Here is a 230,686-nt window from a genome sequence, read left to right as displayed (position 1 = left end):
ACTATACCCGCAAAAGTCTTCCTAATCATAGCATTGACCCGCGGCCAGAGCAACTGCCCTAGGCTGTTTTCCATAACCGCGCCAGTGCAGTTTGTCGGCAAAACTGGCCTGGTCGGAATTTAACATTTTTTCTTCACAGGACAGTAGGACTTTTTCTAGCTGTTGATCGGCATTTTTTCGGCTTTCTAGCGGCTTTTGTTGATAAACACCAATAACATCTAAGCCCCCCCAAGCACAGCCAAGGGCAGGAAAACGGTGATGGAGAACATTTTTTCGAGCGCTTGCCTCAATCGCCGCCGCCGTTGGTAAAATCCAGTCAACCCTCGCTCATAGCTGACTAGCACAGTAAACCGCCCCCATCAGTCCCACTTGGGGATTAAGGACGATATGAACGGGAATATTGCTTAATAGCTCCCTCATCCGACCTTTAGCCCGAAAAGCCTTCATAAAGCTACCCTCGGTCATTAGGGGAAGATTTTTGGCCGCAATCCCCCCCGCGATGTATAATCCTCCGTAGGGAAGCAACTTGAGGGCTAAATTGCCCGCTTCCGCACCGTAGGCCTCGATAAAAATTTTCATGGTTTGATAACAGAGATAATCCGAGTTATCTTGGGCAAAACTGGCAATTTTAGCCGCTAAATCGACGGTTTTTTGCGTTTTACCCATTTCTGCTAACCAAGTGCGGTAAATTTCCGCCATGGCCGGTGATGACTGACTATAGTTACTATCGTGGAGAAATCGATAGATAGAAGTGATTCCAGGACCAGAAACCACTCGCTCCACCGAAATTCGCTCGATATTATAGAGTTCCAAGAGATAATTTAATAGTTGATATTCTAAACTCGATCGAGGGGCAAAATCAGCGTGGGAACCCTCACTACCAAACACCCGATATTTACCCTTCGAGACAGGAATCAAAAAACCCTCTCCTAACCCCGTTCCCGCACCGATAACCGCAATCGGGGCATCTGGTACTGTCGGGGCCGACTGTAGATTGTGCAGCTCCTCTGGGGCTAATCCTAACACCCCATAACCGATCGCCGCAAAATCATTAATCAATTTTACTCGCTCAATCTGCAGCTCGTGGCTTAGGCGATCGCCAGTTAGAGACCAACTTAAATTAGTCAATTCGGAACTATTGTTAACCACTGGACCGGCAATACCGAAACAAGCTTTTGTCACTGGGGGAATAGTAGTTTGTCGGGCCAAAAACTGCTGGACGATCGGCACCAGATCGGGGTATTCTTTACTGGGATAAATTTCTTGATCGAGAGTAGTTAGCAGGGGTTGGGGACTATCCGGTGAGTTTTGGCAATCCACTAAACGCAGGATTGTTTTAGTTCCCCCGATATCTCCCCCTAAAAGAATCGTCATGCTGGTTGTCCCTCAGTTTGTCCCCATAATTATAGTTTTTTTACCGCTTCTCCCCAGCAAATTTAAAGGCCGCCGATTCTATACTATAGTGAAAGATGGTAATGCCTAAGCCCTAATTAAGGATTGATTAATCGTCGCTCCGGGGTTTGCATGGGGATTTGCTAGAGGACAGAAACAGGACTGAAAGACATTTTAGGTCTAACTGTAGCCTCAAGGCGATCGATAGGGCGGCAGAACCTATAGCTGTCCCCATAACTTTTAAGATAGACCAGAGAGGGAGAAATTAGCTTGGGTGTAGAACTTCGCAGTTACGTTTATCTTGACAATTTACAGCTTCAACACGCCGCTTACATCGGTACAGTCGCCCAAGGATTTTTACCCTTACCCGGGGATGCTTCCCTCTGGATTGAAATTTCCCCCGGCATCGAGATTAATCGCATCACCGATATTGCCCTCAAATCCGCCGTGGTTCGTCCGGGGGTTCTATTCGTAGAACGACTCTATGGACTCTTAGAACTCCATTCTAGCAGTCAGGGAGAGGTCAGGGCGGCCGGTCAGGCAATTTTGCAGTATTTAGGCGTTAGTCAGCGCGATTGTCTGAAACCGCAAATTGTCTCCAGCCAAATTATTCGCAACATTGACGCTTACCAAGCCCAATTAATTAACCGGAGTTCTCGGGGTATGATGTTAATGGCGGGACAGACTTTATACGTTTTAGAAGTGCAACCGGCCGCCTACGCTTCCCTCGCTGCTAATCAGGCCGAAAAAGCCGCTTTAATTAATATCCTACACGTTACTTCCGTGGGCAGTTTTGGCCGCTTATATTTAGGGGGAGAAGAACGAGATATTATCGCTGGTTCCAGGGCAGCAGTTTCAGCTTTAGAAAATATTCAAGGTCGAGCTTTTCCAGGTAGCGACAAAAAAGAATAAGCTAACAAAGGCAAAAGGCAGGAGGTAAAAGGCAAGAGGTGGTTAGATATGTCTAATTAATTATGTCTAGCTACTTACTAAATCCTGTTTAAAAGGTATAGGATAGTGGGGAGTGGGAAGAAGGGAGAGGACGTTTGAGCTTTTGTACTAAATAGCTGGAAAGAGGATTTCGCCCTATTGAGGAGATTCAAAAATTAGTTCGCTATTATTCAGTTTTTCAACGACTAAATGGCGATACAGTGTCACCTGACGAAGGATTTGGTCGGGATTATTTTTCTTATTAGAAAACATGATTGTTTTAATCGATTCAAATTCTATTCTTGTGATCACACCATCTTCGATTGCTCGTTCAATTTTAACTCGTAAATATTCTAATTCTTGGCTTTCCTCTGGGGTAATTTCTAGACTGTTAGGACGTTCTATTTTCATTATCTATCGATTGTTCTTATCTGCTAACTGATAACTGGATAATCACGGCTATTTTTTCACACTTTTATGATCGCGCAGAGAGAGTTTCCGTCTGGTTAGAAACGGCCAGATTATTATTTTGGCTGTGATTTTGCGGCAATTGTCCCGAGGCTAAATTCTGCCCCTCTCCCGTAATCAAACGAGCGCCACGACCGCGGGTAAAATAATTCCAACCCCATTGCACCATCACCACTAATTTATTATCAAATTCGATCAGATAGTAAATATGGGCCCAAACCCAGACTAACCAAGCGATGAACCCGGAAAACTTGACAAATCCCAAATCAACCACGGCCGCATTTTGGCCGATAACTGCCAGACTACCTCGATCGATATAATGAAAAGGTTTAATACTTTGCCCTTTTAGGCGAGAAATTAATAAATTGGCCAGATATTCGCCCTCCTGCATGGCCACGGGGGCAATTCCGGGTAAAGGTTTATCTCCCTGATGGGCAAAATTAGCCAGATCCCCGATCACAAAAATATTGGCATAACCGGCGATACTTAAATCGGGTTCGACGATTACCCGGCCGACGCGATCGAGATTTACCCCAGTTCTTTCGGCCAAAATTCGCCCCATTCTCGATGCTTTTACCCCCGCTGCCCATAAAATTGTCTCGGCAGCGATTTCTGTCGTCTTTTCTCCCTGACGGACGCTGACACAACCTTCAACAATATTGGTAACGATGCTGTTAGTTTGCACTGTCACCCCTAATTTTGTGAGAGAAGCGGCAGCTTTAGCGGATAAATCGGGTGAATATGGGGGTAATACCCGCTCCATCCCTTCTAAGAGCAAAATTTTCGCTTCTGTGGGGTTAATCTGGTGAAAATCAGACCTAAGCGCACCGTGGGCAATTTCAGCGATCGCTCCTGCTAATTCTACCCCCGTCGGTCCGCCACCGACAATAACAAAAGTTAATAAAGCTTGCCGCTTTTCGGCATCGATTTCTTTCTCGGCCTTCTCGAAAGCGAGATAGATGCGACGACGCATTTCTACTGCGTCTTCAATGGTTTTTAACCCGGGAGCGTAGGGCTGCCATTGATCATTGCCAAAATAGTGATGACTGACTCCCGTGGCAATAACTAACTGATCGTAGGCGATCGGTGGGTGATCTTCCAAGATCACTTCTCCCTTGACCGGATCTATATCTATGGCATGATCGAGGAGAATATCTGTATTCTCATGACCCCGTAGGATTAAGCGCAAAGGTGAGGAGATATCGGCCGGAGACAGCGCCCCAGTAGCAACTTGATAGAGGAGGGGCTGAAAAAGATGGAAATTTCGCTTATCGATGAGGGTAACATGAACGGGGGCGTTTTTTAGGGCTTTGGCCGTGTATAAACCCGCAAATCCGCCGCCTATGATAACAACTCTTGGCTGTTTTTCAGTCATTGCTTAACAATAATTCATAAATTTTCCCTAGTGTAGTCCAGATTGTCACAATTTAGCAGTGACAAGCGTTACCGAAAACAGCAGTCTTTAACCTAGAAAAAATATAAATCAGCGCTTTTTTGGCCAGCGCGGAAGGCAAAACCAAAAAAGTACAGGGACTCTGATCTGCTCAAAAAACTTGAAAAGACCGCTACGCCGTTTTACCTAAGTTTATGACCTGGGTTAACCAGGTGGGAACTTATATTCCGCGTTTCTGTTTCCGAGTACAAGCTCGGTTTACTACCACACGGATTGGTTATTCGCTCCCTTATCACAATCAAGCATAGATCAAAAAACTTGAAAGGCAGTCACCAACGTAGAAGCCCGATTTGGTTCCATCATAGCATTTTTTTTTCTCAGAGGCAAGAGGGGCGATTCAGTGATCAGTGATCAGTGATCAGTGATCAGATTTGAGTTTTCAGTTTACTGTTTACCGACCACAGCCAAAAAGCGTGCCAAGACCCGATCTTGTTGGCTCTCTGAAGGTCTGGGACTACAATAGAGAAAAGTGACAATTTTTGCCAGAGTGATTACCGAGGACTAATAAAGAATGACGGCTATCCTAGGGAAACCTGCCACGCTCAACACTCCGATTCTGCACCGTCTTGCCAATGGTTTAACGATTATTGCCGAAAGTCAACCGGTAGAAGCGGTTAATCTCAATGTCTGGCTGCAGGTCGGCTCGGCCTTAGAATCGGATCAGATCAATGGAATGGCTCATTTTCTCGAACACATGGTTTTTAAGGGAACCCCTAACTTAGACAGTGGTGAATTTGAACGGGCGATCGAATCGAGGGGAGCGGTGACTAATGCCGCTACTAGCCAAGAATACACCCATTATTACATTACCACTGCCCCGCAGGACTTCGCCCATCTGGCCCCGCTCCAGCTAGAAGTGGTTTTAGAAGCTTTAATCCCCGATGAAGCTTTTGAGCGGGAAAGACAGGTTATTTTAGAAGAAATTCGTCGTTCTCAGGATAATCCCCGTCGTCGCACTTTTTATCGCACCATGGAGACCTGTTTTCAAGTTTTACCCTATCGTCGTCCGGTGTTGGGTCCGACGGCAGTGATTGAAAATCTTACTCCTCAACAAATGCGCGATTTTCATCGGACTTGGTATCGTCCCGAATGGATGACGGTGGCGGTGGTGGGTAATTTGCCTGTAGATGATTTAATGGCTATTGTGAGTGATTCTTTAGATAATTTAGGCAGTAAGGGCAATTCTGGGCTTATTTCCCATCCGATCGCCAATCTACAGCCCGAAGCTCCCTTTAACGAGATTATCCGTCAAGAATACGAGGATGAAAATTTGCAGCAGGCCCGCTTAATCCTATTTTGGAAAGTGCCGGGGTTAAGAGACTTAGAAAAAACCTATCCTCTCGATGTTTTAGCAGCTATTCTGGGTCAGGGCAAGGTATCGCGATTATTTCAATCTCTGCGCCAAGAAAAGGCCTTAGTTTCCCAAATCACTGCCAGTAATATGTCCCAAGCAGTGCAAGGAGTCTTTTCCGTGTCGGCCCAATTAGCCTCGGAAAATATCGAGCAAGTGGAGAGGGAGGCGATAGCACAGATTAGACAAATCCAACAGGAATCTGTGACAGTTTCTGAACTGGAACGAGTTAAAACCCAAGTGGCCAATCGGTTTATTTTTAGCAATGAAAGACCGAGCGATCGGGCTAACCTTTACGGTTATTATCATACTCAGATCGGTGATTTACAACCGGCTTTTTGTTATCCCCAACACATTGAAGCCCTCACTTTAGAGGATATTCAAAATGCCTGTCAAGAGTATTTAAATCTCAACGCTTACGGTGTGGTGGTGGTGAGACCAATTCAGTAATCAGTGAACAGTAATCAGTGAACAGTAATCAGTGAACAGTAATCAGTGAACAGTAATCAGTAATCAGGGATAAAGATGAAGATATAGCGTTTTTCAGTCTGCTGAGGTACAAAAGTTATGGGTTTTAGGCAAAAGGCAAGAGGCAAAAGTCAAAAGGGAAGAAAAATATGTGTACCTCACTAGCTTAGGAAACGCTATAAATAAATAAATCAATAACTAATTAACTTACATCTGATAACTAAATAACTAATTAACTTAAAACTTACATCTGATAACTGATAACTGATAACTGATAACTGATAACTGATAACTGATAACTGATAACCTATGTGGACTCAAATTGCCCGACATATTGCCCAAACCACGGAAAAACCTTTTGAAATTGAGAAAAGTCGTCCCGTTAGTGGTGGCTGCATCAATCAGGGTTATGCCGTCAGTGGCAATGGTTTAATTTATTTCGTTAAGATTAACCAAGCGAACCAAGAGGCCATGTTTGCCGCCGAAGCTTTAGGATTAAAGCAAATTCACGCCACCCAGACTATCAGGGTTCCAGAGCCAATTTGTTGGGGAATTGCCGAGAAATCTAGTTATTTAGTGCTAGAGTGGCTAGAATTCGGCGGTGGCAATAGTCAAAGCTGGGAAAAAATGGGGCAAAATTTAGCTCATTTACATCAAGTTTCTTTATCCGATCGCTTTGGTTGGCAGTGTAATAATACCATTGGTTCTACTCCCCAGATTAATACCATTAGTAACAATTGGGCGGATTTTTTCGCTCATCAGCGTATTGGCTATCAATTAAGACTTGCGAAGGAGCGCGGCGGCAATTTTCCCGACGAGGATCAAGTTATTCCCGCTATTAGCGAGATTTTGAGTCAGCATCAACCCCATCCCTCCCTCGTCCACGGTGATTTGTGGTCGGGAAATGCGGCAATTACCGTCGATGGGGAACCAGTAATTTTAGACCCTGCCACCTATTGGGGAGACCGGGAGGTAGATTTAGCCATGACGGAACTTTTTGGCGGTTTTCCGGCGGCTTTTTATCGGGGTTATAACGATGTTTTCCCCCTCGATGCCGGTTATCAACAGCGCAAAACTCTTTACAATCTCTACCACATTCTCAATCACTTTAATTTATTTGGTGGTGGTTACGCCTCCCAGGCCAATCGGATGTTACAGGAAATTCTTTAAGGGTTTTACTTGTGAATATTTACCGAGGATAAATTATGTCTATTCGAGAAAATACTGTGATGAAAACTCCAGAGACAAAAGTATGGACTGATGCAGAGTTTATGGCGTTACCTGACGATGGTAATCGTTACGAATTGGTCAAGGGAGAGTTAATTAATATGGCTAATTCTGGGGCTTTACACGGTTATATTGCCATTATTTTAAGTGCTGCTTTATTCGCTTTAGTAACATCTCGAAAACTAGGGGTATTATTGGACTCCAGCACTGCTTTTACTATGAAAAATGGTAATAAACGCTCTCCTGATATAGCTTTTTTTGCCAAGAAACGTCTGCAAGGATTGGAAGAATTGCCGACGGGTTTTCTAGAAGGTGCGCCCGATTTAGTGATAGAAATTCTCTCTCCTGGCAATACAGTGGCAGAAATCGAGGACAAAATTGCCGAATATTTTGCCAATGGGACTCGTTTGCTTTGGGTTATCAGTCCAGGTCAACACTATGTTTTAGTTTATCGTTGCGGGTACGAACCGCAGGGATTATTAACATCAGGAGATTTTTTGGAGGGGGAAGATGTGGTTCCGGGGTTCACTTTTCGCGTGGCTGATTTGTTTCAAAAACTATCTTTTTGACTCTTTCTTCTCAACAAGTCGGCTAATAAATCGGCACTATCACTAATAGCTAGATGAGAAGCTTGTTGGGCCATGGCGGTCAATTTTTCGGGATTAGACCATAAATCGAGGACTAATTCGCTTAAAAACTGAGCAGTTAACTCATTTTGACGGTAAAGATAAGCGGCTTGAGCTTCAGCAAAAACTTGGGCATTATAGAACTGATGGTCTTCGGCAGCAAAAGGATAGGGAATTAAAATCGAAGGCGTACAAGTGATCGCTAATTCTGTTAAAGTGCCGGCACCGGAGCGACTGATAGCCAGATTAGCTCTTTGCCATAATCCCGCCATATTGTCGTAAAAAGGCCGGGAAAAATAGTTAGAATGGCGCAAACTATCGGCTTCGGGGTCGTTTTCTCCCGTGAGATGCACGATATAAATACCTTTTTCTAACCATTGGGGAGCGCTTTGCCGGACAATTTGATTAAGAGCCACGGCCCCTTGAGAACCACCGGCAACGACAATTAAAAAAGCATCCTCTGGAATCGGTAAATCTAGGGACTGGGGAATGAGAAACTGCTCTCGTACTGGTGTACTAACCCAAGTGGTGCGAGTGCCGGGTAAATAGCTGGCGGTTCCCTGAAAACCGAGGGCAACCGTATCGCACCAGCGACCGAGAACTTTCGTGACTTTGCCCGGTATGTAGTTAGATTCGTGTAGGATGACAGGAATATTGGCTAAACGAGCCGCTAAAATGGTCGGGCCCGCGATATAACCCCCGGTTGTAAAAACTGCCGCTATCTGACGTTTTTTGATTAAACTACGCACTTGCCAAATGGCCCGCAGTTGACCGAACAGAATCTTGAGAGTTTTTAACCCCAAACGGGTTTGAAACCCCTCAATGGGGATGGTGTGCAGGGGATAGGTTTTTGGAACTAAGGACTGTTCCAGACGGTCTGGAACTCCTAACCATTCAATCTCGTAATCCGGCAAGCGCTCGGCCACGGCCAAAGCGGGAAATAAATGACCACCAGTACCACTAGCGGCAATCAATAGACGGGTTGGAGTGCGTGCCATAATTCGAGAGAGGGTAAATTTAGCCCTAGAATGAAATAATCTACCATAGTTATTGATCGATCCTTACACAAACTATCACTAATGCGTAACTTGAACACGATTCCCAATAAATTTTTTCGTCAATCCCTCAATTTTTCCCTATCGTTGCTGTTAGGTTTGGGGTTAACTTTCACCCTTGCCACCAGTCTGCGGGCCGAAAAGCCAGAAACTGCTCCGGCTAATTTAAAAACCCTTATCTCCAAAATCGAAACGGCTGCTAATGAGCGAGATATCAAGCAATTAATGGAGTTTTATAGTCCGAAATTTACTAACTCTGATGGCCTGACCTACGAAAAAACTAAAAAGGCTTTAACTCATTTTTGGGAACGTTATAACAATCTACAATACACCACAACCCTCGAATCTTGGAGTCGTTCTGGGGACAAGTTAACGGCCAATACAATTACTAAAATTACCGGGACGGGAAAGGTGCAGGGACGAGCGGTGGGAATGAATGCTACGATTCGTTCTCGTCAACAATTTCAAGGTAATAAACTGGTTTATCAGGAGATTTTAAGCGAGAGAGTAGAGTTAAATACTGGCAAAAATCCCCCCAGTATTCAAGTGAGAATTCCCGAAAGGGTGAAAGTGGGTGAAGAATTTGATTTTGATGTGATTGTCCGCGAACCTTTAGGGGATGATTTATTGGCCGGAGCGGCGATCGATGAGAAAGTAGATATTGAGCGCTATATTAATACAAAGCCTCTAGAATTGGAATTATTACAGTCCGGCGGTTTATTTAAGCGGGTAAAAGCGCCGGCAACACCAGAAAATCGTTGGTTATCGGCTATTTTAATTCAAGGAGATGGGATTGTTGTCGTTACTCAACGGGTTAAGGTAGAAAAATAAATTTTATCTGGCGGCTTTTTTGGCATTCCCCCTCTAGAGTTACCATCTTAGCTGCCCATAAACCACTGAGTACCAGTAACTAAATAATAGGCTCCCGTCGCCATCAGTGCCACGCTACCTAAACGGATAATCGTCTCGGAATGTTGCAATAAATTCCGGCTTTGTTTGGCTAGACCGGTAAATAAACTGGCCAAGAAAATGAGAATCGTGTAACCAAGAGCATAACTAACCATGGTCAGTGTGCCGAGGACTTGAGAACCGGTAGCGGCAGCGGCGGCCAAGACAGCAAAGAGGACAGGACTAGCACAGGGAGAGCTAACAAGAGCAAAAGTTAATCCGACTCCGTAGGGGCCTGCTTGGGGGAGATTTAAGTTCATTTGCGGTAAAGGTAGCTTAATTACTCCCAATAACCACAGACCCATGACCGCCATAATCAAACCGACAACAATATTAATATAACCTCGGTACTCCACCATTACCGTCCCGGCAAAGGAAGAAACTAAACCAAAAAGACTTAAAATTGTCACCGCTCCTAGGACAAATAAACCTGCTTTGCTGAAGGCATCCCAACGAGATTCTATTTTCAGGGTGCCGATATAGCTGAGGTTAACGGGTAATAGTGCCAGAATACAGGGAGATATGCTGGCAATTACGCCACCCAAAAAAGCTAGGGGCAGTAAAACTAGAGGATTGTTTGTATCTTGTCGATCTAACCATTGCTGATAGCTATTTTCGATGATCGAGATCGCTTTTTCCAGAGGATGGCCGATAATTGGTCCGATAGTAAGGACTAAAATAAGAGCTATGGCATAGAACGAGTTAGTTAGGACAGATGCCTGAAGGCTTTACTCACAGCATCCACAAGGTTTTCACTATCATTGATAATCTGACTAACATAGTTTTTCAATCTAGCCCAGAACTTTTCAATTTTGTTGAGGTCTGGAGAATAGGCGGGTAAAAATAGCACTTCACATCCCGCTTTAGCTAACAATTTTTTGATTCTCTCTTTGGGATGAAAACTGGCGTTATCAATGATGATAATTTGACCGGGTAGTAGTTCGGGTAATATGGCATAGAACGAGTTAGTTAGGACAGATGCCTGAAGGCTTTACTCACAGCATCCACAAGGTTTTCACTATCATTGATAATCTGACTAACATAGTTTTTCAATCTAGCCCAGAACTTTTCAATTTTGTTGAGGTCTGGAGAATAGGCGGGTAAAAATAGCACTTCACATCCCGCTTTAGCTAACAATTTTTTGATTCTCTCTTTGGGATGAAAACTGGCGTTATCAATGATGATAATTTGACCGGGTAGTAGTTCGGGTAATAGCAATTGTTCTATCCACTCACACACCAACTCTGTATTACAGTACCCCTCAAACACCATTGGCGCGATCGTGGAACCACGCCACCAACCGCTGATCACACTAACTCGTTCGCTACAGTGACCTAACTTTAAAGCCTCAAATCTTTCTGATTTGTGACAATATCCATAAGGATAATCGATGGTGTTATCTATTCCAGCTTCATCAATATAGACAAATCTTTCCGGGGCATAACCTCTGATTTTTTGGAGAAACTCTTTTCGGGCTTCTTCATCTCTTTCTCTGTAGCCATAAGTTTTTTTTTTCTAGTAAATCCAATTCTTTTGAGCGCTTGACCAATTCTCATCCTACTGACTGGGTTAGCCCATTTTTGCGCCATTTTTTCTTGGGTCAAATGCCCATATTGTTCGGCCAACTTTTGAAAGGCTTCTAAATCGTCAATTTTGGGCTTCGGCCCTCGACGATAGTTAGTTTTAGCGGCCACCGTCCCAGTTTGTTTCTTCCGTTTCAGCCATAGGTCTAATGTATTACGACTAATATTGAGGGTGCGACAGACATGGCTTTTTTTCTCCCCTCGCTCTACGGCACTCACTGCTTTCTGTCTTAAATCATCACTATAGGGTGCTGCCATGAAAGCTTCTCCTCATTTCTTTTTCTCTATTATGTCCTAACTATCCCGCTCTTTGCTATAGAAGCCCTAAAACCAGATAAAATAATAATTTTTTCGATATTTTCGCTTTTTTGTCGGGTTTCAACCCTTCGACTGACTCCGATACTCGTCGCATAAAATTCTCCTGAAATGATCCAAAAAATAAAATTGCCCTGGGAGTCCTTGGCGATCGCTGGTACTCCCTAAGCTGGGCAATCTTCGACTATTTTTTATTAATAGCCAAGTTCAGTACGGAGGAATAGGCGGATTTATCGGCATTATTCCGGTATTGTGCCAAAATATTGCCCGTAGCGGGATCGATAATCGCAATCATGCCAGTTTGGGACTTATTCGCCTCAAAAAAACGACCTAGACCCAATTCTTGGGCTTTGCGGGCCGATTGGGTGGCTTTCGAGCGATCGCTGACATCTAAGACGATAAAATTAGCTTTACCCGCGTAATCTTTTTTAAGTTGGGAAAGAGTGGGGGCAACATTTTTACAGGCAGGGCACCAACTAGCATAGATATCGACAACCACTGGTTTTCCTTGCAATTGTCGCGCTAAGGGACCGCCCACATTACCCTGTTTAGCAGCGCAGGGATTTTTCGAGGCACAGGGATCAGTGCCAGCGCAGGGATTTTTCGAGGCACAGGGATTAGCTTGGGCAATACTAAAAGTACCTTTACTGACCACTGAATCAGAATTAGTCAAGGTTTTCGCCGATGTTCCAGCCACCAGGGAAACCGTAACCGCTAAACTACTAACACAAAGACCGAGCCATAATAACGCTGATGGTTTACGCATGAGTTAAATTTCCTAATTAAGATTAGAGATTTTCTGGTAAGTCAAGGGACTAGAAGAATCCAGCTTGCCACCTGAGGAAACCGGTGTAGCTGACAGTTAAGATTAAATTCTAGAAACCTGAGTCTCAGATGAAGACCAGATAGATAATAGATAAAAAATCTGACTCTAACTGACAATTGCCATCATCCACCCAATAGAATCGTCCTTCCATCTTTTCAGCAAAAATTCATCTACCGATCACAAAGGGATCATCTTTTCCCGAAATCTTGCTGATAAAATCAAGAAGAAACCCGATTAATTGCGGCTAAAAGACAACTTTTCGCCCTAATATGCTAATTTAAACCATTATTTCGCAACTATGACAGGAAAAGACTGGTTGGTGGATAATCATGGGCAATGCTCGGCCTACGAAATAACCCCCGCAAACTCCGAATTATCCCATCCCTACTGGCTCTATCGCTTTTTATCCGATCTAGAAGATACCTTAACCCAGATTAGCGACGATCGCTCACGATTAGAAGCAATTCGGATTCTAGTTCGCCAACTCCTAAACAATTCGCCCTGGTTGGATATTCTTAGTCTAGAACCCAATCCCGAAACCGGTTGGGAGGTATTAACCCTCTACGATGAGCCATTTTTTCCCCTGACAGTACAACTGGTCGCTTGGTCTGTGGGTAGCACTTCCCCGATTCATAATCATGGTTGTTGGGGGGTAGTAGCTTTGTTAAAGGGACAGGAAAAAAACAGCTTCTGGCAACGTTCCCCCACCCCCGAATTACCGGATCAGATCAGAAAAGTCGGCGATCGCCTACTCGTCCCAGGTGATATTCTCTGCTTAACGCCGGCTGCCATTCACCATGTAGAAGCGATGGGAGATGAGCCAACCCTGAGCTTTAACTTGTACGGTGAAACTAACTATAGTCAGCGTTTCGAGTTCGATCCCGGGCAAGGTACGGCGAAAAATTTTTAAATCTCCCTATATCACTAACCATACACCCATGAAGCTACCTCGCCTTGTCGGCATTTTTGGGCAATTTTTGCCCAGTAAACCCGTTTCTACTAGCTCGCTTCAGTTTCGTTTAACCTTAGAACTATTGACCATCTCGATTATCGGACTTGGTAGCGTAGCCATTTGGGCTGCTTGGCAAATGGAGCAGAATTTAGTCGCCGCCCATAAACAAACTCTAGAATACATCGCTAGGCGTTTTCCTGAACAGTTGGAAATGTACGCTCAGATGGGAACCCTGACTACGGGATTAGAAAAAACCATTGAGCGAGTCTCCACTGCGGGGTTAGTCATCTGGGTTAAAAACTCCGATGGGCAACTGTTGGGACAGTCTCCTGGAGTCGATGGCAATGTCACCGAGATGCGTGCGGCGGCATCCCTAACCAGAGTACCCGATGCACCCCAAATTATTCACTTTGACGGACGCGATATTGTTTTATGTGGCACTCCTCTGACTATCAAGGGTCAACTGTCGGGGAAATTGTATCTATCCCAAGATATCACGGCCGATCACCAGAAATATCAGGCGGGGTTATGGGGCTTATTTTGGCTGAGTATTCTCGTCCTATTGAGCTTAATTGTCTTGATTTCCCAACGGATACGTCAGGCTATGTTGCCGCTGACTCGCATGAGTCAAATTGCTAGTGCCGTTTCTGCCGATGATTTAAATGGGGCGAAATTGCAACTCGAACAAGCGCCGGATGAAATTTTAGGACTGGCTACCGCTTTTAATCAGATGTTATGGCGATTATCGGGAGCTTGGGAACAGCAACGTCAGTTTGTCGGCAATGTTTCCCATGAACTGCGTACACCTTTAACAGTCGTGATCGGTTACTTACAAAGTCTCCAGCGACGCAGCACTAATTTAAATCCCTACCAACAGCAAGCTCTGGAAACAGCCACGGCAGAAACCGAGAGAATTATCCGGATGTTACAAGATTTGCTCGATCTCGCTCGTGCCGATAGCGGTCATCTCCATTTTCGCTCCCACCCTATTATTCTCAACACTTTGCTGACAGAAGTGGCGGCGATGAGTCAAAAAGTTAGCGATCGCAAGATGACTTTATTATTAACCAATGAAGATGTGGTAATTTGTGGCGACCAAGATCGATTACAGCAAGTTTTAATCAATTTGCTCGATAATGCGATCAAGTATTCTGCTCCCGGGCAAACCGTCGATCTGATCTTAGAAAAGCAGCCTAGTTCCGCTCTCATCCATGTACGCGATCGGGGAATCGGTATCTCTCTCTCCCATCAAAATCGCATTTTTGAAAGGTTTTATCGGGTTGATGAGTCGATGACTCGCTCGCGAGACGGCACGGGTTTGGGTTTGGCGATCGCTAAAAGTCTGATTGAAGGAATGGAGGGTCGCATCACTCTCCGCTCTCAACCCGGTCAAGGCAGTACCTTTACTATCATTCTACCTCTCTGGCAACCGCAATTATGAACGAGCATATTCTTCTCGTGGAAGATGATCCCAAACTCGCCGAATTTATCGCCACAGAACTTCATTTGGAAGGCTATCAAGTTACTATTGCTTCTAATGGCATGGATGGACTGAAAATCGCTAGGGATTCTCCACCAGATTTGTTAATTTTAGACTGGATGCTGCCAGTTATTTCTGGATTAGATTTATGTTTACGACTGCGAAAAACCGGGATGGAAGCACCGATTATTATCTTAACAGCTAAAGATGAAATCCCCGATCGAGTGACGGGCTTAAATGCCGGAGCCGATGATTATGTTACTAAACCTTTTAGCATGGAAGAACTCTTAGCTAGGGTTAAAGCTCGTTTACGTCGCACCCATGCCCAAGATTTAAATATATTTACTTTTGAAGATTTGACCTTGAATTGTCTTGCCCGGGAAGTGTATCGAGATAGTCAATTGATTGAATTAACGGCTAAAGAGTTTGACTTATTAGAGTTTATCTTACGTCATCCCCGGCAGGTACTCACTCGCGAGCAAATTCTCGAAACCGTTTGGGGTTACGATTTTATGGGCGATTCTAATATTATTGAGGTGTATATTCGTGCCTTACGGGTTAAGTTGGAGTCCGCTAATCCTAAACGTTTGATCCATACAGTGCGAGGAGTGGGCTACGTTTTAAGAGATTATGCTTAATTGTGATTTATTAGAGGAACCGAGGGAGGAATTATTTAGCCCCGATTTGATCAGAAAGGCTGCAATAAATACTCTGATTAAGCATAGAGATGGGAAACATCGATCGTCCATACTTTAAATTTTGTTAAATTTACTTGACCAAAAGAAGTTGTTAGGGCAGCATCAACGGCATCTAAGCCGCGAGTCATTAAAATTCGCCCGATTCTGGGGGTGTTATGACGAGCATCAAAAGTGTACCATTGATGGTCTAAATAGACTTCAAACCAAGCACTAAAATCCATCGGTAGAGGTTGGGGAGAAATACCGATATCTCCGAGATATCCAGAGGCATAACGAGCAGGAATATTTAGGCAACGGCAAAAAGTCAAAGCTAGGTGGTTAAAATCGCGACAAACCCCCGTTCTTTCCCGATAGACATCATAGGCGGTTTTTGTCACCCGCGCGTATTCGTAACCAAAACGAATGTGACTATGAACCCAATCACAAACCGCTTGTACCCTTGCCCAACCGGGGGGAGTTTGTCCGAAAAGTTCCCAGGCAATTTCCGAAAGCAAATCTACTTCACAATAACGGCTACTCATTAAGTAGGGAAAAACTTGGGTTGGTAACTCTGTTAAGGGAATTTCTTGGGCATTCCAATTAACGATATCAGGTTTCCATTCATTCTCGATAACCGCTTCATTGTGAATGCGAATCTGTCCGTCGGGTAAAATTAGACGACTGGTTCGATTACCGAAGCTATCTAAAAATTCTTCTATTTTTGTTGCTGGTTCCACCTGCAAATTTTCCGATTGTCTAACTTGAGCTAAAATTGAGGGGTGTAGATAAAGTTTTAACAACATGACCACGGGTAAGGGTGCATCAAAGCCAAATTCATAACCAACACGGATTAACATTAGGACTCCTATCTAGATAGCAATTTTGTCAGGATTTGTCGGGATGAAACGCCAATAATCGCCAGACTGAAAAAAGTTAGGCCCGACTACTTAGTTAAAAGTTTGAGGAGAAAGTAATAGCCAAGCTGAAAACCGATAAGCTTAATACAGAGTTAATTTTATTATAAACCGCCTCAACTAAAAGCTTTGTAACTTTGAAGACAAGCCATCGGCAGGATTAGCTCTATCGAAAAGAGTCTGGGGTGGATGGTTCCTCTAAGAGACGGATTTCAATGGGGATGTAGGCTAGTTTAGCAAAAATTTTTTGTTGATAACTGACAGGCCACCATTCGTAAAGAAAGATTTCTAAAGGTCGCCAGAGGGCCACCCAACCACTAATTAATAATCCTTCTTCTAAGAAGTGAATAAATGTATCGCTGCCAAAACGACTAATTAATTCGCTAAGACTCAAACAAACAAAAAGAAAGGAGAGACCAATTATTAAAGATATGCGTCCCTGTCGCCAAATTGTCCGTAATTTTCTTTGTTCTACCTGTTGGCGATAGTCAAAATAATTATGTAAAGCTGAGGGTAACAGATGTCGGGCGTTGTTCTCTTCTTGACTGGGAAGATAAAAGACTAATTTAAGGGGGGTATTTAGGGGGAATTCATCCACAGAGTTAATAATATAATTTTCGGCGTTATCGTCTAAATCTCTATCTAAAAATGGCGAAGGATCGAGAGAATTAAAGACTTGCTGTAACTGATTAAGTTTAATTTCAATTAAGTAAGTTCCTTCCTCCTCTCGATAATAGGATTGTAATTTATTTACCAGTCTAGACATTAGTTATTAAGGTTAAGTAAATGGGGTGAACTGACACAACTAAAATCTACTACCAGAAGTTACTTTATTTTGCTCATACAGGCTGAGAATTGAGCTATCTCTGAGAATATTTTAGCTGTATCAGTCCCAGATAATTAATTTAATTTATCGACCAAAACCAGCGTACCAAAAATAGGTAACCATGGGGATTACTGTGGCTAAAACCAGTAAAACTATCACCCAAATCGTGGCGTTTTTATCGTCAGTTTCTTCTGCGGTAGTAAAAGTACTTTCGATATTAATTGTCGCTACTTCCGGCGGTCCGGGATCCGCTTCTCCAGAAAGTACCGCCGTTAGACGACGACTAGCATCGAGTAAAGCTTGATTATATTTTCCCCCATCTTTGAGGGGAACCGCCATAGTTTCCGAAAGGATACTATCGGCAATAGCATCGGTTAATAGGGGTTTTGCTTCCTCCCCAACCCGCATAGCAGTTTTATTGGTTAAAGTATCAAGGACGATGATAGTTTGATTAGTCCGATCTTCAGGATTAGGATACCATTCTCTCAGGATATCATCGGCTAAATTGTCAATTTTTTGACCGTAATCCAAGCGCCGGACCACTACCATTCTTACTTCTTGGCCGGTTTTTTCGGCGAGATTTTTCAGGTCTTTATTTAATTTTCCCTCGTTAGCGGCACTAATGGCCGAAACAGGATCGACCACATAAGTGGGCGCTCCGGGGCTTAAAATGGGGAGGTCATAGACTCCCATAGCAGCAGCTGGTGATAGGGAAACAGCCAAGGCTATACAGCAGGAGAGAAGGAGAGAAGCTAATAATTTGAGCATATTGATTCGGTAAAATTCCTATAGAACATAATAGGGGAAAAGTTTCCTGTTTTTTGAGTCGGGAGACAGGAGATGGGGTGATGGGGAACTTTTTTTCAGTGAACAGTGAACAGTGAACAGTAATCAGTGAACTGAAAACCCACATCTGATAACTGACATCTGATAACTGATAACTAATAACTGATAACTGATTATGAGTGATTTTGAGGAACTAGAGTCTAAAAAACGGGAAAAAGCCCTAGAAATGCAGGCCTATCGCGATAATTTGCTCTCGCGGGTGACAAGATTACTAATTTCTCAAGATATCCACTTGGCGATCGATCATACCCTAGAACTGCTCTGTCAATTTACCCAGAGCGCTCACTGTTACATTATTCAATATTCCACCTGTCGTCAGCAGTGGAGTATGGTTTATGAATACTGTCACCCCGACTATCCGCAAGTTATCCCGATTCGGGAACAATCACAAAATCTCTCGACGGAAAGCTTTCCTTGGTTTTCGGAACAATTATTAAACGGTATTCCGGTTAAACTGAACTCTTTAGACGATTTACCCGCTACTGCTATCCCTGAAAGAACTATTCTCGCTCATAGTTCTACTCCCTGTCTCTTAATCGTTCCCATGTGGGATAGTTCCGGGGTAACGGTGGGTTATCTGGGATTGGATGCCGCTGCAGAAAAGCAATGGACGAAGGAAGATGTCACCTTTGTGCGGTTGGTGGGAGAATTAATTGCGATCGCACAAAGTAGATATGAAGCGGAAAAAGAATTAAAAGAGGCTAAAGAAGCGGCAGTTAAGGCAAATAAAGCTAAAAGTGAGTTTCTAGCTAACATGAGCCACGAATTACGCACTCCCCTTAATGCTATCTTGGGTTTTACTCGCTTAATATCCCGGGATAGCGGCATCAGCAGTGAATATCGTCAATATTTGGAAATTGTCAATCGTAGCGGGGAACATTTATTGGAGTTAATCAACGATATTCTAGAAATGTCGAAGATAGAAGCGGGAAGAACGGTTTTTAACCCTAGTAATTTCGATTTATACGCTCTTTTAGATAATATTGCCGAAATGCTCCGCCCACAAGCGCAGGCAAAAGCTTTAAGCTTAATTTTTGATCGCAGCTCCAATCTGCCTCAATATATATGTACTGATGAAAGTAAATTGCGACAGGTGTTAATCAATCTCTTGGGTAACGGATTAAAGTTTACCGAGTCGGGAGGGGTGACTCTCCGGGTAAAAGTAGGGGAGAAAAGAGGAGATTATCAGCGATTGCTCTGGCAAATTGAAGATACAGGCGCAGGAATCGCCCCAGAGGAGATTTATAAGCTATTTCAACCCTTTAACCAAACGGAAACGGGACGAAAATCCCAACAGGGGACAGGATTGGGTTTACCTATCAGTAAAAAATTTGTTGAGTTGATGGGGGGTGCGATCGGAGTTAGTAGTATTCTGGGTCAAGGAAGTATTTTTAGTTTTGATATTCAGGTGGGTTTAGTGGGGGAAAATGAGATTAAAACCGAAACCCATAGGGCAAAAGTTATCGCTTTAGCTGAAACTCAGCCTAAATATCGCATATTAGTCGTCGATGATCGACCGGAAAGCCGTTTACTGTTGCTGAAACTCCTGACTAGCCTAGGATTATCCGTGCAAGAGGCCGCTAATGGTCAAGAAGCGATCGCAATTTGGCAAGCATGGCAACCTCATCTTATCTGGATGGATATGAGAATGCCAGTGAAGGACGGTTACGAAGCAACTAGGGAAATTCGGCAGTTAGAGGCTGATAATCGGGGAAAAACGGTGATAATTGCCCTAACTGCCAGCGCTTTTGAAGAGGATCGCGCCTTGGTTATTGCCGCCGGTTGTGATGATTTCGTGCGTAAACCTTTCCGAGAGGAAGTTATCTGGCAAAAAATGAGCGAATATCTAGGATTAAAATATATTTATGCCGATAATGAGCCAAATCAACCCAATTATTCGCCAGTTTTCCTCGATTCCCTGCAATCCCTATTAAAATTAATCAGTCCCGACTGGATTAGACAATTGCAACAAGCGGCGCGAGAATGTGATGATGAAAAAATTATCGCCCTAACCGCAGAAATTCCCCCCGATTATGCCACCCTTGCCCAAGGTTTACAACAGTTAGCCGGAGAATTTTCCTTTGATGCGATCGAAACCATAATTAAAGATTTAAACATATCTTAAGAGAGTATTTTATCTATATCTCAAAAACGTGATATTCTAAAGGCATAAATCCCTAAATATGGCAATTTTAAAGGATGAAACTGTTAAAAATGCTCATCGGTACTTGGTTAATACTACCGATTTTTTCCGTTCATGCTCAAGTCCCCTCGCTGCCCCCAATTAAGCAAAATTCCCCCAATCTTGGTGATCTACCCAATGATCCCACCCAGCAGAAAAATTGGGTTTGTAACCGAGGGGATCAACGCATTGCCGTGGCTGCCAAAGAAGAGGAAGGTTGGAAAGAATTAATTGAAAAACAAGGTTGGCAATGTGGTGAAGGAAATGCCGATATACCCGCTCAAACTCTCGGCTTTTCCTGTGAACCAGAACAAACCCTCGGCCTCTTGACAGTTTACTGGTTAAATGGTAGTAATGGTCAACAACAATTAAGCCAATGGCGAGATAAATTAGCCGCACAACAGGGGATGGTTTGTACCATCAATAACGTGCAGTTATTCGATACTCAAGAAAATATACCCAACCCATTACAACCATGATTAAATTAGCAATTTTGCCTCAATCTATCCTCCTAGGTATCAGTTTACTATTAAACAATTCTCTGCCCTTACTTGCCCAATCTACACCCCTGAGCGTCGATAATTTAAGAAATACCGTCTATAACATTCCCAATCGGGGTTCCGTAATTGTCAGCGATGGTATTTTTCAATCCAATGAGGGACAGATTTTAGGAGTGCAAGTCAGTCGAGAAGCTTTGATGGGGGACTATAATAATGATCAAAGAACTGATGGTATTGTCGTATTAAGAGTAATTACTAGAGAGCAACAGCAATTACATTATTTAGCCCTAGTGATCGATAATAACGGTACTGCCACTAACACCGATACTGTCCTGTTAGCCGATCGAGTAATTGTCGATAATCTGAGTGCTAAAGATGGTATGATCACCGTCAACATGAGAAGATTTCTCCCCCGGGATCCTTCCTGTTGTCCGTCGGGAGTCATTACCCAACAATTTGCGATTAATTCTAGTATTAATCAATTGACTTTACTGAGTACCAACGAAAGTCAACCCACCACCCCAAATGTGCAGGTAGTACCTGCTTCTCCCCTGAGAATTAATAATAATAATCTCCCCTTTCAACCTCCTGCTGGGGCTATCCAAATCCGCTTTTAACCTTGTTTTTGGTGCGTTACGCTGGGTACATCTCCTATTTGTGAATCTACTCAGTTGGGATTCCCTGATAATCTTTTTTTTAAAACTGTGCTTTCTGGGTTTTTTGTCTTATAATTCAGACTCTTGGGGGGTTCTATCCCCCGAACCTCCTGTGCATTAGTTTTTCGGTGAAATGCTTAGACGCATTTGTTTATATATTTGTACCAGTCTAAGAGTCACTGATAATTCCTGAAGGCAACTCTCCTGACTCCTGACGACCGACTCCTGACTCCTGATAAAAAATGGACTACAAATATCCCATCCAACGCTGGTATATTGCCGCAACTAATCCCGAAAAAATCGAGGGGTTAGCGCGGGAAATGGGATTATCATCCTTATTAGCAACTATCTTAATTAATCGCGGTATTGATACCCCAGAATTAGCTAAAATTTATATTGATCCTGAAGTGGATACCTTACCCTCTCCCCTGGGAGAATTTCCCGACTTAGAAAAAAGTGTCAATTTATTAGTAAAAGCGATCGCCTCTGGCGATAAAATTGCTATCTGTGGGGACTACGATGCCGATGGCATGACCAGTACATCTTTACTGTTAAGAGCCTTGAGACATCTCGGTGCTAGGGTAAATCATGCCATACCCAGTCGCATGAAAGAGGGATACGGAATTAATCAGCGCATTGTCGAAGAATTTGCCGAATCGGGAGTCGGATTGATTCTCACCGTTGATAATGGCATTTCCGCTCACGAACCGATCGCCCTAGCGATAGAATTAGGATTAAAAGTTATTATCACCGATCATCACGATCTGCCGCCAATTTTACCAAATGCCTCCGCTATTCTCAACCCGAAATTATTAACCCCGAACTCTCCCTATCAGGGATTAGCGGGGGTGGGAGTCGCCTATATTTTAGCGGTGACAACTGCCCAAAAAATGGGTAAATTACAGGGATTAACCGAGTCATTATTAGCATTATTTACCCTAGGCACTATAGCAGATTTAGCCCCATTAATCGGGGTAAATCGTCGCTGGTTAAAACGGGGTTTAAGAAAATTACCCAAATCTCAATTAGTCGGGATTCAATCCCTGATGCAAATAGCGGGAATTAGCGAGGAACAAAAGCAATTACAACCGGATGATATTGGCTTTAAATTGGGGCCGAGAATTAATGCCATTGGCAGAATTGGTGATCCCCAGATAGTTATTGAATTATTAACCACCGATGATGCAGGAATTGCCTTAGAAAGAGCGATGCAGTGCGAACAAATTAATCGTACCCGTCAAGAATTGTGCGAAAAAATTGAAGAAGAAGCGATTAAATTAGTGGAAAAAACCCCGATTCTTTGGCAAAAAGATCGAGTTTTAGTATTAGTCGAAAAAGATTGGCATCATGGGGTAATTGGTATTGTGGCCTCCCGTTTAGTGGAACGCTACGGAGTGCCAGTTTTTATCGGTACTTACGAGGAAGAAGATCCGGATAAAATTCGCGGCTCTGCCAGAGGAATTGAAGAATTTCACGTTTTTGAAGCCCTGCAATTTTGCCAAGATTTACTAGGAAAATTTGGCGGTCATAAAATGGCGGGGGGTTTTAGTTTACCCACAGCTAATTTACTAGCATTTAAACAAAGATTAAGTCAATTTTCTCACAAAATTTTACAAATAGAACATTTAAAACCTTTAATTAAAATTGATACTATCCTCGACTTTAAACAAATAAACCTGCAACTTTTTCAAGAAATTGATAGTTTGCAACCCTGGGGAATTGGCAATGAATTACCCGTTTTTTGGACTCCTAACGTGCGGGTAGTGGAACAGAAAACTATCGGAAAAAATCATTTAAAATTATTGCTGGCTCAAAGGGATGATACCAGAATTAAAGCCCTAGCTTGGCGTTGGGGCGAATATTGTCCTTTACCAACTCGTTTAGATATTGCCTATAAACTCAAAGAAAATACTTGGAATGGTAATACAACCATAGAAATTGAATTAGTGGGAGTGCGATTACCCCAAGAAAATAATAATATTAAAAAAGCAATTTTTATGCACGCCGAAAAAATGTATCAATGTAGTTTTTGGGGTGATTTAAACGAGATTCGCATCAAAAATGAACAGGGCGATATTTTAGTCGTCCAGAAAGGCCAGCGCATTGGTTTATTAGGCAAAAATCGACAACAAGCGAGAGAAGTCAACGTGACTGAACCCCGTTTTTATACTTTAATTAAAGTTGCCATCAAAGCTTTGGCTATCTAGGGCTGGCTGAATAAATCTAATACCAAATCCGTTTTTAATAGTGTGATTAACTCTCAAGTTATGAATTGTTTCTCCCCACACCCTACACCCCACACCCTACACCCCACACCCCACACCCTACACCCCACACCCCACACCCTTTGACAATGAACCAAACCATAGTGATCAAAATCGGTACTTCCAGTTTGACCGATAATCAAACCGGCCAATTATCCCTCTCCACGATCGCCGCTTTAGTGGAAGTCCTCACCCGGTTGCGTGCCGCCGGTCATCGGGTGGTATTAGTATCTTCCGGGGCCGTGGGGGTGGGCTGCCGTCGTCTGGGAATACAGGAAAGACCGAAAAAAATCGCCCTCAAACAAGCGATCGCCGCCGTCGGTCAAGGTCGTCTGATGCGGATCTATGATGACCTCTTTACCAGTCTTGGTCAACCGATCGCCCAAATTTTGCTGACCCGTCCCGAATTGATGGAACGCACCTGTTATGTCAACGCCTATAATACTTTTCAGGCTTTGTTTGAATTAGGGGTAATTGCCATCGTCAACGAAAATGATACGGTGGCGATCGATGAGTTAAAATTCGGCGATAATGACACTTTATCAGCCCTTGTAGCCAGTTTAATCGAGGCTGACTGGTTATTTATCCTCACCGATGTGGATCGCCTCTACAGTGCCGATCCGCGGCTATTTCCCGAAGCGGCGGCTATTGCCCGAGTTAGTCCCGCAGAATTGGCGCAACTATCGATCGATGCCGGTAGTAGTGGCAGTCAGTGGGGGACCGGGGGTATGGCGACTAAATTGGCCGCGGCCCGGATTGCCACCAGCGCCGGGGTAGAAATGGCGATTACTAGGGGACGGCAGCCCGGCAATATCTTAAAAATTATGGCAGGAGAGGCGATTGGAACCCGTTTTGAAGCCCAAAAACGCAGTGATAACGCCCGCAAACGCTGGATCGCCTACGGACTACTGCCCATGGGTAAAATCTATCTCGATACCGGGGCAATTCGAGCCATTTGTCAGGGGGGAAAATCTCTCCTTGCGGCCGGGATTACCAAAGTGGCAGGGGAATTTAGCGCCTCCGAATCGGTGCAATTGTGCGATCAAGAAGGCCGGGAAGTGGCCAGGGGAATTGTTAATTATAGTAGTGAGGAGGTCGATCGAGTTAAAGGTCAACATTCCGAGCGTATTGCCAGTTTATTGGGTTATATGGCCGCAGAAACCATTATTCATCGGGATAATCTCGTCATTTTGAGTGCCTCGTCCACCAACTCGACTAATAAGGGATAATTCCGCCACCCAGAGCAAGTCCAGCCAATGCCTTAAATGTAAAGAAATGTCTCAAAAAAACAACAAATTGTTAGACAAGCAAGAGAGTTAGACTAGGGATGTCCCCCGAAGTTCAACCCTGTGAGATTATAAATAAAGCGAAACTCAAAAATGTCTTTATTGCTGTTGGGAGAAACTTAATAATGCGAGACGCGGTAACTAGCCTGATTAGAAAATACGATGTCACCGGACGTTATCTCGATCGAGATGCGATCGATAATCTTAAACAATATTTTGCCTCGGGAACTGCCCGTCTAGCTGCCGCCGCCCTCATTAACGCTAATTCGGCGGCGCTCGTGCGTGGGGCGGCGATTCGTCTATTTGAAGAAGTTCCCGAATTGATCCGCGCCGGGGGTAATGCCTACACCACCCGTCGTTATTCTGCCTGTCTGCGGGATATGGATTACTATCTCCGCTATGCCAGTTATGCGCTGGTGGCTGCTGATACTAATGTTCTAGATGAGCGGGTACTGCAAGGACTGCGGGAAACCTATAATTCCCTCGGTGTTCCCATCGGTCCGACGGTGCGCGGTATCCAAATCATGAGCGAAATGATTCAAACCATGGCTACTGAGGCGGGTATTGCCGACACCTCTTTGATCGCTGAACCCTTTGACCATCTCACTCGCGAATTAAGCGAAGTCTCTATCTAAATTCAGTTATCAGTTATCGGTTAGGAAAGGCAAGAGGCAACAGGCAAGAGGCAAGAGTATTTATTAATTTGTCTCCCGTCTCCTGTCTCCTGTCTCCTGTCTCCCGTCTCCTGAATTATTAACTCGCCGTCGGCGATCGAGCCATTGTTGTAAAATAATCGCCGCCGCTTCCCGATCGATCGCTCCCTTATCCCAAGAGGAAAACTGTTTTTTGGCTTTTAAGAATTCTTCTGCCTCTAGGGACGTGCAACGCTCATCAATGTATTCGAGGGGTAAATCCAAGGCGATCGCTAGTTTCTCGGCGTATTTTTGCACCTGTTTGGCCTGAAATCCTAACTCTCCCGCCATGGTATAGGGCAGTCCCGCCACCAAAATCTTAATATTTCTTTCCTTGACAATTGCCTTAAACTGTGCTATGTCGGCAACAAAGGAAGAACGGATAATCGTGGTTAAACCGGTGGCGATTAAACCTGTACCGTCACATCCTGCCACTCCTACCCGTTTTTTGCCGATATCCAAGCCCAGGGCGGCGACTCTTTCCATTACACTGGATGCCCCTGATCGGGGGGTTCCGAGGGCGGTTTAACTGGGGGAAGTTCCCCCGTACTGTCGAGGGAGTCCAGGGGGGGATTATTGGGCCATTTTAACCAAGACATCCGACTAGGGATGGGAGTTCGCGGCACTGGTTGTAAACCCTGCAGCATTTCTGCTAGGGCGGAATTTTCCGGCTTAGTTTCGCGGATTTTGTGCCATACCGAGCGCGACATCATCAGGGTGTGGGAACTGCGGATCGCTCCCAATTGTTCCAGATATTCCCGTCTTTCGTGCTGATAATCAGCAGATATCAACTCTAGCGAGCGAGGGGGATACTTGCGAGTGATCTGGGCCATCTGGATTAATAACTTAGGATAGAGCCAAGTGTAGGCGGGATGGACAATTAATTTCGCTTGATGGGGTCGCTCATCTTGGTTAGATAGGATTAATTCAAAATAACCGATCGCCGCTTTTCGTTGTGGTTCAAAAACGTAACCGCGACTAATTTGCGGACCGCCGCACCAACTTTGACAGCGACCGAACAAACTATCAACTAAACTGATTTTAAAATCCTGGATATGGCGATCAAATACCTGACGCAGTAGCGGCGGCATAGACACACAATCTAACTGATAAAGCAATTGAGCGTCAGCATTGCTCACAGGCAGTAAATTCGGTAAATCTGCCTCTTGTTTGCTCAATTCCTGTAATAATTGCGGTGGTAAAGACCAATAGGTTAATTCCGCCAAAGGCTGAAAACCGTGTTGCCGGAAAAGCGCCAAACTGTCCTTTTGATTGATATTAACCTCTAACACCCAGGTGCGTGCTTCCCAAACCGTTTCTAGACAATAACGCAGTAATTGCGCCCCGATGCCCTTGGGTTCGCTTAAAGACTCCCCCGGATGCACCCGCACCTGTTCCACCCGCCAAGTGCTGCGACTACTATTAAAAGGGGTGACTTGGATTGCCCCGCGAATTTTCCTTTCTTCTCCCCGATCCGCCATGGACTCGGCCACATAGACGTGAAACCGGTGTTGGAGAGGATTGGGAAAAAGACTGAGAATTTTAAACAACCCAAACCAAGGACGCACCTGTTGCACCTGGGTGCGGAAATTTTGGGCGCGACGATCAATATCCTCATCGAAGTCATCCAGGGTTAAAGCTTCAATGTCTTCCAAATCCCGATATTGTACGGGACGGATCGGGAGATCCCTAAAATCGTCCCCTTGGGGAACAGGAGAAGTGGTCATGGCTGTGGGGTAAATATCGTCTATGCACCTATCTTACAGCAGAATCCAGAGGCACTTCTGCACCAATAACAATTTCTGACGGTTCAAGGAGTCCCAGAAAGAACACCTCGATCGGTAGCTGGGGTTTTCTGGCCAAATTTCCGATCATGACCATTCGATGCTACAATAACGGACGGTTAATCAGTCCGAATTTGCAGTAAAAGTCTTTGAGTCAATCTGTAGATACCACTAACACCCTAGACACTCTAGCTCAAGAACTAGCCGCCATTCAGCAGACCGGTTCTAAGCGCGTCGCCTTATTGGGTTCCCGTCACGTTCCCATCACACACCAGCAATTGATCGAAATGATGGCCTATGCCCTCGTGCTGGCGGGCAATCGGATTATGACCTCCGGGGCGACGGGAACCAATTCCGCCGTCATTAAGGGGGCAATGCGGGCAGATCCTAATCTGTTAACCGTGATCTTACCCCAAAGTCTCGATCGCCAGCCCCTGGAATCCCAAGAACAACTCCAGCAGGTTATCCATCTGGTGGAATGTCCCGAAAATGACCATCTATCCCTAGGGGAAGCCAGCAGCCTCTGTAATCGCGAGATTATCAATCGTTGTCAACAGTTAATCTGTTTTGCTTTCCACGACAGTCAAACCCTTTTGCAAACCTGCGCGGAAGCGGAAGATCAACGCAAGCTAGTTACCCTATTTTATTTTGACTAAATTCAGCGATGAATCTCTCCGTCAGTGCCATTCTTCTCTATTCGATAGTGGCTGCCGCTATCTCTGTCTATCTACCTTTTCTGCTGGTCGCTTACGCTAGAGCTAAGGTGGGTTACGATACCTCCGCCCCCCGGGCCATGTTCGATCAACTCCCAGACTACGCTAAACGAGCAACTTGGGCCCATCAAAATGGTTTTGAAACCTTTATGATCTATAGTGCCGCCGCTCTCATGGCCTACGTTACAGGAGTCTCCTCATCCCTGGCCGCTAACTGTGCGATCGCTTTCGTGATCCTCCGGCTTTTATTTTCCCTTTTTTATATCACTAATGTCCCGATCGCTCGTTCCCTGATGTTCGGTCTCGGTTCTCTCTGTACTTATACTCTCTTTGGGTTGAGTTTAATCAAGATTCAGTAGAATTGCCCAAACCAGATGCAGGAGAGTCGAAAAACGCTATAGTTCGGGAGCGGTAAAGAAGTTGCTTAACCCGAACTAAAGTTAATTTTGTTACTGATAAACCGGTAATTTGGGATTATCCACTGATAACAAACCGGTTAAAAGTGAGGCAGGTTTTTGACTATAGGGCCAGGCAAAAGCATGACGAAAAGCCGCATCTTGACAAGCTTGTAATTGTCGAAAATCGATCACGTCTAGGGTGAGTAAATTCTCGTACTCGAAGGGCAGCCGGACATTGTGTAAACCGGCATTATCGGTACAGATAGCAATATCAACCCCCGCTTCAAAACAGCGATCGAAGACTATCTTTAATTGCGATAAACTTTCGAGGGTGCCAGTTTTTAAATAGGTGGTGGGACAGACTTCTAAACATTGATGACGACGGGCAACTTCCGGCAGCAATTCCGGATATTGTAGGGGAATTTGAATACCGTGACCAATTCTTTGCAGATAGGGCAGTAATTGGGGATAACAACCGTCCTTTGTTTCGTAAAGATGGCCGGTGGTATTTAAACCCTCTTCCCTGGCATAACTGTATAAACCGGCAAATTCCTCTAGTCGAGTTTGGTAGTGGGAATCACCCCCAGCAATATCGATCGCACAGACGTATTCTCTCATCCCTAGGGCCAGATCAACGATCGCTTTGTTGACTTCGTAGGGAAGTCGCGAGTGCATACAGAGAATTTGACTGGTAATAAGCGGATATTCGCTCATTTTCGAGGCTTGACCGACGATCTCGACAATCGATCGCATTTGCTCGATTCGCTCTGTTTGGTTCAAATGTTCGTCGGTGCGATAGTAGGGAGTATAGCGCAATTCTAAATAGGCAAGATTCTCGAAGATGTAAGCACCGCGAATCAGACGATAGATAAAATAGGGCAAAGTTTGGGCGGTTTGAACACTTTCGACTAGGGTATGTAATTCCAAATACTCATCTAAACTATTGCGTTCGCGGGTGTAAAATTCCTCAAAAGCGGGGTATTCTGGGAATTTGGCCGCTAAATCCCGCTCATGTCGGTGAAAGTAGCGCCAGAGAATTCTTGGTACTACCGATCCCCCTAAATGCCGATGCAAATCCGCGTATAAAGCCACAACTCCGATGCTCCTTAGTCTCTCAAATGTTCCTTAAATATAACGAAGTTTTACAATTGTTTGACAATCGTTCCCAAATAGTATCAGTACCTAGTCGGTGAACAGTGTGGGGTGTGAGAAGTGGGGTGTGGGGTGTGGGGAGAGGGAATTAGGAATTATGAAGTGGGAAGAATAAATAGGGTTTGCGGCAAAAAGTTTTTCGTGGGGGTTGGGGTGTGGGGTGTGGGGTTTTACCCATTTTCAGGTGGTCAATTACCTAAGTTTCAGGGAAAAAGTGCCTAATTCTCCCCCCCGATCCCTCCCATATCTGGCACTTTTTGATTTCAAAAAAGCCTAAAGATATTATCCAACAAGGTTTTTAGATTTATTAAGCAAACCCTAAATAAAAATAATCTCCTGACGACCGACTCCTGACTCCTGATAACTGATAACTGATTACTGATAACTGATCACTGATAACTGATCACTGATCACTGATAACTGATCACTGATTTGATAGCATAGGGGAGAACCTATAGAGAGTGAAGCAGTATGAGTGGCTATAAAGATTCTTCTTCCATGCGCTATTTCTTGGCAGGATTAAAACCCTTTGCCCAACCTTTATTTTGGCTACCGTTAGGAATATTTTCCTTGGCTCTCATGGCTTTCTGGGTATATCAACAGAATCCTCAATGGTTGGGTTCGGTATTAGATACCCCAGGAATGTCCTTGGAGGAACGGGAAATCCGGGCTGACCAGATTACCGATGCTCTTCCCCCCATTGCTGTACCACTGCCGGCCATTTCTGTCGATAATAATACCGCTCCTCTGAGGAAACCTTCCTCGACGGGGACTTTTGATCCTTTAAATACTAATCCCAATAACAACCAGGAACCCTCTTTATTCGCCCCGTTAATGCCGCAGACTAAGCCAAATCCAGTACCGAAGGCTAGTAAAAGTCTGCAACCGATTCAAGTGCAACCGATTAGTGGCAACAATAGCAATTATCCTTTACAAAGGGAAATCGAAAATCGCTTGCGGACTGCTAACTCGAATAATTCTCCTAATCTCAACCCCGGGGGCAACCCGAATCAAGTCAACCCCCAGGGAAATTATTCCCCTTATCAACAAAATGTTCCGCCCCTACCCTCCCAGAATAATACCAACCCTAACCCGGTCCCTGGCTCTAGCAACCAATCCAACTATTATCAACCCCCCGTATATCAGGCCCCCGTCTACGGCAATCAACCTAATGTCACTGGTTATCCTAATCAGGGAATGCCACCTAACAATAATGGCACCCCCAATCAAGTTCCCCCTCAAAGCACTAACCAAGGCTTCACCATTCAACAACCCATTAATGCCCGGCCTTCTGGTTACTAGAGGGACTTAGATAGGAGCTTGCAGGAAGTCTAATAAAATCGGATTAACTATTTCTGGGGCTTCATCCTGGGGACAGTGGCCTAAACCGGCTAAGGGGATAAACTGTTTTACTGTCGGGAATCGTGCTAATTCTTGGCCCAAGGACAAGGGTTCCCAGGGGTCCTCACTACCCCAAAGCAGAATAGCCGGACAGGGGAGAATCGGCAGTAGGTCTTCCGGCAGTGGTCCGCCAGAATAACCGGTAAAAGCGAGGAAAACCTCGATCGCTCCCTGATCTCTGGCGGGTTTTAAGATTATTTCTACTAATTCCTCCGTTACCGCTTCCGAGCGCCGATAAGCTTGCAGGAGAATTTTACGCACTGTCTGGGGTTTCGCAATCTGTTGGAAGAAAAAAGCGCCAATTGCTTTATTTTTAAGAATTATTTGGGCAATATCTGCGCCGAAACGACGATACCAGGGTAATTTCCCCCGTTTTCTTTCGTGCAGTAGTCGGAGGGAACAATTAATCGCCGCCACCCCAAGGACAAAATCGGGATGATCGACGGCAGCCTGCATAATAGCCACACAACCGATGGAATTACCCGCCAAAAAAGCAGGACCACCCACCACTTCCCGACAAAAATCGGCAATTTGCGCCCCCCAAGTCTCGAAAGTGTAATCGATCTGGTTTTTTGGTTCGGGTTTGTCGGAACCGCCAAAACCAATTAAATCTAGGGCAAAACAGCGACATTTTTCGCCTAAAACGGGGATATTTTTCCGCCAATGTCCCCAAGATGCCCCAAATCCATGCACAAGCACGAGCGCAGGTCCTGTTTCCCCCGCACTCTGATAGGTGATTTTGAATCCCCGCCAATGCCAGATTTTTGCTTGTGTCTCTAATCCTAGAATTTGCTGCATACTTTGTTGTATCTGTAAAGTATTTGTTGCTTTTCTTAATATATACTGTCTCAGGTGAAGTGGCGGCTAGGAGAGGGGAAGGACTGTATAGCGCGGCACTACATCTCAGAAAAAACCTCTTACAATAGAGACAAAAATGATCGGAGATCAATGGGGGTGAACGTCATGTTAGTGATTTTAACCGACGAACACATTCTCGATCCGGGTTCTGTCTGTCAGGGCTGTCTTTTAGCCAACCAGCAGGGGCAACCCCGGTGGCGAGAGGGTAAACTAGGCTGTGGTCATTTTCTAGGCAAAGGGGGCAGCCAACAGCCCAATCTCTACGAGTGTCAGATGGGCTTTACAATTGCTAATATTGAAGGCTAATCAGACCGGCTAAAAGCTCAACTTAGAGTTGAGTTAGGGGGATTTTCTTAGCACTCGGAGGAGAGAATCAAGGCTATTGCTAATCCCCAATTCAGCCTAGATACAATGACAATAATGGCTGAGGGTTTCGTAGCATTGATCGTAGGCTTTTTGGGCTTGGGTTAAAACATCGTCGGAAATTTTTATATCTAATTTTCTGGCTTGTTTAATAATTTTACCCGCTTTGATATTCTCGGAAGAATCTCCTATACCACGGCTGCCAGTGGTTTTTAAAACTCGATATTCTTCAGAAAATCCCGTTTTAGTATCGAGATGACTCTGTAAACTATTAAAGACCAATTGACTTTGGTTTAATACTTGATCGTGGGTGATAAATAAACTCTTTTCTTTGCTGTTAATTAAGCGAGCATAACCTTCTAGGGTGGCTAAACGACCGGTATAATAACCCAGGGCGTGCTGCTCGTTTTGATGGGGTTTAATATCTAGAATACTAGCTAAAGTGCGCTGGGGTTCTCGTAATAAGAATATGGTCTTAACCGCATCAGATTGCAAAAAACTATGGTCTAAAAACTTCTGATCGTGAAGAACTTTGTCTAAAATATATTTATGATTCATGTTTAAATCTTTCAAACGCCAGTAGAGTTGAAACATTAAAGTTTTAAAATCCCTTTCACTCTCATAAACCAGATGAGTTTCGCCAAAACCGATAATTTCAGGATTAGAATTGAGGATATGGGTCAATAAAGACGAACCCGATCGCATGTGGCTAAGAATAAATAAAACCTGATAGGGTTGGGGACGAAAGAGAATTTTATAGGGGTCTTTGGGTGTATCAATGCGTACCTGAAAATACTTATAAGTTAAACGATGGGTTAAACCCTGCCAAGATTGGGGTAAGCGATCGAGGGCTATAGTCATAGGTTAATCAGGAATTGTGTCAACTTGTCGCTAAGATTCCCCTATAATGTATCCCATTTAAGACCCAAACAAAAGTGAGGTTTATACAAAATGGGATTGCCAAGTTGTTCGCTCTGGTTTTTTACGGCGCGAACCGATGTCTGGTTTATGATGAACACTATTCCCCATCTAGTCAAAATGAGTCAGTTTCCCTTCCAGGAAAAGGTACTCGCTATTGATACGGCCCCTCTAAGCGGGGAAAAGGTTAATCGCCCCGGACTGGGTACAATGGAGGAGTTAAGAGCCTGTGGTGAAAAATTAGTTCAAGATGGCATAATCGATCGCCTAGTGGATTTTAACTACGATCCCAGCTATCGTCAGCGTATCTATCAAAAGCATTTCGGCAGTCCCCTCCGTTCCACCCATAACTACAAAGGTTATCCGATTTTCGGCTCGATCTTCAAAATCGAGGCATGTCGCAGTGATTATATGGTCCATTATGACAGTGACATGATGCTCTACCAAGAACCGGATTACAGTTGGATCCGCGAAGGGATCGAGTTAATGGAAACCCATCCAGAAATGATGTTTGTGCGTCCTTTGTCCGGTCCGCCGCGGCCCGATGGTACGATTGATTCTCCCCATCCTTGCACGAAAAATCCCGACGGATTCTATCAATTTAAATTTTTCGGTAGTCGTGCCTATTTACTTAATTGTCGTCGCTACGATCGCCTTTTACCGATGACCCCCCTCTGGCGCTCTTATAAAAATACCTTTCTCGATAATCTACCCGATGGGTTAAAAGCTTGGGGCAATATTTTGACCGGGAAAGGAAAACTTGACTCTTGGGAAATTATGGTTTCTCGCTCCCTAGAACAAAGCAACTATTATCGCGCCACTCTCACCAATCCCAAGGGTTGGACTTTGCACCCCAACGAGCGCTCTGCTGCTTTTAGGCAAGCTTGGCCTAGTATTATCGAAAAAATCGAAGCGGGTATTTACCCACCCCAACAAGCTGGTTATTATGACCTAATCTCGGAATTATGGTATTAAGAAAGCGTTAGTTCTCTAGATTTGAGGTGAGGCACTACTTAGAGATTGTTGATGAGGCGATCGCAGTTTAGATTTCATCGCACCGGTGCAGAAATACCGACAATCAGCAATTATCAGTGACTCTTAAATTGGTACAAAAATATCAACAATCATCTGTAAGCATCTCACAGTTAACCTAAGGCGCTCCGGGGTTTGGGGGGTAGAACCCACTAAAGCTTTGGATTGAGTGATAAAATCGGAAATAACACCCAATTTTAGCGGAGAGTTTCCCTTGAAAAATCCCCAACTTAGTAGATTGACAAAAATGAGATGCACCCAATCAAATTTATCTTAAGAAAATTAAAACTGAGAACTTATCGAGAGCTAGATGAAGCTTGAGAAGAGGCTTTTCAGTAAGTCTCGGAGCAAGATTTTCGTAATTGGTTCGCACCATCTTGCTCTTGTACCTCATCTATCTGAAACAACTCTAGATATATAAAATGTTCTAGGCTAAGGTTGAGGGGATGTGATATAATCTGCTCTTGCTTTCATCTACATATTTAAGTGATTTTGTCAAGAAAATGAGCGAATTAAAATCCCAAATCACAGCTATTGATCATCAACTTTCCAAACGTCCAATCGCTCTCGATCCCGCAGGATATTTTATTATTTATCTAGACCGAGAAGCTGGGTTAATCTGTGCCAAACATTACAGCAATATTATCAACGAAAAAGGTTTAGCCGTCGATCCAGAAACGGGAAAAGTTATCGGTGCTAGGCAAAAACTTGATCGCAATCCTGAGACTATTTACACCGCCAGGACTGCCAAAGAATTAGCCGTAAAAGTGATCGAAGAAACCCAACCTTGTCCGATTACTATGTTCGATCATGCTGCTTATTTAGGTCGAGAATTTACCCGCGCTGAATACGCTTTAATCACCGGGGAAGAATATATTCAGGATTAAAGATTGGGCTTTTCAGTGTTGCCAAAGGCACGGCGTAGCCGTCCAGTAAACAGTAAACAGGGATAAAGATGAAGATAAATAAATAAATAACTTAAAACTTACATCTGATAACTGATAACTGATAACTGATAACTGTTAAACCGTGCCTTTAAATAAACCTTGGGGACGGAATAATAACAGCAATATCATAATTAATAAAGCCACGGCTAATTTATAATCAGAACCAATTAAGGGAACACTAATTTCTTGGGCAACACCAATAATTAAAGCCCCAGCAATCGCTCCGTAGGGATTACCAATACCACCTAAAATAACGGACGCAAACATGGGTAAGATTAAAAACCAGCCCATATTGGGACGTACTCCCCCGGTAATTAACCCGAACATCCCTCCGGCTAAAGCAGTTAAAACTCCCGTAATTATCCATGTCCAGAAGACAACCCATTCGACGTTAATTCCGGTTACTCTAGCTAAATCGGTGCTGTCAGCTACGGCGCGCATCGCCTTACCGATCTTAGTTTTTTGCAATAACAAATGGAGGGCAATAATAACTATAATTGCCAAACCAATGACTAACAAGCGATCGAAAGCTACTTTAATCCCAAAAATTTCTGTAGCGGTCATCACAGGCAGATCGTAGCGTTGATTACTGCCGCCCCAGATCATTAAAATACCATTGCGAAGAAATAAAGCCAAACCGATCGAAATAATAATTAAAGTGGTAGAATCAGCCCGTCGATCGCGCATAGGTTTCCATAATAATCTCTCGGCAACGAGCATGGCAATAGCTGTCACCGCTGCCCCCACCAGCATCGCTAACCAGAGATTAATCCCTTGTGCATTTACCAGCCAAGTTATGTAAGCGCCCAAAGTCATAAAATCGCCGTGGGCAAAATTAGACAGACGCAAAATGCCACAGGTAAGGGTTAACCCAACAGCAGCCAGAGCAATAATACTGCCGACGGCTAAACCATTGAATAAAAGTTGCGGTGTATCCATCAAACCTCTTGTATAAATCAGAAATTGTCCTTAGAAATAGAAGTCAGGAGAGAGAAAATGAATTAACTTTTGTCTTTTACTTTATTTAGCTGAAAGCTGAGGGCCCTTTGCTTAAATATTTTTGTTTAGACCAAATTGCATGGCAGTATAAGCTTAGACAGCTATTATAAAGGTTTGTGTGCCAGCAATTTCTCGCAGCCGGCGAAAAGCTGACGGCGGATGGCTTACTGCTATAAAATCAAGAATGCCCACTGATGGAATTTTCCGCCAATGAAGACTATCTTTCGACTAGCGATCGCTTTTTTTGCCATACTATTTATCCTATCTCCTGTCAATGCCTTAGCAGCCAGTTCTGCTGCTGTCACAGGAGCCAATGCCAGTTATGAAAACCAGAATCTGACAGGAAAGGATTTTTCGGGACAAAATTTGCAATCTGCCCAATTTACTAACGTTAATCTGCAAGATTCTAACTTTAGTTCTGCCGATTTGCGCGGGGCAGTGTTTAACGGAGCCTCTATCATCGAAGGCAACTTTCATGGAGCGGACTTAACCAATGGGTTAGCCTATCTGAGTACCTTTAAAAATTCCGATTTAAGCGATGCTATTTTTGCCGAAGCGATCATGCTGCGTACCATTTTCGAGGGAGTAAACATCAACGGTGCTGATTTTAGTTTTGCAGTGCTTGACGCTCAACAAATCAAAAATCTCTGTGAAAGAGCCGAGGGTGTCAACTCAAAAACCGGCGTCTCTACCCCGGAATCTTTAGGATGTGATCAATGATGCAAACAAGGGTTGGTGTTATTGGTGGTGGACAATTAGCATGGATGATGGCACAGGAAGCCAAGAAATTAGGCATTTCTCTGATTGTACAAACACCACACCCCGACGATCCCGCCGTTGCTTTAGCTGACGGGGTTGTCTTCGCGGAAATAGCTGACGTGGAAGGCACAAAAAAACTAGCTCAACATTGTGATCTGATCACGTTTGAAAATGAGTTTGTTGATTTAGATGCCCTAGAAGAATTAGCGGCCACAGGAGTGAAATTCTATCCTAGTTTGGCAAATCTGCGCCCCCTATTGGATAAATACGAGCAAAGATGTTATTTACGCTCCCTAGGGTTGCCTGTGCCTGATTTTTGGGCGATAGATAATTTATCCCAATTAGAAAATTATCCTTTTCCGCTGGTGCTGAAAGCGCGACGACACGGTTATGATGGTCAAGGAACCTTTATTATCCGCACTCCTGAAGAATTAAACGCCAAAAAGCCGCAATTAGAGCGTCTTGACTTGATGTTAGAAGCTTATATTCCCTACGAGCGCGAATTAGCCATCGTTGCCGCTAGGGGATTAACCGGGGAAATCGTCACCTATCCCGTGGTGGAAACCTATCAAGAGGAGCAAGTCTGTCACTGGGTAATCGCTCCCGCCGCTCTTAACCAATCTTTACAAGCTCAAACCGAACCTATCGCCCATCATCTGTTAAGTAGTTTGTCGGCGGTGGGTGTTTTCGGGATGGAGTTATTTGTCACTTCTCAGGGAGAGGTATTGATTAATGAAATCGCTCCCCGTACCCATAATTCGGGTCATTACAGCCTCTCTGCCTGTCTTACCTCCCAATTTGCCCTACAACTGCAAGCAGTGGCTAATTTGCCCCTCGGAGCCACGGATTTAAAATCTGCTGGGGCAGTCATGGTTAATTTATTGGGTTTTGAGGATAGTGACGGCGATTATGGGGAAAAACGAGCAATTTTAGCGGCAATTCCAGACGCTCACGTTTTTTGGTATGGTAAAAAATCCCGTCCCGGTCGAAAATTAGGCCATGTCACCCTCTTAAGGGATACAAGCGATCGCTCTGAGTTATTGGCCCTAGCAAAGCAGATAGAAAAGCTTTGGTATGGTTGTTAGGGAATTATGAATTATGAATTATCAATTATCAATTGGGGAGTGGGGAGTATTTTCAGTAAACAGTAATCAGTGAACAGTAATCAGTAAACAGTGAACTGATAACTGATAACTGATAACTGATTCAGTAAACCCTAATTAAAAGACCTTTTTGATTGCCTCGGTCAGTTTTTGACTGATTAACTCGTTACCGTCTCGGCTGAGATGAATATTATCGCGATAGAGGGAATCAGGAGTAGGATGAGCTTGAAAAATGGGCAGAAAATCTAGATAAAAAATCTGCTGGTTGCTGGTGAAATCCGCTAGTCTTTGACGGGCTTTTAATTCATAATCTCGCCCCTGTTTTTGAGCTTCGCGAATGAGGGGGGTAATAGCGATAATTAAACGGGCTTGATTAGCCTGAGCAAGGGCTTGAATTTGGGCAAGAGCGGTTAAATTATTGCCCACTCGATCGCCTCCTTCTCGCACTGGTGGCAGGGGAGGATAACGCTTAAAATATCGATCGTATAATTCGATTAAAGCTAAAGCCGGCCGGCGAGCGGGATAATTAATTTCTCGTCCCACCACCGCCGAACTAGGAGCTAAAGCGAACAGATCATCAGTGTTCATTAATAACACAATCACCTGGGATTCAAAGGTGCCGAAACGTCTTAGATAGGCCAATTGATTGCGCGGTCCCCAAGAATTAGCGGAAGCATTGAGAACTTGCACTGAACCCGTCAGATTTTGTCCTAAATTTTTGGTGATTAAAGCAGCAATGGTCTCTTTTTGATCCGTCCACCAGGAGCCATTAGCGATCGAATCACCGATTAACATGATTCTCGTCGTCTCCGGAGGCCGTTGGGGTGTAATCGGATCGCTCCGCATCGAATACTGATTAACGGCGATAAAATTGGAAAACCGGCGCGTTTGTTGATTAGGAGCCAAAAGATAGCCAATTTCGGCATCAGCTTTGTAAATAAGCGGATTACCGAACCCGAAGACAATTCTTAAAATAGCCTCAAGGAGAAGGCCAAGGGCGAAAAGAACGCCTAGAATGATTAAAGACAGCCGAATGATACCAATTTCTAATAACACGGATAGATGAGAGTTCGCTAATTTATGATCCTAAAGTGTCTCATACTTTCCACATCCATCTCATGAAAAGGAGTTAAGGGCAATGTCAGACTTAAATCGTGGCATTATGAAATTCGAGGGAGCCGATAAACCGGCAGTAGTGGCGATATCGTCGATTATCGTTATCGGTAGTATTATTGCTCTGATCCTTTGGGCAATGAAAGTCGCCTACATCTAGTTAGGGTTTGCGGCAAAAAGTTTCTCGTGGGGGCAGGGTGTAGGGTGTAGGGTGTAGGGTGTAGGGTGTAGGGTTTTACCCATTTTCATCTGGTAAATTACCTAATTTTCAGGGAAAAAGTCCCTAAATTTTCCCCCCGATCCCTCCAATGGCGGGTACTTTTTGATTTCCCAAAAGTCTAAAAGTCTTACCCAACAAGGTTTAGATTTATTCAGCAACGTCTAGTTAGCTAGAATAATTTCGCTCACTTTTGGCATCACTCAGTTTAAGTTTCTTGCCATCACGATCTCACCTCTTGTCCCCTTGAGCCTGTAGGATAGGGTCAAGGGAGAAATTGCTAGTTCCCTCTATTGCGCTTGCTAGTCACACTCGACTCGAAACAGATCATCGATGAGCAGATCAACTTCTGTTTTAACAGAACTGTTGCAGTTACTCCCCCAATGGCGATCGCAGATGTACTTCAAAGTATCCCTGACCGCGCTATCCCACGCCATGGAGGATCAGGTTTTAGCGGAAGACGATCAACCATTAGTGATTGCCAGTTTTCAGCGTGAGCGCTTTTATCGTCAAGAGGCCCATCGCTATCGACGCATTGCCCACAAAAGCGGGCAAGTTTATGTTTTGTCGGCCCCAGAAACCGATTTTAAGCATAGTTCCGACGTTTACGAGACGATCGCTTTTCAACCGGACGACAGTTTAGCCCAAGAATGGCATCTAGTGGTTATCAGTCGCCATTATGCTAGTTGTTTAATCTGTCGGGAGCGAACCCATCTGGTAGCCGAAGGGGAAAATAGGGCAGCTATGGATAATAATCGCCGTTTTGAGGGGATTTGGACGAGCGATCGCCATGTAAGTCAACAGGCGGCCCAAATTCTTTTAAATCATATTCTCGATTATCGTCCCGAACTGGCGGAGAAAATTAGGTGCGCCCAAGAAGAATACCTGATCTGTGAATTGACGGACAGGGATCATCAAGAGGAACCAGATCCCTTTGTCCAGCGATTGGTCACTTATTTGCAAGCGGGACAGTATAAACTGCTGAAAGCCAATCGTTCCTTGGCATCGAAAGAACACAAGGAAAGACTGATCAACTCGGTGATGGCGGCGATCCGTCGTTCCCTCGATCCGGAAGATATCCTCCAGGTGGCAGTGCAGAAATTGGGACAGGGATTGGGAGTCTGTCGCTGCGTGGTCTATCGTTGTAAGGAAGCCGACATTAACGCCACCATCGAACACGAATTTTTAAACTCCGGCATTAGTTCCATCAAAGGACAAAAATGGCCTCTGAAAAATAATCCTCTTTTTCAGGAAGCGCTGGAATTGAGAGAATCCCTGAAAATTGAAGACGCTATTCACGATCCCCGTCTCCCCGGCGATTCCATTCAAAATCTCGTGCGGGAATGTTCCATCTATTCCTGGTTATTAGTGCCGATTTTTTACCAAAGTCGTCTCTTGGGAATGTTGGAACTGCATCACTGTGGACCCTATACCACCACTTGGAAAAGCGAGGATGTCGCCCTGGTGGACGCGGTGGCCACTCAAATCGGAGTCGCCCTCATTCAAGCAGAAGCCTACGCTAATTTACAGGATTTAAACGAACAATTAGCCGCCCTCGATCGCACTCGTTCTAATTTAGTCGCCATTACCGGCCACGAATTACGCACCCCCCTCTCCACCATTCAAGTCTGTCTAGAAAGTTTGGCCTCGGAACCGGATATGCCGGCGGAAATGCGCCAAATTATGCTTGATACTGCCCTGAAAGATGCGGAACGAATGCGTAAATTAATCCAAGATTTTTTAACTCTGTCCAGGTTAGAAAGTGGCCGGGTTAATTGGAATCCCGAAGCTTTATCTTTATCGGAATGTGTGGAATTAGCCATCAGTCACGTTCACTCCTGCAATCTCGACAACGAAAACCCAAAAATTATCAATCTTGTCCCCCCTAATCTGCCCTTTGTTTTAGCCGATGGCGAGTGGTTAGTGGAATTACTCTCCAAACTTCTCGATAATGCCTGTAAGTTTACCGGACGGGAGGGAAATGTCTCGATCGAAGTCGCTTCGGGAAAACCAAAAACTCTAGAAGTAACCATTTCTGACACTGGACGCGGGATCGAACCCAATCGTTTAGAACAGGTTTTTGATCGCTTTTACCAAGAGGAGGGGGCCCTGCGACGCAGTGCCGGGGGAACCGGTTTAGGACTGGCTATCTGTCGTCAGATTGTCAATGGTTGGGGCGGCGAAATTTGGGCAGAATCTAGGGGCAAAAATCACGGCAGTCAGTTTCATTTTACTATTCCAATATTTAAAGATAAAACTAACGATAATCCCAAAAATACCGCTCCGAAAAAATCCTCCCGTCGTCCGGCTAGTAAACGTAAATAGCGGCTGGTTGCCCGTTTAGTTTTTGCTCTTTACTCGTGACTTCCTATTCCTTTTCTTCATCAAAAACTAAACAAAAAAGCATTAAAAAAGAAGCATCAAATCCCCAGGATATATAATAAACTTAAAAGAGTAATCAATTAGTCGTTTTTAGGTGAAAAAATTATGGGACGCGCCAAGAGAGTGGTTTTAGCTTATTCCGGAGGAGTCGATACTTCCGTCTGTATTCCCTATCTCAAACAGGAATGGGGAGTAGAAGAAGTGATTACCCTAGCCGCCGATTTAGGACAGGGAGACGAGTTAGGACCGATTCAAGAAAAGGCCCTGCGCTGCGGAGCGATCGAATCCTTAGTGGTCAATGCTCAAGAAGAATTCGTCAAAGAATACGCTTTTCCCTCAATTCAAGCTAATGCTCTCTACGAAAATCGTTATCCCCTTTCTACCGCCCTGGCTCGTCCTTTAATCGCTAAATTATTAGTAGAGGCCGCCGAGAAATACGGGGCCGATGCCGTCGCTCACGGTTGCACCGGCAAAGGTAACGATCAAGTGCGTTTTGATGTGGGCATTATGGCCCTCAATCCTAGTTTAAAAGTTCTCGCTCCCGCCCGGGAATGGGGCATGAGCCGGGAAGAAACCATCGCCTACGGGGAAAAATTCGGGATCGAGTCTCCCGTGAAAAAATCCTCGCCTTTTAGTATCGATCGTAACCTGTTGGGCCGCAGTATTGAAGCAGGTCCCTTGGAAGATCCGATGACGGAACCCCCGGAAGAAATCTATTTAATGACCAAAGCGATCGCCGATACTCCCAATGAGCCGGAATACGTCGATATCGGTTTTAATCAGGGGATTCCTGTCAGTTTAAACGGAGAAAATCTCGCTCCCGTCACGCTCATTAGTCAATTAAATGACCTAGTGGGTAAACACGGTGTTGGTCGGTTAGATATGATCGAAAACCGGGTAGTGGGAATTAAATCCCGAGAAATTTACGAGGCCCCGGCTTTATTAGTTTTAATTGATGCTCACCGGGACTTAGAAAGTTTGACTTTAACTGGAGATGTTACCCAATATAAACGGGGAATTGAAGAGACCTACGGACAGTTAATTTATAAAGGATTGTGGTACAGTCCCTTAAAGGAAGCGATCGATGCTTTTATCCTCAAAACCCAAGAACAGGTAACGGGATCGGTGCGAGTGAAACTGTTTAAAGGTAACGCTAAAGTGGTCGGTCGTCAGTCAGTCAATTCCATCTATTCTCCCGATTTAGCTACCTACGGAGCCGAGGATCAATTTGATCATAAAGCTGCCGAAGGTTTCATCTATGTTTGGGGATTACCCAGCAAAGTTTGGGCCGAAAAAACTAGAGGGAAGTAATCAACAATTCTCCCCTAAGTAAGTGGGTTTTAATTCAGATCCCCCCAGCGATCAACGCCCCCCTTATCAAGGGGGGAAGGGGGGATCAACATCCTTATCAAGGTAGGGTTGATTCATGAATCAATCCCCAAGGTAGGGTTAATTCATGAATTAACCCTACTATGGGGGAAGGGGGTATCAGCGCCCTTATAAAATTAAATATAAAGATGCTGAATATTTGCTGATTTATCAGCCGAAAAACCTTTGGATGCTCAAAGAAATGGACGTAAAATTGTTGTGGAAATCAAAAGCTTTTTAATACTAAATCCGTTGAGTAACGCACAGAAAACGGGTTTCTCGGAGAAACCCGTTTTCTACTCATGCACTCATGCAAAAAGGGGAATAAATAATCAGTCTTTAATAACCAGATTTAGTATAAGTCCCTAGCTTTAGGACAATATATTTTATATCGAAATTTAATCAGTCTTACCGAACCAGAATATCAAATTTATCTAGCCATTAAAGACAGCATTTATGAAAATTTTTTCCAACGAGAATCAATTCAGGCTATTGTGAAAATAAATCAATTACTTTTGCTGGTTGTTGAGATGGAAAAGGAGAAAATTTTACAATGGATAGACTAGAAAAATATCGCAATGCCATTAAAAAAGTATTAACAGAATATCACGAATGGGTTTCTGGTTCTGCTAATTTAGATCAAGAAAGTTGTCTGGTTTTTGACGAGATACATGATCAGTATTTTTGGCTTTTTATGGGTTGGGAAGGCAAGAAAAAAATCAGGAATATTCAAGTCCATATTAGGATTAAAAATGAGAAGATTTATATTGAGGAGGATTGGACAGAGGAAGGTATCGCTACGGAATTATTAAGGGAGGGTATTTCTAAAGAAGATATAGTTTTAGCCTTTTATGATCTGGAAACTCGTAAGTTAACTGGGTTTGCTGTGAGTTAAGTTATCGGTAAATCTTGCCTGGAAATCTGAGGTTTATAAAAGATATGGGATAGAACCTTAAATGAGCTATTCTGTTACTTTTGAACCAGTTTATCCTTATGGGTAACAAGAATTTGAGCTATAATCATAATATCTCTATAACCCCACATAAAAAAGGCTTATGGCCATTTCAATTACTTTAACCCTACCTGATGAGATTTTTAATCTAGCTCAATCCTTAGCCCATTCAATTAACCGTGATCTTAATGATATATTAGTAGAAGCGATCGCTTTTTCTATTAGTCCCAATTATCAAGGCGAAAAAATCTCATCCCTAAATTCATTATCAGATGAAGAAATTATCAAATTAACTCAATTACAAATGGCATCAGAACAGGATCAAAGATTAAGCGAGTTGCTCAATCAACAACAAGAGGGGGATTTATCAACCTTTGAAAATAGGGAACTTTGGTCATTGATGCAAATTTATCAAATAAACTTGTTAAAGAAGTCTCAAGGATTAAATGAAGCGGTTAAAAGAGGATTAATTTCACCCTTAGAAGCATGAATCCTAGCCCTATTCCCGACTATATTAAAGATAAAATTCGCCAACAAGCTAACAATCGCTGTGGGTATTGTTTAAGTTTACAAAAATATGTGTTAGGATTGCTGGAGATTGAACATATCATTCCTAAAGCTAAAGGGGGAAGCGATGATGAACATAATCTCTGGTTAGCTTGTCGTTTATGCAATGGCTATAAGGGCAGACAAACCGAAGCAAAAGACCCAGAAACTGAGCAAATTGTTCCCCTTTTTAATCCAAGAAAACAAATATGGTCAGAACATTTTCAATGGAGTCAAGAGGGAACACAAATTTTAGGAAAAACCCCTTGTGGACGTGCAACGGTTATGGCATTAAAACTCAATAATTTGATTGCCACCACAGTTAGACAACAATGGATCTTAGCAGGATGGCATCCCCCTAAAATTTAACTTCAAAACCAAAGCAGTTCATTTTGATCATTTCGGTCAACGAAATAAGTAGAGGTAGAACCTCGCTTATCTGCATTCCAAGCTATAACCTTGCAACCAGTCAAAAATATTTATATAACCCAAAACTATCTTAAATATAAAAATCAATAAAAAATCATGATTAAATAACCCTTGACTTCCCCCCCCTTTGTGATATTTTCGTTGCAGGATATTGGCGCAAAACTAGCGTTAAATATGACCATATTTCTGTCCTATTATGGCCATCAAATCCATGAAAAAATTACTGACAATTTTAACCCCCTTGACTCTGATGGGGTTGGCCGGGGTTACTCCTGCTCAAGCGGCAATAGTAGCTGGTTGGAATCAATTTAGTGCTTCTACGGCAACCTATCCCAAAGCGGCGGATAATGTGGGTGCGAATATAACCAGCACTGGGTTAGATACCGCCGGGATAAATCGGCTGGATGATTCTGTATTCTTGTTGGGTAGTTTGGGTTCTGGCGGTTGGAATACAGGTAGCACTGTTGATACCAACCAATACGTGGAATTTGCCGTACAACCCGGTGCAGGTTTTCAGGTCGATTTTACTAACTTACAACTCGATGCGAGGCATGATGAAAACCAGCTAAATTTGGTCTTGCGCTCTAGTGTTGATGGGTTCACCAGTAATTTAGGGACACAAGTTAGCTTAACAACTAGCTTTAATACCTACAGCTTTGACCTAAGCAGTTTAGCACCCCAAACCGGCCCGGTGCAGTTCCGTCTCTATGGACTGAATGCTAACTCCTTCGGTGTCTACTTCTATGCTGGAAACTCCGCTAATGTTGCCGGGGGTGGGTTTGTGGCTCTTAATGGGGATATCACTCCTACTGGTGGCGGTGCTGTATCAACCCCGGAACCTAGTGGTATAGTGAGTTTAATCGCTGTTGGTGCGTTGGGTGCCGCTTCCCTTCGTCGTCGGGGATAAATTATCCTTGGCAGGGGCAACTACAGAGGGGTTGCCCCGATATCTTGATATAATCGGGAGTGATAGGTCAATTATCTTTTCTGAATAGGGGCAAATATGCAGATAAAAGACATGACTCCCCAAGAGTTACAAAGTTTAATCCGTAATACAGTAGATGATACTCTAGATGAGTACTTCGGTGATCCAGATGAGGGAAAACAAGTTAAGGAATCTTTTAAAGAAAAGTTATTAGAAATCCGACAAAAAAGACTACAAGGAAGAGCGACTATTCCCGCAGCTGAGGTGGATAAAAGATATGGGATAGAACCTTAAATGAGCTATTCTGTTACTTTTGAACCAGAGTCGATAACTGATTTAGATTTGATCACAGATTTTATCAGACTGAGGATTCTTAATAAAATTAAATGGTTAGCTATCAACTTTGAACAGATAACTCCCCTACCTCTTACGAGAGAATGGTCAGGGTTTTACAAATTAAGAGTAGGAGATTATCGGGTTATTTATGAATTTGATCGAGAGAGTAGGATAATTATTATTGTTAGAGTAGGTCATAGAAGTGAAGTTTATGACTAAATACCTACTAAAATAATTGGGATCAGCAATAAGCTAAGATACATTTTAACCGCCTATCCTTATGATAGCGAGATTATTTTCTAGTAAAAATTGCCAAAAATAGCCCAATTATTGACAAAATTATGGCAGCATAAATCGATCGGTAGCCCTGATTAATTACGGCACGGCATATAATAAAAAACGGTCTCCCTAAACCAGTTGCCAAAATCGCCGCCATGGACAGTCAATTACTTGATAAACTCGGACAATTACAAAACCTCTTAAAAACCAGTGAAAAAGCCTTGATTGCCTATTCTGGGGGCGTGGATAGTACCCTAGTGGCAAAAGTGGCTTATGATCTGCTAGGGAGTCAAGCATTGGCAATTACGGCGGTTTCCCCTTCCCTACTGCCGGAAGAATTGGAAGAAGCGATCGCCCAAGCCGATTATATCGGTATTCTGCACGAATTGGTGGAAACAGAGGAAATGAATAACCCCAATTACACCAGTAATCCCGTTAATCGCTGTTATTTCTGCAAAAGTGAGCTACACGACACCCTTAAACCCATCGCTCTCGCTCGTGGTTATTCCTACGTCATCGATGGCGTTAATGCTGATGATTTAAGGGATTATCGTCCTGGAATTCAAGCCGCTAGGGAACGCGGCGCTCGTTCACCTTTGGCGGAAATTGCTATCACAAAAAGCGAAGTTCGTCAACTATCTCGTTACTTAAATTTACCTTGGTGGGATAAACCAGCGCAACCCTGTTTAAGTTCCCGTTTTCCCTACGGGGAGGAAATTAACCTGGAGAAATTGCAAAGAGTCGGACGGGCGGAGATTTATCTGCGAAAATTAGGTTATCGTCAATTACGGGTGCGATCGAGCGGCGATACGGCACGGATTGAATTACCGGCAGCAGAAATTCCCGACTTTATTAATCGGACAAATTTAAGCGAATTAGTCGCTGATCTGCAAAAATTAGGCTTTATCTATGTCACCCTCGATCTAGAAGGTTATCAAAGCGGCAAGCTTAATCGAGTCCTCTAGTTCAGCAGTAAACAGTGAACAGTAAACAGTGGACTGAAAACTCAAATCTGCTCTAACAGCGTTGGGTTTCATGCTTCAACCGTTCGGCTGAGCTCACGGCCGAAGCCCAACCTACGTTCTGCTCTAACAGTTATCTTAATGGTGAGGTACGAAGTTTTCCTTTTGGGGAGCCAGTCGTCGGTGGTCAATACCAAACAGGGTTATACTTCATCTCAGCGAGAAAGGCTGTAACGGATAACTGGTCACTGATAACCGGTCACTGATAACTGATAACTGGTCACTGATAACTGATAATTGGTCACTCGATCAGATATATTAAAAAAATGTTAAAAAGCCGGGGAGCGGACTGATGAACCTTTTTCTGGGGTTCCTAAGTCTTTACCCCTAAACCCCCAATTCCCAAGGCGAGGATAGATGAGTCAACTACAAAATGCCTTTACCCTATTCCTGAGCCTGTTGGTGGAAGCGATGCCTTTTTTACTGCTAGGGGTGATTCTCTCTAGTATTCTTTTAATATTTGTCGATGAACGTCGCCTAGTTGCCTTGATGCCTCGAAATGCTGTTTTAGGAGCATTTGTGGGGGGATGTATTGGTTTTTTGTTTCCCGTCTGCGAGTGTGGCAATGTACCGGTGGCGCGACGTTTACTTGTGCAAGGAATGCCGAATGCAGTAGCGGTTAGTTTTCTCTTAGCAGCGCCGACAATTAACCCGATTGTTATCTGGTCCACTTGGGTAGCTTTTCGCGATCAACCGGAAATTGTTTTCTATCGAGTTATCTTTTCTTTGTTCATCGCTACGGTTATCGGTATTATCTTTAGTATCCAAAAAGATCCCCGACCGCTCCTCCAAACCTCTTTGGCAAAAAGTCTCAATTGGCAACCGCAAACACCGGAAAAAGAATCTATCCCACTACTACTACAATCCGGTTCTTTTCTGATCGGTAATTCTGGCAAAACTTTGCGCTTAGACGAAAGTTTTGCCGCCACTGCTGTCCTACCAGCAGTGCAAGCTATCCCGATGAAAAGGCGCTGGTTAACTTTTCTGGAAAACGTGGTGATGGAATTACGCGAATTAGGAGGAGTGTTAATCTTAGGAAGTGCTATAGCGGCCGGTTTACAGGTGTTTGTTCCCCGGGAATTTGTTCTTAATTTGGGTCAGGATCCGATTACTTCGATCTTGGCAATGATGCTGTTAGCTGTCATTGTTTCGATTTGTTCCACGGTTGATTCTTTTTTTGCCCTCTCCTTTGCCTCTAGTTTTACCAGTAGTTCCCTGCTGGCTTTTCTAGTGTTCGGTCCGATGATTGACCTGAAAGGGATTGGTTTAATGTTGTCTATTTTTAAACCGAGAATGTTAATTTATCTCTTTGCTTTAGCAGCGCAAATGACTTTTTTACTCACCTTAGCTCACAGTTATTTATTTTAGGTCAGTTCCTTGATAGTTTTTCCCATGAATTCATCACGTCTAAAAATAATCGCCCCCCAATTTATCGATATTATTGCCCTAATCGGTTGGGGTTCGTTACTATTTAAATACTGGATAACTGGACAGTTAAATTTACTGATCCATCCTAATTATTTTTTTCTGGTTCTCATCACCAGTATTGCTTTATTTGTTCTGGGAATAGTCAAGCTTTGGACATTATTAAAGCAGTGGCAAAAAAAGATTAATTTAGATAGTAACGATAATCGATCGCATATTACCATTCTTCCTCAACATTTTGGCTCAGGTTTATTAGTAATCACTGCCCTTTTAGGCCTATTTATCGCCCCGCAGCCCCTCAGCAGTCAAATCGCATTACAGAGGGGAATTAGTGAATCTTTACCCCTAACTCGCGTGCAAACTCAATCCTTTGGCACTACCGTTAAACCAGAGGAAAAAAGTTTAATTGAATGGGTAAGAACTTTGAATGCTTACCCCGAACCTGATGCTTACACAGGACAGCTGGTAAAAGTCACAGGTTTTGTGGTGCAATTGCCCCAACTACCCGATAATTATTTATTAATTAGTCGCTTTATCCTTACCTGTTGTGCCGTGGATGCTTATCCCGTGGGTTTACCGGTGAAACTATCAGGAAGTCGCGGTCAATATCCCAATGACACTTGGTTAGAAATCACCGGAGAAATGGCCACGGAATCCTTACCCGTAGAGGTAGGAAAATCAACCACCAGAAGACAATTAGTAATTAAGGCTAAATCCGTGAAATCTATACCCACTCCTATGGATCCCTACGGATATTAATAGTTATCAGTTATCAGTTATCAGTGACCAGTGAGCAGTTGTTGTTATTAACCATCTACTATAATGATCAAGACCTTACAACTACAACCAATTGATAAATTAGCGATAACATTAATTGTATCCCTAACCTTAGTAATTGGTGGCTTAATTTGGTTAGGTAATAGCTGTGGTAATCAATGTCTTTTACAAACCGGACTAAGGGTCAAGGAATTTAGCTGGGAAAATCGAGAAATTGGCTCGGAAGATCAAGCATTTATTATCACTTTTGATCGCCCTATGGATCATGCTAGTGTAGAAAAAAATCTAGTTATCGATCCTCCGCTGCCGGGGAAGTTTAGTTGGGCCGGAAGACGATTAGCTTATACCCTCACTTCTCCCATTCCCTACGGAGAAAAATATCATCTGCAAATTGAAGGTGCGCGGGAACAATTTCGCAGCGGTAATCGATTAGGACAAACCCTGGCAATCTTTGAAAGAGAATTTAAAAGTCGGGATCGTGCTTTTGCCTATATTGGCACTAATGGGGAAGAACAGGGAAGATTAATTTTTTATAACCTGACCGAGGAGAAGAAAACCCTCTTAACCCCCGCAAATTTGACCGTTATGGCTTTTGAATTCTATCCTGATGGTAAAAAAATCCTCTTTTCGGCCGTGGCGAAAAATCAGGGGATACAGGGAATTCGTGAACTGCAGCTTTATCAAGTTGATAGCAGTCAATCGCCGGCAAAAATTGAGTTAGTGCTAGACAATAAAGATTATCAAAATAATCATTTTGATTTAGCTAAAGATGGGAAAACTATTGTCGTGCAGAGAATTGAGCGCCGCAATCCAATTAACTTCGATTTATGGGCAGTTAAATCGGGGGAAAACCCCCAACAATTAAACATCCAAGGCGGGGAATTTTTGATTGCACCTGATAGTAAAACTTTGGCTGTCACCCAGGGGGAAGGAATCGCCCTTTTGCCTTTAAAAACCGAGACAAAACCCCTAGATTTTTTACCAAAATTTGGGCGAATTTTGAATTTTTCTGCTGATGGTACGGCCGCAGCGATGGTGAATTTTAATACTGATAATGCCAAAATGCGTTATATTCGATCGCTTTTTTATGTCAATAATCAAGGATTACAAAAACGCTTACTCAATCTACAAGGTTCGATTATAGATTGTCAATTTAATGCTACCGGTAGCGATTTGTATTGTTTGTTAACCGAGTTAGTTACTAACAGTCAAGAGTACAAAGAAAAACCCTATTTTGCTAAAATAGATGTGAAGACCGGTCAAGTGACTCCCCTACTGGAATTAGCCGATTATCGTGATATTCACATTAGTTTATCTCCCGATGGTTTAGCAATTATTTTTGATCAACTTCGCACCAGTTATGATACTAATCCAACTAATCCCCTGACTACCGATTCAGGAGAAACAATTATCGGTGGTCGTTTGTGGATGTTAATTCCTCCCCTACAAGATGGAGTAAAAGCAAGTAAATCTGATTTAATTGAATTACCTCTAGCGGGAATTCGTCCCCAGTGGATGCCATAGAATTACCATCATTAAGTTAGGAATTATTTCGATGCTGTCAAACTCAGAAAAATTAGCCAAATTGCGTCAGTATTTTGTTAGTGGTGCCCCTCGTTCTTATCAATTCCGTCGTCAGCAGTTAGAGAAGTTAAAACAGGCAATTATTAAATATGAAGCAGAAATCTATCAAGCTTTATATAGCGATTTAAAGAAACCTCCCGAAGATTGTTGGATTACTGAAAATGGTTTCCTTTTGGTGGAAATTAATACCGCTTTAAAAAATTTGCGCTCATGGATGCAACCCAAACCTGTTAAAACTAATCTCTTAAATTTCCCTTCCTCCAGTCAGATTATTCGGGAACCTTTAGGAGTGGTTTTAATTATTGGTGCTTGGAATTATCCCCTTCAATTGTTATTAGTGCCTTTAGTTGGTGCTATTGCTGCTGGTAACTGTGCGGTATTAAAACCGAGTGAATTTGCCTCAGCGACGGAAAAATTAGTAATTAAAATAATTCAAGAAATATTCCCTGAAGAATATGTGTTAATTGTCCCGGGAGATGGTGGGGAAGTAATTCCGAATATGTTAGACAGTTTTACCTTTGATCATATATTTTTTACTGGCAGTACCAGGGTAGGAAAAATTATTTATCAACTAGCGGCAGCAAAGTTAATTCCTGTTACTCTAGAATTAGGGGGAAAAAGTCCCTGTGTTATCGAAGCTGATGCTAATATTTCCGTGGCAACCCGTCGCATTGCCGTGACAAAATTCTCTAATTCTGGTCAAATGTGTATCGCAGCTGATTATATTTTGGTACATCAATCCCAGCAGGAGAATTTTATCAGAGAATTAGCAAACACTATTGTTAATTTTTTCGGTGAGGATGCCAGATTAAGTGCTGATTATGGTAGAATGATCAACGAAAAACAATTTGATCGCCTGATTGACTTTCTCCAAGATGGTGAGATTGTTTTTGGAGGCAAAACCGATCGAGAAAATTTATATATTCAACCAACTTTATTAACTAATGTTTCCCTCGATGCTCCTATTATGCAAGGGGAAATATTCGGGCCGATTTTACCGATCATTGCCTTTAGCACTTTTGAGGAAGCTTTAGCAATTATTGCTAAAAACCCTAACCCTCTAGCTTTTTATCTGTTTACTACCAAGGCAAAGACCGAAAAGAAATGGTTAGAATCAGTCCAGTTTGGGGGAGGTTGTATTAACAACAATAGTTTTCATTTTACTAATCCTAGTTTACCCTTTGGTGGTCGAGGAAATAGCGGTTTTGGTAGCTATCATGGTCGTTTTTCCTTTGAAAACTTTAGTCACCAAAAAGCGATTATGAAAACACCTCTTTGGTTCAATCCCGCTCTAAAATATCCGCCTTTTAAGGGTAAATTAGGCTTATTTAAGTTATTGGTTCGGTGAAAAGCTATAGTTTAGGTTAAAGCTTTTAAGAGAGCTTGAAATTTAAGCTGAATTTCTGCTAGTTCTTTTTCCGGATCGGAACCGGCAACAATACCCGCACCGGCGTATAATCGCGCTCGATCACCTTTAATTAAGGCCGAACGAATACCAACAATAAACTCACTATTATTTTGACAATCGATCCAACCCAAAGGAGCAGCATAAAGAGAGCGATCAAAGGTTTCATAATGACGAATTTGTGCTAGGGCGATCTCGGTGGGAACCCCAGCAACAGCAGGAGTGGGGTGTAGTTGGGCAACAATTTCGAGGGGATGGATGGAGGGTTTTAGTTTAGCATGGATAGGAGTCCAGAGATGTTGAATATTGGAGAGTTTTAACAATCTAGAGGGAGAATTTTGAGGATTTAAGCCAATTTGTCGCAGTTTTTGGTTAATAAAGTCACTAACAGCCCGATGTTCCCGTTGTTCCTTTTCACTAGCGAGGAGTTTATTGGCTAAAAGAGCATCTTCGATCGCATTTTCTCCCCGGGGGGCGGATCCCGCTAAAGCATCGGTGATTAATTGCCCCTGATGGACAGTTAACAAGCGTTCGGGACTAGCGCCGATAAAATGATCTCCCCGTCCATTGCCGAGGGAAAAAGTGTAGCAATCGGGATGACGCTGACGCAAATTATCGAGACAGTTTACCAGATGAAAAGGACGGGGAGAAATCACGTCAAGAGCGTGAGCGAGGACAATTTTGCTAAAATTTTGAGCCTGGATCCATTGGAGTGCATCGGCAACAGCCGCTTGAAAATTATAGGTAGGATGAATATAATAACTACAGGGAGCCTGGTGGGGATTTTGTCGGCAATTGCTGGAGTTATTTTGGATAATTTTTAGGTTATTAATAGTTTCTTCGAGGGAGTTTTCTATTTCTTTTTCGCTGGTGATTAAGAGATTGGTAAGGAAAAAATATTCCGACTGTTTTTTGATAATTTGAAACTTAGGCAGGGTTAGGTTAGCTGAGGGAAAGGGGGTAGCTGTTGCCGAGTCGAAAAAAGTGAAACTGCAAAAGATGCGGGGAGTAATATCACTATAGTTATCAATTTTAATAATTCTTTGTTGACAGTTTTCGATAAATTTTTGAGCTTTTAAAAAACGTTGTTTACCGTGGAAAGTGGCAGTAAAGGCGATGCCGTAGCCGAGAAAAGCGGTTTCTCGTTCGGGATTTTCCCAATAACAATGGGTGGGATAGCTAGGGGCAATCCGAGAGAGAATTTCTAGGGGATCAAGGGGGGAAATTTTTTGACAAAAACTGACGATCGACGGATTTCCCTTTTCTGCGGCTAACAGTTGCGGGTTGAGGATAAAGTTATAGAGGCTGCGAAGATCAGCAATCGGACTATCAGGATAGGAAAGGCGAGGAACGGCAGAAGTCATGTCAAGTTTTTTGTATTTTTTGCAAAAAAACCATGATTAATGGTATGTAATCCCCACAGATGTGGCCAGAGTCAAGGATCTCTTTTTAACTATGATATCGGAGAAAGGGTCTTTAGGCAGAAAGGGAAGGGGATATTTGTGACGATTAACTGCGTTGGAGACAAATGAGGGGTTAAAATCTCCAGAGATGGCTATTATTTAAATGGGCAAAAAAATTAATTTAATAACTGCTACTTTACAAGTTTGTAGAAATTGCCGCCACGGGACAAGTGGGGATACATTGTTCACAAACCACACAACGGGAACGCAAAAACTTGAGACGAAAACTTTCGGGATCAAGGGTTAAAGCTTCCGTGGGACAAACTCCCGTACATAAGCCACAATCGACGCATTTTTCTTCATCAATGACGATTTCGCGACTAACTTGCGAAACGCCAATATTTTGTAATTGTAACCATTCGATCGCCGCTTCTAACTCATCGATATCTCCCGATAATTCTAATACTAATGTTCCCACTTGATTGGGGGCAACTTGGGCGCGGATAATATTAGCGGCGACGTTAAAATCCTTCGCCAGTCGATAGGTAACGGGCATATGGACGGCTTTTTTGGGAAAAGTGAGAGTAACGCGTTTTTTCATTAGGATAGGATAGGAATAATTTTTGAGAGACTATCCATGACAGCCACCACACCCACCAACAAAACCAGAAATCTGCTGCTGGCAGTAACGGCAGTTATCCTTAGTGTAGCGATTTTCTTCGGGTTTCAAACCACCGCTAGTTCTGTATCTTTGGAAGCGCAAGCGGAAAAAGCGACACCTTTCGATCTTGCCCTCAGCAATGGTAAACCCACCCTGACAGAATTTTATGCTAATTGGTGTACCAGTTGTCAGGCGATGGCCCCTGAAATTGCCGAAATTAAAAAACAATACGGTAATACCATTAATTTTGTCATGCTCAACGTTGATAATAATAAATGGTTGCCGGAAATTCTCCGTTATCGTGTGGATGGTATTCCCCATTTTGTCTTTTTAAATAACCAAGGACAACCAGTTGCCCAAGCGATCGGAGAACAACCAAAATCAATTTTAACTGCTAATTTAGAAGCACTTTTAACTAATTCTACCCTACCCTATGCCACCACTACGGGACAGACTTCTGATTTTAATATCCTTGCGGGCGCTAGTCAAACCGATCCCCGCAGTCACGGCAGTCAAGTTAAGCAGTAATCAGTAATCAGTTATCAGTTATCAGTGGAAAGCTTATGGCTGAAAGCTATAATTCAAGAGTCAACTATCAATAGGTAAGTACCTAAGCAAAATTAATTACACATATCTAACCACCTCTTGCCTCTTGCATGAGTGCCTTTTGCCTATCTTCCCTAGGAAATTTATTTTACACGACTACTTACATTTCATTGACTGAATTTTTTAACTATGGCGATTATTGTCCAACATTTGACCACAGGTAACGAATATATATTCCTAGGAGTTAGTGGGGGTGAAAGTAAGAATATTTTACCCACCAAAATGTTAGGAGATTTCTTCGCAACCGAGACTCCAGATAAATCTCGATCGCTGACGGTTTGTGATGATCAAGGCCGGATACTTTGGTTTCCCGTCACGGAAATGATTGTGGTGGAGGTAGATGGTCAAAAACCCGAAGAATTATTACCAGAAATTATCGCTCCTGAACCGGTTCCTTTACAATTAGATAAAGAGAATCAACCTCAGTCCCCAGAAAATCAAGGAAACATCGATGAATTTGCCGAAGATGACGATTGGATCTAGAATTAAATATCTAATTTTAGCGGGAATAATTGCCCTATTTACTATTGGCTTTAATTCCCTCTATTCTGTTTCTCAAAACTCGATCGCTTCCTTCCCCGTTGCCGAAGTTAAAACCCAATATCTTAACGATTGGACACCGGAATTAGAGGCAGAATTTCAACAAAGGGCAAAGCAAGTTATTAACCATTTTGCTAATCGGGAAAATTATGGCAATTTGTGGGGAGAAAACGAGAAAAGATCCTATCATCTGGCCATGTTTGATTTCTTGGCAGGAAACCGGCAAAAAGCCCTAGATTTCCTGCAGCAGGATGACCCACAAACACGAGAACAGGCCCACACTGATTATATAGATTATTATTTTTCTTTTACCCTAAAAGGACAAATTAGAAAGTATTTTCTTCTCGGAAAGTATCTCGATCCAGTTTATCGTCAGAGAATGTATAATGCGGCGAAAATTTGGACAGAAACCGACCCTTTACAACGGCCCCACCCTATCCACGGTACTGGCCAAGGAACGGGTAATGATTGGAGTATAACAAGACGGGGTTTATGGGTAGATGGTCGCAATACTGATAACCTGCGAGCGATGCGCGAAACATCGGTTTATCTGATGGCGGAAGAAACAGGAAATGAAGCAACTCGTCAAATTTATAAAAGTAAAATCAAGCGTTACGTTTCAGCTTTATATAACATCGGTATGGGAGAATGGGATTCAGAAGTTTATCACGGTCATACCTTTGCTCCCTATCTCAATCTCTACGATTTTGCTCAAGATACGGAAGTTAAACAATGGGCAAAAATGGCCTTAGATTGGTTATCCATGGCCGCTAGTGTTAAATATTATCGCGGTGGTTGGGGTGGCCCTGTAAAACGCGATTATGGTGGTAGTAATGAGGTAATGCGATCGGGTGCAGCCCGTACTTTTTGGTTATACTTTGGTGATACCCCTGTCCCCAATAATCGCCCGGAATTGGACTCTCTTTATCTAATTACCAGTCGTTACCGTCCTCCTTTGGCAGTGATGGAATTAGCCCGAAAAAACTTTAATAAACCGGTAGAAATTCTCGCCAGTAAACCCCTGTATGAAAACTGGAAACCGGGCAATAATCAAAGTCCGGGTTATTGGGAAACTCAATTTATCGGCCCTAGTTATCAAATGGGTAGTCTGGCGGGAACTTTCCCCGATGGCGATGTGGCCCCGTTTAAATTAATGGCCTTTAATCAACATAAAGGTGTGGATTTTTTTGTGGCTAACACTGGCAAAAATGGCGTAAAACCGGGCAAAAATCCCGGGGATGAAATCGGACAATATCGTAATCTTTTAATCTGGTTACGACCAGCAGATCAAGCTTTTTTCTGGCAATTACCGAAAACGGCCAAGGTAGAAAAAGATGATAATATCTGGTTTATTCAATTAGAAAAAACTTGGTTAGCCCTGAGATTAATTAATCTTTCTTCTCCTGAAATTATCGAGATTCCTAATTCCCCTTATCCTGATGATAATACCTACCAAGCTTTACCCACAGGTAACAATTATGCGGGTTTTGCCCTGGAAGTGGGGGAAGCGGCAACCCAGGGCAGTTATGAGAATTTCAAGAGCATATTTAAGCAAAAAAGTCAAGTAAATTTAACTCAAATTAACCAAGGCAGCGTCTTATTTAAAGGCAGTCAAGGGCAGAGTTTACAATTGACCTATAATCAAATCAATCTACTGCCGATGTTAGCTCGTAACGGTCAAAAGCACGATTGGTCAAAAAATTTCGCCCTTTATAACAGTTTAAGTCGAGATAACTCTCCCGTTTCTTTGTCATGGAAAAAGGGCAAATTAACCGTCAAAGCAGGTAAATATCAATTTTCTAATGCTTTGATCCTGTCTTCTCCTTAAGTTAAGTACCTAAGCAAAATTAATTATACATATCTAACCACCTCTTGCCTCTTGCCTCTTGCCTTTTGCCTATCTTCACTAGGAAATTAATTTTGCACGACTACTTAGATATTCTGGACTGTTTATGAAGATTGATCAGACCATTTGCGCTTGATTTAAGAATTCTTGCAATTCTTCTCCTTCGATTACTTCCGTGGTCAAAAGATTAGCGGTAATCGACTCTAATAAATTGCGGTTGTGACTGAGAATTGCTAGAGCTTTTTGGTAACTAGCGTCGATAATTTGTTTAACTTCTTCATCGATCGCTTTGGCCGTATTTTCCCCGATCGAACGGCGGGGACTACCCTGATTATTACCTAAAAAATTAGCCTGTCCTGTTTTATCGTAGGCTAGGGGTCCCAGGGATTTACTCATACCATAAATTGTCACCATTCTTTCCGCAATATCCGTCGCCCTTTGTAAATCATCGGAAGCGCCATTAGTGACACTGCCAAAGATTAATTCTTCGGCTGCCCGACCGCCCAATAACATAGTAATTTGTTCTTTAAATTCGGTTTCTGTCATCAAAAAACGGTCTTCCGTGGGAATTTTCAGGGTATAACCCAAAGCGGATAAACCCCGGGGAACGATGGAAATTTTCTCCACCCGACCACCTCCCGGCATGACAGCGCCGACTAAAGCATGGCCGACCTCGTGATAAGCGACGATTTTCTTTTCTTTTTCGGATAAAACCCGACTTTTCTTTTCTAAACCAGCGATAACTCTTTCTATCGCCTCTTTAAAATCAATTTGACTGACTTTTTCCCGATTATTACGGGCAGCCAAGAGAGCCGCCTCATTGACGAGATTGGCTAAATCGGCACCGGCAAAACCGGGGGTTTGGGTGGCGATCGCTTTGAGGTTAACATCTTCACCCATCTGGACTCGTTGGGCGTATATTTGCAAAATTGCCAATCTTCCCGCTAAATCGGGACGATCCACCAAAACTTGACGATCAAAGCGTCCCGGACGCAATAAAGCGGCATCAAGAGTCTCTGGGCGATTGGTGGCGGCTAAAACGATGACGACGGCTTCTTTGGGGCTAAAACCGTCCATTTCTGTCAAAAGTTGGTTCAAAGTCTGCTCGCGCTCATCATTACTGCCGCTAGTTCCCGATCCCGAACTTCTCGATTTACCGATCGCGTCCAATTCATCAATAAAAATGATGCTAGGGGCATTTTTCTTCGCTTGGGCAAATAGATCCCGCACCCGGGCTGCCCCGGTCCCGACAAATAATTCCACGAATTCCGAGGCCGAAATGCTAAAAAAAGTCACTCCCGCTTCTCCCGCGACCGCTTTTGCTAAGAGGGTTTTTCCTGTCCCCGGCGGTCCGACTAAGAGAACACCTTTAGGAATACGCGCCCCAATTTTATTAAAGCGCTCGGCATCCTTGAGAAATTCGACGATTTCCTTTAACTCGGTTTTTGCTTCCTCGGCCCCGGCCACATCACTGAAGGTAATCGGATATTTTTCGCCGTCTCCATAAACTTTAGCGAGATTTTTGTTAAAAAGCAGCGATTTACGCGTGTCATCGTTGCGATAGAACAGAAACTGCATGGCGGCGACTAAAATTAAGGGAGGAACCACCCAAGCGAGGAGAGTGGTGATCCAACTGTTTTCGGCCACGGGAATCGCCTCGAAGATTACGCCTTTTTGCTGTAATAGTTGGGGTAATTGGGGGTTATAAACTGGAATCGTGGCCAAGACTCGTTCGGAGACTAGATTACTGCTCGGTTTGCCCACCAGAGAACTAGAATCACCGTGAAAGGGATTACTTGATTCTGGGGGATTAAGGGGGGGATTACCCGGAATAGGCAGGGATTCTAAAGGATTTTTTAATTGATAAAAGATGACTTGATTGCCAATTCTGACCCTACTGATGTCGCCCCGTTCCACTCTACTGATAAATTCGCTGTAGGGTTCGAGGGGAATATTGGATAATTCTGAGGGACGAGGGATAAGAAAATAGCCTAAAGCGGCAACACCAGAACAAATGATCAGGATTTTGCCTAACCGCGGCAACCGCGACCAGGAAAATTTATTATCTTCTTGATTAGTCATAATTTTTAGGGTGGGTGAGAGTGAAAATACAAAGTTCATACTAACAATTCCCTGTCTCGATCGCCTTACCGATGGGATAGGATAGAGGATGGAATACTTGGTAGCGAGCGAGCGACAAACGAGAGAAATCCCATGAATTTAGTTAGCTTAGAGAACTTTCTCGATAACACTTCTTTTTTAGTCCTGTTTTTAACCATGCTGGTTTATTGGGCCGGGGCAGCCTTTCCTAGCATACCTTTGTTGCCCGGCCTGGGCAGCACGGGAGTGGCCATCGCTAACCTCTGTATCGCCGCTTTATTGGGGGCGCGCTGGTTAGAAGCGGGTTATTTCCCCATCAGCAATCTTTACGAATCTTTATTCTTTCTCGCTTGGGGTGTAACTGCCGTTCATTTAATTGCTGAGTACACTAGCCGCAGTCGCCTGGTGGGGGTGGTGACGACTCCTGTAGCCATGGGGATTACTGCTTTTGCCACTTTGTCCTTACCCGGAGAAATGCAAACTTCGGCGCCCTTGGTTCCAGCTTTAAAATCGAATTGGTTGATGATGCACGTTAGCGTCATGATGTTAAGTTATGCTGCTTTGATGGTGGGTTCCCTGATGGCGATCGCTTTTCTGATCGTCACTAGAGGTCAAAATATCGAGTTAAAAGGCAGTTCCGTGGGTACGGGAGCCTATCGTCTGCAAAATAAGTTATCTACCACTCTTTCCGCCCCAATTTTCCTGGAAACGGCTAACGGTGGCACAACCGCCCTTTTAACTCCCACCTTAACAGCGATGGCGACTCTTTCACCCCAACGTCTCAGCTTGGCAGAAACCCTCGATAATATCAGTTATCGCGTCATTGGTCTCGGTTTTCCCCTTCTCACTATCGGCATCATCGCCGGGGCGGTTTGGGCGAATGAAGCTTGGGGTTCCTATTGGAGTTGGGATCCGAAAGAAACTTGGGCGCTAATCACTTGGTTAGTGTTTGCCGCTTATCTCCATGCCCGCATTACCCGGGGATGGCAGGGAAGAAAACCAGCTATTCTAGCAGCGAGTGGTTTTGTTGTGGTTTGGGTATGTTATTTAGGGGTGAATCTTTTAGGTAAAGGTCTTCATTCCTACGGCTGGTTTTTCTAAATCAGTTATAGGGGTGGGGTGTGGGGTGTAGGGTGTAGGGTGTGGGGTGTGGGGACTTTTCTCAGTGAACTGATAACTGATAAGTGATAACTGATAACTGATAACTGTCTCCTAACCCCACCAACAAACTTTTTTAGCAAACCATAAATAATTACAACTTCTCAAAACTTATAAAAAATGATCGAGCAGAAAACTACTATTAAAAATCTGGCTTTAATTGCCGGTGTGCATGGCAATGAACTAACTCCCGCTTATTTGGTTAAATACCTGCAAAACTCACCTAATCTCCTGGCCCGCAACAGTTTTCAATCCCACACTCTCATCGCTAATCCCTTAGCCCTAAAGCAACGGGTTAGATATATCGATACGGATTTAAATCGTTGTTTTAACCAAAAAGATTTAGTTAATCCCGATTGTCAGCAATACGAACAAAAACGAGCAAAAAAAATAGTCAAAGAAATCCGAGAAAAATCCATCGATTTATTAATAGATATTCACAGCACCACATCTAACATGATGCTGGCGATTATTTATTCTAACCCCCATCCTTGGCTATTAAAACTATTTACCTATCTGACTAAAATTAATCCTGATGTGCGCTTAATTTATCATCCCGTCAGCGAGGAAGAAAATCATTTTCTAAAAGGAATTTGTCCCCTAGCTTTTACCCTAGAAATCGGTCCAATTAACCATGGTGTTATCTGTCCCTATCTTTTTCGTCAAACCGAAACACTCATCTATCAAATCCTAGACTATATCGAACAGGAAAATTATCTGGCTGCCCGTCTCGATACTTTCGGCGAATCCCTAACAGTTTACCAACGTTTAGGCTCGATCGATTATCCTAGGGATGAACAGGGTGAAATTAAAGCCATGTTACATCCTCAGATTCTCCAACGAGATTATCAGGCAATTCAACCCAATCAACCGATTTTTCTAGGATTTGATGGTCAGGAAATTATCTATCGTGGTGAATCTGAATTATATCCTATCTTTGTCGGAGAATCTTCCTATAAAGAAAAAGGAATCGCCCTTTGTTGGACAGCAAAAAAACAAATCGATATTAATTAGTACCTCCACAGCAGTTTTCCTGACAAAAAACCGGTCTAAATAAGGGAAAAGCCACTATGACCTTTACTTCTAATTCTCTTTTAGCTGAACGTTACCAACTGCAACAACGCCTAGGAAATACCGCTATCGGTCGTCAAACTTGGTTAGCTACCGATGTATTATCCCAAGAATCGGTAATTATTAAACTCCTCGCTTTTAGTCCCCAGATGGAGTGGGAAGAATTAAAATTATTTGAACGGGAGGCAGCCGTCTTAGCTTCTCTCCATCATCCCCGTATTCCCCGCTATCGCGATTATTTTTCCCTCGATAAAAATCAAGGTGACGGGATTCCTTGGTTTGTGCTTGTACAAGATTATATACCGGGAGAATCCTTAAGCGATCGCTTAGAAAGGGGGCAACGTTTCACCCCTACGGTAATTCGGACTATTGCCCAAGAACTTCTCGAAATTCTCATCTATTTGCACGAATTATCGCCCCCAGTATTACATCGAGATATTAAACCTAGTAATTTAATTATTAACTCGGAAAATAACGTTTATTTAGTAGATTTTGGGGCAGTCCAGTCCCGGGGTGCAGCAACAGGAGTTACTTTTACCGTGGTGGGAACGAGTGGTTATGCACCCCTAGAACAATTTTGGGGCCGGGCGGTTCCCAGTTCTGATTTATATGCCTTGGGCATGACTTTAATTCATTTATTGACGGGAATTGTGCCGATAGAATTGCCCCACCGCGACTCTAAAATTCAATTTCGCCAACTGGTGACAATTGATGATGATTTAATCGATTGGTTAGAAACTATGACCGATATGGCGGTAGAAAAGCGGTTTAAAAGTGCCAGAGAAGCCCTGAAATTTCTCCAACATCCCTACTATCGCCAAGCCTCAAGTTTAATCGATCCTAAGAAATTACCAAAACCTCCCCACAGTTCCATCCGTATCGCTAAACACCGGGATAATTTAGAGATTAATTTACCCCCAAAAATTAAGCTACCTTCCGATGCAGCTACTCTCTGGTCTTTGGCGATTGCCCTTACTGTCAGTATCTTTATCTCCCCGATTCTTACCTTTATTATAGCTCTAATTGGTTTTATTTGTTTGCGTGAGATGCAATTAATTCTTACCACTCAAGAAGTTTTAATTAAATATAAAGTTTTAAATTTTATCTACCAAAAATTTGCCTTCAGAACTCAAGATTTATGGGGTATTTTTCTCCATAGCAATGGCACAGAAGGTAACTATCAGATTCGTCTGCGGACGGCTAAAAATTATTATCTTATCGGTCAGAATCTCCGCGAGGATGAATGTCTCTGGTTAGGACAGGAAATCCAAGATTGGTTAAATTTCATCAAATATAGCGTTTCTCCTCAAGATGAAGTGTAACCTGACAGGGCATCATCGACCATCCCCCCAAAACGAAAACCTCACACCTCACCATGAAGATAACTGCTATAGGTTATCAATTTCATCGAGAATCAATTCAAGAAATCCTAGGAATTAGTCGGTAGGCATTTTTCCCTTTTAACCTTAATCTTGCAGAGATTCCCCTATCTTGGTAGAATAATAACTGATTGGCATTACCTCGGCTACAAGGCGGCAATTATTAAATCGGATTAGGAATTGCCAAAAGGCGGCCATGAAATGTTAGTTATTAGTGGAGAAGAAAAAATGATCTCTGAAATTTACAAAAAAGTCAGCTTGTTGGTTTTGTATCAAGGGGTTTTTGATAATGCTATTGGCCAGGCATTTATTACCCTATTAGCTACGGATAATGTTGCCGATTTTCTCAAAGCTTATGGTCAATGGTTTCAAGCTTTAGCATCTAAAAATATCAGTTGGAATGATTTTCTAGTCGAACAAATTCTCTTAGATGATAATCCCTTTAGTCAACAGGTACAGAAAAAAAGTGTTTGGAAGTTACCCGAATCTTTAATTAATGGCGTTAAACAGGATTTATCTATCCTCCAATCTCTTTATAACTCTAGCATTTATAGCTTAAGCAGTTCGACAATTTTTGAACAAATTAAATTTCTAATTTTCCCTGCTTGGGAAGTGGACAATAAATTAGAAAGTTTCCTGCATTCCAGTTCAGATTGGACGGAATTAGTCGAAGATTTAGCAGATTATTATCGCGAATGTGGTACAGGAATTTTTGCCCGTTATCAAGCTTTAAGGTGGCAAGAAGGCAGATTACAAGGAATTACTCATCCCGATCCCGTGCAGATTCAAGACATAGTCGGTTATGAAATGGCTAAGAAAACCTTGATTAAAAACACTGAGTTTTTATTGGCAGGTTATCCTGCTTTAAATGTCTTACTCTATGGCAGCCGTGGTTCGGGAAAATCCTCTCTAGTCAAGGGATTGCTGCCAAAATACCATAGTCAAGGATTGCGCTTAATTGAAGTGGCAAAATCGCAATTAAAAGACCTACCATTAATTATTGAAATCTTGCGAGATTTGCCTCAAAAATTTATTATCTTTGTCGATGATTTATCCTTTGAAGAAGACGATGAAGCTTTTAAAGCTTTAAAGGTTATTTTAGAGGGCAGTCTCACCGCTAGACCGAAAAATGTCGTAGTTTATGCCACTTCTAATCGCCGACATTTAGTCAGAGAATTTTTTGCGGATCGACCACAACCAAAAGATGGGGATGAAGTGCATAATTGGGACACAGTACAAGAAAAATTATCCTTTAGCGATCGCTTTGGTTTAACCCTCACTTTTGAACCAGCTAATCAAGAAAAATATTTGGAAATAGTGCGTCATTTAGCCAGTTTAGCTAAATTAAAAATTAGCTTAGAAGACTTAGAATTTCGTGCCAAACAATGGGCAACCCAACATAATGGGCGCTCGGGAAGAACTGCTAGACAATTTATTGATTTTCTGCAAGGAGAATTAGGATTAAATAGGTAGCATTAAGTAAGTGTTTCTAATTAAATAGAAGATAGATTTTGCCTTTGATACCCCCTTATTAAGGGGGGTGTCTGACAATTTTTAACACCTACCTACTTAATTATGTTATGATCAAATAAAATAAGCTCTAATCTAGAAAAATGTTGACTCAATCTCCTCCCGAAATTCTCAGCTTAGAAGAATATCGCAACCTAGAAACTAGCGCGGAAACTAAACACGAATATCACGACGGGGAAATTATCGAGATGACAGGGGGAAGCATCAATCATAATAGTATTCTCATTAATCTTATTGTCCTGCTAAAATTAGCTTTAAGAGGAACTAATTATCGTCTTCAATCTAGCGATCTACGTCTATGGATACCCCAATATAATCGCGGTTTATACCCAGATTTAATGATCATTGCCGGGGAACCATTATTCAGTGATAATCGCAATGATGAAATTTTAAATCCCTGCCTAATTATCGAAGTTTTATCTCCTTCCACCTCTGGTTATGATCGGGGTGATAAATTTCGTTATTATCGTTCTATACCCCAATTAAACCAATATCTTCTCGTCAGTCAAGGGGAGATACTAATAGAATCCTATAGCAAAACATCAGAGAATAATTGGTTACTGCAAGAATACACCCCAGCCAGGGGAATTATATCCCTAGATTCTTTAGGAATTAGCTTAAATATTGCCGATATTTACGAAGGAATTGATTTTAATCTCAACTCCTAACTTTGGCTATCTTTTAAGAGGACGTACTAAAAACAATTTTACCATCTTTTACCGCCACTAAACGCAAAGTTAAGGGGCCGGCAGTATTAGTTTTACTAGCAGCAATTGCCTCAAGTGTCTCGATAGAATTACCCGACTTTTTGACTTGACCAATAAAGTTAACTACCGTAGTTAATAACCCATCTTCCACCTGAATTGACCCTAAAACTCCCGCACTTCTGGCGCGAAATTGAGCCGAAGCTAAGAGTAAATCTAAGCGCTTTTGTAGGTCTTCTTCTGTCATATTTTCGGGATCGATGGAAACGGCAGCGATTACCTGTTTCTCCTCAAAAACTCTTTGATTGGGAACCACATCAGCAAAGACACGAATCTCGGTTTCTCCTAAGACATAATTACCTGCTGAAAGGATTCTCACCACATATTCTTTACCGTCCTGTAATTGTTGACTTAACTGTTCTACCTGTGCTTTTGTGATCTTAACTAAACGTTGGTCAAAATTAGGCTGATTCGGTTGGGTGGCGCGGATAGCATTTATATTCGCTTCTCGCAATAATTTATCGATAACGGTGACAATAGCTTGGGGATCAACAATACGAAAAGCACCAAAAGATAACACCTGTCCCCGGAAAATAGCGATTTGTTTTTCCCGCAATTCTTGATAGGTTTGATAGTATTGTTCTAAAACTTCCACTTCCCGCTTAAGAAAAGCCATTTGGGTTTCTAAATCTTTTAATTTTCCCTCGCGCTGTTCCAAAGCTAAATTTTTATCGACGATCGAGCGATCGAGTTCTCCAATGCGTTGATCCCGGCGATCAATTTCTAGCTGTAGGGTTTTTTGCTGGGTTTCCAACTGTTGAAGTCGCGCTTGTCTGGCCGTTAATAACTTTTGTTGATTAGCCAACTCTTTATCTCTAACTTGAACGGTGGTTTGTAGTTGATTGATCTGACTAGAAAGAATTGATTTTTGTTGGGACAATTGATCTCGTTGACTGATTAACTGTGCCTTTTGATTAGTTAAAATAACTCGTTCATTGTTTAAATTAGCCACTTCCTTCCGAAACTTTTCCAACTGTCCCGAAACTAATCGCAAACGTTGACGAGAAGCTTGATAATTTTTGTTAAGAACCTCTAGACGTTTCTGCACGGCTATCTGTTCACTTTTAGCCGTTTTTAAAGCCTTTTCCACCTGATTTTTTTGTTCGGTGGTTTTTCTTACCTGACTTTCCAAATCCTTAATAGCGGCACGACGTTCATTTAAAAGACGATCCAGTTCAAAAACCCCTTGACGCAGGGATTTACTAGAAGCAAACAAGACAATTAAAGTGGAGCCGGCGATCAAAATTCCCGTTACAATCGTCATTAAAGTTGCGGTTTGTTTCGGACGCAGATTAAATAAACGCATCCTTTTCTTACCGATACGGCTCCCTATGCGATCGCCAACCGCCGCTATCAGACCACCTAAAACCACGATGGCCAAAACCAAAATATAAGCGCTAGTCATCCAGAATTTAAGTAAATTGTTGACTGAGAGCGACGGGATTATGGACGGTAATTTTCTTCTTGTAAATTGAGACCATTTCTTGATCCCGCAGCTCTCCCAATAAACGGGTGACAGTGACGCGGGTAGAACCGATCGCTTCTGCGATCGCTTGGTGAGACAATTTTAGATCCACCCGGATGCCATCGGTGGTGGGAACCCCAAAATCACGACAGAGAATCAATAAAAAACTGACCAAACGGGAACCCATATCCCGGTGAGCCAAGGTTTCGATCATCATTTCCGTTTGCAGAATCCGCGAGGACAACCCCTGCAACATCAACATTGATAAATCGGGATTATTGCGGAGGGATCTTTCTACCTGATCGATCGGGGCCGAGAGTAATTCTACCGGAGTAAAAGCCACGGCATGATAAAAACGATCCGATCGCTGGCCGGTGAGTAAGGATAGCACACCAAAGACGCTATTTTCCCGCAGTAGAGCCACGGTAATTTCTTCTCCCGCTTCATAGACTCGCGACAACTTAACGGCTCCTTTCAGCAAAAAATAGACTCTTTCGGCGGGATCTCCAGGGAAAAAGATCGTTTTGCCACGCTCGAACAATTCCACCACCGGGGGGAAATTGCCGCTGCCGATTCGACGGAACACATCTGCTAGGGGTTTGTCTTGTATTAGGGATAAGTCCATCTCACATCCAAAAAAGGGGAAAATTGTTTTTATTATGCAACGAGTGTCACCTCTATTAAACATAACCGCTCCCTAAACTGGGAAAAGTTTTGGGCGCTTTTTGCCAGACAATGGGGGAGGGGTGATCATTGCTGCCCCTTTATCTGTATCCCTATTATACCGAATCTCGCTGGGGTCGGCTATTGGGGAGATTTTTGTAAGAGAAACGAGAACTATGTTAGATTTAACGGGAAAAAACGCCCTAGTGACGGGGATTGCCAATAATCGCTCGATCGCTTGGGGAATTGCCCAACAACTCCATCAAGCTGGTGCAAATATCGGTGTCACCTATCTCCCCGACGAAAAAGGCCGTTTTGAGAAAAAAGTGCGAGAATTGGCCGATGAACTTAATCCCGCTTTTTATGTCCCCTGCGATGTCCAAAATGACCAACAGGTAGAAGATACTTTCGCTACAGTGGCGGAAAAATGGGGCAAACTGGATATTTTGATTCACTGTCTCGCTTTTGCCGATAAAGAGGGTTTAACGGGCGATTTTACCGCCATCCCTCGGGAAGCTTTCACTAAATCCCTAGATATTAGCACTTTTTCCCTAACCCGTCTAGCGCGATCAGCTAAACCTTTGATGACGGCAGGGGGAAGTATTATCACTCTTACCTATCTCGGCGGTGTCAAGGTAATTCCTAACTATAATTTAATGGGGGTGGCAAAAGCCGGTTTAGAAATGAGTGTTCGCTATTTAGCCGCGGAATTAGGTGGCCAAAAGATCCGAGTTAATGGTATTTCCGCCGGTCCAATTCGCACCTTGGCATCTTCGGCCGTGGGGGGAATTCTTGATATGATCCATCATGTGGAAGAAATCGCTCCTTTACATCGCACGGTGACACAAATTGAAGTGGGAAATACGGCCGCTTTTTTAGCCAGTGATCTTGCTAGTGGTATTACCGGTCAGATTATTTATGTAGATTCCGGTTACGAAATTATGGGAATGTAGTTTTAAGTAGGTAGGTGTTAAAAACCATCAGCGCCCCCCTTATTAAGGGTAGTAGGGTTGATTCATGAATCAACCCTACTATGAATCAACCCTACTATGAATCAACCCTAGGATCAAGGGGGTATCAAAGGCGAAATCTATCTTCAATTTAATTGAAACGACTATCATAAAAGACTATGATCGTGTTTGTTGCGAAGTTGCTGAAGAGTCTTGCGATCGCTCTCTAGATCGACTTCATTGTAATGTAAATCGGCATCATGGTTTTTCAAAAAAGCATCCACCACCCAACGAGAAGATAGACCTAAAATACTTCCGACCTCGGCACTGGTGATTTTTTCCGCTCGGTAGGCCTGCACCACCAAAGCCTCTAAAATTTCACGGGTAAGATTATTGTAGTTGTAATGTTGAAGCAATTCATCGGGAATATCGATAGTAATTTTCATGATTTAGCTTCCTTTTTTTTGGGTTTACCGATAATTTTTATAGAACTTAGGTTGAGTTGAAGCATGAAACCTAACACCTTAGTAATCGTCCAATTTCTTTGAGCGATCGCTGTAGATATTCTGGCAAGGGTTCAGTCTGCTGTGCGAGGGCAATTAGCAGCGCTTCAAGATCGATAATTGTTTTGGGAATTTCCATAAGTTAGTCCTGTCCAGTCAGGGTATAGGCTGCCCAATGGTAAGGATCGCTGTATTCTGTTAGTTGATCTAGCCCTATTTTACCCAGAGAACAAATCGCCCACCCTCGGTCAGACTAAGCTTGATGGTCATCGGATTTAATGGCTACCGCTTGGTAGTAAGAGGCGATCGCTTCTGCAAATCTGCCTAAATTACCTAACGCAAACCCTCGGTCAGACTAAGCTTGATGCAAATCGGGTTTAATTTCTAAAGCTCGAACGCAGGAGGCGATCGCTTCTCCAAATCTGCCTAAATTATATAACGCAATCCCTCGGTTGTTCCAAGCATCAGGGTCATCGGGTTTAATTTCTAAAGCTCGATCAAAGGATGCGATCGCTTGTTCAAATCTGCCTAAATTACCTAACGCAACCCCTCGGTTGTTCCAAGCTTCATGGTCATCGGGTTTAATTTCTAAAGCTCGATCGTAGGATGCGATCGCTTCTGCAAATCTGCCTAAATTACCCAACGCAAACCCTCGGTCAGACTAAGCTTGATGCAAATCGGGTTTAATTTCTAAAGCTCGAACGCAGGAGGCGATCGCTTCTCCAAATCTGCCTAAATTATATAACGCAATCCCTCGGTTGTTCCAAGCATCAGGGTCATCGGGTTTAATTTCTAAAGCTCGATCAAAGGATGCGATCGCTTCTGCCCATCTGCCTAGATTAGCTAACGCATTCCCTCGGTTGTACCAAGCTAGATGGAAATCGGGTTTAATTTCTAAAGCTTTGTCGTAAGATGCGATCTCTTCTGCCCATCTGCCTGAATTAGCTAACGCATTCCCTCGGTTGTTCCAAGCTTCATGGAAATCGGGTTTAATGGCTAAAGCTTGATCGTAGGATGCGATCGCTTGTTCAAATCTGCCTAAATTACCTAACGCAACCCCTCGGTTGTTCCAAGCTTGATGGTCATCGGGTTTAATTTCTAAAGCTCGATCGTAGGATGCGATCGCTTGTTCAAATCTGCCTAAATTACCTAACGCAACCCCTCGGTTGTACCAAGCTTGATGGAAATCGGGTTTAATTTCTAAAGCTCGATCGTAGGATGCGATCGCTTGTTCAAATCTGCCTAAATTACCTAACGCAACCCCTCGGTTGTACCAAGCTTCATGGTCATCGGGTTTAAATTCTAAAGCTTTATCGAAGGATGCGAGCGCTTCTGCCAATCTGCCTAAATTACCTAACGCAACCCCTCGGCCGTACCAAGCTTCATGCTGATCGGGTTTAATTTCTAAAGCTTTGTCGTAAGATGCGATCGCTTGTTCAAATCTGCCTAAATTACCTAACGCAACCCCTCGGTTGTACCAAGCTTCATGGTCATCGGGTTTAATTTCTAAAGCTCGATCGTAGGATGCGATCGCGTCTTCAAATCTGCCTAAATTAGCTAACGCAATCCCTCGGTTGTACCAAGCATCATGCTTATCGGGTTTAATTTCTAAAGCTCGATCGTAGGATGCGATCGCGCCGATAAAATCCCCATTCATGTATTTCTGGTTTCCTTGCTCAAACCAGAATTCGGCATCCTGAACCACTTCCGTTAAATCCGTCTCCTTTGAGCCTAGATTTTCCCCCTCCACACCGGAAACATCCCTCACCGCGTCGCGCAACTGGAGGCTAATCCGTTGGGACACTTCCCCCAGATTTCCCGTCATCACCTTGCCTAAAGCCGCCAGATCCCGCCCCAAAGTTTGATAATCTTCTGGATACTGTAGCCATTCCTCGCTTTTGACCCCTAGCCACTGCGCCAGCTTTTTATCGTCACAATGGCGACTGTGTAGCCATTCCCGTAACCCGTCGGTAGTGGTTCCCGCCGCCACCTGCTCGAATAACCCCATCAATATCCCTTCATATTCCCCATCGCTGGGTTCTGGAGGAGTATTTTTGACTTCTTTGGGGTTAATTGCCTTTGGACTGCCAATAAAGAGCGATTTTAGCCAATTCCAGAGCTTTTTTAGTAAGGATAGCATCGAAGAAAGGGGGAAAGGAAGATAAGGAAATTATATCTCTACTGCCGAAAGTCGTCCCTCTACTGGTTCAAATTCGTCCTCTAGTAGCCAATTTTCCGCTTCCTCGTAACTCGCACCGGTAAATACCACCTGATAACTCTCAGAGGGATCGTAAACGCGATAGTTTCCTGAAGATTCAGCGAGTAAAAGCAAGATATAGGGGGGAGATAGCAGCGGATCGATCCAAACCTCGGCAAAATTGGCGTTGTCAAATTGAAAGATGCTCCGAATCAGCACTGGAACTGAAATTACTTTGACTTGCCCTGAGCTAAGTGGAATTAGCTCTACAATCGGCGTAGGGCTAATTCATGAATTAGCCCTACAATTGGCGTTGTCAAATTGAAAGATGCTCCGAATCAGCACCGGAACTGAAATTACTTTGACTTGCCCTGAGCTAAGTGGAATTAGCTCTACATCGGCGTAGGGCTAATTCATGAATTAGCCCTACAATTGGCGTTGTCAAATTGAAAGATGCTCCGAATCAGCACCGGAACTGAAATTACTTTGACTTGCCCTGAGCTAAGTGGAATTAGCTCTACATCGGCGTAGGGCTAATTCATGAATTAGCCCTACAATTGGCGTTGTCAAATTGAGAGATGCTCCGAATCAGCACCGGAGCATTGCATCTTTCCTCTTCTGATCTGACAACGCCGCAAAATTCCAATTATTATCGGTTAGGTTAGCTGCGAGGGATAACGTCCTAGGGGTTTTCTGCATCGATCCAATGTTTTCTAGAATGGGGAGAGAATTAATTGCCATCGATCCATGATTCAGAGTATCTCGTCCTCTTGGTTGTCTGAGTATTCCTCGGCAGTTGCCGCAGGAATTTGCGCTATTTTAGTCTTTTTTGGTTGGTTATGCCTACACTTTAATCTGATCGGCCCGGCTTTCATCCTACTAGCGATCGCATATCTGGTGGGAGGATACGAGAGTACCCAAGCAGGATTAACGACTTTATTCGAGGAAAAAGAACTGGATGTGGACCTGTTAATGATTGTAGCGGCGTTAGGGGCGGCGATTTTGGGACTCTGGGATAGTAATTACTATCTAATCATCGATGGAGCCGTTTTAATCCTGATTTTCGCTATTAGTGGCGCATTAGAACAGATTGCCATGGCGAAAACCGATCGCAATATTCGTTCTCTCATGGCCATGACTCCCGATACTGCTAGATTAATCACGGGAGACAGGGAAAAAGAGGTTCCTATCAAGCAATTACGGATCGGTGACACAGTTTTAGTCAAACCGGGCGAATTAATCCCCATTGACGGCATTATTATGGAGGGAAACAGTCCCATTAATCAAGCGCCAATTACCGGAGAATCGCTTCCCGTGGATAAAACCATCGGGGAAGAAGTCTTTGCGGGAACTCTCAACGGTGCGGGAGTGCTACGTTTAAAGGTGGAAACTCCCCCCGAAAGTCGCTTAATTGAGAGGGTGATTCGTTTGGTAGAAAAAGCACAAAATGAATCCCCTCCCTCCCAACAGTTTATCGAAGGTTTCGAGCGGGGTTATGCGAAAATTATCGTGATTTTGGGCTTAATTTTCGGGATTTTACCGCCTTTTCTCTGGGGTTGGACCTGGGAAACCACCATCTATCGGGCTTTAATTTTTCTCGTGGTGGCCTCTCCCTGTGCTTTAATGGCCTCGATTATGCCAGCTTTGTTATCGGGTATCGCTAACGGGGCAAAACAGGGGATTTTATTCAAAAATGGCGCAAGATTGGAGATGATCGGCCGCATACGAGCGATCGCTTTTGATAAAACCGGCACTCTCACCCTCGGTAAGTTGCAAGTGGTGGAAATTATCCCTATCCATGCAGTCAGCGAAAATGAGGTGTTAGCGGTGGCTGCATCCCTAGAATCCTGTTCCGAACATCCCATTGGATCCGCTATTACCGCCACAGCCAGGGAACGTGGTATAAATTTCTTCAGTGCTAATCAGGTGCAAGCGGTATCGGGACGGGGTATCACGGGAAAAATTGCCGATAAGTCGGTATCTGTGGGCAATTTTGCCTATATTCGTGACCATATTGCTGATCTTGACCAGAATATCTTAGCTATCCGCGAACGTTTACAAAAAGAAGGTAAAACCCTCGTCTGGGTAGTACAAGAGAATCAAATAATCGGTGCGATCGCTGTGGCCGATACCCTGCGGGAATCGGCAGTTAATCTGGTGAAGCAGCTAAAAAAGATCGGTATCGAACATATCGTTTTAATTACGGGTGATAATCAACAAAGTGCCGATCAAGTCGCTGAAAAACTCGGTATTGAGGAAGTTTACGCTGATTTACTGCCCGAAGATAAGTTAAGCGTTATCCAAAATCTGCAAAAAAAATATCACACTGTCGCTATGGTGGGGGATGGCATTAATGACGCGCCCGCTTTAGCTATGGCTAATGTGGGGATTGCCATGGGAAAAGCTGGTAGTGATGTGGCCTTGGAAACGGCCGATATTATCCTTATGTCCGATAATTTAGCCAAAATTCCCAGCGCGATTAACCTTGGTCGTCGTGCCAATCGCATTGTTAAACAGAATATCACTTTCGCCCTCGCGTTTATCGGCATATTGCTAATAGCCAATTTTGCCGGTGATATAACTTTACCTCTAGGTGTCATCGGTCATGAAGGATCGACGGTATTAGTGACTCTAAGCGGTTTAAGATTGTTCAAATAGGGATAAAAATACAGATAACTATGGGCGAAATCCAGGCAATCCGAGGCACAAAAGATATTTTACCGGCGGAGGTCGGTTACTGGCAGTGGTTAGAGGAAACTGCCAGCAGAATTTTAGGGACTGCGCTGTATCAAGAGATACGAACTCCCATTTTTGAACAGACGCAACTTTTTGAACGGGGTATCGGGGAAGCGACGGACGTGGTGGGTAAAGAAATGTACACTTTCCTCGATCGCGGTCAACGTTCCCTGACTTTGCGACCGGAGGGAACGGCTGGGGTCGTTCGCGCCTATATTGAACACAAATTACAGGCCGCCGGAGGAGTACAAAGACTCTGGTATAAGGGGCCGATGTTTCGTTATGAACGTCCGCAAGCGGGTAGGCAGCGACAGTTTCATCAAATCGGGGTCGAATTGTTGGGAAGTGATGACCCTAGGGCGGATGTGGAAGTAATTACCCTTGCCAGCGAGATATTAAAAGCTGTGGGGCTAGAAAACCTAAAATTAGATATTAATTCCCTGGGAAATGCCCAAGATAGGCAAAATTATCGTCAGGCCCTGCTAGATTATTTGACTCCCTACAAAGCTGATTTAGATGCAGATTCTCAACAGAGATTAGAAAAAAATCCCCTGCGAATTTTGGATAGTAAGGACGAGAAAACCAAGATTATCTGTAAGAATGCCCCCAGTATTCTTGAACACCTCGGCAGTGATTCTCAAAAGCATTTTGAACGGGTGCAATCTTTACTAACCGATTTGGGAGTTATCTATAATCTTAATCCCTGTTTAGTGCGAGGATTGGACTATTACACCCATACGGCCTTTGAAATTCAGTCCGATGATTTAGGCGCTCAAGCTACGGTTTGCGGTGGTGGCCGTTATGATGGTTTAATAGCTCAATTAGGCGGTCCAGACACGCCAGCAGTGGGTTGGGCGATCGGTTTAGAACGTCTGATTATATTATTACAACAAAAGCAATCTTTATCTTTTTTGGTTCCCGATTTTTATCTCGTCTCCAAAGGAGAAAAAGCTGAGGCACGCAGTGCGGTATTAGCGCAGCAATTACGCGGATTGGGGTTTAGCGTCGAGTTAGACTTAAGCGGCAGCGCTTTCGGAAAACAATTTAAACGGGCCGATCGAGCTAAGGCCGTGGGCTGTATAATTTTGGGGGATGCTGAGGCTGAAAATGGCACGGTACAACTGAAATGGATGGCCACCCAAGAACAAATTAGTCTAACCCAAGCGGATTTATTGACACAAGCAAGGGAATTAAAAGCGCAAATCTCTCGGCACAAATCCTAAGTTTTAGCGTCATGGCCAAACATTAGGCCTAGGCTAAGATTATGGAATTTATACTGCAAAAACAAGGGGAGAATCACGGAAGCACAATTTCTACTAATTCTCTAGAAATTGTCTCGGGAAACTATCGTCTCTTGGCCCGTCTGGATTCTCCTTTTGCTCATATTGAAGTGCGTATCGATTACGAATCTCCCGAAAGTAGTGAACGATATACCCATTATTATCGATCGGATGCTGGGGGGTGGCTGGAAATTTTTTCCTATCGAGATTTGGGAATAGGTAGCTGGAAAATTCGCTGTTATGGGGATATTCTGGCAGAATTGGGGGGGCAAGGTTGGCAAGAAACCTTAACTTTAATTGTTACTCCTGTTAAGATCAATTATCTGGCTCAATTAGAACAGTTAATTAAGACCGAAATTGAACCTTTATTAGCACAAGAATCCTCTGCGGAGATGATAAAATTAGAATTTGCCGATTTAACCAATAATTCTGCCTTTGTTTTTGATTTATGCCTACCAGAGGAAACAATGATTGCTAGAGAAGGGGTAACTCTAGAACTGCCGGAACCTGCTAATATGAAAAAGAGCCTTCAAAGTTTATCTAATCGCAATTCTACACCCCTACCCCCGAAAATATCCGGTTCTAATTCTCGCCGAAAATCACCGCAACTGCCCCCAATTCCTAAAAGTAAATAACCTTTCGCAATTCTGCACCCCTACCTCCGAAAATATCTGGTTCTAATTATCTCAGGGACTTTTTCCCTGAAAATTAGGTAATTGACCAGATGAAAATCGGTAAAACCCTACACCCTACACCCTACACCCTGCCCCCAGAAAAAACTTTTTCAGCAAACCCTATGTAATGATGAGGTGAGGCAGCAACTTAAACCTAAGATTTTTTCAAGAACTTCTGACGAACTCGCGAGATTAACAGGTCTAATTCTGGTAACTTCAATAACATCGCACCGAGGAGGAATAAACCCACCGCTACAGTCGAAGCAAAACCCAACTGTAACAATTGTAAGAAAATATTACCAGCACCGAAAACCTTTTCCCAACCCCAACTAGCACCCCAACTAGCAACACCAGAAAGTATTGTAATTACCGTTAATCCCAATAAGGATAAACCCCATTCTCCCAAGGGTAAACCCCCTAAACGACGATTTAAAATTACCGTAAAAATGCCCATAGAAATGATATTAACCCCCACGGTTGCTAAAACAATCCCCGGAGTACCAAAAGGTTTATACAAGAGGAAATCCAGCACACCATTAAGAAAAATATTCACCATACTCACCTTAAAGGGAGTGTCGCCATCACCCAAAGCATAGAACACTCGTACCAAAACATCGCGGCCGAGATAGAAAAACATCCCGAAACCGTAGGCCATTAATACGGGAACCACCTGTTCCGAGGCAGCCAGATTAAAGGCACCCCGTTGATAGATAACCCGAACTACCGGGAAAGCGAGGGCGATAAAGATAGCCGTGAAGGGTAACATGGTTAAAGCCGTCAATAATAAACCCTGACGGATTCTTTGCTTCAATTCTCCCCAATTTTCCGGTTCCGTCAGTCGAGAAAATATCGGCATAAACGGCACGAGAATCATGTTAGACATGATGCCCAAGGGCGTGAGAACGATAAAACTGGCGTAACGCATGGAAGCGGCAGCATTTTCGATAAAAGAAGCGAAAAAGAGGTCGGTATAAACGTTAATATGCAACATTCCTGAAGATAAGGTCGCTGGAATCATCACCCGCAACACCTCCGACACCCCCGGTATCCGCCAATCCCAACGAAATGTTAATTTTCCTAAACCTGACTTGACTTGTGCGCCCACTTGTGCTAACCATTGCCAGAGCGCCCCGATGAGAGTACCGCCGGCGAGGACAAAACCCCCCAGTTGAATATATTGCGGCTCATCAATGCGATCGCCAAGTGACCAGGCCAGCAAACCCACCCCGATAATCACCGCCACACTGGAAAAAAGCGGACTGAGACTCGGTAGCCAGTATTGGTCTGCCGCGTTGAGAGTACCGAAACCGATGCCGATTAAACCGGCTAAAACCGCCATGGGGGCCATAATTTGCAGTTGTTGAATGGCCATACTACGGGTGGCGGCATCTAAACCGGGGGCGAGAACATCGATAAAAATATTGGCAAAAACGATTAAAAAGACGGTGACAGCTAATAAAATCGCGCTGACTAGGGTGGTAATAGTCTCGACAATCGGCGCGGACTCGGATTTATCCCTTTTGGCCAAAACACTGACCAAAGCGCTGTGAAAAGGGCCGTTAATACCACCGAGGAGAATTAACAGAAAACCGGGGATAACGTAGGCAAAAGCGTAGGCGTTCACCACTGGCCCAACACCGTAGGCAGCGGCGATTACCTGTTCGCGGACTAAACCAAAAACCTTACTGATTAAGGTGGCAACGGCGACAATTCCGGCAATACCGGCTAAGGAACGGGTAGCTTTCTTAGTAATGATGACACCTCGAAAGAAAACAACTGCATTGATCGATTTTACCCGTTTCTGTGTTCCCGCAGAAAAGCGATCGCTAGTTGTCAAATTTAACTTGACTCGACTGTATAACAGCCATTTCCCCACACAGATCGATAGAGAGCTTTTATCATAAAGATGAAGTATAAGCTAATTCGGTATCGACGATCGACTCCCATCTGAGCATTAATACTAAATCCTGTTTAAAAAGTATAGGATAGTGGGGTGTGGGGTGTGGGGTGTGGGGTGTGGGGAGAAACAATTCATAACTTGAGAGTTAATCACACTATTAAAAACGGATTTGGTATAAGATAACTGTTATCAGTAATTATGAGAAAATAAATCTCCATACCTTATTTCCTCGTGGCACAATAGAGACAAAGTATAAAAAACTTAACAATAAGGAGAGGTTCGATGGTTGCTACACCAGTGAAAACAAAACGTCTCACCATGCAGGTGGCCGATCTCAGCGCAGACACCACCGCTATTCGTTCCCTAGATTGGGATCGCGATCGCTTCGATATTGAATTCGGATTACAAAACGGTACGACTTATAACTCCTATCTGATTCGTGGGGAAAAAATCGCCCTTGTGGATACCTCTCACGAAAAATTCCGTCAACTATATTTTGATAGCCTCAACGGATTAATTAACCCCCAAGAAATCGATTATTTAATTATCAGTCATACCGAACCCGATCACAGTGGGTTAGTCAGAGATATATTGCAACTTGCCCCCAATATTACCGTCGTTGGGTCGAAAGTAGCAATTCAGTTTTTAGAGAATTTAGTTCATCATCCCTTTCAACGTCAACTGGTCAAAAATGGCGATCAGTTAGACCTAGGCAACGGTCACATTCTCGAATTTGTTAATGCTCCTAATTTACACTGGCCCGATACTATTTTTACCTACGATCACGGTTCGGGAATTTTATTTACCTGTGATGCTTTTGGAATGCACTACTGTTCCGATGATCTTTACGATGAGCAATTAAGTGCTATTGAACCAGATTATCGTTTCTATTATGAATGTTTAATGGCTCCTAATGCTCGTTCCGTACTAGCGGCGATGAAAAGGATGGAACCCCTGGGTAATATTAATCTCGTGGCTAATGGTCATGGACCGTTATTAAAACATAATGTTACTGAATTATTGACCCATTATCGTGATTGGAGTCAGGCACAAACTAAGGCAGAAAAAACCGTTGCTGTTTTCTATATTTCCGACTATGGTTATAGCGATCGCCTCTGCCAATCTATTGCCAAAGGTATTACTAAAACCGGTGTGGCTGTAGAAACTCTAGACCTGAAATCCGCCGATCCCCAAGAGGTAAAAGAATTAGCTTCTTCTGCGGTGGGAATCGTCATCGGGACTCCCCCCGTTTCTGGTATTCATGCCCAAGAAATTACGGGGAATCTAGGCACAATTCTCGCCTCGGTTAACCCCAAACAATACATCGGAATGTTTGAATGTCAAGGGGGTGATGATGAACCGATTTTACCTCTATTTAATAAGTTTCGTGAAGTTGGCTTAACCAAAGCTTTTGATCCCATTCGTAGCACAGAAACCCCTAACGAGAGTCTCTATCAACGCTGTGAAGAAGCGGGGACAGATATGGGACAACTATTAACCCAAGAGGTAAAAGTTAAACAAAGAAAATCCCTCGATACTGACCTTGATAAAGCCATCGGACGGATTAGCGGTGGTCTATATATTATTACCACCAAGAAAGGAGACAGAAGCGGGGCAATGGTCGCTTCTTGGGTGACGCAAGCAAGTTTTGATCCTCCCGGTTTTACCGTTGCTGTGGCCAAAGATCGGGCGATCGAGTCTTTAATGCAAGTGGGGGATCAATTCATTTTAAATATTCTGGAAGAAGGCAATTATCAAACCCTGATGAAACACTTTTTAAAACGTTTCGGACCGGGGGAAGATCGTTTTGCAGGAGTCAATACTCGCACCGCTAATAATGGTTCGCCGATTTTAGCCGATGCCCTCGCTTATTTAGAATGTGAGGTAGTTAGTCGTATGGAATGTGCTGACCACTGGATTGTTTACAATAAAGTCACCGATGGTCGCGTTTCTAAACCTGATAGTTTAACGGCTGTTCACCATCGCAAAGTCGGTAATTATTATTAGGATTCTTGCTTGATTTGACTGGTTGAGAAAATACAGATCAAGATGCTTGCTCTCAGCTTTTGAGATGGTTTAACCTCTCAACCAGTTAGTCATACTAAATCCGTTGAGTATAGGCTACATATCAGGAGAGGCAATAGGCACTCTTGCAATAGGCTTCGGCCGTGAGCTCAGCCGAACGGCAAAAGGAGCAATAGATAATCAGTTTTTAATAACCAGATTTAGTCTCACATCTGATCACTGATTACTTACCCACTGATAACTGATAACTGATAACTTACCCACTGATAACTGATAACTGATCACTGATAACTGATAACTGATAACTGTTCCTATTGACTAACACCCGCAGATTTAAGGGCTTTTTCCATTAAAATTACATGGGTACTGCTTTCCTGTCCCTGGTTGGCAGCACGACGCTGAATATAACTGCCGTCGGATTGTAATTCCCATGCTTGCCGGTTATCTGACAACATAATGCCGAGAATTTCTTCCAGTTCCTTGGCGATCGCTGGTTCATCAATGGGTGTCACTGCTTCCACGCGACGAGTCAGGTTCCGCGTCATCCAATCGGCGCTACCAATATAAACCTCCTCCTGACCATCATTGTAAAAGTAAAAAATGCGGGAATGTTCCAAAAAGCGGCCGATAATGCTAATTACTCGGATATTTTCGCTCACTTCCGGCAATCCGGGCCGTAAACAACAGATACCGCGAATAATCAAGTCAATCTGCACACCGGCACGAGAAGCGGCGTATAAAGCTTCTATAATCGGTTTATCGACAAGAGCGTTCATTTTTGCGACAATGCGCCCCGTACCGCCATTTTTACAGTTTTTGGCCTCGCGATCGATCATTGCTAACATCCGTTTTCGCAAACTCACCGGGGCAATTAAAAGTTTGCGATAGGATTGCTGACGGGAGTATCCGGTCAGAAAGTTAAATAAATCGGTGATATCTGCCCCCAAATCCTCGCGACAGCTAAGTAAACCCAAATCAGTGTATAATTTAGCCGTTTTTGGGTTATAATTGCCCGTGCCAATATGGAAATAACGACGGATTTTATCCCCTTCTTTTCTGACCACGAGAACCACTTTCGTATGGGTTTTGAGACCAACTAAGCCATAAACAACGTGAACTCCGGCTTGTTCGAGCTTTTTCGCCCAAGTAATGTTATTTTCCTCATCAAAGCGTGCTTTTAGTTCCACTAACGCCGCTACCTGTTTACCATTTTCCGCCGCTGCAATCAGGGAATTGACAATCGGGGAATCTCCGGAAGTACGATACAAAGTCATTTTAATCGCTAAAACATGGGCATCATGGGCAGCCTGGGCGATAAACTGTTGTACTGAGGCACTAAAGGAATGGTAAGGGTGATGAACGAGAATATCGTTATTGCGAATTAAAGTAAAAATATCTTCGCCATCCTGTTCTAGGATCCCGTCTTCGTTACCGTCAACTATTTCTCGCAATCCCTGTAAAACCGGTGGGGTGACAGGATTCCAAGGCGGATCTTTCAGTTCGGGACAGGGTAAAGACAGAAAATAAAATAAATCTTTGTGTCCCAGCAGTCCATCCACATCGTAAACATCGATCTCCTCAAGTCCCAGATCGCGCATGATCCGGTTTTTAATATTGCTAGGGGTAGAACTGTGAATTTCCAGACGTACTGCCGATTTACCGATGCGGCGCTTGCGTACTTCTTCCTCGATCGCTAATAATAAATCATCGGCCTCATCTTCTTCGACGGAGATGTCAGCGTTGCGCGTCACCCGAAAAGGATAACATTCTTGGATGATCATGCCGGGGAAAAGTGCCTCTAAATTGTGCATTACCACCTGTTCAAGAGGTACTCCCGTCCAAATCGAAGCTTTTCCGTCTTGGTGGCGTAATTCTTTGGATAATGCCAGAAAACGTGGGAAAACCTGCGGTACTTTCACCCTGGCAAATAGTTCTTTATCGGTGTCGGGATCGCGAACGACTACGGCTAAATTGAGACTAAGATTAGAAATGTAGGGAAAAGGATGACTAGGATCCACCGCCAGGGGAGTTAAAACGGGGAAAATATTTTGTTCAAAGTAATCGTGGAGATAATTGCGCTGTTCTTGATGTAAATCTACATAGTTAATCAGATGAATTCCCTGTTCTACTAAGAGGTTTTTCAGGGTGTGTTCAAAAAGATGATCCTGCTGTTGTACAAGGGGACGCAGACGTTTACTTATCTCGGTTAGCTGTTCCGAGGCAGTCCGGCCATCGGCACTTAAAACGGCTACATTTGCCTCTACCTGTTGTTTAAGAACTGCCACCCGTACCATAAAAAATTCGTCGAGATTGGCACAAAAAATGGCGGTAAATTTTAATCTTTCTAGTAGGGGAGTCCGAGGATCAAGTGCCTCATAAAGCACGCGATGATTAAATTCTAACCAGCTTAATTCTCGGTTAAAGTAATATTGCGAATCTTTAAGATCGATTTCGGAAGTTACGCTAGGAGCTTTAGCCATAGAGTCTAATACCTAAATAATAGATTAAACAGTTAGTAAGAAGCCACTTAAGCCTAAATTTGACTATTTTGGGCGTTTTTTTAGGCTACACTGCCCCAGATTAACCAAAGTTACCCTGATTATCTTGGATGCTAATCCTACTGATTCTAGCCTGACCGGGGAAAAAATCAATTTATTAACAGGTTAAGAAATCAATCCCGACAGATCAAGGTTAAATTAATCTTTCAGTGAAATTAGAGTGCCAGGAAGAACAATAGGCATAATTTGCTGAGAATATCGTCTTTAAAGCCTTGCTTTGATTATAACACAAAGTCGAGCCGATTTGTTAAATATATCATCTCAAACTTAAGGCAATAAGCCAAATCAGAATATTTGATAAGGATGATTATTAGATTGCCAATTGACCATTAGTTGATATATTTGTGTTTGATAAAAATAAGATAACTCATAAGCTAATCTTAAGTCTCTTTCCAAGTCTTCTTTTTTAACATCATTAGCATTCCATGTACCTAAAACCTTCCAGAGTGCGATCGCTAAAATGCTGATAAAATCGTGTCCACAACATAGCTGCCACGGATCATGATTTTCATCGCTAATTACCGATAAATCCTGTTTAATTTGCTGTTCGTCTAAAGACAGTTTCTGAGAATGATTTTTGATACTTATCATTAATTTGTCAATATCTATTGACAGATTCTTTTTGTCAATAAACTTACTAAAATTTAATCCTTCAAACTTTAAATTCAACTCATTTCTAAGAGATAGCAATCTTAATTTACCAATTTCCTGCCCTAACTTTAGTAAAGTTTCTCTAATATCTTTGGAAAAAGCTGCAATTTTTTCTTCACTTCCTCGTTCTTTTAATAATTTATCGAAAGCGGCAGATTTAATTAACATCATTTCCAAATCATGTTCATCGGTTAAAAAGAGATGATTACTGTCGGGAATTTGCTGTTCTATTCTCGAAAAATCCGCATCTATAACAGCAACAACTCCGCAAAAATTGTCTTTTTCTAAGATGGATAATGCTTTGATAGCATTATTTTTACCAGAGGCAATTGTCACCCTAACCTCTTGCTTGTTTACTAATCGCTCATAAATAAGTTTATCACTATGACCTTCAACAATTAAAAAAACTCCCTCATGATCGCTGCGTAGTAAACGAATGCTATTGGCAATTCTGTCAGGTGTTATCTGTTCTCTCATCTTTGCTTTTTTGCTTTGGTTTCTCTAATTCAACTGTCAAATCCCAACGATCATTAATAATATCAGGAGAATGGGTAGCCATCAAAATATCTAACCCGGAAAGTTTCGTGATTTCCTGTAAGTCTTTTAAAAATTCCTGCTGCCATGAAATATGAAGTGACATTTCTGGTTCATCAATTAAGATCAAAGTATTAGGTTTAACTTTAAATAACAATTCATATAAAATTACTAATTCGTGCTGTTCCCCAGAAGATAAATCTGTTGGCGATAAAACCTCCCCTTCCTGGGTAGTGAAGATAAACCCTTTGCTTTGATCAATAGTAACACTTTTGAAAGAATATTTTTTATTAATTATATTTTTAAATAGCTCTACTTTAGGATAAATGTCATTGAATACATTGAGCTTTTTATCTACATCCTCAATATAAACCGATAATAACTTTCTGGTGCTATCATCAATACTATCTTTAACTTGGAAGTTAGAATCTTCATCTTTTTTCAATAGTCCTGCACTAATTAATTGATTTCTTTCGCTTTCAAGTTGATCAATTTTTTCCCTTAGTTCATCATCGGTCAATGATGCCTTTTTTTGTACAACTCTCGCTGGAAAGGTTCGATCTAAAGTTTGAGATAGTTGTCCATACTCTGCTAATTTAGTTTGAATATTTTCTGCTAAATCTTCAGAATAGCTGGCCACAGAGTACAATGTCATCGGCATCCTTATAGTTCTGCCATTTTTGGCACTATTGGAAATATCTAATAGACGTTGTGATTCAATAAAACGAACATTAATAGAGTCTATAATTTTCTTTAACCAATCAGGATATTCTTTCTGGAATTGCTTGGGTAAATATTCTCCAAATCGTTCATAAATATCTTCTAAATCCAGAATTTCTTTTGTGGGGGTATAGAGCCATTTTTCTGATCCAACTCTATCTAAACCAGGTATGAAATCATCTATCATGCTGAGAGGGAAAAAGATTGTTTTCCCGTCTAGTAAATTAGGATAAAAAGTCAGTTTTTCTTTTTGATCGGAGGAAGTAAAATTAAAATCAATCTTTGGTCTTGCATTACTTTTTTTATTCCTACTGGTGGAAGCTTTGACAACATCTACAAAGCTGTTATCGTCAAAAATTATAGTAAATTTTTGAAAAGGAATAGCTCTTATATCTGAATACTTTAAGTTAAAAAAGCCATTGACCAATCGCAGTATTGAGGTTTTACCAAAGCCATTTTTACCATGAATAATAGTTATTCTTTCCTCCATATTGAGATTAATTGTATGGTCAAATATACCAAAAAGATGCTTAACTGTAATTTGTTTAATTCTCATACCAGCTTAATTCTCGGTTAAAGTAATATTGCGAATCTTTAAGATCGATTTCGGAAGTTACGGTGGACGCTTTAGCCATAGAGTCTAATACCTAAATAATAGATTAAACAGTTAGAAACAAGCCTCTTCAGCCTGAATTTTACTATTTTGGCCGTTTTTTTAGGCTACACTGCCCCAGATTAAGCCAAGTTACCCCGATTATCTTGGATGCTAATCCTACTGATTCTAGCCTGACTAGGGGAAAAAATCAATTTATTAAAAGGTTAAGAAATCGAATCAATCCCCCAAGGCGACCGATCAAGGTTAAATTAATCTTTCAGTGAGATTAGATTTGTTAAATATATCATCTCAAACTTAAGGCAATAAGCTGAATCAGAATATTTTATCAGGATGATTATTAGATTGCCATGGGTCAACATTGATTGACAGATTCTTTTTTGCTGCCCTAATTTTAGCAAAGTTTCTCTATTATCTTTGGGGAAAGCTTGAATTTTTTCTTCACTTCCTCGTTCTTTTAATAATTGATTGAAAGCAACAGATTTAATTAACATCATTTCCCCATCATGTTCATCGGTCAAAAAGAGATTATTACTGTCGGTAATTTTCTGTTATATTCTCAAAAAATCTGCATCTAAGCAACAAATCGGCGAAAATTTTCTTCTCTAAGATGGATAATGCTTTGATAGCATTATTTTTATTAGAGGCAATTGTCAGCCTAACCTCTTGCTCATTTAACTCGCTCATAAATAAGTCTATCACTATAGCCTTCAACAATTTAAAAAACTCCTTCATGATCCTGGCATAGTAAACGAATGCTATTAGCAATTCTGTCAGGTGTTATCTGATCTTTTATCTTTGTTTTCGTTTCTCTAATTCCACTGTCAAATCCCAACGATCATTAAGTAGCCATGACAATATCTAACCCAGAAAGTTTCGTGATTTCCTGTAAGTCTTGGAAAAATTACTGCCGCCAGGAAATATGAAGTGATATTTCTAGTTTTAAGTCAATTGGTCAATATTTTTAGCCTGAAACCTGATTATTCACTCCTAATTTTTATTTTCCTAAGCCGAGTTTTCTGGTTACTTTTTGCCAAAAGGTTGGGGTAGGTGGTTGATAGGGTTTGGGACTATCGGTAAATATAGGACGTTGACTAGGTTCGTAGAGATAACGATAGTGTAAGAAAATATCCCGATAGGGAAAATCGAGATTTTCACCACTACAAAGTCGAGTGAACAGAGAGGAAGATAAACCAATGTAGTGAATGTATGTCAAGCGGTTGCCCTTATCGTAAAGAATATTATCTAAAGCCTGAAAATGGGGAGAGGTGACACAGCAGCCAGCGCGTTCTTCTTTAGGCAATTGAAGGGCTAGATTATATATAGAAAAATTTGATCGCATCATCATATAATTGACGATAGTTTGATCGGGAGCCATCGGATAGAGGATTTCCGCTTCTCCTGCTCGCAATTGTTCTATGAGCCAATCTCGCTGATTTTCATCGAATAAACCAATTTTAGAAGCGTAGAAACCCGCACAAAAAATCTCCTTTTCGATCCGATCACGGGAAAAAACCTCGAATAATTTTGGCTGAGAAACTTCGTAGACATGAGTGGGATCTTTGTGCTGAAAGTCGTAAACAACACAATCGTGCCTATCTAGGATAGCGAAGATTTTATCAACGGCATCGAGTAGCAAGGTGTCCCCATCCATATAGATAAAACGATCGAAGGGACTATCAAAAGCAATAAAACGGTGGTGCATTCCCATGCGATAATATCGGTCAGTGCAACCCGATTTCAACCAACGTTCGCGGGCTTGCGGGTGGCTATCCCAAATCGATTTGGCGAAATTTTCCCAGCGTTCGATAATCTCCTGATTATCAAATAACTGTACATTAGGACGTTGAGCAATTTCCGCCTTGATACGTTCGGTGTTGTCATCGTAGGGATAGACACAAACAGGAATATCTTTTCCTGCATTGATCTCGATGCTGTTGAGTAGGGCGACTAATTGATCGTAAATGCGATCGTTGGCTAGGGTGCAGATACCGTCCATAAGTGATCCCGATGAAAAAAATCTATTATCTTTGCTGTTAGTTTAGCTTATTTTGGTCGATAAATTTGGCTAATTTGAGATGTGGTGATTCAGAACCAGTGATACTAAATCCTGTTTAAATGGATGTTCCGCTTCTCAAAAGCTGTTTGGATAAGATAAATTCTTTTTTCTCTTATACTAATATATTTATGGGCATTGACAATTCTAATCGCTAATTTCTAGGTTTTTTCATAGAATAGGCTACTGATAATTTATCACTGATAACTAATAACTGTTCACTGATTATAAGGTCTTTTTATAAAATTTCTTCCGCCCGCTCCGAAAGATTAGTAATTACACCAGAACACATTCCTATAATTGGATCATCTTCTAAAGAAATATTTGTTGAAGCTGGAAATTATAGAGCAGCATCTATATTTTTTGAGGTTTCTGGTAAATGGCTTTCTAAACTTTCGATCAGCTTTTCTAAAACGAGAAGTTTTTCAAAACTCAGCCGCTCAATTTGGTTGATTAGTTTTTGCCGCAATTCGATCGATGTCATTGTCCTATCTCCTGTTTTTTTAAGATGAGAAAAGGCACCCCCCCGACATCGGGGGGGCAGGGGGAGAAGATTCAGCTAATCTAAGGATGGGCGGTTAAAATCCGTCTTATTTTACTGATATTCAGCCTAGCCCAATTGTAGCATTAAACTGGAGTTTAGACTAGACTGTACCGTTTGATGTCGGGGGAAGCACATTAAAATTTGTCTTAGCCTGTCAGAAAGCTAAGAATAGTCAGAAATATGATCAATTCTTGTTTTAAGCTACCTCTTTTGTCTCTTTTTTCTGTCGAGTAACTGTCTTTTTCACCGTCGGATAACGAGTTTTTTTGTGACGTTTTTTTCCCTTCTCCCAACCTGGGGACTTTCCTCTGGGTTTTGGCGGTTTGGCGGGTGTGCCTATCTCGACCAAAAGTCCCAAAAAGCTTTGTGCCACTCTTCCAGGGGTTAATTTCTCCACAGGTAAAGGCTTTTGCCAAGGTAAGGGATTATCTTCTATAATCTCACGAGCTAACCATAATTGCCATGTCATAATAGGGATTAAATCACTCCACCTTTGACCCTTCTCAGTGGTTCCTAGTTTAGGTAAAGTCCAGTGTAATCTTTGCTTCATAAAACGATTACAATGCTCAAGGAGAAAGCGTCTTAAATACAATTTCCACAGGTCGATTGAGCATATTTATTCTTCTCCTATCCAAGCCAACCACATTGGTGTAGTAGACCTTTGAGAGAGTTTTTTCCCCTGAGGTTGAACCAAGATTATAGACATGGGATAATCAGCCGATTGTTCAAAATGAAAACGATTCCATCTCGAAATTTTTACGACCCCCCAAGTTGGGTCATCAATCTCAATACTTTCTACTGGAACTGCCCAAGTTTCTGGGTCAGATAATTTCATTTTTTCACCATGTTTTTTCGGTCTCCCATTTCCTTGATATTGGGGAGGTTCTGCATAAATACAGCGATTAGGGCGTAGCCGAATTAGTTGATCTGCATTAATGTTTGCTGTTTCTTTAACAAAGGGAGCGCATCCGTACTCACTATCCCAGAGCGTTATTGGTCTTTGTTGAAGATGTCTGCATACTTGTTTGAGTTGTAAAACCGCTCTAGAAATTGGGGTTTCATGGGAAGAAATTCGCTGATGACGTAAGGGTAATGCCCAACTGCCTTCACCTTCTGGTATCCAAGCTAAGGTACTATAACCATGTCCCAAAGTAATCGGTTTTCCTGAGATTACTTTAGCTCCATGTTCATAAGTTCTATCCTTTAACGTTGGAGCTTCAGTCCTCGGCCATGGGGTATGATCTCCTGCTAATATAATTCGTTGCTCTGGTTTTGGTGTCGGTATTTGCTTCAGATAAAGTTCCATTAATTTATTGGTTTTGGGACGACAATCATCTAGGGCTTCATAGATGCTCGGCCACTTTCTCCGAAATACGGTCGATAGGGACAACTCAGCAAAAGAATCGACTTTTCGGGTGGTCAAAACCGCATCCATTAAGTCAAAAGTGGCATCTTTGGCCGGGCCTAGGAGTTGATAGGCTTCCTTTCTGAAATTCTGGAGTTTTTGGAGAGATTGATTCAAGGCTTTTGATTATTGAGTAACTTTACCTCATTATCTCTTGATTTTCCTCTTCCCCCATACTCCCCCTCTGAGTGGAATAGACTGTACGGTATGATTGGGGGGAGTTAGTCTAAACTCCAGTTACAAATATTTAAGGTATTCGCTTTTGATGATCATATTCGTCAAATGGCAGGATTAGGAATTGTTTCTGTCCCACCACGAGAAACTGAGAAAACGGGTTTCTCGGAGAAACCCGTTTTCTGTAAATTTCTGTTACAGCACCCTTGAAAAATTGGCAATTGTTAGGCTAAAACTGTTAGCAATAAACCTTTGCAGTTAATGTCATGACTTCTACCCTGTTGCCCCTCCTTCCTGCTATTTACGATGTTTTGTTCGATTTTGCTCAATCTGATGGTTTTTGGGCGAATTTAGAAACAGCCTTTGGCACAAGTTATGATGTGGTTAAAGCGACGCAATTACGACAGCAGTGGAAAAGCCGAAATTTTAGTCAACTTCCTGAGATTGAGGTTGTCAACAGCAGTGTTTTAGGTAGTGCAAATGGCGCTTATGGGATTAGCACCAATAAGATATATCTATCTGAAAGCTTTTTTGCTTCTGCTAGTTCAGATGCTTTGGTTGCGGTGATTTTAGAAGAAATTGGGCATTTTTTGGATGCTCAAATTAATAGGGTGGATACGGTGGGGGATGAGGGAGAATTATTTTCTCATCTGGTGAGAGGGGTTAATTTAACTGAGGCTGAGTTAACTTATATTCAAGCAGAAGATGATCGTGCTGTTATTGATTTAGAGGGACAATTTATAGGGGTTGAACAAACAGCACCAATTACTTTAATCGTTAATACTACTATAGATGAGAATGATGGTAGTGCCACTATTGGGAGTGGTTTATCTTTGCGGGATGCTGTGGCAATTGCTAATAAAAGTCCTAATACTCCCTATATTATTAAGCTGCAATCAGGAACAACTTATGCTTTAACTTATGTTAATGATACGACAACAGACGATCGCAGTTTGAAGACACAAGGTACGATTACCATTGAAACTGATGGAACAGCACTAGCTTCTATTGTTAATAATGCTAGTCCTATCTCTGGGCAGAATGATAACAATTATATTATATACAACTCTAGTAAACTTGGAGTTACATTAAATAATCTCTATATCAGCAACAAAGCAGGAAGGGGAATTTTTAACTGGGGAACATTAGCATTAAACAACAATACAATATCTGATAATACGGCTAATTTTTATGGAGGGGGAATTTACAACGGGGGAACCTTAACATTAACCAACAGTACAATATCTGATAATACGGCTACTTATGGTGGTGGAGGGGGAATTTACAACAACGGGGGAACCTTAACATTAACCAACAGTACAATAACAGGTAATACGGCTCCTCTTGGAGGAGGGGGAATTGACAACAGGGGAACCTTAACATTAACCAACAGTACAATATCTGATAATACGGCTACTTATGGTGGTGGAGGGGGAATTTTCAACAACGGGGGAGGGGGAACCTTAACATTAACCAACAGTACAATAACAGGTAATACGGCTCCTCTTGGAGGAGGGGGAATTGAGAACAGGGGAACATTAACATTAACCAACAGTACAATAACAGGTAATACGACTAATAATGCGGTTTATGGTTATGGAGGGGGAATTTACAACGCGGGAACATCAACATTGACCAACAGTACAATATCTGGTAATACGGCTAATTTTTATGGAGGGGGAATTTTCAACAGCGGGGGAACCTTAACATTGACCAACAGTACAATATCTGGTAATACAGCTGATTATGGAGGGGGAATTTACAACAACGGGGGAACATCAACATTAACGAATAACATTCTTACTAACAATAATGCCAACGTAGGTGGTGGTATTTTCAATTGGGGTACATGGAGTTCAAATAGTACTATTAGTGGAGATACTGCGAACCAAGTTTGGTATATAGACAAAAACGGAAAATCTACTCTATTCAACACCGAAATTCAAGATCCAAAATATCCAAATATATTTGATATTGGCACTTACACAGCACTCCCACCCACTCCTAATTCTCCACCTAAACCAACGATATCAGTCAGTAATGCGTGGGTCGATGTTCCCGCAGGGACTAATCAAACAAAAGTGCTTAAATTCGAGGTTAAACTATCCTCAGCCTATGATAAACCGATAACCGTTGATTACTATACCCTTGATGGAAGTGCCAATTCAATAGACCCTAACCAATTAAAAGATTTTAACAATGTTGTCAAACAAACCCTCTCCTTTTTCCCAGGAGAAACCAGCAAACAAATAGAAATTACCGTTTTAGGAAGTGCGCCTCCTACCGACCAAACCTTTGAAATTTTGGCCAAAGATACCGCTTATCGTAATTGGACAGATACGGACAAAGGCAAAGAAGTAGATAAGAAATATGACTATAGTGACCTAGGTTACGAAGGCTATCGTATCAATAAAGTTTTCAAAGATTCTAGCAAAGGATTTGATGCTTTTGGTTTAACTTCTGATGAAAAATTCTTTCTGGTTTTAGCCAATCCCCTTAATGCCAATGAATTTACATCCAATAGCAATAACTTACTGCAAGATATTGCCAATACTTCAGGCGGTAACAATACCGCCGCCTATACCGCTGGACAGAATCTAATCAACCAACTCACCAGCGCAAATCAATCCTATACCTTCACTGATGGCACAATTTATGACCTTGCTAAACCTCCTGTTTTAGCGATTCGGGGTACTGAATTCTCATCTGGTAAAGATTTATTAAGTGATACTGAAACCGAAGGAGTTGGCTATAATCAATTTAATAACAATAAAGCCGCAGTCAATCAATGGCTTTCAGAAGTAACCAATCCTCTAAGCGGATTGACTCTAAAACCTAATATTACAGGTCATAGTTTAGGCGGTGCATTAAGTCAGTGGGTAGGGGGTAGTTATACAGGACAACTCGGAAAGATTGTTACTTTCAATAGTCCGGGTATTTCTCAACAACCCGGCATTAATTTCAACGCTACTAATAACTTAGGTGTCACTCATTACATAACTTCGGCTGATTTGGTTAGCATTGCAGGTTCAAAATATCTGAGTGGAGTCTGGAACTTAGACAAATATTCCAAACTAACATCTGCAATTACTTTTGAAAAACATTCAGTTCCCGTCTTAAATCAAACTATTACAAGAACTAATTTGTCAAAGCCGACAGATTTAACCCAGAAAGTTGCCAACGGAAATACCACTGATTTAAGTGATTCCTTGTTTACATATTTTCCTGATGCTGATTATTTTGCTCTTCAAGCAGCCGTTACTCTAATAAGTCCAATTCTGGGTGCAGCTTTAACTTTTCGTGGAACCGTTGAACTGAATCGAAAAGCAATCGGAATTGCCATTGATAGTATTGGAAATATATCCGATGCAGTAAAATCCGCTTACAATGCAGCTAAATCTTGGACTTCAGATGCGTGGGATGCGATTATTGGACAGTCTAAAAAGATTCTTGGTTTATCTCCATCAACTGCAAATCAAAGCAATTCAACGCTAAAGCTTGCATCATCTTTTCTCGACACAAATAGCTATGAAATAGCAACAACAGCTACAGCATCACAGACAATTGATAACTTTTGGAGTGCCATACCTAACTGGGGAGATAACGCTTGGCAAGCTACAACTAAATGGTCAGGAGATGCTTGGAAAAGTATTGATGAATGGACACCCCAAACTTGGCAAGCAACAACTACCTGGACAGCAGCCGATTGGAATAAACCATTCTTTACTATCTCAAATCCGACAATTGTAGAAAACAATTCAGGAACAAATAACCTGATATTTAAAGTTACATTGTCAACCACAAGTACCCAAACAATTACCGTAAATTATGCCACTGCTAATAACACAGCAACAGCAGGAAGCGACTATACAGCCACAACAGGGACTCTCACCTTTACCCCCGGACAAATCAGCCAAGATATTATTATTTCCGTCAATGGTGATACTGCAATTGAACCGGATGAGACTTTCTTGATTAACCTTTCTAATCCTAGCAATGCACTGATTACCGATAATCAAGGATTAGGAACAATTACTAATGATGATGTCACCCTTCCTAGTATTACTCTTGCTGTCTCTTCTGAAAGTGTGACCGAAGATGGGACAACTAATTTAGTCTATACCTTCACTCGCACCGGAGTAACAACTGATGCTTTAACGGTTAATTACACGGTTGGGGGGACAGCCACTTTTGACACAGATTACACCCAAACTGGTGCAGCAAGTTTCACCGCAACCACAGGGACAGTTACTTTCGCTGCTGGTTCAGATACTGCGACTGTAACAATTGACCCCACTGCTGATACAAATGTTGAAGATGATGAAACCGTAACTTTAAACCTTGCTCCTGGGACAGGTTATGCCATAGGTACGACTGACGCAGTTGTGGGAATCATTACTAATACTGATAATGAAACTCCTAGTAATCAAGCTCCGACGGATTTAGCATTAAGTGCGACCACAGTCAATGAAAATGTCCCTGTTAACACAGTAATTGGAACATTTTCTACCACAGACCCCGATAGTGGTAATAGCTTTACCTATAGCTTAGTTACAGGAACAGGAGATACAGATAACTCAGCATTCTCGATTATAGGGAATCAATTACAGATTAATAATTCCCCGGATTTTGAAACCAAGAATAGTTACAGTATTCGGGTAAAAACCACAGACCAAGGGGGACTAAGTTTTGAGAAAACCTTGACAATTGCGGTAAATGATGTTAATGAAAATCCTAGTAATCAAGCTCCGACGGATTTAGCATTAAGTGCCACTACCGTAGATGAAAATGTCCCTGTTAACACAGTAATTGGAACATTTTCTAGCACAGACCCCGATACTGGCAATAGCTTTACCTATAGTTTGATAGCAGGAACAGGAGATACAGATAACTCAGCCTTCTCGATTGTGGGGAATCAATTACAGATTAATAATTCCCCGGATTTTGAAACCAAGAATAGTTACAGTATTCGGGTAAAAACCACAGACCAAGGGGGACTAAGTTTTGAGAAAACCTTGACAATTACTGTCAATGATGTTAACGAAACTCCTAGTAACCAAGCTCCGACAAATTTAGCCTTAAGTGCGACAACAGTAAATGAAAATGTTCCTGTTAACACAGTGATTGGAACATTTTCTACCACAGACCCCGATACTGGTAATAACTTTACCTATAGTTTAGTTACAGGAACAGGGGATACAGATAATACTGCCTTCTCGATTGTGGGGAATCAATTACAGATTAATAATTCCCCCGATTTTGAAACCAAAAATAGTTACAGTATTCGGGTAAAAACCACAGACCAAGGGGGACTAAGTTTTGAGAAAACCTTGACAATTGCGGTAAATAATGTTAATGAAAATCCTAGTAATCAAGCTCCCACAGCCCTAATTTTCCAAAATGCTGTCACCGAGTTAGCGGAAAATGTCGATGTCACCCCAGAATTTAAAGTCGCCGATCTCCTGATTGAAGATGATGGTTTAGGAACCAATAATCTCTTCCTCACGGGACGGGATAGGGAGCGCTTCTTAATTCGGAATTCGTCCCTTTTCTATGTCGGTTTTACTCCTAATTTTGAAGCCCAAAACAGTTACGAAGTCACCGTCAATGTCGATGATCCAACCGTTGGTGTCACCCCCGATCTCACCCAAACCTTAACTTTAAACATCACCGATGTCAATGAAGCTCCCACAGCCCTAATTCTTGCCAATAGCACTAATGCGATCGCTGAAAATACCGATACCAATCAAGGTGTCAAAGTTGCCGATATTCAGATCAGCGATGATGCCCTGGGGACAAATAGCCTTTCTTTGTTGGGCAATGATCAGAGCAGTTTCCAGATTCGTGGCCGGGAATTATTCTTCATCGGTAAGGCTGATTTTGAAGCCCAATCCCTCTATAATCTGACGGTGGCGGTAACGGATGCCACCCTCAACCCGGCTCCCAATGCCACGCCAGACGCAACGGTTAATTTCACCCTAGAAATTACCAATCTACCCGACCAAGACGTTAATCCCCAGGCCCTTGAATTTAAAAATACGGGCAATGGACAAGGTTCTCTGGTTTTCAACTTCAGTAACTTGCCCGGTAGCATACAGGTGACAGCCATTGAGGAGGGACTCCAACAGACGGGAGCTTTCTTTAATAACGTTGTCGGTCTCTATCCAGTGGCCGATGATAACGGAGCCGTTTTTGACAGCCTCGATTTAGATGGAGATGGCAACGTGACAGAGTTAATTCAACCCGGTCAAGCGGGTTATGCCCGTAGTGCCTTAAGTCAAGCAGTGAATAACTTCATTTTGCGGGCCAGTGGGGAAGGAGCAAACCAAAGCACCACCGCCGCTGAATTTGGGGATGTGTTGTTGCAAGGGGGGCGACGCTACGCACCCTTTGTGATTGCCAATGGCGGCAATCTGGGAGAAAGTCTGCAAGGGAGTATTCAGGCATTTTTGACCAAGAATCCCGATAACGTGGCGGCCACCCTAGAAAACTATATAAGTCATGAAGTGGCCTATTTCTCCTTTGGGGCGGCAAATCCCGATGGGGCGGAACATTTACGGTCAAGGGGGAATAATATCTTTGGCTTTGAGGATTTACCGGGGAACTTACCCAATATCAGCGATAACGATTTTAATGATGGGATTTTGGCGTTTAATTTTATTGCTTAATCATCCCTTGCTGGTTTGACAAACCATTTCCTCTGGGAGTTGGAGGTGGTTGTCTTTTTCTAACTGCGAATCACCGTCATTTGTCGGCCCACAGGACTCATTGCCGTTTCTGATTAATGGTGGCATGGCTGGCTTCCAATCCAGCAATGATTTATTAATAAATATCACCGGATTTACCGGCACTTTACCAGCTTTAGGGAGCATTCTAGTGGGTAATTTCTTTGTTTAATTAAGTAGGTGTAGGGTGCGTGTTTGCGACTATCAATTCCGTCAAAAAACCAAAATTAACAATCCGCCGTAACGCACCAACTCTATTATTAAATCGGTGCGTTACGCTATCGCGCTTCATACCCTAGAAGTAAGCGGACAACTCAAATGAACCCAACAACCGCCAATTATGATGAACCCTGGCAAGAAGCATTAAGCGAATATTTTGAAGCGTTTTTCTAGAAAACGGGTTTCTTCAAGAAACCCGTTTTCTGGACTTTAAGAGTCATGGCACACCTGAAAACAAAAGCGACTACTGGGAAACTGCCACAACGGGAACAGTGGAAATGGAAGTTAATCAGGGGATTGTATGAAAAGGAGTTCGAGAGGGAACAGATAATTAAGCTGTTTAAAATCATCGACAATAGGATGACTTTATCAACTGAATTGCAGTCAAGTTTAGAGAGTAAAGTTAAACAATTTGAGGAGGAAATAACCATGCCTTTAATAAGTAATATGGAATTGCGAGGAATAGAACGCGGTAAGGAAATTGGTAAGGAAATTGGTAAGGAAATTGGAGCATTACAAAAAAGCCGCAATGACATAAAAACAGTTTTAGCTGTGCGGTTTGGACAGATTTCTTCAGAAATTGAAGAGATAATCGGCAAAATGACTAACCTTACTATCTTAGAAGAGCTACTAAAATTAGTGGCTACTGCTAATTCTCTCGCAGAATTTAAGCAGTCTTTGGCAAGAATACAATCCTAGAACAACCATAAGAACATCTTACCGTAGGGTGGGCATCGCCCACAATATCGAGAAAACGGGTTTCTCGGAGAAACCGTTTTCTGGACTTTAAGACAAAAAAACGTTTCACCAGCGCGGAATAGCTGGTAAATATCCTCAAGGGTTACAGGTTCACTCATAGACTGACATCGGCAACACAACACCCCTAATCATTTTAGCGATTCGGTCGAGAAAACCGAGGAGAGCGAGAGAGCAAAAACGAGATAAATATTAAGAATTGTGTAAAAAGCTTGACAAATATGCAAAAGTGTATATGTGAAGGCGAGGACTTAGCTAACCTGTGGATACGATGCACAATCAGTATTCAGATCTTGATTCGGCAAGGCCGGCACTCCAATTAATAGCCTTAACCATAGAGAAAAGGTTATATAAATCTAACTAATCATTTACTTGAGTAATTGGTATTTTACAAATCGCTGAAAGCAAGTCACCATAGGAATTAAGCAAATGCAGTTCCGAATCAAATCCTGTGGGAGATAGAAATTATGGTTGCTTTAATCACCCCAAAACCCGCTAAAACCAGCCGTTTAACCACACAAATCCAAGAAATCGCCGAAAATACTTTTACCTTGCGCTGTTTGGATTGGGATCGCGATCGTTTTGATATCGAATTTGGTTTAGAAAACGGTACGACTTATAACTCTTTTGTTATTCAAGGGGAAAAAACCGCCCTAATTGATACATCTCACCGCAAATTCGATCGCCTTTATCTGGAGGAATTAACTAAACTAATCAACATCAATCATCTTGATTATTTAATTATCAGTCACACTGAACCCGACCACAGTGGTTTAGTCAAAGAGGTTTTGGAATTAGTCCCAGAAGTTACCGTAGTTGGGGCAAAAGTTGCCATGCAATTCCTGGAAAACATGGTACACAGACCCTTTAAACAGTTAATCATTAAAAGTGGTGATACTTTAGATTTAGGTAATGGTCATGTCTTAGAATTTGTTTCAGCCCCTAATCTTCATTGGCCTGATACTATCTTCACTTTTGATGCTAAAACTGCCACCCTTTTTACCTGTGATGCCTTCGGAATGCACTTTTGCGATGATCAAACCTACGATCGAGAAAAAGACCTGCTAGAAGCCGATTTTCAAACCTATTATGACTGTCTGATGCGACCGAATGCCCGTTCGGTTTTAGGGGCGATTAAAAGAATCGAGAAATTTGAGATTAATCTCATTGCCACCGGTCACGGTCCCCTATTAAAACACCATATTTCTGATTGGGTGGGACGCTATCAAACTTGGAGTCAAGAACAAACTTCTGCCGATACTTTAGTGGCTGTATTTTTTACCCAAGATTACGGACAAAGCGAACATTTAGCTACTATGATCAGTCAGGGTTTGACCAAAACTGATGTGGTGACAGAATTAGTCGATATGAATAATGCTGATCCCCACGAAGTCAGAGAATTGATCAATCAATCTAAGGGAGTTGTCATCGGAATGCCTCCCCAATCTTCCCCGATTAACCAGACGATTTTAAGCACGATTCTTGCTTCAATTAATGGCAAACAAGCGGTAGGATTATTTGAGTCAGGAGGTGGGGAAGATGAACCAATTTTTCCCTTAAGAAATAAATTACAGGAAATCGGGTCGATCGAAGCTTTTCCTCCTCTTTTAGTTAAAGACAATTCCAATCAATCCCTCGATTTGATTGCCGATGAAGCAGGAACCGACCTCGGCCAATGGTTAAGCCGAGAAAAAACGATTAAACAAATTAAGTCGATTAACAACGACTTAGAAAAAGCTTTAGGTCGTATTAGTACTGGATTGTACTTAATTACTTCCCAAAAAGCCGATTTATCTAGTGCCATGGTTGCCTCTTGGGTGACACAAGCAAGTTTAAATCCTTTGGGTGTGGCGATTGCAGTGGCCAAAGATCGGGCAATGGTATCCTTTTTACAGCCTAGCGATACCTTTGTTTTAAATGTTTTGGCTGAGGATAATTATCAGAAATTAATGAAACATTTCCTCAAGCGTTTCCCTCCCGGTGCCAATCGTTTTGAAGGCATTAAAACCTATACTGCTAACAATGGATCACCAATTTTAGCCGATGCCTTAGCTTACATAGAATGTGAAGTCACCAGTCGTTTAGATTGCGGCGATCATTGGGTAGTTTATTGTACCGTTAATACCGGACGAGTTGCTCGTTTAGATACCTTAACTGCTGTTCATCATCGCAAAGTTGGCAATCATTATTAACAGTTATCAGTTATCAGTTATCAGTTATCAGTTATCAGTTATCAGTTATCAGGAGGCAGGAGATTATTTTTATTTATTCTTCCCATCACCCTACTTCCCCACTTTCCTAACACCAAATTTTATCAATTTTAGGAGCAATAAAATGTACGAACCAATTAAAAAACCTTCCCCAATGATGGTGCGAGTAGTGCAAGTCTTAGAAACAATTCAAGATTTAATTGTCATTTCTCTCTGTATCGGTTTATTTAGCTTCATGGTGTTAGAAGTCAGAGAAATGTTTATGTCGCTGCTGCCACCGATTCAATTTCGGATTATTACCGCCGATATTTTATTCCTCTTGATTCTAGTAGAATTGTTCCGATTGTTGATTATTTATTTGCAAGAAAAACGAGTTTCTATCGGTGTTGCCGTCGAAGTTTCTATCGTCTCGGTTTTGCGAGAATTAATTGTCAGAGGAGTCCTAGAAACTAATTGGACACAAGTATTAGCCGCCTGTGCTTTTCTAATAGTTCTCGGTGCCTTAATGGTGTTAAGAGTTTGGCTTCCTCCCACCTTTGAAGGTATCGATCCCGAACAAAAAGTTTCTGAACGTTATCGTCAACATTTAGTTAAAGAATTAACTGAAATAAACAGCAAAATTTAGTCAGTTATCAGTTATCAGTTATCAGTTATCAGTTATCAGTTATCAGTTATCAGTTATCAGTTATCAGTTATCAGTTATCAGTTAGAAGGGGATAGGAAAATGGGGGAATAGGGTAATGGGGAGATAGAGTAATTTCAACTAAAACTCTAAAACCTCACTCCTCCCACACCCCACACCCCACACCCCACACCCCACACCCCACACCCCACACCCCACACCCAACAACTAACAACTAAATTAACAATTATGACCACTAATACTTTAATTCCCAATCCTGCTATCAATAATCGCCCCCGCGATGTTCAAAGCGCAGAAATTGCCGATCAAACTTGGGTTTTTCGCTCCCGTACTTGGGACAGATTAAAATTTGAAATAGAATATGGTCGTCAACGGGGAACCACCGCTAATTCCTATCTTATCCGGGGCGATAAAACTGCCTTAATCGATCCTCCTGGAGAATCCTTCACCGAAATTTATTTAGAAGAAATTCGTCAATATATCCCCTTACATCGTCTCGATTATCTGATTCTCAGTCACGTTAATCCCAATCGTATCGTCACTTTAAAGGCATTATTAGCCGAAACCCATCAAATCACCATCCTCTGTTCTAAATCTGCCGTCAATACCCTTAAAAATGCCTTGACCGATGCACAAATTTTGGGCATACGAACCGATGAAATCCTTGATTTAGGGCAAGGTCATCAACTAAGTTTTATTAATGTTCCTACGCCGCGCTGGCCTGATGGTATCTGCACTTTTGACCAAAAAACCCAAATTTTATACAGCGATAAATTCTTTAGTGTGCATCTGTGCAGTGACGATATTTGGGATAAAAATTGGAAACAATTAGACGCAGATCGTCGTTATTATTTTGATTGTCTCCATGCCGTGCAATCCAAACCGGTAGAAACAGCCCTCGACAAAATTAAAGAATTTACCGCCCAATATTATGCACCCGCCCACGGTCCGATAATTCGTTATAGTCTTAGTCGTCTTGCCCACGATTATCGCTATTGGTGTCAAGAACAAAAAACTCGACCCCTACAAGTGGCCTTATTATATGCTTCTGCCTACGGAAATACTGCCACCCTGGCCCGCTCGATCGAACGAGGATTATTAGAAAATGATCTGGCCGTAGAATCAATCAATTGTGAGTTTGCCACCCCCGCCGAAATTGGTCAAGCGCTCGAAAATTGTGACGGATTTATTATCGGTTCTCCCACCTTAGCCGGTCACGCTCCTACCCAGATTCAAACCGCTTTAGGAATCGTTCTTTCCACGGCAGCAAAAACTAAATTAGCTGGGGTTTTTGGTTCCTACGGTTGGAGTGGAGAAGCTGTAGATTTAATTGAAACTAAACTCAAAGATGCCAATTATCGCCTCGGTTTTGAATCCTTGCGCGTGCGTTTTAGCCCCACAGAAAGCAGTTTACAAGCAGGTTATTCAGCCGGAGAAACCTTCGCCCAGACCTTGAAAAAAACCAAAAAATTGCGAGTTCCCCAACAGGGAATGACCGAAACACAAATCGATCGCACTGCCCAGGCCGTTGGTCGGATCGTCGGTTCCCTCTCTGTTCTCACCACTCGCCAGGGCGAGGATCATGCTGGTTTCTTGACCTCTTGGGTATCCCAAGCCAGTTTTAACCCCCCGGGGCTAATTATCGCCGTTGCTGACGAACAAGCAGCCGATCGCCTAATTAACTCCGGAACCGTCTTCACCTTGAATATTCTCAAGGAAGGGCGCAATTTACGCCGCCATTTTTCCAATTGCATCAAATCTGGCGGCGATGTCTTTACGGGATTAGAAACCCAAGTCGGGGAAAATGGCTGTCTGATTTTAAGCGAAAGTCTCGCCTATCTAGAGTGTACGGTCAAAGAGCGACAACCCTGCGGCGATCGCTGGTTAGTCTATGCTACCGTCGAGCGAGGTCAAGTTTTGGATAGTAACGGTGTCACCGCCGTCGGTCATCGCAAATCTGGTGGTCAGTATTAAAACCGGACTAGCGGGGTCAAGCTTCAAGCTCCTGACTTTCCCCCTATGGTCTGCCTAGATTTCTGGGAAACAAATGTTATGTTAGTATCTAAAGTTATCATTCAGGGCTATTTTGTCTTTGTTTTCCCATGAAAAAATTGCCGCTAATCCTATCGGTGGGGAGTGTTGCTCTATTGTTGGTGGGATGTCCAGCTTCTGACCAAGCTAATCAATCCCCACCGATTACCCAAGAAACCCCCACCCCCTCTCCTAGTCCCCCGGCTGCCCCACCTCCTGCCTTTAGCGGTGCTGTGCAACCAGCCACCGAACCAGCCACCCCAAGGGTAGCTGGATTAATTCCCGCCACCGATCCCGACCAAAAACGGGCAGAAATTAACCGCGGTCGCAGCGATCCCTTCGCTATTTTGCCTCTGCAGCCCAATATTACGATTACAGAGGAAGAAAAACCCCCAGCTGAGACTCCAGCGGCCACTGGCGCACCTGCACCAGGAGGTAATCGTCCGGCAGCCGCACCTGCACCAGGAGGTAATCGTCCCGCCGCCGCACCTGCACCAGGAGGTAATCGTGCCACTCCCAGAGGACCGATAGTTAAAGCGCCGCCGCCGCCACCGCAACCAACGGAAGCGGCAGCAGTGCAAGTATTGGGCATCATCCGGTTGCCTACCAGTCCTATGGCGATCGTGAAAGCCCCTGGAGAAGCCACGGAACGTCGAGTTACCCCCGGTTCTACCCTCTCTAATGGTTTAATTTTAGTTAAAGCGATCGATACTAATCCCGATAATCCCTATATTGTCTTAGAACAATACGGTCAAACTATTACCCGTCGCCTAGGGGATGGTGTCCCCGAACCGGCCGCACCGCAAGCCTCGATCAGCTATAATATTTCCGAATCAGGAGAATAAAACCCGTGCGATCGATTGCTATTCAACAAAAACAAACCATTATTTATCCGCGAATGCCCTTGGCTATCTATCGGGAGTTAGCCAGCCATTTAGAACAGGTTCAGGGGGTCGAAACCCATCTCACTCCCCAGCAGTTCCAACAATTCGATTATCATCAAAGTCAGATCGGTAGTTTAGAAATTAACTATACCGAGGCTTTTCAGGAAAGCGATCGCGCTCTGGTCACGGCAATTCTCGATTATTATGCCCAACGTCACGGCTCCTATCAGCTTTCCTAAGCTTTCTCTCCTCACCTTTTCCCCGATTACCGAATTTTCTTGTTAAAAACTAAAAATATCTTATAGGATTTATCTTAATGCTGGGGATGATGCCAAATCCCGTCACACTTCATCTATTAAGGGTAGGGTTGATTCATGAATCAACCCTACTATGAATCAACCCTACTATGAATCAACCCTACTATGAATCAACCCTACTATGAATCAACCCTACTATGAATCAACCCTACTATGAATCAACCCTACTATGAATCAACCCTACTATGAATCAACCCTACTATGAATCAACCCTGCCTTTTATAAAAATTAAAATCTTTCTGATTTTAAGCCACCGACGACCAGAGGTAGTCACTGATAACTGCTCACTGATAACTGATTACTGAAATGACCCTACCCAATTCCCTAGAAGAAACAATCCTGCAAGCAAAAGCCGCCGCTCAACTGGCTCTAGAATCGGGAGCTAGACGCATACAAGTGGAATTAGTTATCCCAGAAATTGCCCTGCAAGCGCAAGCTTTAGCCCTTGATTTTACCTCTATTTTTGACAGTTATGGTTCTGGTTTAAGGGTAATTTTTCCCGATACTGGAGCCGCCATGTTAGCTCGACGGGATTGGGGAGAAACAGTTTTTCAACTGGGAGATTTAGGTAGTCGTTTTATTCCCATCGAAAACAAAATTAAGCCCGAAGATGAAGTTTTTTTAGTTGTTTGCCCCTCCTCGGTTGAGATTAATTCCGTAGAAAAACTCTGTTACCTGGCCGAAGATCGCCCCGTAGTTCTTCTGATTCCCCAATTGGAAGATGTATCGGTGGTGGGTATCGGTTACGCAGCCCGACAATTGCGAGAAAGATTTTTAAGTACCCTAGAAAGTTGTTATTATTTTCGTCCCTTGGAATCGGCGATTGTGTATCGTTCCTATCCTTCCTTGTGGCAAGTTTGGCTCGAAAAAGAAGACGGTTATGAGTTAATTTCTGAACAATCCACTAAACCCATGGGCGAAGCTTTAGAAAATCTGATTCTGAAAGCTTCTAGTAATAATCCTAATGATAGTTCTAATCCTGCTAATAAAGCCAAAAAGTCCGGTTTATTTGCCACTATGGGACGCTTCTTAAAAGCATTGCAACAGTGACATACTCCCCCCGTCAAGCTACGCTGTGATGGGGGATTTTTGCCCCATTGCTGTTAGAAATTACTTACTTTGACGGATTGACCTCGATTGCAACTTTTATCCTTCTATTTTAACCGATCATTTGGCAATGCTATAATTAAAATTAATCGGTAGTTTCCCTAGAGGTAAACTTTTATGATTGTCAATAAGCGAGAACTCAAGCAAACCTTAAATCGGGTGTACTTAAAAATCAAGCCTGATACTGAAACAATTCAGGTTTTTCAAGCTAATTTAACGCGCTTGTTGGAGCAATGTGACAGCAAAAAGTCGGAAGAGTTTAATAAAAATTTGCTGATAGATTTTTTAAAAAATACCTATTATACCGATCGCTATTTTATCAATACAAAAGAGCGCATCGATCTGGTGATTCATAATAACCAGGATGTTAAAAGTCCAGTGGGGGTGATTTTTGAGACGAAGAAACCTCAAGGGGTGACAAAGGGGTTCAAAGGTAATCAAGATAAAGACTCTAGCCAAATGAACCCAAAAGAAATAGAGTGGTTGAGACAACCACCCAAAATTTCAATATGTTACCATCATTCTATCAGGCCTGTTTACAAGCCAGCTTGACACAAGCACAATATCTGACTCTACAAATTCTTATACTGCTCCTACAAAGCCATAGAACAGTACAATTGGAGAGATTGGCCGCCTTATTTCCCCAACCAATTACCTTTGAAAGCAGAAGAAGAAATTTACAAAGGTTTCTCAAGTTACCGCAATTAAGTGTAAAATTGTTATGGTTTCCGCTAATTAAACACATTATTAAGCAAGAGTTTAGCGAAAAAAATAAAAATCGACATCAAAGAAGAAAACTGAAAAAACTTAAGCATCTGGGACATCTATTATTGGTAATTGACCGAACAGATTGGAAAGGAAGAAATTTGTTTGTAGCTAGTGTTATTTGTGGAAAAAGGGCGTTACCTGTGTACTGGATATTGTTAGATAAACAAGGAAGCAGTAATTTAGGGAACCAAAAAAACTTTCTCAAGCCGGTATTAAAATTTTTGAAATCCTACCCAGTTGTCGTGATAGGCGACCGAGAATTTCACAGTGTTCAACTAGGAAAGTGGCTAGACGAAAAGGGGATAGCCTTTATTCTGAGACAAAAGAAGGGAACATCTTTGCTATTATCAGGTGAAGAAAACTATCAACCTCTAAAAGCTCTAGATATTCAACCGGGGACTCAGCATTTTTTTTCGGATATTTATCATACATCTGCTCATAAACTTGGCCCTTTTAATTTGGCCACTCGCTGGAAAAGACGCTACCGTAGTAAACCAGCCGAAGCTCCTTGGTATCTTCTTACTAATCTTGACTCTTTGGATGAGACTTTAAATTTATATGAATCTCGTTTTGGCATTGAAGCAATGTTCAAAGATTGTAAAACGGGAGGTTATAATATCGAGAAAACTAAAGTTAGCGAACCGCGTTTTTTAGCTCTTGTTTTATTAATTGCTATCGCCTATTCTTTAAATACAATACGGGGTCAACAACTCAATATTTTACCCCACCGTGTTTATATTTGTCGCCTCAAAGAATCTAATCGTTCTGCTGAAAGACATAGTGATTTTTGGATAGGGACTTATGGTACTTTTTGGGTTGAGTCGATGGATATTTTTTCGGAACTTGCCCTTTCTTTGATACGCCTCAAACCCCAGAAAAACCCTTATTTCTCCAAAGGGTTAACGGCTATGAGCCTTATCAAGCAAGCTCTTTAACCTTTCTGTCACCCCTTGAGCGAAGAAACCTACTCGGACAATAAATGCAGAAATGCCAAGACTGGATAATCTCAATACTAAGGCTTTTCAGCAGTTAGTTTTATATTTTCTCCGCGAAAGGGTGACGGATAAAAATCTTGAGATTAAACACTTGATCGTGACAAATATTTATGAGTGGTTTATTTTCGATGCGAAGATTTTTGAGGAGTTGTTTTTTGCTAATAAGGCTCTAGTTAACCAGTTTTGCGATTTTGAAGCCGGGAGACTGAGTAGTACGAAAACGGATTTTTTCTATCAACAAATTGCCGAACCAGCGATCACTAAAGTTATTGAGCAAATTAAATTTACCCATTTTGATCTGCGAGATCTGGAAAATTTAGATTTGCTTGATATTTACAAGATTCTTTCGCCAGAACATTTACTTAAGTTACCTTTTGTTAATGATAGCAATACTTTAAATAAGCCTTTTTATAATGAGCTTTTGTATATTATCGGTTTGACGGAAATTAAGGAAAAAGGGAAGAAGTTAATCGGACGAATGAAAGAAGGCGATCGCTGTGATGGTTCCCTGATTGAAAATGCGATTAGTCGGTTGGATAGTCTAGATAAGACTTCAAAATTAACTGAAGAGTTTGGAACTACGGATGAGGAACGGCTTTATAATGTGGCGTTGCGGTTATCAATTAATTGGATTAATCGGGTTTTATTTCTCAAACTATTGGAAGCGCAATTAATTAAATATCATCAAGGCGATCGAGATTTTGCTTTTCTCAATTTGGCGAAAGTTCCCAGTTATAGTGATCTCGATAGTTTATTTTTTGATGTGTTAGCCAAGGAGAAAAATAAGCGCGAGGCTAAGGTTAAAACGATTTTTGCTCATGTACCTTATTTAAATAGTTCGCTATTTCTACCAACGGAGACGGAAGACCAAACGATTTTTATTGGCAATTTGCGGGAGCGAACTTTACCCATTTTTGCAGGTACGGTGCTAAAAGATAATCAGGGTAATAAGCGAGTAGGTGAGTTAAATGCGTTGGCTTATTTGTTTGAGTTTTTGGATGCTTATAAATTCGATCGAGATGAGTTAGAAAATCCTCAAGAAGATAGCGAAAAGTTAATTAATGCTTCGGTGTTGGGGTTAATTTTTGAAAAGATTAATGGTTATAAGGACGGTTCTTTTTATACGCCGAGTTTTATTACCATGTATATGTGTCGGGAAACGATACGAAGAGCGATCGTGCAGAAGTTTAATGAAGTAAAAGGCTGGAATTGTCAAAGTTTGGATAATTTATATGAACGAATTGAGGATAAAAGAGAGGCAAATGTTATTATTAATAGCCTGAAGATTTGCGATCCGGCGGTGGGTTCGGGACATTTTTTGGTTTCCGCTTTGAATGAGATAATTGCGATTAAGAGTGAGTTACGGGTTTTATTAGATAGTTCGGGTAAGTCGCTAAAAGATTATCGGGTAGAGGTACGAAACGATAAGTTATTGGTTTACGATGATGAGGGGACTTTATTTGCTTATCATCCGAATAATAAAGAAAAGCAACGGGTACAGCAAGCCTTATTTCATGAGAAACAGACGATTATTGAAGGGTGTTTATTTGGGGTGGATATTAATCCTAATTCGGTGACGATTTGTCAGTTGCGGTTATGGATTGAGCTTTTAAAAAATGCTTATTATCGCGAGGATGGCAATTTAGAAACTTTGCCAAATATTGATATTAATATCAAGTGTGGTAATTCTTTGATTAGTCGCTTTGCTTTGGATGTGGATGTTAAACAGGTTTTACAGAAGCAGAAGTTTAGTATTGAGGAATATCGCAATGCGGTACAGACTTATCGCAATGCGGAAAATAAGGAACAAAAGCGGGAGATGGAAACGCTGATTGCTAAGATTAAGGCTGGGTTTAGTGCTAATTTATTAATTAGTGATCCTAAGAAAGTGAAGTTACGTCAATTACAAGGGGAACTTTATAATCTGGAAAATCAGGGTTTATTGTTTGAGGAGACTAAGACGGAGCAAAAAGCGCGGGAGAAAAAAGTAACTAAGTTAAATAATGAGATTGATAAGCTAACTGCTGAAATTGCAGATATTGAAAGCGGTAAGCTGTATAATAATGCTTTAGAATGGCGGTTTGAGTTTCCTGAAGTGTTGAATGATAACGGGGATTTTGTCGGGTTTGATGTTGTCATTGGGAATCCTCCTTATATTCGTCAGGAAGAAATTAAGGAATTAAAACCAACTTTACAAGAATCTTATCAATGTTATACGGGTGTTGCTGATTTGTTTGTTTATTTTTATGAGTTGGGTTTAAACCTGTTAAAGCCTAAAGGTCATTTAACTTATATTTCCTCTAATAAATATTTTCGCGCAGGTTATGGTGAAAAGTTGCGTCAACTTCTGGGAGATTCAACCACAATTTACAATTTAATTGATTTTGGTGATTTCCCTGTTTTTGAAGAGGCGATAGCTTATCCAAGTATTATCACTTTAAGCAAAAATAAATCTGAAAATAATCAATTACAAGCTTTATCCTGGGATGAAACGAAAAAACAAGATATTGCACAGTTTGCAACGGTATTAGAGCAAGATGGGTTAATAATTGCTCAAGAAAATTTAAAGCCTGATGGTTGGCGTTTAGAGTCTTCGCAAATTTTGGATTTATTAGCTAAGTTGCGTAATGCGGGTCAGCCTTTGGGTGAATATGTGGAAGGTAGATTTTACTATGGAATTAAGACAGGATTTAATGAAGCTTTTGTAATTGATCGCGCAACCCGTGACAGATTAATTAATGAGCATCCTTCCTCTGCTGAAGTGATTAAACCTTTTCTGCGCGGTCGTGATGTTAAAAGATGGTGTGTTGATTTTGCAGAGCAGTATTTAATTAAAATAGAATCCTCTGAAAATAAAGAACATCCTTGGTCTAAGTTAAGCGAACAAGAAGCTGAGAAAATTTTCGATGAAACCTATCCTGCAATTTACAAGCATTTTTCTCAATTTAGGAAATCACTAATAAAAAGATGTGATCAAGGTCGCTTTTTTTGGGAACTCCGGTCTTGCATTTACTGGCAAGAATTTGAACAACCTAAAATTATTTATCCAGATATCGCTCAAAAAGCAGAATTTAGCTATGACTTAGATAATTTACACTTAAGTAATACTTTATACTTGTTGCCAACAAAAGAATTATGGATTTTAGGGATGCTTAATAGTCAATTAATTTTTTGGGTTTATAATTCAATTAGTCCTCAAATTCGTGGGGGTTTTTTGAGGTTTATCGCTCAATATGTCTCACAAATTCCTATTATTAATGCAACTGAATCACAACGTACAGCAATAGAAAAACTTGTGAAAAAATGTCTTGATGCTAAAAAAAGACGATCCTAACGCTGACACAAGCGAATTAGAAAAGCAGATTGATCACTTAGTTTACAAACTCTATCAACTCACCTATAATGAGGTAAAAATCATTGATCCAGAATTTGCCCTAACAGAACAAGAATATCTGGACTTCCCCTAATTTATTCCCTTACCCCCCCGATGTCCTGTAGGGTTGATTCATGAATCAACCCTACTATGAATTAACCCTACGATGAATCAACCCTACTATGAATCAACCCTACTATGAATTAACCCTACCCTTACCCCCCCGATGTCCTGTAGGGCTAATTCATGAATTAGCCCTACAATGGGTGTTGTCAAATTGAAAGATGCTGGGAATCAGCTTTGCCTTTTGCCTTGTGCCTTTTGCCTCATCTCAACAAGCAATTTCAATGCTTGACAGCTTAATTTCTGGCCAACTAGCTACCACCGAGGCCAATTTATCCAAATCCCGACGATCTTCGATAAAGGGAAAAACACCTAAAACCGGACAATTAGTCAAGGATTGAATTAAATCGATCGGTGTTAACTGCTCTATTTCCGTCTCCGTGCGCGGTTCGAGACAATTAAGGATAATTCCGCCCAAATTGACCTTTTTCTGCTCTGCTAGGGCAATATTAGCCACCGTTTGGGAAATCGCCCCCAATTTCACTGGCACCACCAAAAGGGTTTTTAACCGCCATTGAGCCGCTAAATCCGCCAAAGTTAGCTCGTGGGTGACAGGACAACCTAAACCCCCTAAACCCTCAATTAAAACTAAATCTTGGCTTTTTTGTAGGTTCAGCAGAGCTTGCCACACTGTCCCTAAAGGAATATCTCGACCTTCCAAATCAGCAGCCACAGGAGGCGCTAAGGGTGCTTGATATTGCAGCGGTGTGATCATTTCTAATTGACCCTGAAATAAACCCTCATACCATTCTCGATCGCCTTGACCCGTTTGCATTAATTTCATCAGCCCCAAGGCCTTGGATGGATAGTATTTTTGCCAATAAGCCACTAAACCAGTGGTGACAACGGTTTTACCCGCATCGGTATCCGTAGCCGCAATCAAAAGACTATTCATAAAACTCCTGGGCCAAGTCAAGATCAGGTAAAATCACCAATATTTATCATCTTATCCCCACTTCCCCACTTCCCCACTTCCCCACTTCCCCACTTCCCCACTTCCCCACTTCCCCACACCCCACACCCCACACCCCACACCCCACTTCCCCACTTCCCCACACCCCACACCCCACACCCCACACCCCACACCCCACTTCCCACTTCCCCAGATATTGCATAGGTAAGATGCAAAAAGAAAAAAAACTGCAGCCAAAAAGGTGAGATGGAATACACTAAAAGTATAAGGTTATCAATTTTGCTATTTTTCAAGTTGCATACTAGGCAACAGAATTGCAATTATCCCTCTAGTTAGAAATTGGACGGTTTGCCCTGTGGTTTCATCACTTCCCAAGCCCAATGACTCTTTAACAACGGTTCCCCAGCGTTGTTCTGGGGCTTATGCCTTGATGGACAGTCTCAAACGTCATGGCGTTAAGCACATCTTCGGTTATCCCGGAGGTGCGATCCTGCCCATCTATGACGAACTCTACCGCTTTGAAGAGCGGGGAGAATTACAACATATTTTAGTGCGCCACGAACAAGCGGCCGCCCATGCCGCCGATGCCTACGCTAGGGCCACCGGCAAAGTGGGGGTCTGTTTCGGTACTTCCGGCCCCGGGGCGACCAATTTGGTGACAGGCATCGCTAACGCACACATGGACTCCATCCCGATGGTGATTATCACCGGTCAGGTGAGCCGGGCGGCCATCGGTTCCGATGCTTTCCAAGAAACCGATATTTATGGTATTACTCTCCCGATTGTTAAACATTCCTATGTGGCTAGAAACGCCCGGGAAGTAGCGAGAATCGTCGCTGAAGCCTTCCATATCGCCAGTACAGGACGACCGGGGCCGGTTTTAGTCGATATTCCCAAAGATGTCGGTTTAGAACCCTGCGATTATATCCCCGTCGAACCGGGAGATGTGAAACTAAGCGGCTATCGTCCCACGGTTAAGGGCAATCGCCGTCAAATCGAGGCCGCTTTACACCTCTTGGAAACCGCCGAAAAACCTTTACTGTACGTTGGCGGGGGTGCGATCGCAGCGAATGCCCACGCCCAAATTGCCGAGTTTGCCGAGCGTTTTCAGTTACCCGTCACCACCACCTTAATGGGTATCGGTGCTTTTGATGAACATCATCCCCTCTCGGTGGGAATGTTAGGAATGCACGGCACCGCCTACGCTAATTTTGCCGTGACCGAGTGTGATTTATTAATTGCCGTCGGCGCTCGTTTTGATGACCGAGTAACGGGGAAATTGGACGAATTCGCCTCGAAAGCTAAGGTAATCCATGTGGACATCGACCCCGCCGAAGTGGGCAAAAATCGCGCCCCTGACGTGCCGATTGTCGGGGATGTACGGGTAGTTTTAGAACAAATACTCCAAAAAGCCAGAGAATTTGATTATCCCACTAATTGCGATCGCACCCAAGCTTGGTTAGCCCAGATCGATCGCTGGCGCCAAGATTATCCCCTGCAAGTACCTCGACCGGAAGGCAGACTTTCCCCCCAAGAAGTGATCGTTGAGGTGGGCCGTCAAGCACCCCACGCCTACTACACCACCGATGTGGGCCAGCATCAGATGTGGGCGGCCCAATTCCTCAAAAATGGACCCCGACGTTGGATTTCTAGCGCGGGATTGGGGACGATGGGTTTCGGTTTACCCGCTGCGATGGGGGCAAAGGTGGCGATTGCCGATGAGGAGGTCATTTGTATTAGTGGTGATGCCAGTTTCCAAATGAATCTACAGGAATTAGGCACCCTAACCCAATTTAATATTCATGCCAAGACGATTATTATTAATAATGGTTGGCAGGGTATGGTACGTCAATGGCAAGAAGCTTTCTATGGGGAACGTTATTCTAATTCCAATATGGAAGTGGGAATGCCGGATGTGGAACTGTTAGCCCAAGCTTACGGCATTAAAGGGATTACTATTCGCCATCGAGAGGAATTAGCCGCAAAAATTGCCGAAATGTTGGCCCATGATGGTCCGGTTTTGGTCAATGCGATCGTTACTAGAGACGAAAATTGTTATCCCATGGTCGCCCCCGGTCAAAGTAATGCGCGTATGATTGGTTTACCGAAAATTGTCACCGGGGGTTGTGAAATGCTCAATTGTCCCAGTTGTGGCGCGGTTAACAGTTGGAATAACAAATTCTGTCCTGAATGTGGGGCGAAATTGTAGCCGAAAATTGTTAATTAATTAACCAGCCTCCGTTATCCTTAACGGAGGTTTTTGGCTTTTTCTTTACTGTGTGAACATCATAAGTAGGTAGGCGTTAAAAATTATCAGAAACCCCCCTTATCAAGGGGGGATCAAGGAGGGATTGCCACCCCCCTTATCAAGGGGGATCCCCCCGCCTATCGGCACCCCCCTTATCAAGGGGGGCGGGGGGGATCGAACCTAAAATCCATTTTTAATTTAATTATAATCAGCTACTTAGAAATTTTCAAACAGAAGCAATGACAGCCCTAGAAAAAGCCTTAGAAAAAGAAGCAGAAAACTCGATCGCCACCGTGATTAAATTAGCCATAAGTACCTAAGCAAAATTAATTACACATTTCGATAAAGCTTTTGCCTCTTGCCTCTTGCCTCTTGCCTATCTTCACTAGGAAATTTATTTTGCACGACTACTTATCTCAGTGACAACGGCAAGAGGCTGACATCAACACCATGGACGACAAAGAGAAGGACAACCTAAAATCTTTTCGCTAATTTTGCCATAGACTGCACCCTTTGCTTCTAAAATAGGCTATTGCGGCTAGACCCGAATATTGGTCAAGCATTTGCCCGTAGACTGAAAAAAGCACGTTATAAAGATTATGGCCAAAGTTCTGGTATCCGATTCGATCGATCCGGTAGGAGTAGAAATTCTGTCACAGGTTGCCCAAGTGGACGTGAAAACAGGACTATCCGCCGAGGAAATCATTCAAATTATCCCCGAATACGACGCGCTGATGCTCCGTTCCAGTACCCGCGTCACCAAGGAAATCGTCGAAGCGGGCAGCAAACTGCAAATTATCGGCCGCGCAGGGGTAGGAGTCGATAATATCGATGTTCCCGCGGCCACTCGTCAGGGTATTATTGTCGTTAACTCTCCCGAAGGTAACACGATCGCCGCTGCCGAACACGCCTTGGCCATGATGTTATCCCTCTCCCGTCATATTCCCGATGCCAATCAGTCGGTAAAAGCGAATAAATGGGAAAGAAATCGCTTTATCGGCACAGAAGTTTATAAAAAGAACCTAGGAGTCGTCGGTTTAGGTAAAATTGGTTCCCACGTCGCCACCGTTGCTAGATCCCTCGGCATGAAAATTCTCGCCTACGATCCCTTTATTTCCAAAGAACGCGCCGATCAACTCGGTTGCACCTTGGTAGATCTGGAATTACTCTTTGCTGAGTCCGATTTTATCACTCTCCACGTCCCGAAAACTCCCGAAACCCAGCATCTCATCGGTCGGGAAACCATCGCTAAGATGAAACCCACGGTTCGCATCATTAACTGTTCCAGAGGCGGCATTATCGACGAGTTGGCTTTAATTGAAGCCCTGGAATCCGGTAGAATCGCCGGGGCAGCCTTGGATGTATTTGAACAGGAACCTTTAGGCGAATCTAGATTAAGAGAATTATCTAACGTCATCCTCACTCCCCACCTAGGCGCATCGACTACGGAAGCACAGGTTGGTGTGGCTATTGATGTGGCCGAACAAATTCGCGATGTCCTCCTCGGTTTGCCAGCGCGTTCAGCCGTTAATATCCCCGGACTAACTCCCGATGTTATGGAAAAACTGCGCCCTTACCTGCAATTAGCGGAAACTATGGGTAATCTCGTCAGTCAGTTGGCAGGAGGTCGCTGTGACTCGTTAAATGTCCGTTTACAGGGAGAATTGGCCACTAAAGACAGTCAACCTCTGGTGGTGGCGGCCATTAAGGGTTTACTTTCCCAAGCCCTCCGGGAACGGGTAAACTATGTTAATGCGGCGATCGAAGCTAAGGAACGGGGTATCCGGGTAATCGAAACCCGGGATGCTTCCACCCGCGACTATTCGGGATCGATTCATTTGGAAGCTAATGGTTCCATGGGGACCCATTCCGTCACTGGGGCGCTATTAAGTAACGGAGAAATCCGCATTACTGACCTCGATGAGTTCCCAATTAACGTGCCACCGAGTAATCATATGTTATTTACCCTTCACCAGGATATGCCCGGTATTATCGGCAAAATTGGCGCACTTTTAGGCAGTTTTAATGTCAATATCGCCAGTATGCAGGTAGGACGCAAAATTATTCGCGGTGATGCGGTTATGGCCCTGAGTCTCGATGATCCTCTACCGGAAGGTCTTCTCTCGGAAATTACTAAAGTCCCCGGTATCCGTGATGCTTACACAGTGAAACTCTAGATTAAATCAGTTATCAGCTTCTGAAGGCAAGAGGCAACCCCCCACCCCCCTAGGGTTGATTCAAGGTAGGGTTGATTCATGAATCAACCCTACTACCGACATCGGGGGGGTCGGGGGGCAAGGGGGGCTAATCTAAGAATAAGCGGTTTAAATGCGTCTTAGCTTAATCAGTAATCAGTGAAAAGAAAGCTCCGCACTTGCCACTTAATACTGTTGACTGAAAACCCAAATCTGATAACTGATCCCTAATCACTGATAACTGATATATGTCTAATAGTTGGTGGGAAATTACGGTTTTGTGCGAACCTAGTCTCGAAGAAACGGTTTTCTGGAGACTGGAAAATTTTGGCTGTTCGGGAACGGCCACTGCTAAAAAACAATCCTCTTTAGAGATTAAGGCCTATATACCAGAAATTAAAGCGCAATTGCCCGATTTAGAGGCACTAAGCCTCTGGTTAAAGCAGGATGCTTTGATTTTAGGTTTTCCCGAACCTGTCAGCCATTGGCAGTTAATGGACGAGGAAGACTGGGCCAGCAGTTGGAAACAACATTGGCAAATTAGCGAGATCGGCGATCGCTTTTTGATCTGTCCTGCTTGGTTAAATCCCCCCGAAAATAACCAGAGATTGGTGATTAAAATTGACCCCGGTTCCGCTTTTGGCACGGGAACGCATCCCACCACGCAATTATGTCTAGAATCCCTAGAAATGCGTTTAAGTAGCAATCCAGAGAATAAAATTATCGCCGATATCGGTTGTGGTTCTGGCATACTGGCGATCGGAGCGATTTTATTGGGGGCCAAAAAAGTTTATGCTGTCGATACAGATCCGCTGGCGGTGAATGCGACGCGCAGTAATCGCTATCTCAACCGAATTAACCCCGAAAATTTAGCTATTAATCGGGGTAGTGTCGAGGAGTTATTAGAATTAATTCCCGATGGTGTCGATGGCATTGTTTGTAATATTTTAGCCGAGACAATTATCGCTTTAATGCCCGAAATCACCCGTCTGGCAAAACCCAGCACTTGGGGAATTTTAAGCGGCATCCTTGTCACCCAAGCACAAACAGTTAACGATATTTTAGAACGCCACGACTGGACAGTGGCTGCCCTGTGGAAACGTCAAGAATGGTGTTGTCTTCAAATTCGTCGCACCGTGGATTAATATAGCTGTCAGCCTTGAATCAGTTATCAGTTATCAGTGATCAGTTATCAGATTTGAGTTTTCAGTGAGCGGTATCAAGTGAGGAGTATTAAATGGCATTAACAGTGCTGTCTTTTCGTCTTTTCACTTCACTGATTACTATTTACTATTTACTGATTACTATTTACTGATTACTGTTTACTGTTTACTGATCACTGAAAAAAGCATCCATGACACCAAATAGTTTTCGCATCAGTTTTGCTCCCTTATCTTTGCAGGAAGTATATCAATTAGCCGATGATGGGGCTAATGGTGCTATTGTACTAATGAGTGGCACTGTACGGGAGCAAACCGACGGTAAACCGGTTATTTATCTTGATTATCAGGCCTACGAACCCATGGCAATCGAGGTTTTCCGGCAAATTGCCGGGCAAATTCGGCAAACCTGGCCGGATACCAATCGAGTTGTCATTCACCATCGCACCGGTAAGCTACAAATCGGGGACATTAGTGTCTTAGTAGCTGTGGGTTGTCCCCATCGGGGGGAAGCTTTCGCAGCCTGTCGTTATGCTATTGATACTCTCAAGCATAATGCCCCCATCTGGAAAAAAGAATACTGGTCTGATGGTTCTAGTCAATGGGTTAGTATTGGGGCCTGTGAAACGGAGTGTTAGGTCTAATAACGTAAAATCAAGGCGATTTTTTGGTAATCGTTCAAGGAATCCTCCTCGACTAAAGCTACACGTCCTCCCTTGGCCAATACCGCTTCGATAATTTCATCCACTGCATCATCGATTACCTCCGTACCACCGACGTTTTCCACTAGTATCAAATCACCGTTTTCGCTTAAAACTGCGGGTACATGGTAATTTTTCTCCACTAATAACAATTTTCCTCGACCTTCCTGCGCTAAACGCCACACTTCTCCCAGGGTAGAGATAACTTTTTGAGCGCTGACTGCCGCATCCAAAGCTTGCAGGGCTTCAGTTTTTTGAGTCTGACGCACTGAATGCATAATCGGCAATACTTGCGGAATTAATTCTGGCAGTGAGGTTTTGTCAAAATTGCCCGTTAAAGTGCCAACAATTGCTGATGTGTACTGTGAAACTTCTTGAAAGAAGGAAATTTGACGAACCACTCCACCCACAATCAAAGGGGAAGAATCATCAATGTCAATGTATTCACCCAGAGCATTATCTACCTGTTGGAAAAATCGCCGGATTCTATCATCTAGATAACTGGTATCGGCATCAAAGGGCAGTGGTGCAGTGGCCCCCGGTCCGGTCATTTCTAAGGGAAAATTCTGATCGCGAATTTCTTCGAGAGTTTCTCCTGTAGCTGAGATTAAACGAGTAGAACCCTGACTTAATAGTAACAGCCAATAGGGTTGTTCTCGATGTAATCCATAAACTAAATCCCGTGTGGCAAAGGTTTTATCGATGACAACTCTTGCCTGGACAGAAAAAGGCAAGTTATAAAGCTTGGCAATATCCGGACCAATATAGAGAGCTAATCCATCTAGAGTATAAGGATAATCTATTTCAGCCACTAGACTATCGAGGCGCTCGAACAAAGGTTCGATTTCACGTTTAGAGAATTCTGCCGATAATCGGCGCTTTGCTTCATCGACCAAATTTTTAACGAGAATAGGGTCTTGTTTGTTATCCGGTGAGGTGCGATGGGTAGGTAAGAGAATGGAAAGGGCGGGTATTTGAGTTAAGGATTGTAGTTTCTTAAGTTCTTGACGAGTAATCATTGATTTTAGCTTGATTTATAGGGTTAAGGAGCTAAAAATACTGGCTTTATCCAGATTTTCTCGATTTCTTCAGTATTCCAGCTAACATTTTAAGGACAAAATGTAGTTATATCTAGAAAATTAAGAAATTATACTGAATTGCTTTGGCAGAGATTGAGGGAATTTTTAACCGGAAAATAGGAATAGTATTGATTTATCGATCGTCCACCATCAGGACAGAAAATGTTAAGGATGGGTAAATAAACCCATCCTCGGAATAATTAGGAGCTGCTGAATAAATCTAAAAACCTTGTTGGGTAAGACTTTTAGACTTTTTGTCAATCAAAAAGTACTGGGCATGGGAGTGATCAGGGGGAAAATTCCGGGACTTTTTTCCTGAAAATTAGGTAATTGGCCCCCTCAAAACCGGTAAAACCCCACACCCCACACCCCACACCCCACACCCTGCCCCCAGGAAAAACTTTTTCAGCATACCCTAATTAGGCCGCTATGGCGGTTTTTTCCGCTGTTAATGCCTCTTGGCGTTGAAATTCGGCTAATTGTGCCGTAATTTCATCCCGGACAATCTGACGGTATTCAAGGAAATGCTCGTTGTGGGCGCAGACAGTGATATAGTGTTCGGCGTTGGCGGGATTATGGCGCAAAATACCGAATAAATTCTGCCAGAATTTCCAGCGCGTGGAACGTTTAAAGCCCTGTCGCCAGATAATTACCCCTAGGGCATAGAGATCGGCCCGGCGAGGCAGTTTAAAGGCAGGTTTCGCTTTAGGTGCGCCTAATTTCAGGAAACAGCGATAGGTGCGATCGAGAAATACCTCCGGATCGTACAATTTCCAGAAGGCTTCAATATATTCTGTGGCAATATCTTCGATCGGCCGGGTGGGAACGAAATTCATTAGGGTACTTTGGTTAATGTCCTGTTTCCCCGTTAATCGTAGTCGTCCTTCTTTTTCCAAGCGAGTCCATAGGGCGGTATTGGGTAAAGCTTGTAACATTCCGAATAGAGCCGTGGGAATGGCCGCTTCTTCGACAAAATTAATAATGCGATCGGCCGCTCCTTTTTTCTCGCCATCAAAACCGATGATAAATCCCGCCATGGGGCGCAATCCGGCTTTAATAATCTTTTCTACCGTCTCGGTTAAGGAACTACGGGTATTTTGGAATTTTTTGGTTAATTGTAAACTTTCTTCGTCAGGGGTTTCAATACCTAAAAAGACCGCATCAAAGTAACAATCGACCATCATTTCCATTAATTCGGGATCGGCGGCTAAATCCACCGACGCTTCCGTGTTAAACCGGAAAGGATACTGGTGTTCTTCTTGCCAAACCTTTAATTCTTTGAGGAGTAATTTAACGTTGCGCTTGTTACCGATAAAATTATCATCCACCATGAACACGCCCCGGCGCCAACCTAATTCGTAGAGATAATCTAATTCTTTTAATAATTGTGCGGGGGTTTTGGTGCGGGGTTTACGACCGTAGAGAACGATAATATCGCAAAATTCGCACTGGAAGGGACATCCCCGCGAAAACTGCACCGACATGGAATCATAAGCTTCAAAATCGAGCAGATCGTAGCGTGGAACCGGGGTAATTGTCACATCGGGTTTTTCTGTGGTGCGGAAAACACCTTTGGTTTCTCCTCTTGCCAATGCTTCCACAAACATCGGAATAGTGATTTCTCCCTCATCGAGAATCAGAAAATCGGCCTCAGCCACTTCGTGGGGGATAGAAGTGGGATAGGGACCACCCACGGCCACCAGTTTACCCCGTTGTTTGGCTTCGTGAATTTGCTCGATTAAATCTTGACGTTGCACAATCATGCCGGAAAGAATCACTATTTCGGCCCAGTCCCATTCTGCTTCTGTCACCGCCCGAATATTGCGATCGACCAGTTTAAATTCCCATTCCTGCGGTAAAATCGCCGCCACCGTCACCATACCCAGGGGAGGAAGTAAGACTTTGCGATCAACTAATTCCAGAATTTTGTTATAGGACCAGAAAGTCGGCGGAAAAACGGGATAAATCAGTAAGGCGCGCATATTCACTCCTCGCTCGATGGCGATCGATTCTTGACCTTTCGCTTGATTGTAATCTTTTTCGGTCAGGGATGGGAAAACGGTTATTTAGTCCTAGAACTAAGATCAGGCTTGATTTTTGGCCGCCATTGCCAACCCTTGACCCTGCCCCCATAAAAGTTTATGGTCAACATTAATAAAATTTATGTAAACAAATGTTGCATAGTCTGGGAAGTTATGTTACATTTAATATCAAGCACTTGAATCAAATGCAATTTTATTATAGGAAGGCAATTCACCATGGATAAGCAAGAAAACAAACTCGGCTTCACCGCTTTCGCTGAAAACTGGAATGGTCGTTTAGCCATGCTCGGTTTCGTTATTGGCGTAGCTACGGAATACTTAACCCACAAAGGCATCCTTGCTCAATTAGGCTTAATGTAATTTCAGCCTCGATTGGTGTGCATCTACAATCATCTTGAATTAACTGTAAAAAAAAGGGAAAGAGCATAGCTCTTCCCCTTTTTTAGTTGGAGATTGGGAAGTGGGGGTGTGGGGTGTGGGGTGTGGGGTGTGGGGTGTGGGGTGTAGGGTGTGGGGTGTGGGAAGTGGGGTGTGGGGTGTGGGGTGTGGGGTGTGGGGAGAACAAAGCTGCCTTTTGCCTATTGCCTATTGCCTTTTGCCTATTGCCTTTTGCCTATTGCCTTTTGCCTATTGCCTTTTGCCTATTGCCTTTTGCCTTTTGCCTATTGCCTTTTGCCTTTTGCCTTTTGCCTCCTGACTACTGATTACTGCTGCAAGCGCTGGGTAGGATTAACATAGCGTCACCGAAGGAATAGAAACGAAAACGCTCTTGAATAGCTGCTTGATACAATGCCAGTAGTCTTTCCCGTCCGATTAAGGCACTGACTAACATCATTAAACTGGACTTGGGTAGATGAAAATTAGTGATCATGCCGTCGATAACCCGCCATTGATAACTCGGATAGATAAATAAATTCGTTTTTCCCTGAAAAGCGGTTAATGTCTCGCTCTTAGTTTCTTTAATTGCCCCTTCCAAGGCGCGAGCTACCGTGGTTCCCACGGCGATAACCCGGCCACCTCTAGCCTTTGTTTGGGCGATTTTTTCGGCAGTTTCGGCGGAAATCTGCAAAAATTCCTGGTGCATTAGGTGTTCTGTAATATTTTCCACTTCCACGGGACGAAAGGTTCCCACTCCCACATGAAGGGTGATATAGGCGGTATCTATGCCCTTCTGGGCGAGCTTATGGAATAATTCGGGAGTAAAATGTAATCCGGCCGTGGGAGCGGCCACAGAACCCTGTTTATCACCGTAAACTGTTTGATAACGGTCTTCTTCCGCCTCTGATTCGGTGACATAGGGGGGGAAAGGAATATGACCGTACTCCTCCAACATATCCCAAAAACTACGCTGGGGATGACGTTGAAATTCCAGCAGACGACCACCGGTGTTCAGATCTCGATCGATTACTTTCGCTGACCATAATTTTTCTTTGTCTTCCGTTCGCCCTGTTTTCGGATAAAAAAGGACTTCTGAACCGACTTTAAAGCGTTTTCCCGGTTTCACCAAAGATAACCAACGATGGTCATCCTGTTCTTCTAATAGTAATATTTCTACGGGGGCACCCGTGGTTTTACGTCCAAATAAACGGGCCGGAATCACGCGGGTATCGTTGAAAACCAGCAAATCCCCCGACTCTAACCAAGTGGGTAAATCCCGAAAAATAGCTAAATTATGACTATTGGGAGAATCTACCACCAAAAGACGGGAACTATCTCGGGGTTCTGCGGGATTTTGGGCAATTAACTCCGGAGGAAGGTGATAATCGTAGCTGGAGAGTAATTGGTCAGGGATCATCATCATTATCATCATAAAGATCTTCGCAAAAGTTGGGTAATTCTACCCAAGCGAACTTCACTAAATCGGGGATTTCTCCCCTTGGTATCTGGAACGGTTTATCGTCAGACTAGAGATATAACACTAATCGTGACTATTAGCCAACATCCCAGCGGCCACTATGGACTATCTCTATTTTCTTGCTAACGCTAGTCTAACGCTACGAGTCACCGAATACCTGCGATCGATGACTCATCTGCCCTCCTCCGTGATGACGGTTATCCATCAGATTAATGGTTGGGTGGTCAAGATAAAGTTTAATCAAATGCTCACCCCTTGCCAACACGGTGATTTTCGCGCCTACATGAATGAGTTAGGGATTCCCTATCAACCGGAAATGCGTCTCCAGATGGTTTTTTGGAGTTTGGAAACGGGACAATCTCCTATTGATGTCATGCGTCGTTACCAAGTGGCGATCGTGTCCCATGGTACCCCGGATCAGCAAGATATAGAGGTTTTTCGGCAACAATTTACTAAGGGTTTAGGATACTGTCCGGAAACTCTGGCCTAGGGTTTATTTTCTTTCGGGATGCTCTTCGAGGGCAACTACAGGACTCAAATCGTTGATGTGATCAATTAACTGATACAAGCGTCCGTAATTCTTGCCGTTAAAGTAAAAAACTAGACGGGGTAAATGGTGGGTGGAATCCCGACTTTCTCGTTCTAGAATTTGACTAGGTTCGATTTTCCCCTTAACTAGGATATCGCCGAAGTTTTGGTTAATTTGTTCGATCTGTTCCCCGCTTAGTTCGTGATTAAGACGAATAACAAAGGATTCTCCCACAAAACGGCTGGAGTGATACACCCGATAGAAGTGGCGAATCAGTTATCAGTTATCAGGGATATAGGAATAAAAAAGCTGATGGCTGATGGCTTCAAAACTGTTCAGGATTATTTATTGCTTGATTAACTTGGGTGATTTGGGTTTGAAAATATTGTTCACGATAACGGATAGCTTGGGCTAATTCCGCGCCTTTTTGGAAAGCGAGTAAAGCTTGGGGATAATTTTTTCTCTCTAGATAAATTTGACCGATTTGATCGTAGGTGTTCATTAAACCGTAGTAATTATAACCCAATTCATGGACTTTAATTAATTCTTGATAGATTTGTAAAGCATAATCTACCTGTTGATAACTTTTATAAAGTTCGGCCAACTTATTTAAAGCTTCTCCTGCGGTGCCGTACTGTTGTAAAGCAAAAGCGAGAGAATAGGCTTCTTGAAAGTTTTGGCTGGCTTTATTTGCATCTTTTAAAGCTTGATAATCCAAACCAATTTGAATTTTTAGAGCGGGGATTAACTGTATTTGCTGATTTCTGATCTGGGTTTCAGCTATTTCTTCTTTAATTTTTACTGCGTTAGCTGGTTGCAGAGATTCTCGATAAATTTCTGCTAGTCTTTGCAAATAAATTCCTTGAGTTAAAGAATTATTCTGCCCCTTAGAAATAGTTAATAATTCCTCATATACTGGAGCGGCTTTTTGATAATCAAAACGGGATAAATGAATTTGACCAAGTTTATTTAAAGTTGCTTCTACTGCCACATTATCCCCAGATTGTCTGGCATCAGCTAGAATTTGATCATAGATGATTATCGCCTCATTAAAAGCTCGTACCTGTTGATATGATGTACCTAGTAATGCTAATAATTCCCCGTCCATTGTCTGGTTAGTTTCTGCGGTTTGTTGCAGAGATTTTAAACGAGCAGTAATTAATTTAACCTCCTCGGTTCGATCTCGATTCCAAGCTGCTAACCCCACTTTTCCCAAAGATTTTACTTCTTCTTTTGCCCCTAAATAACGATTTAATTTAATCACTTCATACCAGATAGGAAAAGCTTCCTCATTTAATCCCCCATCGTATTTAGCTTGAGCTTCAGCATCGCGTTGATCGATGTATAATAACAGTTGACGACGCTCTAAGGGAGTTAAAGGGCGATCGATTGCCGGCAATAAAGGACTTTGTAGGGGAGTTTCGAGGGGATTGGGTGCAGGAGTTTCTGTTTGTGCTAGGAGAGGAAGGGAAGTACCGATCAAACAGAGCCATAAACTGAGAGAAAAACGTAGCATAATAGATTGATAGGAGCGTAGTAGAGGGTGATATTTTGTGATCGATCAATTCTATAAGAGACTGACTGCCGAAAATTTTCGTTTCCCAATTTTGGGTTTAATTGCTAGTTTGATTGTAACCTTTAGTCTGGGGTCCTGTGGTGTCTCCCCGCAAGTTTTAGCAGAACAACGAATGTTTCTACCCCTCTCGGTCGAGTTTTTGGGAGAATATCAATTACCAGAAGCGGATTATCAAGGGACAAGGGTGGGGGGATTATCGGCAATTAGCTATGATCGTGCCAATAACCGCTTTTATCTCCTCAGTGATGATCGTTCTCAGAAAGCTCCGGCCCGCTTTTATCGGGCTAGTTTGCAGATAAATGGTGAAAAAATCGAAAAAGTTAATTTAGAGGCGGTCACGTTCCTAAAAGATGGCAAGGGAGAAACTTTTAAAAAGGGATCGATCGACCCAGAAGGTATCGCTTTTTCGCCCCGACAAACTTTGTTTATTTCCAGTGAAGGTGCGGTTAAAGAGGGAATTGCTCCTTTTGTGGCTGAATTTGATTTGCAGGGACAATTAAAGGAGTCTTTGTTAATTCCTAATCGCTTTTTACCGGATGATAGCAATCAAAAAGGAATCGGGGATAATTTAGGATTTGAATCCTTAACTTTAGGGATTACCAGCACTCTCAAAGACGATCCTTTTCGTTTGTTTACTGCCACAGAAAGCGCTTTAATTCAAGATAGTCCCACGGGAAAAAGAGCAGAAAATCTCAGAGTGCGACTTCTTCATTATGTGATCGATCCGATTGGTGCGCCTGTGTTAGTATCAGAACAATTGTATGTGTTAGATGAGCCACCCAGTGGTGCGAGATACTACGGTTTAACGGAATTATTAGCTTTAGAAAAAGAGGGTTATTTTCTCAGTTTAGAGCGAACTTTTGGTTTAGAAGGTTTTGGAGCGAAACTATTTCAGGTAGTTAATGGGAGTGCCACTGATACGTCGAAAATTGCTCGGATACCGGGAGAATTAGAAGCTTTACAGGTGCAACCCTTGCGGAAAAAATTATTACTAGATTTAGGGACTTTGGGGATTGATTTAGATAATTTGGAAGGAATGACCCTCGGTCCAAGATTACCGGATGGTAGTCGCTCTTTGATTTTAGTCAGTGATAATAATTTTAATCCCAATCAGGTCAATCAGTTTTTACTATTTCGACTCAAGGAAAAATAAACAAGAGATGGTTAATTGCCTCACCGATCCCCTTCTGGGAGAGGGGTTGGGGTGAGGACTACCAATAAAGAAAAAGGGGGTAAATAGCCGGTTTAAAGAGAAAACGGCTGGTTAATAATCACTTTTTTCGATATCTTTGCGAATATCGTTCAGGTCAATATAGCGATCGGTGGCGTTGCGTAATTCCCTAGCGATCATCCCTTCCGTAGAAACTACGGTAATATGAGTATTTTTAGAGCGCAATAGTTCGATCGCTCGTTCAAAATCGCCATCACCGCTAAATAAAATCACTCGATCGTATTGATCGACGGTATTAAACATATCGACGACAATTTCGATATCTAAATTAGCTTTCTGGGAAAAACGACCGGAACTATCATCATAATATTCTTTCAAAATTTTTGTTCTCACCGTATAACCCAAACTAATTAAAGCATCGCGAAAACCTCTTTGATCTTGGGAATCTTTTAACCCCGTGTACCAAAAGGCATTAATTAACATAATATTCGGGTCGTTGGTGAAATAATTTAACACCTTGCGCGGGTCAAAAAACCAACCATTTTTTTGTTGAGCATAAAACATATTATTGCCATCCACAAAAATCGAAAGGCGATCTTTCGGACGGCCGCCACCATTACAATGACAAAGACCGGCTTCTGTCATACAAAATACATACCTAATTTTTTATAGAGTTTAACTATAAAATTACTTTTTAGTAATTTTACGGGGGAAAACGACTATTCTTTGAGGAATAGCGGTGATTTGAGAGCAAAAAGATAGCAACTAGAATAAAAATTAGCTTTTTTGTCTAGGAGACAAACTAGATAATAGTTTGGGAATAATTAAAAGTGATAATAGGGAGATTGTACAGTAATTAGGTCATTTTGATAATCTTTCTCGATAGATGGGTATCAATAGGGCCGGTTAGATCAGGTAGGAACACCAATCACTCCAACCTCCAGAATATAGCTTAACATTGTCGTATCCGGCTAGGGTAAGGGAAAGGACATTAACACAGGCTGTCACTCCCGAACCACAGTAGAGGATAATTTCTCGATCGCCTTGCCGCTCTTGCCAACGTTGTTTTTGCCGGGCCCGGGGTTGAGAAAAACCCTGACTATCGGTGACTTCTAACCAGGGATAATTAAGCGCCCCCTCGATGTGGCCGGCGATCGGATCGATCGGTTCCCTTTCGCCCCGATAGCGATCGCTTTCCCTGGCATCAATTAACACCACTCCCCCTTGCTCTTTTTGCCTTTTTACCTCCTCGATCGTGACTACCCAATCCTGTTGAACTTGGGGGAGAAAAGCGCCGGTTTTCGGCACAGGTATCTGATTGGAGACGGGATAACCGGCATTTAACCAATTTTGCCAACCACCATCGAGAATGCTGACTCGTTCATGGCCCAGATAACGTAATAACCACCAGAGACGACTGGCAAAGGCAAAACGGGAGGCATCGTAGGCGATGACATGGGTTTGACCAGAAATCACCCCCAAAGAGCTTAATTTAGCGGCTATTGTCTGCGGATTCGGTAAAGGATGACGGCCGCCATGACGGGCAACGGGAGCCGATAAATCGCGATCGAGGTGTAAATAGAAGGCATTTTCAATATGATTGGCTAAATACTCTTGATAACCGAGATCGGGATCGTTTAATTGAAAACGACAGTCAATAACCATCAGATCGGGGCGATCGAGATTAGTCACTAACCAACTAGGAGAAACGAGGGGTGCGATCGGATTCATGGCGGGAAAATTGTTTAATAATTAACAGACAGTTGCGCTGATCTTCGCTGCGAGTATAACTGAGTTGATCGGCGATTTTTTGGAGGATGGGCAGTCCTTGCCCATGACCAGAGAAACTATAGTCATGATAGGCGTTTTTCTCGATAAAGTCCTCTAAATCGAAGGCGGAACCCCGATCCCAGATGCGAATTTCCATCTGGGATCGGGTAATCTCGATCTCGATCTCGATCGGGATTTCGGGAGGTAGGTGTCGGTGAGCGTGACGGACCGCATTAGTAAAACCTTCGGCAAGAGCAAGCTGACACTGGAGCCAGTCTTTTTGGGGAATGCCCGCCCGTTCAAGTTGCTCAAAATAGTTTAAAACGGTATCTAAGGACTTGAGATCGCTATCTACCTGAAAAGAAATCTTCACCCCCGGCTTACCTCTGCAATGCCTTACGCTAGAAGTTATACCATTTTTCCCAAACTATGAATGATGTATTAGCTCGATTCTGGATTTAATCCCGTCTTGAGGTACAAGCAAAGTCATCCGTCAGGGGGTCAGGGGTAAGCAGTAAGATTGAGATAATCGAGTCACAAAAAAGATGGTACGAATTCTAGTAATTGATGATGATGGAGTAATTCAAACGTTTCTGAGCCGCACTTTGCAGAAGGAATACGAGGTTTTAGTTGCCAGTGATGGGGAAGAAGGATTAAAGCAAGCGGGGCAACTAAAACCAGCGATGATTATTTGTGATTGGATGATGCCGGGGATCGATGGGTTGGAAGTTTGCCGGCAAATTAAGCTCAATCCCCAACTGTCAACGACTTTTTTTATCCTCTTAACTTCTTTGGGATCGGTGGAGGATCGGGTGAGGGGATTGGATGCGGGGGCGGATGATTTTTTATGTAAACCGATCGAGATTAATGAGTTAAGAGCGCGCGTGCGGGCGGGAATGCGTTTGCATCAATTAAGTCACGATCTGCGAGCGCAAAAACAATTACTAGAAATGGAGTTAGCGGAGGCGGCGGACTATGTGCGATCGCTGTTACCAGAACCTTTCATTTCTCCAAAACTTGCTATCGATTTTCGCTTCCTTCCTTCTCGTCGATTGGGGGGCGATGGCTTTGATTATTATTGGTTAGATAATGACCATTTGATGTTATATCTTTTAGATGTGGCAGGCCATGGGTTGCGAGCGGCTTTACCTTCCCTTTCGGTGATTAATTTACTCCGTTCTCGTGGTTTAACTCAGGTTAATTACTATCAACCTAATCAGGTTTTACAAGGGTTAAATCAAGTTTATCAAATCAGTCCTAAGAATGATAAATATTTTACTATCTGGTACGGAATTTATGATCAGAAACAACAACAGTTAACCTATGCCAGTGCCGGTCATCCCCCGGCAGTTCTCCTGACTCAAAAACCTTTTGGCCAGGTGATGGAAACCAGACTGAAAGCCCCCGGTTTTCCCATCGGGATGTTTCTAGAAGCAGAATATATTAATCAGGTTCAATCCCTGAATTTACCCAGTAGTCTTTATCTTTTTAGCGATGGAATTTACGAGATCGATTGTGCTGATGGTAGGATGTGGGGACTAGAAAACTTTATTCAATCTTTACGAAATTATCACTGTAATTCCGCCAAAAATCTCGATAATTTTATTGGAGAAATTCAAGCTTTACAATTTGATGGCAATTTTAAGGATGATCTTTCGATCATGCAGGTGGATTTTTATTAATTAATTTCCGAGATTATTTGTTCTAATTCTTCTCGGTTATTAAAAATTTCAAAAACTCGATCCATATCGGTCAATTCAAATAACATTTTTATCTGATCATTAATCGAGCAAATCAATAGTTTACCCCCCGCAGAACGCACGGTTTTTAAGGATAAAACTAGCGCCCCTAAACCAGAACTATCCATAAAGGTGACATCCTTGAAATCAACGATAATAACTTCTGAACCTCCCTGCACGGCTTCGGCAATTTCTTGGCGAAATTGGCCGGCTTGGTTGCCATCTAAAATACCCGATGGTTGAATAACTTTGATTGAAGAACTCATAAAAAAAAGGAAAAATTAAATGTTTTCTACCTGCTCACTCATAACTGCTCGCTGAAATCTGCTGACAGCAGCGAATCTTTAACTATTTTTAACATATTAAGGCCAAGAAAAGCGCAAAATTAAAAATAGGAATTTTTGAAACTGCATGGAAAGTTACGATGTCATCCTCATCGGTGCGGGGCATAATGGTTTAGTTTGTGCCGCCTATCTCCTCAAAGCTGGTTATCGCGTCCTCCTTCTGGAACAGCGTAGCGTACCAGGAGGAGCGGCTACCACAGAAGCGGTTATCCCGGATCTAGCCCCCGATTTTAAGTTTAATCTCTGTGCGATCGATCACGAATTTATCTTTTTAGGACCAGTAATTGAGGAATTAGAGCTAAAACGGCACGGATTAGAGTATTTATTCTTCGATCCTACCGTTTTCTGTCCCCATCCCTCCGGCCAATATTTTCTTTCCTATCGCTCTCTGGAAAAAACTCACGCCGCAATTGCCCAGTTTTGTCCGCGAGATGCCGATCGCTACCTTCAGTTTATCGACTATTGGGCGCAGTTGATGAATGCGATCGGTCCTTGGTTTAATGCCCCGCCCCAAGATTTGCTCAGAATCGCCCGCAATTATAACTCTAGTGCCTTAGCTAGTGTCTGGAAAGCGATCGGCTCGAAAAAGAAACTGCTCGACTTCATCCGCACGATGATTACTTCCCCCGAAGATGTCCTCAATGAGTGGTTTGAGAGCGAATTTGTCAAAGCACCCCTGGCTCGTCTAGCGGCAGAAATTGGCGCTCCTCCCTCCCAAAAAGGTATTACCTCCGGGATGATGATGATGGCGATGCGTCATTCCCCTGGAGTGGCTCGCCCTCGTGGTGGTACGGGCGCACTAACCGAGGCTCTGGTGAAATGCGTTGTTAGTCTCGGTGGGGTAATTTTAACCGAGCAGAAGGTTAAACAGATTCTAATCGAGGAAGGACAAGCGATCGGGGTTAGGGTGGACTCTGGACAGGAATATCTGGCAAAAGCGGGTGTTATCTCTAATATTGACGCTAGACGAGTCTTTTTACAGTTAGTCGCTCCCGCCGATGTGGATGCCGCCGATCCGGAATTGCGAGAAAGGGTAGAACGGCGAATTGTCAATAACAATGAAACAATTCTTAAAATTGATTGCGCCCTCGCCGAAGCGCCAAGGTTCGAGGCTTATGATCACAAAGAGGAGTATTTACAGGGAACAATTCTCATCGCCGATTCCGTGCGTCACGTTGAACAGGCCCACGCTTTAACGATTTTGGGGCAGATTCCCGACGAAAATCCCTCGATGTACCTAGATGTCCCCACTATTCTCGATCCCTCCATGGCCCCCCAAGGCAAGCATACCCTCTGGATCGAATTTTTTGCCCCCTATCAGATTGCCGGGGCCGAGGGAACAGGATTAAACGGCACGGGATGGACGGAAGAATTAAAAAATCGCGTGGCCGATCGAGTTCTTGATAAACTGGCCGATTATACCCCAAATCTCAAATCCGCCATTATTGCCCGTCGGGTGGAAAGTCCGGCCGAATTAGCTAATCGTTTGGGTTCCTATAAAGGTAATTACTATCATCTTGATATGACTTTAGATCAGATGATTTTCCTGCGTCCTTTGCCGGAAATAGCTAACTACAAAACCCCCATTAAAAACCTTTATTTAACCGGGGCAGGAACTCACCCCGGCGGCTCAATTTCGGGGATGCCAGGGCGCAATTGCGCTCAGGTTTTCCTGCGGGATCAAAGCACTTTTCTGCAAAGATTATTTAACTAAATCCCCTCCTCCCCAAAATCCCGATCCCTCACGGGGGGACAGAGAACCTGAAAAGTTTACAGGGTGTAGGGGGTGGGGGTAGGGAAAAATTTTTGACTTGCCCTTACAGGTCAAAACGATCGATGATTGAGAAAAGAAGGTGATTGTTCTTGATATTGGGCTAATCATCCCTGACAAGATCAGATCAAAAGCGATCGCCTTTGCTGTTTTAATAAGGTTGAGGTTGAAAATTATCGGGAATATCGAGTTCAAATACTTGGTCATGAATCCGAGCCACATAAAGCCCTTCTTGCAGAATTTTTTCCCGTAATTCTGGGGATAAATCAACGGCTGCTAATATGCCATAGAGTTTTTTATCTTTGTGTTCAGAAAAAAAGCGGCGAAACCGTTGCAAAATACTTTTTAACTGAGTAATAGATTCCTCTCTGGCATGACTTTTAACCTCAACGATATAAGCAGTATTTAGCTCACCATTGGTATAGGCAAGGACATCAATTTCTAGGTGTTGTCCATTTTTACTGACTCGGACACTGGGACTAACCACTTCCATACCAAAGCGTTGCCTGAGAATCGTTTCCATTGAAGGAAGGGCAAGTCCTTCGGTAAAGCTGCCGAATTTTGCACCGAGTCCCCCAATTTGCTGACCTAATTCTTTGAGTTGTTTGTCAGTTTTCTTCTGTTGTCGGTCAGTTTCCTTGATTTGTTGGGCGTTTTCCTTCTGTTGTTGACTAACTTCCTTCAATAGCAGGTCAGTCTCCTTGAGTTGTTTGTCAGTTTCTTTTTGAGCAGCAGTTAATTCGGCTTGAGCAGTCGCTAATTCGGCTAAGAGTCGCCATACGTCTTCTGATGTAGTTGCCATAGATGATTTTTTCCCGATGTCACCTATTCACTATTTTATTGGATTTCTGCGCTTGCCGAAGACACTGGGGAGCAGACTGCTGATTCAATTGGGTAAGGTGGAGGCTAATTCATAGAACAAGAATCACTGCCACCAGCGACTAACATCCCTAATACTTTGATACACTTTTCTGAAGGCTTCAATTCCACCAAAATGAAGGATTAAAGGGACTAAGTTAGGAATAGTTTCGAGGAAATGAGGACGAGTGAGAGTCCTCAAAGCATGAAAGGTTTTTTCCCAGAAGGATAGGTCAATATTGGCAGGGGTTAACACCTGAGTTATAATTGGAACGAAAATTAACTAAGGCAGTTGTTCTCAAATGAAATTAAAGGAAAGGTATATCACCGATGAGCAGGGTAATCGAATAGGTGTTCTTTTAGATATAGAAGAATATCAGAAACTGCTGGAAGAATCAGAAGAGTTAGATGCCATTAGAGCCTATGATTTGGCTGTCTCAGGAGAGGATGATGAAATTCCTTTTGAAGTAGCGATTGCTGAAATTGAAAATAGTCAGCAATGAGTTACAATATTACTATTAAAAAACGTGCTTCTAAGGCTTTAGCAAATCTCCCAAAGGATGATTATCAAAAAGTTCGAGATGGCATTAGAGAATTAGCTGAAAATCCAAGACCATCAGGAGGTCTAAAACTGACAGGAAGAGAAGGTTGGCGAGTTCGGATTGGAGTTTATCGAATTATTTATGGGATCGATGATTCAGAAAAGAAGGTGATTGTTTTTGATATTGGGCATCGAAAGCATATTTACCGCTAAATACAAGCAATCATCCCTCACAATATCAGAGCAAAAGCACTCGCTGATTCAATTGGATAAGGCGGAGGCTAATTCATAGAACAAGAATCACCGCCACCAGCGACTAACATCCCTAATACTTTGATACACTTCTCTTAAGGCAACCTCCCCCCCCCCAAATGAAGGATTAAAAGCAGGTTAGAAATAGTTTTAGAGTAATTCTAAGAATTCTTCGATAGTTAAACCCGCTTCTTTAACAATCCCTGCCATTGTATAAGCATTAACCGGATTTGCTCGTGGAATGGTGATAGTCTGTTCTCCATTTGTCATAGTAATATGTTTTCTCTGTCTAGTGATGCGGAATCCCGCTTTTTCAAAGGCATTAACAGCGCGTAGATGATTAATTCCGGGTAATTTTGGCATACTTATCCTACTTCTACATAACGCACTTCAGCATCTTTGTTTAATTCTTCAATTGTCTCTAAATAGTCTTGTATCGCTTCTTTGATATTTTCTATAGCTTCTGCTTCAGTGTCCCCCTGTGACCAACATCCGGGTAAACCGGGACACCAAATTGCATAACCTTCTTCGCTTTCTTTGAGTCGAACTTGATAGCGCATAAATAGTGACTGTTATAGTTACATTATCAGTTGATCGTAGCACTTCTAATTGATTTATGGGAATCACCGCCACCAGCGACTCACCTCCCTAATCCCTTGAAACACCTCTCTTAAGGCAACCTCCCCCCCCCAAATGAAGGATTAAAGGGACTAAGTTGGGAATGGTTTTGAGGAAATTAGAACGAGTGAGAGTACCCAAAGCCTGAAGGGTTTTTTCCCAGAAAGATAAGTCAACATTGGCAGGGGTTAATTGGGCGGTTAAGGCTTTTAATGCCTCTGCACGGGAGGATTCAGACCCAAACTCTCTGGCAACCACTAAAACTTCTGGTAACACTTGTGGTAAATGGGGAGCTAACCCTATCAATGCCTCTACACGGGAGGATTCAGACCAAATATCTCTGGCAACAGCTAAGGCTTTGGGTAACAAACTTTCCGGTAAATGGGGAGCTAACCAGGCCAATGCCGTTGCACGGTCGGATTCATCCCTAATCCCTCTGGCAACTTCTAAAGCTTCGGGTAACAAAATTTCCGGTAAATGGGGAGCTAACCCTGTCAATGCCCTTGCACGGTGGTATTCATTCCCAATGGCTCTGGCAACTGCTAAGGCTTCGGGTAACAAAGCAGGGAAAAGATATAGCGGTAAGCGCTTGAGTGAGATACAGACCAAGCTTTGCCTAGCATGGTTTATAGCTTGTGACACTGTACCTAATACGACTGCACACCGCTATAAGCTAGTGAGGTACACATATTTTTCTTCCCTTTTGACTTTTGCCTCTTGCCTTTTGCCTAAAACCCATAACTTTTGTACCTCAGCAGACTGAAAAACGCTATAGGGACTGATTGCGATAGGAAGAAGATTTTAAAGAAGCGGATATAACGGGTTTAGGTTCAGGATCAAGACCGTGTTTTTCTAATATCTCACACCATTCGGGATTGTCATAAACCCTGGCCAAAGATTCAGCTTCTAAAGATGCCGGACGATCTCTAATTGGATGTTGAGATTGTACCCCAATCACTAACCCATTATAAACAATTGCTGATCTATCGTTTTTCTGAGACTTTAGGGCAGAGGGATTGCCTTTCTCCAATTGATATAATAGCCCAACCCGATCGCTAAGGAAAGCGCGGGTTGGGAAAAGACATCGACCTAGTATTATCTCAAGACTAAAATGACTTTTAGTCAAAGGATTTAGCCAAAGCAAAATGATTTTAATCTTTCCATAGTTTTTCCAAGAAATTGAATTAGCATCGAGCTATTTTGCCAATACAAGGTGTCAAGATAAAACTAAGGGGCTAAACGTTGCCTTTGCCAACTGCCATCTTCTTGACGATAATAACAGAGACGATCATGGAGACGACTGGGGCGACCTTGCCAGAACTCGATTAAACTAGGAATTAGGCGAAAACCGCCCCAATGAGGAGGACGGGGAACTTCACGACCCGCATATTCTTCTTTTAGTTCTGTCAAGCGTTTTTCGAGGATATCCCGACCGGAAATCACTTCACTTTGATTGGAGGCCCAGGCCCCTAAACGGGATTCCCAGGGACGGACAAAAAAGTAATTATCCGATTCCTCCTCGCTGATTTTTTCTACAGTTCCCTCGATCCTAATTTGCCGTTGCAATTCTCCCCACCAAAACACTAGGGCCGCATTGGGATTGGCGATTAATTCCTGTCCTTTGGCGCTTTGGTAGTTGGTAAAGAGAACAAAACCGCGAGGATCGAAGTCTTTTAACAGTACCATGCGGGCCCGGGGTTTGCCCTCCGGGGAAATAGTGGCTAAAGTCATAGCGTTGGGTTCTAATCTTCCCGAAGATACCGCCCGTTCTAGCCATTGTTTAAATACAATGAAAGGATCGGCAGATGTTTCTGACTCTAGCAATTCTTCGAGATTGTAGTCCAAGCGCAGGTCAGCGATCGATATGTCCATGGTTTTGCTTGCTAAATTCTATCCTTTGAGATCCTACAAGATTCTACAATCATGACTATCACCTCGGCCAGTGATGCGATCGCCTCTCTTTTAGAAATGGCGGAACAGGGAGAAATTGACCCCTGGGATGTGCAGGTTATTGATGTGATCGATCGCTTTTTGGCAGAATTGGGGTTATTAAATGATCTAGATTTAGCCATGGCCCAAGCTAATTTACCCCAATCGGGACAGGCTTTTTTATGGGCTTCTATGTTAGTTTTATTTAAGGCTGATACCCTAGAAAGATTGTCTTTAGACCAGCAAGAAGAAAGTCTGATTGATGAGGAAATTAGCGAGTTAGAACGGGAATTAAGAACTTTACCCCGTTATCTAGAAAATCATATTCGCCGTCGTACTGCCGCCCCACCACCGCGAAAAAGACGGGTAACTTTGCAGGAGTTAATCACTCAATTACAACAGATTGCCCTAGAAATTGAAGCTTTACCGAAACTGCCTGTAGTTGTCCCGAAACCCCGGCCTCAATCCCGACGGGAAGCGCTACAAATTATCACGGAATTAGCCCACCAAGAAAACCTGACGGAATTGGCAGCGGAACTGGACTTTTTTTTGCAGAGAAAGTTTTTTCAATTAGAGAAAAAGGAGATAGAGTTTGAGTATTTATTAGATTTATGGCAAGCGGAAAAGCCTTCTAGTCACTCGGTAACACAGGAAAAGGTGGCGATTTTTTGGGCTTTACTTTTACTGGCTTCTCAATCAAAAGTGGAATTAAAACAAGAGGATTTTTATCAGGATTTAACTATTGCTTTAATTACTTCCTAGATTACTCTTTAAACAGATGGCTTTCTCCAGATCATGGTATTACATAAGAGGTTGAGAACGGGAAAAGGCCAAGAGTTTTCCCAATTTGATAAAAGCTTGGTTCAGGACATTGGTTTCATTGAGTCGGAGATCATCTTGGTAGTTGGGGATAATGCCGAGATCGTGGAGAAACTGCACTAAACTTTTTTGATCGCTGACCTCTTTAATCTTGGTTTTCTGACACATTTCCTGATACTTTTCGTAGGAAATAAAGTCATAACTCTTTTGCCTCGCTTCTAGTTGAGTTTTGATCTGAAACCAACTATTAGGCAATAAGTCTTTGATATGGGGAATAGCATCGATTTGAGAGGCGATTTCTTGCACAAGTTGCTCGATTCCCTCACCGGTTTTACAAGAAGTGGCGATTAGCTTGGTGATTTGGGGATATTTTTTTCGGAGGGTGCGGATCTTAACTTGGGGGGGATGTTCATCGGCACAATTACCCACGATAATCACGGGAGAATTGCCTCCGTAGGTTTCAATCAAAAATACTCCGAAAATTGTATTGACAAGTATAAAGGTTTTTTGTTAATATTCATTCAAGCTTTGATCACAAAATTTCTATATTCGATTTTTTCAGGATAAAATATCTTTTCAAAACAAGGATTTTTAAAGAAAATACAAGCTTTACGCTTGTCAAAGGTCATAATTCAGGCTAAATATTATGGAAACTAGAAAAATTTTAATTGCCACTAAAACTTATCCATCTATTAGCACTAAATATCAAGAGACAGTCTGTACGGCGGGAATATTGTTAAGTGAAGAGGAAAATCCGCTACAGTGGATTAGAATTTATCCCATCAGATATCGTTATTTAGATTTTGATAAACGTTACCCTCGCTGGGCAATTGTTAGTGCTAAAATTAAAAGAAATGATCAAGATTACCGTCCAGAAAGCTTTAAAATTGATGACAATTCCTTAAAAATTATTAGAAAAATAGATACAACTAATAATTGGCAAGAAAGAAAATCCCTGGTTCTATCTTTACAATTTAGATCTATCGCCGATATTCAAGCACAGGGAAAATCCCTAGGGATTATTAAACCCAAGTCAATTGAAAGATTTTTTTCTAAGAAAACTTCTAGAGAATGGAATCAAAAACAACAGACTGTCCTCAATCAACTAGATTTGTTTGAGCCTAATATAGACTTAGAAAAAATTCCTTATAAATTTTTTTATCAATTCACGGATGAAGATAATGTACCGCATAAATACTCAATTAGTGATTGGGAAATTATGGAACTTTATCGCAAGTGCCGTGATCGATCTCAATTGTCAGGACTAGAAGCTGAACAGTATGCTTTAGAAAAAGTTAGACAAAAACTAGAAGATGATTTTCTTGAAAGTAAAGATTTATATTTTATTGTGGGAAATCTCAAAAATCATGCTAAGTCTTTTATGATTATTGGTTTGTTTTATCCTCCCCTAGTAAAGTTCAATCAAATGGAGTTATTTTAGAATCATGAAAAATCCACCTACAAAGCAATCATTGATTTTAACCTTTGGCTACGGCAATCGTTCAAGCTATGATAGTCTTTTAGCATATATTAACGAATTTGAGGTTGATTTTCTGATCGATGTTCGCGAAAAACCCCGCGCATGGAGTCGCAAATGGTATGGTGATCAACTTGAAAAATTGTGTCATCAACAAGGAATAGAGTATTTGTCAGAAAAAACTTTAGGAAATATTTCAGGGACAAGTCATTGGGTTTCCCCTGAACCGGAAAAAGTTGATCAAGTTTTACAAGATATTGCTAAAAAAGCTCAGTCAAAAACAGTTTTGCTATTATGTGCGGAAATGGATTATCATCGTTGTCATCGGGTTGAAGTGGCTGAGAAGTTAAAAAAATTAACTCGCCAACCAATTAAGCATTTAGAATAATAAATTCTACACTTGCTGTGGACGAAATGCCTGTTCATCCCATTCTTCTTGATAAATAGAGTCAGATGTTTGATTCATTTTGAGTGCAATATCACTTAAGAGTTTGTGGCGTTTGAACATTCTTCTAATTTCACCATCGACTAGATTTAACAAATAAGGAATTTCATGTCCTTCCTGACTCATGTGAGCATCTGCTGCTAAAAGGCGAAGCATATCATCTAGATGATCTTCTAAGACTTCAAAGCCAAATGCTCGTTTATATGGTTTAAAAACACCTCTAATAATCCGAGGAGAAAGTTGTTGCCAAAAGTAGCGTACTTGCTGCTTATTAGACTGAAGTGAAAATCTAGTTTCTGTTTCACGTCTGCTTATATGGTCATGTAAGGTTTCTATTAGTAAAACCGAACCAGATGGACAAGCACGAGCATATTGTGAAAATATTAAATTTTTTTTACAATTTTTAATCACACCTATATATTTTTTAGTTGGATGCTCTAAAAGTTGTCTATATATTTCGGAACCTTCTTTTGTATTTGCTAACCATTCGTCACAGAGCAACCCATCAAAGAAAATAAAATTTTCATTAATTTTGATAGCGTGTTTTGCCTCAAAATAACGCATAAATGCAGTATTATTCGGCTTATAAATATGTTCTTCTCTAAGGTCTAAAAAATCATCAATATCCTGAGCATTTCTTAAGGCTTTGCTACTAGACCAATAGTGTAAACTATCTTGTAAGATTCTCGTCATTGAAGCACTACCAATTGCTACACAGAGAGCCGATCCCGTTGAATAGTCTTGACGAGGTAAAGCAAATGTTCCATCAACTGCTGCAACCTGACCAGATAAAACTTCAGATGCTTGAGATATATCCCCAAAATTAAGTTTTCTAAGTCCCAAATTAGTTCCTCTAATGGTTTTTTTATTTTGTAACTCTAGAATATCATTTTCATACACTTTCTTGACTTCGATTGCTAAAGAGTTTGTAAACATTTCAATAATATCATCAGCAATTCCACCACTGTCTATGATAAAGTCATCATAGCTAACTTGTTTTGTATCTTCAAGCATTTCCGAGAAATTCATTTTTTTCTCCTTAAGGTAATTTATGAATTGAATAGTTATCTGGCTAAGTTAACTCAAAAGGGAATATCATCTTCTGTTTGAGAATTTGGATTAGTTATGTCTGTACCGTTGACTTTAGTTGGGAATTGTGTTGGTGTTTGCTTTGCTCCGTTGGTTGCGTTATTTGTTGGTTTATTCTGTTGATTTTCCTTAACAACTTTAGGTTTTTTGTAAGATCCCTTTGCATCACGGTTATCATCTCTCATTAATTCAAAGGGACTAGGAGCGATTGCTACTTGAAGGACAGCTTGAGATTCATTGGTTTTGACTAAACATTTACCCTTACCAAGACTTAACACTGAATCAATAAAGTCAACCCCCATATTTTCTGTTGCAATCTTAGCCGCATCTCTTGTGTTTTGCCTTAAAACAAATCTTGTATTTAAGTTTTCTCTGACTTCTGAATCAATATCACTAAATAATTGAGTGCTAACAATCATCCAATGACCTTTTACACGACCTTCACGAGCAAACTTTGTAAAAGATTTAATTAATGCACTAGCTCGACGAGATGTATTATTAAAAACACGATGAGCCTCATCAATCATTTCCACAATGTTTAGATCAGAGTTTAAAACATAATGATGAGCTTGTCGCAAAATATATTCTAAGATAATTGCATAAGAGTTCTCATCATCTTGAGAAATATCTCCATAGTCAATAACAACAATTCTTCCTTTTTTAAAAATATTATTAGCAATAAAGGTTTGTATTGTTTGTTGTTGAGTGCTACTAGCTAAATGCTTACTTTTTTGAGGTTCTTTTCTACTAACAGATAGACCAACAGTATCTAACCAGTCTAATCTCTTTTTATTGCTCTTAATTTTTCTGAGAATAGAGTCAACAGTCATAGGGTGTATTAAGTCAGCAGATTGATAATTTCTTTGAGCGGTTTCATCGTCTGCCCTTCGCTGTTCAATTTCTGAAGTTATGTCATCAAGTTTATATTCTTTTTTCTTTAAACCATAGATTGCTTTAACTAAATTATCCTGAGCATTGATAGAAGCTGTATCAGTGCCGGGACATAATAGTTGGGCTAAAAGTTCGGGATTCAAATCAGAAGCATTAAAACCTAAAATCATATCTACTTGTACATCATCAGAAGGAAGATGATTGGCGATCGCAATTCTAAATACTTCTCTTGCACCTTCAGCCTTTAGCCCGTATTTTTGATATATTTCCCAATTTGTTTGTATAGCAGGATGAGAGTCTGTATTTGCTTTTTCAATATAGCGAAAATCTGGTTTAGCGTCATGCTGAATTACACAGCATCCTTCTTTTTGTGCGATTGCGACTAAATTTTCATTCAAATTTGACTTTCCTTGTCCCGATGCACCTCCTACTCCAATATGATCTCTAATGATTAGGGAATCTATTGTTAATGGTATATTTTCAGCATTTTGAATAATCCCGACAACATTTTGAGAATGATCTTGATAGGTTTCTAACCGAGGAATGTTAATTAAATTGCGAATTCGCTCCTCATCTAATTTGCTTACTACTGCTCCAGGCAAAATGTTATTTAATGGTACATCTAGTTGATTGTCGAAGTATTGACCAATTATCCGAATTTCAAACAGTCTAACAACTCTTAGTGGACGAACTGTATCAGGAGATAAAACTTGTCTTCGGAGATATTCAATAGTATTGTCTGAGTATTGTCCCATTGGAGAAATAATTCTTTCAACATCGGCGATTTGTCCAACCCACTGATGTTGTTCTGATTGAGAAATTAAAACGTAATCATTGCGTTTAAACTTTGGTTGTGGAGAAGTAGCATCAAAATCAATACAAATTTTAAGGCTCTTGTCACCTTTCTCGGAGTCAGGGAGAACGTAAAGTGATTCACCGTTAAAGGCGTGATTATTCATAAAACATAACCTCTAAACTAATTAATTCATTTGAAAAACTAAAAGATCGCGATCTGTATTAACCATTTTACGGTTTTCTCTCGCCCATTTCATTACACTAGATGAAATTTGTTGATTAGAAATAGGAGCCTGAATTCGACTCACTAAATTCCAATTATTATCAAGAAAACTAGAAACAACCTTAAAGATTGTGTGATTTTCCCAATCATAAACATTCTGGATCAAAATGGCCAAATAACCATCAGGTGATAGTGCTTGACGACAGTGATCACCAATGGTAACTAAAGCGTTAATAAACTCCGTTTCATTCATTTGAGATAAACAGTGAGGATGTTTACTGTATAAATTTTTGGCAATCGCACCATAGGGAGGATCTAAAAAAATTAATTTCGCTCCATGAGCTTCTTCTGGAACGCCTAAAAGAGCATCATTAATTAAAATATCAGAACGAACAGACGCTAAATCATAACCTAAACATCGTCTATCTAAGAATTGAGCAGCGTCTAAAGTTGAACCACCTCCGGCCATTAAATCTACCACAAGATCATCAGGTTCAGTAAAATAATGAATTAAATTAGCTGCTATTTGCCCCGGAATACGCCCAGGGTATTTAATTCCAAATCGAGGATCGCAATGAGAAAAGTACCAAAATGTTCCACATCTCAACCACGAAAATTTTTGAGGATCACCATTACCTGTAATAGCTAAACGTATATCTGTACTATTCCATTTCTTTTCTAATGCTTGATTGAGCCAGTAGTGAGCCTCAGTAGGAGCTTTTCGCATTGCTTCTATATGATGGCTTACACTAAGCTGATGAAAACGTTCTTTTGGGGGATAAAATTTAGCTGTTCTCGCTAATAACTGTAATCTTGACTCAGAAATACCACAAGCATCAGACAATGCTTTTAAATGGTAATTGGGATGATTTCCCCATTCAGTTTCAACTTTACAAGCTAAGTCAGCTAGATACCAAAGCGATTTTTTCCCTGATAATCCAGCATAGGAACAGGCTAATGTAAGGGTTTTGAGCCATTTTTTAGCTTGTGATCGATCCGACTTATTAGAGATAAAGTTAGTAAGTTGCATAGTGCATTTATTGTTTTGTTGCTTCCATTAAATATTGTAAAAACACTCTAATTTACAGCACACAGATAAATCTTATTTTATACCATACATTTGTGAGTTATCCTAACATAAAAAAATATATATAGTGCGCCTAGTTGATTTGTGAACGGCTAGGCTCTAGAAGTCAGGTATCGCAAGATGCCAAACGGAGGGGGTTTACATTTCATGTAGGTGCGCTATATTTAGAGTATATATCATAAAATACAAGTTGAGAAACTCACTGGATTCATAATTTTAGACTACGACAGTGTGTTGATCGTTATCTACCGTATATTTACGGTATCTTTAGATGGTGTATCTATGTCAACTGACCGATAAAGTAATGTTATCATAAACTTAAACAGACTGTCATTCATTTTTGACTCAAGTGTTTTCAATCAACTTAATTAACCTTATTCAACAGTTCAACAGTCACACTCTTGCCTAAATTACGAGGTTGCCCCACGTCTCAACCGCAGGGAACGGTGATATGGTAGGAAAGTAATTGTCGGGGAATTACTGACAGCAATTCTGTCAGTAATTCGAGGAATGTCTCTCATCTTTTTTTCTCAAACCATGTTTGTAATAATTCCCCCGATTCCTTAGCTAAAATTCCCGCGATTACCGGTAAACGATGGTTAGAAAAAGGACTATCAATAAAATTAGCCACAGTGCGGATAACTCCTGTTTTCGGATCGTCAGCACCGTACACTAATAATCCTAGCCTAGCCTGAATAATTGCCCCGGCACACATGGGACAGGGTTCGAGGGTGACGTAGAGGGTACAATCATTTAAGTGCCAATTGCCTAAAACTTGACTAGCGGCACGAATCGCCAGAATTTCAGCGTGAGCGGTGGGATCATGGTGTTTTTCCTTGCAATTAGCCCCTTGAGCGATTAAATGTCCCTGTTTATCCACGATAACCGCTCCCACAGGTACATCACCCCGATCCCCCGCAGTTGCCGCTAAATTTAAAGCTAACTGCATCCATTGCCGATGTTTCTCATAGGCTTTTTCATCAATAGACTTTAGATAGTCCCACATTTAGCCAGTAAATTATCTAATTTTTTCTGACCATCCAAAGCATACAAATCATCACAACCACCGATATGTTCATTATTAATAAAAATCTGTGGTACACTGCGTTTACCGTTGGACCGTTCGGCCATGGCTTGACGTGCGCTTTCATCCCCATCGATCTTGTATTCGGTGTATTTTACTCCTTTCCAACCCAGCAACCATTTGGCCCGAATACAGTAGGGACAAGTTGCCCAAGTATAAATTTCCACATTGGCCTTGATATTCTCGTTATAACGCCCAAAAAGCGAGTTAAATAGATTTAGCATCGTTCTTACTAAGTAGTTAGGTGTTAAAAACTGTCAGATTCCCCCCTTAATAAGGGGGGATTAAGGGGGGATTAAGGGGGGATCCATCTTCAATTTAATTATAACCAGCTACTTACTCTCCTATTTATCTTTATTTTATGGATTCTGCTACCAAAAAAGCCCAATTACGCAAACAACTAATTACCCAAAGACGAACGCTTCCTAAGCATATTTGGCAAGAAAATAGTCAGCAACTTTGCAAAAATTTACAATCTTTACCCCTCTTTCACCACGCTAAAACCATTCTCGCTTACTTCAGTTATCGTCAGGAGCCGGATTTAAGTTCCTTATTTTCCCAACACCATCGCTGGGGTTTTCCCCGTTGTGACGGAGATAGCCTGACTTGGCACTGTTGGACTGCCGACGATCCCCTAGAATTAAATCGTTATGGCATCTACGAACCAACAGCGATCGCCCCTCTCATTTTACCTGCCGAAGTGGACTTACTGTTAATTCCCGCCGTCGCTTGTGATCGCCAAGGTTATCGCTTAGGTTACGGGGGAGGTTATTTTGATCGTCTCTTAAATTCCCCCGAATGGCAAGCTATCCCCTCGATCGGGATTGTCTTTGACTTTGCCTATCTCGATACCCTTCCCCTCGATACTTGGGACCAAAAATTACAGGCAATCTGTACCGAATCGAGAACCGAAATTTTTTAACAATTATTTCCCTATTCCCTCACACCCAATCCCCAGATATATTAAGTTTTATTGAATCCGATCGACCCTTAAGATAGCTTTGCTAGGATGAAATTCACATCAGGAGATGTTTATAGTAATCACCGGAAAAAGTCAACAGGGAAGCAATGAAACACTTTCACGAACCATGGATTCAAGAATGGTGTCAAGAAAACGGCTGGACAGAGCTATTTCTCGAACGCTACAGTAATTATTGGGCATTCCCTCCCAATGCCGTGATGCCAGAACCAATTCCCACCAAAGTGTTACAAAAAATTAAGCGCCAAAAAGGTCTATCCCCTGCCGAAAAACTTTGGTTAGGAATGGCGATCGGATTGACTGTGACAGCTTTAATTCTCTGTGTCATCCTCGCTTGTCCTATGCCTATAGTTCTCGCTTTCGCTTTTGATGCTGTCACCGCAGCGCGATTGGAAGTGGAATATTAACCAGGCAAAAATTGAGCAGCAAAAACCCAAAAAGGGGGAGATTTTTGCGAAGGTCTTCCCCTTTGCAGCGTTTTTCCAGACAGGGACGATCGATCTGTCTTGAATCAGTAATCGGTGATCAGTGGTCAGTAGGAGAATAGAATATTAAGTGAGCAGTATTCAATGACAGTTTTCTGCTGTCTTTTCACTGATTACTGTTTACTGTTTACTGGACGGCTACGCCGTGCCTTTGGCAACACTGAAAAGTCCCCATGTCCGAATCTCGTCGCTTACAGTTTACCCCCGATCTGGAAATTTGCCGTATTTTGAACGGAATGTGGCAGGTTTCAGGCGCCCATGGTTCGATCGCACCCCAAAAAGCGATCCCTAGTATGTTCTCCTATCTAGATGCCGGTTTCACCACTTGGGATCTGGCCGATCATTACGGTCCAGCCGAAGATTTTATCGGTGAATTTCGTCGTCAATTAGTTGCCCAAAGGGGCATTGATGCTTTAAATAATCTGCAAGCTTTCACTAAATGGGTTCCCCGTCCGGGTAAAATGACTAAGGAAATAGTCGCAAAAAATATCGCTATTTCCCTGCGTCGTATGGATGTGGATAGTCTCGATTTATTGCAGTTTCACTGGTGGGATTATCGCGATAAAAATTATCTAGATGCCTTATATTTTTTAGGAGAATTACAACAGGAAGGCAAAATTAAACACCTGGCATTGACTAATTTCGACACGGAACATTTAAAAATTATTCTCAGCACCGGGATTAAAATAGTCTCCAATCAAGTCCAGTTTTCTCTAATCGATCGCCGTCCCCTCGTCAAAATGGCACAATTTTGCCAAGAACATAACATCTATCTACTCGCCTATGGTACTCTAGCAGGAGGCTTATTAGGGGCAAAATATCTCGGTCATCCTGAACCCAATCCCATGAGTCTCAATACCGCTAGTTTACGGAAATATAAAAACATGATCAATGCTTGGGGAAACTGGCAATTATTCCAAGAATTATTAACCGTTCTTAAAGCGATCGCTGATTCCTATCATGTCACCATTCCTAATGTGGCAGTGCGTTACGTTCTCGAACAAAAAGCCGTAGCCGGGGCAATTATCGGGGTGCGTTTGGGCGTTGCCGAACATATCGCAGAAAATGCCCGTATTTTCGATTTTCAATTATCTGCCCAAGACTATCAAAAAATTGATCATGTCTTGCAAAAATCCCGGGATTTATTGCAGTTAATTGGTGATTGCGGTGATGAGTACCGTCGTTAAGTGGGTAGGTGTTAAAAATTGTCAGCTTCCCCCCCTTATTAAGAACTGATAACTGATAACTGATAACTGAAAAGAGGCTAATGATGAGATTTGAACAACCAATCCCCGATGATCCCGCTAATCAATGGCGCTATCAATTAGATCAATTCGTGCAAGAAAATCAACAGGAATTAGCCGGTTTAATGTGGGGGTTACTCTCGGAATGGGGAGAAGATGCTCAAGAAACCCTGGGCATCGATCTTAAACCTCAGCCCCATTTTGTCTGTTGTTCTAGGGAGGCTCTAGAGAAATTAAATCGCCAGGTTAATCGCAAAATTCAAGAGATGCTTGGGATTATTTATCGCTATAATCCCAGCGAAGAAGTGGCTATAGTTGCTATCGGTGATGGTCAGGTAAAATTGATTTATTTTCAACCCGATCTTTCCCCTCCTGAATGTTTTGATCGCCTCGAAGTGGCTCTCGATACCCTCATTCAACAGTTAGAGTACAAAATGCTGGCGGAAATCCAATCTTTCCCAATTTGATGCCGATTGCCAGCGCAAAAAGTTGGCAGGTTGTCCCACCGATAAACCCGCTAATCCGATCGCTTTTCTGGGGGATTCTGTCCCTAGAAGAATCGCCGTTTCTAAATCACATATTCCCCAGTTAACTAAATTGGCTACTCCTTGTAATAAGGGTAAGGTTGTTCCCGCTAAAGTACCGTCAAAAAGTCTTGCTGTTCCCTGTTTAACTTCAATTTCTCTCTCATCCCAGGGATAGACACCATCACCTAAACCGATCGGCGCTAAAGCATCACTAACTAAGAAAATTCCTCGATGATAATTACTGGCTTTTAGTAATAATTCTATCATGGTTGGATGGATGTGTTGACCATCGGCAATTAACCCACAATACACATCGGGATTGATAATTGCTTCCCCTAATAACCCCGGTTGACGATGGTGTAAAGGAGGCATGGCATTGAAGGCATGAGTAACCATTTTTGCACCCTGTAAAAAGGCTTTTTTGGCTATTTCTTGACTCGCTTGCGAATGTCCTAAGCTGACGGTAATCCCTCGATCGCTTAGGTATTTAATCACCATACCGCTACTATCTAATTCTGGGGCTAGGGTGATAATTTTTACGATCGATAAGTAGTCCCCAAAGATTTTATCTATTGTTTCCATACTTGGGTTTAAAAGATATTGTCCCGGATGCGCCCCCCTTTTTTCATAGTTTAAAAATGGTCCCTCTAAATGTACTCCTAAAACCTGCGCGCTCCCTCGATTTTCCTGTTTCTGTTTCTCGATATATTTGGCAATTACTGAGAGGGATTTTTGAAATTTCTCCACAGACGTGGTGACTAAGGTGGGAAGATAACCATCAATTCCTTGATTCCCAAGATAATCGCTAATCTTATCTAACTTTTCTAGATCTGTTATTTCTAAGTCGGGAAATGCTAATCCTAACCCTCCGTTGATCTGTAAATCTACTCCTCCCAACGATAGCCAATCCCCTTCCATATCGATAATCTTTTCCCCTCTTGTCTTTCCCCCCATCTCCGTGATTCTCTCGATCTTTCCAGCAGCATTTATCTCTATTTGTTGTCGATCCTGATGGGCGGGAATTCTAGCGTTAATTAGGGTTATCATAGAAGCAGAAATCTAATTTTTTTTGATTATAATCTCAAAAAAAAACTTTTTTTTTGATGATGCTTGACAAGTGTGCATTTTTTTGAGATACTTTTTTATATAATGGGAATCTTTGCGTGTAAAAATAATTGCTTAAGTCCAATTATATAAAAACTGATCATAAAAAAATCATACCATAACCTGTCCGCTCCCTGTCCAGAGATTGCCAAAATACTTTACAAAACAATTACAGCCTTTCTCTGGCGGTTCTTAGAAGGGAGTGACTGTCAGAGGGAAAGCTTTGTCCTATAATAAAATTAAGACTACATAAAAACTACTTTTTTAGCGATAAAAGAGTAGCAATCTCATTGATTAGAGAGGGGTGTGTGTTTTTTAGAAAAATAGGGAAACAGACTCAAGAACCGCGCCGTATTATTATCGGAGATGTGCATGGCAGTTTTCAGGCACTTTTGCGACTATTAAACCGAGTTGCCCCTGATAGTAAAGATGAGGTTTATTTTCTGGGAGATTTAATCGATCGAGGACAGCAGAGCTTAGAAGTGGTGGATTTTGTCATCAAAAATAACTACCAATGTCTCCTAGGAAATCATGAATATATGCTCTTAAAAGCTTTGGCAGGAAAAGAAGTTTCTGAAAAATGGTTAAACGGCTGGATCGAGAGTGGCGGGGCGGCGACACTACTAAGTTATAATAACAATATACCCGCTGAGCATATCAATTGGTTCCAATCCCTACCCGCTTATTTAGACCTAGGAGATATTTGGTTAGTTCATGCGGGAGTACACCCAGAATATCCCCTTGAACAGCAAACAAACGAGCAGTTTTGTTGGATTAGAAACGAATTTCATACCATGACCCAAGCCTATTTCAAGGATAAACTAATTATCACAGGTCATACTTTAACCTTTACCTTTCCCGATGTCAAACCGGGGCAACTGGCTCGCGGCAGCGGTTGGCTAGACATTGAAACTGGGGTTTATCATCCTCAAAGTGGTTGGTTAACTGCTTTAGATTGGACAAATCAATTAGTTTATCAAGTGCAGAATCAAAATAAAAATTGTCGCACGATCCCTTTAGAAAAAGCGGTAGTTAATCTAGACCTTGACAAGATTACTCGCTACTTCTCCCGGGAAAGCTCATCTAAATCACTGAATCTTTAATGGTGATCAGAAAAGAGAAGCGATAAAACCGGAAAGATCGGTTAAAATAGTTGATAATCTGATTAATACCCTTTGCTAATGACCCTTGAACTCTTATACCAAGCCTTCATCGAAACAATTCAACATCCTGATCCCGAGATAAATCTAGCTCGGGCAGCCCTGCAAATAGCCAATTTTGAATATCCTTACCTCAATATTGATCACTATTTAAATAGAATAAATTTAATGGCTGACGAGGTAAAAAAACGTTTACCCGATAGATTATATCCTTTAAAAATAGTCAATATTATCAATCAATATTTGTTTGAAGATTTACAATTTACCGGTAATACCCAAGACTACTATGACCCCCGCAATAGCTACTTAAATAACGTAATTGATCGCCGCACGGGTATTCCGCTCACTCTCTCGATTATCTACTTAGAGATTGCCAAACAGATCGATTTTCCCATGGTAGGAATTGGTATGCCGGGCCATTTTATTATCCGTCCCGATTTCGAGGAAGTGGAAATTTTTGTCGATCCCTTTCACGGTGGTGAAATCTTATTTAAACAGGACTGTCAAGAAAGATTAAGTCAAGTTTATCAACAGCCAGTTAAATTAGAAGAACATTTTCTCAATATTGCTACCAATCAGCAAATTTTATTACGTTTGCTGACTAATTTAAAATATATTTACCTGAATCGTCAACAATGGTCTCAGACAATTCGGACACTAGATCTGCTACTTTTGCTCATTCCTAATCATCCCCTAGAGCTGCGCGATCGAGGTTTAGTTTACTATCAAATTGGACAACTCAGCCAAGCACAACAGGATTTAGGCTTCTATCTTGCCCTCCTACCCAACGCCCAAGATGCGGAATCCATTCGGCAATTATTGCAAAAAATTAACTCTTAAGTCGTCAGCCTGATCAGTTATCAGTGATCAGTTATCAGTGATCAGTTAACGGTATTAAATGAGGAGTATTAAATGACATTAATAGTGCTATCTTTTCACTGATTACTGATTACTGATTACTGTTCACTGAAAAATCCCCCAACCCCTTACTGATAACTGATAACTAAAATGACTATTAGCCCTTCCGTAACCGCGAAAAAACTCAAAATCGGTCAACTGCGAAAAGTCCATCATATCGCTTTCAACGTCAAAGATATGGAGGCTTCTCGTCATTTTTATGGGGAAATTTTAGGCTTAGAGGAATTAGTGGGGGAAAAAATTCCCACCACCTTAAAAGAATTAGTTGCCCAGGGAAAAGTGGTCAATTTTATCACCCCCGATGGTACAGTAATTGACCTATTTTGGGAACCAGATTTAAACCCTCCCGACGACAATCCCGAAATCGCTTTTACCCGTGCCAACCATTTAGCCTTCGATATTGCCCCCGAAGGCTTCGATTTTGCCCTAGAAGTGCTACAAAGTCAGGGAATTACCATTGCTAGTGGACCCGTGACCCGTCCCACTGGGAGAGGGGTTTACTTCTACGATCCCGATGGCTTTATCGTCGAAATTCGCTGTGATCCCGCATCTTAACGACTCAGAGGACGAAAACTGCGACTAAAAACCAGAAAAGTTAGGATAATCGCTAATATAATCGCTGTTACCGCAATTAGAGGCAGAGAAATCTGTTTAACAGCGATCGCCAAGAAAGCCCAGATAAACACCCCGATAAAAGCCCGATCTTTTCGGTTTAAACCGACTAAAATCGCAATTATCGCCCCAATAACTAGAATTATTACCGTCCAGATCTGGTCAGTTAGACCCCATCGCTGCCAGTCGATCCAATCTAGCACCGAAGCGACGTTGACAATCGTGGCTACGGTAATCCAAGCGAAATAAATACTAATAGGAGCATTAACTAATAAACCCTGTTTACGATTGACAATAAAGCGATTAATTTCTAAGCGAAGATAAAGCCGGATGAGAGGAATTAAAATGCCTAGCATTGCCAGTAAAGACAGGGTAAAAAAACGAGATTGAAAGAGAATTACCCAGAGAATCTGACAAGCACTAGCGATGGCTAATTCGTAGCCTAACCGACGCAAACGCGGTTCAGTTTTATTGAAAGCCAAAGCTTGGTAAATTCCCAGACTAATTAAACCCAGATAGATTAATCCCCAGATAGCAAAAGCATAATTAGCGGGAATAATTAAGACATCTTGAAAAACTGTATTCGAGATAGCCCCGATATTTTCGCCGTTGAGAGGGAAAATATTAGCGAAAATATTGGTAATAAAAGCCCCTAGAATGGCAAATAAATTTAGTTCTTGTCGGAGACGATCTCGATCAAAATTCATAGGTCAATCAAAGATGGAAAACATCATTTCGCCCTGGGCGGCCAATTGCCCATCGACTCTTGCTTCCCCTTGCATTTTAGCAATTTTATTCATCTTGAAGGATAATAATTCCACCGTCATGATCAATTGATCCCCTGGCACCACGGGACGACGAAAACGGGTTTTATCAATGCCAGCGAAGGCAAAAAATTTTCCTTTCATCCCAGGTAATTGGGTCAAAATCACTCCCCCCACTTGGGCCATAGATTCAACAATTAACACCCCCGGCATCAAGGGACGATTGGGAATATGACCGGGGAAAAAAGGCTCGTTGATCGTGACATTTTTTAGGCCAACGGCTTTTTTACCTGGTACATAGTCAATAATACGATCGACTAGGGCAAAGGGATAACGATGGGGCAGTAGTTGGCGAATTTCCTCGACGGTAAAGGTAGTTTTTATGACTGGTTCCAACTCGGTTAAGGCTTCGGTAACGATGGTCATGCAAGTCAAAAATTACAAGTGAGATCAGACATTATCTCACAATCAGTGATCGGCTTCTGAAGGCAAGAGGCAACAGGCACTCGTGCAAAAGACAGAACGTAGGTGGGGTTGAAGCATGAAACCCAACGCCCGCATAGTTTACGCTACCGCTAACCCATCCTACAAATAATTGTGCCTCCCTACTTAGGGCTTGCTGAATAAATCTAAAAACCTTGTTGGATAAGACTTTTAGGCCTTTGGTCAATCAAAAATTACCGGATATGGGAGTGATTGGGGGGGGAAATTCAGGTACTTTTCCCCTGAAAATTAGGTAATTGGCCACCTCAAAACTGGTAAAACCCTACACCCCACACCCAACCCCCCCGATGTCGGGGGGGTTGGGGGGGCCACACCCTGCCCCCACCAACAAACTTTTTCAGCAAACCCTACTTAGCTTAACCAATTAGGTTTTAGATTCAATCCTTGTTATCAGTTCACTGTTTACTGTTTACTGTTCACTTGAAATGGCTGACAGCCTTTTTAATTGGGCATTTCAGTTAAACGAGCATTTTGATAATAATGGCTGAGAATGCGGTCATAAGTCACCCCTTGGTCAGCGAGGGAAAAAGCACCCCATTGACTTAAACCGATCCCATGACCGAAACCGCGACCATTAATGGCAAAAGTACCGTTATTAGCTGAAATCGTGAATAGGGTACTACGCAGCTCGAGTATTCGCCGTAATTGGGTATCAGAGATTAATTTAGAGCCTTGATCGCCTACCACACGCATTCTAATCACTCGTCCGTGGGGAGTGGTCCTTTCGGGAGATAGCGATCGCACGCGACCGACACCACCGATTAAACGGCCTAATTCACTGGCACTAAAGTTTTTTGACCATTGAAATACCGGTGCGACTTGATCGTAATCGACGACACCGCGCAGGTAGGGTAAGGGGGAATTCCAAACATCTTCGACATTTTCTGTATGACCCCCAGAGGAGGAGTGAAACACCGCTAGAATCGGTTTGCCGTTGAAGCTCATAATCTGTCCGGCGGTGGCCTCAACTGCCTCGTGGGTGGTAGTAAACTCGCTTTCTAGACCCTTATAAACTTGGGTGCGGGTGGTAGTATCAAGATCGTAGATGCGATTGCCGGAAGTATTCATTTGGTAGAGAGCATAGGTGCGCGCCGCCACGGATTGGGCTTTTAAGGCCTCTTGCGGCCAGGAGGGAATCGCTTCCGCACCGACGACACTATAGAGATATTCCTCTAAATCGACTAAATTTAGGGCTGTCACCCCAGAACCCTGGCGAATGATCCTTGTTCGTCCTCGATACCAGCGATCGTTAATCCAGACGTAACCATCATTCCCCGGTTCGATGAGCAATTGACTGGCCTGCCAATCGGCCAAACCCACCGCTTTTCCTCTGGGATTAGCATTGAGGGCATTCATGGCGGTCAATTCTCCTAAGACTCTGCCGGCCCCATCTTTCACCACAGCATCGGTGGAACTGCCCACGGAGACGGCACTAACACCTTTACTGATGGCAATGCGTAATTCGACAGCAGCTTGGACTGGAGCGATAATCAAAGCCCAAAAAACTAGGACGAGCCAGCTATGGGCAGGCAGGCGCTGCAGGTAACTACCCAGCAGCCTTGCTGTGTGTTTATTGGTCATGGGGATCGGACTCCTCACACAATCGATCGATAATCAATTTTACCCGGACTGGGATTTTTTTGCTACTCCGGTTCAGAAAAATTTTTCCTCCATCACTTTTTCCCGATTGTCTGACAATTTTTCTATCCTCTGTACCCTGAATGGGCAAATTGCCTTATTTTATCCGATTAATCGGGATTTATTCCAGTTAGTCGATTATTCTAACTAGGGAGGCGTTAAAAATTATCATATTTCCCCCCTTATCAAGGCGGGATTAAGGGTAGGGTTGATTCATGAATCAACCCTACTATGAATAAACCCTAGGATTAAGAGGGGATCAAAGACAAAATCCATCTTCAATTTAATTCTAACCACTTACTTAAGTAGTCCAGCAAAATTAATTTTCTAGGTTCGAGTGGACAATCGCCAATTCTTGCCGCCAAACTACCAGGGATTTCTCCCAAGCTAGTTCCCATTTTTGCGCTAAAAAAGGTCGAGTATTTTTGCCCAAATTATAGGCGATGACAATCTCTTCCCAGAGAGAATGTAAGGAAAGTGGGGAAGAAAATAAAGCTCCCAATAATCCCCCTAAAAGTATGACAATAGCTAGAGGGCGACGAGTTTGACTTAATTCAAAAGCTTTCAGTTGCAATTCTCCCATGCCATCGACACCAAAACCCGTGACTATATGCCAGATATCGTGAGTTTGCCGTAGGCGAAGCAGCAGATAATCTGTATCAGAATTGACCTGAATAAACCGATAAAAATTAGGATCAAAATTGAGACTAATTAGGTGAGTAGCATAATGATAACCCTGGGAATCCTCTGGGAGTTTTAGCAAGGTTTCTAAACAGGGACTAGCGGCCAGATATCTTTGGGCAATTATTTGGGCGGTAGCTCGATCGCTTTTTTTATAATTTTATATTTTATAACCCCCTATTATTCGAGTTCTTGAGGTTCAATAACCAACTTAATTCCCTGAATAATTAATTTGATTTTTTCCTGAGAAAGTCTTCCGATAGACTCCGTTAAAAGACGCTTATCAACCGTGAAAACCTGTGAAACATTAACAACACTGGATTCAGGTAAATTCCCTTCACCCTCATTCAATAAAACATTACCAATAGCTTTTGCTCGTCTCAAATTGGTTGTTAATGGACACACAATAACCGTCCCAATTTGTGACTGATTCAGAGCATCATTTTGCACCACAACACAAGGACGAAGATAAGCAGGTTCAGAACCTTGTGGTTCTCCTAAATCAATCCAATAAATCTCACCTTGAAAAATCGTCATATTTACTCAGATAATTGGCGTTGATGATGGCGTATTCCCTCTAACATCAAAGTTTCTGATTCGTCCAATCCATCACTATAAGCTTCATTCCAACTATCTATTAATTGTTGTTTAGTTGTTTTTTGATCATTCAATCCTAATTGTTGATGTAACTGCTCCAATAACCATTTTTTATCTTCAAGAGAACAGTCTCGTAACTTTTGTTCCAGTTCAATAATTTGAGGGGATATCATAAAATTAACTCCATTTAACATTGAGTTATATCATAATTCTAACAACAAAAAAGCACCCCCTCGCGGGAGTGCCTTTTCGTTCAGACTAGGAATTAACCATTAATAGCGGGAGCAATCAGAGCCACAGGAGCCTGTTCACCACTAGCCAAGTCTAAGGGGAAGTTGTGAGCATTGCGCTCGTGCATTACTTCCATACCGATACCAGCGCGGTTTAACACATCGGCCCAAGTACCAATTACACGACCTTGAGAATCGAGAATCGACTGGTTGAAGTTAAAACCATTGAGGTTGAACGCCATGGTGCTAACACCCATTGCGGTAAACCAGATACCGATTACCGGCCATGCACCTAAGAAGAAGTGCAGAGAACGGCTATTATTGAAAGAAGCGTATTGGAAGATTAAACGTCCGAAGTAACCGTGAGCGGCAACGATATTGTAGGTTTCTTCTTCTTGACCGAATTTGTAACCGTAGTTCTGAGATTCGATTTCAGTGGTTTCACGCACTAAAGAAGAAGTTACTAGCGAACCGTGCATCGCGGAGAACAAGGAACCGCCGAACACACCAGCAACACCTAACATATGGAAGGGGTGCATCAGAATGTTATGTTCTGCTTGGAACACGAACATAAAGTTGAAGGTTCCAGAGATTCCTAAAGGCATACCGTCGGAGAAAGAACCTTGTCCGATGGGATAGATTAAGAATACAGCAGTAGCGGCGGATACAGGTGCGGAGTAGGCAACACAGATCCAAGGACGCATTCCTAAACGGAAAGACAGTTCCCACTGACGACCGAGGTAGCAGAAGACACCTAGTAAGAAGTGGAAAATGACTAACTGGTAGGGACCACCGTTGTATAACCACTCATCTAAGGAAGCAGCTTCCCAGATGGGGTAGAAGTGGAGTCCAATCGCGTTGGAAGAGGGAACAACAGCACCAGAGATGATGTTGTTTCCGTAGAGTAGAGAACCAGCTACAGGCTCGCGAATACCGTCGATATCTACGGGAGGAGCGGCGATAAAGGCGATGATGAAGCAGGTGGTGGCGGTGAGCAGGGTGGGGATCATGATCACACCGAACCAACCGATATAGAGACGGTTGTTGGTGCTGGTGATCCACTGACAGAACTGCTCCCACAGGGAAGCGCTCTCGCGCTGTTGTAGAGTGGTGGTCATTGGTTTATGATTCCTATTAAGTTATCGAGGTACGATTGAGTGATGATGTCTCTATCTTAAGGAATTTGTAACGGTTTGTAAAGGGGTTTGACAAAAGTATTTCTTGTCGGAATGATAAGGTGGGCTTATGTTCGGTTAGTTGGTCGAAGCGATCGATTTGCCGACAATAAACTCATGAAGCACCTTTTCCTTTGAGCGAGAGAATGCGATCTGGCGTAGCGAGCGCTTTGCGTTCGCTCTACTTGGTGTTGTTTTTGGCCCGTTCGATCTTGCCTGCGATCGCATCCAACCTTGCTTTGATTACGGTCATCCATTGGTTAAACTCGGCCGACTGCCGGTCGATAGCTTCCTTCCGTTCCCTTATCTCTTCGGTTGTTTTTTCGTGAGCTTCTAACCGGGTATTTAATTCTTCAATCATCATTGCCTCAAGTATCTATCGATTCTTTGCGGCAGGGAACTTGATATATAAATCAATAGGAATCAACCTCTTTACGGAAATTTTACCGTTGACATCCTCACCACCGTAAAATGGACGGCGATACCGATCCCGACGATTTGGTTTTCCCTGCTGTTCACCGTCACGCAGCACCTAATACTAAATCCTGTTATGATAAAACGATTAAGTACCTAAGCAAAATTAATTACACATCCAAGCCGTCACCCGTCAGCCAAAAGCTTTTTGCTGTGACCAGTAAACAGTGAACTAAAAATTCAAATCTGATCCCTGATAGCTGTCTCGGAGTCTCGGAGTCTCGGAGTCTCGGAGTCTCGGAGTCTCGGAGTCTCGGAGTCTCGACTAGGAAATTAATTTTGCACGACTACTTAACGCTCTTCTGGAACTTTCGGAAATCCCTGACCGAATCCAGATTCTGAAACCCTTGGTTGACAAGTGATCGCTAACTTTTTTTCTAATAAAAACTCAAATTTCGGGTTTCTGTTAGTTAGCGATAGCTTGAAGGCTTACTCCATAAGAGAGCTAGGGTTTAGAGACTGTAAGACTTTTGCCAGACTCCCTCCAAGAGCGTTAAAGACAGGGAGATAAAATGCCCAAGAAAGCTTACTTAGGGCTTGCTGAATAAATCTAAAAACCTTGTTGGGTAAAACTTTTAGACCTTTTGTCAATCAAAAAGTACTGGATATGGGAGTGATCGGGGGGAAATTTAGGCACTTTTTCCCTGAAAATTAGGTAATTGGCCACCTCAAAACTGGTAAAACCCCACACCCCACACCCTGCCCCCAGGAAAAACTTTTTGCCACAAACCCTACTTGGTGTTGTTTTTGGCCCGTTCGATCTTGCCTGCGATTGCATCCAGCCTTGCTTTGATTCTGGTCATCCACTGGTGGAACTCGGCCGACTGCCGGTCGATATCTTCTTTCCGTACCCTTATCTCTTCGGTTGTTTTTTCGTGAGCTTCTAACCGGGTATTTAATTCTGCAATCATCATTGCCTCAAGTATCTATTGGTTTGTTTATTTGTTAGGGAGGAGGCATCTCATTTATGCAAGTGAGTAATTATACTTGTCGATGAAACTTGCTTCTAGCAAGGCTTTCAAAATAGCTTGACATAAAACTTAATTTAGGAGTTACAAAGGTGAGATGCTCCCGATCGCTTTTAACATATTGCAAAGATAAGCTAAACGGCGCTTAACCTGCATGATCCAACAGCTATAACCCTTTTGGAGTCTATATCGGTGATCCGAAGTAAAAGCCGTTTAGCTTAATCGCTGTAACCAACTCTCTTTTAGTCCATCTTCAATATCATATACAGACAGCGTATTACCGGGATTTTGTAAAAGAGAAATTATTCCTTTGGTCACACTGATTAGATTAGTTGTGAATAGCATATAAACGGTTCTTCGGTTTGTGTTATGCAATGGAGGGGGGTTATAAAGGATAAAACCCTTACACAGAAAGACATTGCTTCGATTTTGGCCAATTGTTTTCTATCTAGAACGAGCTAATCAATTGAGTCTCTTGCCCTATAAGGATTTAGTCGATTTATGCCCCCTGATCGAATCATACCAAGTAACGAAGAACCATATAGGGTTTGCTGAATAAATATAAAAACCTTGTTGGATAAGGCTTTTAGACTTTTTTTCCCTGAAAAAGTGCCTACCATTGGAGTGATTGGGGGGAAAATTTAGGGATTTTTTCCCTGAAAATTAGGTAATTGATCACCTGAAAATGGGTAAAACCCCACACCCCACACCCCACACCCCACACCCTGCCCCCACGAAAAACTTTTTCAGCAGCCCCCATATAAACTCTCCTAAGTCAGAAAAAAGAGTGAGAATAATCGAAAAAACTGATAACCAATAACTGGGAAAAACTACTCCTTATAGGGATCGTACTGACTCAATATCCGTTCTAACTTTGCTTCATCAATGCGATTAATTAAGCGTTTAGATTCTTCCACATCGCGGACAGTTTTTGATAAATTAATGGTGGAACCGACAGTAAATAGTAAACCCATGCCTAAATAACCTTTAATCCACCCATCTACCGGCAGATAAACAACCCCTAAAGAAGTGGCGGAAATAGAGACAATAAAAGATAACCAAGTTTGAAAAATCCACGCTTGAGTATGACTGGGAGCAGTACCGTATTTTTTATCGTTCATAATCGTCTCCTAAATGTTTCTGGAACCATTTTGTCGGTTCTAGAGGTGCAACAACAATGAGCGCTATCTAGTAGGGGGAGGGTTGAGAACTGGGGTGAAGTGGGGTGAAGTGGGGTGAAGTATAAAGTATAATTGTTGTCAGAATCTAGGACCGAAAAGATGGAGAGCAAACACCTGAAAATTTGGTATTCTTGGGAAAAACAAGAACAAATGATCGAGCGCTTGGTGGGGAGAGTGGGATTAACCCGGGTGCGTGCCACTTGTTTTCTGCGTCTCTGGATTTATGCTATCGCCAAGGAGGGACAGGTAAAACCCCCTTTATCCCGGTTAATTTTTCCCACCACTGCCATTATCTGTACCCATCGGCAAGCATCGGATTTATTTTATCAGGATCAGGACCAGGGCAGCGAACGCTCGGCGGGTATAACAACTCATACGCTGGCAAGCCAGTGCGGTCTTGGGGGCTCCCCAAGTGGCGATTGTGCATACCGGCTGCCTTGATCGAGGAAACTCGGCGGAACCAAAGAATCCCGAAGCGCTTAGTGCCCTAGGAGTGTCAATTAGGGTATTCTATGAGGGGGAGCAGCAAAATCCTGCCTCGAATATGGTTGTTGTTGAAAAAATCCGTAAAAAATAGTTACGGTCTTGTATAATCCGCTAAAATCCAGAGAAATAGCTTTTGCCATGGCGACTACAGAAGCATTGAACCCCAGTCAATTCTCACTTTTAACCAACCTCACCGCTGCTCGTTCAAGTTCACCCAAATCACAAGAAGAAATGGACAAAGTTATCATTCTCGTTAATGCCGAAGCTCAAGCCAGTGGTCAGATGTCTCGGCTATCGCCCGTTACCGAAAAGATGGTGATTGCCTTAAAAAACGCCGTTCCTAAATCCTTGGCGGTGGAGGTGACGGGGACGGCTTCTTTGTGGTCGAAAATGGAGTCGGGTAAAACCAGCCAAAATAATTTAATCTGGTGTCCCTTAACAATTCAATTACCCAATTGGGTGAATTTTCCGGGTAAAAAAGTTTATCAAGCTTGTCGGGATATCGAGGAAAGACGCGCTTGGGTTGCCCATACCCTGCACTATAAAACCAGTCAGGGAGATTCTTCTTTTGGGGATCTTTGGTTGCCGATCACAGTGACATCTAAGGGTTTAGAATACGGTGAGGTGATCGGGGAGGGTATGATCCCCAACGCCTACAGTCAACCGATTAGTCTAGAAAGAGAGAGTCTTAAGTCTTTATATCGGCTGGCAGCGCAATTACTGGATAATTTACAGGCTCCTGCTTCTGTTTACTTGCTACAGTTTCGTCTGGCTCATCGGGAAGTGGTTTTTGATCGTCTCTGGCCTTTTCCCGCCGCACCTGCGATCGCTTCCCTGCGCGGTCAACAGACAGACCTCTATGCAGCCTACTGGAATTGTTTACGTCGGCAAGCAACGCTCGATCATTCCTTGGCAATTTAATCCAATAGCCGAGAAAAACTGTCTAACTTTGCCCACAACAGCGATCGATCCCTAAACTATCTAAAATTAAATCACTGACGGCGTTAGCGATGGCAAATTCACTATAAAAACTTTCGCGAAAGTCAAAAGCTTGCATCTCGGTAACGATCGCAATTACCAAGCTACCGAGATCGTTTTCCCCTTCCAAGCGCTGACGCAGAAAAATTTGACTAGCGCGTTCAGCGATAGTTTCATTAATAGCTTCGGGAATAAATTCTGCATCTAACCAACGATGCAAAGCCGTGCGCAGCCAAGTTTGTTCCTGTTGGGGATTTTCGATCGGTGGTAAAGTAATGGGCGGAATTGGTGCGGGATGATCAGGCATAATTAGAGAATGATCAGGCTACGAGACTGAATTCTTGGGGGGAGTCGTGGATATCGCCTCTATTATACAAGGATACGCACGCGGTTACTTTCTCATGGCCGATGAGGAGGGGCGATTGGATTGGTATTCTAGTAAAAATCGCGCTCTTATCCCTCTTGATCGGCGTTTTAGCTATCCCAAGTCCCTAAAACGAGTTTTGAATCAAAATCGCTTTAGCGTGGCTATTAACCGCGATTTTGCTGGGGTTTGTGCCGGTTGTGCCGATCGCTCGCTGACTTGGATTTCCCCGGAGTTAATCCAAATCTATCAGCAATTACACCAAGCCGGCTGGGCCCACAGTTTCGAGACTTGGCAAGGGGATCAATTAGCGGGAGGGATTTTAGGTTTGGCAATTCGCGGGGTTTTTATCGGGGAATCGATGTTTTATAAAATTCCCGATGGTTCTAAGATAGCCATGGTCAAGTTAGTTGAACACCTCAGAGAACGGGATTTCTGTCTATTTGATGCCCAAATGCAAAATCCACATCTGGCTAGATTTGGGGCCTATACTATCTCCGAAAAAGAATATCATTCCCTACTGGAAAGCGCTCTGCTCAAGCATTGCCGTTTTGTTTAAGTAGGGGTGGGGTTTTACCCATTTTCAGGTGTACCTAAATTTTCCCCCCGATCACTGCAAGGACCGGCACTTTTGGATTGACAAAAAGTCTAAAAGTCTTATTCAACAAGGTTTTTAGATTTATTCGGCCAACCCTATTTATGTACTACTAGGACGCAGATTCTGCGTCCTAGATACCTTACTATCCTAGCGGGTTAGGGCCGCGCCTCTTGCGTATAAAGTGCGGGCGTAATCGGTCCAAGTACCCTGGCCCCAATAACGGAAACAACTGGTTTGCACGAGCAAATTATAAAGCAGTGCCTCCAGATAATCCGGCCGTCGGGTGAAGCTAGGATCCGCCTGTACTAAAGGATCATATTTCTCGTGGAATTGAGCGCTTAATTGGTTCATCGGTTCGAGGACATTTTCGTAACCGCGCACCCAACTGAGATCATTTGTCCAAGATGCCCCATCCATGCTAAAACGGTGGTCGGTCTGTTTTAACTCAGCGATCGCCTGTTCTACTGCTTCCGGGGTAGCGGCATCCGGATTAACTCGCTGCCAGATTTTATGCTGGTGTACGGCTTGAATTGCGGGATAATCTTGGGGATTAACGCCAGCAGCCTCGATTAACTCCAGATATTCCGTACCGTTAAATCCTGCCACACTGGAACCTCCCCGCATTTCCCGCCAAGGATTGGGAAAATCGCGAGGAAATTCATTCATCATCACGCCCCCATTTTCACCGTCGGCAATCTGGGAACCTAGGGAAGGAACCCAAACGCCACCGATTTGCTGTTTACCGCGGCATTTGGCCTCGTGGTAGGGTTGCATTTGGGCGACTAATTTGGTGTCGGAACCCTGGGTTTTAATCAAAGCAGTAATGGCAATCACTTCACCGCGAGAATTGCGGGCCACCAAGCGATTAGGAATATATTTTTGTTCCTGACTCAATCCCGAACCGTCGAGATTTTCCACCGAGTGTTCCTGTACCAATAACCAACGATAGCCGCATTCTTTCAGGGCTTTAATATACTCGTAGAGGGTATCGGGATGGTTAGGAAGGTGCATTTCTGGGGGAGAGAACCCTTTGACCCGTTTCAGGGCATCCGGGCCAAAAATCGAGGCAAAATAGGTTTGCCATGCTTGCATCTGTAATTTTAGATCGGGAATCGGTGTGGAAGGAGCCACCGCATGACTCCACATCGTCCCCAACCATTCCACAGATGGTTGATATTGACTGTTACAGGTGATTAGTTTGAGTTTATCGAGGATATCCTGCCGTCCCATCTGTACCAAACCCCAGAGGAGATTGCCGGAATAATCGAGCATAATCCGGGGATTACAGCCTTCCGCCACCAATTCCGGGATAAAATCGCCCATGCGACTGTAACACCAGGCAAAAACACTGGCATTATGGTTATCACCATCCCCCTGATTCTCGAACATATGCTGGAGATTGCCGATTAATTCACCGTTAACACCCGCGGGGATGGTGGGTTGGTGCATATGCAAAGCACAGGCAAAACCAGCCTTAATATTGTCTAATTTGAGATTTGTTGTCGGTAAAAAGATCGGATCATCGTGATTGACAATCGCCGCGATTTCCTGTTCCCAACCGCAAATAGTCGGTAGTCCAGGGCGGATTTCCGTGATAGCGTTCGATTTCGATGATACGGGTGTAGCGATCATAATTTTTCAGACGAATAGATTGAGATAGTTTGTCCCCACTACTTGGCAGCTATCAGCTAAAATATCGGGTTTTCAACTTCCCTAGTTCGGTTATCTCAGACGGGGCGAGAAACTGATGCGCGAAAAGCTGATGGCTGATGGCTTGACTGGGGGACAACTTTTTTTACTGGCAACAGGTCACTATTGACTGTTCACTGCTAACTGAGTTAAGAGCGCGAACTTTATCCTATCCCATTTATACTGAGAGTACCCCCTCTCCAGACACAAGCCTTCGTAACTCGTTAAAAATCAAGATGATTCTTTACTGAACTTAACCGATCCTCGCACTATGATCCAAACAACTAAGTAAGCGGTTCTAATTAAATAGAAGATAGATTTTGCCTCTGATCCCCCCTTGATCCCCCCTTGATCCCCCCCCTTGATAAGGGGGGAATCTGACAATTTTTAACACCTACCTACTCATCAGCCCTTTTACCTGTAACTTTTAACCATGTTCTCGGCGACTACCGAAATTCTTGTTATCTTCTTCCTCATTCTCCTCAATGGAGTCTTTGCTCTCTCGGAAATTGCCATTGTCTCGGCCCGCAAAATCCGTTTGGAACAATTAGCCAGAGATGATCGACGGGCGGCGGTGGCCTTAAAATTGGCCAATGATCCCAATCAAATTTTATCAACGGTGCAGATTGGTATTACCCTAGTGGGAATCTTTGCCGGGGCCTACGGAGGAGCTAATTTATCGGTCAGTGTGGCGCAATTATTGGCGCAAGTTCCCGTTTTAGCCCCCTACAGTCAAGCTTTGGGATTAGGATTAGTGGTGTTAATTATTACCTATCTATCCCTGGTGGTGGGGGAATTAGTCCCGAAACGGTTAGGTTTAAGTAATCCCGAAAAAATCGCTATCCTCGTTGCAGGTCCTCTCGATAAGCTATCAAAAATTGTTTCGCCCGTTGTCCATCTTTTGAGTCAATCGACTAATCTGATTCTCGGTTTGTTGGGGATTAGCGGTAATAATAATGATTCCCCAATTACGGAAGAAGAATTGAAAATTATGCTTAAACAGGGAACCGAAGCGGGAACCTTTGAGGAAGCAGAACAGGATATGGTGGAAAGGGTGTTAGGATTGGGCGATCGCCGAGTCAGTCAGATTATGACCACGCGCCCGGATGTTGTTTGGCTAGATTTGGAAGATGGTGCCGAAATTAACCGCCAGAAGCTGATTGAGAGCAATCATACCCGTTTTCCCGTGTGTCAGGGCAGTTTAGATGAGGTTTTGGGGGTAATCGAAGTCACAGACTTATTAGCCGATTGTTTAACCGGTGAAAGTTTCGACCTAACAAAGGATTTACAACAGCCGCTTTTTGTGCCGGAAAGCACCAGGGGTTTAAAGGTTTTAGAATTGGTGCAGCAAAGTGGTCATCATATTGCCTTGGTAGTGGATGAGTACGGGGTGATTCAAGGATTGGTGACGCGCAAGGATATTTTAGAGGCAATTGTCGGCGATTTACCCCAATTAGATGATATTGAAGATGCTCAGATCGTGCAGCGGGAAGATGGTTCTTGGTTGATCGATGGTACAGTGGCGATCGAAGATTTTAAAGAATTATTTGAAATTAGTGAATTACCGGGGGAAAAACAGGGCAATTATCACACTCTAGGTGGTTTTATTATTACCCATCTTGGCAGGATTCCGGGGGCTGCCGATCATTTTGAATGGCAAAGGTTGCGCTTGGAAGTGGTGGATATGGACGGTAATCGCGTCGATAAGGTGTTAGTCACGCTATTGTTGGATGATTTGTAAGTAAGTAGCCGGTTATAATTAAATTGAAGATAGATCCCCCCTTAATCCCCCCTTAATAAGGGGGGTGTCTGACAATTTTTAACATCTACCTACTTAATTGTTAGTAAACATCTAGATTTTTTCAAGCTTGTGAAGACCGATACAATTTTTTATCAACTCTTGCAAACCTTTCCGGGGTTAATTTTTGAATTACTGGGAGAATCAACCCAGAAAGCTGAAAATTATCAATTCTCCTCCCGAGAAATCAAAGAATTAGCGCGTCGTTTTGACGGTATTTTTTTACCGACCACAGCAGCACCGGAACTAATTATTTACTTTGTTGAAGTGCAATTTCAGGATAAAAGTGATTTTTATTGGCGATTTTTAACAGAAATTGTCATCTATCTCAATCAGTATAAACCCGTTCAGGATTGGATAGCTGTAGCTTTATTTGCCTCCAGGAATCTGGATAATAACTTTCCCTATCAACTGCGGGGATTTGAGATAACGGGACAGATCAGACGTATTTATTTAGACGAATTAATCGATAATCCGCATCCGTCTCTGGGTTTAGGAATTATTCAGTTAATCGTCGCTACACCCCAATTAGCACAGCAACGAGGAAAACCACTTTTAGAAAAAGCGATCGCTGAAATTGATGATCTAGTTTTCCAGCAAAAAGTTGTAGAATTAATTGAAAGAACCCTGGCCTATAAATTTACTAATCTTAGTCGCTCGGAGTTAGAAGCTATGTTCGGATTAGATGATCTCAGACAAACTCGACTTTATCAAGAAGCTAAAGAAGAAGGTCGTGAAGAAGGTCGTGAAGAAGCTAAAACTGAAGCGATCGCTGGTTTACTAGCTTTAGGTTTAAGTATAGAACAGATTGCCACTGCTTTGCAATTAGAACCTACCAAAGTACAAGAAACAGCAGCAAGATTATCCTCCCAAAATTAGAAGGGTAAATTAACAAGTTTCTCCCCGATTTTACCCTATTCATTCATATTACGATAGGTAGCCACTGCCGAGGGAGAAATGCGATTGAGATAACGGAAAATCCAATATTTTAGGACTGTATCCAAGATAACGGGAAAAGTGGCGATAAAGAGAAAATTAAACTCGCGATTTTCCGGTAAACCGAAATGACGACTTAAACCTTCTAGGATCACTTCCCAACCGTGGGGAGAGTGGAAACCGACAAATATATCGGTAAAGAGAATAATTAAAAAAGCTTTAGCTGAATCGCTAAGATTATAGAGAATGCCATCAAGAAAAGACTTGACAATCTCGATTTCCCGACGACTAAAAGCGACAACAAAACCAAAGGCAATCAGGGAACAAATATCGGCGAAAATATTAGCGATCGCATTTAAACCTCGTTGGCGAAATTCTTCACTTAGTACCGCCGCTTTTTTAGTAATTTCTCCCTCGATTTCTTCCTTAGATAATTTGGGGGCTAAACCAATCATACCTCGAAAATGTAAAGCTTCCTCAAATCTTCTCAATTCCGAAAAAGCTTCTTCTTCTAAATCCTGATTGATAAAAATAAACTGTTCCTGTTGTTGGAAATATTTATTAACCAAGGGGGTGATCAGGAAAGTTTTGGTTAATTGCTGGGTTAATAAAGGAACAATAATTAACAGTAAAATAAACTTGAGAGAAATGGCTGTTTTATAACGAGAATTGCGAAATCTTTTTAAAACTGCCTCCTCCGATTCCTCCGCTTGGGGATCGATTTCCTGCTTAATGCGATTAAAAGTATTGACAAAAGAACGGGGTAAAACCCCCGGTTTTTCCGTGGCTTTTTGCGATTTATTATTTTTGATTATTTCCTCCTCTTCAAGACTACCCGCTGCTAAAAAAGAGCGATTTCGAGAAGTCTTTATTTTCGCTGTTTCCCGCTCAACATTTCGGGTCTGGAGACTTTTGGGGACATCTTCAAGCTCTTCTTGCCAATAATTACCTTGATATTTTCCGATAACACCATCGATAAACTGAAGTTTTTTCAGACAAACATCTGTGGTGACAGTAATCACCCCATTATTAATTGTCGGTTGATTGGGTCCGAAGGTATTAACGATCGAGCGACTAGCTTTAAACTCCGTCAATCTGACTTTAATTTTTTGCAGATAACCTTTAACTTCTGCGATAAAATAGGAATTAGTGCTGCTGCCATAATTCGAGAATTCATTCGCCACTTTTCGCCCTTGAAAATGCTTGTCTTCTATCTCCTTAATCTTCAAAGCTGCATGATACGCCTCATCTAAAGAACGTTCGGGAGTTTGTAATAACCATTGATTAACACCTTGCAAAATCCGATTAAGATTCATAGGAAACAATTACTTCCACAAGGGAGAAAAGCTAGAGTACCGATCAGTCATCTTAACAAATTCAATCGAGAAAAAACGATGTCAATCATACCAATTTGGCTCGAAGGTGGCCCGCGATCGGGCAAAACCACCGCTTTAGTCGGGGAATTTCGGCGCTGGGTGTCTCGCGATCGATCAAAATCATCCCCCCTTGCTCGATCGATCTTAGTTTTCGCTGCCAACGATGATAATAAACGAGAATTAGCCGATCAATTAGCCCTTGCTGTTAAGGGTAGCTATCCGATTCTCTGCAAAACCCCTTTAGGTTTTCTCACCGATGAAGTCATCCTGTTTTGGCCGTTAATTTTCGAGTCTTTAGGGCTAAAAGCGCAATTTCCCCGCCGATTACGCCCAGAAACGGAGCAGGAACTCGCCACCCGTCTCTGGCAACCAGCGATCGCTGAATTCTTCCAGCTTACCAGCATAAATGAATATCGTTTCGTCCGTCAAGTTCTCGATTTGTTACAATTAGCCGGCGCTAGTGGTGTTCCCGCAGAAAAGATACCCGAAAGATTAGCCGACGGATTATCAGAAACAGATTTAAAACGAGTTTTAGCGATTAATGAGCAGGAAACACCAGAAAAAGTGGGAGAATTAATCATTCAATGGCGTGATTGGTCTCTAGAACGTGGTTTATTAAGTTATGGTATCATCTACGAACTCTATTGGCGCTATTTATTTCCTGATAGTCGTTATCAGCAGCAACTATTAAAACGCTTCCGGGCAGTTTTTGCGGACGATGTGGACGATTATCCGGCTATTGCCAAGGATTTACTCAGTTTTTTCCTCGATCATGATTGTTTTAGCGTTTTTACCTACAATCCCCAGGGAAAAATTCGCTTAGGATTAACTGCCGATCCCGATTATCTACAAAAATTAGCGGCACGCTGTCAAATTATGCCATTATCTACCACTAACGGGTTAGCAGCTCAGTTTAGCGAGACGGTTCTCTCCTTAATCAGCGACGGTAACTATCTTGGCAATCTTCCCGATCAATTCATCTCCGTGCAAACCACCTCTCGCGCTGAATTGTTACGGAAGACAGCCACAGCTATTATTCAAGCAGTCAATCAAGGAGCAGTAAAACCCGAAGAAATCGCCGTTATTGCCCCCGGTTTAGACGAAATCGCCCGTTATAGCCTGATGGAAATTTTAACCGGTGCCGGGATAGCCGTTCAACCCCTCAACGAACAACGACCCCTGATCAGTTGTCCTCTGATTCGGGCATTATTGACCCTTCTCGCCCTTGTTTACCCAAATTTGGGGCGTTTAGCCCCCCAAGAGGCCATAGCGGAAATGCTGGTGATTTTTAGCCGTTATCGCTGGGATGAAGAACGAAATTTAATTCCCGATATCGATCCGGTTCGCGCCGGATTAATTGCCGATCATTGTTATCAAGTGCATCCAGAAAATCCTCGTTTATTAGCGATCGAAACTTTTCCCCGTTGGGATCGCTTAGGACAAAAAGCTTGTACTGCCTACGAAAGAATTTGTCACTGGATCGAAGGGATGAAAAAACGGCAGCAGGAAGCCAAACTTTTCCCGATTTTTGTCTTAAATCAGGCGATCGAACAATTATTAAACGATGGGGAAAATTTGCCCTTCGATCACTTGGCAGCTTTGCGAGAATTAATGGAAACTGCCCAACATTTTTGGGAGATCGATCGCCGTTTGCGTGAGAGTGAACCCTCTTTTCAAAGTCCCAGCGAAACTATTAGTCAGTTTATCCAACTTTTGCGCCGTGGTACAATTACCGCTAATCCCTATCCTGTGCGACAATTTATTAAATCTTCCTCAGCAGTTACCCTAGGCAATATCTTTCAATATCGTTCTTTTCGTTCTAGTCATCGTTGGCATTTTTGGCTAGATTGTTCCTCCCCACTCTGGGAACAAGGAGGTGCTGCTACTCTTTTTGCCGCACCAATTTTTTGGCGAAAAAGTCCCTATCAACGCTGGACAGCAGAAGCAGAATTAGAGGAAAATCAGGCACGTTTACAGAGAATTTTAAGGGATTTATTAGCAAGAGTAAGCGAAAAAGTTATCCTCTGTCACAGTGATTTAGGAGTATCGGGAACCGAGCAAACTGGACAACTTTTATCCTTAGTACAAGCGGCAAAAGACTATAATTATAGTATTACTTGAATTATCGGGATTGAGATTTTAGCAAAAAGAAACGATAGGGAAAATGATATACTACTTCGCTTAAAACTTTAATGTGGTTTTCGTTTTTTATGTTGAGCGAATTATCCCGCAGGATTCGGTAATAACTCCCAGTAATTATTTGGTAGTAGTGGCGTAGCCCTCTTGCTTATTTGGTATAAAGTGTGTAAAATATTTATTAATAAAAATAATTGGATCAAATCAGTCTTTAAACCTCTAGCTTGATGATGACTTTTCTGATAAACATCTTTTTGTGACTCGTGGAAGGCTTACTCAAATATATTTCCTTGTCCTAGTTGTGGTTCTCACCATAGGATCAAGAACGGTTCTATTCATAATGGGAAACCCAAACGTCAATGTCAAGAATGTGGGGGCCAGTTTGTGAGCAATCCCACTAATAAAAACTATCTCTCCCGATACCAAACAATTAATTGATCAACTCTTGCTCGATTTAGCAAAGGTTTGAGCTATCACCACTACAATAAAATCACTACCCTTGATTATTCTATCGTTAAGGGGTCCACATCGATCGCCATACTTACCCTTGGTAAAACTAAGCTTTTCAGAGGAAGAAAAAGACGACCGATATCAGCCTTGTCTCCCGATAATTTTAACAGAATTTGCCAGCGATAACGGTTAGCCACGCGCATAATTGTTGCGGGTGCCGGTCCCAAAATATCCCAATCGGAACCGAAATTATTAACACATTCCTCTGCGACATTTTCGGCACTTTTCTGCACTGCTTCCCCATCTAAACCACTAAAGCGAATTAAGACTAAACTGCCGTAGGGAGGATAATTTAAACTCTCTCTGTGCATTAATTCCGTCTCGACAAAACCCTCATAATCTTGGGTTTGCACTGCTCTAATCACGGGATGTTCGGGGGTATAGGTTTGGATAATTACCTTTCCTTCTCTTTCTCCCCTTCCTGCTCTCCCTGCTACTTGAGTGAGGGTTTGAAAAGCGCGTTCGGAGGCGCGATAATCGGAGTGATAAAGTAAACCATCGGCTGCCATTACTCCTACTAAAGTAACTCGATCAATATCTAATCCTTTGGTGAGCATTTGGGTTCCCACTAAGACATCGAATTCACCATCAGTAAATAGTTTTAATAGTTCCCGGGGAGCATTTTTGTTGCGGGTGGTATCACTATCAAAACGCAAGCAGCGCAAATCAGGAAATTCTTTGCTTAATTCTTGGGTGACTCGCTGAGTGCCAGTACCGAAAAATTTTAGATAGGGAGAACCACATTCAGGACATTGTTTCGGATGAATGCGACCATAGTTGCAGTAGTGACAGCGGAGTAATTCTTGCGCTCCCAGTTCGGTGTGGTGGTAGGAGAGAGAGACATCACAGTGGGGACACTCCAGCACATAACCGCAACTTCGGCAAGATACAAAAGTACTATGTCCCCGACGACTGACAAATAAAATTGCCTGTTCTCCCTTGTCGCGCAGGGTTTCCAGTGCTGAACGCAGGGATTGACTAAACAGGGAACGATTGCCTCGTTGCAATTCCCGTCGCATATCGACGATTTCTACCCGGGGTAAGGGGCGATTTTGGATGCGATCGGGCAAAGATAGGTAAAGACGGGGATTAACTTGGGATTCTAGCCATGTTTCTAGGGATGGCGTGGCCGAGCCTAAAATTACGGGACAATGGTTTAATTGAGCGCGCCATTTAGCCACGGTACGCGCGTGATAGGTGGGGAGTAACTGACTTTGTTTAAAGCTGCTATCGTGTTCTTCATCGAGGATAATCATGCCTAGATGGGGTAAAGGGGCAAAAATCGCCGATCTCGTCCCGATAATAACTTGCGGGGTTCCTGTCAACATCTGTCGCCAGGTATCGTATCTTTCTCCTTCCGAGAGGGCGCTATGATAAACATAGACTCGATCGCCAAAACGGGCCACAAAGCGATCGGTTAGTTGCGGTGTTAATCCAATTTCGGGGACTAAAACCAAGGCAGATTTACCCGCTGCCAGGACAGGTGCGATCGCCTGTAGATAGACTTCTGTTTTACCCGATCCCGTCACTCCGTGTAAGAGGACGCTTTCACCACCTTTTAGGGTTTGAATGGCTTCTAAAGCCTGTTTTTGACTAGAAGTGAGTGTTTTTGGTTGATCCCTGCTCATAATCGCCGAGGATAAGCGCAGAAATTCCCGATCCTGAACAACTACATAACCCTTGTCAATGAGCGGTTTAAAATGTTTTGTCCCCGCAAGTTGTGCCAATTCTGGCAGCCACATTTCTCCCCCCTGGTGGCGTAAAATTTCGACAATTTTGCGCTGATTTTCGGTTAAATCCGTAGGAAAGTCGGTTATCAGTAGGGTAATGGCTTTTTTTTGTTTAATATTGGGACTTTTGGGCGCTTCTAGATAACTTTCTACCCAACCGCGCTTAACTAAGTCTCGGATACCGTAATTGGCATTTTTTACCTTTTCTTGCAGGTATTTCGCCGAATAATCGCCTTCTTTTTGATTTTTGAGCAGGGATAAAATCTGACGGGAGAGGGGAGTACAAAAAACTTCTGCACCGGGGGGAATCGCTTCTGGTTTTAATCTGATGCGACGTTGGGAACTTCGCAGTAAACCCGTAGGTAAAGCGACGCGAACAACGGTGATTAAATCTGTTGCGTAGTATTGGGCGATTTTCGTCAATAACTGCCAATAATTATCGGGGAAAAAGCCCTTAGTAATCACATCTTCCACGGGACGAATTTGATTTTCTTCTAGTCCTGCGGGCAAATTTTCGAGAAATCTAAGAGCAATTCCCCCAATTACCTGAGAACCAAAGGGAACGCTTAAAATATCGCCGATTTCTACCGTTAAATCTGGGGGGACACTATAGGTTAATATTTGCTGATCCTCTTGACTATCTCTAGGATAAGGGCGATCAACCAAAACCTCTAACCACGGTTGTCTAGTTGTGGTTAATTGGTAAGGTGTGCGAGGTTCCGCTACAGTTAGAGTAGCATGGCGATCGAGCATGGTTATCAGTTATCAGTTATCAGTTATCAGTTATCAGTTATCAGTTATCAGTTATCAGTTATCAGTTATCAGTGGGAAGTGGGAAGTGGGAAGTGGGAAGTGGGAAGTGGGAAGTGGGAAGTGGGAAGTGGGAAGTGGGGAGATCACTGCGTGTGCGTTGCGGGGGGAGAATGGGGTATTTAAATTATAGTTTAAAGCTTGAGGGGAATAAAACTAGCTAATTTTCTCTAAAAACACTTTAAATATTGCTTTTTTGCCCACAAATTTTGATTTTTAGCCCGTGAAGTCTTCCCAAAAGAATTTTTATCCACCCTTAAGCATTGATAAAGTTAATGATAATTATTGACTATTAGCTATTAAATCCCAGTATAGTTAGTCAAAAGGTGAGAATGGTTCTCAATAGAAAAAGCTAAGAATAGTAATAAAAAGCTGATGGCTATCTTGATTGTTAAGAAGGGTGATCTTTACCTAGTCAAATACCAAAAACCTTAGTTAGAGTGTATGAGTAGAAACACTGAAAGCTCCTCCCATTTACCAGAAAATCTGATTATCTGGTGCGGCGATTTGTAACCATCGACACAGAAGTGCGTAATTATATCCCAGAAATGGCCGCCATTAATTAAGAAAACGTTTAAAAAATCTGCTCCCCGAAAATTCAATGTAACAATCATCCCATTGGGAGAAACTGAGTTTTTCCCCGCTATTATAATCCCACTCCATCCATAACCACAATAACTGCTTATGAAAATCTCTAAACTAGCCGCCGATGATAATTTTAATCAAATCATTGCCCTGGAGACAAATCCTTTAGAACTGGACAGCGTGGATTTTGGGGAAAGAACTGACGAAGATCTGACTGAACCTTTACCAGAACCCCTAAAAACCACTGCTGCAGGTAGTGGAACAGGATACGATAAAGGCAGCAATGAAGACACTGTTGGCGCATTTTTTAAAGAAATGGCCCGTTATCCCCTACTTAGTGCGGAAGAAGAAATTGAATTAGCCCACTCGGTTAAGTTTCTCATGGAAGCGGAAGAAGTGCGCCAAAAACTGCAAGAAAATTTACATCGTCCCCCGACGAAACCGGAATGGGCGATCGCTTTACAATTAGATAATGAACGTCAACTGGAAAACCGTCTTTATCGGGGAAGAACAGCTAAACGGAAGATGATTCGTTCTAATTTGCGCTTGGTGGTTTCCATCGCTAAACGCTATTTAAATCGCGGGGTTCCTTTCCTAGATTTAATTCAAGAAGGTGCGATCGGACTCAACCGTGCGGCTGAAAAATTCGATCCCAATAAAGGTTATAAATTCTCTACCTATGCTTATTGGTGGATTCGACAAGCAATCACCCGCACCATTGCTAACGATGCGCGTACAATTCGTTTACCGATTCACATTGTCGAAAAACTCAATAAACTCAAAAAAGCGCAGCGCATTCTCAAGCAAGATTTACAACGCAATCCCAATGAACGGGAACTCGCGGAAGCGTTGGAAATGACTCCCGAACAATTGCGGCAATTATTACAATTGCGTCGTCAATCTCTCTCTTTAAATCATCGTGTAGGGAAGGGAGAAGATACGGAATTAGTGGATCTGTTGGAAGATGATGATCTACAACTTCCCGAAGATAAAATGAATGAGATGATGATGCGTCAGGAAATTTTCGCAGTTTTAAGTGATGTTCTCACCGAACGGGAAAAAGATGTTATCTCTCTCCGTTATGGTTTAGCTACCAGTCAACCCTATACCCTAGAGGAAGTGGGGGGAATGTTCAATTTATCTCGCGAACGAGTACGTCAAATTCAAACTAAAGCGATGCGAAAATTACGTCGTCCTCAAGTCGCGCGTCGTCTGAAAGGATGGTTACATTAATAATTTTTTCTAACTCGTTCTCTCCCCTCTCCTTTTTCCTGGAGAGCTTTTTTTGTCGATATTTAGCTTAAAATTAAGATAAAGTTGATTTTCTCAGTAGATGGTCATAATACCTATGAACGTACATCTTACCCCACAACAAGAGCATCTAATCCAACAGAAAGTGAAAACGGGAAAATATCAATCTCCCGAAGATGAATACGAACGTTTTCAACCCATCGGAGATTAATCTAAAATGGGTGGTTATATCATAAATATACTAGCTATTCAGTCTCTGAATACAATAGGCAATTTTTCAGCTATTTTTTCTAGTTTTGAATAAAATCAAATTAATTCAATATGTCTAAAAATTCTTGGTTAATTCCCGATAATATTTATTTTCTCAACCATGGTTCCTATGGTGCAACCCCTAGAATAGTCTTGGATTATCAGCAACAATTGCGGGAACGAATGGAAAGGCAACCTTTAGCATTTTTGGGGAGAGAATTAGAGGGTTTATTAGATATTGCTAGGCAAAAATTAGCGGATTTAGTCAGTGTAAATAGCGATGATTTAGTCTTTGTTCCCAATGCAACCACAGCAGTGAATGCGGTGTTAAATTCCTTAACTTTTCAGGAAAATGAGGAAATTCTGATCACCGATCAAACCTATAATGCTTGTGCTAATGCAGTTAAACATATAGCTAAAAGATGGGGTTTAAAGGTAATTATCGCTAAAATTCCCTTTCCTGTGCAGTCTCCTTTAGAAATTAGTCAAGCAATTTTAGCATCAGTTTCTCCCCGGACAAAATTAGTAGTTTTAGATCATGTCACCAGTCCCACGGCCTTAATTTGGCCAATCGCAGAAATTGTGCAAGAATTAAATAATCAGGGTATTGATACTCTCATCGATGGCGCTCATGCTTTAGGTTTTTTACCCCTTAATATCGGGGCAATTAATCCCACCTATTATACTGCTAATTGTCATAAGTGGTTATGTAGTGCCAAGGGGGCTGCTTTTCTCTATGTGCGCAGGGATAAACAGGCAATAATTCGACCTTTAACTATTAGCCATGGAGCGAATTCCCCTCGACAAGATCGCTCCCGTTTTCAGTTAGAATTTGCTTGGATGGGAACCGATGATCCCACCGCTTATTTATCAGTGCCAAAAGCGATCGAGTTTTTAAATTCTCTCTCTATTCATGGTTTACTGGGTCTGATGGCGAGGAATCGTAATTTGGTTTTAAAAGCCAGAAATTTGCTTTGTCATGCCTTGCAGGTCAATTATCCCTGTCCAGAATCAATGATCGGATCGATGTCTTCGATTCTAATTCCTCATTATTCTTGGGCAGCTGAAGATTTATCTAGGCAACTCTGGGAAAAATATCAGATTGAAGTGCCGATAATTGCTTGGGGAGAAGCATCATTGATTGTGAGAATTTCTGCTCACTACTATAATTCGATCGAGCAGTATGAATATTTAGCTGGGGTTTTAAATTACTTGCTATTTGGGCAAAGATAAGCTGGGATCATACCACTCCTAATAATGTTGTTTTTAAGATATAGATGCAAAAAATTAAGTTTTTGAGGTGTGTTTTGATCATTTTTCTGATTTTTGGAGATTTTAAGGGTTGAGAACCGATAATTTTCTTAAAATACTTCTTGAGTCATGGTTTCCTTGAGAATTTCTAAACCTTTTTTCACCCGACGGGAGACGGTAACGACACTAATGCCTAATTGTTCGGCGGTTTCCCGTTGAGTAAGATCTTTAAGGAAGACAAATTCGAGAATATGACGGGTTTTGTCTTCTAATTGAGCGAGTGCCTGTTGTAAACGAATGCGATCCTCTTGACATAGTTGAAAGCTGCGATAATGGGGATCGGGAATGAGGTCTTTTAAGCAGGTATTATTATCTTCATCGTTATTAACCGTCACATCGAGACTAAGAGGTTCACGGTTTTGGAAAGCCAGTTTTACCTCTTGCCATTCTGCGAGGGAAATATTTAAAGCGCGGGAGATTTCCGTATCGTTGGGTTGACGATTGTGAACAGTTTGGAAATGCCGACGCACATTTGTCGCTTGTCTGCCTAAATCTAACCAACGGCGAGGAATACGAACTGTGTAACCTTTATCCCGCAGATAGTGTTGAATTTCGCCGCGAATATAGGGAATAGCGAAAGAACTAAAGGCATTACCTTTGCTGCTGTCAAAACGCTTAATCGCCCGAATTAATCCCATACAGCCAACCTGCACTAAATCTTCGTAATTTTCATGGCATTGATTGACCCAATGATGAGCTTCCTTTCTGACTAATCCTAAATTTAACTCCATAATCCGATCCCGTAACTTATTATCCCCTGTTTTTTGGTATTCTTGGAACAGGGTGAGGGTTGCCAGCTTAAGATTTTCTTGATTGAGGATAGACATAGTGTACTAAAGGACTTAAAAAACCATTGACTGTAAAAGATCACTATTGCAATTAGCTTTGACCAATCCCAATACAGTCTAGATTAGAAGCGGAAAGCAATCGCAACAATGTCATTGACTCTGACTATGATACAACCTTTATATAAAAACTTGTGTGATTTCACCCAGGGAAAGGAAGTATTTAATACCATTTTTCTGTATTCGTAGCGGGCATCTTACACCCCTATCCCAAACCCTTGGGGGGTGGCGGTGCGAAAAATCAAGCATCTCTGCCATTGCTGATCATTAGCGTACAATATTACTAGGCGATCGAATATTCCCCGAAATTCATGAGTCAATCCCCCGTCACCGATTCCCTAGAAATTATCCTGACAAATATCACGGAAAAATTAGTATAGTAAATTCGTAGGTCGGGTTGAGGGAACGGAACCCGACATAGATCCTCGGTGGTTGGGTTGAACAGAGTGAAACCCAACCACCGGCAACTTATCCCTCGTTCCGACGACCTTTAACCCCCAGTAAACCCAATCCGAACAGGGACAACGCGGCGATCGCACTGGGTTCGGGAGTGCTGGCCACCGGACCGGTTATCTCGGTCGCGTTGATCTGGAAACTGTTTAAAGTGGTACTGTTATTGAAACTCCCTCCACTGTTATTACTAACCTGGGCTCCCGATGGCGTGGCGATGCCCGTCGGGGTTTTGTTAGGACTAGAGCCGCGCCAGTCGAAACTTCCACTGGTAACGGTAACGTATAACCAGTATTTAGTACCGGCGGTAAACGTGAGGGGGCCAGTGGGAGTGAAGGTGTAGTTAAAGACTCCCACTCCTTGAGGGGTGGGATTGGTGAAACTGGCGAGGACGGTACTGCCCGGATCGCTACCCCCGACATCATTGCGGATCTGGACGAGAGGAACATCTCCACTCCCGTAGTTCTCGAGTCGCAGGATCACGTTGTCGAGGCTGTAATTGTTACCCGCGGGTAGGGTAAAGGCGAGCGCTTTTATCTCATTGGTGGTAATCGGAGTGGACGAATTATCATCCGTTGGCGGGAGATTCCCGATCAGAACCGCCGCGCGGACAGGGTTTACCCCCCCCCATCAGTACAAGCGAACTACTAATGCCCGCCAACACCAAAGACCTAGATAAGGTTTTCATGATCTCTAAAAAAGTTAAGAAATTATGTAGATTAGCCTATCGCAGCCGTCTCTTCTTTTCAACTATTGATTAGATTTTGTTATCATTTACCGTCTGGTATGATATTTAATTCTATAGAATGTTGACAAAATGGCTAGAAAGTGGTATGCAACATCGGGCAGTTTCTGGTCGTGCCAAGTGGGATTCCTGTAGGGAGAGGGGAGTAAGATACTCGGTGGTTGGGTTTCACTCCTACGGCAACTTACCTGAAAATTTTTTAAAACGTCGTGCTTTGTAGCTTGATTGATGAATCAAGCTACTATGAGAGTTCATTCATGAATCAAGTAAGCTAAGACGTATTTAAACCGCTTATTCTTAGATTAGCCGAATCTCCCTCGCCCCCCCTGCTAGTAGGGTTGATTCAAGGTAGGGTTGATTCATGAATCAACCCTACCCCTGCTAGGGGTTGGGGTGACGATATTAACCCGAAGTGATGTTTTTTTATAAAAAAAAACTCGATCGCTTAATTGCGATCGAGTCAAGAAAAAACAGACTAATTATTAATAGTCGAAGTCACCACCGCCGGCGGGAGGAGCGGATTTTTCTTTTTCCGGTTTATCCACCACAATACACTCGGTAGTTAAAACCATACCGGCGATAGAAGCGGCATTTTGTAGGGCAGAACGAGTCACTTTAGCGGGGTCAACGATACCCGCCTCAAACATATCGGAGAACTCACCGGTAGCGGCATTATAACCGACATTAAAGGGCTTTTCTTTCACCCGTTCGGCAATAACTGCACCGTTTTGGCCGGCATTTTCAGCGATCCGTTTTAAGGGGGCAGCAATGGCGCGAGAAACGATTAAAGCGCCGGTTAATTCTTCATGGTGTAGGGTTTCTTTGGCCCAGGTTTCCAATTGGGGAGCGAGGTGAGCTAAAGTAGTACCACCCCCGGGGACGATACCTTCTTCTACGGCTGCTTTAGTGGCGTTAATTGCGTCTTCTAGGCGCAATTTGCGGTCTTTCATTTCCGTTTCGGTAGCGGCGCCGACTTTAATCACTGCCACACCCCCGGCTAATTTAGCCAGACGTTCTTGCAGTTTTTCTTTATCGTAGGAAGAATCGGTTTCCTCGATTTGACGGCGAATTTGCTCACAACGGGTTTTCACTGCCACGTCGTTGCCTTCGGCGACGATGGTGGTGGTATCTTTGTTCATAGTGATACGACGGGCCGTACCTAAGCTGTCAATTTTGGTGGTTTCCAGTTTTAAACCCGCATCTTCGCTAATGACTTGACCACCGGTTAAGACGGCGATATCTTCTAACATCGCTTTTCTGCGATCGCCAAATCCAGGGGCTTTCACCGCAGTGACGTTAAGAACACCGCGCAGACGGTTAACCACTAGGGTTGCCAAAGCTTCTTTTTCAATGTCTTCGGCGATAATTACTAGGGGTTTACCTTGACGGGCCACTTGTTCGAGAATAGGAACCAAATCCTGTACTAAACCGATTTTTTTGTCGGTAATCAGAATAGCGGGATCCTCAAAAACGCATTCCATGCGTTCGGTGTCGGTGACAAAGTAGGGAGAGATATAACCTTTGTCAAAACGCATCCCTTCGGTGATTTCTAGTTCGGTGGTCATCGATTTCCCTTCTTCTAGGGAAATTACGCCTTCTTTGCCGACTTTATCCATGGCCGAGGCGATCATTTGACCGACTTCATCATCGTTACCGGCAGAGATAGCACCCACTTGTGCGATCGCTTTGGAGTCTTCTACGGGTTTCGCGTGTTTGGCGATTTGACTGACGAGGAAATCGGCAGCTTTATCGATCCCTTTTTTCAGAGAAATCGGGTTAGCACCGGCGGCGACGTTGCGTAAACCTTCTTTAACGATAGCATGGGCGAGAACGGTGGCGGTAGTTGTACCATCCCCCGCTACATCGTTGGTTTTTGATGCGGCTTGGCGAATTAAAGCCACACCGGTGTTCTCGATATGGTCTTCCAGTTCGATTTCTTTAGCGATGGTGATGCCATCATTGACGATTTGGGGCGCGCCAAATTTCTTTTCGAGGACGACGTTACGACCTTTGGGGCCAAGGGTGACGGCCACCGCTTCGGCCAGAAGATCCATGCCTTTTTCTAAGGCGCGACGAGCATCTTCGTTGTAGATAATAGATTTAGCCATAATGTATCGTTATTCGTGCAAAATAGGGGTTTTCAAGGGTAGATGATTAGGAAACGACGGCGAGAATGTCTTTTTCGGAGAGGAGAACGTATTCTTCGCCACCAAGTTTGATATCGGTTCCGGCATATTTGGAGTAGAGAACTTTGTCACCCACACCCACTTCCACAGGGGTACGGCTGCCGTCATCGTTGCGTTTGCCAGTGCCGACGGTCACGACTTCCCCGATTTGGGGTTTTTCTTTAGCGGCATCGGGAAGAAAAATGCCACCGGCGGTTCTTTCTTCGCTGGGGCTAACTTTAACGAAAACTCGATCGCCTAGGGGTTTAACAGTAGTTACGTTGATGCTGACTGCAGCCATGGAATATCCTCCTTTTCTCTTGTATTTGGGTAAGTGTCTTTTCCAGATTAGCACTCTTACCTTCCGAGTGCTAATTTACCGAAATACAAGGCCCCCTGACAACTGCTCGATCGGTACGGGTTTCCGAACTATGGTGTTAAGCTATAGCAGTTATCTTAGTGGTGAGGTACAAAGTTTTCGTTTTGGGAAGGCAGCAGTCAGAATATCCCTTTTCCGTCACTCTAGGGAACGGGAAAACAGAAATGACAGGGAAAAACGGATGCCAACAGAGAATTTATCAATCGATTAAGTTGAGTATATAGAAAAGAAAAATAGTTAATTAATCGAGGAGTAAAGAAAACACAGAGCCAAGCTTTTAAGCGATTCAAGTAACCGAAAGGCTCGACAAATAATCGAATATTATTTAAGTCATTTTCTTTTAATCTTTTCGATTCTAAAATTGGAGCGTATAGTGGGAGATTGGCAACCCCACCGATACGCTTGGAAGCTGCCAAATGTCAGGGCTATCAAAGCAAATCCTTACATTGACAAGCAAAAGCTATTCACGGCGGAGATCGAAACCATGACTAGGCAGCATACACAGCAATGAAGAAAACATTGCCCTTGATTTTTCAGTAACTGATACTAAATCCGGTTATTAAAAACTGATTATTTATTCCCCCTTTTGCATGAGTGCCTCTTGCATGAGTGCCTGTCCTTATAAGTAGCATATACTCAACGGATTTAGTATGACAGGCGGCTTTGAAGTTAACCTAAGCGCATTAAGGGCAGAAGTCACCCTAAAGGCGATCGATTCTGCCAAAACCCGCAAGGATTTAATCCTCATAAATGCGGCACTCTAAGGCATCGGGATTAGCCTCGCAGTAGGACTGGAGTGAGTTATTCCCTTGTTTTTTGGCCCGTTGATGGGAGGCTTCCGCCTGGAGTTCCTCAACCACATCCCAGGCCGCAGCGCAATCGGGAGAGGTTTCACCCTTGGCCGCACAAATTGTCCGCGCGTCTTCCCGGGCCGCTTCAATTTCATCTTCAATGAACAACCGCTTTGGCTTTTCGACAAAATCGCTCTTGAAGAGAATATCACTGACAGAAATAATGCCCAGCAAAGTTTTGCCCTGAATCACGGGGGCGCGGCGAATGCGGGTTTGAGCAAATAACCGAGCCACATATTCCACCCCCAGTTCGGGATTGACGACCACACAGGGCTTAACCATAATTTCGTAAACCCGCATAGTTTTAGGATCGTGGCCAAAGGCCGCCACTTTGTAAACGATGTCGGTTTCAGTGACAATTCCATAAGGGTCCTGTTCATGGCGCGGTTCGACAATCAATCCCCGCAGTTGTTTTTCTTTCATCAATTTCACGGCATCGGCAACCGTTGCCGAACCACGAATGGTGACAACGTTTTGGGTCATAATTTCTTGAGCTTGCAGCATAGGAGTTGGATGGTTTTGTTAAATGAAAGGACTGGTATAAAAGCAAAAGTTGACTAGGGTTGCCCCGATAGCAATTTCCTAGACTCTTGTGGGCTGAGGGCCACTGTTAATAGAGATGACCAGGGCCAATGGGCGATCGCTGGTTGGGGCTGGGGCGGCATGGCCGCAGCTGTGCTCCCCTGAGTGCCGGGAGCATAGGCCTCCAGCACAGCGCCGTTTTGCCAACACATGGCGATGAAATAATCACACACTGGGCATTCCGTCTGAGCAACCTGCCGGGCCGGACACTTATATCCTGCGGGCAGGCGATCGCTCAAGAGTCGTTGAGCTACGCTGCCACAGTTGGGACACCGAATTTCTATAAGCTTGTTCATCGCCATACCTCAAAATTGAATAGTGATGTGAGAAGGAAAGGGTCAACGTCGGACGTTTGCCCAGAGTGTTCGTTCACGGTGGAAGACTATAATTGTCGTTCTACCGCAGCCGTAAATTCTTCATAGGGTTTAACCCCAACTAATGTTTCTATCAATTTCCCCTGTTTAAATACCATGACCGCCGGAATACTTCTAATCCCAAAGCGTTTGGCCACGGGTTTGTTACTGTCTAGGTCAAGTTTGAAGACTTTGGCGCGATCGCGATAGTCATCGGCCAATCGATCGATCAACGGCGCCACCAGTTTGCAAGGGCCACACCAGGTTGCCGTGCAATCTACCACCAACAGGGATTCACTCTTTAAGAGGGAATCAAATTCAGTTTCATCTTGAATAAATGTAGCCGTACCCATGTTTATATCTCCAGATTGATGCTGTGTAACTTAGGACAAATTCTCTTCTCGGTGCGTTTTACAATATAAATTCAGCCTTGACCCGCTCCTCATCTAAAAATGCTTGGCCTTAGCCCCTTTAACTTTCTCCCAGAAAGCGAAAGGGTTTGGGAGTCCAGGGCTATGAGTAAAGCAAAATGGCATAAGTCAATGTCCGCCTCCTTGGGGTATCGTATATAGTTTGGTCGTCCCAGACATCGATGGTGACATCTAGTCCCTGCTCATGGGGGGGTTTTACTTTGTAAGTCGTCATCGGCTGCTCCCAATCAAAACAAATTTGCGACGTTAAGTTACGGTAATATGGTTTTGCAAGTTATTGCATTGACATCCCCTATGACAGCGACCCCTTCAAACGATTTATCTGCCTGGGAGCGGCTAGAACAAGGCAGACAAGCAAAAGCAAGCAACGGTGGTTATGCGGGCTACGGCTCCCCTGCCTTTGGACAACGATCGATCGATGGGGAATTAGTGGATGATCCGGAAGAGTGCCGGGTCATTGAACTGATTCGCCGTCATCACAAATCGGGGAAATCCTTGCAGAAGATCGCCGATTGGCTTAATGAACAGGGCTACACCACCAAACGCGGTCTACCATGGCAGCGTATTTCCGTAAAGCGGGTGCTGGATCGACTTTATGGAAAGGTGTCCAGAATTTCCGGAGTAACCCTTCAGGCCGACCAGAACCCAGAAGTACTCACCCCAGCGTCTGGTGATGCCGCCCCTAAAACCATTAGAGGCTGAATGACCCCTAAATAAAAAGTTTTAGGGTTTAACCTGTTACATCCCTCTATGATACACCGAAGTGGGTCTAAAATCTTTACGAGTTTAATAAAAATTGTAACAAAACGTTACATCTTTCTAGAAAAAGTTACATGACGCTACATTTTGAGATAGTTTTAGAAAGGATTTTGGCAACTCTGAGAGTCTGGGTTCTTTTCCCAGTGGCTGTTCTGTCTATCTTGGCCTTTGCGATTGCAGGATGGTGCTGATGTCCCTCGACACACCTCTGAGTTGGGCCCCCGATCTGGAAAAAGCGATCGATCGCCAACCCTTGACGGTGCCGCCAACCACTTCTCTGGCAGATGCGATCGCCATGATCGGTCAGGCCCATAGCCGTCTGTGTTTACTCACCGATGACCTATCCCCTCTAGCTCCTCCGGCCGGAGAAGCGCGTGTTAGCTGTCTGCTGGTGGTGCAAGGGCAAGAGTTATTAGGAATTTTGACAGAACGGGATGTGGTGCGACTCACCGCTCAAGGGATTAACCTGTCCGAGACAACCGTTGCCGATGTGATGATACATCCCCTGATCACCTTGCCCCAGCAATCTGCTCAAGACATTTTTGCCGCCCTGTTTTTGTTTCGTCGCTACCGAATTCGCCATTTGCCGATTGTCGATGACCAAGGACAGTTGGTCGGGGTGATCTCCCATGAAAGTATTCGCCAGATATTGCGTCCGGCCAATCTGTTGCGGTTTCGTCGCGTATCGGATGTGATGACCACTCAAGTGGTACAGGCCCCACTCACCGCCACAGTCTTGCAATTGGCCCAGTTAATGGCGGAACATCGTGTCAGTTGTGTGGTGATCACCCAGAGAAATTACGAGGACAATGACTACCCGGTTGGTATTGTGACAGAGCGAGATCTTGTCCAGTTTCAAGCAGTTCAAATCGATCTGCACAAAACTAGGGCCCAGACGGTGATGAGTACGCCGTTATTTCTCCTCAACCCCGAGGATTCCCTGTGGACGGCCCATCAGGAAATGCAAAAACGGCGGGTGGGGCGTTTGGTGGTTTCTTGGAACTGGGGGCGGGGGTTGGGCATTGTTACACAAACCAGTCTGTTAAGGGTTTTTGACCCGATGGAAATGTATGGGGTGATTGAAAATTTACAACAAACGATTCAACAGCTAGAGTCCGAGCGATCGCCCTCCCCTCCTTCCCCACCAGCGGACTTATTACCCCAACGGACTCGCGCCCCATCGCAACAAGACATCGCAGGCGATCGCGAATTATTACTTGCCTTGCTGGACAATGCTTATAAAGACGTAAAGTATATGTTGGCTAACTTAGATATTGTCGTCGAGCAGCGGCGATCTTTGCTTCAATCTGTTCTAGAGAAGCTTGAGTACCTCGGTCGTGAAATTAGCTCTTAGATATTCCTCTTCTGTCAGAGGAGGAGAGTTAGAATAGAGAGAAAAGCCCTCATACTCAACTTAATCGATTGATAAATTCTCTGTTGACATCCGTTTTCCCCTGTCATTTCTGTTTTCCCGTTCCCTAGAGTGACAGAAGAGGGATATACAGTTAGAAGAACCAGAGAATGGCTATCTGGTCTATTTACCTAACTGCCTCAATCTTTACTGTTGTGCAAAAACAAAAGAGTTGAGTGTTTCCGCTCAACTCCTGGGTTATCTATGCTTGATTCTATAAAGGATTATTGTGACTGCCAAAAACTTGCGCTTTTAGTGCATCAATTTCGGCTAATAACTCGCGACGATTTTCATCTTTGAGCAGATAGCGCCAGACAAACCAACCAGTGTAAACGATCCCAACTAATTGTAGGATAGGAGCAAGGAGGGGAATATCATCGATCGCATCTAAAACCGCTAGGGTAACTTTCACGGTGACAAAACTCGCCAAAATTGCCCCCAGAACGATTAAAGGTTTTTTGTATCCAGAGAAGAAACTACCGATATAATCGGGGACGTTAGCCAGATAGGACATCACCGAATCCCAAACTGGTTCTACATATTCAGACCAAATCTGTTCGGTGCTGCTGCTGCTGGGTTTGCTCAGAGACCCGGGTAAATCCGTTCTAATCGGATTTTTGGTCTCGGTGGGTTGCATTGATTCCATATTAACTGATCCTCATCATTAAGGTTAGACAGTGGGCGAATAGGACCAACGGGGGTCAATTTTAACAGACTGAATAGACTAACTCGCTGTTGCCCATATTATCGGATAATTGCGATAGTAGGCGGAAAGTTTCTCAACAACTATTAAGAATCAAGGATTTAGCTTCTCAATTTTATCGTCAGTCTGACCGCAATTCTCCATTCTAACAGCAGGTAGCGATCGGAGTTGAGGAATCAGGGGGTGTCAGTTATCAGTGAACAGTAATCAGTTATCAGTGGGGAGATAGGGAGAAAAAAGCGTTCGACAAAAGCTCACGCTGAAGTCCGGTGGGTTACGGCGAATACTCAATTTTTAGTGAGAGTATAACTTATTTTCGCCTAACCCACCCTACAGATGATTACTTAAAATCCTTCCTTATTCGTGGATAAGTTGCATGGGTGCGGTGCGAGGATCGATGATTTTCTGACCTAAACCCGAAAATTTGACCGCTAGATTCATTTTTTTACCCTCACCGAGGATATGGGTCACTTCTCCTTCTCCAAAAGTAGAGTGTAACACTCGATCGCCTACGCCCCATTTTCTTTGATTAGAGGCGGTTGTTTGAATGGGAACCACTTTTGGGGTCTTTTTCGGTTTCAGGTTGCTTGTGAGCAATTCTGGGGGCAATTCCTGCAAAAATTGGGAAGCTACCTTCATCTCTTTATTCCCCCAGACATATCTTTCTTTTGCGTAGGTTAAAAATAATTGTTCCTTGGCCCGAGTCACTCCCACATAACACAAACGGCGTTCTTCCTCAAGAGCAATGGGATCGTTTAAACTACGATTATGGGGAAAAATGCCCTGTTCTAAACCGACTAAAAAGACGATAGGAAACTCTAAACCCTTGGCGGAATGAAGGGTCATTAAGGAGACTTTTTCTTGACCTTCCTGAAGATTATCTAAGTCCGAGGCTAAACTAGCATTAGCGAGAAATTCCTGGAGATTGGTTTCTTCGTTTTCCTCTTGGAATTGTACCACGGCGGTATAAAGTTCTTGGATATTTTCGATGCGGGTATCAGCTTCCTCGGTTCCCTGCTGTTTTAATTCATCAATATATCCCGAATCTTCCATGATTTGATCTAGGATTTCACTAGCGGATAAATCGGTGATTTTTTCTTGCAGATTTTGGATAATTTTCGCTAACTTATTGATGCTTTTAGTGGCACGACCGGCGAGAGTATTAACGGAAGTTTCATCGCTGATAATTTCCCATAAAGGTACTCCTAATTCTTGGGCAGCTTTGAGCAAATTATCGATTGTGGTTTTACCAATACCGCGCCGGGGAGTGTTAATAATTCTCAGTAAACTAACGGTATCAGCAGGATTGGCAATCACTCGTAAATAAGCGATCGCATCTTTAATCTCCTGTCGATCATAAAATTTAAATCCCCCGACAATATTATAGGGGATATTATTGCGAATTAACCCATCTTCAAAGGGGCGAGATTGGGCATTAATTCGGTAGAGAATGGCAAAACTACCCCAATTTAATTCGGGGTTTTCTTGGTTAAATTCTCGAATTTTATCGATAACAAAAGATGCTTCTTCCTGTTCATCTCTGGCTTTAAAAACATAGATACTCTCGCCTCCTTCTCTGGTGGGAACAAGGACTTTATCAATTCTTTGACTATTCTTTTCAATTAATTTATTTGCCGCTTGCAGAATATTTTCCCGTGAACGATAGTTTTCCTGTAGTTTCACCATCGTGCGAGTATCATCATCGGGTAAACCATCGCCAAAGTCCGCTTGAAAATTGAGCAGAATAGTAAAATCTGCCATCCGAAAACTATAGATAGATTGGTCGGCATCACCCACCACAAAAATCGATCGATCCGTCCAATTCCACTCACTTTTTTTCGTTTCACCATTGGTGGACAAAAGCCGAATTAACTCGTACTGAATCCGGTTAGTATCTTGGTATTCATCGACTAAAATATGTTTAAATTGCGTGTGCCAATAACCGAGAATAGATTCATTTTGCTGAAAAAGACGGACTGGAACCAGTATCAAATCATCAAAATCTAGGGCATTATTTTGTGCCAATTGCATCTGATAAGCCTGATAAACCTCAGAAATGACCTTTCCCCGAAAATGAGGGTTTTCTCTGGCGTAATCCCTGGGGGTTAAACCTAAATTTTTGGCATTACTAATCGCATAACGTAGATTGCGAGCGTCAAATTTTTTATCGTCTAAATTCATTTGTTTAGTGACGATATTTTTCACCAAACTCTGGGCATCAGATTCGTCCATAATTGAGAAATTCCTTTGCCAACTATGACCATATTCATCCTGATATTTATTAATGTCATAGCGCAAAATCCGACCGCAAAGACTGTGAAAAGTCCCGATCCAGAGTTTTTTAGTATAATTCCGATAAACTTGAGAAAAGAGTTTTTTCTGTTCGTATTCTTCCAAAAGTTCTAATCTTTGACCGTATTTTTCCTGTGCTTTTTGTTGAGCAAAAGTTTTTTCAATCCTAGTTTTCATTTCCCGGGCTGCCTTATTGGTAAAAGTGACCGCGAGAATATTTTCCGGATCGACCCCGTGATGACGGATCAAATGGGCGATACGATAGGTTAAAGCGCTGGTTTTTCCCGATCCTGCCCCGGCAACCACCAACAGGGGGCCGCAAAAATGCTCGACAGCAAGGCGCTGGGAAGGATTGAGTTGTTCTAAATAATCGGCTGTGACTGTCATAATCTTTCCCTATAGCTCTGCGACCTCTATTATTCAGGCTACATCATCGAGACGGGGATCGGGCATTAGTCAACCCCTTCAAGAAATAAAAATTTTTTGGGCTAGTTTGTTTCAAATCGCTCAAGATTCTAAGTTGTCATCTACAATGGAATTAGCGGAGACGAAAGTTTCCGTTCACTCCTCACACCACACTCCGTCCGGACAATGTTCGGGCGGTTTCTTATTGAAAATACTTTATCTCTACAAATTCCCTGTTACACTGTATGATCAAAGATTTCTTGGAATCTTTTTGCGTTCAAATGTACTATCACATGAGGGACATCACTTGTCTAAACGTTATTTGTTCACCTCCGAATCGGTTACAGAGGGACATCCCGATAAAATTTGTGACCAGATTTCTGATACTATTCTCGATGCTCTGTTATCCCAAGATGACCACAGTCGTGTAGCGGCTGAAGTGGTTGTCAATACAGGGTTAGTCTTGATTACTGGTGAAATCACCTCGAAAGCACAGGTTCATTTCGTCGATTTAGTTCGCAAGAAAATCGCTGAAATCGGCTATATCAACGCAGATAACGGTTTTTCCTCGAATAGTTGCACCGTTTTAGTCGCTTTAGACGAACAATCTCCCGATATTTCCCAGGGTGTCACGGCCGCTCAGGAAAATCGCGAACTTCTCAGCAATGATGAACTCGATAAAATTGGTGCGGGAGACCAGGGTATTGTCTTCGGTTTCGCTTGCAATGAAACCCCCGAATTTATGCCCTTACCGATTAGTTTAGCCCACCGCATCGCTCGCCGTTTAGCGGCAGTCAGAAAAACGGGTGAACTGTCCTATCTGCGTCCCGACGGTAAAACGCAAGTATCGGTCATTTATGAAGATGGTCGTCCCGTGGGTATCGATACTATCCTGGTTTCTACCCAACACGATGCTACTATCGGCGATATCACCGATAATGATCTCGTCCAACAAAAGATTAAAAGTGATCTCTGGGAAGCGGTAGTACAACCGGTCTTCAGTGATTTAGAGATTAAACCCGATGCCAATACCCGTTATCTGGTTAATCCCACCGGAAAATTCGTCATTGGTGGACCCCAAGGCGACGCGGGATTAACGGGACGGAAAATTATCGTCGATACCTACGGTGGCTATTCTCGTCACGGTGGCGGCGCTTTCTCTGGTAAGGATCCTACCAAAGTTGATCGCTCCGCGGCCTATGCTTGCCGTTATGTGGCCAAAAATATCGTCGCGGCTGGTTTGGCCGATAAGTGCGAGATTCAAGTGGGTTATGCGATTGGGGTAGCTCGTCCGGTGAGTCTCTTCGTGGAAACCTTTGGCACTGGCAAAGTCGCCGATGATGTGATTCTGGACTTAATCAATAAATACTTTGAACTCCGTCCGGCCGGCATTATCCAAACCTTTAACCTGCGCGGTTTACCCAGTGAAAGAGGCGAGCGTTTTTACCAAGATGTGGCCGCTTATGGTCATTTTGGTCGCAATGATCTCGATTTACCCTGGGAAAAAACCGATAAAGCCGCTATCCTCAAAGAAGCTTTGACTTCTGCGGTAGTATAGGGTTAAAAATTAACTGCAAATTTTGATTCAGGAATAGAGTTTAAGGCTCTATTCCTTATTTTTGTCTAGCTATAGCAGTTATCAGTATTCAGGAGACAGGAGGCAGAAGGCAGGAGGCAAAAGGCAGGAGGCAAAAGGCAGCTTTGTTCTCCCCACACCCCACACCCCACACCCCACACCCCACACCCTACACCCCACACCCCACACCCTACACCCTACACCCCACTTCCCACTTCCCACTTCCGGTGCAGTTAATCACCCCGTAAAGGATCGCAGAATCCAACCCAGTAAGACTCCGATACCACCAAAGCGGACAATTTGCCAAAAAACTTCCCCCAGCAGTCCGCGACGGATTCCTTCCCAGAATAGGCGCTTTAATTCTCCTTCTTTGAGTAAATTGCTTTCTAAAATTACCTCTAATTCTTGAATCTGTTCGCGAATTTGTGCCAATTCCTTTTCTAGTTCAGGTAGGGGATTTTCGCGCCATTGGGGTTCTATTTGACTAAATTGTGCCTCTAGGTCTTTTTTTTGCTGTTCTGCTTCGTTGATCTGTCGATAACGGTCTTTTAGTGTTGCGATCGCCGCTTCGACTTCTTCAATCGCTTGGGTAAATTCTGCCGATTCATCGTTAGGGTACGGGTTTTCTTCTAAGGACATGGACTCGATGGGATTTCCTGCGTCTAAACTATAGTTATAGACGATTTTACGGTTTTACGAAACCTTTTGATTATGATTCCATCCCCTGTCTCCTCCCCATCTCAGACTCTTGATCATCTATCTACCCTGGAATTGGCGCGGATTTTGGCGGAACGTTTGGCGATCGCACCGATTGACTGGCATCGTCTGAAAGCCAATCGTAATGCTCGGGCTGCTGAACAATTAGGGACGGCTTTGGTGTTTTTATTAGATAATCAGCCAGAAGAAGCACTTCCTCGGCTACAACAGGCTACAGGCTGGCTCGATCGCTCGATTTCTGCTCCTCCCTGTCCTTCTCACGGTCACGGTCATTAATTAAACCAGCGTTCCTGTTTAATTTGTTTACAAAGTTTCAGTTGGGTTCCTTTTTGATTCCAGTGAACTTGGTCGAAGATTTGATATAACATACACAGTCCTCGGCCATTTTCCGCTTCTTCGGGGGGAAAATTGGGGCAATCGCAACTACAGCCATGATGGGGACAACGGGGGGTAAATCCACAACCTTCGTCGGTAATTACCCAAGAATACTCGTCTTTACTGCTGGAAAAGTGAACGACCACGGTTTTGCTGGGATCGAGATGATTGCCGTGTTTAGCGGCATTAACTAAAGCTTCTTGCAATCCTAATCTAATTTCTGGTTCTAATTCTTCGGGAATACTAGCGGTCAATAAATCTAAAATCGGACAAAGATACAAGGTGGAAGCGAAACTCATGGTGTTCCAGCTTCGTTTGCTTGTGGGCAGTGAAATAGCAATCACGCGCTTTACCTCTAGCTTTTATTCAATTACTGTTCTCTTACAGAAAGATTAAGGTCTCTTAACCGTCGATCTAGTTGACATCCTCACCGCCGTGAACGGACGGTGATTCCCAAACCTCACGATTTAGGCTTCGGCCGTGAGCTCAGCCGAACGGTTTCTGTTTCTTTCCCGAAGGATTTTTCGCACCTGCCTTAACAGATTTACTCTGTTCTGGTCTTATAGTCGCTCCACAGACTGACACCGCAAGCCCTGCGGCCAAAATATTTTTACTGGCGTTAATATCTCGGTCATGGTGAGTCCCACAGTCTGGACAGTCCCACTCTCGAACATTTAACGGCATTTTCTCAGCAATATACCCGCAATTACTACACCTTTTAGAGCTAGGAAACCATCTATCTATTTCGATGTAGTTTCTCCCATACCAACGGCATTTATAGGCTAATTGTCGGGTAATTTCTCCCCAGCTTACATCAGATATTGCCTGAGATAATTTCGGGTTTTTGACCATATTCTTGACGGCTAAATTCTCAACCACAATCGTTTGGTTTTCACGAACTAATTGAGTGGTTAGCTTATGTAAATGGTCTTTTCTGCTATCGGTGATTTGAGCGTGAATTCTGGCTACTTTGATTCTTGCTTTTTCCCGATTTTTTGAGCCTTTCTTCTTCTTAGAAAGATTTTTTTGGGCCTTTCGCAGTCTCCGATAATGCTTTTTAAAATGCTTGGGATTAGATACTTTATCGCCATCGCTGGTAATCACGAGGCTACTAATTCCTAAGTCAATTCCGATGGCTTTATCTGTTACTGGTAGAGGCTTAATCGTTGGGTCATCAAATCTAATTGAAATATGCCAACGTCCAGAAGGATGTAATCTGACTGTTACTGTGCTTGGTTCACAGCTTTCTGGTATTTGTCTTGACCATCGAATAGGTAAGGGTTCTGTGCATTTGGCTAAATAGATTTGTTTGTCTTTGAACTTAAAAGCAGATTTGGTAAATTCGGCACTTCCTCCCTGATGTTTTTTCTTAAAGTTAGGATACTTAGTACGACCAGCAAAGAAATTAGTAAAAGCTGTTTGTAAATGTCTTAACCCTTGTTGTAAGGGTACACAGCTTACCTCATTGAGAAAGTCTAATTCTTCTTGCTTTTTCCAATCGGTCAACATTGAAGAAGTTTGAGCGTAGCCTACTCTTTCTTGTCTTTCATACCAAGCTTGTGTTCGTTCGTGGAGAGCTTTATTGTAAACCAATCTTACACAGCCCAATGTGCGCCGCAATAGCGACTCTTGTGTTGGTGTGGGGTAAAATCGAAACGAGTAGGCTTTTTCCATACCTCACATTTTAGCATATATTTCGTAAACGATGCTCATATTTAACAGTAAAGCCGTCGTAGAACGACGGGGTTTCAGACCCAAAATTTTCGATGATTGCCATACCTAATGAGTCATATTTTGTCCCTTTTCTGTCTCTGAGATGGATTAGATATTTTTATGATTGATCTACAAACCAATCGAGAATCAAGGCCACTTTGAGCGGGTAATTAATCAAAAAAGTAGTTGACTGGAACGGGTCTTAATATGCTATTATCCTTACCCATTGACTTTTCGACCATAAACGGCTAAAGTGTCGGGTTTTTCCTCCTATTTCATCCTACCATATTCGCTGTTTTTTGTCTAAGAAAAGCGGCGCATTCGACGTGGGGAGTTTGGGGAAAGAAATCAGCTGTTTGCACTTCTAGCAGTTGATAATCGCCTGTTTTACAGAGATATTGCAAGTCTCTGGCTAAAGTTGCACTTTGACAACTGATATAAACAATGCGTTGACTTTGCAGCCGTAACAGACTATCGAGGACAGATCGATCGCAACCTTTGCGGGGCGGATCGAGTAGAATAATGTCGGGTTTAACTGTCAGTTGCGGTAAAGTTTTTTCTACTGCCCCCAAAATAAAAGTTGTGTTGGTAATATTATTTAATTGGGCGTTAATCTTGGCTCGATCGAGGGAAAAGCTATAGGATTCTAGTCCAATCACCTCTTTAACCCGTTTAGCGAGGGGTAAAGTAAAAGTACCGATACCACAGTAGGCATCAATAAGAATTTCTTCACCTTTAAGGTCTAATTTCTGACAAATAACCGCAAATAAGGCTTCAGCAGCCTCTGTATTAACCTGAAAAAAGGTATCGGCAGCCAATTGATAGGTTAATCCGGCGAACTTTTCGGTAATATAGTCCCTTCCGGCGATAGTTGTGGTCTGAGGTCCAAAAATAGCATTCCCTCGATCGGGGTTATAATTCACGGTTACACCGACTAAATTGCCGTATTTTGCCAGCCATTGCCGCGCCTGGGTCTCAATTCCCTGTAAATTATGATCGGTACTAATCAGGGTTAATAAAATTTCTCCAGTGTGGCGGCCAATTCTCAGGGATAAATGGCGTAATTGTCCTTGGTGGGTCTTTTCATCATAAATTGACCAGCCTTGCTCCTGAATATCCCGTTTTATCTCTGCTAGAAACGGATTTAAAGCCTGATCTTGAATCGGACATTGATTGAGATTAATCAGATGATGGCTGCCGCGACGATAATAACCTGCTTGCACATTGCCGGTGGGGGAAAATCCGAGGGGATAGGTAGCTTTATTGCGATAAGCGAGGGGAGAATTACCGGTGAGGGGAGGATAAACCAAAGGATCGCTAAAACCGCCAATTCTGGTTAATACCTCTTGTACTTGCTCTTTTTTGACCCGAAGCTGAAATTGATCCTCGATGTGTTGCCATTGACAACCACCACATTTATCGGCAACAATGCAGCGGGGCCGGATACGATGGGGAGAAGCTTGTAGAATAGTTTGTAGTTTGCCGATCGCATGACTTTTTTTAATATAGGTGATGCGAGTTTGAATGCGATCGCCAATGACCGTATCTGGCACAAAAATCACCTGTCCTCGGTATTTTCCCACACCTTCGCCCGTATGGTTGAGGTCGGTAATCTCGATCTCGATTAAATCACCTTGTTGCATAGTTAGGGAAACCAGTTTTCATCCAGGGTTTCTGCTGGGGTAATAATGACTTCTATGGGAATTTCTTGCTTGCTCAATTTCGAGACTATTTGTCTAGCTTTTCCATAACAAGAATCGAAAATTTCGAGGAGATAAGGTTTTAAACTAGGACTGTCTTCCAGCAGATCGGCAATTTCAACTCGAAAATTAATAATTGCCGCTTCCCATTGATTAGCATTATACTCTCTTTCCGTCTGCCAATAAACTAACTTGAGCAGATGAGCTAATAATTGAATTAACAAACTTTTGAGAGCGTGTCGATTATTTTTTCCCATACTTGCTAATTCCTCGATCAGATTAGTCCAGTCAACCGAGGCAAAATCCTCCTGTCGTAATTGGTTAACGGTTGTCTCGATCCATAGCTGAAAATCTCGATCGTATAAGCTGATCTTCGAGATCGGTATTTGAGCGGTCATGGGAGGTAAACAGTAAAAACAATCCAACTCTATTCTACAATCAAAAATTAATTTTTCTAAAATCCTAGATCGGCTTTGGCAATTTTGGCCGCCGCTAATACTTCCTCATCGGGTAATTCTCGCCAGTCGGTCGCACCTATTTCAGCATAGAATTTTTGATCGTAGGCGCGAGTACGAATTACTACCGGCATAGGAACCGCATGACCTAAAACTAAAGCCTGTTGTTTTGAGTCTAATTTCGCTAAAACTGATCGCAAACTTCCCCCTCCAGAAACCCCAGTAAATATAGCTTCGATGTCCTTTTCATCGTTTAATAAACAGGTGATTCTTGTTCCTACCTGAGACATGACTTCGTTATCAATTCCTGAAGGTCTTTGATCGACAATTAGGAGAGTAACAAAGTATTTTCGCATCTCCCTGGCAATAGTTCCAAAAATAGTTTGATGCACCACGGCAGCATCTAAAAATCGGTGAGCTTCTTCAATGGTAATCACTAACTGTTGCGGCCGATCGACGGGGTTTTTAGTTTGTAAAAAATATTCAGCTTTTTTAACATAATTAGCATGAATCCGACGGGTGATCATATTGGTGGCTAACATATAGGAAAGCATATTACTTTGGGAGCCAAATTCGATGACAACGTGCTTACCCGCATCTAAAGCTTGTAAAACCTGATCGATATAATTGTGGGGACAAACACTTTTTAGATATTTCAAACTATCTAGACGCATTAATTTTCTCTGGAGGGACATAATTGATCCCGCATGGCCCTGTTTTTCCGTACAGAAGATTTTAATATCCTCGTTACTCATATTTAATAACTGAACGATCCAAGATTCTCCATACTCGTTATAGAGAATATTGGCATTATCTAAACTAGCTTCTGAGATGCCTAATTCCCGACCGATTAAACGAATATCTTCGATTTCAATCTGATTATAACTTAAGAATAATTCCTGCGCTCCTCGTACTCCCCGGCGTTTGGTAGAATCGGGATCGAGGGTATAAATTTCCACCTGTCCGGGAAATAATTGACATAATCCTTTCACCGTAGAAACCTCCTTCCCTTCTTTCATCGCTTCCCAACCGTATTCCGAGTGCATATCAAACATGAGGTTAACCCCTGCTTGTTTGCGAATAATACCCGAAATTAACAGCCTGGTTAAAAAGGATTTTCCCGTCCCGGATTTGCCAAAAACACCGTTACTACGTTCGACAAAGCGATCGAGATTAATACATATTGGCACGTCCATGTCAAGGGGTTGACCAATAGCAAAATTCTTTCTGGTGGGATCATCTTCCCAACCGAAAACCATGCGAAAATCCTGCTCACAAGCTTCATAAACTTGGCTAAAATGGGCGGGAATAGTTTTGACTGGCAGTAATTCTAAATCGGCGCTAGTTTGGGGTTGAAAAGAGGCTAAAGAACTGTCGGAAACTGCGGGGGAATTACCTCCCGTCGGAGTAAACATGAGCATAGGTGATAGTTCAATTGTACCATAAGTGCCGCTACCCGCCAAAACATCGCGCATAAAACTATCATCGGGATGGGGAGGGTTAGCGATAATCCGGGGACTGGAGTTACCCAGGGAGACATCGGTGAGGAGACAGAAAAAACGCGAGCGAGTGCCTTGCACAACCAAAAACTTACCGACGCGCATATCTTCGACGGAAATATCCGGATAAAGACGGATTTCTAAACCTTCACTCAGGGAACCTTGAATAACCGATCCGAGGGGTTGTTCACTCATGCTAACCTTGATTTGTGGCGATCTATCCCCCTATTCTGTCACTTTTCCGTTAATCAGTGCAAACTCGATCGGGTACAGTCATCAGTAATCAGTGATCAGTAAACAGTAAAAAGACAGTAGGAAACTGGAAGATGTACCAGACTAAGGCTGAATCCGCCGTATTTAATACTTCCCACTTAATACATACTGCACACTTAAAACTCAAATCTGATAACTGATAACTGATAACTGATAACTGATAACTGATTCAAGTCGGTTAATTTTTTTTCGGTCTATCCTGCCTAAAAATGAGGGGTTTGCAGGCAGGCACGGATTCCCATTATGAATATAAGTATAGGTCAAGTGGCGGGGTTTTGTCAAGGGGTTTAAGAAAAAAAATCGGGTTGATCAACGGGAAGCAAGGAAATAACCAAGGGAGAAGAGAAGGCCACTAAAAAAGTGAAGATTAACCGCTATAAACTTGCAGTTACTGACTAGCTGAGGTTGGTCATGATTTTGGTTAACGTGGTGGACTAATTGCCAAGCGAAAGGGAGACTAAGAAAAATTAAAAGGGTGAGAGGGGGATAAACTTGCAGCAGGACAAAAACCACCGTTAAAACGTAAACGAGAACCGTCACCACCGTTAAAACTCTAGAACCTTTTAAAGTACCTAAACGGGCAATAGGTGATTTTTTACCCGCTTTGAGATCATCGGCGACTTGATGGAAATGGGAACAAAAAAGGATGATAGAAGTGGTAATCCCGATAATAATTGAAGCCGCTAGACTAGAGAGAGAAAAAGCACCGACTTGGGAATAGTAGGCGGCGGCAATCGCCAAGGGTCCAAAAGTAAAGAAACAGATAATTTCACCTAATCCTTGATAACCGAGACGGAAGGGCGGTCCTTGATAGGTATAGCCCAAAAAACAGCAGAGGGCGATTAATTCTAGGATCATCCAATCGCCTCGCCAATAACTAATAGCAAAAATACCAGCAATACCCACTAATAGAAAAAGATTACTCAGCCAGAAAATTAAAGATTTATTGCCGGTTAAATTAACGATCGAATGGGCTTTATTGACATCGATCCCGGTATCGGCATCAAAAACATCATTACTGAGATTTAACCAAGCGAGAATTAAAATAGCTGAGAGGATAAAGGTGGCAAAAATCGGCAGAGAAAATCGACCTGTTTCCTGATCAGCGATCACAGTTCCCAGAATAATCGGTATAATCGCCACACTATACATTGGTGGTTTAAGGGCTGCTAACCAAAGTTTTTGGGGCGAGGGAGTGGTGACAGTATCGCTGGTCATAGTTAAATAGGGTTTGCTGAAAAAGTTTTTCCTAGGGATAGGGTGTGGCCCCCCAACCCCCCCGACATCGGGGGGGCTGGGGGGTGTCGGGTTTTACCCATATTTTCAGGGAAAAAGTCCCTGAATTTCCCCCCGATAACTCCAATGGCTGGCACTTTTTGATTTCAAAAAGGACTAAAGATATTATCCAACAAGGTTTTTAGATTTATTCAGCAAGCCCTAGATAGTTCTTCAAAATTGAGATGCACCCAACCCGACACACCTCGTTTTAGTGTCAAACCGAAATTTTAGATGATTTAGACTTTGGTTTTGGCTTTTTCTTGCAGTTGACGACGAGTAGCGGCACCGGCTAAACCCAGACCTAATAAACCGATAGCGGTCATAGTTCCGGGTTCAGGTGTTTTGGTGGTGATTTCTAATTTAACGCCATTAATTCCGGTTGTACCAGTACCAGAGAGGACGCTGAACTGAACCACGAGATTTGTATTAGCAACACCTGGAACAACGGAAGTCAGGTCAATGTTATAGTTGCCAGTGATAGAGAAAGTGTCAGTAAAGACAGAACTACCGTTAGATAATAAATCGAAGGTGAGGGGGTCGCCAGCAGTGTAATTAAATAGAACATTAGCGGCGACGAAATTACCTAGAATTGCACCGCCGGTGGTGGGATTAAAGGGGATAGTGCTACCACTGCCAGCACCATTAATGGTGGCACTAATCCCATTGATGGGATCGGGACTACCGGGAGGGGTGGAGGGGGAAGTAAAACCACCTGTAACGTTCACGAATTGAATCGGTAGGGAGGTAACAAGGGTTGCCGCTTGGACTGCGGGGGCAACTAGGGCAACGGTGGCGAAGGTGGATAATAAAACTGCAACTTGATGGCTTCTCATGATTTTTCCTTGTCTAATAAGGGGATAAATTAAGCAAATTGCCTGAGTTCAAAAGGTTTAGGGCAACATCGGCAGAAAATTAACATCGGCAGAAAAAAAATAAGCAATACATACTATCACTGTTGATGTTGATCGAGCATTTTAATTGCCAGCTTTTGGTTTTGTCAAGGAGATTTTTGGAAATTTTTCTTGACATAAAACAATTTACCTGCGTATATCCCCGAAAAAAGCTGATTTTAAAGTGAGCCATTCATAAGTGAATATTATCAAAACCCTGGACTGGGGATAGGAATTAATCTATCCCATCCCATGAAAAAGCCCTATTGGAGAAAACTTCAGTTTGTCAAGACTGTTTGGTACATTTTAGGAAAACTTGACATAATCTTTCATCTCAGCCGAGAACAAGCCAAATATCTTCATATAAATTTATGATTAGGGTGGGTTTTCTGGAGCGACTCAAGCGATCGCTAAAGATGTTATTATCTAGGACAGTCAGCTGAAAATTCCTGCAACTTTCCCGGCCACCGATGAGAGCGATCGCTAAAGATGATATTCTTTATATTCACCATGAGGATGTACCTGTTTATAAAAAAGGCGGTTCAGTGGTGAGAAATAGTTATTTTTGGGCGCTAAAATCGATCGCCTGTGGAGCGCGTCGGGGACAGGATTGGGAGTTCGATGCCGAGGTGTGGGTGGCGCTGGTGCGGATGTTGCTCTGTTTTGCCAATTCTGGCTATTTGGGGGATGGTGAGACAATTTTAGAGTTTACTGTCGATTGTCCTATTCCCGAACCTTTGCGGGGGATATCTACTTACTTATAGTCTCGCTGAGATAGTTAGCGGTGGATTCCACTAGGGGAATGGTATTTTCGTATAACATTCGCGTCGGTCCGATAATGCCAACACTACCGACGGGAGTATCTCCCTGTTTATAAAAAGCGGAGATAAGAGTACAAGGGCGCATGGATTCCAGAGTACTTTCGGAACCAATGGTGATTTTGACTTTTTTAGCTGATTTTTCTGGTTCTGGTCTTTGTAAAATCAGGGGTAAAAGGCGATCCTGTTCTGCTTCCAATAGATGCAGTAACATTTGTACTTGTTGCCATTGGGCGAATTCTGGCTGTCGAATGACTTCAGCGACACCATGGACGATAATCTCCGGGGTGGCAGTGGATTGGAGACTAGCGCTGATTTCTTGGCTTAATTGTTGGAGAAAATGGGTATAACGGGCAAATTCTCGCTCGATTTGCTGCCAATCGAGGTTAATTAAATCTGCCAAGCAATAACCTTTTAATTTTTCCCCCAGAAAATTAGAGAGGATTTGTAATTCTTCTGCTAATCCATCCTTCTTGTCCGTTTCCATAGACTCAGGAATCTCTATCATAACCGAGCGTGTTTGTAAACTATCTGTAACAATAATTAACATGATCTGCCGGCCCGAGACGGGGACTAATTGCAGATGACGCAGGGTATTGGTGAGGGTGTGGGGGAGGGTAACGATAGCGATATAACCGCTTAAACCGGCTAAAAGTTGGGTGGCCCGTTGTAGCAGACTTTCGAGACTCCAAGCGGGAGATTTAGCCTTTTGATGCAGATAATAGCCGATTTTTTCGCCGATACGGTCATCGGGAGTCATTAACTCATCGACGTAGAGACGATAACCCCAATCGGAGGGAATGCGTCCGGAGGAAGTGTGGGGTTGATAGAGTAAACCTTCTTTTTCCAGTTTACCGAGAGCATTGCGAATCGTGGCGGAACTAACAGTAAACTTGTACTCATCGAGTAGAGTTTTCGAGCCAACCGGTTCGGCCGTGGCGATATAATGTTGGATTGTCGCCTTTAAGATCTGTTGATAGCGATCGCTGAGATGGGTTCTAGCGGACATAGGGGAATAATCTTAACAAAAGATTTATAACATTTTTTTAGACAGTATAACGCTTATTCAGTTATCAGTTATCAGTTATCAGTTATCAGTTATCAGTTATCAGTAGTCAGTAATCAAGGTTCTTCGTTACTTGGTATGGTTCGATCGGGGGGCATAAATCGACTAAATCCTTACCTGACAAGAGATTTAATTGATTAGTTCGCTCTAGATCGAAAACAATTGACAAAAATAGCAGCAATGTCTGTCTCTATAAGGGTTTCATTCCTTATAACCCCGTCCATTGCATAAGACAAACCGAGGAACCGTAATCAATGGGGAGAAAGGGGATGGTTTACCCCTCTTTTTTCCCGATGGGGGCCATGAAAATTAGTAGCGGGGAATATTAGGATCGACGAGAAGGGAATAAGCATCGATGCCGCCGTTAATATTTTTAACATTAGTAAAACCCTGACTTTGTAGCCATTGGCACATTTGCAGGGATCTCATGCCATGGTGACAGATAACGAGGGTTTCCGCTTGGGGGTTGAATTGGGTGGCAATAGTGGGCGACCATTCTCGGTATTGACTCAAGGGTAAAATGGTAAAACTGGCCACAGATGCGATCGCAACTTCCTCCGGTTCGCGCACATCAATAAGTTGTAAATTAGGATCATGATCGGCTAAACGGAGAGCGAGTTCATGGACGCTAATTTCGGGAATGCTCATAGATTTGGTCTTAAGAATCGGTTATCTTTCCTTTAGATTAGCAAATGGGGCGACTCCGAGCGGTTAGGGACTTGCGTAGGAATAATATCGCAGCCAAGTGGGGGGATTTGGTCAGTGCCAGAGCGGGGGGGTGATATAATGGGGAAACGGCAGGTATTGAAGAGATTGATGCTTTTTAGTACGCCGATTAATCGACAAGCTGAATTTTGATGAATATTGAACAAGCCGTTATCGAAAACTTGCGAAAACTTCCTTTAGAAAAGCAACAAGAAGTCTTAAACTTCAGCCAATTTCTAACTCAGATAACTTCGCCAAAAATTGAAGAGATGACCTCCCAAGAAAAAGCAGAAGATTGGCTAAAATTTCTGGAAAGTCAACCCAAGGATACCCCCGGATTACCCGATGAAGCCTTAGGGCGTGAAACTATCTATGACTAATGGCTAAATATCTATTTGATACTAATATTTTACTGAGGCTGAGTGACCGAATTTCCGCTAATTATGCCTTGTACTGCATTCTACCCACTTCCCCACCTCCCCACTTCCCCACTTCCCCACCTCCCAGCTTATGATTCCCCTACAATTAACCCTGAAAAATTTTCTCAGTTATCGCGAGGCAGTGCTAGATTTTCGCGGATTACATACTGCCTGTATTTGTGGTGCCAATGGTGCGGGAAAATCCTCTTTACTCGAAGCAATTACTTGGGCAATTTGGGGAGAAAGTCGCACCTCGATTGCTGATGATGTGATTCATGCGGGCAGCGATTATGCGCGGGTAGATTTCGAGTTTAGTTATGGGGGAGAAATCTATAAAATTATCCGTAGTCGTCACCGGGGAGGGAAAGCTTCTGGTTTAGATTTTCAGGTGATTAATGATCAGAGTTTTCGTCCTTTATCGGGTAAAAGTATTAAAGATACCCAAGCACAGATTAATACTTATCTAAAAATAGACCATAAAACTTTCATTAATTCTGCTTATTTACGACAGGGACAAGCGGACGAGTTTATGAAACAGCCTCCCAGTGGTCGTAAACAGATTTTAGCAGAATTATTACAACTCGATCGCTATGAAATTTTAGCAAATAAAGCCAAGGATATATCGAAACAATTTGATGGACAGTCCCTCCAGATCGAGCAGCAAGTAGAAACTATCAAACTCCGTCTTCAGGAGAAAAATTCTTATCGGGAGCAGCTGCAAGAGTTAAACACCCAAATTGACCAAATTAATCAAGAACAAGAGGTAAATAATCGGCGTTTACAGCAACTACAAGGGGAAGAAAATCAGCGTCAGAATTGGGAAAAACAGCGGCAGTGGCAAAGAGAACAGGAGCGAGCTTTATTAGCAGAAATCGAGAGATTAGACCGGGAAAAAGTTAGTCTAGACAATCAATTAAATCAAATAAGGACTATTCTTCATCGCAAAAATGAAATCATTGCCGCCCACGAGCGCCTAATCAATTTAGACCAGAAAGAGGCAAGTTTGTCAAGTCAATTACAAGCTTGGCAACAGGCCCAGTATGATAAACAACAATTAGAACAGAAATTACAGCAAAAAATTAACGAATTTACCCTTCCCATCCAACAAACGAGCGCTCGTTTAGAAGAATTGGGAAGACAGGAACAAGAAACTCAAAAAATTATCGAGCAAGCGGGGGATATTCAAGCAGGATTAGAGAAGTTAAATTATCATCGTCAACGTCTTCAGGAATTGGATAGATTAGCTTTAAAATATGCTCCTTTAAATAGCCGAAAAGCTGATCTAAATATGCAGTTGGAACGGGAAAAAGCTGGCATCAATGCTCGTCGGGAACAACTGCAAAGAAATCGGCAACAATTAGAGACAGAAATTGATCGTATTCCTCTACTAAGAGAGGAAGCTCTCAATTTAGCCAAACGAATTAAGGAACTAGATAAAAAACAAACCTATTGTGAACGAGTTGAAGAAAAGGAAACTCTTAAACAAGTGGATAAAAAAAGTTTATTAGATCAACAGAAAAGATATGAAGAACAACTTTTAGAGTTAACTGATAAATTGGAAAAATTAAATATTCCCGATTCGGTTTGTCCTTTGTGTGAACAGAATTTAGACAGTCATCACCGTGATCAAGTAATCAGGAAAACCCATCAACATCAAGAACAAATTCAAGAGCAAATTTGGTCTCTACAGGAAGGGATGGCAGACTGCGATCGAGATTTAAAACGTTTACGCGAGGAATTAGCCCAAATTAAACAAGAATTGCCAGTAAGATCGAATCTACAACAAAAATATGTGCAGTTAGAAGTCAAGTTAGAAACTATTGAAGAAAAGGAAATAGAACTAGAGAAAACCGAGGAGATACTTGCGGAGTTAGAAGCACTTTTAAGCAGTGGCAATTATGCCCTAGAATTACAGCAAGAATTGCAAATTGTCAATCAAGAAATTGCCTTCTTAAACTATGATGAACAAAGTCATGCTTTAGTCAGAGGAGAAGAAAAAAGATGGCGTTGGGCAGAAATTCAAGAATCAGAACTTAAGCAAGCAAACCGTCGTTTAGCTAATATCAAGGCTGAGAAACCTAATTTAATCAATCAACTAGCTAGAATAGAAAAAGAGAAGCAAGAACTAGGTCAAAATTCCCCAATTAAACAGGAAATTGAACGCTTAGAAAAGCTTATTCAAAACTTAAATTATGATCGCAGTGAACATCAGAATATTCAAAATCTGATCCGACAATTACAGGGAGTAAGATTACAGTATCAAGACTGGCAACAAGCGGAAAAAAATTATCCAGAAATAGCCGCTAAAATCGCTGACATTGAGCAAAGATTACAGCTGCGAAATGAGGATCGCCAGAAGCTGAATCAGGAGTTAGCAAATATTAGTCAAAAGATTGGTACTTTGACTGACTATCGCCAAGAAATAGCCGCATTATCGACTAATATTCAACAGCGAAGACAGATAATTGATGGATTGCTCTCCCAAAAAGGTCGGGTTGAGGAGAAGTTACATCAACTGGAAACTTTAGGTAAACAACTGATAGAAAAAGAGAGGGATTTAGCTAAAGTTAAAAAACAATATAGAGTTTATAAAGAGTTAGCCCTAGCTTTCGGAAAAAATGGTTTACAAACTCTGATGATTGAGAATGTTTTACCAGAGTTAGAAGCACAAACTAATCATATTTTAGCTCGCTTAACTGGTAATCAATTTCATGTGCATTTTTTAACCCAAAAAAGCGGTAAAGGTACTAAGAAACAGCAACAAAAGTCAATCGATACTTTAGATATTATTATTGGTGATACCCGGGGATCCCGTCCCTACGAAACCTATTCAGGAGGGGAAGCTTTTCGGATTAATTTCTCGATTCGATTAGCTTTAGCGAGATTATTGGCACAAAGAGCCGGAACAGCCCTACAAATGCTCATTGTTGACGAGGGATTCGGAACTCAGGATGCGGAGGGATGCGAGCGCTTAATTGCGGCAATTAACGCTATATCCGCCGATTTTGCCTGTATTTTGACGGTAACTCATATGCCTCAATTTAAAGAAGCTTTTCAACATCGCATCGAAGTCCGCAAAACCGAACAGGGTTCTCAATTAATGTTATTATCCTAGGAAAAATATTGATGTAAAGATGGAAAAGATTACGATCACAGTAAAACTATTTGCTATTTATCAAGAAGTCTATCAAACTTCACAATTAAACCTCGAATTTCCCGCCCACACTTCCGTGGCAGCAGTGTTAAACTATATTATAGCCCCCTATCCCCAATTAGAAAGATGGCGGGATGTTACTCGTTTTGGAGTCAATCTTCAGTTTGTTTCGGGAGAGAAAATCCTCGAAAATGGCGATGAGATAGTTCTAATTCCCCCCGTTAGTGGTGGCTAAATGGAGATAGGGAAAATCACAAAAGTTGACTGTCACCTTTTTTCCTTTTTACTTTTTCCTTGATATCCCGTGTCTAACTGGCAAATTCCCCCATCGGTAGAGCTTCCCCAAGAGTTTTTAAAAATAGTCCAAGACTACACCCCAGAGTCGGATGGCAGCGTCGTGGCACAAATATTATGGCATCGCGGTGTCCGGGATGTGGTGACTCTGCGGACGTTTCTGGATGAGAAAGCTTATCAGTCAAAAACTCCCTTTGATTTTGGGCAAGAAATGAACTTCGCCGTCAAAAGACTGGAAAAAGCCCTAAATAAAGGTGAAAAAGTGACTATTTGGGGTGATTTCGATGCCGATGGTGTCACCGCTACCAGTGTCCTTTGGGAAGGATTGGGGCAGTTTTTCCCACCCTATCAACAGTTAGATTATTACATACCCGATCGCCAAAAAGAATCCCACGGACTCAATTCTCCTGGTATCGAGAAACTAGCGCGTCAAGGAACCAGTTTAATCGTCACCTGTGACACGGGAAGCACGAATATCGCCGAAATTGACTATGCAAAAAGTTTAGGCATCGATATTATCATCACCGATCATCATACCCTACCCGACGAGCGCCCCGAGGTGATTGCCCTGATTAATCCCCGCTACTTTGTGGAAACCCATCCTTTCTATCATCTTTCTGGGGTTGCCGTTGCTTATAAATTAGTGGAAGCGATGTATTTAACCCTGGCAGATATTCCCAGAAAACCCCTAGAAAATTTACTGGATTTAGTTGCGATTGGTTTAATTGCCGATTTAGTCAAATTGACGGGAGAATGTCGTTATTTAGCTCAAAAAGGTATGCAAAAACTGCAAAATACTCAGCGTTTAGGAGTTAAAAAATTACTCGATTTATGTAACAAAACCGGAGATAGACCGATGGATATATCCTTCGGTATTGGACCGCGCATTAATGCCGTCAGTCGCATTTATGGCGATGCCAGATTTTGTGTGGAATTACTTACCAGTGAAGATGAAAAACGTTGTCAAGAATTAGCTGAACAAGCGGAATTAGCCAATATTCGTCGCCAAGAAATCCAACGGGATATTATTAAACAAGTTCAGAAAAAACTAGAAAGAATTGATCTTTCCACCACTAATGTAATTATTTTAGATGATCCCCAATGGATGGCGGGAATTTTAGGATTAGTTGCGGGAAAAATTGCCCAAGAATACCAGCGACCGACAATTTTATTAAGTACCAGTGAACCACCTTTTGCTAAGGGTTCCGCTCGGTCAATTCGCGAGATCGATCTTTATCAATTAGTATCCTCTCAATCCCATCTTTTACATCGTTTTGGTGGTCATCCTTTGGCCGCAGGTTTAAGTTTAACCATAGAAAATTTACCCCTATTTATTGAGGGAATTAATCAACAATTGCGACGCACAGGAATTGATTTAACTTCCCTTTCTTCCCAGATAGAAGTGGATGCGGTGGTGACGGTTTCCCAATTGGGAAAAAGTCTATTTAGAGAATTAAAATTACTGGAACCCTGCGGGATGGGTAATCCGACACCGAAGCTATTAATTCAAAATTGTTATTTTCACAATCTTTGGCATAAAAATCTTGAAGATTTCAAAGGCAGAAAAATCGCTTATCCCCGGACAACTTTTGAGATCTGGGATAGTTCAATCGAGCAGGGTTTCCCCGGTATGTGGTGGGGTCATCACAAAGATGAAATTGCTGCCGATACCCGTTATGATGCCGTAGTTGAATTAGATTTTAATACCTACAAAAATCGCTATGAAGTGCGCTTAATTGCCCTGCAACCCTATCAACAAGAATCCCTAACCTATAGCAATAAAAAAGATTTTTTAATCGACAATCGCCATCGAGAAATTAGTCAAGAAGTTAGCAAATTAAATCCCCTTTTTCTCTGGGAATGTCCCCGGGATTGGACAAAACTTTCCCGGGAATATCAACAGGCAATTTTACGCGATAAAAAGTTAGTTCTTGCCTATGCTAGTCCTTTAAAAAAATCCGCTCACACCCCATGGATAAACCTTGTTGGGATCGGGAAATATTTAGCTAGAACTAAAACCAGTATTTCCCGTCAACAATTACAAAACCGCTTAAACCTCAGTTATCATACCCTAGAATTAGGATTAATTTCCCTAGCAGAAAATGGCTTTAAAGTCAAGAAAAATCAAGAAAATTTATCCTTTGAATTAGTCAATCATGAGGCGAAAATTAATAAGATTGAGCAATTTCTAGAAGCGGTGGCCCTAGAGAACTTTCTCCAGCAATACTTTGCTACTGTTCCCCTAGAAATACTGCAAGCAATTCTCAATCATGAAGACTCGATCGATTTCTAGTTATAACCCTTATTTACTGATAGCTGATAACTGATAACTGATAACTGATAACTGATAACTGATAACTGATAACTGATAACTGATAACTGATAACTGATAACTGATAACTGATAACTGATTACTGATAACTGATTACTCCTTGACCGAAGAATTTCGGGGGTTTTGCCAGGGTATAAACTTCCGTATTTTGTGCGATTGCTTGACGAATATAGAGAGGAGTTTGTAACATTCCTAGTAAACTCATGCCATCAATTAAACGTAATCCTCCCGTAGTTGTATCGCTGATTAATTCATCTACCACGTCCGGATCGGGACGAGTATTTAAAGGATGATTAGCACAGAGGGTAAAACCCCAAGGGGAACCATAACTAGGAGTGGGAGCGCAATAGGAATGAACGTAGGGAAAAACTGCTTTTAAAGTATTCACCAAACGCGCATGATACATCACCGAAGGAGGAGAAACCGGGCCAGATTGGACAACCACAATGCCATTTTCTGCCAAAACTCTTTGTAGTTTTTCAAAGTATTCTTTCGTGAATAGGGGGAAAGAAGGACCCTCTTCGATGGGATCAACTAGATCGGAGATAATAATATCCCATTTATCGTTAGTAGTGTCTAAAACTTCTAAAGCATCGGCCACAACTAACTGAAAACGAGGATCATCAAAAGTGCCTTGGTGCATTTCGGGAAGATGTTCCTTACAAGCTGCCACCACATCCCCATCGATATCGATCATCATCACTTTTTCGATTGTTTTCCAACGCAATAACTCCCGCGTTGTCGCACCTTCACCACCTCCCAGAATTAAAGCAGTTTTTGGTTCTTGGTGGGCAATCATTGCCGGTTGCACTAATGCTTCATGATAAATAAATTCATCCCCCGTACAAGATTGCCATTTCCCATCCAGTACCAAGGCTTTTCCATAGGCCCCCGATTCAACAATATACATCTCCTGAAAAGCGGTTTTTTTGTAGGCTAAAATCCGCGAAACCCCATGACTATAAATGTCCCAGGGGGTAATATATTCGTTAACCCATAGATCCGCTTTTAGTTCACTTCCTGCCATAACTAATCCTCCTTGGGGTGAAAAAGGCACAATCTATTATTATACGACAATTGACAAATTTCGATCGATAACCTGAAATTATCTCCGGGTAATCCCGAAGCTGCCGATAATCGATCGCTGAAAAACGGTAAGCTAGAAAAGATTAGCTCCAAGTAAACTTCTAGCCACTAACCTATGACTAAAAACGAGACTACCGAGAAAAAGATTTTTCTCCTAGATTTTGAGAAACCCCTCTACGAATTAGAATCCCGCATCGAACAGATTAAAGAATTAGCCCAAGAAAATAGCGTGGATGTCTCGGAACAAATTAGTCAACTAGACGAACGAGCTAATCAATTACGTCGTGAAATTTTTAGCAATCTCACCCCTTCCCAAAGGCTACAATTAGCCCGTCATCCCCGGCGCCCCAGTACCCTAGATTATATTCAAGCCATCACCGATGAATGGTTCGAGTTACACGGTGATCGCGGTGGTTACGACGATCCCGCCCTTGTGGGTGGTGTTGCCCGTTTTAACGGTCGTCCCGTGGTGATTATCGGACATCAAAAAGGCCGGGATACTAAGGATAATGTGGCTAGAAATTTCGGCATGGCTGCCCCCGGCGGTTATCGTAAAGCCATGCGTTTAATGGAACACGCCCATCAGTTTAATCAGCCAATTTTAACCTTTATTGACACCCCCGGCGCCTGGGCGGGGGTGGAAGCGGAAAAATTAGGTCAAGGAGAAGCGATCGCCTATAATCTTCGGGAAATGTTCCGTTTAGATGTGCCGATCATTTGTACTGTTATTGGTGAAGGTGGTTCCGGCGGTGCTTTGGGCATTGGGGTCGGCGATCGCCTGTTAATGTTAGAGCATTCTGTCTATACCGTGGCGACTCCCGAAGCTTGTGCCGCCATTCTCTGGAAAGATGCCAAAAAATCCGATAAAGCGGCAGTTGCCCTCAAAATTACCTCAAAAGATTTAAAAGAGTTAAATATTATCGATCAGATCGTTCCTGAACCCTCCAGAGGGGCCCATGCTGATCCGATTAAAGCGGCAGCCAATTTAAAAGCCACTATTAGTGAAAATTTAGAGGCTTTATCTTTGTTAACTCCCCAACAACGGCGCGAATCTCGTTATCAAAAATTCCGCAATTTAGGCGTATTTTTAGAAGCTACAGCTTAATCAGTCAGCAGTGATCAGTTTCTTTTGTAGATTTGCTAGGCTTCAGCTTAAGTTTGAGGGTTGCACCCACAAAGCTATAATATTGATGGCAGGTTCAAGGACAAACCAGATGAAACGGCTCCTTCCCCAGCAAAAGTGCAATGGCATGGACGAGTATTATGGCTAGGCATAGGTTGCATCCGTGGCACGGAGAAAGCAGTCATAGATAGGGCAATTAGGGCTGTTTTTGAGCGTTATCACCTCTCTTTAGCCGCTATTGCCGGTATCGCCACCCTTGACATCAAAGCTGATGAACGGGGTTTAATTGCCTACTGTCAAGAGAAAGGATTGCCCCTAAAAACTTTTACTGCCCAGGAGTTGAGAGATATTAAGGTCCCCAATCCCTCGGCTATTGTCAACGAGGACATGGGAACTCCTAGCGTCGCCGAAGCTGCCGCTTTAAAAATGGGCGAGACTTTGCTAGTCAGCAAGCAAATAGAAGCAAAATCGGTGACGGTGGCGGTTTCTTTGGCAGCAAGGGAATATAGAGGATAGCCAATCAATGCTTAAACAGGTTTTATTTCTTAGTAATGGTCATGGCGAGGATTTAAATGCTAGTTTAATTGTGGGAGAATTACAAAAAATTCAGCCCCAATTATCTATAGCTGCTTTGCCTTTAGTGGGAGAGGGAAAAGCTTATCAAAAATTGCCAGTACCTATTATTGCCCCCACTGCCACTATGCCCTCGGGGGGAATTATTTATACCAATCCTTTTAATTGGATTAAGGATATTGGGGCGGGATTAATCGGTCTAACTATTAAACAAATTCAGGCAGCTTTTAAAGTTAGCAAGGATTGTGATTTATTGATAGCAGTGGGGGATATCGTACCGATTGCGATCGCTCGCTTAACCAGTCGTCCTTTTGTGGCTTTTATTGTTTCTACTTCCAGTTATTACGAAGGTACAATTAAATTACCTTTACTGACAGAATTATGTTTGAGATCAGACAAGTGTTTGAGGGTTTTCACTAGGGATAAATATACAGCAACAGATCTACAAAATCGGGGTATTAAAAAAGCGATTTTTGCTGGTTATCCGATTATGGATGTCTTAACACCAACGGGTAAAGATTTAGAATTGGATAGTCAAATTCCCATGATTGCTTTATTAGCGGGGAGTCGTTTACCCGAAGCTTTAAGTAATTTAGCTTTACAGTTACAAGTCTGTGAGGAAATAGTTAAAATTAAACCGATGCAGTTTCGGGCTGCTATCGTTCCTAGCATCAGAGAAACCGACTTAGAAAATTTAGCTAAACAAGAGGGATGGCATTATTTAGGAGCGGGAAAATTAGAGAAAAATGGGGCTAAGGTGTGCTGTTATCGTGATGCTTTTGCCGATATTCTACACCATTGTGACGCTTGTTTAGCCATGGCAGGGACAGCAGTAGAACAAGCGGTAGGATTAGGAAAACCCGTCCTACAAATACCCGGATTTGGTCCCCAATTTACCTACCCTTTTGCTGAGGCACAAATGCGCTTATTAGGGGAATCGGTGATAACTATTGGAAAGAAACCCACGGAGGTAAATTTATTTAAAAATGCTGCGGTTAAAATTATCGATATTTTGGCAGATTCTCGTTATTTACACAGATGTTTAGAGAATGGCAAAATTAGAGTGGGAGAGTCTGGAGGTAGCAGGAATATTGCCGAAGAAATTTATATAAACTTAGGGTGTTAAGTAGCTGGTTATAATTAAATTAAAAATGGATTTTAGGTTCGATCCCCTCTGCCCCCCTTGATAAGGGGGGTATCTGAAAGTTTTTAATACCTACCTACTTAGGGCAGCGTAATCCAGCTTAAAATTAGCTCAATTACCTTCTAATTAACCATCGTCATTTTCGCGAACAGATAAAAATTCCCCTACTGCTTGATTAAAAGTTTCAGGTTCCCCTAAAAATGCCCAATGATTACCCGGTATCTTTTTAATCTCTAGAGACGTTAAATACTTTTTATAGGATTGAATTTGCCAAGCAGTGCGATTTAATCCCTGTTGGGGAAGGATTAATAAACTGGGAATATCTAAAGTTTTAGTTAATCCAGCAAACCCCATGACATCCTCAAAAATTTCCCCGCGTGCTGATAAAGTAAATTTACTGCTCCAACTGCCATCAGCTTTTTGTTCGATGGCATTTTTAAACACCTCTTGCTGTAAATTTGACCAACCTTTATATTGTTTTAATTGACGAGCGATCGCTTCTATGCTCTGATAACTATCAAAGGAACGAGTAATCTTTAAAAATGGCAAAACTTGATAGAGAATTGGAAAAGTTATCCTCATCCAACTAGGCATTTTATCGATAAAAAAGGGATCGACTAAAATTAAACTCTTAAATACTTCCGGCTGTTGAGTTGCCCAAATTGCCGCTATTTTAGCACTCCAAGAATGACCTAAAATATGTGCTTGCCTCCAACCTAAATGATTAATTAAAGCCCTTAAATCGCCGATATAATCCTGAAAGTGATAACCAGTTGCCGGTTTATCGCTTTCCCCATGTCCCCGCAAATCTGGGGCAATAACTTGATAATTTGAGCTTAAATAATCGCCCAAACTTGACCAAACCAAAGCATGATCCGCCATGCCGTGCAATAATAATAGAGGCATACCTCGATCGCTCCATTGTAAATAGGAAATTGCCATCGAGTTATTGGTAAAAGTCTGGCGTTGTGGCATAAATTCTCGGCTGATTTTTACTCTATAATTTAAATATCACTTAATAAAACTTCATACAATGGCACTACAATCGCCGCTCACTGCCACTAGCTTAGAGCAATTGTCTTGGACATGGCAAGGTCACACCATCCCCTACACTGTGCGGGGAGAAGGACAACCCCTAGTCTTAATTCACGGTTTTGGGGCATCTATCGGTCATTGGCGCAAAAATATCCCCGTTTTAGCGGAAAATGGCTATCAAGTCTATGCCCTAGATCTTTTGGGATTTGGGGGTGCGGATAAGCCCGCTTTAGATTATAGTCTCGACCTTTGGCAGCGGCAAATACAAGACTTTTGGCGGGAAAAAATCGCAAAACCGACGGTATTTATCGGTAATTCTATCGGGGGACTGATTACCTTAATGCTGATGGCAGAATCTCCCGAAATCACTGCCGGAGGAGTAATTATCAACTGTGCTGGAGGATTAAACCATCGTCCCGAAGAATTAAATTTTCCGCTGCGTTTAATCATGGCTGCCTTTACCGGTTTAGTTAGTTCTCCCGTGACAGGAAAGTTTATTTTTGAACAGGTAAGGCAAAAAAATCGCATCCGTAACACCTTAAAACAAGTTTATCGCGACCATACCGCGATTACCGAGGAATTAGTCGAAATTCTCTATCAACCCTCCTGTGATGCGGGTGCGTGGGGAGTGTTTGCATCGGTGTTGACAGCACCCCCCGGACCATCTCCCCAGGAATTATTACCGCCAATCGATCGCCCTTTATTGGTACTCTGGGGAGAGGATGACCCTTGGACACCGATCGCTGGTTCGGTAATTTACCAAGAAAGAGCCAAAATGGGAAATAATACCCAATTTTATCCGATTGCCAAAGCTGGTCACTGTCCCCACGATGAACATCCCGAAAAAGTTAATCAATTAATTTTGAGTTGGCTGTCGGAAATGGGGATTTAGTCAGTTATCGAAGATTTTAGCGATTAATAGTTACTGGAGAAATCTGCCAATCGGGGCGAAGATTTTTCGCCCCCCGGAGATAGACGTGCTGCATTTCCCCTTGTAGTTTGGGAGTATTAACGTGGAGAATTACGCGAATACACTTGTCGAGACTACCAGCGACCTGCATCTGTTGCACATCGAGGAGGGGGACATTTTGCCAATGGGGACGTTCGCGAGCGATAGCGGCGGGGAAAATCACGTCTAAATCCTGAGTTGCCGTAAAGATAACACTAACAATATCATCGGGATCGAGACTATTGTGGATTTCGATCGCTTCGAGGAGTTCTGTTACTGCTTCTCGTATAGCTTCAATAGTATTAGCCGTTACTGTCGTTGCTCCCCGAATGGCTCGAACCTTCCACTGCACGATTGTCATCCTCCGCTAATCCTGATGAGTCAATTTTAGGGGTTAACGCGCCCTTTTTCTCGACTTTAATCTGGTCATCAGGGTCGGTATAACCACAATAGTTGTCCGTTAACTTCTAATTCAAATTCTAGACGCTGTAGGGTTTTTTGTAATCCTGGGGGTATTTGGGAACGATTGCCCGTCAGACGACTGAGGAGGGGTTTCGGTTCTTCGATAGTCTGACATTTAGTTTTATCTGGGGGTAATCCTGCCAATTCTAGCGCCCAAAGTCGGGCATCTTCCTCGGTTCCCAAGCGATCAACCACTCCTAATTCTAACGCCTGTTGACCGGTAAAAATGCGCCCATCGGCAAAACTTTTCACCTGATTGACATCTAAATTTCTCCCTCTGGCGACGGTTTGCAGAAATTGCTGATAACTGGTATCGATCATATCCTGGAGAATTCTTTCTTCTTCATCAGTTAATTCTCGATCGAAGGAGAGAATATCTTTATAAGGGCCCGATTTAATCACTTTAAACGAAACTCCCACCTTATCCAACAATCTTTCCAGATTGTTCCCTCTCAGGATAACACCGATCGAGCCGGTAATCGTGCCGGGGTTAGCCATAATATAATTAGCCCCCATACCGATATAAACGCCGCCAGAGGCGGAAATATTGCCAAAACTAGCGATTATTTTCGTGGTTTTTTGTAACCGCTTCAATGCTTCGTAAATTTCTTGGGAATCCCCCACGGTTCCCCCGGGGGAGTCAATGCGGAGAAGTAGGGCGGGATATTGCCTTTCTTTGACGATTTCTAGGGCTTTTAAGACTCTTTTGCGGGTATCGGAGGCAATTGCACCTGTAATTTCTATTCGAGCGATTTGTTTGCGGGTTTTCGGTTTAAAAGGCCAGACCATCAGGTTTAAATATCTCTCAAAAAAGGACTCTTTCTAATCTAACGCTTTGATCGTTCTAGGTTAAGCAGACATTATATTTCAGAATTTAAGGACAAAATGTCTGGTTAAGTGTATAATAGCATTAAGTGACCAGAGTTGAGGTAGGCGAGGTGAACATTTGGGCAAGGTGGAATCCTTTAATTTAGATGGCTTAGATCTGTTTTTCAATTCTCACGATCATTGGCCACCTCATTTTCATGTTCGTAAACCGGGCCAATGGGAAATTAGAGTTTTTTTCTTACTTTGTAATCAAGAAAATGGTCTAAATTTTCAGGTGAAATGGCCCGCCAATGCCAAAATATCTAGTAAGGAAAAAAAGCAAATACTCGACCACGTTTTAGCCAATCGTTCTGCGCTCCTGATTGAATGGGAGGTAAAAGTCTGTACCTAGGGGAATTAATCATGTTAAACAAGCCAGAAATTACTGTTATAATTGAAGATAAAGAAATTTATAATTTCTTGCCAGAGTTTCAATCTGTGCAGATTCTTTCTTTACCAGATTTAAAGAATATTGATTCCTTAAAAAACATCTTTATTTGTACTTCTTTGACCAGTTTAAAAGCAGTGACAGATATTGCCAGAAATGCTAATGATAAACATCATCTGCGAGGTCTTTTTATCCGAGCAGACATTGATTCTATCTGGTTGCCGCAACTATTTAAACGGGCCAATTTACGCACCCTGCGAAATACCCTCGTTTATCGAGATTTTATTTTACCGACAAGGGTGATTAATGCTTGGAGTTGGGGAGCGCAAGAGCATTTAATCGCCACAGCTTTAGTTATTGGGGAAAGTTTATTAATCAGTCGCTGTGATCTCAATGAGCTAGAAATTCCCTTTGCATCTATGCCAGCTTTACAGCGTATTCCTCTAGAAGAAAGAGAGAAGTTTATTATAGCAGAAGATGGTAGTTATATTCATTGGCCAGTCGTGGACATTCATCTTGATATAGAGGCTTTTTTGAGTGTGATTGAACCAGTAGCAAAACAAAAGTTTGCAGCGATTAAATTAAAACATGATCAGATTTTTGGTCGAGCGATTGCCTCTTTACGCAAACAGCATCAACTGCGACAATCAGATATTATAGGAGTATCCGAGCGTCAAGTGAGACGCATTGAACAGGGAGAAGGAACAAAGGTAGAAACCCTTAATTTATTTGCCCAAGCTCACAAAATGGAACTTAATGATTATCTTGATGCTGTTGCTGGGTTAATCGATAATACTTCAGTAGATTTGGATAGTTTTACTCATCCAAATATCCCAGAAATAGATGATTTATTTAAACTTATGGGTACTGAAAATCCTGTTGAAGTAATAGAAAAAAAAGTTAACTCCGAATATATCAGTAGAGAGGAGTGTAACTAATGAAAGTTTTAATTGACCAAGATTTAATCACAGAAATATTGCTTAATCGTACAGGTAATAAATCATGTGAGTCGGGTAGGAAGCTTTGGGAGGTTATTAAAAGTCCCCATCAATCTCAAGAAATAATTTTTTATATAACTAGGCCGTGCGTTCAAAGGGTTTATACCCTGAGCAGTATGAGTTCATCAAAAGATGCTGATAAATTGATTAATCTTCTGGAGTCTAGATTTCATATCTGTGAAGGTTCACCTACTATTTTTCAGAATGCGCGTCAATACGATTCAGATATTGAATCAGCCATCGAAGTAGAGTGTGGTTTGGCCATACCAGTTGATGCAATTATTACTCAATCTCCCCAAAAATATGTCTTTACTAAACAAAATTTATCTCTTTGGTCGGTAAAAAACTTTATTACTCGTTATGAATGGAACCTTTTACTAAAACAAGAGCATAATAATTACAAACCCAAATACGAACAGCTAACTTTATCTCTAAGTTTAGAATTTCTAGTAGATAAACCTTCCTTATCAACTTATATGGTACGAAATTCAATTACTACAGTAATCGAAGCATTAAAAATAATTCAAACAAGTGGCTACAAAGGTATAACCAAAAAAGAACTTAAGCAAAAATTAGAACGAAGAGACACAACAATTAATAGTCTTATTTGGGATTTGGAAAATTTTGACATGATATTCATCAATCATGAGAAAAAAATCTTAGCGGCAAGAGAGCTTATAGGTAAAGGAGAAGATGATATTTCTCAATATTTATCATTCGCCCTCAAAAAACATATTCTTATACAAGAAATCTATAAAGAATTAGAAATTCATAAGTCAATAACCCCCTGGCGAGTAGAAGAAATTATTGCTAGTATCTGTACTTCTACTTCTGGTAAACGACCCAAAGATAAAACCCTTAGAGATTATCGTTCTAGGGTGATTTCTTGGCTTACTTTTACTCGATTGCTAGAAAAGGGAAGATATAATACATTAACTATACCACGAGATAAAAGCTCTCATAAGATTAACTCCTCTATAGAATATAAACAATTACATTTGCCTCTAAATGGTATGTAAAATTATTTAACTTTGCTTCTGTAATATTTTCTCAGAACAAGTCTTTTTAACGTCAAATAATTATATTTAATCCTCGATTAATTCGAGTAATTGTGCTTCGGTTAGCTGAGTAATGCCCAATTCTAGGGCTTTTTCTAGCTTAGAACCCGCCGCTTCTCCTAGCACTAAATAATCAGTTTTTTTGCTGACAGAACCCGTCACTTTCCCCCCAGCTTTTTCGATTAATTCTTTCGCTTCCTCCCGTTTAAGAGTTGGTAAAGTGCCAGTAATCACAAAGGTTTTCCCTGCTAAAGTCGCTTTAGTGGTGGTGGTTTTTGCTGCTGCGGCAAATTGTAAACCAGCAGCCTGTAATTTAGCGACTAAATCCCGATTAGCGGCGATTTTAAACCAATCATAGACCGATTGAGCGATTTCTTCACCGATACCATAGATAGAGGCTAAATTAGTCACGCTGGCGTTAGCTAACTCCTCCACAGTCCGAAAACTTTCCGCGAGAATTTTGGCGTTAACACTGCCCACATAGCGAATCCCTAGCCCATAAAGTACCCTCGACCAGCTTTGATTTTTGCTCTGAGCAATAGCTGTAATCAAATTTAAGGCTGATTTCTCGCCCATTCGGTCTAATTTGGCAATTTCCGTTTTTTCGAGGCTGTAGAGGTCAGAAATGGCGGTAACTAATCCCTGTTCAATCAGCAAAATTACCACTTTTTCCCCTAATCCCCGGATATCGAGAGCATCGCGACTGGCCCAATGTACTACACTTCCCCGCAAAATCGCCGGACAGGAACTATTGACACAGCGCGTCACCGCTTCCCCCACCGGACGGACTAGGGGAGATTGACATTCAGGGCAATTAGTGGGCATCTGGAAGGGGAAAGTCTGGCTAGGACGCAATTCTGGCAGGATTCTCACCACTTCCGGGATAATTTCCCCCGCTTTGCGGATAATTACCGTGTCACCGACGCGGATATCTAATTCGGCCACTCGATCGCTATTATGTAAAGTAGCCCTTTGTACGGTGGTTCCTGCTACCTGTACCGGTTCCATCACCGCCATGGGTGTAACCGCACCGGTGCGTCCCACGTTGACGATAATATCTTTAACTACCGTGGGGACTTCTTCGGCAGGATATTTTAAAGCGATTGCCCACCGGGGGAATTTTTGAGTGAATCCTAACCGATTTTGTCGCTGTAAATCGTTGATTTTGACTACGACACCATCGGTCATGTAGGCTAATTGATGACGTTTTTCTTGCCAATCTTGATAGTATTGCGCCACTTCTTGCAGGGATGGACAGAGTTGACGGTGGGGATTAACCAGAAATCCCATGGTTTCTAATCTATCTAAGGATTGCCATTGGGTAGTGATATGGTTATCGTCTAAATGCAGGGTATAGGCAAAAAATTGTAAGCGTCTTTTATCAACTATTTTCGGATCTAATTGTCGTAGGGTTCCCGCTGCCGCATTGCGGGGATTAGCAAAGAGAGATTCCCCTTTTTCTTCTCTTTCTTGATTGATTTTATCGAAGGTATCGAGGGGTAAAAAAGCTTCGCCGCGCACTTCCACAATTGCCGGGGGATTATCTATATTTAAGCGTAAAGGAATAGAGCGAATTGTCCGCACATTGGGGGTAATATCTTCGCCAGTGACTCCATCTCCTCTAGTAACACCTCTGACGAAAAAGCCATTTTCGTAGGTTAAAGCTAACGCAGAACCATCGATTTTTAATTCACACACATATTCCGTGTCTTGGGTTTCATTTACATATCTTTGCCAACGGTTGCCCCATTTATTTAATTCTTCGAGGTTAAAGGCATTTTCGAGACTATACAGGGGAATATTATGACGGACAGAAACGAATTGACTAGAGATTTTATCCCCGACTCTTTGGGTGGGACTATCGGGGGTGATTAATTGGGGATAACGCTTTTCTATGTCTTCTAATTCCCGATAAAGTTGATCATAAACGCTATCGGGTATAAAAGGATCATCAAGAACATAATAAGCATAACTGGCCCTTTGTAGTTCTGTTTTTAATTGTTGGCAGCGTTGTTGGATTTCTAAGGGGATAGTCATAATCGTTAATAATGCTACTGTGCAAAGACCATTTGAGGAGTTAATTTTAAATCGGGAAATGTTACCGATATTATTCTATCTTCGTTGTTAAATTCTGCCAGTTCATAAAATCCCGAAATCAGGGTTAAAACCGATATTTTTACAGCAATAGGATCGATAATCCAGTATTCAGGAATGCCTCTCACTGCGTATTCTGAACGCTTATAACGGTAGTCATCATCGGCATTACCGTGGCTAACAATTTCTACAACTAAGAGGGGAGGAAATTCAATCACTGCTGTGGTCATATTTCTAATCTCTTGACATTGTTCAGCAGTTAAAATCATTAAGTCTGGGATTCTCGATTTAGCTTTATCGGTGCGAATTCCTACAGTAGCGGGCATGACTTTCCAAGTTAGATTTAATCTTTTAATTTCTGCCATTAAATAATCATAAAGACAGGCAAGAATTAAAGCATGAAAGCCACTAGCGGGAGGCATGGAAATTAATTCTCCGTTAAATAATTCGTACTTATTATCTGTGGAGTCCTGATAATTTAAATATTCTGTAAAGGTATATATTTTTTGTTGGGTAGCAATCATAAAAGTCTCCAGCCGGGATTTTACTATTCAAAAACCATTTGAGGAGTTAATTGTAAATCGGGAAATGTCACCGATATTATCCTATCTTCCTGATTAAATTCTGCCAGTTCATAAAATCCAGAAATCAGGGTTAAAACCGATATTTTTAGGGCAATAGGATCGATAATCCAGTATTCAGGAATGCCTCTTACCGCATATTCTGAACGTTTATAACGGTAGTCATCATCGGCATTACCGGGGCTAACTATTTCTACAACTAAGAGGGGAGGAAATTCAATCACTGCTGTGGTCATATTTCTAATCTCTTGACATTGTTGGGCAGTTAAAATCATTAAGTCTGGGATTCTCGATTTAGCTTTATCAGTGCGAATTCCCACCGTAGCGGGCATAACTTGCCAGTCTAATTGTAGCCTCTCTATTTCCCTTTCTAACACCTTAAATATATATCTAAGTATCAAAGCATGAAAGCCACTAGCGGGAGGCATGGAAATTAATTCTCCGTTAAATAATTCGTATTTATTATCCGTGCAGTCCCGATAATTTAAATATTCTGTAAAAGTATATATTTTTTGTTGGGTAGCAACCATAATAATCTCTAGAAAAAACTTAATTGAATCTCCTTAAGGGGGGTAGGGTTGATTCATGAATCAACCCTACTATTAATCAACCCTACCATGAATCAACCCTACCATTAATCAACCCTAGGGTTAGGGGGGAACTGACAATTTTTAACACCTACCTTTTACTTAGATTCGATATCCTCAACTTTTTTGGGAACTGTTGCAGTTAAAACCTCATTTCCTGTGGCAGTAACTAACACATCATCTTCGATACGGATACCGATACCCCGCCATTTTTCCGGCACTTCCGGCTGTCCTTCAGCCGGTTTAATATCGGGGGCGATATAAATACCTGGTTCCACGGTTAAAACATGACCGGGCTGCAAAGTTTGCCAAGTTTCTTCGTTAACTTTATAACCTCCCGCATCATGGACATCTAATCCTAACCAATGACCGGTTCTGTGCATATAAAAAGGCTTATATTTTTCCTCTTTAATTATCTCATCAACGTCGCCGACCAATAGCCCTAAATCCACTAATCCCTCCACAATTGTCCTCACGGCTGTGTCATGAAAAAGATTATAAGGATTACCGGTTTTTACCACCTCAATCGCCTTTAATTGAGCTTCCAGAACAATTTCATAGATAATTTTTTGTTCGGGGGTAAATTTACCATTAACGGGAAAAGTGCGGGTAATATCACCGTTATAGTAATTGTAGGCACAACCGGCATCAATTAACACAAGCTCATTTTCTTGTACTTGACGATTATTGTTGATATAGTGCAGAATACAGGCATTAGCACCACTAGCAACAATAGAAGGATAAGCCGGACCCATACCCCCTTCTAGGCGAAAAGTATGCTCGATTTCCGCTTGAATTTGATACTCGTAGTGACCAACTTTGGTAAATTCTCTGGCCCGATTATGTGCCTGTGCTGAAATAGCGGTTGCTTGGCGAATATTGTCCAATTCGGCCGCAGTTTTCAGCAAGCGCAAAGGATGGAGAATAAAATTAGTATCCTCTAAAGCAGTCGGTCCGGTGCCGCGACGGGGAAAAGTGGCGATTAATTTTTGCCAGTGCTTTAGAACATTTGTATTAAAAGTTTTGTCCCGTCCGAGATGATAATAAATTCGGTCGGCTTTTTCGAGATATTGGGGTAATTTTTCGTCCAATTCTTCGATAGAATAGGCCTCATCAGCAGCAAAAATCTCCTTTGCTCCTTCCACACCGTGGAGATAGCCGGTCCAGGTTTCTTTTTCTGGGTCTTTTGGCTGCACGAACAGGATAAACTGATGTTCGGGGTGATGGGGTGCTAAAACCGCCACCGCCTCCGGTTCATTAAATCCTGTCAGGTAAAAAAAGTCACTATCCTGACGATAGGTGTATTCTACGTCATTGTGCATGACCACCATGGGCGCACTGCGAAAAATTGCGGTTCCATTGCCGATTTTTTCCATTACCTGCTGACGACGGTGTTGAAACTCTCTGCGATCGATGCCCATAGATATTCCTAAAAATGTCACAATAAGTCTTAGAGTCTATTATCGCTAATCTTTTTAATTTATGACCCCTGAAGAACCGGATTTTTCCCAAGATATCATCGAAAGGCGCGAGTTTACCCTAGCAGATTTTATCGCTCAAGAGGGGGCGGATTTCCTCAAAGGGGAATCTCCCGTACCTAAATTGGTGCAAGTTACCACAGAGATTAAACAATTTATTGCCGCTAATTTAGGGGATTCTTCGGGAGCTTTGCAGATAATTTTACAGCTTATCGTCGATGAAGAATTAACAAAAGTCAGTCAAAATTTAGATAATCCCGTTCAAGCTTTACAGTTAATCCTAGAAGAAATTTTAGACAATCAAGAATTACTCTATGAATTAGTACACCGAGTCGATGTGAAATGGGGACAATTATACGGAGAACGTCCCTATTTTCAACAACCCAATCAAAAACCTCACCCTGAAGACGAATACACTCACAATTCCGTCAGAGATAAGTTAGTCAGTTTATTAGCCAGATTAGAACCGAATAAGTAGGGTCTGCTGAATAAATCTAAAAACCTTGTTGGATAAGACTTTTGGACTTTTTTCCCCTCAAAAAGTGCCAGCCATTGCGGGGATCGGGGGGAAAATTCCAGGACTTTTTCCCTGAAAATTAGGTAGTTGACCACCTGAAAATCGATAAAACCCCACACCCCACACCCCACCCCCCCGATGTCGGGGGGGTTGGGGGGGCCACACCCTGCCCCCAGGAAAAGCTTTTTCAGCAAACCCTAAGTAGTAGAGCCTATAGCAGTTATGAGGAGACTCCGAGACGATGCCCTATCAAGACATACCTTATCTTTAGGAAAAACTCTGTATTTTAATTATTTCTTAATAAACAGAGACTAACAGGACTGACAAGGAGTATCTATCCCTAGACAGACAACCGGGGGCGGTCACGGGTGAAAATAGGTGTAAGATGAAAAAATTCTCCGATAACTGTTGCCCTATCCCCCGCGTGCCTACCTATTCCTACTATACCGCCGATGTTTTTAGCGATCGCATTTTTGGCGGTAATCCCCTGGCGGTTTTTCCGGAAGCATCCGGATTAACCCGCACCCAGATGCAAAAAATCGCCGCCGAATTTAACTTCTCAGAGACAGTCTTTGTTTTTCCGCCAGAAACGCCCCAAGGCACTAAAAAAGTCCGGATTTTCACCCCCAGTACCGAATTACCCTTTGCGGGCCATCCTACCGTCGGCACAGCCTATATTTTAGCCCTAATCGGTGCTATTCCCCCCCACCAAGAAACCACGATTTATCTGGAGGAAGGAGTCGGTTTAGTACCGGTAAAAATTCTCATGGAGGGGGAAAAACCCGTCTATAGTGAGTTAAAAGTGGCACAATTGCCAGAATTAGTGGCGGATAATTATGCTCTCGATGATTTAGCGGCGATTCTTTCCCTAAGCGTTGCCGATTTCTTACCCGGTTATCCCCCTCGCGCCTTTTCCTGTGGTCTTCCTTTTTTATTCATCCCCGTTAGAAACCGCGATATTTTAGGGAAAATAAAACTAAATCTAAGTCTCTGGTCATCATTATTGGGACAATCCCCCGCTAATTCCCTTTTTGTCTGCTGTTTTGACCCAGAATCACCCCAATCTCGTATTTATGGCCGAATGTTTGCCCCCGGTTTGGGAGTTATGGAAGATCCCGCCACCGGTTCGGCTGTGGCCGCTTTAGCGGGCTACCTAGGGGCCTTAGAATCTTCTAGGGAAGGGATGAATCAATGGACGATAATCCAAGGGGTGGAAATGGACAGACCCAGCATTATACAATTAAAGTTTCAGAAAAACAACCGTGAAATTACGGAAGTTTCTGTGGGTGGTGCATCAGTTCTAGTCTGCCAAGGCAAGATGATAATTCCCGATGGGGAAACACTTTAGCTGGTTAGAAAATGAATGGTTTCCGCTAGGGATTTTAGCTCTAAATCCGAGATTTTGTCATCATTCCAATAACTAATTTCTTTGCCTACTTTTTCGATAAAATAATTGGCCGCATAACGATATCTTTGTTGACAGGCTTCCCGAGCGAAATCCACCAAGGCTTTAGCGTAGGATTCGGGAGAGTGATTATTTTCTAGCCAAGTTTGACCATTTTTACCAATGGTCTGATATAATTGCGTATCATGAAGAAATTGAGAGAAATGTTGGTGTAAATCGGCGATTTCGTTGCCAACAGTCACATAACCTACGGTATTTTCCGGCAACTCACTATACCAACCTATTTTAGTCACTAAACTTGGCAAACCATGGCTCCAAATCTGCAGCTGACTGACGGATGCTTCTCCCATAGTAGGATAACGTAAATTGATTGCTAAATCTGCATCAGCTAAGGCGGTTTCTAATTTGGCTTCCGTGACAAAACCATGCAAGGTTACTAAATTATTTAAATTTAAGCTATTAATTTTTTGAACGAGATAATTACTATCCCATACTTCTCCATAAATGTCTAACCGAAAAGCTTGTTTTTGGGAAAAACTAGCTAAAGCATCCAGGATCATATCAACACATCTATTTTTTCCAATATGGCCAAAAACAATTAATTGATAAAAATCCCGATTTTTCTGCAATTCGTAATTTGATGACAAATCGCATCTAGGATAGGGTAGGGGAAAATAAGCAGTAAGAAGCGCATTTTCTTGCTGAAACTTACGATAACCTTCCTGACTGTGAGTAATCACCCCAATAGCATTTTTTAAAGCTAAAGGTGTCAGGGGATAATTATCGGCCATAAATTGCATAGATACTTCTCGATTCCACCACATTTCTGCGGCTATTTTTCCTTCCATTCCATAGTAATAGAGCATTTGATTAAGATAGATATCTCGATCATTATTGATTCTAGCAATTTCACTAAAAAAATCCTGTAGCTTTAAATCATGAAGGACAACTATACCGGGGCATTGACAACTAATTCTCCAGATATCCTCATGAAAATCTGGGTTATTACCAATATGATAAACATTTATGTCTGCTTGGTTAATTTTTGACCAGATTATGTTATCTCTATGGTAAGAATTAACTTTGACATAGTTCTTTAGTTCTCGATCGTAAATTTTTTGATTAGTCCATAGTTCTAACTGACAATTTTTAATCAAAGCTGGCAAGATACAAGTCATGTAATCAGCGATACCAGTTTTAGCGGGAGGTAAAGGAGAAAACCAATTAATTTTCATGCGAGTAGTTTTTTGATAACGTTTGACCAAGTAATATCAAGACTTTTGTAGTATTCACTGGCAGATTTACCTAATTTTGCCGCCCAATCCCGATTTTCCCACATTTCGTCCATGGCCTCTGCTATGGCCATTGCCTTAGGTTCCACAATTAAACCGGTTTCGCGATGACGAATAAATTCTAGGGGTCCTCCCGAATCTTGGCAGGTAATCACTGGTTTAGAAGCTAACATTCCTTCTAGGGTAACGTAACCGTAATCTTCCTCAAAGGGAGGATAAAGCACTGCTAGGGATCTGGCATAATAATCGAGTTTTTCCTCGTTACTAATTCTCCCTAAAAATACCACTTTTTCAGCAATATCCAACTGCTTAACTTTTTCCTCTAGAATGTCACCAAAATCTCCTTCTGGTTGACCAGCAAAAATCACTTTGACAGGGTTTTTAGTCAAGGCTAAAGCCTCAAGGATTAACTCTTGACGTTTCAAGGGATTGATCCGACTAGGGAAGAATAGATAACCTTCTTCTGGTTGACATTGAAAAAAATCAGCATTCTGGGGAGGATGATAAAGGGGTATCGAATCAACATTATTATAGGTTTTTAGCCTTCTTGCCACATTTTTAGAATTGCTAAATATGTTATGAGTTTCAGCAAAAACATTATTATCTGCCCGGATAATATTTTCACGAATTTGTAAGCCATTGGCACTTAAATCTAAACCGCCATAGGGATTACCCCATAGTTCATACGCTTGTCGGTGTTGATGCAGAATCCAGAGAACTTTTCGGGGATGAGGAATTAAATAAGCTGGGAATTTTAAGCCAATTAATCGATCAATATTTCTGCCATTGGCGCTAGTCAAATCTAATAAGCGACAGACTAACATTGTGTCTAAAATTCTTTCTAGGGGATAGGTTTGAAAGGGAATAGCGACTATTTCCGCTTCATGGCCTGCCAATTCTAAAGCCTTACATAATTCCTGAGCGTGAATTTCCGCACCGCCATAGACAAAAGGAACCTGTGTTGTTGTAATAATAACTCTCATGAATACTTACTCGTGATTAATTATAGTTTATAACCAATAACAGCATAATCCATTGGACCATAAAAATACTGATTAAACTGTTTAGATAACTCATCTAATTCATTTCCTTCATCAGCTTTGAATCCATCAGAAGGGTTTAAATTCAGAATTTCTACCTCAGCAAAACCGCAGTATTGCACTAGGAATTGAGTCATTAAACTGGGTAGAGGATTGCGGTGGGTTGGATCGAAGTAAAAATTACAACTGCCCACTAAAACATTAGCAGGATTGGGAGTCTCAAAGATAACCAAACCTCGATGACGCAGCACTCGAAATGCTTCATTTAATAGCTTAACTAATATTTCAAAGGGTAGATGTTCAATAATATGAAATCCCGTGATTACCGCCACGCTGTCATCTGGCATTGATTGCAAATAAGCGATAACATCCCCTTCTAAAACCTCTAATCCTCGACTTTGACATTGTTCAATGACGACTCGGTTTAGATCGATACCTCTGGCTCTGTAACCATTATCTCGCAAAAGCTCTAACCACTCTCCCCGACCACAACCTAAATCTAAAATCAGCGAGTCTCCCGGAGCAATTTGTGCTTCTCTGAGTCGGGGAAGATATACTTCTAATCTCCTATTAATTTCCTCGCGACTGCCGCGAAAATGCTCCTCAAAAGCGAAGTAAAAAGCATCTAGAGAATGATCTAACTCTCCAGCAAAAATTTGCGCTGGTTCACTCGAAGAGCCACCTTCCGATCCTGCTGTCGCTTCTAAAAACTTATTAATTAATCGCTTTTGTTGGAGTAAATCTATCTTTAAATAATGGCTATTTTGAAAATTCTTCTCATTACTATCTTTAATTTGGCTTTCTAGATACTCCTGCAATTGCTCGGTCTTCTGATCCAATTCTCGATCGAGGTGGTGGATTTGGCTTTGCAGTCCCTCTTGAATTTGATTAGCGATCCGATCGCGCTTTTGATCTAGTTGCTCGATTTGGCTTTGCAGCTCCTCTTGAATTTGATTAGCGATCCTATCCCCCTTTTGAGCCAGTTGCTCGATTTGGCTTTGCATCTCTCGCTCAAGTTCCTGGATTTCTCCTTGGAGTTCATCTTGATTTTGCTGCTGCCGCTCCTGCCATTTTTGGTCAAGATTATGCAGTTTTTCCTGTAGATTTTGGGTATTATTGACCAGATTTTTCTCCACCGCTTGGCTGTAACCAGATAAACTCTGACTAACCGCCATTAAATTCTCTAAATCTCGCTGGGATTGCGATCGCAAACTTTCCACCTCTGATAATAACTGTCGATTTAATTGTAGGCATTCTCGCAAGGCACTGGCCAGATTGAAGTTCACTTCCCTTTGATCGCGAAATATGGTATTGAGAATCTTTAAAGCCAGAGCTTGCAAGGGTTTAAATAATAACCAGGGGAAACGTCCAAATTTCTCTGGCAGTTGGTTACGCACTGCCGCTCTTGACTCGGCTGTTTTGATAAATCCCTCTATATAATCGATTTGATTATTAATTGCTTCCCGATCAAAATCCCCCTTCAGGACTAATTCCCTTGTCGCTGCCGGTGGTGGTGGTAATGGTGCTGAGGGAACCCCAAGGTGCAGATTTTGACGCAGGGCTTCTTGGCGAATTTTATCAAGCAAATGCTTGACATTTAGATGGGGATAGTAAGTTTCGATAGTCATAAGCTGTTAAGCATTTAAATTGCTTGTTGAGACGAGGCAAGAGGCACTCTTGCAAGAGGCAACAGTAAAGGGATTGGGGGAGATTCGGCTAATCTTAAGAATAAGCGCTTTAAATGCGTCTTAGCTTAGTGGCTACCAATCCCATCTTACAGGTTCCTGTACCATCAGGCTGGGATGGCATCGCTGTTAAGACCGTTTTTTTCTGATAAAGTTTCCCCGAACAGGACGTTTGCTGCCCTGTGGTGACAGAGCGGCAAGTTTTCTCCTCTCTCGACAATAGCCCGTCAGGTTTTAGAACCAAAAAATTAAACCTTCAGAATCAGAAAAGAGTTCGATAGACTCCAGACTAGACATTTTTAGATTTGTTTCCGCTCCCCCTAACACAGATAGATTAGCAGCACGGAAAAATCTCGGCCAAATTCCAGCAGCAGTGACGATAAGATTGCTAGGGTTGGACAAATTGCCCCAGCAAAATTGACCGAGGAAGTCGGCCTAACCTATGGGTATATGTGGATAAACTAAGACAGTTTAAATATTGTAACCGAATGGCCAAATCAAGGTGAATTAGGGTGTACTCTGAGGGTTGGGGATATTAAAGTTAAGTCTTAAAGAATCCACTCAATCTGGTCGGGGGTCAGTTTTCAGGGATGATTACCGACGGTAGAAGACCTTGACTGAAACTACTCCCACAAAAAAAAATTTTGCCATAGCTTGATAATTGAGGTCATCTATGCTAGTATATGTGCCATGTGTGAACAGCTTTTTACTTTGTTCGAGGAGTGAAAAATAAATTATGACTGTAGATCAAAATTCCATCGTCGGCTTGTACGTCATCTACTTCAACCGTTCCCCTGATCCCGCAGGTCTTACCTTTTGGCAGAGCCAAGATGTAACCATAGAGGAGATAGCAGCCCAGTTCGGTGCCTCCCCAGAGGCTAAAGCCCTTTACCCCTTCTTGGCGGCCCCCACCCTAGGCGACCCAGCAGCATTTATTAATGAAATTTATCAGAACGCCTTTGGTCGTGATGCCGATGAGGCAGGACTAGAGTTCTGGTTAGGAGTTCTTGAACAGGATAGCTCTCCCGAAGCAGTGGCGGAATTTGTCCTCGCAGTGGCCCAAGGAGCGCAAGGAACCGACTTCACCACCCTTCAGAATCGTGCTGACATAGCTCTGCAATTTACCCAAGAAGCTGTTAATGCGAGCATTCCTTTCACCCCTTCCCTATTTGCCACCTCATCGCAAATCATCGACACGGTGACTTTCACCGACGAGAGCGTTGCCGATGCTGAAGCAGCCATCAATCAGGCGATCATTGACATTATCGGTGGTGGCACAGGCACTACCTTCACCTTGCTAGATAATGGAGCCGTACTGACAGCTGCCGCTAACAGCAAAGTCGCTCCCGAAGGTAAGTTTCTCAGTACAGCCAATGATAAGGTTAGTGCTTTGACATTCTTGGAAGGTAGTTTCATTCAAGACCCTAGCACCAGTGACAACGACGTGCTGACCGCCCAGATTGTTCTGGATGTCAAGCCAGCCATCGAAAACATCGAGACCATCCAATTCTCTGGTGCTGCTAATGCTTCCGTCGCACTGGCAGGCATTAGCAAAGCCAAACAAGTACAGGTGGTCAAAGGTGATTTAATAATCAAGGATGCTAACAACTACGCCATTGATCTTGTGGCTGGTTACGCCAGCAATCTCACCCTACAAGAGGGTGTCGGTGTACTTGGCAAGGATCTCACCGTTAACCTGAACGGGACAACTGCCGGTGCCTCGATCGCGGCCAACTTAAATGATAAAAGCAAGGTCAACCTAGTCGTTAAAGCTGACAGTGTCCTGTCTAACGCTGATACAACCCTGAATACCCTTCAACTCAATCAAACCCAGAGCAACTTCGTCATTACTGGGGACAAGAACCTAACCATTGACGGCAAGATCGATGTATTTGACGGGACTAATCGACTGGATGCCACTGACTTTACTGGGAAACTGACCCTGAATCTGGGCAAAAACAGTGATATAAAACAGATTGTCGGCGGCAAAAGCGATGACACCTTCACCTTGACGGCAGAAGTAGATCAGATTAATGGTGTTAACCTCAATGGAAACGAGGGCAGTGACACCTTAACTGTTAAAGTTGGAGCCACTGCTGCTGCTCTTAATGGTGTTACCAACGTTGAGACGATTATCTTTAAAGAAGACACCGCCGCTAACACCACAATCGACACTAAGGACACGCTTGTGGCAAGTGGTGCAACTTTAACTGTTGATGCTTCTTCCTTCACCACCAAAACCTTAACCTTTAATGGTACCCTTGAAACCAATGGTTCCTTCAAGATTACTGGTGGTGCATTAGCCGATGTCCTGAAAGGCGGTGAAAAGAACGACACCCTTACTGGTGGCGGTGGTACTGATCAACTAACTGGTAACGGTGGTAATGACCAGTTCGTCTTGAATAAAGCCATCGCCACCAGTGCCGTGACGGTCAAGGACTTCAAGACAGAAGCAAATAATAACGATATATTCGCCCTAAGTAATGCCGCCTTTGCCGGCGCTCCGGCAGTGGGAGCCACCTTGACGGTTAGTGCTGTAGCGGGTGCAACTAACAGTGCTAATACAATCCTCGTGGATAACACAGGAAACCTTGCTGGTGCTAACTTGAGCAATGTGCGCTTTGGTTACGACACAACTATCAACAAGTTGTTCTACGATGCTGATGGTAACTTCGGGGCTGGTTCTATTCTTATTGCGGAAAGTACGAATGCGCTCACTTTGGCGGGGGGTTTAAGTGGCGGCAACTTTACTATCGTCGCTTAATTTCCAGTAAGCAGACGAATCCGAGTTGACTATTATAAAAGGCCATCCTTTTTCAGGATGGTCTTTTTTCGTTCCAGGGTAGAACCCTGGAACGATAAAGGGAGGGTCTCCCTCCCTTCCCTAGTGGGTTATAGTAGGGTTAATTCATGAATTAACCCTACCCTTGATAAGGGGGGTGCCGATCCCCCCTTCCCCCCTTGATAAGGGGGGTGATAGCTTCAATTTCCTCGCGACTTTTCTGGGGGAAATCGCTTTAAGAGTTCCTGCTTAGAACAATGGAGAAGTAAAGGAGTAAATTCTTCCGGAGACAGTTGTAAAATCCGGCTGATAATAGCTTGCAGTGGTGGGTCTAACTCACCAAAACGGACTCGGAGCAGGTTTTCCACCACCAGACGTTCCCCCTCTTGCAGACCCCGTTCTAGACCCCGTTCTAGACCCCGTTCTAGACCCCGTTCTAGACCCCGTTCTTCTCCTTCGGCCAGTGCTTCTTGATAGACTCTCGTCTGTTTTAAATCACTTAGTCCAAACATAGCTTCAATTTCCTCGCGACTTTTCTGGGGGAAGTAGTAGGGTTAATTCATCAATCAACTCTCATAGTAGGGCTAATTCATCAATCAACTCTCATAGTAGGGTTAATTCATGAATTAACCCTACCCTTGATAAGGGGGGTGCCGATCCCCCCTTCCCCCCTTGATAAGGGGGGTGATAGCTTCAA

General features: G+C 42.6%; 210 protein-coding genes, 1 tRNA gene, 1 other RNA gene and 11 pseudogenes (2 of these 223 running past the window's edge). 113 read left to right on the top strand and 110 right to left on the bottom strand.

What is annotated here, in order from left to right; genetic code table 11:
* Positions 1-11, bottom strand: a tRNA-Gly gene (locus RAM70_RS18590); it reaches 61 nt to the left of the window's first position.
* Between the two features lie 316 nt (positions 12-327).
* Entirely contained in the window at positions 328-1,374 is a 1,047-nt protein-coding gene (locus tag RAM70_RS18585) for a glucokinase (RefSeq protein ID WP_312675054.1), read from the bottom strand.
* Between the two features lie 288 nt (positions 1,375-1,662).
* Here RAM70_RS18585 and ccmP point away from each other — a divergent pair, with 288 nt between their 5' ends.
* Positions 1,663-2,304 (top strand): beta-carboxysome protein CcmP, encoded by a 642-nt coding sequence (ccmP, locus tag RAM70_RS18580; protein WP_002766539.1) that lies wholly within the window; start codon positions 1,663-1,665, stop codon positions 2,302-2,304.
* Positions 2,305-2,478: 174 nt separating this feature from the next.
* Here ccmP and RAM70_RS18575 read toward each other — a convergent pair whose 3' ends face one another.
* The 3 genes from RAM70_RS18575 to ssrS form a co-directional block, all read right to left on the bottom strand.
* The gene (locus RAM70_RS18575) at positions 2,479-2,733 is read right to left on the bottom strand and encodes a hypothetical protein (RefSeq protein WP_312675051.1); all 255 of its coding nucleotides are present in this window, start codon (positions 2,731-2,733) and stop codon (positions 2,479-2,481) included.
* A 64-nt stretch (positions 2,734-2,797) separates the two neighbouring features.
* Positions 2,798-4,165, bottom strand: coding sequence for an NAD(P)/FAD-dependent oxidoreductase (locus RAM70_RS18570; protein ID WP_312675049.1), 1,368 nt, complete (start codon positions 4,163-4,165; stop codon positions 2,798-2,800).
* 180 nt (positions 4,166-4,345) lie between these two features.
* Positions 4,346-4,533: non-coding RNA, 6S RNA (gene ssrS, locus RAM70_RS18565), on the bottom strand.
* Between the two features lie 221 nt (positions 4,534-4,754).
* On the opposite strand from ssrS, the gene RAM70_RS18560 reads away from it, so the two are divergent.
* The 3 genes from RAM70_RS18560 (at position 4,755) to RAM70_RS18550 (ending at position 7,858) form a co-directional block, all read left to right on the top strand.
* Entirely contained in the window at positions 4,755-6,044 is a 1,290-nt protein-coding gene (locus RAM70_RS18560; protein ID WP_045359231.1) for a M16 family metallopeptidase, read from the top strand.
* 327 nt (positions 6,045-6,371) lie between these two features.
* Complete coding sequence (locus RAM70_RS18555; RefSeq protein ID WP_288000357.1) at positions 6,372-7,232, top strand: fructosamine kinase family protein; 861 nt, start codon at positions 6,372-6,374, stop codon at positions 7,230-7,232.
* Positions 7,233-7,267: 35 nt separating this feature from the next.
* Positions 7,268-7,858, top strand: a complete 591-nt coding sequence (locus RAM70_RS18550) for a Uma2 family endonuclease (RefSeq protein WP_190380280.1) — start codon at positions 7,268-7,270, stop codon at positions 7,856-7,858.
* Here the strand turns inward: RAM70_RS18550 and murG are convergent.
* Positions 7,840-8,913 (bottom strand): undecaprenyldiphospho-muramoylpentapeptide beta-N-acetylglucosaminyltransferase, encoded by a 1,074-nt coding sequence (gene murG / locus RAM70_RS18545; protein ID WP_045359234.1) that lies wholly within the window; start codon positions 8,911-8,913, stop codon positions 7,840-7,842. The genes RAM70_RS18550 and murG overlap by 19 nt on opposite strands.
* Positions 8,914-8,994: 81 nt before the next feature.
* Between murG and RAM70_RS18540 the strand changes: the two genes are divergently transcribed.
* Positions 8,995-9,801 (top strand): DUF8623 domain-containing protein, encoded by an 807-nt coding sequence (locus RAM70_RS18540; RefSeq protein WP_190380282.1) that lies wholly within the window; start codon positions 8,995-8,997, stop codon positions 9,799-9,801.
* A gap of 47 nt (positions 9,802-9,848) precedes the next feature.
* On the opposite strand, the gene RAM70_RS18535 is transcribed toward RAM70_RS18540, so the two are convergent.
* The 5 genes and pseudogenes from RAM70_RS18535 to RAM70_RS18515 form a co-directional block, all read right to left on the bottom strand.
* Positions 9,849-10,478 (bottom strand): cytochrome c biogenesis protein CcdA, encoded by a 630-nt coding sequence (locus RAM70_RS18535; protein WP_441338881.1) that lies wholly within the window; start codon positions 10,476-10,478, stop codon positions 9,849-9,851.
* Positions 10,479-10,624: 146 nt separating this feature from the next.
* The gene (locus RAM70_RS18530) at positions 10,625-10,843 is read right to left on the bottom strand and encodes a transposase (protein ID WP_376750919.1); all 219 of its coding nucleotides are present in this window, start codon (positions 10,841-10,843) and stop codon (positions 10,625-10,627) included.
* Positions 10,844-10,887: 44 nt separating this feature from the next.
* Positions 10,888-11,373 (bottom strand): annotated as a pseudogene (locus RAM70_RS18525) (IS630 family transposase); the annotation flags it as partial.
* Positions 11,319-11,759, bottom strand: coding sequence for an IS630 transposase-related protein (locus RAM70_RS18520; protein WP_312672026.1), 441 nt, complete (start codon positions 11,757-11,759; stop codon positions 11,319-11,321). The gene RAM70_RS18520 and the pseudogene RAM70_RS18525, both read right to left, overlap by 55 nt.
* A 241-nt stretch (positions 11,760-12,000) precedes the next feature.
* Positions 12,001-12,582 (bottom strand): TlpA family protein disulfide reductase, encoded by a 582-nt coding sequence (locus RAM70_RS18515; protein WP_190380284.1) that lies wholly within the window; start codon positions 12,580-12,582, stop codon positions 12,001-12,003.
* A 358-nt stretch (positions 12,583-12,940) separates the two neighbouring features.
* On the opposite strand from RAM70_RS18515, the gene RAM70_RS18510 reads away from it, so the two are divergent.
* From RAM70_RS18510 to RAM70_RS18500, 3 genes are read left to right on the top strand one after another with little or no spacing between them, the layout of a single operon-like run.
* The gene (locus RAM70_RS18510; protein ID WP_045359243.1) at positions 12,941-13,552 is read left to right on the top strand and encodes a cysteine dioxygenase family protein; all 612 of its coding nucleotides are present in this window, start codon (positions 12,941-12,943) and stop codon (positions 13,550-13,552) included.
* Between the two features lie 28 nt (positions 13,553-13,580).
* Positions 13,581-15,035: a sensor histidine kinase gene (locus tag RAM70_RS18505; protein WP_312675045.1), complete on the top strand. Its 1,455-nt coding sequence runs from the start codon at positions 13,581-13,583 to the stop codon at positions 15,033-15,035.
* Entirely contained in the window at positions 15,032-15,712 is a 681-nt protein-coding gene (locus RAM70_RS18500; RefSeq protein ID WP_312675043.1) for a response regulator transcription factor, read from the top strand. The genes RAM70_RS18505 and RAM70_RS18500 overlap by 4 nt, the downstream gene beginning before the upstream one ends.
* Before the next feature lie 77 nt (positions 15,713-15,789).
* Here RAM70_RS18500 and RAM70_RS18495 read toward each other — a convergent pair whose 3' ends face one another.
* The 3 genes from RAM70_RS18495 to psb32 form a co-directional block, all read right to left on the bottom strand.
* Positions 15,790-16,608 (bottom strand): transglutaminase-like domain-containing protein, encoded by an 819-nt coding sequence (locus RAM70_RS18495; protein WP_312675041.1) that lies wholly within the window; start codon positions 16,606-16,608, stop codon positions 15,790-15,792.
* A 223-nt stretch (positions 16,609-16,831) separates the two neighbouring features.
* Positions 16,832-17,431: a hypothetical protein gene (locus RAM70_RS18490; RefSeq protein ID WP_288000351.1), complete on the bottom strand. Its 600-nt coding sequence runs from the start codon at positions 17,429-17,431 to the stop codon at positions 16,832-16,834.
* A 144-nt stretch (positions 17,432-17,575) separates the two neighbouring features.
* Positions 17,576-18,259, bottom strand: coding sequence for a photosystem II repair protein Psb32 (psb32, locus tag RAM70_RS18485; protein WP_312675039.1), 684 nt, complete (start codon positions 18,257-18,259; stop codon positions 17,576-17,578).
* Between the two features lie 193 nt (positions 18,260-18,452).
* Here psb32 and RAM70_RS18480 point away from each other — a divergent pair, with 193 nt between their 5' ends.
* The 6 genes from RAM70_RS18480 to apcB all read left to right on the top strand — a co-directional run bounded on the left by RAM70_RS18480 (position 18,453) and on the right by apcB (position 25,860).
* The gene (locus RAM70_RS18480; RefSeq protein WP_312675037.1) at positions 18,453-20,462 is read left to right on the top strand and encodes an ATP-binding protein; all 2,010 of its coding nucleotides are present in this window, start codon (positions 18,453-18,455) and stop codon (positions 20,460-20,462) included.
* A gap of 74 nt (positions 20,463-20,536) precedes the next feature.
* On the top strand, positions 20,537-20,998 hold the full coding sequence (locus tag RAM70_RS18475) for a hypothetical protein (protein ID WP_045359253.1): 462 nt from the start codon (positions 20,537-20,539) through the stop codon (positions 20,996-20,998).
* Positions 20,995-21,636, top strand: a complete 642-nt coding sequence (locus RAM70_RS18470; RefSeq protein ID WP_045359254.1) for a hypothetical protein — start codon at positions 20,995-20,997, stop codon at positions 21,634-21,636. The genes RAM70_RS18475 and RAM70_RS18470 overlap by 4 nt, the downstream gene beginning before the upstream one ends.
* Positions 21,637-21,917: 281 nt before the next feature.
* The gene (gene recJ, locus RAM70_RS18465; RefSeq protein WP_312675034.1) at positions 21,918-23,882 is read left to right on the top strand and encodes a single-stranded-DNA-specific exonuclease RecJ; all 1,965 of its coding nucleotides are present in this window, start codon (positions 21,918-21,920) and stop codon (positions 23,880-23,882) included.
* 146 nt (positions 23,883-24,028) lie between these two features.
* A complete protein-coding gene (gene proB / locus RAM70_RS18460; RefSeq protein ID WP_045359259.1) occupies positions 24,029-25,168 on the top strand; it encodes a glutamate 5-kinase in 1,140 nt (379 codons plus the stop codon).
* Between the two features lie 182 nt (positions 25,169-25,350).
* Complete coding sequence (gene apcB, locus RAM70_RS18455) at positions 25,351-25,860, top strand: allophycocyanin subunit beta (protein WP_002802766.1); 510 nt, start codon at positions 25,351-25,353, stop codon at positions 25,858-25,860.
* Positions 25,861-25,923: 63 nt separating this feature from the next.
* Here apcB and ruvX read toward each other — a convergent pair whose 3' ends face one another.
* Positions 25,924-26,403: a Holliday junction resolvase RuvX gene (gene ruvX, locus RAM70_RS18450; RefSeq protein WP_288000349.1), complete on the bottom strand. Its 480-nt coding sequence runs from the start codon at positions 26,401-26,403 to the stop codon at positions 25,924-25,926.
* Entirely contained in the window at positions 26,403-27,644 is a 1,242-nt protein-coding gene (locus tag RAM70_RS18445; RefSeq protein ID WP_045359262.1) for a GNAT family N-acetyltransferase, read from the bottom strand. The genes ruvX and RAM70_RS18445 overlap by 1 nt, the downstream gene beginning before the upstream one ends.
* 206 nt (positions 27,645-27,850) lie before the next feature.
* Between RAM70_RS18445 and RAM70_RS18440 the strand changes: the two genes are divergently transcribed.
* Both RAM70_RS18440 and RAM70_RS18435 read left to right on the top strand, forming a co-directional pair.
* Positions 27,851-28,357 (top strand): hypothetical protein, encoded by a 507-nt coding sequence (locus RAM70_RS18440; protein ID WP_002741066.1) that lies wholly within the window; start codon positions 27,851-27,853, stop codon positions 28,355-28,357.
* A gap of 8 nt (positions 28,358-28,365) precedes the next feature.
* The gene (locus RAM70_RS18435) at positions 28,366-28,773 is read left to right on the top strand and encodes an MAPEG family protein (protein WP_002783727.1); all 408 of its coding nucleotides are present in this window, start codon (positions 28,366-28,368) and stop codon (positions 28,771-28,773) included.
* A 90-nt stretch (positions 28,774-28,863) separates the two neighbouring features.
* Here the strand turns inward: RAM70_RS18435 and RAM70_RS18430 are convergent, their stop codons facing one another.
* Entirely contained in the window at positions 28,864-29,904 is a 1,041-nt protein-coding gene (locus tag RAM70_RS18430; RefSeq protein ID WP_045359265.1) for an adenosine deaminase, read from the bottom strand.
* Positions 29,905-30,435: 531 nt separating this feature from the next.
* On the opposite strand from RAM70_RS18430, the gene RAM70_RS18425 reads away from it, so the two are divergent.
* Positions 30,436-31,266 (top strand): hypothetical protein, encoded by an 831-nt coding sequence (locus RAM70_RS18425; protein ID WP_045359267.1) that lies wholly within the window; start codon positions 30,436-30,438, stop codon positions 31,264-31,266.
* Positions 31,267-31,272: 6 nt separating this feature from the next.
* Here the strand turns inward: RAM70_RS18425 and RAM70_RS18420 are convergent, their stop codons facing one another.
* Positions 31,273-32,163, bottom strand: coding sequence for an alpha/beta fold hydrolase (locus RAM70_RS18420; protein WP_312675027.1), 891 nt, complete (start codon positions 32,161-32,163; stop codon positions 31,273-31,275).
* A 165-nt stretch (positions 32,164-32,328) separates the two neighbouring features.
* Between RAM70_RS18420 and RAM70_RS18415 the strand changes: the two genes are divergently transcribed.
* On the top strand, positions 32,329-32,529 hold the full coding sequence (locus tag RAM70_RS18415) for a hypothetical protein (protein WP_312675952.1): 201 nt from the start codon (positions 32,329-32,331) through the stop codon (positions 32,527-32,529).
* Positions 32,530-32,625: 96 nt separating this feature from the next.
* Here RAM70_RS18415 and RAM70_RS18410 read toward each other — a convergent pair whose 3' ends face one another.
* Positions 32,626-33,447: a sulfotransferase family protein gene (locus RAM70_RS18410; protein WP_312675025.1), complete on the bottom strand. Its 822-nt coding sequence runs from the start codon at positions 33,445-33,447 to the stop codon at positions 32,626-32,628.
* A 90-nt stretch (positions 33,448-33,537) separates the two neighbouring features.
* Here RAM70_RS18410 and RAM70_RS18405 point away from each other — a divergent pair, with 90 nt between their 5' ends.
* Complete coding sequence (locus RAM70_RS18405) at positions 33,538-34,479, top strand: hypothetical protein (protein WP_045359274.1); 942 nt, start codon at positions 33,538-33,540, stop codon at positions 34,477-34,479.
* A gap of 560 nt (positions 34,480-35,039) precedes the next feature.
* Positions 35,040-35,423 (top strand): DUF4346 domain-containing protein, encoded by a 384-nt coding sequence (locus RAM70_RS18395; protein ID WP_045359276.1) that lies wholly within the window; start codon positions 35,040-35,042, stop codon positions 35,421-35,423.
* Positions 35,424-35,558: 135 nt separating this feature from the next.
* Here RAM70_RS18395 and RAM70_RS18390 read toward each other — a convergent pair whose 3' ends face one another.
* Positions 35,559-36,422 carry a branched-chain amino acid ABC transporter permease gene (locus tag RAM70_RS18390; RefSeq protein WP_045359277.1) on the bottom strand — a complete coding sequence of 288 codons (864 nt, stop codon included), beginning with the start codon at positions 36,420-36,422 and terminating at the stop codon, positions 35,559-35,561.
* A gap of 270 nt (positions 36,423-36,692) precedes the next feature.
* Between RAM70_RS18390 and RAM70_RS18385 the strand changes: the two genes are divergently transcribed.
* The gene (locus RAM70_RS18385) at positions 36,693-37,202 is read left to right on the top strand and encodes a pentapeptide repeat-containing protein (protein ID WP_045359278.1); all 510 of its coding nucleotides are present in this window, start codon (positions 36,693-36,695) and stop codon (positions 37,200-37,202) included.
* Complete coding sequence (locus RAM70_RS18380; RefSeq protein ID WP_312675022.1) at positions 37,199-38,326, top strand: 5-(carboxyamino)imidazole ribonucleotide synthase; 1,128 nt, start codon at positions 37,199-37,201, stop codon at positions 38,324-38,326. Before RAM70_RS18385 ends, RAM70_RS18380 begins: the two co-directional genes overlap by 4 nt.
* 135 nt (positions 38,327-38,461) lie before the next feature.
* Here the strand turns inward: RAM70_RS18380 and RAM70_RS18375 are convergent, their stop codons facing one another.
* Entirely contained in the window at positions 38,462-39,400 is a 939-nt protein-coding gene (locus RAM70_RS18375) for an SGNH/GDSL hydrolase family protein (RefSeq protein ID WP_190380163.1), read from the bottom strand.
* Between the two features lie 82 nt (positions 39,401-39,482).
* Here RAM70_RS18375 and RAM70_RS18370 point away from each other — a divergent pair, with 82 nt between their 5' ends.
* The 16 genes and pseudogenes from RAM70_RS18370 (at position 39,483) to RAM70_RS18295 (ending at position 53,047) form a co-directional block, all read left to right on the top strand.
* Positions 39,483-39,617, top strand: coding sequence for a hypothetical protein (locus RAM70_RS18370; protein ID WP_002736350.1), 135 nt, complete (start codon positions 39,483-39,485; stop codon positions 39,615-39,617).
* 390 nt (positions 39,618-40,007) lie between these two features.
* Positions 40,008-41,999 carry a DICT sensory domain-containing protein gene (locus RAM70_RS18365; RefSeq protein ID WP_045359283.1) on the top strand — a complete coding sequence of 664 codons (1,992 nt, stop codon included), beginning with the start codon at positions 40,008-40,010 and terminating at the stop codon, positions 41,997-41,999.
* 162 nt (positions 42,000-42,161) lie between these two features.
* Positions 42,162-43,367 (top strand): argininosuccinate synthase, encoded by a 1,206-nt coding sequence (locus RAM70_RS18360; protein ID WP_008197419.1) that lies wholly within the window; start codon positions 42,162-42,164, stop codon positions 43,365-43,367.
* 243 nt (positions 43,368-43,610) lie between these two features.
* Positions 43,611-43,793: a hypothetical protein gene (locus RAM70_RS18355; protein ID WP_072024829.1), complete on the top strand. Its 183-nt coding sequence runs from the start codon at positions 43,611-43,613 to the stop codon at positions 43,791-43,793.
* An 11-nt stretch (positions 43,794-43,804) separates the two neighbouring features.
* Positions 43,805-43,990 (top strand): annotated as a pseudogene (locus RAM70_RS18350) (element excision factor XisH family protein); the annotation flags it as partial.
* Entirely contained in the window at positions 43,978-44,319 is a 342-nt protein-coding gene (locus tag RAM70_RS18345; protein ID WP_002793145.1) for a XisI protein, read from the top strand. The pseudogene RAM70_RS18350 and the gene RAM70_RS18345, both read left to right, overlap by 13 nt.
* A gap of 160 nt (positions 44,320-44,479) precedes the next feature.
* Positions 44,480-44,866, top strand: a complete 387-nt coding sequence (locus tag RAM70_RS18340) for a hypothetical protein (RefSeq protein WP_024969784.1) — start codon at positions 44,480-44,482, stop codon at positions 44,864-44,866.
* Complete coding sequence (locus RAM70_RS18335; protein WP_045359288.1) at positions 44,863-45,291, top strand: HNH endonuclease; 429 nt, start codon at positions 44,863-44,865, stop codon at positions 45,289-45,291. Before RAM70_RS18340 ends, RAM70_RS18335 begins: the two co-directional genes overlap by 4 nt.
* A gap of 271 nt (positions 45,292-45,562) precedes the next feature.
* Positions 45,563-46,258, top strand: a complete 696-nt coding sequence (locus tag RAM70_RS18330) for a PEP-CTERM sorting domain-containing protein (protein ID WP_312675007.1) — start codon at positions 45,563-45,565, stop codon at positions 46,256-46,258.
* 96 nt (positions 46,259-46,354) lie between these two features.
* Positions 46,355-46,570: a hypothetical protein gene (locus RAM70_RS18325; RefSeq protein ID WP_045359291.1), complete on the top strand. Its 216-nt coding sequence runs from the start codon at positions 46,355-46,357 to the stop codon at positions 46,568-46,570.
* Positions 46,571-46,831 (top strand): type II toxin-antitoxin system RelE family toxin, encoded by a 261-nt coding sequence (locus RAM70_RS18320; RefSeq protein ID WP_002780565.1) that lies wholly within the window; start codon positions 46,571-46,573, stop codon positions 46,829-46,831. It begins immediately after the preceding gene.
* Between the two features lie 215 nt (positions 46,832-47,046).
* The gene (gene larE / locus RAM70_RS18315; RefSeq protein WP_045359292.1) at positions 47,047-47,856 is read left to right on the top strand and encodes an ATP-dependent sacrificial sulfur transferase LarE; all 810 of its coding nucleotides are present in this window, start codon (positions 47,047-47,049) and stop codon (positions 47,854-47,856) included.
* A gap of 414 nt (positions 47,857-48,270) precedes the next feature.
* Positions 48,271-49,281 carry a permease gene (locus RAM70_RS18310; protein ID WP_045359294.1) on the top strand — a complete coding sequence of 337 codons (1,011 nt, stop codon included), beginning with the start codon at positions 48,271-48,273 and terminating at the stop codon, positions 49,279-49,281.
* 24 nt (positions 49,282-49,305) lie between these two features.
* Complete coding sequence (locus tag RAM70_RS18305; RefSeq protein ID WP_312675002.1) at positions 49,306-50,097, top strand: TIGR03943 family putative permease subunit; 792 nt, start codon at positions 49,306-49,308, stop codon at positions 50,095-50,097.
* 63 nt (positions 50,098-50,160) lie between these two features.
* Entirely contained in the window at positions 50,161-51,639 is a 1,479-nt protein-coding gene (locus RAM70_RS18300) for a hypothetical protein (protein ID WP_190380159.1), read from the top strand.
* A gap of 31 nt (positions 51,640-51,670) precedes the next feature.
* Positions 51,671-53,047, top strand: coding sequence for an aldehyde dehydrogenase (locus tag RAM70_RS18295; RefSeq protein WP_312675000.1), 1,377 nt, complete (start codon positions 51,671-51,673; stop codon positions 53,045-53,047).
* A gap of 11 nt (positions 53,048-53,058) precedes the next feature.
* Here the strand turns inward: RAM70_RS18295 and RAM70_RS18290 are convergent, their stop codons facing one another.
* Both RAM70_RS18290 and RAM70_RS18285 read right to left on the bottom strand, forming a co-directional pair.
* On the bottom strand, positions 53,059-54,468 hold the full coding sequence (locus RAM70_RS18290; RefSeq protein WP_312674998.1) for an isochorismate synthase: 1,410 nt from the start codon (positions 54,466-54,468) through the stop codon (positions 53,059-53,061).
* A 235-nt stretch (positions 54,469-54,703) separates the two neighbouring features.
* Positions 54,704-55,108 carry an NIL domain-containing protein gene (locus tag RAM70_RS18285; protein ID WP_004163818.1) on the bottom strand — a complete coding sequence of 135 codons (405 nt, stop codon included), beginning with the start codon at positions 55,106-55,108 and terminating at the stop codon, positions 54,704-54,706.
* Between the two features lie 36 nt (positions 55,109-55,144).
* Here RAM70_RS18285 and RAM70_RS18280 point away from each other — a divergent pair, with 36 nt between their 5' ends.
* The 3 genes from RAM70_RS18280 (at position 55,145) to RAM70_RS18270 (ending at position 58,142) form a co-directional block, all read left to right on the top strand.
* Complete coding sequence (locus tag RAM70_RS18280; RefSeq protein ID WP_045359304.1) at positions 55,145-55,696, top strand: thioredoxin family protein; 552 nt, start codon at positions 55,145-55,147, stop codon at positions 55,694-55,696.
* A gap of 207 nt (positions 55,697-55,903) precedes the next feature.
* Complete coding sequence (locus RAM70_RS18275; RefSeq protein WP_045359305.1) at positions 55,904-56,257, top strand: hypothetical protein; 354 nt, start codon at positions 55,904-55,906, stop codon at positions 56,255-56,257.
* On the top strand, positions 56,226-58,142 hold the full coding sequence (locus RAM70_RS18270) for a hypothetical protein (RefSeq protein ID WP_287998232.1): 1,917 nt from the start codon (positions 56,226-56,228) through the stop codon (positions 58,140-58,142). Before RAM70_RS18275 ends, RAM70_RS18270 begins: the two co-directional genes overlap by 32 nt.
* A 135-nt stretch (positions 58,143-58,277) precedes the next feature.
* Here RAM70_RS18270 and ftsH read toward each other — a convergent pair whose 3' ends face one another.
* Positions 58,278-60,242, bottom strand: a complete 1,965-nt coding sequence (ftsH, locus tag RAM70_RS18265) for an ATP-dependent zinc metalloprotease FtsH (RefSeq protein WP_287998237.1) — start codon at positions 60,240-60,242, stop codon at positions 58,278-58,280.
* A 132-nt stretch (positions 60,243-60,374) separates the two neighbouring features.
* On the opposite strand from ftsH, the gene ccsB reads away from it, so the two are divergent.
* From ccsB to RAM70_RS18240, 5 genes are all read left to right on the top strand, one after another.
* Positions 60,375-61,361, top strand: a complete 987-nt coding sequence (gene ccsB / locus RAM70_RS18260) for a c-type cytochrome biogenesis protein CcsB (protein ID WP_045359308.1) — start codon at positions 60,375-60,377, stop codon at positions 61,359-61,361.
* Positions 61,362-61,538: 177 nt separating this feature from the next.
* Positions 61,539-62,432, top strand: coding sequence for an aspartoacylase (locus RAM70_RS18255; protein WP_045359310.1), 894 nt, complete (start codon positions 61,539-61,541; stop codon positions 62,430-62,432).
* A 56-nt stretch (positions 62,433-62,488) separates the two neighbouring features.
* On the top strand, positions 62,489-63,811 hold the full coding sequence (locus RAM70_RS18250; RefSeq protein WP_045359312.1) for a serine/threonine protein kinase: 1,323 nt from the start codon (positions 62,489-62,491) through the stop codon (positions 63,809-63,811).
* Positions 63,812-64,096: 285 nt separating this feature from the next.
* Complete coding sequence (locus tag RAM70_RS18245; RefSeq protein WP_080754292.1) at positions 64,097-65,341, top strand: ATP-binding protein; 1,245 nt, start codon at positions 64,097-64,099, stop codon at positions 65,339-65,341.
* Between the two features lie 140 nt (positions 65,342-65,481).
* On the top strand, positions 65,482-66,066 hold the full coding sequence (locus RAM70_RS18240; protein ID WP_190380914.1) for a Uma2 family endonuclease: 585 nt from the start codon (positions 65,482-65,484) through the stop codon (positions 66,064-66,066).
* Positions 66,067-66,079: 13 nt separating this feature from the next.
* Here RAM70_RS18240 and RAM70_RS18235 read toward each other — a convergent pair whose 3' ends face one another.
* A complete protein-coding gene (locus tag RAM70_RS18235) occupies positions 66,080-67,567 on the bottom strand; it encodes a DUF3084 domain-containing protein (protein WP_287998246.1) in 1,488 nt (495 codons plus the stop codon).
* A 7-nt stretch (positions 67,568-67,574) separates the two neighbouring features.
* Positions 67,575-68,252, bottom strand: coding sequence for a global nitrogen regulator NtcA (gene ntcA, locus RAM70_RS18230; RefSeq protein ID WP_002793163.1), 678 nt, complete (start codon positions 68,250-68,252; stop codon positions 67,575-67,577).
* A 214-nt stretch (positions 68,253-68,466) separates the two neighbouring features.
* On the opposite strand from ntcA, the gene fabI reads away from it, so the two are divergent.
* A complete protein-coding gene (fabI, locus tag RAM70_RS18225; protein ID WP_002797558.1) occupies positions 68,467-69,243 on the top strand; it encodes an enoyl-ACP reductase FabI in 777 nt (258 codons plus the stop codon).
* Between the two features lie 164 nt (positions 69,244-69,407).
* Here the strand turns inward: fabI and RAM70_RS18220 are convergent, their stop codons facing one another.
* From RAM70_RS18220 to RAM70_RS18200, 5 genes and pseudogenes are all read right to left on the bottom strand, one after another.
* Complete coding sequence (locus RAM70_RS18220) at positions 69,408-69,686, bottom strand: UPF0175 family protein (protein WP_002797556.1); 279 nt, start codon at positions 69,684-69,686, stop codon at positions 69,408-69,410.
* A gap of 70 nt (positions 69,687-69,756) precedes the next feature.
* Entirely contained in the window at positions 69,757-69,882 is a 126-nt protein-coding gene (locus RAM70_RS18215) for a hypothetical protein (RefSeq protein ID WP_002780589.1), read from the bottom strand.
* Positions 69,883-70,098: 216 nt separating this feature from the next.
* Positions 70,099-70,386, bottom strand: coding sequence for a tetratricopeptide repeat protein (locus RAM70_RS23105; RefSeq protein WP_312674987.1), 288 nt, complete (start codon positions 70,384-70,386; stop codon positions 70,099-70,101).
* Between the two features lie 42 nt (positions 70,387-70,428).
* Positions 70,429-71,883: pseudogene (locus RAM70_RS18205) on the bottom strand (tetratricopeptide repeat protein); the annotation flags it as partial.
* 30 nt (positions 71,884-71,913) lie between these two features.
* A complete protein-coding gene (locus tag RAM70_RS18200; protein ID WP_312674983.1) occupies positions 71,914-72,159 on the bottom strand; it encodes a hypothetical protein in 246 nt (81 codons plus the stop codon).
* Positions 72,160-72,687: 528 nt separating this feature from the next.
* On the opposite strand from RAM70_RS18200, the gene RAM70_RS18195 reads away from it, so the two are divergent.
* The 3 genes from RAM70_RS18195 to RAM70_RS18185 are packed head-to-tail and all read left to right on the top strand — an operon-like array spanning position 72,688 to position 76,591.
* Positions 72,688-74,598 (top strand): heavy metal translocating P-type ATPase, encoded by a 1,911-nt coding sequence (locus tag RAM70_RS18195; protein ID WP_312674981.1) that lies wholly within the window; start codon positions 72,688-72,690, stop codon positions 74,596-74,598.
* 20 nt (positions 74,599-74,618) lie between these two features.
* Positions 74,619-75,899 carry a histidine--tRNA ligase gene (gene hisS / locus RAM70_RS18190; RefSeq protein WP_312674979.1) on the top strand — a complete coding sequence of 427 codons (1,281 nt, stop codon included), beginning with the start codon at positions 74,619-74,621 and terminating at the stop codon, positions 75,897-75,899.
* A 41-nt stretch (positions 75,900-75,940) separates the two neighbouring features.
* Positions 75,941-76,591, top strand: a complete 651-nt coding sequence (locus tag RAM70_RS18185; RefSeq protein ID WP_312674977.1) for a hypothetical protein — start codon at positions 75,941-75,943, stop codon at positions 76,589-76,591.
* A gap of 193 nt (positions 76,592-76,784) precedes the next feature.
* On the opposite strand, the gene murJ is transcribed toward RAM70_RS18185, so the two are convergent.
* Positions 76,785-78,512: a murein biosynthesis integral membrane protein MurJ gene (gene murJ / locus RAM70_RS18180; protein WP_312675951.1), complete on the bottom strand. Its 1,728-nt coding sequence runs from the start codon at positions 78,510-78,512 to the stop codon at positions 76,785-76,787.
* Positions 78,513-78,812: 300 nt separating this feature from the next.
* Between murJ and RAM70_RS18175 the strand changes: the two genes are divergently transcribed.
* Positions 78,813-80,537: a diflavin flavoprotein gene (locus tag RAM70_RS18175; RefSeq protein ID WP_045359333.1), complete on the top strand. Its 1,725-nt coding sequence runs from the start codon at positions 78,813-78,815 to the stop codon at positions 80,535-80,537.
* Positions 80,538-80,866: 329 nt separating this feature from the next.
* On the opposite strand, the gene ppk1 is transcribed toward RAM70_RS18175, so the two are convergent.
* From ppk1 to RAM70_RS18140, 7 genes and pseudogenes are all read right to left on the bottom strand, one after another.
* On the bottom strand, positions 80,867-83,035 hold the full coding sequence (gene ppk1 / locus RAM70_RS18170) for a polyphosphate kinase 1 (protein ID WP_045359334.1): 2,169 nt from the start codon (positions 83,033-83,035) through the stop codon (positions 80,867-80,869).
* A gap of 363 nt (positions 83,036-83,398) precedes the next feature.
* Entirely contained in the window at positions 83,399-84,241 is an 843-nt protein-coding gene (locus tag RAM70_RS18165) for a DUF4435 domain-containing protein (RefSeq protein ID WP_312674974.1), read from the bottom strand.
* A complete protein-coding gene (locus RAM70_RS18160; protein ID WP_045359336.1) occupies positions 84,219-85,574 on the bottom strand; it encodes an AAA family ATPase in 1,356 nt (451 codons plus the stop codon). The genes RAM70_RS18165 and RAM70_RS18160 overlap by 23 nt, the downstream gene beginning before the upstream one ends.
* Positions 85,575-85,882: 308 nt before the next feature.
* Positions 85,883-86,152, bottom strand: coding sequence for a hypothetical protein (locus tag RAM70_RS18155; protein ID WP_312674973.1), 270 nt, complete (start codon positions 86,150-86,152; stop codon positions 85,883-85,885).
* 476 nt (positions 86,153-86,628) lie between these two features.
* Entirely contained in the window at positions 86,629-87,630 is a 1,002-nt protein-coding gene (locus tag RAM70_RS18150) for an Npun_R2821/Npun_R2822 family protein (RefSeq protein WP_045359337.1), read from the bottom strand.
* 397 nt (positions 87,631-88,027) lie between these two features.
* A complete protein-coding gene (locus RAM70_RS18145) occupies positions 88,028-88,171 on the bottom strand; it encodes a hypothetical protein (protein WP_238567811.1) in 144 nt (47 codons plus the stop codon).
* Between the two features lie 256 nt (positions 88,172-88,427).
* Positions 88,428-89,753 (bottom strand): annotated as a pseudogene (locus tag RAM70_RS18140) (NF041680 family putative transposase).
* A 323-nt stretch (positions 89,754-90,076) separates the two neighbouring features.
* Between RAM70_RS18140 and RAM70_RS18135 the strand changes: the two are divergent.
* The 12 genes and pseudogenes from RAM70_RS18135 to RAM70_RS18080 all read left to right on the top strand — a co-directional run.
* Positions 90,077-96,478, top strand: coding sequence for a cadherin domain-containing protein (locus RAM70_RS18135; RefSeq protein ID WP_312674972.1), 6,402 nt, complete (start codon positions 90,077-90,079; stop codon positions 96,476-96,478).
* A gap of 109 nt (positions 96,479-96,587) precedes the next feature.
* Positions 96,588-96,707, top strand: a pseudogene (locus tag RAM70_RS18130) (bluetail domain-containing putative surface protein); the annotation flags it as partial.
* 266 nt (positions 96,708-96,973) lie between these two features.
* Positions 96,974-97,453 (top strand): hypothetical protein, encoded by a 480-nt coding sequence (locus RAM70_RS18125; protein WP_045359344.1) that lies wholly within the window; start codon positions 96,974-96,976, stop codon positions 97,451-97,453.
* Positions 97,454-97,977: 524 nt separating this feature from the next.
* Positions 97,978-99,702: a diflavin flavoprotein gene (locus RAM70_RS18120; protein ID WP_312674970.1), complete on the top strand. Its 1,725-nt coding sequence runs from the start codon at positions 97,978-97,980 to the stop codon at positions 99,700-99,702.
* A gap of 142 nt (positions 99,703-99,844) precedes the next feature.
* Positions 99,845-100,345: a phosphate-starvation-inducible PsiE family protein gene (locus RAM70_RS18115; RefSeq protein WP_312674969.1), complete on the top strand. Its 501-nt coding sequence runs from the start codon at positions 99,845-99,847 to the stop codon at positions 100,343-100,345.
* A gap of 246 nt (positions 100,346-100,591) precedes the next feature.
* Entirely contained in the window at positions 100,592-102,337 is a 1,746-nt protein-coding gene (locus tag RAM70_RS18110; protein ID WP_312674967.1) for a diflavin flavoprotein, read from the top strand.
* A 128-nt stretch (positions 102,338-102,465) separates the two neighbouring features.
* A complete protein-coding gene (locus tag RAM70_RS18105; RefSeq protein WP_045359348.1) occupies positions 102,466-103,239 on the top strand; it encodes a hypothetical protein in 774 nt (257 codons plus the stop codon).
* 5 nt (positions 103,240-103,244) lie between these two features.
* Entirely contained in the window at positions 103,245-103,517 is a 273-nt protein-coding gene (locus RAM70_RS18100) for a hypothetical protein (RefSeq protein WP_045359350.1), read from the top strand.
* A gap of 384 nt (positions 103,518-103,901) precedes the next feature.
* Positions 103,902-104,645, top strand: a complete 744-nt coding sequence (locus RAM70_RS18095; protein ID WP_312674963.1) for a DUF1995 family protein — start codon at positions 103,902-103,904, stop codon at positions 104,643-104,645.
* Positions 104,646-104,819: 174 nt separating this feature from the next.
* Positions 104,820-105,110 (top strand): annotated as a pseudogene (locus RAM70_RS18090) (DUF7149 domain-containing protein); the annotation flags it as partial.
* A 101-nt stretch (positions 105,111-105,211) separates the two neighbouring features.
* Positions 105,212-106,405, top strand: coding sequence for an IS4 family transposase (locus RAM70_RS18085; protein WP_312674959.1), 1,194 nt, complete (start codon positions 105,212-105,214; stop codon positions 106,403-106,405).
* A 22-nt stretch (positions 106,406-106,427) separates the two neighbouring features.
* Positions 106,428-109,932, top strand: a pseudogene (locus RAM70_RS18080) (class I SAM-dependent DNA methyltransferase); the annotation flags it as partial.
* 237 nt (positions 109,933-110,169) lie between these two features.
* On the opposite strand, the gene bioD reads toward RAM70_RS18080, so the two are convergent.
* Positions 110,170-110,856 (bottom strand): dethiobiotin synthase, encoded by a 687-nt coding sequence (bioD, locus tag RAM70_RS18070; RefSeq protein WP_002795898.1) that lies wholly within the window; start codon positions 110,854-110,856, stop codon positions 110,170-110,172.
* 373 nt (positions 110,857-111,229) lie between these two features.
* On the opposite strand from bioD, the gene ilvB reads away from it, so the two are divergent.
* The 4 genes from ilvB (at position 111,230) to RAM70_RS18050 (ending at position 117,115) form a co-directional block, all read left to right on the top strand.
* The gene (gene ilvB / locus RAM70_RS18065) at positions 111,230-113,083 is read left to right on the top strand and encodes a biosynthetic-type acetolactate synthase large subunit (protein ID WP_312674954.1); all 1,854 of its coding nucleotides are present in this window, start codon (positions 111,230-111,232) and stop codon (positions 113,081-113,083) included.
* A gap of 638 nt (positions 113,084-113,721) precedes the next feature.
* Positions 113,722-115,299 (top strand): phosphoglycerate dehydrogenase, encoded by a 1,578-nt coding sequence (serA, locus tag RAM70_RS18060; RefSeq protein ID WP_045359400.1) that lies wholly within the window; start codon positions 113,722-113,724, stop codon positions 115,297-115,299.
* Between the two features lie 266 nt (positions 115,300-115,565).
* Positions 115,566-116,462, top strand: a complete 897-nt coding sequence (gene prmA, locus RAM70_RS18055; RefSeq protein WP_045359401.1) for a 50S ribosomal protein L11 methyltransferase — start codon at positions 115,566-115,568, stop codon at positions 116,460-116,462.
* Between the two features lie 209 nt (positions 116,463-116,671).
* Entirely contained in the window at positions 116,672-117,115 is a 444-nt protein-coding gene (locus RAM70_RS18050; RefSeq protein WP_312674951.1) for a molybdenum cofactor biosynthesis protein MoaE, read from the top strand.
* 2 nt (positions 117,116-117,117) lie between these two features.
* Here RAM70_RS18050 and RAM70_RS18045 read toward each other — a convergent pair whose 3' ends face one another.
* A complete protein-coding gene (locus tag RAM70_RS18045) occupies positions 117,118-118,197 on the bottom strand; it encodes an AOC03_06830 family ribosome hibernation factor (RefSeq protein WP_312674949.1) in 1,080 nt (359 codons plus the stop codon).
* Between the two features lie 479 nt (positions 118,198-118,676).
* Positions 118,677-120,239, bottom strand: coding sequence for a B12-binding domain-containing radical SAM protein (locus RAM70_RS18040; RefSeq protein ID WP_288000299.1), 1,563 nt, complete (start codon positions 120,237-120,239; stop codon positions 118,677-118,679).
* Positions 120,240-120,497: 258 nt separating this feature from the next.
* On the opposite strand from RAM70_RS18040, the gene RAM70_RS18035 reads away from it, so the two are divergent.
* Positions 120,498-120,659, top strand: a complete 162-nt coding sequence (locus RAM70_RS18035) for a CAB/ELIP/HLIP family chlorophyll-binding protein (protein ID WP_487353236.1) — start codon at positions 120,498-120,500, stop codon at positions 120,657-120,659.
* A 337-nt stretch (positions 120,660-120,996) separates the two neighbouring features.
* Here the strand turns inward: RAM70_RS18035 and queA are convergent, their stop codons facing one another.
* Positions 120,997-122,094: a tRNA preQ1(34) S-adenosylmethionine ribosyltransferase-isomerase QueA gene (gene queA, locus RAM70_RS18030; RefSeq protein WP_312675950.1), complete on the bottom strand. Its 1,098-nt coding sequence runs from the start codon at positions 122,092-122,094 to the stop codon at positions 120,997-120,999.
* Positions 122,095-122,254: 160 nt separating this feature from the next.
* Between queA and RAM70_RS18025 the strand changes: the two genes are divergently transcribed.
* Positions 122,255-122,644 carry a hypothetical protein gene (locus tag RAM70_RS18025; protein WP_045358216.1) on the top strand — a complete coding sequence of 130 codons (390 nt, stop codon included), beginning with the start codon at positions 122,255-122,257 and terminating at the stop codon, positions 122,642-122,644.
* A 3-nt stretch (positions 122,645-122,647) separates the two neighbouring features.
* On the opposite strand, the pseudogene RAM70_RS18020 reads toward RAM70_RS18025, so the two are convergent.
* Positions 122,648-122,956 (bottom strand): annotated as a pseudogene (locus RAM70_RS18020) (LOG family protein); the annotation flags it as partial.
* 52 nt (positions 122,957-123,008) lie between these two features.
* Positions 123,009-124,199, bottom strand: coding sequence for a tetratricopeptide repeat protein (locus RAM70_RS18015; protein ID WP_045358212.1), 1,191 nt, complete (start codon positions 124,197-124,199; stop codon positions 123,009-123,011).
* A 37-nt stretch (positions 124,200-124,236) separates the two neighbouring features.
* Here RAM70_RS18015 and RAM70_RS18010 point away from each other — a divergent pair, with 37 nt between their 5' ends.
* Positions 124,237-125,412 carry an esterase-like activity of phytase family protein gene (locus RAM70_RS18010; protein WP_045358210.1) on the top strand — a complete coding sequence of 392 codons (1,176 nt, stop codon included), beginning with the start codon at positions 124,237-124,239 and terminating at the stop codon, positions 125,410-125,412.
* Between the two features lie 111 nt (positions 125,413-125,523).
* On the opposite strand, the gene RAM70_RS18005 is transcribed toward RAM70_RS18010, so the two are convergent.
* The 3 genes from RAM70_RS18005 to RAM70_RS17995 form a co-directional block, all read right to left on the bottom strand.
* Positions 125,524-126,075 carry a LabA-like NYN domain-containing protein gene (locus tag RAM70_RS18005; RefSeq protein WP_002764933.1) on the bottom strand — a complete coding sequence of 184 codons (552 nt, stop codon included), beginning with the start codon at positions 126,073-126,075 and terminating at the stop codon, positions 125,524-125,526.
* A 261-nt stretch (positions 126,076-126,336) separates the two neighbouring features.
* Positions 126,337-127,161, bottom strand: a complete 825-nt coding sequence (locus RAM70_RS18000) for a sulfurtransferase (protein WP_045358207.1) — start codon at positions 127,159-127,161, stop codon at positions 126,337-126,339.
* Complete coding sequence (locus tag RAM70_RS17995) at positions 127,130-127,573, bottom strand: ATP-binding protein (protein ID WP_045358205.1); 444 nt, start codon at positions 127,571-127,573, stop codon at positions 127,130-127,132. Before RAM70_RS17995 ends, RAM70_RS18000 begins: the two co-directional genes overlap by 32 nt.
* A 172-nt stretch (positions 127,574-127,745) precedes the next feature.
* Here RAM70_RS17995 and RAM70_RS17990 point away from each other — a divergent pair, with 172 nt between their 5' ends.
* Positions 127,746-128,882 (top strand): SpoIIE family protein phosphatase, encoded by a 1,137-nt coding sequence (locus tag RAM70_RS17990; protein WP_190380780.1) that lies wholly within the window; start codon positions 127,746-127,748, stop codon positions 128,880-128,882.
* Here RAM70_RS17990 and RAM70_RS17985 read toward each other — a convergent pair.
* Positions 128,879-129,205: an STAS domain-containing protein gene (locus tag RAM70_RS17985; protein WP_288000301.1), complete on the bottom strand. Its 327-nt coding sequence runs from the start codon at positions 129,203-129,205 to the stop codon at positions 128,879-128,881. The genes RAM70_RS17990 and RAM70_RS17985 overlap by 4 nt on opposite strands.
* A 145-nt stretch (positions 129,206-129,350) precedes the next feature.
* Between RAM70_RS17985 and crtO the strand changes: the two genes are divergently transcribed.
* Complete coding sequence (gene crtO, locus RAM70_RS17980) at positions 129,351-130,997, top strand: beta-carotene ketolase CrtO (protein WP_190380778.1); 1,647 nt, start codon at positions 129,351-129,353, stop codon at positions 130,995-130,997.
* 208 nt (positions 130,998-131,205) lie between these two features.
* Here crtO and RAM70_RS17975 read toward each other — a convergent pair whose 3' ends face one another.
* Together RAM70_RS17975 and RAM70_RS17970 are read right to left on the bottom strand one after the other, a co-directional pair.
* Positions 131,206-131,856 (bottom strand): DUF3782 domain-containing protein, encoded by a 651-nt coding sequence (locus tag RAM70_RS17975; RefSeq protein ID WP_045358199.1) that lies wholly within the window; start codon positions 131,854-131,856, stop codon positions 131,206-131,208.
* Between the two features lie 123 nt (positions 131,857-131,979).
* A complete protein-coding gene (locus RAM70_RS17970) occupies positions 131,980-132,168 on the bottom strand; it encodes a hypothetical protein (RefSeq protein WP_190380777.1) in 189 nt (62 codons plus the stop codon).
* A 46-nt stretch (positions 132,169-132,214) separates the two neighbouring features.
* Between RAM70_RS17970 and RAM70_RS17965 the strand changes: the two genes are divergently transcribed.
* Both RAM70_RS17965 and RAM70_RS17960 read left to right on the top strand, forming a co-directional pair.
* Positions 132,215-132,415, top strand: coding sequence for a RelB antitoxin-like protein (locus RAM70_RS17965; RefSeq protein WP_045358196.1), 201 nt, complete (start codon positions 132,215-132,217; stop codon positions 132,413-132,415).
* Positions 132,412-132,666 carry a type II toxin-antitoxin system RelE family toxin gene (locus tag RAM70_RS17960; protein WP_190380776.1) on the top strand — a complete coding sequence of 85 codons (255 nt, stop codon included), beginning with the start codon at positions 132,412-132,414 and terminating at the stop codon, positions 132,664-132,666. The genes RAM70_RS17965 and RAM70_RS17960 overlap by 4 nt, the downstream gene beginning before the upstream one ends.
* A gap of 189 nt (positions 132,667-132,855) precedes the next feature.
* On the opposite strand, the gene RAM70_RS17955 is transcribed toward RAM70_RS17960, so the two are convergent.
* The 5 genes from RAM70_RS17955 to pdxH all read right to left on the bottom strand — a co-directional run bounded on the left by RAM70_RS17955 (position 132,856) and on the right by pdxH (position 135,195).
* Positions 132,856-133,068 (bottom strand): type II toxin-antitoxin system HicA family toxin, encoded by a 213-nt coding sequence (locus tag RAM70_RS17955; RefSeq protein WP_312674942.1) that lies wholly within the window; start codon positions 133,066-133,068, stop codon positions 132,856-132,858.
* Positions 133,069-133,070: 2 nt separating this feature from the next.
* Positions 133,071-133,265, bottom strand: a complete 195-nt coding sequence (locus RAM70_RS17950; protein WP_312674940.1) for a type II toxin-antitoxin system HicB family antitoxin — start codon at positions 133,263-133,265, stop codon at positions 133,071-133,073.
* Between the two features lie 88 nt (positions 133,266-133,353).
* On the bottom strand, positions 133,354-133,932 hold the full coding sequence (locus RAM70_RS17945) for a hypothetical protein (RefSeq protein WP_312674938.1): 579 nt from the start codon (positions 133,930-133,932) through the stop codon (positions 133,354-133,356).
* 160 nt (positions 133,933-134,092) lie between these two features.
* Positions 134,093-134,449, bottom strand: coding sequence for a hypothetical protein (locus RAM70_RS17940; RefSeq protein WP_152606975.1), 357 nt, complete (start codon positions 134,447-134,449; stop codon positions 134,093-134,095).
* A gap of 101 nt (positions 134,450-134,550) precedes the next feature.
* A complete protein-coding gene (pdxH, locus tag RAM70_RS17935) occupies positions 134,551-135,195 on the bottom strand; it encodes a pyridoxamine 5'-phosphate oxidase (protein WP_002802042.1) in 645 nt (214 codons plus the stop codon).
* Between the two features lie 51 nt (positions 135,196-135,246).
* On the opposite strand from pdxH, the gene RAM70_RS17930 reads away from it, so the two are divergent.
* Positions 135,247-136,014, top strand: coding sequence for a segregation/condensation protein A (locus RAM70_RS17930; protein WP_045358192.1), 768 nt, complete (start codon positions 135,247-135,249; stop codon positions 136,012-136,014).
* A gap of 78 nt (positions 136,015-136,092) precedes the next feature.
* On the opposite strand, the pseudogene RAM70_RS17925 reads toward RAM70_RS17930, so the two are convergent.
* Positions 136,093-136,539, bottom strand: a pseudogene (locus RAM70_RS17925) (COR domain-containing protein); the annotation flags it as partial.
* Positions 136,540-136,717: 178 nt separating this feature from the next.
* On the opposite strand from RAM70_RS17925, the gene RAM70_RS17920 reads away from it, so the two are divergent.
* Together RAM70_RS17920 and RAM70_RS17915 are read left to right on the top strand one after the other, a co-directional pair.
* A complete protein-coding gene (locus RAM70_RS17920) occupies positions 136,718-137,512 on the top strand; it encodes a DUF8758 domain-containing protein (RefSeq protein WP_045358189.1) in 795 nt (264 codons plus the stop codon).
* A 4-nt stretch (positions 137,513-137,516) separates the two neighbouring features.
* Positions 137,517-137,936, top strand: a complete 420-nt coding sequence (locus tag RAM70_RS17915) for a DUF488 family protein (RefSeq protein ID WP_312674932.1) — start codon at positions 137,517-137,519, stop codon at positions 137,934-137,936.
* Positions 137,937-137,942: 6 nt separating this feature from the next.
* Here the strand turns inward: RAM70_RS17915 and RAM70_RS17910 are convergent, their stop codons facing one another.
* From RAM70_RS17910 to grxC, 5 genes are all read right to left on the bottom strand, one after another.
* Positions 137,943-139,022 (bottom strand): hypothetical protein, encoded by a 1,080-nt coding sequence (locus tag RAM70_RS17910; protein ID WP_312674930.1) that lies wholly within the window; start codon positions 139,020-139,022, stop codon positions 137,943-137,945.
* Positions 139,023-139,075: 53 nt separating this feature from the next.
* A complete protein-coding gene (locus tag RAM70_RS17905; RefSeq protein ID WP_312674928.1) occupies positions 139,076-140,932 on the bottom strand; it encodes an ATP-binding protein in 1,857 nt (618 codons plus the stop codon).
* A 21-nt stretch (positions 140,933-140,953) separates the two neighbouring features.
* Complete coding sequence (locus tag RAM70_RS17900; protein WP_312674926.1) at positions 140,954-142,021, bottom strand: DNA methyltransferase; 1,068 nt, start codon at positions 142,019-142,021, stop codon at positions 140,954-140,956.
* A 574-nt stretch (positions 142,022-142,595) separates the two neighbouring features.
* Positions 142,596-143,084, bottom strand: coding sequence for a tRNA adenosine(34) deaminase TadA (gene tadA / locus RAM70_RS17895; protein WP_012268032.1), 489 nt, complete (start codon positions 143,082-143,084; stop codon positions 142,596-142,598).
* Positions 143,069-143,386: a glutaredoxin 3 gene (gene grxC, locus RAM70_RS17890; protein ID WP_002751734.1), complete on the bottom strand. Its 318-nt coding sequence runs from the start codon at positions 143,384-143,386 to the stop codon at positions 143,069-143,071. The genes tadA and grxC overlap by 16 nt, the downstream gene beginning before the upstream one ends.
* A 137-nt stretch (positions 143,387-143,523) precedes the next feature.
* Between grxC and RAM70_RS17885 the strand changes: the two genes are divergently transcribed.
* From RAM70_RS17885 to ccmS, 4 genes are all read left to right on the top strand, one after another.
* Entirely contained in the window at positions 143,524-144,084 is a 561-nt protein-coding gene (locus RAM70_RS17885) for a 5-formyltetrahydrofolate cyclo-ligase (RefSeq protein WP_312674923.1), read from the top strand.
* Between the two features lie 146 nt (positions 144,085-144,230).
* Positions 144,231-144,548, top strand: coding sequence for a slr1957 family protein (locus RAM70_RS17880; protein WP_045358181.1), 318 nt, complete (start codon positions 144,231-144,233; stop codon positions 144,546-144,548).
* Between the two features lie 251 nt (positions 144,549-144,799).
* Positions 144,800-145,813 (top strand): aldo/keto reductase, encoded by a 1,014-nt coding sequence (locus RAM70_RS17875; protein ID WP_288000274.1) that lies wholly within the window; start codon positions 144,800-144,802, stop codon positions 145,811-145,813.
* An 83-nt stretch (positions 145,814-145,896) separates the two neighbouring features.
* Positions 145,897-146,337, top strand: a complete 441-nt coding sequence (gene ccmS, locus RAM70_RS17870) for a beta-carboxysome assembly chaperone CcmS (protein WP_045358177.1) — start codon at positions 145,897-145,899, stop codon at positions 146,335-146,337.
* Here ccmS and nagA read toward each other — a convergent pair.
* The gene (nagA, locus tag RAM70_RS17865) at positions 146,293-147,444 is read right to left on the bottom strand and encodes an N-acetylglucosamine-6-phosphate deacetylase (RefSeq protein WP_045358176.1); all 1,152 of its coding nucleotides are present in this window, start codon (positions 147,442-147,444) and stop codon (positions 146,293-146,295) included. The two genes, ccmS and nagA, sit on opposite strands and share 45 nt — an antisense overlap.
* A 365-nt stretch (positions 147,445-147,809) precedes the next feature.
* Here nagA and RAM70_RS17860 point away from each other — a divergent pair, with 365 nt between their 5' ends.
* From RAM70_RS17860 to RAM70_RS17850, 3 genes are all read left to right on the top strand, one after another.
* Positions 147,810-148,604 (top strand): metallophosphoesterase family protein, encoded by a 795-nt coding sequence (locus tag RAM70_RS17860; protein WP_045358174.1) that lies wholly within the window; start codon positions 147,810-147,812, stop codon positions 148,602-148,604.
* A 78-nt stretch (positions 148,605-148,682) separates the two neighbouring features.
* Positions 148,683-149,501, top strand: a complete 819-nt coding sequence (locus tag RAM70_RS17855) for a SirB1 family protein (RefSeq protein WP_045358173.1) — start codon at positions 148,683-148,685, stop codon at positions 149,499-149,501.
* Between the two features lie 168 nt (positions 149,502-149,669).
* Complete coding sequence (locus tag RAM70_RS17850) at positions 149,670-150,134, top strand: VOC family protein (protein ID WP_190381367.1); 465 nt, start codon at positions 149,670-149,672, stop codon at positions 150,132-150,134.
* Here RAM70_RS17850 and RAM70_RS17845 read toward each other — a convergent pair.
* The 10 genes and pseudogenes from RAM70_RS17845 to RAM70_RS17800 form a co-directional block, all read right to left on the bottom strand.
* Positions 150,131-150,898: a TspO-related membrane protein gene (locus tag RAM70_RS17845; protein ID WP_045358170.1), complete on the bottom strand. Its 768-nt coding sequence runs from the start codon at positions 150,896-150,898 to the stop codon at positions 150,131-150,133. The genes RAM70_RS17850 and RAM70_RS17845 overlap by 4 nt on opposite strands.
* Before the next feature lie 3 nt (positions 150,899-150,901).
* Positions 150,902-151,381: a 3-hydroxyacyl-ACP dehydratase FabZ gene (gene fabZ / locus RAM70_RS17840; protein ID WP_002762366.1), complete on the bottom strand. Its 480-nt coding sequence runs from the start codon at positions 151,379-151,381 to the stop codon at positions 150,902-150,904.
* A gap of 519 nt (positions 151,382-151,900) precedes the next feature.
* Entirely contained in the window at positions 151,901-153,040 is a 1,140-nt protein-coding gene (locus RAM70_RS17835; protein ID WP_190381366.1) for a SpoIID/LytB domain-containing protein, read from the bottom strand.
* Positions 153,041-153,416: 376 nt separating this feature from the next.
* Positions 153,417-153,911: pseudogene (locus RAM70_RS17830) on the bottom strand (Coq4 family protein); the annotation flags it as partial.
* A 47-nt stretch (positions 153,912-153,958) separates the two neighbouring features.
* Positions 153,959-154,315: a type II toxin-antitoxin system PemK/MazF family toxin gene (locus RAM70_RS17825; protein ID WP_045358166.1), complete on the bottom strand. Its 357-nt coding sequence runs from the start codon at positions 154,313-154,315 to the stop codon at positions 153,959-153,961.
* Between the two features lie 2 nt (positions 154,316-154,317).
* Positions 154,318-154,548: a hypothetical protein gene (locus RAM70_RS17820; protein ID WP_312674912.1), complete on the bottom strand. Its 231-nt coding sequence runs from the start codon at positions 154,546-154,548 to the stop codon at positions 154,318-154,320.
* Positions 154,549-154,640: 92 nt separating this feature from the next.
* Entirely contained in the window at positions 154,641-155,723 is a 1,083-nt protein-coding gene (gene psbA, locus RAM70_RS17815; protein ID WP_012264511.1) for a photosystem II q(b) protein, read from the bottom strand.
* Between the two features lie 238 nt (positions 155,724-155,961).
* Positions 155,962-156,144, bottom strand: coding sequence for a hypothetical protein (locus RAM70_RS17810; protein ID WP_002764031.1), 183 nt, complete (start codon positions 156,142-156,144; stop codon positions 155,962-155,964).
* A gap of 841 nt (positions 156,145-156,985) precedes the next feature.
* A complete protein-coding gene (locus tag RAM70_RS17805) occupies positions 156,986-157,168 on the bottom strand; it encodes a hypothetical protein (protein ID WP_045358163.1) in 183 nt (60 codons plus the stop codon).
* An 884-nt stretch (positions 157,169-158,052) separates the two neighbouring features.
* Entirely contained in the window at positions 158,053-158,343 is a 291-nt protein-coding gene (locus RAM70_RS17800; RefSeq protein WP_312674909.1) for a YiaA/YiaB family inner membrane protein, read from the bottom strand.
* A 159-nt stretch (positions 158,344-158,502) separates the two neighbouring features.
* On the opposite strand from RAM70_RS17800, the gene RAM70_RS17795 reads away from it, so the two are divergent.
* Positions 158,503-158,844, top strand: a complete 342-nt coding sequence (locus RAM70_RS17795) for a hypothetical protein (RefSeq protein ID WP_045358159.1) — start codon at positions 158,503-158,505, stop codon at positions 158,842-158,844.
* Positions 158,845-159,027: 183 nt separating this feature from the next.
* The gene (locus tag RAM70_RS17790; protein ID WP_045358157.1) at positions 159,028-159,810 is read left to right on the top strand and encodes a hypothetical protein; all 783 of its coding nucleotides are present in this window, start codon (positions 159,028-159,030) and stop codon (positions 159,808-159,810) included.
* Between the two features lie 22 nt (positions 159,811-159,832).
* Here the strand turns inward: RAM70_RS17790 and RAM70_RS17785 are convergent, their stop codons facing one another.
* Entirely contained in the window at positions 159,833-160,174 is a 342-nt protein-coding gene (locus RAM70_RS17785) for a DUF8822 family protein (RefSeq protein ID WP_045358156.1), read from the bottom strand.
* 34 nt (positions 160,175-160,208) lie between these two features.
* On the opposite strand from RAM70_RS17785, the gene aat reads away from it, so the two are divergent.
* Positions 160,209-160,790, top strand: coding sequence for a leucyl/phenylalanyl-tRNA--protein transferase (aat, locus tag RAM70_RS17780; protein ID WP_072024786.1), 582 nt, complete (start codon positions 160,209-160,211; stop codon positions 160,788-160,790).
* Between the two features lie 186 nt (positions 160,791-160,976).
* On the opposite strand, the gene RAM70_RS17775 is transcribed toward aat, so the two are convergent.
* The gene (locus RAM70_RS17775; protein ID WP_312674906.1) at positions 160,977-162,461 is read right to left on the bottom strand and encodes a polysaccharide deacetylase family protein; all 1,485 of its coding nucleotides are present in this window, start codon (positions 162,459-162,461) and stop codon (positions 160,977-160,979) included.
* Positions 162,462-162,951: 490 nt separating this feature from the next.
* Here RAM70_RS17775 and RAM70_RS17770 point away from each other — a divergent pair, with 490 nt between their 5' ends.
* Both RAM70_RS17770 and RAM70_RS17765 read left to right on the top strand, forming a co-directional pair.
* Complete coding sequence (locus RAM70_RS17770) at positions 162,952-164,259, top strand: hemolysin family protein (RefSeq protein WP_045358152.1); 1,308 nt, start codon at positions 162,952-162,954, stop codon at positions 164,257-164,259.
* A gap of 129 nt (positions 164,260-164,388) precedes the next feature.
* The gene (locus RAM70_RS17765) at positions 164,389-165,195 is read left to right on the top strand and encodes an Rpn family recombination-promoting nuclease/putative transposase (protein ID WP_045358151.1); all 807 of its coding nucleotides are present in this window, start codon (positions 164,389-164,391) and stop codon (positions 165,193-165,195) included.
* A 35-nt stretch (positions 165,196-165,230) separates the two neighbouring features.
* On the opposite strand, the gene RAM70_RS17760 is transcribed toward RAM70_RS17765, so the two are convergent.
* Positions 165,231-166,568: a proton extrusion protein PcxA gene (locus tag RAM70_RS17760; protein WP_045358150.1), complete on the bottom strand. Its 1,338-nt coding sequence runs from the start codon at positions 166,566-166,568 to the stop codon at positions 165,231-165,233.
* Positions 166,569-166,646: 78 nt separating this feature from the next.
* On the opposite strand from RAM70_RS17760, the gene RAM70_RS17755 reads away from it, so the two are divergent.
* Together RAM70_RS17755 and RAM70_RS17750 are read left to right on the top strand one after the other, a co-directional pair.
* The gene (locus tag RAM70_RS17755) at positions 166,647-168,749 is read left to right on the top strand and encodes a PD-(D/E)XK nuclease family protein (RefSeq protein ID WP_312674905.1); all 2,103 of its coding nucleotides are present in this window, start codon (positions 166,647-166,649) and stop codon (positions 168,747-168,749) included.
* A 297-nt stretch (positions 168,750-169,046) separates the two neighbouring features.
* A pseudogene (locus RAM70_RS17750) lies at positions 169,047-169,197 on the top strand (IS1/IS1595 family N-terminal zinc-binding domain-containing protein); the annotation flags it as partial.
* A 70-nt stretch (positions 169,198-169,267) separates the two neighbouring features.
* On the opposite strand, the gene priA reads toward RAM70_RS17750, so the two are convergent.
* Positions 169,268-171,757 (bottom strand): primosomal protein N', encoded by a 2,490-nt coding sequence (priA, locus tag RAM70_RS17745; RefSeq protein WP_312674904.1) that lies wholly within the window; start codon positions 171,755-171,757, stop codon positions 169,268-169,270.
* Between the two features lie 741 nt (positions 171,758-172,498).
* On the opposite strand from priA, the gene RAM70_RS17740 reads away from it, so the two are divergent.
* The 3 genes from RAM70_RS17740 (at position 172,499) to RAM70_RS17735 (ending at position 175,132) form a co-directional block, all read left to right on the top strand.
* On the top strand, positions 172,499-173,632 hold the full coding sequence (locus RAM70_RS17740) for an RNA polymerase sigma factor, RpoD/SigA family (RefSeq protein ID WP_312674903.1): 1,134 nt from the start codon (positions 172,499-172,501) through the stop codon (positions 173,630-173,632).
* A 115-nt stretch (positions 173,633-173,747) separates the two neighbouring features.
* Positions 173,748-173,861, top strand: a complete 114-nt coding sequence (locus RAM70_RS23020; RefSeq protein ID WP_367401692.1) for a ribbon-helix-helix domain-containing protein — start codon at positions 173,748-173,750, stop codon at positions 173,859-173,861.
* Positions 173,862-173,971: 110 nt separating this feature from the next.
* Positions 173,972-175,132: an aminotransferase class V-fold PLP-dependent enzyme gene (locus RAM70_RS17735; RefSeq protein WP_312674902.1), complete on the top strand. Its 1,161-nt coding sequence runs from the start codon at positions 173,972-173,974 to the stop codon at positions 175,130-175,132.
* A 128-nt stretch (positions 175,133-175,260) separates the two neighbouring features.
* Here RAM70_RS17735 and RAM70_RS17730 read toward each other — a convergent pair whose 3' ends face one another.
* From RAM70_RS17730 to trxA, 7 genes are all read right to left on the bottom strand, one after another.
* Positions 175,261-176,037, bottom strand: coding sequence for an RNA polymerase sigma factor SigF (locus tag RAM70_RS17730; RefSeq protein ID WP_045358137.1), 777 nt, complete (start codon positions 176,035-176,037; stop codon positions 175,261-175,263).
* Positions 176,038-176,523: 486 nt separating this feature from the next.
* Complete coding sequence (locus RAM70_RS17725; protein ID WP_312675949.1) at positions 176,524-177,099, bottom strand: choice-of-anchor R domain-containing protein; 576 nt, start codon at positions 177,097-177,099, stop codon at positions 176,524-176,526.
* Between the two features lie 633 nt (positions 177,100-177,732).
* Positions 177,733-179,358: a chaperonin GroEL gene (groL, locus tag RAM70_RS17720; protein WP_002804201.1), complete on the bottom strand. Its 1,626-nt coding sequence runs from the start codon at positions 179,356-179,358 to the stop codon at positions 177,733-177,735.
* 46 nt (positions 179,359-179,404) lie between these two features.
* Positions 179,405-179,716, bottom strand: a complete 312-nt coding sequence (gene groES, locus RAM70_RS17715; protein ID WP_312674899.1) for a co-chaperone GroES — start codon at positions 179,714-179,716, stop codon at positions 179,405-179,407.
* Between the two features lie 815 nt (positions 179,717-180,531).
* Complete coding sequence (locus RAM70_RS17710) at positions 180,532-181,149, bottom strand: CP12 domain-containing protein (RefSeq protein ID WP_004162604.1); 618 nt, start codon at positions 181,147-181,149, stop codon at positions 180,532-180,534.
* 53 nt (positions 181,150-181,202) lie between these two features.
* Positions 181,203-181,529 (bottom strand): hypothetical protein, encoded by a 327-nt coding sequence (locus tag RAM70_RS17705; RefSeq protein WP_045358130.1) that lies wholly within the window; start codon positions 181,527-181,529, stop codon positions 181,203-181,205.
* A gap of 80 nt (positions 181,530-181,609) precedes the next feature.
* A complete protein-coding gene (gene trxA, locus RAM70_RS17700; RefSeq protein ID WP_002763751.1) occupies positions 181,610-181,933 on the bottom strand; it encodes a thioredoxin in 324 nt (107 codons plus the stop codon).
* A gap of 339 nt (positions 181,934-182,272) precedes the next feature.
* Here trxA and RAM70_RS17695 point away from each other — a divergent pair, with 339 nt between their 5' ends.
* Both RAM70_RS17695 and RAM70_RS17690 read left to right on the top strand, forming a co-directional pair.
* A complete protein-coding gene (locus RAM70_RS17695) occupies positions 182,273-182,713 on the top strand; it encodes a recombinase family protein (RefSeq protein ID WP_045358128.1) in 441 nt (146 codons plus the stop codon).
* 238 nt (positions 182,714-182,951) lie between these two features.
* Complete coding sequence (locus RAM70_RS17690; RefSeq protein WP_288001012.1) at positions 182,952-184,124, top strand: CBS domain-containing protein; 1,173 nt, start codon at positions 182,952-182,954, stop codon at positions 184,122-184,124.
* Between the two features lie 271 nt (positions 184,125-184,395).
* Here the strand turns inward: RAM70_RS17690 and RAM70_RS17685 are convergent, their stop codons facing one another.
* Both RAM70_RS17685 and pcrA read right to left on the bottom strand, forming a co-directional pair.
* Positions 184,396-184,827, bottom strand: a complete 432-nt coding sequence (locus RAM70_RS17685; protein WP_045358126.1) for a CAAD domain-containing protein — start codon at positions 184,825-184,827, stop codon at positions 184,396-184,398.
* Between the two features lie 414 nt (positions 184,828-185,241).
* A complete protein-coding gene (pcrA, locus tag RAM70_RS17680; protein ID WP_190380805.1) occupies positions 185,242-187,563 on the bottom strand; it encodes a DNA helicase PcrA in 2,322 nt (773 codons plus the stop codon).
* Between the two features lie 325 nt (positions 187,564-187,888).
* On the opposite strand from pcrA, the gene metK reads away from it, so the two are divergent.
* Positions 187,889-189,139 (top strand): methionine adenosyltransferase, encoded by a 1,251-nt coding sequence (gene metK, locus RAM70_RS17675; RefSeq protein ID WP_045358122.1) that lies wholly within the window; start codon positions 187,889-187,891, stop codon positions 189,137-189,139.
* A gap of 255 nt (positions 189,140-189,394) precedes the next feature.
* Here metK and RAM70_RS17670 read toward each other — a convergent pair whose 3' ends face one another.
* Positions 189,395-189,796, bottom strand: coding sequence for a sll0565 family protein (locus tag RAM70_RS17670; RefSeq protein WP_312674891.1), 402 nt, complete (start codon positions 189,794-189,796; stop codon positions 189,395-189,397).
* Positions 189,797-189,868: 72 nt separating this feature from the next.
* On the opposite strand from RAM70_RS17670, the gene RAM70_RS17665 reads away from it, so the two are divergent.
* Positions 189,869-190,150, top strand: coding sequence for a DUF6439 family protein (locus tag RAM70_RS17665; protein ID WP_151694406.1), 282 nt, complete (start codon positions 189,869-189,871; stop codon positions 190,148-190,150).
* On the opposite strand, the gene RAM70_RS17660 is transcribed toward RAM70_RS17665, so the two are convergent.
* The 7 genes from RAM70_RS17660 to RAM70_RS17630 form a co-directional block, all read right to left on the bottom strand.
* The gene (locus tag RAM70_RS17660) at positions 190,147-190,548 is read right to left on the bottom strand and encodes an ATP-binding protein (protein WP_061433012.1); all 402 of its coding nucleotides are present in this window, start codon (positions 190,546-190,548) and stop codon (positions 190,147-190,149) included. The genes RAM70_RS17665 and RAM70_RS17660 overlap by 4 nt on opposite strands.
* 187 nt (positions 190,549-190,735) lie before the next feature.
* Entirely contained in the window at positions 190,736-191,923 is a 1,188-nt protein-coding gene (locus RAM70_RS17655; RefSeq protein ID WP_312674885.1) for an RNA-guided endonuclease InsQ/TnpB family protein, read from the bottom strand.
* 314 nt (positions 191,924-192,237) lie between these two features.
* Positions 192,238-193,605, bottom strand: a complete 1,368-nt coding sequence (gene rlmD / locus RAM70_RS17650; RefSeq protein ID WP_312674884.1) for a 23S rRNA (uracil(1939)-C(5))-methyltransferase RlmD — start codon at positions 193,603-193,605, stop codon at positions 192,238-192,240.
* A 2-nt stretch (positions 193,606-193,607) separates the two neighbouring features.
* Entirely contained in the window at positions 193,608-194,060 is a 453-nt protein-coding gene (locus RAM70_RS17645; protein WP_045358114.1) for a DUF29 domain-containing protein, read from the bottom strand.
* Positions 194,061-194,116: 56 nt separating this feature from the next.
* Entirely contained in the window at positions 194,117-195,811 is a 1,695-nt protein-coding gene (locus RAM70_RS17640) for a helicase HerA domain-containing protein (protein WP_312674881.1), read from the bottom strand.
* A 387-nt stretch (positions 195,812-196,198) separates the two neighbouring features.
* Positions 196,199-197,107 (bottom strand): 2-carboxy-1,4-naphthoquinone phytyltransferase, encoded by a 909-nt coding sequence (menA, locus tag RAM70_RS17635; RefSeq protein WP_190380926.1) that lies wholly within the window; start codon positions 197,105-197,107, stop codon positions 196,199-196,201.
* 296 nt (positions 197,108-197,403) lie between these two features.
* A complete protein-coding gene (locus tag RAM70_RS17630; protein ID WP_312674878.1) occupies positions 197,404-198,000 on the bottom strand; it encodes a PEP-CTERM sorting domain-containing protein in 597 nt (198 codons plus the stop codon).
* A gap of 527 nt (positions 198,001-198,527) precedes the next feature.
* Here RAM70_RS17630 and RAM70_RS17625 point away from each other — a divergent pair.
* Positions 198,528-198,821 carry a hypothetical protein gene (locus RAM70_RS17625; RefSeq protein WP_002760270.1) on the top strand — a complete coding sequence of 98 codons (294 nt, stop codon included), beginning with the start codon at positions 198,528-198,530 and terminating at the stop codon, positions 198,819-198,821.
* On the opposite strand, the gene hrcA is transcribed toward RAM70_RS17625, so the two are convergent.
* Positions 198,808-199,884, bottom strand: a complete 1,077-nt coding sequence (gene hrcA / locus RAM70_RS17620) for a heat-inducible transcriptional repressor HrcA (protein ID WP_045358109.1) — start codon at positions 199,882-199,884, stop codon at positions 198,808-198,810. The genes RAM70_RS17625 and hrcA overlap by 14 nt on opposite strands.
* Positions 199,885-200,250: 366 nt before the next feature.
* A complete protein-coding gene (locus tag RAM70_RS17615; protein ID WP_045358107.1) occupies positions 200,251-200,589 on the bottom strand; it encodes a rhodanese-like domain-containing protein in 339 nt (112 codons plus the stop codon).
* A gap of 209 nt (positions 200,590-200,798) precedes the next feature.
* Here RAM70_RS17615 and RAM70_RS17610 point away from each other — a divergent pair, with 209 nt between their 5' ends.
* The 4 genes from RAM70_RS17610 (at position 200,799) to recJ (RAM70_RS17595) (ending at position 206,806) form a co-directional block, all read left to right on the top strand.
* The gene (locus RAM70_RS17610) at positions 200,799-201,026 is read left to right on the top strand and encodes a hypothetical protein (RefSeq protein WP_004163204.1); all 228 of its coding nucleotides are present in this window, start codon (positions 200,799-200,801) and stop codon (positions 201,024-201,026) included.
* 130 nt (positions 201,027-201,156) lie between these two features.
* Positions 201,157-204,180, top strand: a complete 3,024-nt coding sequence (sbcC, locus tag RAM70_RS17605; protein WP_312674876.1) for an exonuclease subunit SbcC — start codon at positions 201,157-201,159, stop codon at positions 204,178-204,180.
* 19 nt (positions 204,181-204,199) lie between these two features.
* Positions 204,200-204,454, top strand: a complete 255-nt coding sequence (locus tag RAM70_RS17600; protein WP_008196963.1) for a MoaD/ThiS family protein — start codon at positions 204,200-204,202, stop codon at positions 204,452-204,454.
* Between the two features lie 69 nt (positions 204,455-204,523).
* Positions 204,524-206,806, top strand: a complete 2,283-nt coding sequence (gene recJ / locus RAM70_RS17595; protein ID WP_312674871.1) for a single-stranded-DNA-specific exonuclease RecJ — start codon at positions 204,524-204,526, stop codon at positions 206,804-206,806.
* 118 nt (positions 206,807-206,924) lie between these two features.
* On the opposite strand, the gene RAM70_RS17590 is transcribed toward recJ (RAM70_RS17595), so the two are convergent.
* On the bottom strand, positions 206,925-207,872 hold the full coding sequence (locus RAM70_RS17590; RefSeq protein ID WP_312674869.1) for a fused MFS/spermidine synthase: 948 nt from the start codon (positions 207,870-207,872) through the stop codon (positions 206,925-206,927).
* Between the two features lie 174 nt (positions 207,873-208,046).
* Here RAM70_RS17590 and accA point away from each other — a divergent pair, with 174 nt between their 5' ends.
* The 3 genes from accA to RAM70_RS17575 all read left to right on the top strand — a co-directional run bounded on the left by accA (position 208,047) and on the right by RAM70_RS17575 (position 210,753).
* Positions 208,047-209,036 (top strand): acetyl-CoA carboxylase carboxyl transferase subunit alpha, encoded by a 990-nt coding sequence (gene accA / locus RAM70_RS17585; protein WP_045358094.1) that lies wholly within the window; start codon positions 208,047-208,049, stop codon positions 209,034-209,036.
* Between the two features lie 81 nt (positions 209,037-209,117).
* Positions 209,118-209,570, top strand: a complete 453-nt coding sequence (locus RAM70_RS17580; RefSeq protein ID WP_312675948.1) for a cobalamin biosynthesis protein — start codon at positions 209,118-209,120, stop codon at positions 209,568-209,570.
* 7 nt (positions 209,571-209,577) lie between these two features.
* The gene (locus RAM70_RS17575) at positions 209,578-210,753 is read left to right on the top strand and encodes a lipid-A-disaccharide synthase-related protein (RefSeq protein WP_312674867.1); all 1,176 of its coding nucleotides are present in this window, start codon (positions 209,578-209,580) and stop codon (positions 210,751-210,753) included.
* Between the two features lie 144 nt (positions 210,754-210,897).
* On the opposite strand, the gene RAM70_RS17570 is transcribed toward RAM70_RS17575, so the two are convergent.
* Positions 210,898-211,746, bottom strand: a complete 849-nt coding sequence (locus tag RAM70_RS17570) for an alpha/beta fold hydrolase (RefSeq protein ID WP_312674865.1) — start codon at positions 211,744-211,746, stop codon at positions 210,898-210,900.
* Positions 211,747-211,804: 58 nt separating this feature from the next.
* Here RAM70_RS17570 and RAM70_RS17565 point away from each other — a divergent pair, with 58 nt between their 5' ends.
* Positions 211,805-212,698 (top strand): alpha/beta fold hydrolase, encoded by an 894-nt coding sequence (locus RAM70_RS17565; RefSeq protein ID WP_045358086.1) that lies wholly within the window; start codon positions 211,805-211,807, stop codon positions 212,696-212,698.
* Between the two features lie 16 nt (positions 212,699-212,714).
* On the opposite strand, the gene aroH is transcribed toward RAM70_RS17565, so the two are convergent.
* Both aroH and sppA read right to left on the bottom strand, forming a co-directional pair.
* Positions 212,715-213,116, bottom strand: coding sequence for a chorismate mutase (gene aroH / locus RAM70_RS17560; protein ID WP_045358083.1), 402 nt, complete (start codon positions 213,114-213,116; stop codon positions 212,715-212,717).
* 68 nt (positions 213,117-213,184) lie between these two features.
* A complete protein-coding gene (sppA, locus tag RAM70_RS17555) occupies positions 213,185-214,006 on the bottom strand; it encodes a signal peptide peptidase SppA (protein ID WP_045358082.1) in 822 nt (273 codons plus the stop codon).
* A gap of 166 nt (positions 214,007-214,172) precedes the next feature.
* Here sppA and RAM70_RS17550 point away from each other — a divergent pair, with 166 nt between their 5' ends.
* From RAM70_RS17550 to RAM70_RS17540, 3 genes are read left to right on the top strand one after another with little or no spacing between them, the layout of a single operon-like run.
* Positions 214,173-214,436, top strand: a complete 264-nt coding sequence (locus tag RAM70_RS17550; RefSeq protein ID WP_238567766.1) for a DUF4160 domain-containing protein — start codon at positions 214,173-214,175, stop codon at positions 214,434-214,436.
* 11 nt (positions 214,437-214,447) lie between these two features.
* Entirely contained in the window at positions 214,448-215,410 is a 963-nt protein-coding gene (locus RAM70_RS17545; RefSeq protein ID WP_228009518.1) for a DUF2442 domain-containing protein, read from the top strand.
* Complete coding sequence (locus tag RAM70_RS17540) at positions 215,410-216,489, top strand: hypothetical protein (RefSeq protein WP_045358080.1); 1,080 nt, start codon at positions 215,410-215,412, stop codon at positions 216,487-216,489. The genes RAM70_RS17545 and RAM70_RS17540 overlap by 1 nt, the downstream gene beginning before the upstream one ends.
* 66 nt (positions 216,490-216,555) lie before the next feature.
* Here the strand turns inward: RAM70_RS17540 and ligA are convergent, their stop codons facing one another.
* From ligA to RAM70_RS17520, 4 genes are all read right to left on the bottom strand, one after another.
* A complete protein-coding gene (ligA, locus tag RAM70_RS17535; RefSeq protein WP_045358079.1) occupies positions 216,556-218,565 on the bottom strand; it encodes an NAD-dependent DNA ligase LigA in 2,010 nt (669 codons plus the stop codon).
* Between the two features lie 14 nt (positions 218,566-218,579).
* A complete protein-coding gene (locus RAM70_RS17530; RefSeq protein WP_312674857.1) occupies positions 218,580-219,146 on the bottom strand; it encodes a Uma2 family endonuclease in 567 nt (188 codons plus the stop codon).
* Between the two features lie 23 nt (positions 219,147-219,169).
* Positions 219,170-219,733 carry a Uma2 family endonuclease gene (locus RAM70_RS17525; protein WP_312674856.1) on the bottom strand — a complete coding sequence of 188 codons (564 nt, stop codon included), beginning with the start codon at positions 219,731-219,733 and terminating at the stop codon, positions 219,170-219,172.
* A 155-nt stretch (positions 219,734-219,888) separates the two neighbouring features.
* Positions 219,889-221,211 (bottom strand): aminopeptidase P N-terminal domain-containing protein, encoded by a 1,323-nt coding sequence (locus RAM70_RS17520; RefSeq protein ID WP_312674855.1) that lies wholly within the window; start codon positions 221,209-221,211, stop codon positions 219,889-219,891.
* A gap of 61 nt (positions 221,212-221,272) precedes the next feature.
* Between RAM70_RS17520 and RAM70_RS17515 the strand changes: the two genes are divergently transcribed.
* Positions 221,273-221,746: a hypothetical protein gene (locus RAM70_RS17515; protein WP_312674854.1), complete on the top strand. Its 474-nt coding sequence runs from the start codon at positions 221,273-221,275 to the stop codon at positions 221,744-221,746.
* Here RAM70_RS17515 and RAM70_RS17510 read toward each other — a convergent pair.
* Positions 221,686-221,925, bottom strand: a complete 240-nt coding sequence (locus tag RAM70_RS17510; RefSeq protein WP_288000735.1) for a hypothetical protein — start codon at positions 221,923-221,925, stop codon at positions 221,686-221,688. The two genes, RAM70_RS17515 and RAM70_RS17510, sit on opposite strands and share 61 nt — an antisense overlap.
* A gap of 284 nt (positions 221,926-222,209) precedes the next feature.
* On the opposite strand from RAM70_RS17510, the gene RAM70_RS17505 reads away from it, so the two are divergent.
* Positions 222,210-223,133, top strand: coding sequence for a PhzF family phenazine biosynthesis protein (locus RAM70_RS17505; protein ID WP_190380208.1), 924 nt, complete (start codon positions 222,210-222,212; stop codon positions 223,131-223,133).
* Here the strand turns inward: RAM70_RS17505 and RAM70_RS17500 are convergent.
* From RAM70_RS17500 to RAM70_RS17490, 3 genes are read right to left on the bottom strand one after another with little or no spacing between them, the layout of a single operon-like run.
* Complete coding sequence (locus tag RAM70_RS17500; RefSeq protein ID WP_190380201.1) at positions 223,130-224,425, bottom strand: glycosyltransferase; 1,296 nt, start codon at positions 224,423-224,425, stop codon at positions 223,130-223,132. The two genes, RAM70_RS17505 and RAM70_RS17500, sit on opposite strands and share 4 nt — an antisense overlap.
* On the bottom strand, positions 224,422-225,465 hold the full coding sequence (locus RAM70_RS17495) for a glycosyltransferase family 4 protein (protein ID WP_190380200.1): 1,044 nt from the start codon (positions 225,463-225,465) through the stop codon (positions 224,422-224,424). The genes RAM70_RS17500 and RAM70_RS17495 overlap by 4 nt, the downstream gene beginning before the upstream one ends.
* A gap of 20 nt (positions 225,466-225,485) precedes the next feature.
* On the bottom strand, positions 225,486-227,150 hold the full coding sequence (locus RAM70_RS17490) for a methionine biosynthesis protein MetW (protein ID WP_312674853.1): 1,665 nt from the start codon (positions 227,148-227,150) through the stop codon (positions 225,486-225,488).
* 793 nt (positions 227,151-227,943) lie between these two features.
* Between RAM70_RS17490 and RAM70_RS17485 the strand changes: the two genes are divergently transcribed.
* Entirely contained in the window at positions 227,944-229,971 is a 2,028-nt protein-coding gene (locus RAM70_RS17485) for a DUF4214 domain-containing protein (RefSeq protein WP_190381769.1), read from the top strand.
* 218 nt (positions 229,972-230,189) lie between these two features.
* Here RAM70_RS17485 and RAM70_RS17480 read toward each other — a convergent pair whose 3' ends face one another.
* Positions 230,190-230,501 carry an RpnC/YadD family protein gene (locus tag RAM70_RS17480; RefSeq protein WP_012264746.1) on the bottom strand — a complete coding sequence of 104 codons (312 nt, stop codon included), beginning with the start codon at positions 230,499-230,501 and terminating at the stop codon, positions 230,190-230,192.
* 181 nt (positions 230,502-230,682) lie between these two features.
* Positions 230,683-230,686: the final stretch of an RpnC/YadD family protein gene (locus tag RAM70_RS17475; RefSeq protein ID WP_012264746.1), read on the bottom strand. The gene runs 308 nt beyond the window's last position; the window shows 4 of its 312 coding nt (coding positions 309-312); the start codon falls outside the window, past its right edge; its stop codon occupies positions 230,683-230,685.

This window comes from Microcystis wesenbergii NRERC-220, from assembly GCF_032027425.1.
Classification (GTDB): Bacteria; Cyanobacteriota; Cyanobacteriia; order Cyanobacteriales; family Microcystaceae; genus Microcystis; species Microcystis wesenbergii_A.
This window is presented reverse-complemented; position numbering and strand designations above follow the sequence as displayed.

Excerpts from the sequence above, each read along its gene's own strand:
- RAM70_RS17695 (WP_045358128.1), top strand. The coding sequence starts at position 182,273 with ATGGTTTTGCAAGTTATTGCATTGACATCCCCTATGACAGCGACCCCT.
- RAM70_RS17570 (WP_312674865.1), bottom strand. The coding sequence starts at position 211,746 with ATGCCACAACGCCAGACTTTTACCAATAACTCGATGGCAATTTCCTAT.
- RAM70_RS17755 (WP_312674905.1), top strand. The coding sequence starts at position 166,647 with ATGTCAATCATACCAATTTGGCTCGAAGGTGGCCCGCGATCGGGCAAA.
- RAM70_RS17955 (WP_312674942.1), bottom strand. The coding sequence starts at position 133,068 with ATGCCAAAATTACCCGGAATTAATCATCTACGCGCTGTTAATGCCTTT.
- tadA (WP_012268032.1), bottom strand. The coding sequence starts at position 143,084 with ATGTGGGACTATCTAAAGTCTATTGATGAAAAAGCCTATGAGAAACAT.
- RAM70_RS18345 (WP_002793145.1), top strand. The coding sequence starts at position 43,978 with ATGGATAGACTAGAAAAATATCGCAATGCCATTAAAAAAGTATTAACA.
- RAM70_RS18540 (WP_190380282.1), top strand. The coding sequence starts at position 8,995 with ATGCGTAACTTGAACACGATTCCCAATAAATTTTTTCGTCAATCCCTC.
- RAM70_RS18415 (WP_312675952.1), top strand. The coding sequence starts at position 32,329 with ATGTTAGTGATTTTAACCGACGAACACATTCTCGATCCGGGTTCTGTC.
- RAM70_RS17630 (WP_312674878.1), bottom strand. The coding sequence starts at position 198,000 with ATGAGAAGCCATCAAGTTGCAGTTTTATTATCCACCTTCGCCACCGTT.
- RAM70_RS18165 (WP_312674974.1), bottom strand. The coding sequence starts at position 84,241 with ATGAGAGAACAGATAACACCTGACAGAATTGCCAATAGCATTCGTTTA.
- RAM70_RS18320 (WP_002780565.1), top strand. The coding sequence starts at position 46,571 with ATGAGCTATTCTGTTACTTTTGAACCAGAGTCGATAACTGATTTAGAT.
- RAM70_RS17600 (WP_008196963.1), top strand. The coding sequence starts at position 204,200 with ATGGAAAAGATTACGATCACAGTAAAACTATTTGCTATTTATCAAGAA.
- RAM70_RS18295 (WP_312675000.1), top strand. The coding sequence starts at position 51,671 with ATGCTGTCAAACTCAGAAAAATTAGCCAAATTGCGTCAGTATTTTGTT.
- RAM70_RS18095 (WP_312674963.1), top strand. The coding sequence starts at position 103,902 with ATGACCCTACCCAATTCCCTAGAAGAAACAATCCTGCAAGCAAAAGCC.
- murG (WP_045359234.1), bottom strand. The coding sequence starts at position 8,913 with ATGGCACGCACTCCAACCCGTCTATTGATTGCCGCTAGTGGTACTGGT.
- RAM70_RS18495 (WP_312675041.1), bottom strand. The coding sequence starts at position 16,608 with ATGTTAATCCGTGTTGGTTATGAATTTGGCTTTGATGCACCCTTACCC.
- pcrA (WP_190380805.1), bottom strand. The coding sequence starts at position 187,563 with ATGACAGTCACAGCCGATTATTTAGAACAACTCAATCCTTCCCAGCGC.
- RAM70_RS17930 (WP_045358192.1), top strand. The coding sequence starts at position 135,247 with ATGACTATCACCTCGGCCAGTGATGCGATCGCCTCTCTTTTAGAAATG.
- RAM70_RS18365 (WP_045359283.1), top strand. The coding sequence starts at position 40,008 with ATGAGCAGATCAACTTCTGTTTTAACAGAACTGTTGCAGTTACTCCCC.
- RAM70_RS18005 (WP_002764933.1), bottom strand. The coding sequence starts at position 126,075 with ATGACAGAAGCCGGTCTTTGTCATTGTAATGGTGGCGGCCGTCCGAAA.
- RAM70_RS18370 (WP_002736350.1), top strand. The coding sequence starts at position 39,483 with ATGTCAGACTTAAATCGTGGCATTATGAAATTCGAGGGAGCCGATAAA.
- RAM70_RS18435 (WP_002783727.1), top strand. The coding sequence starts at position 28,366 with ATGAATCTCTCCGTCAGTGCCATTCTTCTCTATTCGATAGTGGCTGCC.
- RAM70_RS18050 (WP_312674951.1), top strand. The coding sequence starts at position 116,672 with ATGACACCAAATAGTTTTCGCATCAGTTTTGCTCCCTTATCTTTGCAG.
- RAM70_RS17915 (WP_312674932.1), top strand. The coding sequence starts at position 137,517 with ATGAAAAATCCACCTACAAAGCAATCATTGATTTTAACCTTTGGCTAC.
- RAM70_RS18555 (WP_288000357.1), top strand. The coding sequence starts at position 6,372 with ATGTGGACTCAAATTGCCCGACATATTGCCCAAACCACGGAAAAACCT.
- RAM70_RS18390 (WP_045359277.1), bottom strand. The coding sequence starts at position 36,422 with ATGGATACACCGCAACTTTTATTCAATGGTTTAGCCGTCGGCAGTATT.
- grxC (WP_002751734.1), bottom strand. The coding sequence starts at position 143,386 with ATGCTAAATCTATTTAACTCGCTTTTTGGGCGTTATAACGAGAATATC.
- fabI (WP_002797558.1), top strand. The coding sequence starts at position 68,467 with ATGTTAGATTTAACGGGAAAAAACGCCCTAGTGACGGGGATTGCCAAT.
- RAM70_RS18255 (WP_045359310.1), top strand. The coding sequence starts at position 61,539 with ATGATCGAGCAGAAAACTACTATTAAAAATCTGGCTTTAATTGCCGGT.
- RAM70_RS17575 (WP_312674867.1), top strand. The coding sequence starts at position 209,578 with ATGCTTAAACAGGTTTTATTTCTTAGTAATGGTCATGGCGAGGATTTA.
- RAM70_RS17875 (WP_288000274.1), top strand. The coding sequence starts at position 144,800 with ATGTCCGAATCTCGTCGCTTACAGTTTACCCCCGATCTGGAAATTTGC.
- RAM70_RS17545 (WP_228009518.1), top strand. The coding sequence starts at position 214,448 with ATGTTAAACAAGCCAGAAATTACTGTTATAATTGAAGATAAAGAAATT.
- RAM70_RS18500 (WP_312675043.1), top strand. The coding sequence starts at position 15,032 with ATGAACGAGCATATTCTTCTCGTGGAAGATGATCCCAAACTCGCCGAA.
- RAM70_RS17950 (WP_312674940.1), bottom strand. The coding sequence starts at position 133,265 with ATGCGCTATCAAGTTCGACTCAAAGAAAGCGAAGAAGGTTATGCAATT.
- apcB (WP_002802766.1), top strand. The coding sequence starts at position 25,351 with ATGCGAGACGCGGTAACTAGCCTGATTAGAAAATACGATGTCACCGGA.
- crtO (WP_190380778.1), top strand. The coding sequence starts at position 129,351 with ATGGAAAGTTACGATGTCATCCTCATCGGTGCGGGGCATAATGGTTTA.
- RAM70_RS18280 (WP_045359304.1), top strand. The coding sequence starts at position 55,145 with ATGACAGCCACCACACCCACCAACAAAACCAGAAATCTGCTGCTGGCA.
- RAM70_RS17520 (WP_312674855.1), bottom strand. The coding sequence starts at position 221,211 with ATGGGCATCGATCGCAGAGAGTTTCAACACCGTCGTCAGCAGGTAATG.
- RAM70_RS17730 (WP_045358137.1), bottom strand. The coding sequence starts at position 176,037 with ATGTCTATCCTCAATCAAGAAAATCTTAAGCTGGCAACCCTCACCCTG.
- RAM70_RS18115 (WP_312674969.1), top strand. The coding sequence starts at position 99,845 with ATGTACGAACCAATTAAAAAACCTTCCCCAATGATGGTGCGAGTAGTG.
- RAM70_RS17905 (WP_312674928.1), bottom strand. The coding sequence starts at position 140,932 with ATGAATAATCACGCCTTTAACGGTGAATCACTTTACGTTCTCCCTGAC.
- RAM70_RS17540 (WP_045358080.1), top strand. The coding sequence starts at position 215,410 with ATGAAAGTTTTAATTGACCAAGATTTAATCACAGAAATATTGCTTAAT.
- RAM70_RS17910 (WP_312674930.1), bottom strand. The coding sequence starts at position 139,022 with ATGAATTTCTCGGAAATGCTTGAAGATACAAAACAAGTTAGCTATGAT.
- RAM70_RS18330 (WP_312675007.1), top strand. The coding sequence starts at position 45,563 with ATGAAAAAATTACTGACAATTTTAACCCCCTTGACTCTGATGGGGTTG.
- RAM70_RS18505 (WP_312675045.1), top strand. The coding sequence starts at position 13,581 with ATGAAGCTACCTCGCCTTGTCGGCATTTTTGGGCAATTTTTGCCCAGT.
- RAM70_RS18420 (WP_312675027.1), bottom strand. The coding sequence starts at position 32,163 with ATGCAGCAAATTCTAGGATTAGAGACACAAGCAAAAATCTGGCATTGG.
- RAM70_RS17615 (WP_045358107.1), bottom strand. The coding sequence starts at position 200,589 with ATGAGCATTCCCGAAATTAGCGTCCATGAACTCGCTCTCCGTTTAGCC.
- RAM70_RS18570 (WP_312675049.1), bottom strand. The coding sequence starts at position 4,165 with ATGACTGAAAAACAGCCAAGAGTTGTTATCATAGGCGGCGGATTTGCG.
- RAM70_RS18085 (WP_312674959.1), top strand. The coding sequence starts at position 105,212 with ATGTTACCATCATTCTATCAGGCCTGTTTACAAGCCAGCTTGACACAA.
- RAM70_RS17775 (WP_312674906.1), bottom strand. The coding sequence starts at position 162,461 with ATGATCGCTACACCCGTATCATCGAAATCGAACGCTATCACGGAAATC.
- RAM70_RS17525 (WP_312674856.1), bottom strand. The coding sequence starts at position 219,733 with ATGGTTGCTACCCAACAAAAAATATATACTTTTACAGAATATTTAAAT.
- aroH (WP_045358083.1), bottom strand. The coding sequence starts at position 213,116 with ATGACAATCGTGCAGTGGAAGGTTCGAGCCATTCGGGGAGCAACGACA.
- RAM70_RS18195 (WP_312674981.1), top strand. The coding sequence starts at position 72,688 with ATGATTCAGAGTATCTCGTCCTCTTGGTTGTCTGAGTATTCCTCGGCA.
- RAM70_RS17640 (WP_312674881.1), bottom strand. The coding sequence starts at position 195,811 with ATGAGTGAACAACCCCTCGGATCGGTTATTCAAGGTTCCCTGAGTGAA.
- RAM70_RS18560 (WP_045359231.1), top strand. The coding sequence starts at position 4,755 with ATGACGGCTATCCTAGGGAAACCTGCCACGCTCAACACTCCGATTCTG.
- larE (WP_045359292.1), top strand. The coding sequence starts at position 47,047 with ATGGACAGTCAATTACTTGATAAACTCGGACAATTACAAAACCTCTTA.
- RAM70_RS18575 (WP_312675051.1), bottom strand. The coding sequence starts at position 2,733 with ATGAAAATAGAACGTCCTAACAGTCTAGAAATTACCCCAGAGGAAAGC.
- trxA (WP_002763751.1), bottom strand. The coding sequence starts at position 181,933 with ATGGGTACGGCTACATTTATTCAAGATGAAACTGAATTTGATTCCCTC.
- RAM70_RS17740 (WP_312674903.1), top strand. The coding sequence starts at position 172,499 with ATGAAAATCTCTAAACTAGCCGCCGATGATAATTTTAATCAAATCATT.
- RAM70_RS18325 (WP_045359291.1), top strand. The coding sequence starts at position 46,355 with ATGCAGATAAAAGACATGACTCCCCAAGAGTTACAAAGTTTAATCCGT.
- RAM70_RS17590 (WP_312674869.1), bottom strand. The coding sequence starts at position 207,872 with ATGGCAGGAAGTGAACTAAAAGCGGATCTATGGGTTAACGAATATATT.
- RAM70_RS17790 (WP_045358157.1), top strand. The coding sequence starts at position 159,028 with ATGGCGACTACAGAAGCATTGAACCCCAGTCAATTCTCACTTTTAACC.
- RAM70_RS18275 (WP_045359305.1), top strand. The coding sequence starts at position 55,904 with ATGGCGATTATTGTCCAACATTTGACCACAGGTAACGAATATATATTC.
- RAM70_RS17850 (WP_190381367.1), top strand. The coding sequence starts at position 149,670 with ATGACTATTAGCCCTTCCGTAACCGCGAAAAAACTCAAAATCGGTCAA.
- RAM70_RS17690 (WP_288001012.1), top strand. The coding sequence starts at position 182,952 with ATGGTGCTGATGTCCCTCGACACACCTCTGAGTTGGGCCCCCGATCTG.
- hrcA (WP_045358109.1), bottom strand. The coding sequence starts at position 199,884 with ATGTCCGCTAGAACCCATCTCAGCGATCGCTATCAACAGATCTTAAAG.
- RAM70_RS18045 (WP_312674949.1), bottom strand. The coding sequence starts at position 118,197 with ATGATTACTCGTCAAGAACTTAAGAAACTACAATCCTTAACTCAAATA.
- RAM70_RS17660 (WP_061433012.1), bottom strand. The coding sequence starts at position 190,548 with ATGAGTTTCGCTTCCACCTTGTATCTTTGTCCGATTTTAGATTTATTG.
- RAM70_RS18395 (WP_045359276.1), top strand. The coding sequence starts at position 35,040 with ATGAGCGAATTAAAATCCCAAATCACAGCTATTGATCATCAACTTTCC.
- RAM70_RS18360 (WP_008197419.1), top strand. The coding sequence starts at position 42,162 with ATGGGACGCGCCAAGAGAGTGGTTTTAGCTTATTCCGGAGGAGTCGAT.
- RAM70_RS17880 (WP_045358181.1), top strand. The coding sequence starts at position 144,231 with ATGAAACACTTTCACGAACCATGGATTCAAGAATGGTGTCAAGAAAAC.
- RAM70_RS18490 (WP_288000351.1), bottom strand. The coding sequence starts at position 17,431 with ATGTCTAGACTGGTAAATAAATTACAATCCTATTATCGAGAGGAGGAA.
- RAM70_RS17500 (WP_190380201.1), bottom strand. The coding sequence starts at position 224,425 with ATGAAAATTAATTGGTTTTCTCCTTTACCTCCCGCTAAAACTGGTATC.
- RAM70_RS17770 (WP_045358152.1), top strand. The coding sequence starts at position 162,952 with ATGTTCTCGGCGACTACCGAAATTCTTGTTATCTTCTTCCTCATTCTC.
- nagA (WP_045358176.1), bottom strand. The coding sequence starts at position 147,444 with ATGATAACCCTAATTAACGCTAGAATTCCCGCCCATCAGGATCGACAA.
- RAM70_RS18040 (WP_288000299.1), bottom strand. The coding sequence starts at position 120,239 with ATGCGCGCCTTACTGATTTATCCCGTTTTTCCGCCGACTTTCTGGTCC.
- RAM70_RS18135 (WP_312674972.1), top strand. The coding sequence starts at position 90,077 with ATGACTTCTACCCTGTTGCCCCTCCTTCCTGCTATTTACGATGTTTTG.
- RAM70_RS17960 (WP_190380776.1), top strand. The coding sequence starts at position 132,412 with ATGAGTTACAATATTACTATTAAAAAACGTGCTTCTAAGGCTTTAGCA.
- RAM70_RS18410 (WP_312675025.1), bottom strand. The coding sequence starts at position 33,447 with ATGACTATAGCCCTCGATCGCTTACCCCAATCTTGGCAGGGTTTAACC.
- RAM70_RS18515 (WP_190380284.1), bottom strand. The coding sequence starts at position 12,582 with ATGCGTAAACCATCAGCGTTATTATGGCTCGGTCTTTGTGTTAGTAGT.
- pdxH (WP_002802042.1), bottom strand. The coding sequence starts at position 135,195 with ATGGACATATCGATCGCTGACCTGCGCTTGGACTACAATCTCGAAGAA.
- RAM70_RS18160 (WP_045359336.1), bottom strand. The coding sequence starts at position 85,574 with ATGAGAATTAAACAAATTACAGTTAAGCATCTTTTTGGTATATTTGAC.
- RAM70_RS18425 (WP_045359267.1), top strand. The coding sequence starts at position 30,436 with ATGAGTGGCTATAAAGATTCTTCTTCCATGCGCTATTTCTTGGCAGGA.
- RAM70_RS17855 (WP_045358173.1), top strand. The coding sequence starts at position 148,683 with ATGACCCTTGAACTCTTATACCAAGCCTTCATCGAAACAATTCAACAT.
- RAM70_RS18470 (WP_045359254.1), top strand. The coding sequence starts at position 20,995 with ATGATTAAATTAGCAATTTTGCCTCAATCTATCCTCCTAGGTATCAGT.
- groL (WP_002804201.1), bottom strand. The coding sequence starts at position 179,358 with ATGGCTAAATCTATTATCTACAACGAAGATGCTCGTCGCGCCTTAGAA.
- RAM70_RS18245 (WP_080754292.1), top strand. The coding sequence starts at position 64,097 with ATGATCTCTGAAATTTACAAAAAAGTCAGCTTGTTGGTTTTGTATCAA.
- RAM70_RS17515 (WP_312674854.1), top strand. The coding sequence starts at position 221,273 with ATGACCCCTGAAGAACCGGATTTTTCCCAAGATATCATCGAAAGGCGC.
- RAM70_RS17795 (WP_045358159.1), top strand. The coding sequence starts at position 158,503 with ATGGAGAGCAAACACCTGAAAATTTGGTATTCTTGGGAAAAACAAGAA.
- RAM70_RS17990 (WP_190380780.1), top strand. The coding sequence starts at position 127,746 with ATGGTACGAATTCTAGTAATTGATGATGATGGAGTAATTCAAACGTTT.
- RAM70_RS18310 (WP_045359294.1), top strand. The coding sequence starts at position 48,271 with ATGAGTCAACTACAAAATGCCTTTACCCTATTCCTGAGCCTGTTGGTG.
- groES (WP_312674899.1), bottom strand. The coding sequence starts at position 179,716 with ATGGCTGCAGTCAGCATCAACGTAACTACTGTTAAACCCCTAGGCGAT.
- RAM70_RS17760 (WP_045358150.1), bottom strand. The coding sequence starts at position 166,568 with ATGAATCTTAATCGGATTTTGCAAGGTGTTAATCAATGGTTATTACAA.
- priA (WP_312674904.1), bottom strand. The coding sequence starts at position 171,757 with ATGCTCGATCGCCATGCTACTCTAACTGTAGCGGAACCTCGCACACCT.
- RAM70_RS17705 (WP_045358130.1), bottom strand. The coding sequence starts at position 181,529 with ATGGCGATGAACAAGCTTATAGAAATTCGGTGTCCCAACTGTGGCAGC.
- RAM70_RS17495 (WP_190380200.1), bottom strand. The coding sequence starts at position 225,465 with ATGAGAGTTATTATTACAACAACACAGGTTCCTTTTGTCTATGGCGGT.
- RAM70_RS17710 (WP_004162604.1), bottom strand. The coding sequence starts at position 181,149 with ATGCTGCAAGCTCAAGAAATTATGACCCAAAACGTTGTCACCATTCGT.
- RAM70_RS17735 (WP_312674902.1), top strand. The coding sequence starts at position 173,972 with ATGTCTAAAAATTCTTGGTTAATTCCCGATAATATTTATTTTCTCAAC.
- RAM70_RS18445 (WP_045359262.1), bottom strand. The coding sequence starts at position 27,644 with ATGACCACTTCTCCTGTTCCCCAAGGGGACGATTTTAGGGATCTCCCG.
- RAM70_RS17665 (WP_151694406.1), top strand. The coding sequence starts at position 189,869 with ATGATTCCATCCCCTGTCTCCTCCCCATCTCAGACTCTTGATCATCTA.
- RAM70_RS18015 (WP_045358212.1), bottom strand. The coding sequence starts at position 124,199 with ATGCTACGTTTTTCTCTCAGTTTATGGCTCTGTTTGATCGGTACTTCC.
- RAM70_RS17785 (WP_045358156.1), bottom strand. The coding sequence starts at position 160,174 with ATGCCTGATCATCCCGCACCAATTCCGCCCATTACTTTACCACCGATC.
- accA (WP_045358094.1), top strand. The coding sequence starts at position 208,047 with ATGACTAAAAACGAGACTACCGAGAAAAAGATTTTTCTCCTAGATTTT.
- RAM70_RS18110 (WP_312674967.1), top strand. The coding sequence starts at position 100,592 with ATGACCACTAATACTTTAATTCCCAATCCTGCTATCAATAATCGCCCC.
- ftsH (WP_287998237.1), bottom strand. The coding sequence starts at position 60,242 with ATGACTAATCAAGAAGATAATAAATTTTCCTGGTCGCGGTTGCCGCGG.
- RAM70_RS18585 (WP_312675054.1), bottom strand. The coding sequence starts at position 1,374 with ATGACGATTCTTTTAGGGGGAGATATCGGGGGAACTAAAACAATCCTG.
- RAM70_RS17480 (WP_012264746.1), bottom strand. The coding sequence starts at position 230,501 with ATGTTTGGACTAAGTGATTTAAAACAGACGAGAGTCTATCAAGAAGCA.
- RAM70_RS18335 (WP_045359288.1), top strand. The coding sequence starts at position 44,863 with ATGAATCCTAGCCCTATTCCCGACTATATTAAAGATAAAATTCGCCAA.
- RAM70_RS18000 (WP_045358207.1), bottom strand. The coding sequence starts at position 127,161 with ATGAATCCGATCGCACCCCTCGTTTCTCCTAGTTGGTTAGTGACTAAT.
- ccsB (WP_045359308.1), top strand. The coding sequence starts at position 60,375 with ATGAATTTAGTTAGCTTAGAGAACTTTCTCGATAACACTTCTTTTTTA.
- RAM70_RS18105 (WP_045359348.1), top strand. The coding sequence starts at position 102,466 with ATGAAAAAATTGCCGCTAATCCTATCGGTGGGGAGTGTTGCTCTATTG.
- RAM70_RS17670 (WP_312674891.1), bottom strand. The coding sequence starts at position 189,796 with ATGTCCTTAGAAGAAAACCCGTACCCTAACGATGAATCGGCAGAATTT.
- RAM70_RS17655 (WP_312674885.1), bottom strand. The coding sequence starts at position 191,923 with ATGGAAAAAGCCTACTCGTTTCGATTTTACCCCACACCAACACAAGAG.
- prmA (WP_045359401.1), top strand. The coding sequence starts at position 115,566 with ATGTCTAATAGTTGGTGGGAAATTACGGTTTTGTGCGAACCTAGTCTC.
- hisS (WP_312674979.1), top strand. The coding sequence starts at position 74,619 with ATGGGCGAAATCCAGGCAATCCGAGGCACAAAAGATATTTTACCGGCG.
- RAM70_RS17610 (WP_004163204.1), top strand. The coding sequence starts at position 200,799 with ATGAATATTGAACAAGCCGTTATCGAAAACTTGCGAAAACTTCCTTTA.
- RAM70_RS17985 (WP_288000301.1), bottom strand. The coding sequence starts at position 129,205 with ATGAGTTCTTCAATCAAAGTTATTCAACCATCGGGTATTTTAGATGGC.
- RAM70_RS18220 (WP_002797556.1), bottom strand. The coding sequence starts at position 69,686 with ATGAAAATTACTATCGATATTCCCGATGAATTGCTTCAACATTACAAC.
- RAM70_RS17530 (WP_312674857.1), bottom strand. The coding sequence starts at position 219,146 with ATGATTGCTACCCAACAAAAAATATATACCTTTACAGAATATTTAAAT.
- RAM70_RS18480 (WP_312675037.1), top strand. The coding sequence starts at position 18,453 with ATGAGTGATTTTGAGGAACTAGAGTCTAAAAAACGGGAAAAAGCCCTA.
- RAM70_RS17825 (WP_045358166.1), bottom strand. The coding sequence starts at position 154,315 with ATGACGATTTTTCAAGGTGAGATTTATTGGATTGATTTAGGAGAACCA.
- RAM70_RS17975 (WP_045358199.1), bottom strand. The coding sequence starts at position 131,856 with ATGGCAACTACATCAGAAGACGTATGGCGACTCTTAGCCGAATTAGCG.
- bioD (WP_002795898.1), bottom strand. The coding sequence starts at position 110,856 with ATGAATAGTCTTTTGATTGCGGCTACGGATACCGATGCGGGTAAAACC.
- RAM70_RS17685 (WP_045358126.1), bottom strand. The coding sequence starts at position 184,827 with ATGGAATCAATGCAACCCACCGAGACCAAAAATCCGATTAGAACGGAT.
- RAM70_RS17900 (WP_312674926.1), bottom strand. The coding sequence starts at position 142,021 with ATGCAACTTACTAACTTTATCTCTAATAAGTCGGATCGATCACAAGCT.
- RAM70_RS17565 (WP_045358086.1), top strand. The coding sequence starts at position 211,805 with ATGGCACTACAATCGCCGCTCACTGCCACTAGCTTAGAGCAATTGTCT.
- RAM70_RS18240 (WP_190380914.1), top strand. The coding sequence starts at position 65,482 with ATGTTGACTCAATCTCCTCCCGAAATTCTCAGCTTAGAAGAATATCGC.
- RAM70_RS18215 (WP_002780589.1), bottom strand. The coding sequence starts at position 69,882 with ATGGAAATTCCCAAAACAATTATCGATCTTGAAGCGCTGCTAATTGCC.
- menA (WP_190380926.1), bottom strand. The coding sequence starts at position 197,107 with ATGACCAGCGATACTGTCACCACTCCCTCGCCCCAAAAACTTTGGTTA.
- RAM70_RS18520 (WP_312672026.1), bottom strand. The coding sequence starts at position 11,759 with ATGGCAGCACCCTATAGTGATGATTTAAGACAGAAAGCAGTGAGTGCC.
- RAM70_RS18290 (WP_312674998.1), bottom strand. The coding sequence starts at position 54,468 with ATGACTTCTGCCGTTCCTCGCCTTTCCTATCCTGATAGTCCGATTGCT.
- serA (WP_045359400.1), top strand. The coding sequence starts at position 113,722 with ATGGCCAAAGTTCTGGTATCCGATTCGATCGATCCGGTAGGAGTAGAA.
- RAM70_RS18475 (WP_045359253.1), top strand. The coding sequence starts at position 20,537 with ATGAAACTGTTAAAAATGCTCATCGGTACTTGGTTAATACTACCGATT.
- ligA (WP_045358079.1), bottom strand. The coding sequence starts at position 218,565 with ATGACTATCCCCTTAGAAATCCAACAACGCTGCCAACAATTAAAAACA.
- RAM70_RS18150 (WP_045359337.1), bottom strand. The coding sequence starts at position 87,630 with ATGGACGGTATCTGCACCCTAGCCAACGATCGCATTTACGATCAATTA.
- queA (WP_312675950.1), bottom strand. The coding sequence starts at position 122,094 with ATGATCCCTGACCAATTACTCTCCAGCTACGATTATCACCTTCCTCCG.
- RAM70_RS18305 (WP_312675002.1), top strand. The coding sequence starts at position 49,306 with ATGAATTCATCACGTCTAAAAATAATCGCCCCCCAATTTATCGATATT.
- RAM70_RS17625 (WP_002760270.1), top strand. The coding sequence starts at position 198,528 with ATGAGAGCGATCGCTAAAGATGATATTCTTTATATTCACCATGAGGAT.
- RAM70_RS17485 (WP_190381769.1), top strand. The coding sequence starts at position 227,944 with ATGACTGTAGATCAAAATTCCATCGTCGGCTTGTACGTCATCTACTTC.
- RAM70_RS18285 (WP_004163818.1), bottom strand. The coding sequence starts at position 55,108 with ATGAAAAAACGCGTTACTCTCACTTTTCCCAAAAAAGCCGTCCATATG.
- ccmS (WP_045358177.1), top strand. The coding sequence starts at position 145,897 with ATGAGATTTGAACAACCAATCCCCGATGATCCCGCTAATCAATGGCGC.
- RAM70_RS17645 (WP_045358114.1), bottom strand. The coding sequence starts at position 194,060 with ATGACCGCTCAAATACCGATCTCGAAGATCAGCTTATACGATCGAGAT.
- RAM70_RS18380 (WP_312675022.1), top strand. The coding sequence starts at position 37,199 with ATGATGCAAACAAGGGTTGGTGTTATTGGTGGTGGACAATTAGCATGG.
- fabZ (WP_002762366.1), bottom strand. The coding sequence starts at position 151,381 with ATGACCATCGTTACCGAAGCCTTAACCGAGTTGGAACCAGTCATAAAA.
- RAM70_RS17810 (WP_002764031.1), bottom strand. The coding sequence starts at position 156,144 with ATGATGATTGAAGAATTAAATACCCGGTTAGAAGCTCACGAAAAAACA.
- ppk1 (WP_045359334.1), bottom strand. The coding sequence starts at position 83,035 with ATGGCTAAAGCTCCTAGCGTAACTTCCGAAATCGATCTTAAAGATTCG.
- psb32 (WP_312675039.1), bottom strand. The coding sequence starts at position 18,259 with ATGCTCAAATTATTAGCTTCTCTCCTTCTCTCCTGCTGTATAGCCTTG.
- RAM70_RS18550 (WP_190380280.1), top strand. The coding sequence starts at position 7,268 with ATGTCTATTCGAGAAAATACTGTGATGAAAACTCCAGAGACAAAAGTA.
- RAM70_RS18145 (WP_238567811.1), bottom strand. The coding sequence starts at position 88,171 with ATGACATCGATCGAATTGCGGCAAAAACTAATCAACCAAATTGAGCGG.
- RAM70_RS17920 (WP_045358189.1), top strand. The coding sequence starts at position 136,718 with ATGGAAACTAGAAAAATTTTAATTGCCACTAAAACTTATCCATCTATT.
- ntcA (WP_002793163.1), bottom strand. The coding sequence starts at position 68,252 with ATGGACTTATCCCTAATACAAGACAAACCCCTAGCAGATGTGTTCCGT.
- proB (WP_045359259.1), top strand. The coding sequence starts at position 24,029 with ATGAACCAAACCATAGTGATCAAAATCGGTACTTCCAGTTTGACCGAT.
- RAM70_RS18125 (WP_045359344.1), top strand. The coding sequence starts at position 96,974 with ATGGCACACCTGAAAACAAAAGCGACTACTGGGAAACTGCCACAACGG.
- sppA (WP_045358082.1), bottom strand. The coding sequence starts at position 214,006 with ATGGTCTGGCCTTTTAAACCGAAAACCCGCAAACAAATCGCTCGAATA.
- RAM70_RS18300 (WP_190380159.1), top strand. The coding sequence starts at position 50,161 with ATGATCAAGACCTTACAACTACAACCAATTGATAAATTAGCGATAACA.
- RAM70_RS18175 (WP_045359333.1), top strand. The coding sequence starts at position 78,813 with ATGGTTGCTACACCAGTGAAAACAAAACGTCTCACCATGCAGGTGGCC.
- RAM70_RS17965 (WP_045358196.1), top strand. The coding sequence starts at position 132,215 with ATGAAATTAAAGGAAAGGTATATCACCGATGAGCAGGGTAATCGAATA.
- recJ (WP_312675034.1), top strand. The coding sequence starts at position 21,918 with ATGGACTACAAATATCCCATCCAACGCTGGTATATTGCCGCAACTAAT.
- RAM70_RS18120 (WP_312674970.1), top strand. The coding sequence starts at position 97,978 with ATGGTTGCTTTAATCACCCCAAAACCCGCTAAAACCAGCCGTTTAACC.
- RAM70_RS17490 (WP_312674853.1), bottom strand. The coding sequence starts at position 227,150 with ATGACTATCGAAACTTACTATCCCCATCTAAATGTCAAGCATTTGCTT.
- ruvX (WP_288000349.1), bottom strand. The coding sequence starts at position 26,403 with ATGGAAAGAGTCGCCGCCCTGGGCTTGGATATCGGCAAAAAACGGGTA.
- RAM70_RS18510 (WP_045359243.1), top strand. The coding sequence starts at position 12,941 with ATGACAGGAAAAGACTGGTTGGTGGATAATCATGGGCAATGCTCGGCC.
- rlmD (WP_312674884.1), bottom strand. The coding sequence starts at position 193,605 with ATGCAACAAGGTGATTTAATCGAGATCGAGATTACCGACCTCAACCAT.
- RAM70_RS18025 (WP_045358216.1), top strand. The coding sequence starts at position 122,255 with ATGGACTATCTCTATTTTCTTGCTAACGCTAGTCTAACGCTACGAGTC.
- RAM70_RS18340 (WP_024969784.1), top strand. The coding sequence starts at position 44,480 with ATGGCCATTTCAATTACTTTAACCCTACCTGATGAGATTTTTAATCTA.
- RAM70_RS18270 (WP_287998232.1), top strand. The coding sequence starts at position 56,226 with ATGAATTTGCCGAAGATGACGATTGGATCTAGAATTAAATATCTAATT.
- RAM70_RS18235 (WP_287998246.1), bottom strand. The coding sequence starts at position 67,567 with ATGACTAGCGCTTATATTTTGGTTTTGGCCATCGTGGTTTTAGGTGGT.
- RAM70_RS23020 (WP_367401692.1), top strand. The coding sequence starts at position 173,748 with ATGAACGTACATCTTACCCCACAACAAGAGCATCTAATCCAACAGAAA.
- RAM70_RS17835 (WP_190381366.1), bottom strand. The coding sequence starts at position 153,040 with ATGACCAATAAACACACAGCAAGGCTGCTGGGTAGTTACCTGCAGCGC.
- RAM70_RS17845 (WP_045358170.1), bottom strand. The coding sequence starts at position 150,898 with ATGAATTTTGATCGAGATCGTCTCCGACAAGAACTAAATTTATTTGCC.
- RAM70_RS17885 (WP_312674923.1), top strand. The coding sequence starts at position 143,524 with ATGGATTCTGCTACCAAAAAAGCCCAATTACGCAAACAACTAATTACC.
- RAM70_RS18250 (WP_045359312.1), top strand. The coding sequence starts at position 62,489 with ATGACCTTTACTTCTAATTCTCTTTTAGCTGAACGTTACCAACTGCAA.
- sbcC (WP_312674876.1), top strand. The coding sequence starts at position 201,157 with ATGATTCCCCTACAATTAACCCTGAAAAATTTTCTCAGTTATCGCGAG.
- psbA (WP_012264511.1), bottom strand. The coding sequence starts at position 155,723 with ATGACCACCACTCTACAACAGCGCGAGAGCGCTTCCCTGTGGGAGCAG.
- RAM70_RS17805 (WP_045358163.1), bottom strand. The coding sequence starts at position 157,168 with ATGATGATTGCAGAATTAAATACCCGGTTAGAAGCTCACGAAAAAACA.
- RAM70_RS18385 (WP_045359278.1), top strand. The coding sequence starts at position 36,693 with ATGAAGACTATCTTTCGACTAGCGATCGCTTTTTTTGCCATACTATTT.
- RAM70_RS18185 (WP_312674977.1), top strand. The coding sequence starts at position 75,941 with ATGGAATTTATACTGCAAAAACAAGGGGAGAATCACGGAAGCACAATT.
- RAM70_RS17820 (WP_312674912.1), bottom strand. The coding sequence starts at position 154,548 with ATGATATCCCCTCAAATTATTGAACTGGAACAAAAGTTACGAGACTGT.
- RAM70_RS17800 (WP_312674909.1), bottom strand. The coding sequence starts at position 158,343 with ATGAACGATAAAAAATACGGTACTGCTCCCAGTCATACTCAAGCGTGG.
- RAM70_RS18405 (WP_045359274.1), top strand. The coding sequence starts at position 33,538 with ATGGGATTGCCAAGTTGTTCGCTCTGGTTTTTTACGGCGCGAACCGAT.